This window comes from Pseudomonas sp. R11-23-07, from assembly GCF_003852295.1.
In the GTDB taxonomy this organism is placed as follows: Bacteria; Pseudomonadota; Gammaproteobacteria; order Pseudomonadales; family Pseudomonadaceae; genus Aquipseudomonas.
Window position 1 is genome coordinate 1,433,839 of record NZ_CP027761.1, and the last position, 224,279, is coordinate 1,658,117.

General features: G+C 60.3%; 216 protein-coding genes, 2 tRNA genes and 2 pseudogenes (2 of these 220 only partly in view). 115 read left to right on the plus strand and 105 right to left on the minus strand.

What is annotated here, in order from left to right; genetic code table 11:
- The 8 genes from dnaE to ispD all read left to right on the plus strand — a co-directional run.
- Positions 1 to 3,293, plus strand: partial view of a DNA polymerase III subunit alpha gene (dnaE, locus tag C4J84_RS06385; protein WP_124366120.1) — the 3' portion only. Its footprint begins 229 nt before the window's first position; only the last 3,293 of its 3,522 coding nucleotides appear in the window; its start codon lies off the left edge, out of view; its stop codon occupies positions 3,291 to 3,293.
- A gap of 152 nt (positions 3,294 to 3,445) precedes the next feature.
- Entirely contained in the window at positions 3,446 to 4,393 is a 948-nt protein-coding gene (locus tag C4J84_RS06390) for an acetyl-CoA carboxylase carboxyltransferase subunit alpha (RefSeq protein WP_016976871.1), read from the plus strand.
- A gap of 162 nt (positions 4,394 to 4,555) precedes the next feature.
- Positions 4,556 to 5,866: a tRNA lysidine(34) synthetase TilS gene (tilS, locus tag C4J84_RS06395; protein WP_124369886.1), complete on the plus strand. Its 1,311-nt coding sequence runs from the start codon at positions 4,556 to 4,558 to the stop codon at positions 5,864 to 5,866.
- A 273-nt stretch (positions 5,867 to 6,139) separates the two neighbouring features.
- Entirely contained in the window at positions 6,140 to 7,771 is a 1,632-nt protein-coding gene (locus C4J84_RS06400) for a CTP synthase (protein ID WP_124361620.1), read from the plus strand.
- A 5-nt stretch (positions 7,772 to 7,776) separates the two neighbouring features.
- Positions 7,777 to 8,622: a 3-deoxy-8-phosphooctulonate synthase gene (kdsA, locus tag C4J84_RS06405; RefSeq protein WP_124366122.1), complete on the plus strand. Its 846-nt coding sequence runs from the start codon at positions 7,777 to 7,779 to the stop codon at positions 8,620 to 8,622.
- A gap of 156 nt (positions 8,623 to 8,778) precedes the next feature.
- Positions 8,779 to 10,068, plus strand: a complete 1,290-nt coding sequence (eno, locus tag C4J84_RS06410; RefSeq protein ID WP_017844757.1) for a phosphopyruvate hydratase — start codon at positions 8,779 to 8,781, stop codon at positions 10,066 to 10,068.
- A 171-nt stretch (positions 10,069 to 10,239) separates the two neighbouring features.
- Positions 10,240 to 10,518 (plus strand): cell division protein FtsB, encoded by a 279-nt coding sequence (gene ftsB, locus C4J84_RS06415; RefSeq protein WP_057723188.1) that lies wholly within the window; start codon positions 10,240 to 10,242, stop codon positions 10,516 to 10,518.
- Positions 10,515 to 11,222 (plus strand): 2-C-methyl-D-erythritol 4-phosphate cytidylyltransferase, encoded by a 708-nt coding sequence (gene ispD, locus C4J84_RS06420; protein ID WP_124369887.1) that lies wholly within the window; start codon positions 10,515 to 10,517, stop codon positions 11,220 to 11,222. Before ftsB ends, ispD begins: the two co-directional genes overlap by 4 nt.
- A gap of 117 nt (positions 11,223 to 11,339) precedes the next feature.
- On the opposite strand, the gene C4J84_RS06425 is transcribed toward ispD, so the two are convergent.
- On the minus strand, positions 11,340 to 12,236 hold the full coding sequence (locus tag C4J84_RS06425) for a LysR substrate-binding domain-containing protein (protein ID WP_124369888.1): 897 nt from the start codon (positions 12,234 to 12,236) through the stop codon (positions 11,340 to 11,342).
- Between the two features lie 108 nt (positions 12,237 to 12,344).
- On the opposite strand from C4J84_RS06425, the gene C4J84_RS06430 reads away from it, so the two are divergent.
- The 8 genes from C4J84_RS06430 (at position 12,345) to rpoS (ending at position 19,467) form a co-directional block, all read left to right on the plus strand.
- Positions 12,345 to 13,457 carry an S-(hydroxymethyl)glutathione dehydrogenase/class III alcohol dehydrogenase gene (locus C4J84_RS06430; RefSeq protein ID WP_065880066.1) on the plus strand — a complete coding sequence of 371 codons (1,113 nt, stop codon included), beginning with the start codon at positions 12,345 to 12,347 and terminating at the stop codon, positions 13,455 to 13,457.
- An 8-nt stretch (positions 13,458 to 13,465) separates the two neighbouring features.
- Positions 13,466 to 14,311 carry an S-formylglutathione hydrolase gene (fghA, locus tag C4J84_RS06435; protein WP_124403316.1) on the plus strand — a complete coding sequence of 282 codons (846 nt, stop codon included), beginning with the start codon at positions 13,466 to 13,468 and terminating at the stop codon, positions 14,309 to 14,311.
- A 54-nt stretch (positions 14,312 to 14,365) separates the two neighbouring features.
- The gene (gene ispF, locus C4J84_RS06440) at positions 14,366 to 14,839 is read left to right on the plus strand and encodes a 2-C-methyl-D-erythritol 2,4-cyclodiphosphate synthase (protein ID WP_012722614.1); all 474 of its coding nucleotides are present in this window, start codon (positions 14,366 to 14,368) and stop codon (positions 14,837 to 14,839) included.
- On the plus strand, positions 14,836 to 15,894 hold the full coding sequence (truD, locus tag C4J84_RS06445) for a tRNA pseudouridine(13) synthase TruD (RefSeq protein WP_124414019.1): 1,059 nt from the start codon (positions 14,836 to 14,838) through the stop codon (positions 15,892 to 15,894). The genes ispF and truD overlap by 4 nt, the downstream gene beginning before the upstream one ends.
- Positions 15,882 to 16,631, plus strand: coding sequence for a 5'/3'-nucleotidase SurE (gene surE, locus C4J84_RS06450; RefSeq protein ID WP_124369892.1), 750 nt, complete (start codon positions 15,882 to 15,884; stop codon positions 16,629 to 16,631). The genes truD and surE overlap by 13 nt, the downstream gene beginning before the upstream one ends.
- Positions 16,632 to 16,672: 41 nt before the next feature.
- Complete coding sequence (locus C4J84_RS06455; RefSeq protein ID WP_170827533.1) at positions 16,673 to 17,308, plus strand: protein-L-isoaspartate(D-aspartate) O-methyltransferase; 636 nt, start codon at positions 16,673 to 16,675, stop codon at positions 17,306 to 17,308.
- Positions 17,309 to 17,517: 209 nt separating this feature from the next.
- A complete protein-coding gene (locus C4J84_RS06460) occupies positions 17,518 to 18,354 on the plus strand; it encodes a peptidoglycan DD-metalloendopeptidase family protein (protein ID WP_124435068.1) in 837 nt (278 codons plus the stop codon).
- Between the two features lie 105 nt (positions 18,355 to 18,459).
- A complete protein-coding gene (gene rpoS, locus C4J84_RS06465) occupies positions 18,460 to 19,467 on the plus strand; it encodes an RNA polymerase sigma factor RpoS (RefSeq protein WP_124361628.1) in 1,008 nt (335 codons plus the stop codon).
- Positions 19,468 to 19,705: 238 nt separating this feature from the next.
- On the opposite strand, the gene C4J84_RS06470 is transcribed toward rpoS, so the two are convergent.
- Positions 19,706 to 19,915 (minus strand): cold-shock protein, encoded by a 210-nt coding sequence (locus C4J84_RS06470; RefSeq protein WP_002554837.1) that lies wholly within the window; start codon positions 19,913 to 19,915, stop codon positions 19,706 to 19,708.
- Between the two features lie 387 nt (positions 19,916 to 20,302).
- Here C4J84_RS06470 and dcd point away from each other — a divergent pair, with 387 nt between their 5' ends.
- Positions 20,303 to 20,869, plus strand: coding sequence for a dCTP deaminase (gene dcd, locus C4J84_RS06475; RefSeq protein ID WP_048719838.1), 567 nt, complete (start codon positions 20,303 to 20,305; stop codon positions 20,867 to 20,869).
- A gap of 108 nt (positions 20,870 to 20,977) precedes the next feature.
- Positions 20,978 to 21,175 carry a hypothetical protein gene (locus tag C4J84_RS06480; protein ID WP_065886112.1) on the plus strand — a complete coding sequence of 66 codons (198 nt, stop codon included), beginning with the start codon at positions 20,978 to 20,980 and terminating at the stop codon, positions 21,173 to 21,175.
- Between the two features lie 21 nt (positions 21,176 to 21,196).
- On the opposite strand, the gene pdeM is transcribed toward C4J84_RS06480, so the two are convergent.
- The 14 genes from pdeM to C4J84_RS06550 form a co-directional block, all read right to left on the minus strand.
- Complete coding sequence (pdeM, locus tag C4J84_RS06485) at positions 21,197 to 21,847, minus strand: ligase-associated DNA damage response endonuclease PdeM (RefSeq protein WP_124435069.1); 651 nt, start codon at positions 21,845 to 21,847, stop codon at positions 21,197 to 21,199.
- Positions 21,847 to 24,327, minus strand: a complete 2,481-nt coding sequence (locus tag C4J84_RS06490; protein WP_124435070.1) for a ligase-associated DNA damage response DEXH box helicase — start codon at positions 24,325 to 24,327, stop codon at positions 21,847 to 21,849. Before C4J84_RS06490 ends, pdeM begins: the two co-directional genes overlap by 1 nt.
- A gap of 57 nt (positions 24,328 to 24,384) precedes the next feature.
- On the minus strand, positions 24,385 to 25,149 hold the full coding sequence (locus tag C4J84_RS06495; protein WP_065951958.1) for an ABC transporter ATP-binding protein: 765 nt from the start codon (positions 25,147 to 25,149) through the stop codon (positions 24,385 to 24,387).
- Positions 25,150 to 25,162: 13 nt separating this feature from the next.
- Positions 25,163 to 26,281, minus strand: coding sequence for a succinylglutamate desuccinylase/aspartoacylase family protein (locus C4J84_RS06500; RefSeq protein ID WP_124435071.1), 1,119 nt, complete (start codon positions 26,279 to 26,281; stop codon positions 25,163 to 25,165).
- 9 nt (positions 26,282 to 26,290) lie between these two features.
- Positions 26,291 to 27,001 carry an ABC transporter permease gene (locus C4J84_RS06505; protein WP_124361632.1) on the minus strand — a complete coding sequence of 237 codons (711 nt, stop codon included), beginning with the start codon at positions 26,999 to 27,001 and terminating at the stop codon, positions 26,291 to 26,293.
- Entirely contained in the window at positions 26,998 to 27,726 is a 729-nt protein-coding gene (locus C4J84_RS06510; protein WP_124361633.1) for an ABC transporter permease, read from the minus strand. Before C4J84_RS06510 ends, C4J84_RS06505 begins: the two co-directional genes overlap by 4 nt.
- Before the next feature lie 57 nt (positions 27,727 to 27,783).
- Entirely contained in the window at positions 27,784 to 28,563 is a 780-nt protein-coding gene (locus C4J84_RS06515; protein WP_122683522.1) for a transporter substrate-binding domain-containing protein, read from the minus strand.
- A 310-nt stretch (positions 28,564 to 28,873) separates the two neighbouring features.
- The gene (locus tag C4J84_RS06520) at positions 28,874 to 30,508 is read right to left on the minus strand and encodes an ATP-dependent DNA ligase (RefSeq protein WP_124435072.1); all 1,635 of its coding nucleotides are present in this window, start codon (positions 30,506 to 30,508) and stop codon (positions 28,874 to 28,876) included.
- Positions 30,505 to 31,509 carry a ligase-associated DNA damage response exonuclease gene (locus C4J84_RS06525; protein WP_124435073.1) on the minus strand — a complete coding sequence of 335 codons (1,005 nt, stop codon included), beginning with the start codon at positions 31,507 to 31,509 and terminating at the stop codon, positions 30,505 to 30,507. The genes C4J84_RS06520 and C4J84_RS06525 overlap by 4 nt, the downstream gene beginning before the upstream one ends.
- Before the next feature lie 300 nt (positions 31,510 to 31,809).
- A complete protein-coding gene (locus tag C4J84_RS06530; RefSeq protein ID WP_124435074.1) occupies positions 31,810 to 34,251 on the minus strand; it encodes a penicillin acylase family protein in 2,442 nt (813 codons plus the stop codon).
- 223 nt (positions 34,252 to 34,474) lie between these two features.
- A complete protein-coding gene (locus tag C4J84_RS06535) occupies positions 34,475 to 34,693 on the minus strand; it encodes an SEC-C metal-binding domain-containing protein (RefSeq protein ID WP_124369900.1) in 219 nt (72 codons plus the stop codon).
- Positions 34,690 to 35,172: an LEA type 2 family protein gene (locus tag C4J84_RS06540; protein WP_124361638.1), complete on the minus strand. Its 483-nt coding sequence runs from the start codon at positions 35,170 to 35,172 to the stop codon at positions 34,690 to 34,692. Before C4J84_RS06540 ends, C4J84_RS06535 begins: the two co-directional genes overlap by 4 nt.
- Positions 35,173 to 35,186: 14 nt before the next feature.
- Positions 35,187 to 35,663, minus strand: a complete 477-nt coding sequence (locus tag C4J84_RS06545) for a YchJ family protein (RefSeq protein WP_124435075.1) — start codon at positions 35,661 to 35,663, stop codon at positions 35,187 to 35,189.
- Positions 35,664 to 35,667: 4 nt separating this feature from the next.
- Positions 35,668 to 36,165 carry a DUF6231 family protein gene (locus C4J84_RS06550; protein WP_124435076.1) on the minus strand — a complete coding sequence of 166 codons (498 nt, stop codon included), beginning with the start codon at positions 36,163 to 36,165 and terminating at the stop codon, positions 35,668 to 35,670.
- A gap of 187 nt (positions 36,166 to 36,352) precedes the next feature.
- Here C4J84_RS06550 and C4J84_RS06555 point away from each other — a divergent pair, with 187 nt between their 5' ends.
- Positions 36,353 to 37,111 carry a collagen-like protein gene (locus C4J84_RS06555; protein ID WP_124435077.1) on the plus strand — a complete coding sequence of 253 codons (759 nt, stop codon included), beginning with the start codon at positions 36,353 to 36,355 and terminating at the stop codon, positions 37,109 to 37,111.
- Between the two features lie 116 nt (positions 37,112 to 37,227).
- On the opposite strand, the gene C4J84_RS06560 is transcribed toward C4J84_RS06555, so the two are convergent.
- Complete coding sequence (locus C4J84_RS06560) at positions 37,228 to 37,692, minus strand: CopD family protein (protein ID WP_124369904.1); 465 nt, start codon at positions 37,690 to 37,692, stop codon at positions 37,228 to 37,230.
- A gap of 99 nt (positions 37,693 to 37,791) precedes the next feature.
- Here C4J84_RS06560 and dinG point away from each other — a divergent pair, with 99 nt between their 5' ends.
- From dinG to C4J84_RS06590, 6 genes are all read left to right on the plus strand, one after another.
- Positions 37,792 to 39,936 carry an ATP-dependent DNA helicase DinG gene (gene dinG / locus C4J84_RS06565; protein ID WP_124361643.1) on the plus strand — a complete coding sequence of 715 codons (2,145 nt, stop codon included), beginning with the start codon at positions 37,792 to 37,794 and terminating at the stop codon, positions 39,934 to 39,936.
- A gap of 89 nt (positions 39,937 to 40,025) precedes the next feature.
- The gene (locus C4J84_RS06570) at positions 40,026 to 42,335 is read left to right on the plus strand and encodes a beta-galactosidase (RefSeq protein WP_124369905.1); all 2,310 of its coding nucleotides are present in this window, start codon (positions 40,026 to 40,028) and stop codon (positions 42,333 to 42,335) included.
- 82 nt (positions 42,336 to 42,417) lie between these two features.
- Positions 42,418 to 43,563: a serine hydrolase domain-containing protein gene (locus tag C4J84_RS06575; protein ID WP_124368943.1), complete on the plus strand. Its 1,146-nt coding sequence runs from the start codon at positions 42,418 to 42,420 to the stop codon at positions 43,561 to 43,563.
- Positions 43,564 to 43,707: 144 nt separating this feature from the next.
- The gene (locus tag C4J84_RS06580) at positions 43,708 to 44,862 is read left to right on the plus strand and encodes an OmpA family protein (protein WP_124369906.1); all 1,155 of its coding nucleotides are present in this window, start codon (positions 43,708 to 43,710) and stop codon (positions 44,860 to 44,862) included.
- A 27-nt stretch (positions 44,863 to 44,889) separates the two neighbouring features.
- Positions 44,890 to 45,537, plus strand: a complete 648-nt coding sequence (pdxH, locus tag C4J84_RS06585) for a pyridoxamine 5'-phosphate oxidase (RefSeq protein WP_124361646.1) — start codon at positions 44,890 to 44,892, stop codon at positions 45,535 to 45,537.
- A gap of 256 nt (positions 45,538 to 45,793) precedes the next feature.
- Positions 45,794 to 46,258, plus strand: a complete 465-nt coding sequence (locus C4J84_RS06590) for a glycine zipper 2TM domain-containing protein (protein ID WP_065886131.1) — start codon at positions 45,794 to 45,796, stop codon at positions 46,256 to 46,258.
- Between the two features lie 713 nt (positions 46,259 to 46,971).
- Here the strand turns inward: C4J84_RS06590 and nhaA are convergent.
- A complete protein-coding gene (gene nhaA / locus C4J84_RS06595; RefSeq protein ID WP_124369907.1) occupies positions 46,972 to 48,156 on the minus strand; it encodes a Na+/H+ antiporter NhaA in 1,185 nt (394 codons plus the stop codon).
- Between the two features lie 217 nt (positions 48,157 to 48,373).
- Here nhaA and C4J84_RS06600 point away from each other — a divergent pair, with 217 nt between their 5' ends.
- Positions 48,374 to 49,468 (plus strand): PLP-dependent cysteine synthase family protein, encoded by a 1,095-nt coding sequence (locus C4J84_RS06600; RefSeq protein WP_124366146.1) that lies wholly within the window; start codon positions 48,374 to 48,376, stop codon positions 49,466 to 49,468.
- Positions 49,469 to 49,917: 449 nt separating this feature from the next.
- A complete protein-coding gene (locus tag C4J84_RS06610) occupies positions 49,918 to 51,042 on the plus strand; it encodes an IS481 family transposase (protein ID WP_124369797.1) in 1,125 nt (374 codons plus the stop codon).
- A 366-nt stretch (positions 51,043 to 51,408) separates the two neighbouring features.
- On the opposite strand, the gene C4J84_RS06615 is transcribed toward C4J84_RS06610, so the two are convergent.
- The 3 genes from C4J84_RS06615 to C4J84_RS06625 all read right to left on the minus strand — a co-directional run bounded on the left by C4J84_RS06615 (position 51,409) and on the right by C4J84_RS06625 (position 54,497).
- Positions 51,409 to 53,022 carry an NAD(P)/FAD-dependent oxidoreductase gene (locus C4J84_RS06615; protein WP_124366147.1) on the minus strand — a complete coding sequence of 538 codons (1,614 nt, stop codon included), beginning with the start codon at positions 53,020 to 53,022 and terminating at the stop codon, positions 51,409 to 51,411.
- Positions 53,023 to 53,130: 108 nt separating this feature from the next.
- Complete coding sequence (locus C4J84_RS06620; RefSeq protein ID WP_124361650.1) at positions 53,131 to 53,802, minus strand: COG3650 family protein; 672 nt, start codon at positions 53,800 to 53,802, stop codon at positions 53,131 to 53,133.
- 95 nt (positions 53,803 to 53,897) lie between these two features.
- A complete protein-coding gene (locus tag C4J84_RS06625; protein ID WP_124369909.1) occupies positions 53,898 to 54,497 on the minus strand; it encodes a short chain dehydrogenase in 600 nt (199 codons plus the stop codon).
- Positions 54,498 to 54,601: 104 nt separating this feature from the next.
- Here C4J84_RS06625 and C4J84_RS06630 point away from each other — a divergent pair.
- Positions 54,602 to 55,518, plus strand: a pseudogene (locus C4J84_RS06630) (LysR family transcriptional regulator).
- Here C4J84_RS06630 and C4J84_RS06635 read toward each other — a convergent pair.
- From C4J84_RS06635 to C4J84_RS06675, 9 genes are all read right to left on the minus strand, one after another.
- The gene (locus C4J84_RS06635) at positions 55,506 to 55,991 is read right to left on the minus strand and encodes a DoxX family protein (protein WP_124361653.1); all 486 of its coding nucleotides are present in this window, start codon (positions 55,989 to 55,991) and stop codon (positions 55,506 to 55,508) included. The pseudogene C4J84_RS06630 and the gene C4J84_RS06635 sit on opposite strands and share 13 nt — an antisense overlap.
- Positions 55,988 to 56,764: a DUF2063 domain-containing protein gene (locus C4J84_RS06640; protein WP_124435078.1), complete on the minus strand. Its 777-nt coding sequence runs from the start codon at positions 56,762 to 56,764 to the stop codon at positions 55,988 to 55,990. Before C4J84_RS06640 ends, C4J84_RS06635 begins: the two co-directional genes overlap by 4 nt.
- Complete coding sequence (locus C4J84_RS06645; RefSeq protein ID WP_124369911.1) at positions 56,761 to 57,639, minus strand: DUF692 domain-containing protein; 879 nt, start codon at positions 57,637 to 57,639, stop codon at positions 56,761 to 56,763. The genes C4J84_RS06640 and C4J84_RS06645 overlap by 4 nt, the downstream gene beginning before the upstream one ends.
- Positions 57,640 to 57,662: 23 nt before the next feature.
- Positions 57,663 to 57,959: a DUF2282 domain-containing protein gene (locus tag C4J84_RS06650; RefSeq protein ID WP_124361656.1), complete on the minus strand. Its 297-nt coding sequence runs from the start codon at positions 57,957 to 57,959 to the stop codon at positions 57,663 to 57,665.
- A gap of 174 nt (positions 57,960 to 58,133) precedes the next feature.
- Positions 58,134 to 58,835, minus strand: a complete 702-nt coding sequence (locus tag C4J84_RS06655) for an ABC transporter ATP-binding protein (RefSeq protein WP_065932826.1) — start codon at positions 58,833 to 58,835, stop codon at positions 58,134 to 58,136.
- A gap of 1 nt (position 58,836) precedes the next feature.
- Positions 58,837 to 59,604 carry a high-affinity branched-chain amino acid ABC transporter ATP-binding protein LivG gene (gene livG / locus C4J84_RS06660; protein WP_027604424.1) on the minus strand — a complete coding sequence of 256 codons (768 nt, stop codon included), beginning with the start codon at positions 59,602 to 59,604 and terminating at the stop codon, positions 58,837 to 58,839.
- Positions 59,601 to 60,854 (minus strand): high-affinity branched-chain amino acid ABC transporter permease LivM, encoded by a 1,254-nt coding sequence (locus tag C4J84_RS06665; RefSeq protein ID WP_124361657.1) that lies wholly within the window; start codon positions 60,852 to 60,854, stop codon positions 59,601 to 59,603. Before C4J84_RS06665 ends, livG begins: the two co-directional genes overlap by 4 nt.
- Positions 60,851 to 61,774 carry a high-affinity branched-chain amino acid ABC transporter permease LivH gene (gene livH / locus C4J84_RS06670; RefSeq protein WP_003231100.1) on the minus strand — a complete coding sequence of 308 codons (924 nt, stop codon included), beginning with the start codon at positions 61,772 to 61,774 and terminating at the stop codon, positions 60,851 to 60,853. Before livH ends, C4J84_RS06665 begins: the two co-directional genes overlap by 4 nt.
- Before the next feature lie 229 nt (positions 61,775 to 62,003).
- Positions 62,004 to 63,131, minus strand: a complete 1,128-nt coding sequence (locus C4J84_RS06675; protein ID WP_027604422.1) for a branched-chain amino acid ABC transporter substrate-binding protein — start codon at positions 63,129 to 63,131, stop codon at positions 62,004 to 62,006.
- A gap of 339 nt (positions 63,132 to 63,470) precedes the next feature.
- Between C4J84_RS06675 and C4J84_RS06685 the strand changes: the two genes are divergently transcribed.
- Positions 63,471 to 63,773, plus strand: coding sequence for a DUF2288 domain-containing protein (locus tag C4J84_RS06685; RefSeq protein ID WP_124435079.1), 303 nt, complete (start codon positions 63,471 to 63,473; stop codon positions 63,771 to 63,773).
- A 204-nt stretch (positions 63,774 to 63,977) separates the two neighbouring features.
- Here C4J84_RS06685 and C4J84_RS06690 read toward each other — a convergent pair whose 3' ends face one another.
- Together C4J84_RS06690 and C4J84_RS06695 are read right to left on the minus strand one after the other, a co-directional pair.
- The gene (locus C4J84_RS06690) at positions 63,978 to 66,242 is read right to left on the minus strand and encodes a bifunctional diguanylate cyclase/phosphodiesterase (RefSeq protein WP_124435080.1); all 2,265 of its coding nucleotides are present in this window, start codon (positions 66,240 to 66,242) and stop codon (positions 63,978 to 63,980) included.
- A 137-nt stretch (positions 66,243 to 66,379) separates the two neighbouring features.
- Positions 66,380 to 66,748 (minus strand): YkgJ family cysteine cluster protein, encoded by a 369-nt coding sequence (locus C4J84_RS06695; RefSeq protein WP_124435081.1) that lies wholly within the window; start codon positions 66,746 to 66,748, stop codon positions 66,380 to 66,382.
- Between the two features lie 251 nt (positions 66,749 to 66,999).
- Between C4J84_RS06695 and C4J84_RS06705 the strand changes: the two genes are divergently transcribed.
- A complete protein-coding gene (locus tag C4J84_RS06705; protein WP_124435082.1) occupies positions 67,000 to 68,346 on the plus strand; it encodes an MFS transporter in 1,347 nt (448 codons plus the stop codon).
- A gap of 166 nt (positions 68,347 to 68,512) precedes the next feature.
- Here C4J84_RS06705 and rapA read toward each other — a convergent pair whose 3' ends face one another.
- Positions 68,513 to 71,359 carry an RNA polymerase-associated protein RapA gene (gene rapA / locus C4J84_RS06710; protein ID WP_124435083.1) on the minus strand — a complete coding sequence of 949 codons (2,847 nt, stop codon included), beginning with the start codon at positions 71,357 to 71,359 and terminating at the stop codon, positions 68,513 to 68,515.
- Positions 71,360 to 71,578: 219 nt separating this feature from the next.
- Here rapA and C4J84_RS06715 point away from each other — a divergent pair, with 219 nt between their 5' ends.
- The 3 genes from C4J84_RS06715 to ccoM all read left to right on the plus strand — a co-directional run bounded on the left by C4J84_RS06715 (position 71,579) and on the right by ccoM (position 72,415).
- Entirely contained in the window at positions 71,579 to 71,920 is a 342-nt protein-coding gene (locus C4J84_RS06715) for an aspartate-semialdehyde dehydrogenase (RefSeq protein WP_124435084.1), read from the plus strand.
- Between the two features lie 73 nt (positions 71,921 to 71,993).
- Positions 71,994 to 72,155 carry a hypothetical protein gene (locus tag C4J84_RS26225; protein WP_090408332.1) on the plus strand — a complete coding sequence of 54 codons (162 nt, stop codon included), beginning with the start codon at positions 71,994 to 71,996 and terminating at the stop codon, positions 72,153 to 72,155.
- A 143-nt stretch (positions 72,156 to 72,298) separates the two neighbouring features.
- On the plus strand, positions 72,299 to 72,415 hold the full coding sequence (gene ccoM / locus C4J84_RS26600; protein ID WP_034096309.1) for a cytochrome c oxidase subunit CcoM: 117 nt from the start codon (positions 72,299 to 72,301) through the stop codon (positions 72,413 to 72,415).
- Between the two features lie 157 nt (positions 72,416 to 72,572).
- On the opposite strand, the gene C4J84_RS06720 is transcribed toward ccoM, so the two are convergent.
- Together C4J84_RS06720 and C4J84_RS06725 are read right to left on the minus strand one after the other, a co-directional pair.
- A complete protein-coding gene (locus C4J84_RS06720; protein ID WP_124361665.1) occupies positions 72,573 to 74,048 on the minus strand; it encodes an inorganic phosphate transporter in 1,476 nt (491 codons plus the stop codon).
- Between the two features lie 334 nt (positions 74,049 to 74,382).
- Positions 74,383 to 74,583: a hypothetical protein gene (locus C4J84_RS06725; protein WP_003189295.1), complete on the minus strand. Its 201-nt coding sequence runs from the start codon at positions 74,581 to 74,583 to the stop codon at positions 74,383 to 74,385.
- Positions 74,584 to 75,096: 513 nt separating this feature from the next.
- Here C4J84_RS06725 and pcaR point away from each other — a divergent pair.
- From pcaR to pcaC, 11 genes are all read left to right on the plus strand, one after another.
- Positions 75,097 to 75,939: a pca regulon transcriptional regulator PcaR gene (pcaR, locus tag C4J84_RS06730; protein ID WP_124361666.1), complete on the plus strand. Its 843-nt coding sequence runs from the start codon at positions 75,097 to 75,099 to the stop codon at positions 75,937 to 75,939.
- Between the two features lie 142 nt (positions 75,940 to 76,081).
- Positions 76,082 to 77,422 carry an MFS transporter gene (locus tag C4J84_RS06735; protein ID WP_124366158.1) on the plus strand — a complete coding sequence of 447 codons (1,341 nt, stop codon included), beginning with the start codon at positions 76,082 to 76,084 and terminating at the stop codon, positions 77,420 to 77,422.
- 446 nt (positions 77,423 to 77,868) lie between these two features.
- Complete coding sequence (locus tag C4J84_RS06745) at positions 77,869 to 78,726, plus strand: CoA transferase subunit A (RefSeq protein ID WP_124366160.1); 858 nt, start codon at positions 77,869 to 77,871, stop codon at positions 78,724 to 78,726.
- Positions 78,723 to 79,505 (plus strand): CoA-transferase subunit beta, encoded by a 783-nt coding sequence (locus tag C4J84_RS06750; RefSeq protein WP_177412742.1) that lies wholly within the window; start codon positions 78,723 to 78,725, stop codon positions 79,503 to 79,505. The genes C4J84_RS06745 and C4J84_RS06750 overlap by 4 nt, the downstream gene beginning before the upstream one ends.
- Positions 79,502 to 80,704, plus strand: coding sequence for a 3-oxoadipyl-CoA thiolase (pcaF, locus tag C4J84_RS06755; RefSeq protein WP_177412772.1), 1,203 nt, complete (start codon positions 79,502 to 79,504; stop codon positions 80,702 to 80,704). Before C4J84_RS06750 ends, pcaF begins: the two co-directional genes overlap by 4 nt.
- Before the next feature lie 17 nt (positions 80,705 to 80,721).
- Positions 80,722 to 81,426, plus strand: a complete 705-nt coding sequence (gene pcaH / locus C4J84_RS06760) for a protocatechuate 3,4-dioxygenase subunit beta (protein WP_124369914.1) — start codon at positions 80,722 to 80,724, stop codon at positions 81,424 to 81,426.
- Position 81,427: 1 nt separating this feature from the next.
- Positions 81,428 to 81,994 carry a protocatechuate 3,4-dioxygenase subunit alpha gene (gene pcaG, locus C4J84_RS06765; protein ID WP_124369915.1) on the plus strand — a complete coding sequence of 189 codons (567 nt, stop codon included), beginning with the start codon at positions 81,428 to 81,430 and terminating at the stop codon, positions 81,992 to 81,994.
- 186 nt (positions 81,995 to 82,180) lie between these two features.
- The gene (locus tag C4J84_RS06770; protein WP_065886164.1) at positions 82,181 to 83,476 is read left to right on the plus strand and encodes an MFS family transporter; all 1,296 of its coding nucleotides are present in this window, start codon (positions 82,181 to 82,183) and stop codon (positions 83,474 to 83,476) included.
- A gap of 10 nt (positions 83,477 to 83,486) precedes the next feature.
- Entirely contained in the window at positions 83,487 to 84,851 is a 1,365-nt protein-coding gene (locus C4J84_RS06775; protein WP_124369917.1) for a 3-carboxy-cis,cis-muconate cycloisomerase, read from the plus strand.
- A 10-nt stretch (positions 84,852 to 84,861) separates the two neighbouring features.
- The gene (gene pcaD, locus C4J84_RS06780) at positions 84,862 to 85,653 is read left to right on the plus strand and encodes a 3-oxoadipate enol-lactonase (protein ID WP_124369918.1); all 792 of its coding nucleotides are present in this window, start codon (positions 84,862 to 84,864) and stop codon (positions 85,651 to 85,653) included.
- A gap of 10 nt (positions 85,654 to 85,663) precedes the next feature.
- A complete protein-coding gene (gene pcaC / locus C4J84_RS06785) occupies positions 85,664 to 86,059 on the plus strand; it encodes a 4-carboxymuconolactone decarboxylase (protein WP_124366168.1) in 396 nt (131 codons plus the stop codon).
- Positions 86,060 to 86,198: 139 nt separating this feature from the next.
- On the opposite strand, the gene C4J84_RS06790 is transcribed toward pcaC, so the two are convergent.
- The 5 genes from C4J84_RS06790 to C4J84_RS06810 all read right to left on the minus strand — a co-directional run bounded on the left by C4J84_RS06790 (position 86,199) and on the right by C4J84_RS06810 (position 94,382).
- Positions 86,199 to 87,098 carry a polysaccharide deacetylase family protein gene (locus C4J84_RS06790; protein ID WP_124369919.1) on the minus strand — a complete coding sequence of 300 codons (900 nt, stop codon included), beginning with the start codon at positions 87,096 to 87,098 and terminating at the stop codon, positions 86,199 to 86,201.
- Positions 87,099 to 87,182: 84 nt separating this feature from the next.
- On the minus strand, positions 87,183 to 88,433 hold the full coding sequence (locus tag C4J84_RS06795) for an OprD family porin (RefSeq protein ID WP_124369920.1): 1,251 nt from the start codon (positions 88,431 to 88,433) through the stop codon (positions 87,183 to 87,185).
- 181 nt (positions 88,434 to 88,614) lie between these two features.
- Positions 88,615 to 90,072 (minus strand): AdeC/AdeK/OprM family multidrug efflux complex outer membrane factor, encoded by a 1,458-nt coding sequence (gene adeC / locus C4J84_RS06800; RefSeq protein ID WP_124361680.1) that lies wholly within the window; start codon positions 90,070 to 90,072, stop codon positions 88,615 to 88,617.
- Entirely contained in the window at positions 90,069 to 93,230 is a 3,162-nt protein-coding gene (locus tag C4J84_RS06805; RefSeq protein ID WP_124369921.1) for an efflux RND transporter permease subunit, read from the minus strand. Before C4J84_RS06805 ends, adeC begins: the two co-directional genes overlap by 4 nt.
- A gap of 3 nt (positions 93,231 to 93,233) precedes the next feature.
- The gene (locus tag C4J84_RS06810) at positions 93,234 to 94,382 is read right to left on the minus strand and encodes an efflux RND transporter periplasmic adaptor subunit (protein ID WP_124369922.1); all 1,149 of its coding nucleotides are present in this window, start codon (positions 94,380 to 94,382) and stop codon (positions 93,234 to 93,236) included.
- 286 nt (positions 94,383 to 94,668) lie between these two features.
- Here C4J84_RS06810 and C4J84_RS06815 point away from each other — a divergent pair, with 286 nt between their 5' ends.
- The gene (locus tag C4J84_RS06815; RefSeq protein ID WP_124369923.1) at positions 94,669 to 95,301 is read left to right on the plus strand and encodes a TetR family transcriptional regulator; all 633 of its coding nucleotides are present in this window, start codon (positions 94,669 to 94,671) and stop codon (positions 95,299 to 95,301) included.
- Between the two features lie 303 nt (positions 95,302 to 95,604).
- Here the strand turns inward: C4J84_RS06815 and C4J84_RS06820 are convergent, their stop codons facing one another.
- Positions 95,605 to 96,660: an alkene reductase gene (locus C4J84_RS06820; RefSeq protein ID WP_124369924.1), complete on the minus strand. Its 1,056-nt coding sequence runs from the start codon at positions 96,658 to 96,660 to the stop codon at positions 95,605 to 95,607.
- A 26-nt stretch (positions 96,661 to 96,686) separates the two neighbouring features.
- Positions 96,687 to 97,028 (minus strand): helix-turn-helix transcriptional regulator, encoded by a 342-nt coding sequence (locus tag C4J84_RS06825; RefSeq protein ID WP_124361685.1) that lies wholly within the window; start codon positions 97,026 to 97,028, stop codon positions 96,687 to 96,689.
- A 154-nt stretch (positions 97,029 to 97,182) separates the two neighbouring features.
- Here C4J84_RS06825 and C4J84_RS06830 point away from each other — a divergent pair, with 154 nt between their 5' ends.
- Positions 97,183 to 97,767 carry an ACP phosphodiesterase gene (locus C4J84_RS06830; protein ID WP_124369925.1) on the plus strand — a complete coding sequence of 195 codons (585 nt, stop codon included), beginning with the start codon at positions 97,183 to 97,185 and terminating at the stop codon, positions 97,765 to 97,767.
- A gap of 113 nt (positions 97,768 to 97,880) precedes the next feature.
- Here the strand turns inward: C4J84_RS06830 and C4J84_RS06835 are convergent, their stop codons facing one another.
- A complete protein-coding gene (locus C4J84_RS06835) occupies positions 97,881 to 98,672 on the minus strand; it encodes a 1-acyl-sn-glycerol-3-phosphate acyltransferase (RefSeq protein WP_124369926.1) in 792 nt (263 codons plus the stop codon).
- Positions 98,672 to 99,427 (minus strand): L-ornithine N(alpha)-acyltransferase, encoded by a 756-nt coding sequence (gene olsB, locus C4J84_RS06840; RefSeq protein ID WP_124361688.1) that lies wholly within the window; start codon positions 99,425 to 99,427, stop codon positions 98,672 to 98,674. Before olsB ends, C4J84_RS06835 begins: the two co-directional genes overlap by 1 nt.
- A gap of 185 nt (positions 99,428 to 99,612) precedes the next feature.
- On the opposite strand from olsB, the gene C4J84_RS06845 reads away from it, so the two are divergent.
- From C4J84_RS06845 to C4J84_RS06860, 4 genes are all read left to right on the plus strand, one after another.
- Entirely contained in the window at positions 99,613 to 100,686 is a 1,074-nt protein-coding gene (locus C4J84_RS06845; RefSeq protein ID WP_124369927.1) for a serine hydrolase, read from the plus strand.
- Complete coding sequence (locus tag C4J84_RS06850; RefSeq protein ID WP_124369928.1) at positions 100,683 to 100,997, plus strand: amidase; 315 nt, start codon at positions 100,683 to 100,685, stop codon at positions 100,995 to 100,997. The genes C4J84_RS06845 and C4J84_RS06850 overlap by 4 nt, the downstream gene beginning before the upstream one ends.
- Positions 100,998 to 101,168: 171 nt before the next feature.
- A complete protein-coding gene (locus tag C4J84_RS06855) occupies positions 101,169 to 101,750 on the plus strand; it encodes a YceI family protein (RefSeq protein WP_124369929.1) in 582 nt (193 codons plus the stop codon).
- 1 nt (position 101,751) lies between these two features.
- A complete protein-coding gene (locus C4J84_RS06860) occupies positions 101,752 to 102,909 on the plus strand; it encodes a phosphatidylserine/phosphatidylglycerophosphate/cardiolipin synthase family protein (protein ID WP_124369930.1) in 1,158 nt (385 codons plus the stop codon).
- Positions 102,910 to 102,939: 30 nt separating this feature from the next.
- Here the strand turns inward: C4J84_RS06860 and C4J84_RS06865 are convergent, their stop codons facing one another.
- Both C4J84_RS06865 and bglX read right to left on the minus strand, forming a co-directional pair.
- Positions 102,940 to 105,882, minus strand: coding sequence for an autotransporter domain-containing protein (locus C4J84_RS06865; protein ID WP_164487765.1), 2,943 nt, complete (start codon positions 105,880 to 105,882; stop codon positions 102,940 to 102,942).
- 265 nt (positions 105,883 to 106,147) lie between these two features.
- Positions 106,148 to 108,439 (minus strand): beta-glucosidase BglX, encoded by a 2,292-nt coding sequence (gene bglX, locus C4J84_RS06870; protein WP_124366183.1) that lies wholly within the window; start codon positions 108,437 to 108,439, stop codon positions 106,148 to 106,150.
- 237 nt (positions 108,440 to 108,676) lie between these two features.
- On the opposite strand from bglX, the gene C4J84_RS06875 reads away from it, so the two are divergent.
- The 4 genes from C4J84_RS06875 to C4J84_RS06890 all read left to right on the plus strand — a co-directional run bounded on the left by C4J84_RS06875 (position 108,677) and on the right by C4J84_RS06890 (position 112,155).
- A complete protein-coding gene (locus C4J84_RS06875) occupies positions 108,677 to 109,288 on the plus strand; it encodes a LemA family protein (RefSeq protein ID WP_124361693.1) in 612 nt (203 codons plus the stop codon).
- Positions 109,289 to 109,306: 18 nt separating this feature from the next.
- Positions 109,307 to 110,068 carry a YgcG family protein gene (locus C4J84_RS06880; protein ID WP_124369932.1) on the plus strand — a complete coding sequence of 254 codons (762 nt, stop codon included), beginning with the start codon at positions 109,307 to 109,309 and terminating at the stop codon, positions 110,066 to 110,068.
- 31 nt (positions 110,069 to 110,099) lie between these two features.
- Positions 110,100 to 110,717: a TPM domain-containing protein gene (locus C4J84_RS06885; protein ID WP_124366185.1), complete on the plus strand. Its 618-nt coding sequence runs from the start codon at positions 110,100 to 110,102 to the stop codon at positions 110,715 to 110,717.
- Positions 110,718 to 110,937: 220 nt separating this feature from the next.
- Positions 110,938 to 112,155, plus strand: coding sequence for an SAM-dependent methyltransferase (locus tag C4J84_RS06890; RefSeq protein WP_124369933.1), 1,218 nt, complete (start codon positions 110,938 to 110,940; stop codon positions 112,153 to 112,155).
- A gap of 125 nt (positions 112,156 to 112,280) precedes the next feature.
- Here C4J84_RS06890 and C4J84_RS06900 read toward each other — a convergent pair whose 3' ends face one another.
- Positions 112,281 to 113,297: a DUF4917 family protein gene (locus tag C4J84_RS06900; protein ID WP_124369935.1), complete on the minus strand. Its 1,017-nt coding sequence runs from the start codon at positions 113,295 to 113,297 to the stop codon at positions 112,281 to 112,283.
- 123 nt (positions 113,298 to 113,420) lie between these two features.
- On the opposite strand from C4J84_RS06900, the gene yiaY reads away from it, so the two are divergent.
- From yiaY to C4J84_RS06915, 3 genes are all read left to right on the plus strand, one after another.
- A complete protein-coding gene (gene yiaY / locus C4J84_RS06905) occupies positions 113,421 to 114,569 on the plus strand; it encodes an L-threonine dehydrogenase (RefSeq protein ID WP_124369936.1) in 1,149 nt (382 codons plus the stop codon).
- Between the two features lie 91 nt (positions 114,570 to 114,660).
- A complete protein-coding gene (locus C4J84_RS06910; protein ID WP_124369937.1) occupies positions 114,661 to 115,335 on the plus strand; it encodes an NAD-dependent epimerase/dehydratase family protein in 675 nt (224 codons plus the stop codon).
- Positions 115,336 to 115,427: 92 nt separating this feature from the next.
- Complete coding sequence (locus tag C4J84_RS06915) at positions 115,428 to 116,621, plus strand: CaiB/BaiF CoA-transferase family protein (protein ID WP_124435085.1); 1,194 nt, start codon at positions 115,428 to 115,430, stop codon at positions 116,619 to 116,621.
- A gap of 86 nt (positions 116,622 to 116,707) precedes the next feature.
- Here the strand turns inward: C4J84_RS06915 and C4J84_RS06920 are convergent, their stop codons facing one another.
- A complete protein-coding gene (locus C4J84_RS06920; protein WP_124369938.1) occupies positions 116,708 to 117,196 on the minus strand; it encodes a DMT family transporter in 489 nt (162 codons plus the stop codon).
- Between the two features lie 77 nt (positions 117,197 to 117,273).
- On the opposite strand from C4J84_RS06920, the gene C4J84_RS06925 reads away from it, so the two are divergent.
- Positions 117,274 to 118,182, plus strand: a complete 909-nt coding sequence (locus tag C4J84_RS06925) for a LysR family transcriptional regulator (protein ID WP_256681395.1) — start codon at positions 117,274 to 117,276, stop codon at positions 118,180 to 118,182.
- Between the two features lie 7 nt (positions 118,183 to 118,189).
- Here C4J84_RS06925 and C4J84_RS06930 read toward each other — a convergent pair whose 3' ends face one another.
- Both C4J84_RS06930 and C4J84_RS06935 read right to left on the minus strand, forming a co-directional pair.
- Positions 118,190 to 118,474, minus strand: coding sequence for a type II toxin-antitoxin system RelE/ParE family toxin (locus C4J84_RS06930; protein ID WP_124361707.1), 285 nt, complete (start codon positions 118,472 to 118,474; stop codon positions 118,190 to 118,192).
- Positions 118,464 to 118,703 (minus strand): CopG family ribbon-helix-helix protein, encoded by a 240-nt coding sequence (locus C4J84_RS06935; protein ID WP_124361708.1) that lies wholly within the window; start codon positions 118,701 to 118,703, stop codon positions 118,464 to 118,466. Before C4J84_RS06935 ends, C4J84_RS06930 begins: the two co-directional genes overlap by 11 nt.
- A 100-nt stretch (positions 118,704 to 118,803) precedes the next feature.
- On the opposite strand from C4J84_RS06935, the gene fos reads away from it, so the two are divergent.
- Positions 118,804 to 119,214, plus strand: a complete 411-nt coding sequence (gene fos / locus C4J84_RS06940; RefSeq protein ID WP_124369940.1) for a fosfomycin resistance glutathione transferase — start codon at positions 118,804 to 118,806, stop codon at positions 119,212 to 119,214.
- A gap of 169 nt (positions 119,215 to 119,383) precedes the next feature.
- On the plus strand, positions 119,384 to 119,911 hold the full coding sequence (locus C4J84_RS06945; RefSeq protein WP_057723086.1) for a DUF4142 domain-containing protein: 528 nt from the start codon (positions 119,384 to 119,386) through the stop codon (positions 119,909 to 119,911).
- Between the two features lie 70 nt (positions 119,912 to 119,981).
- On the opposite strand, the gene C4J84_RS06950 is transcribed toward C4J84_RS06945, so the two are convergent.
- Positions 119,982 to 120,407, minus strand: a complete 426-nt coding sequence (locus tag C4J84_RS06950) for a low affinity iron permease family protein (RefSeq protein ID WP_124435087.1) — start codon at positions 120,405 to 120,407, stop codon at positions 119,982 to 119,984.
- A gap of 217 nt (positions 120,408 to 120,624) precedes the next feature.
- Here C4J84_RS06950 and C4J84_RS06955 point away from each other — a divergent pair, with 217 nt between their 5' ends.
- Positions 120,625 to 121,365, plus strand: a complete 741-nt coding sequence (locus C4J84_RS06955) for a GNAT family N-acetyltransferase (protein ID WP_305955461.1) — start codon at positions 120,625 to 120,627, stop codon at positions 121,363 to 121,365.
- Here C4J84_RS06955 and C4J84_RS06960 read toward each other — a convergent pair whose 3' ends face one another.
- The 5 genes from C4J84_RS06960 to C4J84_RS06980 form a co-directional block, all read right to left on the minus strand.
- A complete protein-coding gene (locus C4J84_RS06960; protein ID WP_124435089.1) occupies positions 121,366 to 121,866 on the minus strand; it encodes a methylated-DNA--[protein]-cysteine S-methyltransferase in 501 nt (166 codons plus the stop codon).
- 207 nt (positions 121,867 to 122,073) lie between these two features.
- Positions 122,074 to 122,147, minus strand: a tRNA-Gly gene (locus C4J84_RS06965).
- A gap of 134 nt (positions 122,148 to 122,281) precedes the next feature.
- On the minus strand, positions 122,282 to 123,166 hold the full coding sequence (locus tag C4J84_RS06970) for an alpha/beta fold hydrolase (protein ID WP_124435090.1): 885 nt from the start codon (positions 123,164 to 123,166) through the stop codon (positions 122,282 to 122,284).
- A gap of 304 nt (positions 123,167 to 123,470) precedes the next feature.
- Positions 123,471 to 124,163: a pseudouridine synthase gene (locus tag C4J84_RS06975; protein WP_124369944.1), complete on the minus strand. Its 693-nt coding sequence runs from the start codon at positions 124,161 to 124,163 to the stop codon at positions 123,471 to 123,473.
- Positions 124,153 to 124,365, minus strand: a complete 213-nt coding sequence (locus tag C4J84_RS06980; RefSeq protein ID WP_124369945.1) for a cysteine-rich CWC family protein — start codon at positions 124,363 to 124,365, stop codon at positions 124,153 to 124,155. The genes C4J84_RS06975 and C4J84_RS06980 overlap by 11 nt, the downstream gene beginning before the upstream one ends.
- A 293-nt stretch (positions 124,366 to 124,658) precedes the next feature.
- On the opposite strand from C4J84_RS06980, the gene C4J84_RS26385 reads away from it, so the two are divergent.
- Together C4J84_RS26385 and C4J84_RS06990 are read left to right on the plus strand one after the other, a co-directional pair.
- Positions 124,659 to 125,012: a hypothetical protein gene (locus C4J84_RS26385; protein WP_124361718.1), complete on the plus strand. Its 354-nt coding sequence runs from the start codon at positions 124,659 to 124,661 to the stop codon at positions 125,010 to 125,012.
- 145 nt (positions 125,013 to 125,157) lie between these two features.
- Positions 125,158 to 125,592 carry a DUF3757 domain-containing protein gene (locus C4J84_RS06990; RefSeq protein ID WP_124428993.1) on the plus strand — a complete coding sequence of 145 codons (435 nt, stop codon included), beginning with the start codon at positions 125,158 to 125,160 and terminating at the stop codon, positions 125,590 to 125,592.
- 4 nt (positions 125,593 to 125,596) lie between these two features.
- Here the strand turns inward: C4J84_RS06990 and C4J84_RS06995 are convergent, their stop codons facing one another.
- A complete protein-coding gene (locus tag C4J84_RS06995) occupies positions 125,597 to 126,709 on the minus strand; it encodes an enoyl-CoA hydratase/isomerase family protein (RefSeq protein ID WP_124435091.1) in 1,113 nt (370 codons plus the stop codon).
- Between the two features lie 136 nt (positions 126,710 to 126,845).
- Here C4J84_RS06995 and ung point away from each other — a divergent pair, with 136 nt between their 5' ends.
- Positions 126,846 to 127,538: a uracil-DNA glycosylase gene (gene ung, locus C4J84_RS07000; RefSeq protein WP_124369947.1), complete on the plus strand. Its 693-nt coding sequence runs from the start codon at positions 126,846 to 126,848 to the stop codon at positions 127,536 to 127,538.
- Positions 127,539 to 127,552: 14 nt separating this feature from the next.
- Here the strand turns inward: ung and C4J84_RS07005 are convergent, their stop codons facing one another.
- The 4 genes from C4J84_RS07005 to C4J84_RS07020 are packed head-to-tail and all read right to left on the minus strand — an operon-like array spanning position 127,553 to position 131,607.
- Entirely contained in the window at positions 127,553 to 128,590 is a 1,038-nt protein-coding gene (locus C4J84_RS07005; RefSeq protein WP_124435092.1) for an AbrB family transcriptional regulator, read from the minus strand.
- On the minus strand, positions 128,583 to 130,097 hold the full coding sequence (locus tag C4J84_RS07010) for a tripartite tricarboxylate transporter permease (RefSeq protein WP_124428996.1): 1,515 nt from the start codon (positions 130,095 to 130,097) through the stop codon (positions 128,583 to 128,585). The genes C4J84_RS07005 and C4J84_RS07010 overlap by 8 nt, the downstream gene beginning before the upstream one ends.
- A 1-nt stretch (position 130,098) precedes the next feature.
- Positions 130,099 to 130,557, minus strand: coding sequence for a tripartite tricarboxylate transporter TctB family protein (locus C4J84_RS07015; protein WP_124435093.1), 459 nt, complete (start codon positions 130,555 to 130,557; stop codon positions 130,099 to 130,101).
- Positions 130,558 to 130,617: 60 nt separating this feature from the next.
- The gene (locus tag C4J84_RS07020; RefSeq protein ID WP_164484579.1) at positions 130,618 to 131,607 is read right to left on the minus strand and encodes a tripartite tricarboxylate transporter substrate binding protein; all 990 of its coding nucleotides are present in this window, start codon (positions 131,605 to 131,607) and stop codon (positions 130,618 to 130,620) included.
- 394 nt (positions 131,608 to 132,001) lie between these two features.
- Between C4J84_RS07020 and C4J84_RS07025 the strand changes: the two genes are divergently transcribed.
- Together C4J84_RS07025 and C4J84_RS07030 are read left to right on the plus strand one after the other, a co-directional pair.
- Positions 132,002 to 132,673, plus strand: a complete 672-nt coding sequence (locus C4J84_RS07025; protein WP_124366210.1) for a response regulator — start codon at positions 132,002 to 132,004, stop codon at positions 132,671 to 132,673.
- Positions 132,666 to 134,057: a sensor histidine kinase gene (locus C4J84_RS07030; RefSeq protein ID WP_124369951.1), complete on the plus strand. Its 1,392-nt coding sequence runs from the start codon at positions 132,666 to 132,668 to the stop codon at positions 134,055 to 134,057. The genes C4J84_RS07025 and C4J84_RS07030 overlap by 8 nt, the downstream gene beginning before the upstream one ends.
- Here C4J84_RS07030 and C4J84_RS07035 read toward each other — a convergent pair.
- Entirely contained in the window at positions 134,051 to 134,872 is an 822-nt protein-coding gene (locus C4J84_RS07035; protein ID WP_124369952.1) for an HDOD domain-containing protein, read from the minus strand. The two genes, C4J84_RS07030 and C4J84_RS07035, sit on opposite strands and share 7 nt — an antisense overlap.
- Positions 134,873 to 134,909: 37 nt before the next feature.
- Positions 134,910 to 135,851: a folate-binding protein YgfZ gene (locus tag C4J84_RS07040; protein WP_124435094.1), complete on the minus strand. Its 942-nt coding sequence runs from the start codon at positions 135,849 to 135,851 to the stop codon at positions 134,910 to 134,912.
- A gap of 140 nt (positions 135,852 to 135,991) precedes the next feature.
- On the opposite strand from C4J84_RS07040, the gene C4J84_RS07045 reads away from it, so the two are divergent.
- Positions 135,992 to 136,246 carry a succinate dehydrogenase assembly factor 2 gene (locus tag C4J84_RS07045; protein WP_003189444.1) on the plus strand — a complete coding sequence of 85 codons (255 nt, stop codon included), beginning with the start codon at positions 135,992 to 135,994 and terminating at the stop codon, positions 136,244 to 136,246.
- Positions 136,230 to 136,676 carry a protein YgfX gene (locus C4J84_RS07050; RefSeq protein ID WP_124435095.1) on the plus strand — a complete coding sequence of 149 codons (447 nt, stop codon included), beginning with the start codon at positions 136,230 to 136,232 and terminating at the stop codon, positions 136,674 to 136,676. Before C4J84_RS07045 ends, C4J84_RS07050 begins: the two co-directional genes overlap by 17 nt.
- On the opposite strand, the gene nadB is transcribed toward C4J84_RS07050, so the two are convergent.
- Positions 136,645 to 138,261, minus strand: a complete 1,617-nt coding sequence (gene nadB, locus C4J84_RS07055; protein ID WP_124369955.1) for an L-aspartate oxidase — start codon at positions 138,259 to 138,261, stop codon at positions 136,645 to 136,647. The two genes, C4J84_RS07050 and nadB, sit on opposite strands and share 32 nt — an antisense overlap.
- Before the next feature lie 463 nt (positions 138,262 to 138,724).
- On the opposite strand from nadB, the gene rpoE reads away from it, so the two are divergent.
- The 4 genes from rpoE (at position 138,725) to C4J84_RS07075 (ending at position 142,577) form a co-directional block, all read left to right on the plus strand.
- The gene (gene rpoE / locus C4J84_RS07060; RefSeq protein ID WP_003172477.1) at positions 138,725 to 139,306 is read left to right on the plus strand and encodes an RNA polymerase sigma factor RpoE; all 582 of its coding nucleotides are present in this window, start codon (positions 138,725 to 138,727) and stop codon (positions 139,304 to 139,306) included.
- 32 nt (positions 139,307 to 139,338) lie between these two features.
- Positions 139,339 to 139,926: a sigma-E factor negative regulatory protein gene (locus tag C4J84_RS07065; RefSeq protein ID WP_057723059.1), complete on the plus strand. Its 588-nt coding sequence runs from the start codon at positions 139,339 to 139,341 to the stop codon at positions 139,924 to 139,926.
- Positions 139,927 to 139,942: 16 nt separating this feature from the next.
- Positions 139,943 to 140,902: a MucB/RseB C-terminal domain-containing protein gene (locus C4J84_RS07070; RefSeq protein WP_124435096.1), complete on the plus strand. Its 960-nt coding sequence runs from the start codon at positions 139,943 to 139,945 to the stop codon at positions 140,900 to 140,902.
- Between the two features lie 235 nt (positions 140,903 to 141,137).
- The gene (locus C4J84_RS07075) at positions 141,138 to 142,577 is read left to right on the plus strand and encodes a DegQ family serine endoprotease (RefSeq protein WP_124361734.1); all 1,440 of its coding nucleotides are present in this window, start codon (positions 141,138 to 141,140) and stop codon (positions 142,575 to 142,577) included.
- Between the two features lie 67 nt (positions 142,578 to 142,644).
- On the opposite strand, the gene C4J84_RS07080 is transcribed toward C4J84_RS07075, so the two are convergent.
- Positions 142,645 to 144,078 carry a M48 family metalloprotease gene (locus C4J84_RS07080; RefSeq protein WP_124435097.1) on the minus strand — a complete coding sequence of 478 codons (1,434 nt, stop codon included), beginning with the start codon at positions 144,076 to 144,078 and terminating at the stop codon, positions 142,645 to 142,647.
- A gap of 95 nt (positions 144,079 to 144,173) precedes the next feature.
- On the opposite strand from C4J84_RS07080, the gene C4J84_RS07085 reads away from it, so the two are divergent.
- Positions 144,174 to 144,413, plus strand: a complete 240-nt coding sequence (locus C4J84_RS07085) for a sulfurtransferase TusA family protein (protein ID WP_124361736.1) — start codon at positions 144,174 to 144,176, stop codon at positions 144,411 to 144,413.
- Between the two features lie 19 nt (positions 144,414 to 144,432).
- On the opposite strand, the gene C4J84_RS07090 is transcribed toward C4J84_RS07085, so the two are convergent.
- Entirely contained in the window at positions 144,433 to 144,906 is a 474-nt protein-coding gene (locus C4J84_RS07090) for a peroxiredoxin (RefSeq protein WP_124369959.1), read from the minus strand.
- Between the two features lie 10 nt (positions 144,907 to 144,916).
- The gene (locus C4J84_RS07095; protein WP_003189463.1) at positions 144,917 to 145,477 is read right to left on the minus strand and encodes a glycine cleavage system protein R; all 561 of its coding nucleotides are present in this window, start codon (positions 145,475 to 145,477) and stop codon (positions 144,917 to 144,919) included.
- A gap of 262 nt (positions 145,478 to 145,739) precedes the next feature.
- Between C4J84_RS07095 and dapA the strand changes: the two genes are divergently transcribed.
- From dapA to C4J84_RS07120, 5 genes are all read left to right on the plus strand, one after another.
- The gene (gene dapA, locus C4J84_RS07100; protein WP_124366220.1) at positions 145,740 to 146,618 is read left to right on the plus strand and encodes a 4-hydroxy-tetrahydrodipicolinate synthase; all 879 of its coding nucleotides are present in this window, start codon (positions 145,740 to 145,742) and stop codon (positions 146,616 to 146,618) included.
- 17 nt (positions 146,619 to 146,635) lie between these two features.
- Positions 146,636 to 147,751 (plus strand): outer membrane protein assembly factor BamC, encoded by a 1,116-nt coding sequence (bamC, locus tag C4J84_RS07105; protein WP_124369960.1) that lies wholly within the window; start codon positions 146,636 to 146,638, stop codon positions 147,749 to 147,751.
- Between the two features lie 4 nt (positions 147,752 to 147,755).
- Complete coding sequence (locus C4J84_RS07110) at positions 147,756 to 148,514, plus strand: MBL fold metallo-hydrolase (protein ID WP_124369961.1); 759 nt, start codon at positions 147,756 to 147,758, stop codon at positions 148,512 to 148,514.
- 27 nt (positions 148,515 to 148,541) lie between these two features.
- A complete protein-coding gene (gene purC, locus C4J84_RS07115; RefSeq protein ID WP_048726015.1) occupies positions 148,542 to 149,255 on the plus strand; it encodes a phosphoribosylaminoimidazolesuccinocarboxamide synthase in 714 nt (237 codons plus the stop codon).
- Positions 149,256 to 149,338: 83 nt separating this feature from the next.
- Positions 149,339 to 149,428: transfer RNA gene (locus C4J84_RS07120), tRNA-Ser, on the plus strand.
- Between the two features lie 143 nt (positions 149,429 to 149,571).
- Here the strand turns inward: C4J84_RS07120 and C4J84_RS07125 are convergent.
- Positions 149,572 to 150,282 (minus strand): hypothetical protein, encoded by a 711-nt coding sequence (locus C4J84_RS07125; RefSeq protein ID WP_124435098.1) that lies wholly within the window; start codon positions 150,280 to 150,282, stop codon positions 149,572 to 149,574.
- Positions 150,283 to 150,904: 622 nt separating this feature from the next.
- Here C4J84_RS07125 and C4J84_RS07130 point away from each other — a divergent pair.
- From C4J84_RS07130 to C4J84_RS07140, 3 genes are all read left to right on the plus strand, one after another.
- Positions 150,905 to 151,870 (plus strand): hypothetical protein, encoded by a 966-nt coding sequence (locus tag C4J84_RS07130; protein ID WP_124435099.1) that lies wholly within the window; start codon positions 150,905 to 150,907, stop codon positions 151,868 to 151,870.
- A gap of 1,189 nt (positions 151,871 to 153,059) precedes the next feature.
- Positions 153,060 to 153,323 carry a hypothetical protein gene (locus C4J84_RS07135; RefSeq protein WP_124435100.1) on the plus strand — a complete coding sequence of 88 codons (264 nt, stop codon included), beginning with the start codon at positions 153,060 to 153,062 and terminating at the stop codon, positions 153,321 to 153,323.
- 12 nt (positions 153,324 to 153,335) lie between these two features.
- On the plus strand, positions 153,336 to 154,118 hold the full coding sequence (locus C4J84_RS07140; protein ID WP_124435101.1) for a hypothetical protein: 783 nt from the start codon (positions 153,336 to 153,338) through the stop codon (positions 154,116 to 154,118).
- 314 nt (positions 154,119 to 154,432) lie between these two features.
- Here C4J84_RS07140 and C4J84_RS07145 read toward each other — a convergent pair whose 3' ends face one another.
- The 5 genes from C4J84_RS07145 to C4J84_RS07170 all read right to left on the minus strand — a co-directional run bounded on the left by C4J84_RS07145 (position 154,433) and on the right by C4J84_RS07170 (position 157,362).
- On the minus strand, positions 154,433 to 155,053 hold the full coding sequence (locus tag C4J84_RS07145) for a recombinase family protein (protein ID WP_124435102.1): 621 nt from the start codon (positions 155,051 to 155,053) through the stop codon (positions 154,433 to 154,435).
- Positions 155,054 to 155,099: 46 nt separating this feature from the next.
- Positions 155,100 to 155,312, minus strand: a complete 213-nt coding sequence (locus C4J84_RS07150; protein WP_124435103.1) for a hypothetical protein — start codon at positions 155,310 to 155,312, stop codon at positions 155,100 to 155,102.
- Between the two features lie 490 nt (positions 155,313 to 155,802).
- Positions 155,803 to 156,600, minus strand: coding sequence for a hypothetical protein (locus C4J84_RS07160; RefSeq protein ID WP_124435104.1), 798 nt, complete (start codon positions 156,598 to 156,600; stop codon positions 155,803 to 155,805).
- 90 nt (positions 156,601 to 156,690) lie between these two features.
- On the minus strand, positions 156,691 to 156,987 hold the full coding sequence (locus C4J84_RS07165; protein WP_124435105.1) for a hypothetical protein: 297 nt from the start codon (positions 156,985 to 156,987) through the stop codon (positions 156,691 to 156,693).
- A gap of 117 nt (positions 156,988 to 157,104) precedes the next feature.
- Complete coding sequence (locus C4J84_RS07170; protein ID WP_124435106.1) at positions 157,105 to 157,362, minus strand: helix-turn-helix transcriptional regulator; 258 nt, start codon at positions 157,360 to 157,362, stop codon at positions 157,105 to 157,107.
- A 104-nt stretch (positions 157,363 to 157,466) separates the two neighbouring features.
- On the opposite strand from C4J84_RS07170, the gene C4J84_RS07175 reads away from it, so the two are divergent.
- Together C4J84_RS07175 and C4J84_RS07180 are read left to right on the plus strand one after the other, a co-directional pair.
- Positions 157,467 to 157,787, plus strand: a complete 321-nt coding sequence (locus C4J84_RS07175; protein WP_124435107.1) for a hypothetical protein — start codon at positions 157,467 to 157,469, stop codon at positions 157,785 to 157,787.
- Positions 157,788 to 157,852: 65 nt separating this feature from the next.
- Complete coding sequence (locus C4J84_RS07180) at positions 157,853 to 158,035, plus strand: hypothetical protein (protein WP_124435108.1); 183 nt, start codon at positions 157,853 to 157,855, stop codon at positions 158,033 to 158,035.
- A gap of 78 nt (positions 158,036 to 158,113) precedes the next feature.
- Here the strand turns inward: C4J84_RS07180 and C4J84_RS07185 are convergent, their stop codons facing one another.
- Both C4J84_RS07185 and C4J84_RS07190 read right to left on the minus strand, forming a co-directional pair.
- Positions 158,114 to 158,845, minus strand: a complete 732-nt coding sequence (locus C4J84_RS07185; protein WP_124435109.1) for a hypothetical protein — start codon at positions 158,843 to 158,845, stop codon at positions 158,114 to 158,116.
- Positions 158,846 to 159,009: 164 nt separating this feature from the next.
- Entirely contained in the window at positions 159,010 to 159,636 is a 627-nt protein-coding gene (locus C4J84_RS07190; protein WP_124435110.1) for a hypothetical protein, read from the minus strand.
- A 718-nt stretch (positions 159,637 to 160,354) separates the two neighbouring features.
- Between C4J84_RS07190 and C4J84_RS07195 the strand changes: the two genes are divergently transcribed.
- The gene (locus C4J84_RS07195; protein ID WP_124435111.1) at positions 160,355 to 161,077 is read left to right on the plus strand and encodes a hypothetical protein; all 723 of its coding nucleotides are present in this window, start codon (positions 160,355 to 160,357) and stop codon (positions 161,075 to 161,077) included.
- A 19-nt stretch (positions 161,078 to 161,096) separates the two neighbouring features.
- On the opposite strand, the gene C4J84_RS07200 is transcribed toward C4J84_RS07195, so the two are convergent.
- On the minus strand, positions 161,097 to 162,581 hold the full coding sequence (locus tag C4J84_RS07200) for a site-specific integrase (RefSeq protein WP_124435112.1): 1,485 nt from the start codon (positions 162,579 to 162,581) through the stop codon (positions 161,097 to 161,099).
- Positions 162,582 to 162,821: 240 nt separating this feature from the next.
- On the opposite strand from C4J84_RS07200, the gene C4J84_RS26230 reads away from it, so the two are divergent.
- Together C4J84_RS26230 and C4J84_RS07205 are read left to right on the plus strand one after the other, a co-directional pair.
- On the plus strand, positions 162,822 to 162,998 hold the full coding sequence (locus C4J84_RS26230; RefSeq protein ID WP_164487518.1) for a hypothetical protein: 177 nt from the start codon (positions 162,822 to 162,824) through the stop codon (positions 162,996 to 162,998).
- Between the two features lie 1,359 nt (positions 162,999 to 164,357).
- Positions 164,358 to 164,771, plus strand: coding sequence for a DUF86 domain-containing protein (locus C4J84_RS07205; RefSeq protein ID WP_256681396.1), 414 nt, complete (start codon positions 164,358 to 164,360; stop codon positions 164,769 to 164,771).
- A 423-nt stretch (positions 164,772 to 165,194) separates the two neighbouring features.
- On the opposite strand, the gene C4J84_RS07215 is transcribed toward C4J84_RS07205, so the two are convergent.
- The 3 genes from C4J84_RS07215 to C4J84_RS07225 form a co-directional block, all read right to left on the minus strand.
- Positions 165,195 to 166,421: an MFS transporter gene (locus tag C4J84_RS07215; RefSeq protein ID WP_124366224.1), complete on the minus strand. Its 1,227-nt coding sequence runs from the start codon at positions 166,419 to 166,421 to the stop codon at positions 165,195 to 165,197.
- Positions 166,422 to 166,640: 219 nt separating this feature from the next.
- Entirely contained in the window at positions 166,641 to 166,958 is a 318-nt protein-coding gene (locus tag C4J84_RS07220) for a type II toxin-antitoxin system RelE/ParE family toxin (protein ID WP_124369997.1), read from the minus strand.
- Positions 166,955 to 167,236, minus strand: a complete 282-nt coding sequence (locus C4J84_RS07225; protein WP_177412773.1) for a type II toxin-antitoxin system ParD family antitoxin — start codon at positions 167,234 to 167,236, stop codon at positions 166,955 to 166,957. The genes C4J84_RS07220 and C4J84_RS07225 overlap by 4 nt, the downstream gene beginning before the upstream one ends.
- 333 nt (positions 167,237 to 167,569) lie before the next feature.
- Here C4J84_RS07225 and C4J84_RS07230 point away from each other — a divergent pair, with 333 nt between their 5' ends.
- Entirely contained in the window at positions 167,570 to 168,472 is a 903-nt protein-coding gene (locus C4J84_RS07230) for a LysR family transcriptional regulator (protein ID WP_124369998.1), read from the plus strand.
- Here C4J84_RS07230 and C4J84_RS07235 read toward each other — a convergent pair.
- Entirely contained in the window at positions 168,464 to 169,222 is a 759-nt protein-coding gene (locus C4J84_RS07235) for a substrate-binding domain-containing protein (RefSeq protein WP_124366227.1), read from the minus strand. The two genes, C4J84_RS07230 and C4J84_RS07235, sit on opposite strands and share 9 nt — an antisense overlap.
- Positions 169,219 to 170,526, minus strand: coding sequence for an MFS transporter (locus C4J84_RS07240; protein ID WP_124369999.1), 1,308 nt, complete (start codon positions 170,524 to 170,526; stop codon positions 169,219 to 169,221). Before C4J84_RS07240 ends, C4J84_RS07235 begins: the two co-directional genes overlap by 4 nt.
- Before the next feature lie 197 nt (positions 170,527 to 170,723).
- Between C4J84_RS07240 and C4J84_RS26235 the strand changes: the two genes are divergently transcribed.
- Together C4J84_RS26235 and C4J84_RS07245 are read left to right on the plus strand one after the other, a co-directional pair.
- A complete protein-coding gene (locus tag C4J84_RS26235) occupies positions 170,724 to 170,870 on the plus strand; it encodes a hypothetical protein (protein ID WP_164487766.1) in 147 nt (48 codons plus the stop codon).
- Between the two features lie 110 nt (positions 170,871 to 170,980).
- Complete coding sequence (locus C4J84_RS07245) at positions 170,981 to 171,904, plus strand: LysR substrate-binding domain-containing protein (RefSeq protein ID WP_124435114.1); 924 nt, start codon at positions 170,981 to 170,983, stop codon at positions 171,902 to 171,904.
- 81 nt (positions 171,905 to 171,985) lie between these two features.
- Here C4J84_RS07245 and C4J84_RS07250 read toward each other — a convergent pair whose 3' ends face one another.
- From C4J84_RS07250 to C4J84_RS07270, 5 genes are all read right to left on the minus strand, one after another.
- Positions 171,986 to 172,927 carry a LysR family transcriptional regulator gene (locus C4J84_RS07250; protein WP_124370000.1) on the minus strand — a complete coding sequence of 314 codons (942 nt, stop codon included), beginning with the start codon at positions 172,925 to 172,927 and terminating at the stop codon, positions 171,986 to 171,988.
- Between the two features lie 138 nt (positions 172,928 to 173,065).
- Complete coding sequence (locus C4J84_RS07255) at positions 173,066 to 174,253, minus strand: cyanate transporter (RefSeq protein WP_124435115.1); 1,188 nt, start codon at positions 174,251 to 174,253, stop codon at positions 173,066 to 173,068.
- A 91-nt stretch (positions 174,254 to 174,344) separates the two neighbouring features.
- Complete coding sequence (locus C4J84_RS07260; protein WP_124370002.1) at positions 174,345 to 175,751, minus strand: saccharopine dehydrogenase C-terminal domain-containing protein; 1,407 nt, start codon at positions 175,749 to 175,751, stop codon at positions 174,345 to 174,347.
- 241 nt (positions 175,752 to 175,992) lie between these two features.
- Positions 175,993 to 176,607, minus strand: coding sequence for an NAD(P)-dependent oxidoreductase (locus C4J84_RS07265; RefSeq protein ID WP_124370003.1), 615 nt, complete (start codon positions 176,605 to 176,607; stop codon positions 175,993 to 175,995).
- A gap of 34 nt (positions 176,608 to 176,641) precedes the next feature.
- Entirely contained in the window at positions 176,642 to 177,508 is an 867-nt protein-coding gene (locus C4J84_RS07270; RefSeq protein WP_124370004.1) for an MBL fold metallo-hydrolase, read from the minus strand.
- Positions 177,509 to 177,613: 105 nt separating this feature from the next.
- Between C4J84_RS07270 and C4J84_RS07275 the strand changes: the two genes are divergently transcribed.
- Positions 177,614 to 178,519 (plus strand): LysR family transcriptional regulator, encoded by a 906-nt coding sequence (locus C4J84_RS07275; RefSeq protein WP_124370005.1) that lies wholly within the window; start codon positions 177,614 to 177,616, stop codon positions 178,517 to 178,519.
- 98 nt (positions 178,520 to 178,617) lie between these two features.
- Positions 178,618 to 178,794: a hypothetical protein gene (locus C4J84_RS26240; RefSeq protein ID WP_164484515.1), complete on the plus strand. Its 177-nt coding sequence runs from the start codon at positions 178,618 to 178,620 to the stop codon at positions 178,792 to 178,794.
- Between the two features lie 28 nt (positions 178,795 to 178,822).
- Here C4J84_RS26240 and C4J84_RS07280 read toward each other — a convergent pair whose 3' ends face one another.
- Entirely contained in the window at positions 178,823 to 179,701 is an 879-nt protein-coding gene (locus C4J84_RS07280; protein WP_124361755.1) for a helix-turn-helix domain-containing protein, read from the minus strand.
- Between the two features lie 187 nt (positions 179,702 to 179,888).
- On the opposite strand from C4J84_RS07280, the gene pobA reads away from it, so the two are divergent.
- The 3 genes from pobA to ltrA (C4J84_RS07300) all read left to right on the plus strand — a co-directional run bounded on the left by pobA (position 179,889) and on the right by ltrA (C4J84_RS07300) (position 184,511).
- A complete protein-coding gene (gene pobA / locus C4J84_RS07285; RefSeq protein WP_177412774.1) occupies positions 179,889 to 181,073 on the plus strand; it encodes a 4-hydroxybenzoate 3-monooxygenase in 1,185 nt (394 codons plus the stop codon).
- Positions 181,074 to 181,139: 66 nt separating this feature from the next.
- Positions 181,140 to 182,654, plus strand: coding sequence for an MDR family MFS transporter (locus C4J84_RS07290; RefSeq protein ID WP_124370007.1), 1,515 nt, complete (start codon positions 181,140 to 181,142; stop codon positions 182,652 to 182,654).
- A gap of 489 nt (positions 182,655 to 183,143) precedes the next feature.
- Positions 183,144 to 184,511, plus strand: coding sequence for a group II intron reverse transcriptase/maturase (ltrA, locus tag C4J84_RS07300; RefSeq protein ID WP_124370008.1), 1,368 nt, complete (start codon positions 183,144 to 183,146; stop codon positions 184,509 to 184,511).
- A gap of 738 nt (positions 184,512 to 185,249) precedes the next feature.
- On the opposite strand, the gene ltrA (C4J84_RS07310) is transcribed toward ltrA (C4J84_RS07300), so the two are convergent.
- From ltrA (C4J84_RS07310) to C4J84_RS07325, 3 genes are all read right to left on the minus strand, one after another.
- Complete coding sequence (gene ltrA, locus C4J84_RS07310) at positions 185,250 to 186,617, minus strand: group II intron reverse transcriptase/maturase (protein ID WP_124370008.1); 1,368 nt, start codon at positions 186,615 to 186,617, stop codon at positions 185,250 to 185,252.
- Between the two features lie 459 nt (positions 186,618 to 187,076).
- Positions 187,077 to 187,916: a cache domain-containing protein gene (locus C4J84_RS07320; RefSeq protein ID WP_124370009.1), complete on the minus strand. Its 840-nt coding sequence runs from the start codon at positions 187,914 to 187,916 to the stop codon at positions 187,077 to 187,079.
- A gap of 72 nt (positions 187,917 to 187,988) precedes the next feature.
- Positions 187,989 to 188,762: a transporter substrate-binding domain-containing protein gene (locus C4J84_RS07325; RefSeq protein ID WP_124370010.1), complete on the minus strand. Its 774-nt coding sequence runs from the start codon at positions 188,760 to 188,762 to the stop codon at positions 187,989 to 187,991.
- Positions 188,763 to 188,969: 207 nt separating this feature from the next.
- On the opposite strand from C4J84_RS07325, the gene C4J84_RS07330 reads away from it, so the two are divergent.
- The 4 genes from C4J84_RS07330 to C4J84_RS07345 all read left to right on the plus strand — a co-directional run bounded on the left by C4J84_RS07330 (position 188,970) and on the right by C4J84_RS07345 (position 192,156).
- Complete coding sequence (locus tag C4J84_RS07330) at positions 188,970 to 189,569, plus strand: class I SAM-dependent methyltransferase (protein ID WP_124370011.1); 600 nt, start codon at positions 188,970 to 188,972, stop codon at positions 189,567 to 189,569.
- Positions 189,570 to 189,691: 122 nt separating this feature from the next.
- On the plus strand, positions 189,692 to 190,825 hold the full coding sequence (gene rnd, locus C4J84_RS07335; RefSeq protein WP_124370012.1) for a ribonuclease D: 1,134 nt from the start codon (positions 189,692 to 189,694) through the stop codon (positions 190,823 to 190,825).
- A complete protein-coding gene (locus C4J84_RS07340) occupies positions 190,822 to 191,115 on the plus strand; it encodes a YcgL domain-containing protein (protein WP_124361763.1) in 294 nt (97 codons plus the stop codon). The genes rnd and C4J84_RS07340 overlap by 4 nt, the downstream gene beginning before the upstream one ends.
- A gap of 108 nt (positions 191,116 to 191,223) precedes the next feature.
- Positions 191,224 to 192,156, plus strand: coding sequence for a D-2-hydroxyacid dehydrogenase (locus C4J84_RS07345; protein ID WP_124370013.1), 933 nt, complete (start codon positions 191,224 to 191,226; stop codon positions 192,154 to 192,156).
- A gap of 108 nt (positions 192,157 to 192,264) precedes the next feature.
- On the opposite strand, the gene C4J84_RS07350 is transcribed toward C4J84_RS07345, so the two are convergent.
- The gene (locus C4J84_RS07350) at positions 192,265 to 192,849 is read right to left on the minus strand and encodes a nitroreductase family protein (RefSeq protein ID WP_124370014.1); all 585 of its coding nucleotides are present in this window, start codon (positions 192,847 to 192,849) and stop codon (positions 192,265 to 192,267) included.
- A 153-nt stretch (positions 192,850 to 193,002) separates the two neighbouring features.
- Between C4J84_RS07350 and C4J84_RS07355 the strand changes: the two genes are divergently transcribed.
- Both C4J84_RS07355 and C4J84_RS07360 read left to right on the plus strand, forming a co-directional pair.
- The gene (locus C4J84_RS07355; RefSeq protein ID WP_003172524.1) at positions 193,003 to 193,452 is read left to right on the plus strand and encodes a YcgN family cysteine cluster protein; all 450 of its coding nucleotides are present in this window, start codon (positions 193,003 to 193,005) and stop codon (positions 193,450 to 193,452) included.
- A gap of 13 nt (positions 193,453 to 193,465) precedes the next feature.
- On the plus strand, positions 193,466 to 194,686 hold the full coding sequence (locus tag C4J84_RS07360) for a hypothetical protein (RefSeq protein ID WP_124370015.1): 1,221 nt from the start codon (positions 193,466 to 193,468) through the stop codon (positions 194,684 to 194,686).
- A gap of 144 nt (positions 194,687 to 194,830) precedes the next feature.
- Here the strand turns inward: C4J84_RS07360 and C4J84_RS07365 are convergent, their stop codons facing one another.
- The 4 genes from C4J84_RS07365 to C4J84_RS07380 form a co-directional block, all read right to left on the minus strand.
- A complete protein-coding gene (locus tag C4J84_RS07365; RefSeq protein ID WP_124366245.1) occupies positions 194,831 to 195,181 on the minus strand; it encodes a DUF2892 domain-containing protein in 351 nt (116 codons plus the stop codon).
- 67 nt (positions 195,182 to 195,248) lie between these two features.
- Complete coding sequence (locus C4J84_RS07370) at positions 195,249 to 195,716, minus strand: RNA methyltransferase (protein ID WP_053136646.1); 468 nt, start codon at positions 195,714 to 195,716, stop codon at positions 195,249 to 195,251.
- 167 nt (positions 195,717 to 195,883) lie between these two features.
- The gene (locus tag C4J84_RS07375; protein ID WP_003210675.1) at positions 195,884 to 196,258 is read right to left on the minus strand and encodes a YajD family HNH nuclease; all 375 of its coding nucleotides are present in this window, start codon (positions 196,256 to 196,258) and stop codon (positions 195,884 to 195,886) included.
- A gap of 59 nt (positions 196,259 to 196,317) precedes the next feature.
- Positions 196,318 to 197,004, minus strand: a complete 687-nt coding sequence (locus C4J84_RS07380; protein WP_058419598.1) for a spermidine synthase — start codon at positions 197,002 to 197,004, stop codon at positions 196,318 to 196,320.
- A gap of 78 nt (positions 197,005 to 197,082) precedes the next feature.
- Here C4J84_RS07380 and C4J84_RS07385 point away from each other — a divergent pair, with 78 nt between their 5' ends.
- Positions 197,083 to 197,361, plus strand: a complete 279-nt coding sequence (locus tag C4J84_RS07385; RefSeq protein ID WP_124370017.1) for a hypothetical protein — start codon at positions 197,083 to 197,085, stop codon at positions 197,359 to 197,361.
- On the opposite strand, the gene C4J84_RS07390 is transcribed toward C4J84_RS07385, so the two are convergent.
- Entirely contained in the window at positions 197,358 to 197,831 is a 474-nt protein-coding gene (locus C4J84_RS07390; protein ID WP_124361771.1) for a cyclic nucleotide-binding domain-containing protein, read from the minus strand. The genes C4J84_RS07385 and C4J84_RS07390 overlap by 4 nt on opposite strands.
- Positions 197,832 to 197,899: 68 nt before the next feature.
- Positions 197,900 to 199,942 (minus strand): S9 family peptidase, encoded by a 2,043-nt coding sequence (locus C4J84_RS07395; RefSeq protein WP_124370018.1) that lies wholly within the window; start codon positions 199,940 to 199,942, stop codon positions 197,900 to 197,902.
- A gap of 24 nt (positions 199,943 to 199,966) precedes the next feature.
- On the opposite strand from C4J84_RS07395, the gene C4J84_RS07400 reads away from it, so the two are divergent.
- From C4J84_RS07400 to C4J84_RS07410, 3 genes are read left to right on the plus strand one after another with little or no spacing between them, the layout of a single operon-like run.
- Positions 199,967 to 200,494 carry an MFS transporter gene (locus C4J84_RS07400; RefSeq protein ID WP_124366250.1) on the plus strand — a complete coding sequence of 176 codons (528 nt, stop codon included), beginning with the start codon at positions 199,967 to 199,969 and terminating at the stop codon, positions 200,492 to 200,494.
- 30 nt (positions 200,495 to 200,524) lie between these two features.
- On the plus strand, positions 200,525 to 201,301 hold the full coding sequence (locus tag C4J84_RS07405; protein WP_124361774.1) for a class II glutamine amidotransferase: 777 nt from the start codon (positions 200,525 to 200,527) through the stop codon (positions 201,299 to 201,301).
- A 10-nt stretch (positions 201,302 to 201,311) separates the two neighbouring features.
- Positions 201,312 to 201,854, plus strand: coding sequence for a DUF2937 family protein (locus C4J84_RS07410; protein WP_005786113.1), 543 nt, complete (start codon positions 201,312 to 201,314; stop codon positions 201,852 to 201,854).
- Positions 201,855 to 201,961: 107 nt separating this feature from the next.
- On the opposite strand, the gene C4J84_RS07415 is transcribed toward C4J84_RS07410, so the two are convergent.
- Positions 201,962 to 202,876, minus strand: coding sequence for a LysR family transcriptional regulator (locus C4J84_RS07415; protein WP_124370019.1), 915 nt, complete (start codon positions 202,874 to 202,876; stop codon positions 201,962 to 201,964).
- 177 nt (positions 202,877 to 203,053) lie between these two features.
- Here C4J84_RS07415 and C4J84_RS07420 point away from each other — a divergent pair, with 177 nt between their 5' ends.
- Genes C4J84_RS07420 through C4J84_RS07430 form a run of 3 tightly spaced genes read left to right on the plus strand, consistent with a single transcriptional unit; the run spans position 203,054 to position 205,400 of the window.
- Positions 203,054 to 203,794: a 5-oxoprolinase subunit PxpA gene (locus C4J84_RS07420; RefSeq protein WP_124370020.1), complete on the plus strand. Its 741-nt coding sequence runs from the start codon at positions 203,054 to 203,056 to the stop codon at positions 203,792 to 203,794.
- Positions 203,791 to 204,495 carry a 5-oxoprolinase subunit PxpB gene (pxpB, locus tag C4J84_RS07425; protein WP_124370021.1) on the plus strand — a complete coding sequence of 235 codons (705 nt, stop codon included), beginning with the start codon at positions 203,791 to 203,793 and terminating at the stop codon, positions 204,493 to 204,495. The genes C4J84_RS07420 and pxpB overlap by 4 nt, the downstream gene beginning before the upstream one ends.
- On the plus strand, positions 204,492 to 205,400 hold the full coding sequence (locus C4J84_RS07430) for a biotin-dependent carboxyltransferase family protein (protein ID WP_124370022.1): 909 nt from the start codon (positions 204,492 to 204,494) through the stop codon (positions 205,398 to 205,400). The genes pxpB and C4J84_RS07430 overlap by 4 nt, the downstream gene beginning before the upstream one ends.
- A gap of 126 nt (positions 205,401 to 205,526) precedes the next feature.
- Here the strand turns inward: C4J84_RS07430 and C4J84_RS07435 are convergent, their stop codons facing one another.
- From C4J84_RS07435 to C4J84_RS07445, 3 genes are all read right to left on the minus strand, one after another.
- A complete protein-coding gene (locus tag C4J84_RS07435) occupies positions 205,527 to 206,705 on the minus strand; it encodes a VWA domain-containing protein (protein WP_032892863.1) in 1,179 nt (392 codons plus the stop codon).
- Positions 206,705 to 207,550 carry a MoxR family ATPase gene (locus C4J84_RS07440; RefSeq protein ID WP_003189627.1) on the minus strand — a complete coding sequence of 282 codons (846 nt, stop codon included), beginning with the start codon at positions 207,548 to 207,550 and terminating at the stop codon, positions 206,705 to 206,707. The genes C4J84_RS07435 and C4J84_RS07440 overlap by 1 nt, the downstream gene beginning before the upstream one ends.
- Before the next feature lie 98 nt (positions 207,551 to 207,648).
- The gene (locus C4J84_RS07445; protein WP_124366254.1) at positions 207,649 to 208,725 is read right to left on the minus strand and encodes a DUF748 domain-containing protein; all 1,077 of its coding nucleotides are present in this window, start codon (positions 208,723 to 208,725) and stop codon (positions 207,649 to 207,651) included.
- 126 nt (positions 208,726 to 208,851) lie between these two features.
- On the opposite strand from C4J84_RS07445, the gene cysK reads away from it, so the two are divergent.
- Both cysK and C4J84_RS07455 read left to right on the plus strand, forming a co-directional pair.
- A complete protein-coding gene (gene cysK / locus C4J84_RS07450) occupies positions 208,852 to 209,826 on the plus strand; it encodes a cysteine synthase A (protein ID WP_124361781.1) in 975 nt (324 codons plus the stop codon).
- Positions 209,827 to 210,074: 248 nt separating this feature from the next.
- Positions 210,075 to 211,010 (plus strand): aspartyl/asparaginyl beta-hydroxylase domain-containing protein, encoded by a 936-nt coding sequence (locus tag C4J84_RS07455; RefSeq protein ID WP_124370023.1) that lies wholly within the window; start codon positions 210,075 to 210,077, stop codon positions 211,008 to 211,010.
- 125 nt (positions 211,011 to 211,135) lie between these two features.
- Here C4J84_RS07455 and acnA read toward each other — a convergent pair whose 3' ends face one another.
- Positions 211,136 to 213,877, minus strand: a complete 2,742-nt coding sequence (gene acnA, locus C4J84_RS07460) for an aconitate hydratase AcnA (protein WP_124370024.1) — start codon at positions 213,875 to 213,877, stop codon at positions 211,136 to 211,138.
- A gap of 191 nt (positions 213,878 to 214,068) precedes the next feature.
- On the opposite strand from acnA, the gene rlmM reads away from it, so the two are divergent.
- Positions 214,069 to 215,145, plus strand: coding sequence for a 23S rRNA (cytidine(2498)-2'-O)-methyltransferase RlmM (gene rlmM / locus C4J84_RS07465; protein WP_124366258.1), 1,077 nt, complete (start codon positions 214,069 to 214,071; stop codon positions 215,143 to 215,145).
- A 21-nt stretch (positions 215,146 to 215,166) separates the two neighbouring features.
- Positions 215,167 to 215,412, plus strand: coding sequence for a sulfurtransferase TusA (gene tusA, locus C4J84_RS07470; RefSeq protein ID WP_124370025.1), 246 nt, complete (start codon positions 215,167 to 215,169; stop codon positions 215,410 to 215,412).
- Positions 215,413 to 215,519: 107 nt separating this feature from the next.
- Here the strand turns inward: tusA and C4J84_RS07475 are convergent, their stop codons facing one another.
- A complete protein-coding gene (locus C4J84_RS07475) occupies positions 215,520 to 216,923 on the minus strand; it encodes an MATE family efflux transporter (protein WP_124370026.1) in 1,404 nt (467 codons plus the stop codon).
- 258 nt (positions 216,924 to 217,181) lie between these two features.
- On the opposite strand from C4J84_RS07475, the gene pdxB reads away from it, so the two are divergent.
- Positions 217,182 to 218,324 (plus strand): 4-phosphoerythronate dehydrogenase PdxB, encoded by a 1,143-nt coding sequence (pdxB, locus tag C4J84_RS07480; protein WP_124370027.1) that lies wholly within the window; start codon positions 217,182 to 217,184, stop codon positions 218,322 to 218,324.
- A 54-nt stretch (positions 218,325 to 218,378) separates the two neighbouring features.
- Here pdxB and C4J84_RS26245 read toward each other — a convergent pair whose 3' ends face one another.
- On the minus strand, positions 218,379 to 218,552 hold the full coding sequence (locus C4J84_RS26245; RefSeq protein WP_164485237.1) for a PA1571 family protein: 174 nt from the start codon (positions 218,550 to 218,552) through the stop codon (positions 218,379 to 218,381).
- Positions 218,553 to 218,797: 245 nt separating this feature from the next.
- Between C4J84_RS26245 and C4J84_RS07485 the strand changes: the two genes are divergently transcribed.
- Positions 218,798 to 220,564: an ABC transporter transmembrane domain-containing protein gene (locus tag C4J84_RS07485; protein WP_124435116.1), complete on the plus strand. Its 1,767-nt coding sequence runs from the start codon at positions 218,798 to 218,800 to the stop codon at positions 220,562 to 220,564.
- Between the two features lie 63 nt (positions 220,565 to 220,627).
- A pseudogene (locus tag C4J84_RS07490) lies at positions 220,628 to 221,383 on the plus strand (Fic family protein); the annotation flags it as partial.
- A 78-nt stretch (positions 221,384 to 221,461) separates the two neighbouring features.
- Here C4J84_RS07490 and C4J84_RS07495 read toward each other — a convergent pair.
- On the minus strand, positions 221,462 to 223,390 hold the full coding sequence (locus tag C4J84_RS07495) for a transglycosylase SLT domain-containing protein (RefSeq protein ID WP_124366264.1): 1,929 nt from the start codon (positions 223,388 to 223,390) through the stop codon (positions 221,462 to 221,464).
- Positions 223,391 to 223,603: 213 nt separating this feature from the next.
- Here C4J84_RS07495 and C4J84_RS07500 point away from each other — a divergent pair, with 213 nt between their 5' ends.
- A protein-coding gene (locus C4J84_RS07500) for an ATP-binding cassette domain-containing protein (RefSeq protein WP_124435118.1) crosses the window boundary here: on the plus strand, positions 223,604 to 224,279 show its 5' end (the start). The gene runs 1,244 nt beyond the window's last position; the window shows 676 of its 1,920 coding nt (coding positions 1-676); its start codon is at positions 223,604 to 223,606; its stop codon lies beyond the right edge, outside the window.

Consider the following 224,279-nt stretch of genomic DNA (forward strand, 5'->3'; position numbering starts at 1 on the left):
ATAACCCCCTGAGCCGCATCAGCCTGCTGGCGATGAACGGCGTGGGTTATCGCAACCTGACCGAACTGATTTCCCGTGGCTTCATCGATGGCCAGCGCAACGGCTCGATCATCATCGAGCGCGAGTGGGTCGCACAAGCCAGCGAAGGCTTGATCATGCTCTCGGCCGCCAAAGAGGGCGAGATCGGTATCGCGCTGCTCGGCGGCAACCCGCAGGAAGCCGAAGTGCTCGCCCGCGAGTGGATGCAGGTGTTCCCTGACCGCTTCTACCTGGAAGTGCAGCGCACCAATCGCCCCAACGATGAAGAGCACCTGCACGCCGCCGTGGCCCTGGCCGACAAGCTGGGCGCGCCGCTGGTGGCAACCAACGATGTACGTTTTATCAAGAAGGAAGATTTCGAGGCCCACGAGACCCGCGTATGCATCGGCGAGGGCCGGGCCCTGGATGACCCGCGTCGCTCCAAGAACTACAGCGAAGAGCAGTACCTCAAAAGCGCCGAGGAAATGGCCGAGCTGTTCAGCGACTTGCCCGAGGCTTTGGAAAACTCCGTCGAGATCGCCAAGCGCTGCAATATCGAAGTGAAGCTGGGCAAGCACTTCCTGCCCAACTTCCCGATTCCCGATGGCATGACCATCGACGAATACTTCCGCAAGGTGTCGTTCGACGGCCTGGAAGAGCGGCTCAGCGTGCTGCTGCCCAGGGACACCACCGAAGACTACGAAGCCAAGCGCCAGGTCTACGTCGACCGGCTGAATTTCGAGCTGGATATCATCATCCAGATGGGGTTCCCCGGTTACTTCCTGATCGTGATGGACTTTATCCAGTGGGCCAAGAGCAACGGCGTACCGGTCGGTCCGGGCCGGGGGTCAGGTGCTGGCTCGCTGGTGGCTTACGTGCAGAAGATCACCGACCTCGACCCGTTGGAATATGACCTGCTGTTCGAACGTTTCCTCAACCCGGAACGGGTTTCCATGCCCGACTTCGACGTCGACTTCTGCATGGACGGTCGCGATCGTGTGATCGAATACGTGGCCGAAAAATACGGTCGCAATGCGGTCAGCCAGATCATCACCTTCGGTTCCATGGCGGCCAAGGCGGTTATCCGCGACGTGGCCCGGGTGCAGGGCAAATCCTACGGCCTGGCCGATCGCCTGTCGAAGATGATCCCGTTCGAAGTCGGCATGACCCTGGAAAAAGCCTACGAGCAGGAAGAGATCCTGCGCGACTTTATCAAGGTCGATGAAGAAGCCGCCGAAATCTGGGACATGGCACGCAAGCTCGAAGGCGTGGTGCGTAACGTCGGTAAACACGCCGGTGGCGTGGTGATCGCGCCTACCAAGCTGACCGATTTCTCGCCGATCTACTGCGATGAAGAGGGCGGCGGCCTGGTGACCCAGTTCGACAAGGATGACGTGGAGGCGGCCGGCCTGGTGAAGTTCGACTTCCTCGGCCTGCGCACCTTGACGATCATCGACTGGGCGCTCAAGACCATCAACCGCGACCGCGCCAAGGTCGGCGAGGAACCGCTGGATATTGCCTTTATCCCGCTGGACGACAAGCCGACCTACAGCCTGCTGCAGAAAGCCGAAACCACTGCGGTGTTCCAGCTTGAGTCGCGCGGCATGAAGGAGCTGATCAAAAAGCTCAAGCCCGACTGCCTGGAAGACTTGATCGCACTGGTGGCCTTGTTCCGTCCTGGGCCGCTGCAATCGGGCATGGTGGATGACTTTATCAACCGTAAGCACGGCCGCGCCGAACTGGCGTACCCGCACTCCGACTACCAGTACGAGGGCCTCAAGCCGGTACTGGCGCCCACCTACGGCATCATCCTGTATCAGGAACAGGTGATGCAGATCGCCCAGGTGATGGCGGGTTACACCCTCGGCGGTGCGGACATGCTGCGTCGCGCCATGGGTAAAAAGAAACCCGAAGAAATGGCCAAGCAACGCGGCGGTTTCATCGAGGGCTGCGCCACCAATAATATTGACGCGGACCTGGCCGGTAACATCTTCGACCTGGTAGAGAAATTCGCCGGTTACGGCTTCAACAAATCCCACTCCGCTGCGTACGGCCTGGTGTCGTACCAGACCGCCTGGTTGAAAGCCCACTATCCGGCGCCGTTCATGGCCGCGGTACTCTCGGCGGATATGCACAACACCGACAAGGTCGTGACCTTGATCGAGGAAGTGCGCACCATGAAGCTGCGCCTCGACGCGCCGGACGTGAACGCCTCGGAGTTCAAGTTCACGGTGAACGACGAAGGCCGCATCATTTATGGCCTCGGGGCGATCAAAGGCGTAGGTGAGGGGCCGGTGGAAGCTATCACCGAGGCGCGTCAGGACGGGCCTTTCAAGGATCTGTTCGACTTCTGCGCGCGGGTTGACCTCAAGCGTATCAACAAACGCACCCTCGATGGCCTGATCCGCAGCGGTGCGCTGGACCGTCTCGGCCCGTATTTCCATGATGAGCCGAAGGCTTACCAGGCCAATATCGACCGCAACCGTGCGGTGCTGCTCACCGCCATGGAAGAAGCGATCAAGGCCGCCGAACAGACTGCCCGTACCCATGACAGCGGCCACGCCGACCTGTTTGGCGGACTGTTCGTCGAAGAAGATGCGGATGTGTATGCCAACCACCGCAAGGCCAAGGAGCTGACCCTCAAGGAACGCCTCAAGGGTGAGAAAGACACCTTGGGCCTGTACCTCACGGGTCACCCGATTGACGAGTACGAAGGCGAGATTCGCCGGTTCGCCCGTCAGCGCATCATCGACCTGAAGCCGGCCCGGGATACCCAGACGGTTGCCGGCATGATCATCGCCCTGCGGGTGATGAAAAATAAGAAGGGCGACAAGATGGGTTTCATCACCCTCGACGACCGCTCGGGCCGGATCGAAGCGTCGCTGTTTGCCGACGCGTTCCACTCCGCCCAGTCGCTGCTGCAGACCGACGCCATGGTGGTGGTGGAAGGGGAGGTCAGCAACGACGACTTCTCCGGCGGCCTGCGCCTGCGCATCAAGCGCGTGATGAGCATGGAAGATGCGCGTACCAACCTGGCCGAAAGCCTGCGCCTGAAGGTCAAGACCGAGGCGCTCAAGGGCGATCAGCTACGCTGGTTGGGTGACCTGCTCAAGCGTCACCGTGGTGCGTGCCCGGTGACCATGGAGTACACCGGCAACGACGCCAAGGCCATGTTGCAGTTTGGCGAGACCTGGCGAATCGATCCCGCTGATGGCTTGATTCAAGCATTGCGTGACCAGTTCGGCCGTGACAACGTCTTTCTCCAATACCGCTGATGGCCAGGCGCTTGCTTTTCCCTGAAGAGTATTCGCCTGATCTCGGCCAAACATTTAATCTCGACCTAAACGCGCCTCTCCCTTAAGGTAGGGCGCGAATAGACAACCGGCTGGCCAGGCACCCCTTGGCCGTCGACCCAAGACGGACGCTTATGAACCCGAATTTTCTTGATTTCGAACAGCCGATCGCTGACCTGCAAGCCAAGATCGAAGAGCTGCGCCTGGTCGGCAATGACAATTCGCTGAATATCGGCGATGAGATCGCCCGCCTGCAAGACAAGAGCAGCACGCTCACCGAAGACATTTTCGGCAAGCTGACCAGCTGGCAGATCGCGCGCCTGGCTCGCCACCCGCGCCGTCCGTACACCCTGGACTACATTCAGCACATCTTCACCGAGTTCGACGAGCTGCATGGCGACCGCCATTTCTCCGACGACGCGGCTATCGTGGGCGGCATCGCTCGGCTGGACGACCAGCCAGTGATGGTGATCGGCCATCAGAAAGGCCGTGAAGTGCGCGAAAAAGTGCGTCGCAACTTCGGCATGCCGCGTCCGGAAGGCTACCGCAAGGCTTGCCGCCTGATGGAAATGGCCGAACGCTTCAAGATGCCGATCCTGACCTTCATCGACACCCCGGGTGCCTACCCAGGTATCGATGCCGAAGAGCGCAACCAGAGCGAAGCGATTGCCTGGAACCTGCGCGTCATGGCGCGCCTCAAGACCCCGATTATTGCCACCGTGATCGGTGAAGGCGGTTCCGGCGGTGCACTGGCCATTGGCGTCTGCGACCAACTGAACATGTTGCAGTATTCGACCTACGCGGTGATTTCGCCGGAAGGTTGCGCCTCCATTCTGTGGAAAACCGCCGAAAAGGCGCCGGACGCTGCTGAGGCCATGGGCATCACCGCTGATCGCCTCAAGGGCCTGGGGATCGTTGATAAAGTCATCGCCGAGCCACTGGGCGGCGCGCATCGTGATCCGGCTGCGGCTGCCGCGACTATCCGTGCCGAACTGGGCTCGCAACTGGCGATGCTCAAGAAGCTGGATAACGAAGCGCTGCTGGCCCGTCGTTACGAGCGCCTGATGAGCTACGGTCTCTAAGCCGACGCCGTCACTCAATGTGGGAGGGGGCTTGCCCCCGATAGCGGTGGACCCGTCACTAGATTCGGTGACTGACACTCAGCAATCGGGGGCAAGCCCCCTCCCACATTTGCTTTGTGTATGCTTGGCCAACGTATTCAAGGGTTGCGGCGTTACTATCTGATGAAGCCACTCCTATCCGCCAAGCTCCTGCAAACCCTGGCCCCCTGGCGCAACGCCCCGGCCTGGCATGTCGCATTTTCGGGTGGCCTCGATTCCACCGTCCTGTTGCATCTCTTGGCTTCTCTGACAAACATTCCACCGCTGCGTGCTGTGCATGTTCACCATGGCCTGCAAGCTGCCGCTGACGCCTGGTCAGGTCATTGCCAATCGGTCTGCGACAGCCTGGGCGTGCCCCTGCGGGTCATGCGCGTACAGGTACAGCCCGGCGCCAGCCTTGAACGCGCGGCCCGTGACGCTCGTTATCTGGCCTTTGCCGAGGTGACCGGGGCAGGGGAGGTGCTGTTCACCGGCCAGCATCGCGACGATCAGGCTGAAACCCTGTTGTTCCGCCTGTTGCGCGGCGCCGGGGTGCGTGGGCTTGCGGCAATGCCCGCGCATCGCGCTTTGGCGCAAGGTCATCTGGTGCGCCCGCTGCTGGACGTCACGCGTGTCGAGCTGGAGGCCTACGCCCAGGCACATCATTTACAGTGGATCGAAGACCCTTCGAACGCTGACCCACGTTTCTCCCGTAATTATCTGCGGCACCGCGTCTTCCCGGTGCTGGCGCAGCGCTGGCCTCAAGTGGTGTCAAGCCTGGCCCGCACGGCTGAACATCTGGAACAAGCCCAAGGCTTGCTCGATGAGCTGGCCGCCATGGACCTGCAGCGCGCCGATCATCCCTCGCTGTTTCCCTGGTTGCCTTTGCGCTCCCTGGCCCTTGCGCCCTTGCGCGAGCTTTCCGATGCACGCCAGCGCAATGCACTGCGCCATTGGCTGGCTCCGCTGACCCGCCTACCCGACAGCGACCACTGGGCCGGCTGGCATTCCATGCGCGATGCCAAGAATGATGCGCAGCCCCTATGGCGTCTGGCTGACGGCGAGTTGCACCGCAGCGGCGAGCGCATCTGGTGGCTGCCCTTTACATGGTCGGAATTTTCCGACGCATCGGTGAGCTGGCCCGATCCGCAAAAACCACTGGAGTTACCCGGCAATGGTCAGTTGAAATTCATTGGCGAGGCGCCTCAAGGTCCGCTGGAAATCCGCTACCGCCAGGGTGGCGAAGTCATCGAAGTGCCAGGTCGCGGCCGGCGCGACCTGAAACGCCTGCTCAATGAGTGCGGCATGCCCGGGTTTGTCCGTGGCAGATTGCCGCTGCTGTATCGGGGCGAGCGATTGCTGGCTGTCCCAACCCTCGCGGGGCTATGGGCCAGCACGTCGAACGACTGGCAATTGCATTGGTTGCCACAGACCTGCGATCAAGGTTTGAGCTGATAGAGCCTTTCCGGTAGACTACGCTCCCTTCTTGATACAACTTCTGTGGATTCGCCTGAATCGCAGCAGTTGCCGATTACCAAGCAGTCTTTGCTGGGCGATTCCAAAAAATGTGTAGCGATCAACGTACCGGTGTTCCATTGCTGGTCTGTCACAACGCGGCGGTTTTTTTGAAAGGTGCACTGTGATTAATGCAGGTGATCGGGGGCTTCGGCCTCTCTTCGCTTTCCCCGGCGGCTCGTACCGCTTTAACGCAGACTTCTAGGGTTTTTCATGACGCGCTACATATTCGTCACGGGCGGTGTTGTTTCTTCATTGGGGAAAGGCATTGCCTCCGCTTCATTGGCGGCCATCCTGGAGGCGCGGGGGCTTAAAGTCACCATGCTCAAGCTGGACCCGTACATCAACGTCGATCCGGGCACCATGAGCCCGTTCCAGCACGGTGAAGTGTTCGTCACCCATGACGGCGCCGAGACTGACCTGGACCTGGGCCACTACGAGCGGTTCATCCGCACGACCATGACCCAGAACAACAACTTCACCACCGGCCGTGTCTACGAGCACGTGCTGCGCAAGGAGCGCCGTGGTGATTACCTGGGTGCAACCATCCAGGTGATCCCGCACATCACCGACGAAATCAAGCGCCGCATCATCAAGGGTGCAGGCGATGCCGACGTGGCGATGGTCGAGATCGGTGGCACCGTGGGTGACATTGAATCCCAACCGTTCCTCGAAGCCATTCGCCAGTTGCGTTTCGAAGTCGGCGCCAAGCGCGCGATGCTGATGCACCTCACCCTGGTGCCGTACATCGCCACTGCCGGCGAAACCAAAACCAAGCCAACCCAGCACTCGGTCAAGGAACTGCGTTCCATTGGCCTGCAGCCGGACGTGCTGGTCTGCCGCTCCGATCATCCGATCGATATTTCCTCGCGTCGCAAAATCGCGCAGTTCACCAACGTTGAAGAACGTGCGGTGATCGCCCTGGAAGACGCCGACACCATCTACAAGATCCCGGGCATCCTGCATTCCCAGGGCCTGGATGATTTTGTGGTCGAGCGTTTCGGCCTGCAGTGCAACGGCGCGGACCTGTCCGAGTGGGAAGCCGTGGTCGACGCCAAGCTCAACCCTGAGCATGAAGTCACCATCGCCATGGTCGGCAAGTACATGGAACTGCTCGACGCGTACAAATCCTTGATCGAAGCGATGAGTCACGCCGGCATCAGCAATCGTACCAAGGTCAACCTGCGCTACATCGATTCCGAAGACATCGAGAACCAGGGCACCGCGCTGCTCGAAGGCGTGGACGCGATCCTCGTTCCCGGCGGTTTCGGCCTGCGTGGCGTGGAAGGCAAGATCACCGCCGTGCAATACGCTCGCGAGAACAAGGTGCCCTACCTGGGTATCTGCCTGGGCATGCAAGTGGCCGTCATCGAGTTCGCTCGTAACGTGCTGGGCTGGAAAGACGCCAACTCCACCGAGTTCGATCACACCAGCGGCCACCCGGTCGTTGGCCTGATCACCGAGTGGGAAGACGCCACCGGTGCCGTCGAAACCCGTACCGAAGCCTCCGACCTGGGCGGCACCATGCGCCTGGGCGCACAGGACTGCCTGCTGGAAGCCGGTTCGCTGGTCCACGACTGCTACGGCAAGGACGTGATCGTCGAGCGTCACCGTCACCGCTACGAAGTGAACAACAACCTGCTGCCGCAGATCAAAGAAGCGGGCCTGAAGATTTCCGGCCGCTCCGGCGACGGCAAGCTGGTTGAAGTGGTCGAGGCACCGGATCATCCGTGGTTCGTGGCCTGCCAGTTCCACCCTGAGTTCACCTCGACGCCGCGCGACGGTCACCCGCTGTTCAGCGGTTTCGTCAAAGCGGCACTGACGCAACATCAGAAGAAGGCATAACCCTGATGGCCCAGAAGATCATTCGCGTAGGCGACATCGAGATTGCCAACGACAAGCCCATGGTGCTGTTCGGCGGCATGAACGTACTGGAAAGCCGCGACATGGCGATGCAGGTCTGTGAAGAGTACGTGCGGGTTACCCAGAAGTTGGGGATCCCCTATGTATTCAAGGCCAGCTTCGACAAGGCCAACCGTTCGTCCGTGACCTCCTATCGCGGCCCGGGCCTTGAGGAAGGCATGCGGATCTTCCAGGACATCAAGCAAGCCTTCGGCGTGCCGATCATCACCGACGTCCACGAGCCCGAGCAGGCTGCCGTGGTCGCCGAGGTGTGCGACATCATCCAGCTGCCGGCCTTCCTGTCGCGCCAGACCGACCTCGTGGTCGCCATGGCCAAGACCGGCGCTGTGATCAATATCAAGAAAGCCCAGTTCCTCGCGCCCCAGGAAATGAAACATATCCTGAGCAAATGCGTGGAAGCGGGTAACGACCAGTTGATCCTGTGCGAGCGTGGTTCGAGCTTCGGCTATAACAACCTCGTGGTGGACATGCTCGGTTTCGGCATCATGAAACAGTTCGAATACCCGGTGTTCTTCGACGTGACCCACGCGCTGCAAATGCCCGGTGGTCGCGCCGACTCCGCCGGCGGTCGCCGTGCCCAGGTGCTGGACCTGGCCAAGGCGGGCATCAGCCAGTCCCTGGCCGGCCTGTTCCTGGAAGCCCACCCGGACCCGGACAACGCCAAGTGCGACGGCCCCTGTGCCCTGCGCCTGGACAAGCTGGAGCCGTTCCTGGCCCAGCTCAAACAGTTGGACGAACTGGTCAAGAGTTTTCCGACGGTAGAGACCGCGTAAGCGTCGTTTCTCCGGTAGAATTTCCCACGCTTTATGCTCAGGCCCCAGGCCTGAGCCTTGTCGTCTGCAAGCCTGCCCTGTTGTTCCACCCTTGCGGTCGGTCAAAAGATTTCCTTCAGCTGCGTCGTTTTCGTCAACTTTGGAGTGTTTACAACAATGGCAAAAATCGTCGACATCAAAGGTCGTGAAGTTCTCGACTCCCGTGGCAACCCCACCGTCGAAGCCGACGTGCTTCTCGATAACGGCATCATCGGCAGCGCCTGCGCGCCGTCCGGTGCTTCCACAGGTTCGCGCGAAGCGCTGGAACTGCGTGATGGCGACAAGAGCCGTTATCTGGGCAAGGGTGTGCTCAAGGCGGTAGCCAACATCAACGGCCCGATCCGTGACCTGTTGCTGGGCAAGGACCCGCTGGACCAGAAAGCCCTGGACCACGCGATGATCAAGCTCGACGGCACCGAGAACAAAGGCAGCCTGGGCGCCAACGCCATCCTCGCCGTGTCCCTGGCCGCCGCCAAGGCCGCTGCCCAGGACCAGGACCTGCCGCTGTACGCGCACATCGCCAACTTGAACGGCACGCCGGGCGTGTACTCGATGCCGGTGCCGATGATGAACATCATCAACGGTGGCGAGCACGCCGATAACAACGTCGACATCCAGGAATTCATGGTGCAGCCGGTTGGCGCCAAGACCTTCTCCGAAGGCCTGCGCATGGGCACCGAGATTTTCCATCACCTCAAGGCTGTGCTGAAGGCCCGAGGCCTGAGCACTGCAGTGGGTGACGAAGGTGGTTTCGCGCCGAACCTGGCGTCCAACGAAGATGCACTCAAAGTGATCTCCGAAGCTGTGGCCAACGCCGGCTACACACTGGGCACCGACGTGACCCTGGCCCTGGACTGCGCTGCCAGCGAATTCTATGAAGATGGCAAGTACAACCTGTCCGGCGAAGGCCAGGTGTTCAATTCCGAAGGCTTTGCCGAATACCTGAAGGGCCTGACCCAGCGCTACCCGATCATTTCGATCGAAGACGGCCTGGATGAGTCCGACTGGGACGGCTGGAAGATTCTCACCGACAAGATCGGCGAAAAAATCCAGTTGGTGGGCGACGACCTGTTCGTGACCAACACCAAGATCCTGAAAGAAGGCATCGACAAGAAGATCGCCAACTCGATCCTGATCAAGTTCAACCAGATCGGCACCCTGACCGAAACCTTGGAAGCCATCCAGATGGCCAAGGCTGCGGGCTACACCGCCGTGATCTCGCACCGCTCCGGCGAAACCGAAGATTCGACCATTGCCGACCTGGCCGTGGGCACCTCGGCGGGCCAGATCAAGACCGGTTCCCTGTGCCGTTCCGACCGCGTGTCCAAGTACAACCAATTGCTGCGCATCGAAGAGCAATTGGCGGGTAAAGCCAAGTACAACGGTCGCAGCGAGTTTCGCGGCTGAGCAGTAAATGGTAAAAAGTCGGCCGATTGCGTCGGAAATCTCACGACAGTGGGCATTTCGGCGCTAATCTGCTGACTGACAAGCACAAGCCTGGTTTATCCAGGCTTCGTGCTATCAGTTGCTGCAAAAGGTTTGCATGACTGTCTTTTTTCACTGGATACCCGGATTTCGATGCGCAGTCCCAATTGGTTGTTCCTCGTCTTGCTCTTGTTGCTGGCTGGCCTGCAGTACCGCCTATGGGTCGGTAACGGCAGCTTTGCGCAGGTGGAAGAGCTGACCCAGCAAATTGCCGACCAGCACGCCGAAAACGAACGTCTGCTGGAGCGCAACCGCGTGCTTGATGCCGAAGTGCTTGAGCTGAAAAAAGGCACGGAGACCGTTGAAGAGCGGGCGCGTCATGAATTGGGCATGGTCAAGGAGGGCGAAACCCTCTACCAGTTGGCCCAATGAACACCGAGTTACCGGCCTTCTGGGCCGTGATTCCGGCCGCGGGTGTTGGTGCCCGTATGGCCGCCGACCGTCCCAAGCAGTATCTGCAACTGGGCGGGCGCACTATTCTTGAACACAGCCTTGGCAGTTTCCTTGATCACCCTGCGCTGCAAGGGCTGGTGGTCAGTCTTGCGGTTGATGATCCCTACTGGCCCAGCCTGGCATGTGCCGCCGACCCGCGTATTCATCGTGCGGATGGCGGATCGGAGCGCTCAGGTTCCGTGCTCAATGCGCTGCTTCAGCTCAATGCTCTGGGCGCCAGTGATGAAGATTGGGTGTTGGTGCACGACGCGGCGCGGCCCAATCTGAGCCGTGATGATCTCGACAAGCTATTGAGTGAACTGGCTGACGATCCCGTGGGTGGCCTGCTGGCCGTGCCGGCCCGTGACACCCTCAAGCGCGTCGACAAACACGGGCGTGTTGTCGAGACCGTTGATCGCAGCCTGATCTGGCAAGCCTTCACGCCCCAGATGTTCCGCCTGGGCGCCTTGCACCGCGCGTTGGCGGACAGCCTGGTGGCCGATGCGGTGATCACCGACGAAGCCTCGGCCATGGAATGGTCCGGCCAGGCACCACGCCTGATCGAAGGGCGCTCGGACAACATCAAGGTGACGCGGCCGGAAGACCTGGAGTGGCTGCGGTTGCGCTGGGCTAACCGCAGGTAGTCAGGCGCATCGCGTCGACTTCATCGCAGGAAAGCCAGCTCCCACATTTGATTGGGTTCACAGATCAAATGTGGGAGGGGGCTTGCCCCCGATGCGGCCTGGCCAGGCAACAAATAATCACCCGCTGTACTCGGGCCTTCCAGCCAACCCTTCCTTCAAAAAATCCACCAACTTCCTGACCTTCGGTGATAAATGCCGCTGCTGCGGATACAACGCCCACACCGCCGTATTCGGCGGCTGATGCGCCTCCAGCAGCGACACCAACGCGCCACTGTGCAAGTGCTCCAGCACGTAATAGTCCGGCAACTGGCACAGCCCCATGCCTTGCAGCGCGGCATCCAGCACCGCCTGCCCACTGTTGCAGCGCCAGTTGCCCTGCACCCGCTGGGAAAATTCGCGGCCGTCCTGGGCCAGTTGCCAGATGTCCGAACTGCCGATCAGGCAGTTGTGCCGACTCAATTCCGACAAACTGTGTGGCCGGCCATACCGGGCCAAGTAGGAAGGTGACGCACACAAATACATGCGTCGCGCCGCCAGGCGGCTGGCAACCATGCGTGAGTCTTGCAGGCGCCCGAGGCGAATTGCCAGGTCGAGCCCCTCGTGCACCAGGTCCAGCGGGCGGTTGCTCAGCTCGATATCGACACTCAACTGTGGATAGAGCGCCATGAACCCGGTTACCAGCGGCACGATAAAGCGTTCGCCATAGGCCACGGCGCAGGTCATGCGCAACATGCCCTTGGGTTCGCTGGTCAGATCGCCCACCGCACGTAACGCTTCTTCGCGTCCGTCCTGCAAGCGCTGGCAATGGTGCAGGAAAGTCTGGCCTGCTTCGGTCAGCGTCACCTTGCGTGTACTGCGATACAACAGGCGGGTTTGCAGGCGTTCTTCCAGGCGTGCCACCTGACGGCTGATATGGGACGACGATACCCCCAGGCGCTCGGCCGCTGCCGTGAATTGGCTGCACTCGGCCACGGCGACAAATTCATCAATGCCTTCCCAGCGATTCTCCAGCATGACCATTGTCCCTATACAGCAATAATGTTTTGCTTTTACCTGGATTATTAATCAATGAGCCATGTTTTACACTGATCCAATCAACTTTTACTCCATGGAGAACCCCGGATGATCAAGTCCCGTGCCGCTGTAGCCTTCGAAGCCAAGAAACCCCTTGAGATTGTGGAAGTCGACGTCGCCATGCCCAAGGCGGGCGAAGTGCTGTTGCGCGTGGTCGCGTCCGGCGTGTGCCATACCGACGCCTACACGCTGTCGGGCGCAGACCCGGAAGGGATCTTCCCGTCGATCCTTGGTCATGAAGGCGGTGCCGTGGTCGAGGCCATTGGCGAAGGCGTGACCTCGGTGGCCGTCGGCGACCATGTGATCCCGCTGTACACCCCGGAATGCGGTCAATGCAAATTCTGCCTGTCCGGCAAGACCAACCTGTGCCAGGCCATCCGTTCCACCCAGGGCAAGGGCTTGATGCCTGACGGCACTACGCGTTTCTCCTACAAGGGCCAGCCGATTTTCCACTACATGGGTACCTCGACCTTCTCCGAGTACACCGTGCTGCCGGAAATCTCCGTCGCCAAGATTCCTAAAGAAGCGCCGCTGGAAAAGGTCTGCCTGCTGGGCTGTGGCGTTACCACCGGTATCGGCGCGGTGATCAACACCGCCAAGGTCAAGCCGGGTGACACCGTGGCCATCTTCGGTCTGGGCGGTATCGGTCTGTCAGCGGTGATTGGCGCAGTGAAAGCCAAGGCCGGTCGCATCATCGCCATCGACATCAACCCGGCCAAGTTCGAAATCGCCAAGCAACTGGGCGCTACCGACTGCATCAACCCGAAAGACTATGACCGCCCGATCCAGGACGTGATTGTCGATTTGACCGATGGCGGCGTGGACTTTTCCTTCGAGTGCATCGGCAATGTCCAACTGATGCGCGCGGCCCTTGAGTGCTGCCATAAAGGCTGGGGCGAGTCGGTGATCATTGGCGTGGCCGGTGCCGGCCAGGAAATCGCCACCCGTCCGTTCCAACTGGTGACCGGTCGCGTCTGGCGCGGGTCGGCCTTCGGCGGCGTACGCGGGCGTACCGAATTGCCAAGCTACGTGGAAATGGCTCAGACCGGCGAGATCCCGCTGGATACCTTCATCACCCACACCATGGGCCTGGAAGACATCAACAAAGCGTTTGACCTGATGCATGAAGGCAAAAGCATTCGTACCGTCATCCATTTCTGAGGTCGGCCATGAGTCTGGAAAACCTGTCCTGCCAGAAAAGCTTCGGCGGCTGGCATAAACGCTATAAGCATCATTCCGCTGTGCTTGATTGCGACATGACCTTCGCCGTCTACCTGCCGCCGCAGGCGGAGCAGGGCGGCAAGCTACCGGTGTTGTATTGGCTGTCCGGGCTGACCTGCACCGACGAGAACTTCATGCAAAAGGCCGGTGCCCATCGCATGGCCGCCGAGCTGGGCTTGATCATCGTGGCGCCGGATACCAGCCCGCGCGGCCCCGGTGTGCCGGATGACCCGGATAGCGCCTGGGACTTTGGCCTGGGCGCCGGGTTCTATCTGAACGCCACCCAGGAACCCTGGGCCAGGCATTATCGGATGCATGACTATGTGGTGCAGGAATTGCCGGAGTTGGTGGAGGCGCATTTCCCGGCGTCAGACAAGCGGGGCATCAGCGGCCACTCGATGGGCGGCCACGGTGCGTTGGTCTGCGCGCTGCGCAACCCTGGGCGTTACCAGAGCGTGTCGGCGTTTTCGCCGATCAACAATCCGATGGACTGCCCCTGGGGCCAGAAAGCCTTCTCCCGTTACCTGGGAGAAGAGCGCTCGAAGTGGCGCGAATGGGATGCCTGCGTGCTGATCAGCGAAGCGTCGGAACAGTTGCCGCTGTTGGTGGACCAGGGCGATCGCGACGATTTCCTCGCCGTGCAGCTCAAGCCCGAGGCCTTGCAGCAAGCCGCCAAGGCGGCCGGTCATCCGCTGGAACTGCGGCTGCAACCTGGCTACGACCACAGCTACTTCTTTATCGCCAGCTTCATCGATGACCATTTGCGCCATCATGGTCGTGCTTTGCTCGGTTAATGTGAGGCAAAAGTAGGTAGAATCACGCCCTGAATTAAATCGGGGCGTTTTTTTATGCGTATTGGCCACGGCTACGATGTGCACCGTTTCGCTGAAGGCGATTTCATCACTTTGGGCGGCGTGCGTATCGCGCACCACCATGGGCTGCTGGCTCATTCTGACGGCGACGTTGTCTTGCACGCTTTGAGCGACGCATTGCTCGGCGCAGCGGCGTTAGGTGATATCGGCAAGCACTTTCCGGACACCGATCCAACCTTTAAGGGCGCCGACAGCCGTGTGTTGCTGCGCCATGTCGTCGGCTTGATCCACGCCAAAGGCTGGAAGGTCGGCAACGTCGATAACACCATCGTGGCCCAGGCGCCGAAAATGGCCCCGCATATCGAATCGATGCGCGCCCTGATTGCCGCCGACCTGCAAATAGAATTGGACCAAGTCAACGTGAAAGCCACCACCACCGAAAAGCTCGGGTTTACCGGTCGTGAAGAGGGCATCGCCGTGCACTCTGTCGCCTTGTTGCTGCGCGCATGAACGAACTTGAGTTGCTGGGCCCGCGTGCCTATGGCGAAGCGTTGGGCAGCGCGGTCCTGAAGGCCACTGCCGAAGATTTCCAGGTGGACGAAGTGCTCGACATCCCGCTGACCGGCGAAGGCGAGCACCTGTGGTTGTGGGTGGAGAAGCGCGGCCTGAATACTGAGGAAGCGGCGCGGCGTATCGCCAAGGCGGCTGGCGTGCCTTTGCGCACCGTCAGCTATGCCGGGCTCAAGGATCGCCAGGCATTGACCCGCCAGTGGTTCAGCGTGCAATTGCCCGGCAAGGCCGACCCAAACATGAGTGCCGCCGAGAACGACACCCTCAGGATCCTGAAAACCGCGCGGCACAAGCGCAAGTTGCAGCGCGGCGCCCATGCGGCCAATGGCTTCACCTTGCGCCTGACCCAGTTGAACGGCGATACCGCCGCCATCGACGCGCGTCTGCAACAGATTGCCCAGCACGGTATTCCCAACTATTTCGGTGCCCAGCGCTTTGGCCATAATGGCGGCAATGTCGTCGATGCCCGTGACTGGGCGGCTCGCAAGGCCTTGCCGGAACAGCGCAATGTGCGTTCGCGGTTACTGTCCACCGCTCGTAGCTTGCTGTTCAACAAAGTGTTGGCGGCGCGTGTCGCCGACGGCTCCTGGCAGCGCGCCCAAGTCGGCGACTTACTGGCCTTCACCGACAGCCGCAGCTTTTTCCCGGCCGGGGAGGCTGAATGCAGCGACCCGCGCCTGGCGATCCTCGACCTGCATCCCACCGGCCCGCAGTGGGGGGAGGGCGAGTCTCCGGCGAAAGGTCTTACCTATGAATTGGAACAATCTGTCGCCGCCGCAGAAGCTGACCTGCGTGATTGGCTGGTGAATGCGGGAATGAGCCAAGAACGTCGCATTCTGCGACTGCCCATTGGCGGGTTGACGTGGCATTATCCCGGGCCTGACATTCTGCAATTGGAATTCGTCCTGCCGGCTGGATGCTTCGCCACTGTATTGGTGCGCGAACTCGTTGATCTAGTGCCGGTGGGGCCGACGGACAACCCATGCGTATTCTGATATCAAACGATGACGGTGCCACCGCACCCGGCCTCGCCGCGCTTCATGCTGCGCTGGCGGATTACGCCGAATGCGTGGTGGTGGCCCCCGACCAGGACAAGAGCGGCGCCAGCAGTTCGCTGACGCTCGACCGTCCGTTGCACCCCAAGGTGCTGGCCAATGGCTTTATCAGCGTGAACGGTACCCCCACCGACTGCGTACATCTGGCGATCAACAGCTTGTTGGAGCACGCGCCGGACCTGGTGGTGTCGGGCATCAACCTGGGCGCGAACCTGGGCGATGATGTGCTGTATTCCGGCACCGTGGCGGCCGCCCTTGAAGGGCGCTTTCTCGGCGGTATCGGGTTCGCCTTTTCCTTCGCCTCACGGCAACTGGATAACCTGGCGACGGCGGCGTACTACGCGCGCAAGTTGGTGCAAGCGCACGCGTCCCTGGACCTGCCGCCGCGCACCGTGCTTAACGTCAATATCCCCAACCTGCCGCTTGACCATATTCGCGGTATCCAGCTGACGCGGCTGGGGCACCGTGCCCGTGCGGCGGCGCCTTTGAAGGTGGTCGACCCGCGTGGCAAGGAAGGCTATTGGATCGCCGCGGCCGGCGATGCCGAGGATGGTGGCGAGGGCACGGACTTTCATGCGGTGATGCAAGGCTATGTATCGATTACCCCGTTGCAATTCGATCGCACCTTCAGTGATGCCTTCAGTGGACTTGATGGCTGGCTGGAGGGACTGCGCTGATGGCTCGTGAACAAGACGACTTGCTGCGCCGTGGCATCGGGATGACCTCCCAGCGCACGCGCGAGCGTTTGATCCAGCGTCTGTACGAAGAAGGCTTGTCCAATGCGCAGGTGCTGGAAGTGATCCGGCGCACGCCTCGGCACCTGTTTGTCGACGAAGCCCTGGCGCACCGCGCCTACGAAGACACGGCGTTGCCGATCGGCCACAACCAGACCATCTCCCAGCCCTATATGGTCGCCCGCATGAGCGAGCTGTTGCTGGCCGCCGGGCCGTTGGACAAGGTGCTGGAAATCGGCACCGGCTCCGGCTATCAGACCGCCGTGTTGTCTCAGCTGGTCGAACGGGTGTTCTCGGTCGAGCGCATCAAGGTGCTGCAGGACCGCGCCAAAGAGCGCCTGGTGGAGCTGAACCTGCGTAACGTAGTGTTTCGTTGGGGCGATGGCTGGGAAGGCTGGCCGGCATTGGCGCCCTATAACGGCATCATTGTCACTGCGGTGGCCACCGATGTGCCGCAAGCGCTGCTCGATCAACTGGCGCCTGGCGGCCGGCTGGTCATCCCGGTGGGCTCCGGCGAAGTGCAACAATTGATGCTCATTATTCGCGAGGACGATGGCTTTTCCCGGCATGTGCTCGGGGCTGTGCGCTTCGTGCCGCTGCTGAACGGCCCGCTGGCCTGATCATTTATTTCCAGGCAGTGAATTCCACAGGCGCAGATGTGTCTTACAGCGGGGTCTATAGATTCAACGGGGGAAGGCGCCGGAGTTAAACATGATGAAGTTTTCGTTTCACTCGTGTGCCGGTAAAAAGCCAATGCCCAGTTATACTTGCGTCATCTTTCAAGCCTGATACAGGCGTTAACGTTCAGCCACCACAAAGGGAGCGGCGGGTGAGTCTCACAGGTCCTGCGCAGCGAATGAGTAAAACAAGCTTTCAGCGACTGGTGCTTGGCCTTGTCTTGAGTTCCTTACTGGCAGCCTGCTCGAGCACGCCATCCGGCGGTGCGCGGGTAGTTGACCGCACCAATGCGGCACCGCAGAAGCCGACGGTGACCACCGGCCAATACGTCGTGCGCAAGGGCGATACGCTGTTCTCGATCGCCTTCCGTTATGGTTGGGATTACAAGGCGCTCGCAGCTCGTAACAACATTCCCGTGCCTTATACGATTCATCCGGGGCAGACGATTCGCTTCGATGGCCGCGCCGGTTCGGCGCCCACGGCAGTTGTGACAAAGTCGGGATCTTCGGCTTCTTCTTCGAGCAAAACCACGGTTATCACCAGGCCTGCAGGTACCGTCGCACCTTCGGTGGCGAGCAAGCCGGCACCCGCGCCGTTGCCACCTGCAGGGCCCGCGCCGACCGGTTGGGGATGGCCTTCAAACGGCGTGTTAATTGGAAAATTCTCTTCAAACGGCAGTTTGAATAAAGGCATTGATATCGCCGGGGATTTGGGACAGCCTGTTTTGGCTGCGTCTGATGGGACAGTGGTGTACGCCGGGAGTGGTCTACGGGGCTACGGCGAGCTGGTCATCATCAAACACAGCGATACCTACGTCAGTGCCTACGGTCATAACCGCAGGTTGTTGGTTCGGGAGGGGCAGCAGGTCAAGGTCGGACAGACAATTGCCGAAATGGGTTCAACGGGTACAGACCGGGTGAAACTGCACTTTGAGATTCGCCGCCAAGGGAAACCTGTAGACCCACTGCAATTCCTACCCCGTCGTTGATGTGTTGCCAGCCTGTTCCCTCACGTAGAAGGAACAGGCTCCAGCGTTGCCAAGGATAAAGGCGTCGCTTGAGCTTGAGGTCGAACTCACCAAAGGACTATAACAATGGCTCTCAGTAAAGAAGCGCCGGAGTTTGACATCGACGATGAGGTTCTCCTTATGGAGACCGGTATCGCTACGGAACCGATGTCAGATAATGAGGGGGCATCACCACCCTCAGTTCGCACCAAATCCAAAAACTCCTCCGCGTTAAAGCAACACAAGTACATTGATTACACGCGGGCGCTCGACGCGACCCAGTTGTACCTCAATGAAATCGGCTTTTCCCCTCTGCTCACCCCCGAAGAAGAAGTTCATTTTGCGCGTCTGTCGCAGAAGGGCGATCCGGCTGGGCGCAAACGCATGATTGAAAGCAACCTGCGCCTGGTGGTTAAAATCGCCCGACGCTACGTCAATCGCGGATTGTCGCTGCTGGACTTGATCGAGGAAGGCAACCTGGGCTTGATCCGGGCGGTGGAGAAGTTCGACCCTGAGCGGGGCTTTCGCTTCTCGACTTATGCCACCTGGTGGATTCGCCAGACCATCGAACGGGCGATCATGAATCAGACCCGCACGATCCGGTTGCCGATCCATGTGGTCAAGGAGCTCAACGTGTACCTGCGGGCAGCGCGTGAGCTGACACAAAAACTCGATCATGAACCTTCGCCCGAAGAAATCGCCAACCTGCTGGAAAAACCGGTAGGGGAGGTCAAGCGCATGCTTGGCCTGAACGAGCGCGTATCTTCGGTCGATGTCTCGCTGGGTCCGGATTCGGATAAAACCCTGCTGGACACCCTGACAGATGATCGCCCGACAGATCCGTGCGAGCTGTTGCAGGATGATGATCTGTCCCAAAGCATCGACCAGTGGCTGTCGGAGCTCACCGATAAGCAGCGCGAGGTGGTGATTCGCCGCTTCGGCCTGCGCGGCCATGAGAGCAGCACCCTGGAGGACGTAGGCCTGGAGATCGGCCTGACCCGTGAGCGGGTTCGGCAGATTCAGGTAGAGGGGCTTAAGCGCTTGCGCGAGATCCTCGAGAAGAATGGCCTATCGAGTGAGTCGTTGTTTCAATAAACAACGCTGCTTGAATGCCGAATGTGGGAGGGGGTATAAGCCCCCTCCCACATTTTTTATGCCGATCGTTTGCTGATCATTCCCACGCTCTGCGTGGGAATGCAGCACCAGGACGCTCTGCGTCCCATGGCGTGACGCAGAGCGTCACAAGAGTCATTTCCACGCAGAGCGTGGGAACGATCGGCATAAAAAAACCCCGCTTTTGAGGGCGAGGTCTTTTCGACTAAATCAGTACAAGTTAGATAACTTGAACTTCTTCAGCTTGCATGCCTTTCTGACCGCGGGTAGCGATGAAAGAAACCTGTTGGCCTTCTTTCAGGCTTTTGAAGCCGTCGGATTGGATAGCTTTGAAGTGAACGAACAGGTCGTCACCGGATTGTGGAGTGATGAAGCCGAAGCCTTTTTCATCGTTGAACCACTTAACGGTACCAGTTTGGCGATTAGACATGGTGTAACTCCTTGAACAAAGTTAACTGCGACTCAGGAAAAGCCCTGGCCGAGACTGAGTGCAAAGAGCAGGAAAAATTCTTGGAGATGGTTGGATCGAAATTCAACATATCGTGTAGAGATTCTCAGTGACACAAGCAACACAGTGACGCCACCTTAACCCTTTTTCCGGAACGTGCCAATGGTATTTCCGAAGGTTTCTCTATTTTCGTGACTGGCGGTGGTATTTATTGTCCCCGAAAGTCGCGCCAGGAGCCCCGGCCCCGTTGGCTGCGGGTAATGGAGGCCGTTGCATTCGTCATTAAAAGTCCTGCGCCCTTTGAACCCCACAGCCGGCCCCGGTAAGATGCCCCACAGAATTTTTTCACCTCGCATTCAGGACACCGCCATGAGCATCAAATCGGACAAGTGGATTCGCCGCATGGCGCAGGAACACGGCATGATCGAACCGTTCGTCGAGCGCCAGATCCGTGGTGAAGGCGACGCGCGCGTGATTTCGTACGGAGTCTCCAGCTATGGCTACGATGTGCGTTGCGCCGATGAATTCAAGGTGTTCACCAATATCAACTCGGCGATTGTCGATCCGAAGAACTTCGACGAAAAAAGCTTCGTCGACGTCAAGAGCGATGTTTGCATCATCCCGCCAAACTCCTTCGCCCTGGCGCGCACCGTGGAGTTCTTCCGTATCCCGCGTGACGTATTGACCATCTGCCTGGGCAAAAGCACCTACGCCCGTTGCGGCATCATCGTCAACGTGACCCCGCTGGAACCCGAGTGGGAAGGCCATGTGACCCTGGAGTTCTCCAACACCACCACCTTGCCGGCGAAAATCTACGCCAACGAAGGCGTGGCGCAAATGCTGTTCCTGCAATCCGACGAGGCGTGCGAAGTGTCCTATAAGGACCGTGCCGGCAAGTATCAGGGCCAGCGTGGCGTCACGCTCCCACGCGCTTGATCGAAAGCTCCTACGGGTAAAGGGAATTAGTCTGCGGAAATTGACTCTATCTAGGTGTACTGCTTCGGCGCGTGTAAAACGCGTCGAGCCACGCTTGAGGAGTGCCCTATGAAGATCAACCCGCGAATCAGCGCAGAACTTGCCCGGCTTGAACCCAACCAGATTGGTGTTCTGGCCTGGTCCTTGATGGCCGACCCTGCTTATGCGGGCGGCATTCCCGGCCAACCTGAACCGGACTATCCGCAGCCTACCGAACCGGGCGAGCCCACCCTGCCGGATGAGCCGCCTCCCGCACCTGTTGCCTGACCCAGCACGCACGGCTGTGCGTCACTGAACCGGCCAGACCTCGTGATCGCCGATCACAAAGATTCGGCGCTCATCGTCCAGCTCCACTGCGTAACCGCCGGTAAAGGCGCCAAACGCCGGCAGCAGGCTGACCCGCTTGCCAATCTGGAAGCACGGCAGGCGCAGGCTCTGCCGGCCCTTGCCGCGCAAGCGATACACCGGATGGACATGCCCCGCCAGCACATGATGGCTGGGGTGTGCGTCCGGTTCGTGCTGTAGCGCGAATGGCCCTATCAATAGTGGCTCCGTCACCACCTCAATGTTCAGGTCGGCAGGCGGGTCGCCAGCGCGTTGATCGTGGTTGCCGCGAATCAGCGTAATCGGCAACTCAGCGTGGCGCGCTCGCCAGGCCCGGAGCGCGCCCAGGGTGCCGCTGGCATGGGAGCCTGGGCCGTGGAGGAAATCTCCGAGGAAGATCACCCGAGCGCAGGCATAGGCCGCCAGCAACCGATCCAGGCGCTGCAGGTTTTCGCTCGTAGTGCCCTGGGGCACGGGTTGCCCGAGGCTGCGGTATGCCGAGGCCTTGCCGAAGTGAGCATCGGCGATCAGCAGGTATTGGCGCGCCGGCCAGTACAGCGCCTTGTCCGCCAGCAGCCACAATTGCTCACCCTCAAGCGTTACCGAACACACCATCAAGCGTTCCCTCTGTCCGCGACTTTTTCCAGGTCCTTGACCATCCGCGCAATGCGCTCCGAGAGTTTTTCCGAACTCAGGCTTTCGCGCATCCGCTCCACCAGCAGCGGAAAGGCCAGGGGGGTTGGCCGCTGGATCAGATGCAGGTCCAGTTGCAGCGACGACAGGCGAAGCAATGTCTCTTCCAGGCGCTGAATATCCAGTTCGTTGCGCAGGACTTCTTCCCCTGCCTGGGTCAGCAGCAGGTTGTGCGGATCATATTGTTTGAACACTTCGAAGAACAGGCCACTGGAGGCCTGCACCTGCCGGGTGCTTTTCGGCGCGCCAGGGTAACCGGCGAACACCAGCCCGGCGATGCGTGCGATTTCGCGAAAGCGCCGCAACGCCAGTTCACCGGCGTTGAGGCTGGCTGCCACGTCCGTGAGCAAATCCTGTGGGCTGAGCAGCGTCTCGGTCAACACATCGGGCCAGTGCACCTCGGTGGCGCTCAGCAACTCCAACCCATAATCATTGACTGCAATGGAAAAGGTCACAGGTTGCTGCCGGCTGACTCGCCACGCCAACAGGCTCGCCAGCCCCAGGTGCACCTGACGCCCGGCGAAGGGGTAGAGAAACAGGTGCCAGCCTTCGCGCGACTTGAGAAACTCCGCCAGCAAGTGATCACGGGTCGGCAGGCCGGACCAACGCAGTTGTGTCAGCAGTAATGGCTGCACCGCCTGCATCTCCGGGCCGTCGAAGCGCCCCTGGGCCGCCGCGTCGAAGCGCTCGATCACTGCCTGCGCCAGCTCGTTGGAAAGCGGCATACGCCCGCCATTCCAGCGCGGCACGGCGGCTTTTTTCGCGGTGCTGCGGCGCACGTAGGCGGTCATGTTTTCCACGCGCACCAACTCCAGCAGGCGTCCGGCGAACAGAAAGCCGTCGCCCGGCTTGAGTCGCGCAATAAAACCTTCCTCGACACTGCCGAGGTTTTTGCCGCCACCGCCTTTGCTCCAGTACTTCAGGTGCATACTCGCATCGCTGACAATCGTGCCCACGCTCATGCGATGGCGGCGCGCCAGTCGCGCATCGGGAACGCGCCAGATGCCCTGTTCGTCGGGCTCTACGCGGCGGTAATCCGGATAGGCGGTAAGCGACAGCCCGCCATGGCGCACAAAGGCCAGGGCCCAGGTCCAATCGGCGTCAGTAAGATCGCGGTAGGCCCAGGCCCCGCGTACCTCCGCCAGCAGCGCATCGGGGGTGAACCCGCCGCCCAGGGCCATGCTGACCAGATGTTGCACCAGCACATCCAGGGGTTTATGGGGCGATTCGCGGGCTTCGATGCGTCGCTGGGCAATCGCATCCTTTGCGGCGGCGGCTTCCACCAGCTCCAGGCTGTGGGTCGGCACCAGGGTCACCCGTGATGGCCGCCCCGGTGCGTGCCCCGAGCGGCCGGCGCGTTGCATCAGGCGCGCCACACCTTTGGCCGAGCCTATCTGCAGCACCCGCTCCACCGGCAGGAAATCTACGCCCAGGTCCAGGCTGGAGGTGCACACCACCGCCTTGAGTTGGCCGTCTTTGAGCGCACGTTCCACCCAGTCCCGGGTCTCGCGCGACAGCGAGCCGTGATGCAGCGCAATCAGGCCGGCCCATTCTGGCCTGGCCTCCAGCAGCGCCTGGTACCAGATTTCCGACTGCGCCCGGGTATTGGTGAACACCAGGCAACTGCTACTGGCGTCCACTTCAGCCACTACTTGCGGCAGCATTTTCAAACCGATATGACCGGCCCAGGGAAAGCGTTCGGCGATGGGCGGCAGCAGTGTGTCAACCAGCAGCTGTTTGGGCGATTGCCCCTGCACATTGACGCCGCCACCCTGTGGGACCAATACATCCAGCGCGTGGGCCTGATTACCCAAGGTCGCAGAAATGCCCCAGACCAGCAAGTCGGGGTGCCAGCGTCGCAGCCGTGCCAACGCCAGTTGCAGTTGCACACCGCGCTTATTGCCGATCAGTTCATGCCATTCGTCCACCACCACCATGCGCAGATGCGCCAGGCTGACCTCACTGTCGGCGCGCGCAAGCATCAGCGTCAGGCTTTCCGGGGTGGTGATCAACGCAGTGGGCTGGCGGCGGGTCTGGCGGGCGCGTTCGCCGCTGCTGGTGTCGCCCGTGCGCAGGCCAACGCTCCAGGGGATCTGCAAGGCCCCCAGCGGCGCCTCAAGCGCACGTGCGGTGTCGGCGGCCAGGGCGCGCATCGGTGTGATCCACAATACGGTCAGTGGTTCGGCCGGCGCCTTGCGCTTGCCGGTAGCGGGCGGGCGCGTGATGGCGAAACGATTGAGGGCAGCGAACCACAGCGCGTAGGTTTTACCCGCGCCGGTACTGGCATGCAGCAAGCCGGATTGACCGTCCTTGACGGCCTTCCACACTTCTTTCTGGAATGCGAACGCACGCCAGCCACGGGTGGCAAACCATTGTTTTGCGAAGTCGACGGGTTTTGCCATGCGGCAGCTGACGCTCTGGAGGCTCTATTGCACAGACCATCCAGGCGTCACAAAGGTTTACTTCAAGTTGCCGCTCAAAAACTGCTGCAGGCGCTCGCTCTTCGGATTGCCCAGCACGTCCGCCGGCGCACCTTGCTCTTCCACCCGGCCTTGATGCAGGAACAGTACCTGGCTGGAAACCTTGCGCGCGAAGCTCATTTCGTGGGTCACCATGATCATGGTGCGGCCTTCTTCGGCCAGGCCCTGGATCACCTTCAATACTTCACCGACCAACTCCGGGTCCAGTGCCGAGGTGGGTTCGTCGAACAGCATCACCTCGGGCTCCATCGCCAACGCGCGGGCAATCGCTACCCGTTGCTGCTGGCCGCCGGACAGGAATGCCGGGTATTGATCGGCCACCCGCGCGGGCAGGCCGACTTTGTCCAGGTAGCGCCGGGCGCGGTCTTCGGCGTCTTTCTTGCTGCACCCCAGCACCCGGCGCGGGGCCATGGTGATGTTTTCCAGGACGCTCATGTGGCTCCACAGGTTGAAGTGCTGGAAGACCATCGCCAGTCGCGTGCGCAAGCGCTGCAACTCGGCATCGTCGGCCACACGCATGCCGTGGCGGTCGCTGACCATGCGGATGGTTTGTCCGTCCAGGGTCATGGCGCCGTCGTTGGGCGTTTCCAGGAAGTTGATGCAGCGCAGGAAGGTGCTCTTGCCCGAGCCGCTGGCGCCGATCAGGCTGATCACGTCACCGGTCCTGGCCTTGAGCGAGACACCTTTGAGCACCTCATTGTCGCCATAGCTTTTATGCAGGCCTTCAACGGTCAATTTGTACATGGGGCGTGCATCCTCAAGGCGAAAGTAAGTAGCCGCTACGGTAGGCCTCAGTGCCGGCGACATGGCTGATCACCATCCCGGCAGTGGCCATGCGGCGTAGCGAACGGGCGTAAAGCAGGCCGGCATGCTGGCAGTGCACGGGCGTTACGCGGTCAGTGATGGGGTCGATGATTTCGGCGACCAGTTGCCCCGCTTCCAGGTATTCCCCCGGCAAGGCACCGAACACCAGCAAGCCGCCCACGGGTGTGGTCACCGGCTCCACACCCGCCAATGGCGTGGCCGGGTAGGGCAGCGCGGGCAGTGGTGCCGCGTCGCCTTCAATCGCACCGAAGTGGATCAGGTAATCGATGATCGCCTGGCAGTCCAAGGCCGCGAGGCCGTGGTTGACGTCGCCTTGGCCACGCAATTCGACGGTCACGGAAAAGCTGCCCAGGGGGATCGGGAAGCGCGCGCCGAAGCGTTGCCGCAACTGCCACCACACCAGGGTGAAACATTCATCAAAGGACTGCCCGCCGGAGTCGGTGGCCAGCAGGTTGGCCTCCGAGCCCAGGTAACGCGCCAACGGTTCCACCTGTGGCCAGGCCTCGGGCGTGGTGTAGAGGTGCGCCACGGCTTCGAAATCACAATGCAGGTCCAGCACCATGTCGGCATCGCACGCCAGGCGTTGCAGCACCAGGCGTTGGGATTGCAATTGCGTCGACGCAGTTTGCCTGGCGAGGGCGTCGGATAACGCGGTGCGGATCAATCGGGCGTTGTGCTGGGGGTCATCGCTCAGCAAGTCTTCAACCTGATCACCGACTGCGTCGCTGAGGTCGACGAACAGGCGATTGAAATTCTGCCCGCTTTCCAGCTCGTAGCGGCCCAGGGGGATGTCCATCAGCACCTGTTCCAGCCCCACCGGATTGGCGACCGGCACCAGGACGATTTCGCTGCGCAAGCGCCCGGCGGCGGCCAATTGCGCCAGGCGCGCTTTCAGGTGCCAGGCCACCAGCATGCCCGGCAGTTCATCGGCATGCAGGGACGATTGGATGTAGATCTTGCGGTCGGCCTGTTCCGGGCCGAAGTGGAAACTGTGAATCTGCCGCGCCGTGCCAGGCACCGGCGCAATCAGGTCATGTTGCTGATGACGCATGAAAGCTCCTTAATGGCTCGGCCCGAGGAAGGCCAGCCAGCGGCGTTCAGCCAATCGGAACAGGCCGACCAGAGCGAAGGTCACGGCCAGGTAGATTAAGGCGGCGATGCCGAACGATTGGAAGGTCATGAAGGTGGCCGAGTTGGCGTCCCTGGCGACTTTGAGGATGTCCGGGATGGTGGCGGTGAACGCCACGGTGGTCGAATGCAGCATCAGGATCACCTCGTTGCTGTAGTAAGGCAACGAACGACGCAGCGCCGACGGCATGATCACATAGGCATACAACTTCCAACCGCTCAGCCCGTAGGCCTTGGCCGCTTCGACTTCGCCGTGGGCCATGCTGCGGATCGCCCCGGCGAAAATTTCCGTGGTGTAGGCGCAGGTGTTGAGGGCGAAGGCCAGGATCGTGCAGTTCATGGCATCGCGAAAGAACGCATCGAGCACCGGTTGCGCGCGCACTGCGGCGATGCTGTAGATGCCGGTGTAGCAAATCAGCAACTGGATATACAGCGGCGTGCCGCGAAACAGGTAGGTGTAGAACTGCACCGGCCAGCGCACCAGGCGCCTGCGCGAGACACGGGCGATAGACAGTGGAATCGACACCACAAACCCGATCACCAGCGCCGCGCTGAGCAGCCACATAGTCATGGCCAGGCCGGTGATGTGCTGGCCGTCGCTATAAAGGAAGGGGCGCCAGTATTCCTGCAAAAGCTCGATCATCGCACGGCCTCCCGTGAGCCTGCGGAGTAGCGCCGTTCAAGACGACGCAGGACGAAGTTGGACGCGCTGGTGATCAACAGGTAGATCAGCGCGGCGAGCACCAGGAAGTAGAACAGTTGGTAGGTGCTCTTGCCGGCATCCTGGGCGGCTTTAACCAAGTCGGCCAGGCCGATGATCGACACCAGGGCGGTGGCCTTGAGCATCACCATCCAGTTATTGCCGATGCCCGGCAGGGCAAAGCGCATCATCTGCGGGAAGGTCACGTAGCGAAACCGTTGCCCGCGCTTGAGCCCATAGGCGGTGGCGGCTTCCAGCTGGCCACGGGGCACGGCGAGAATCGCGCCGCGAAAAGTCTCGGTGAAATAGGCACCGTAGATAAAGCCCAGGGTGATGACCCCGGCGCTGAATGGGTCGATCTCGATGTACTCCCATTCCATAACGTCGGTCAGGCCGGTCAGCCAGGTTTGCAGGCTGTAGAAAATCAATAGCATCAACACCAGGTCGGGTACGCCGCGAATCAAGGTGGTGTAGAGCTGGGCGGGGATACGCAGGAAGGGCAGGCTGGAGAGTTTCGCGCTGGCGCCGAGCAGGCCCAGCAACACGCTGACGGCCAGGGACAGCACCGACAATTTAAGGGTCATCCAGGTGCCTTGCAGCAACAGCGGGCCGAAACCCTTCAAGCTGAACGCGCTCAGCCCGAGGGTTTGCAACAGATCTTCGAACATAAATCAGGACCTATGGCGATAAAAAAGCGCCCCTTCAAAAAAGGGGCGCCCCAGGCATTATTTGCCGCTGTACAGGTTCAGATCGCCAAAGTGTTTCTTCTGAATAGTGGCGTAGGTGCCATCATCGTGTAACGCTTTGATACCTTTATCCAAAAGAGCCTTGAGCTCAGTGTTACCTTTTTTGATACCGATCGCGGTTTTCGACGGCAGCAGCGGGTCATCGATTGCTGCGCTGACTTCGTATCCAGCACCGGCTGGGGACTTCAGAAAACCCAGTTCAGCCTGCAACATATCCTGCACGGAGGCATCGAGACGGCCGGACGTCAGGTCTGCATATACCTGGTCCTGGTTGGCGTAGGCCTTGGTGGTCACGCCGGCCTTGTCCAGCACAGCCTTGGCGTAGGCTTCCTGGATGGTGCCTTGCTCGTAGCCAACGGTTTTGCCCTTGAGCGACTCAGGCGTCGAGTACCCGGCGCCTTTCTTGAACACCAGCGAGGTTGGCCCCGAGAACAGCTCGTTGGAGAAGTCGATCGCCTTCTCACGTACCGGGGTCACGGTCATGGACGAAATCACACCGTCGAACTTGTTGGCTTTCAGGCCCGGAATCATGCCGTCGAAATCGCTTTCAACCCATTTGCACTTGACCTTCAGCTCTGCGCAGATGGCATTGCCCAGGTCGATGTCGAAGCCCACCAGGCTGCCGTCGGCGGCTTTGGATTCGAATGGCGCGTAGGAGGGATCGACACCGAAACGCAATTCCTTGTATTCCTTGGCGGTTGCAACACCTGCAGCCATGCACAGAGCCAGTGCAGAAAGGGTCAGCAATGCTTTTTTCATTATGTATTCCCTGGAAACCAAGATAAGCGCTTGTGGCGCATTTAGGACTGTTACTGAACGGTGTCAGACGGATCCCAAGTAGCAATTTCTGCACCATAGTTCCGAATGATCGTTTTAAAAGGTGGGATGAGGGATTTCTAAGCGTAGGAAATGCCCATTAGTGGGCACTGATAGAGTAGTGCACCATTTAGGATCGAACGGAAATCCAAATGTGGGAGGGGGCTTGCCCCCGATGGCAGTGGATCAGACACAAATGCTGTGACTGACATACCGCCATCGGGAGCAAGCCCCCTCCCACATTTGAACTATGTCAGGCCAGTAAGTCCTGCAGCGTGGCGAGATTGTCGGCTTCCTCCACCGGTTTGTCCTGGCGCCAACGCAACATCCGTGGGAACCGCACCGCAATCCCGCTTTTATGCCGCTTGGACAGGGCGATGCCTTCGAAACCCAACTCAAACACCATGCTCGGCGTAACGCTGCTGACCGGGCCGAATTTTTCCACCGTGGTTTTGCGCACGATCGCGTCGACCTTGCGCATTTCTTCGTCAGTCAGGCCGGAATAGGCCTTGGCGAACGGCACCAGGCTCCGCTCGCTGCCCGGCGGGCCGTCCCACACCGCGAAAGTGTAATCGCTGTACAGGCTGGCGCGCCGACCATGGCCGCGCTGAGCGTAGATCAACACCGCGTCGACGCTGAACGGGTCGACCTTCCACTTCCACCACAGGCCCATATCCTTGGTGCGGCCCACGCCGTAGAGACCTTTGCGATCCTTGAGCATCATGCCTTCCACACCCAGGCTGCGGGAGGCTTCGCGCTGCTCGGCCAATGCTTGCCAGGTTGGTCCCTCAAGCAGCGGCGAGGGCAATAACACCGGTTGGTCACACTCTGCGATCACGCTTTCGAGCTGCGCACGCCGTTCAGCCAGGGTGTGGTTGCGCCAGTCGTCGCCCTGGTACTCCAGCAGATCGTAGGCCAGCACCGCCACCGGAGCATCTTCCAGCACTTTTTTACTCAGGGTTTTGCGGCCGATCCGCTGCTGCAGCAGGGCGAAGGGTTGCACCGCGTCCTTCCAGACCACGATCTCACCGTCGATCACCGTGCCATCCGGCAAGCCACTGACCAGGCTGTGCAGCTCGGGGAAACGCTCGGTCACCAGCTCTTCGCCGCGCGACCACACCCACAGGCGCCCCTCACGCTTGACCAGTTGCGCGCGAATGCCATCAAACTTCCATTCCACCTGCCAGTCGGCGGGGGAGCCGAGCAGGGCATCGAACTGCTCCAGCGGTTGCGCCAAGCCGTGGGCGAGAAAAAACGGATAGGGCTGACCGCCACGTTGCGCATGTTCGTCGGACGATTCGGCAGCGATCAGCTTGAGGTAGCCCGCAGCCGTAGGGCGATTGGACAGGTCGGTGTAGCCCACCAGCCGTTGCGCCACGCGCTTGCTGTCGAGCCCGGCCATGGCGGCAAGCGCGCGGGTCACCAGCAGCTTGGACACGCCCACGCGAAAGCTGCCGGTGATCAACTTGATGCACACCATCAGGCTCGGTTGATCCAGCTGCGCCCACAGCGCAGGCAGGCGTTCGGCCAGTTCAGCGGGCGCAAGGCCGCGCAGCGGCAGCAGTTTTTCTTCCAGCCACACCGCCAGGCCGTCTTCGGAGGTGTAGGTCGATTCGGGTAGCAGCAGGGAAATCGTCTCGGCCAGGTCGCCGACGGACTGGTAACTCTCTTCGAACAACCACGGCTCGATGCTCGCCGCTTGCGTCGCCATATCCCTCAGCAGACGGGTCGGTACCAGTTGCCGCGGCCGCCCGCCGGAGAGGAAGTACACCGCCCATGCCGCATCCTGCGGCGGTGCCTGCTGAAAATAGTCTTGCAGCGCCGCGAGCTTGGCGTTGCTGGACGTCGTCGCGTCGAGGTTGGCGTACAGCTCGGCGAAGGCTTTCATGGGCTGGCCTCCTCTTCGTCATCGCCATATTCGGTGCTGAAACCCTGGGCATCCAGGCCTTTTTCGCGCAGATGGCGCACCAGTACGCCGACCGAGCCGTGGGTGACCATCACCCGTTCGGCGCCGGTCTGTTCGATGGCCCACAACAGTCCGGGCCAATCGGCGTGGTCCGACAGTACAAAGCCACGGTCGACCCCGCGCCGCCGCCGAGTCCCGCGCAGGCGCATCCAGCCGCTGGCGAACGCGTCGCTGTAATCGCCAAAGCGGCGTATCCAGGTGCTGCCGCTGGTGGAAGGCGGGGCGATGATCAAGGCCTGGCGCAGCAGCGGATCGTTTTTTTTGAAGTCGCCGGCGTATAGCGTTTCCGGAATGTACACACCGGCCTCGCGGTATACCCGGTTCAGCGGCTCGACGGCGCCATGGCTGAGGATCGGGCCGATGCTGGCATCAATGCCATGCAGAATGCGCTGGGCCTTGCCGAAGGAATAGCAGAACAGCACGCTGGCTTTGCCGGCGGCGATATTGGCCTGCCACCAGTCATTAATGCCGGCAAAAATCTGCGCCTGCGGCTGCCAGCGGTAGATCGGCAGGCCAAAGGTAGATTCGGTAATGAAGGTGTGGCAGCGCACCGGTTCGAACGGCGCGCACGTGCCATCGGGCTCGACCTTGTAGTCGCCGGACGCGACCCAGACTTCGCCCTGGTATTCCAAGCGCACCTGGGCCGAGCCCAACACATGCCCGGCCGGATGAAAACTCAAGGTCACACCGTGGTGCACCAATTGCTCGCCGTAGACCAGGGTTTGCAGGTTGATGTCCTGGCCCAGGCGCGAACGCAGGATGCCTTCGCCGGGGGCGGCGGCCAGGTAATGTTGATTGCCGGTGCGGGCATGGTCGCCGTGGGCATGGGTGATGACGGAGCGTTCCACTGGGCGCCAGGGGTCGATGTAGAAATCCCCGGCGGGACAATAGAGGCCTTCGGGTCGGGCAATGACAAGGTCCATGGGGTGACCGAGGAGGTGGGCTTATCATTTAGGAGGATATGACGGTGAGAGAAGTTCTATCTGAATGCATGGGGTCCAAATGTGGCAGGGGGCTTGCTCCCGATAGCGGTGTGACAGTCAACACATTCATTGACTGAACTACTGCTATCAAGGATCGTTCCCACGCTCCCGCGTGGGAATGCAACCCGTGACGCTCTGCGTCACCTGTGCACGGTAGCTGAAACTCGGCTCGGTTCGCGCGACGCGGAGCGTCGCAAAAGGCATTCCCACGCAGAGCGTGGGAACGATCAGAGCGCCGGGTTACTTGCCGGGTGTCAGGGTCAACCTGGTCTTGCCATACACCTTGTCAAAGTTCTGCGGCTGCATCGGGAAACTCAGGTATTGCGCCTTGAGCGACGGGTCGATGCCGTTGGCATAGTTCGGGCTGGCCGGGTTGCCGGACTGGCCGGTGCCGCCCTGGCCCGTCATCGGTTCCGGCTGGCCGAAGTCGACAATCATGCGCAACGCCGACGTCTGGGCCGCATTGAAGTCCTGCCCCCAGCGGTACGGTGCCGGGTTCAGGGTGTTGTGGTCGCCACCACTGGCCAACGGGCCACGGATCACCTGGCCGCTGGTGTTTTTCCAGGTGGTGGTGTGCAGCTTGCCCCATTGCCAGGCCTTGTGATCAGCGCCCAGCAGGCTGTCGCCGGTGCTGATCGTGGCGGCCAGGGTGCGTGCGAGGATCGCCGGCTTGTCTTCTTTGTGCGGCGTGCGCGTGTCATCCCACAGCGGGCTGTCTTCACGGCCCAGCAAGTGGTCTGCGGTGGCTGAGTAGGACAGGCTGGCATTGCTGACAAAGGCTTTCCAGCTGGCGCTCTGTTCCGGACCGAGTTTGTCGAGGAAGATCTGTCTGGCGCTCTCTTGCAGGAACAGCTCGTAGAGCGCCGCGTCGGCGGACGTTGGCGCAAGGCGACCATCGAAGGCCATCAGGCGGCCCAGTGCTTCGCGCGCCTTGGCCTGTTCGGCCGCAGGCAGCGCATCGATTGCCTGTTTCAGCGGCTGGGCCATGCCCGGCGCCTGGAACATGCCTTTGAGTTTGGCGGCAAAGAGGGTGGTCTGGTCGTATTGCATGGCGATCAGACTGCGGCTGTCATGCTTGCCAGCATTGGCCAGTTGCGCCAGGCGCTCGCTGCGCTCCGGCGCATCCCAGGAATTGGACAGCTGCATGCCATAGCCACGCGGTGCGGTGCGCTGGTTGGCGGTGCCGATCCAGCCTTGCGCCGGGTCCTGGTCATAGGGATGCAGCATGGCGTCGGCGTAACCGTCCCAGTCAAAGCGCGTGTCCCAGCCCGGCGAGGGCAGCAGGCCTTCGCCTTCGCGGCGGTTGGGGAAGCGGCCGGTGACTTGCCAGCCGATGTTGCTGGCGTCGGCGAAGATCATGTTCAACGCAATGGCGCGAATTTCGCGGGTGGCGTCCGAGGCCTTACCGGCGTTTTGCGCGCGGGACAGGTCGAAGAACGCATCCAGGCTCTTGTCGTCCTTCAAATCAGCGGTTTGCAGGGCCAGGCCATATCCGCTGGTGAGGGCCTGGCTGCTGTTGAGCAAGGCGCCATGGCGGGTTTCGTACACCACGTCGCGAATCGAGCGTTGGCCTTTGACGAAGAAGGTTTCGTTACGCACGCCGGCCGGTAGCCATTTTCCGTTGTTCTCGTAGTACAACGCGCTGCCCTGGCGTTTGACCTTCTCCAGGAACAGGTCCTGGGTATCGCCCTTGACCGCGCTCATGCTCCACGCGACCTTGCCGTTGAAGCCCGACAGCAGGGTCGGCAGGCCGGCAATCGACGCGCCGGCCGCCTGATATTTCGGGGCGCGGATCTGCACATAGCTCCAAGGTGACGGCGCTTGCGGCTGGGCGGCGAGGTCGTTGGCCAGCAGGCTTTTGCCGCTGCGGCTGCGTTGCGGCCCGATGGCCCAGTTGCTGGAAGTGGTCACGTCCAGGGCATTGAGGCTGTTGAGTTGCTGGCTGACCGTGTCCAACCCGGCGAGGCCGGTGATCTGGCTCAGGTTCACGCCCTTGAGTTTATCGGCTTCGGCCAGCGGGATGGCCTCGTCCGGCGCGCTTGGGATAAGCCAGGCGAGCTTGTCGACACCGACTTTCTGCGCCAGCACCAGCGACGAAATCTCTTCCTGCAGGTTGCTCGACTCGCTGAAATTCAGCAGGCAGAACAGCAGCGCCGAATCTTCCGGTTTCCAGTACTCAGGCTTGTAGCCGGTCTGGGCCAGGTCTGTCGGCAGCTTGTCGCGGTAGCGGAACAGGTAGGCGTTAACGCCCCGTGCGTAGACTTCAAAGAAACGCTTGAGCCGTGGCGATGAAGCGTTGTACAGCTCGCCTGCGCTCTTTTTAAGGTTGACCGCGCGCATGAAACGGTCGACATCGAGTACCTCCGGGCCGGACATTTCCGCCAGACGGCCCTGGGCCAGCAGCCGCAGGGTGACCATCTGGGTGATCCGGTCGCTGGCGTGCACATAGCCGAGGCTGAACAGCGCGTCGTGGAAGGTGTTGCTTTCAATCAGCGGCATGCCCTGGGCATTACGGCGTATCGACACGTTTTGCGCCAGGCCCTTTATCGGCTGTACGCCGGCCATGGGGGGCAGGCTGTCCTGGGTGCTCTGGAGCTGGCAACCGGCCAGGCTCAACGCACTGGCCACTGCCGCGGCAACGCCGAACCGGGGAAGAAAATGTATAAGGGCTGGCGAGGCCATGGCAAAGCTCCTGCGGGGGGGTAGCGTCATTAAAGGCGCTACGTTAGTGAGCGCGGCGAAACGACGCAAGCGGGAGTTTTGTAATTACGTGAGTACTCAGGCTTATGTGCAAATCAATGTGGGAGGGGGCTTGCTCCCGATTGCGGTCATCCAGTCGAAGCCTATGTCGACTGACACACCGCTATCGGGAGCAAGCCCCCTCCCACATTGGATATTGGGTAGCTTAAGCGCCGTGGCACTTCTTGAATTTTTTCTCGCTGCCGCAGGGGCAAGGGTCGTTGCGACCAACGTCTTTCAAGGCGTTGCGCACCGGCTCCTGGTGAGCGTGGCCGCAGTTCGGGCCGTGGACATGGCCGTGGTCGTGATCATGGTGATCGTGACCATGATCGTGAGCATGATCGTGGTTGCAGTCAGGACCATGGACATGGGGTTGCTGAGTCATCGATGTCGCTCCGGAATAAAATCGCCGGGGATTATCTCGCCATTGTGGGCCACCTGCACGTCATTACCGATGAATAATCCGGTTTTCAGCTCGCCTTCCAGGCGATAGGGCACGGGGCGGTCGGGATTCTTCAGCATCTGCACTACATCGCGTATGCGTGGCCACAGGTTGGTGCGCACCGACACCCGGAAGAATTTATGACTGCGCGGCGGCACGGTCAGCCATTCGTTGGACTCACCTTCGGTCAGCACCAGATCGCCAAGGGTGACCTTGTAGATCAGGCCACGCACGGTCAGGTCAGCGTCGTCGCGGTTGTCCACGCGAAAGTAGAGCTTGAACTTCTGCTCCAGCAGCTTGGCCCGCACCACTTCGACGTTCACCAGGGAGACGTGGGGCGGCGGCGAATCGTCTTCGAACCACGAGGCGCAGCCGGTCAGGCCCAGGGTTAACGCCAGCATCAAGCTGAAGGTGCGGAGCATTGGCGTTATCCCTGTCAGGTCGTTAAGTAGCTGGAACAGCACTTCTTGAATTTCTGTCCGCTGCCACACAAACATACATCATTACGCCCGGCCTTCACCTCCACCGTCGGATCGATGAAGTACCAGTGCCCCTCGTTCTGTACGAAAGAAGAGCGTTCACGGTGGCTGTGTTCACCAGCACTGTCGTGCCAGCGCGCTGTGAAGGTGACGAAGGCGTGCTCCGGCTGGCCACCGAACACCTCTGAGCTTTCCACCTCAAGGCCGAGCCAGGTGCTTTGAGCGCTCCAGGCGGCAATCGCATTGCGATCGAGGCCCGCTTGCTGCGCCGGGAGGGTGGTGCTCACCAGATAGTCCACCAGGCCCAGCACGTAGGCGCTGTAACGCGAACGCATCAGCGCCTCGGCAGAGGGCGCCGGGTGGCCGGCGTGGTAATGGCCGCAGCAGGCGTCCAGCAGATTGCCACTGCCGCAGGGGCAAATGGATGTACTCATCGTGTTACCACCAATACTTTCCAAAATTTTCCGGATTGGCCCAGAAGCGAGCGTTGAGCCAGTCCGGCACTTGTTTATAGTCAAGCAGATCGTAGGTAAACAGCGTCAGCACCTGCTCATCACGCTGGAAACGCTCACCGGCTTGCAACGCCAGGGAAAAAAAGTCGGTGTCCTTCCAGGCGCAGGCATCCATGTCCACCAGCACCGCGATGCGGCTGGCATTGAGGTTACGGATACCACCCAATAACCTCAGACCCTGGGGTTTGGGCAGGTGTTCAAGGCAATCGACCACCAGCGCCAGGTCAAAACGCTGCGCCGCCAGGTCGGCAGGCAGTGGTCCGGGTTGCGCAACACTGACGAGCACATCGGGGTGCGCCGTTTTAAACGCATCCAGTGCCGGGAAGTGGCTGGCGCCCAACAGCAGCAGGCGTTTGGGAGCGTGCAGGTCCAGCAGCGCAGCCAACGCTTGCTGGGGCGTACGGGAAGAAATTCCAGCGATCATCGCAGATCCTCACATCAGGACCGTAGAGACTAGCGCGCCTGGGCGTGCGGGCCTAGAGCATCCGGGTAATACCGCCGGCACTTGAGTCGTTGCGTGCGAAGTTTTTTGATCCTTCACTGGCAAAGCGCCTGCAGAAGTCGTTACTGTGCGTCCAAAGAAAAATTTGAAAACACTCGGGAGCCCCATGATGCGTAAGGTTTTTCTGCTGGCCCTGTTGGTCAGCCCCGTTGCCCTGGCCCAGAGTGTCAGTGTCGAAACCAACTCGTTGATGCGCCTGCCCAGCAGCACCAGCGTGTTGCAACTGGAGCGCCTGGACGTGGCGGACTACGGCACCCTGCTGATTCCAGCCACCATCAGTCAGATCGCGGTGAAAGAACTGCATCTGGGGCGTGACGCGCGCATTGCGATTGTCCCCGGCAATACCGCGCTGCAGTTGCAGGTGCGCCAGGCTCAACTGGAGCACGGCAGCCAGATCACCTCCCGCGGCGCACCCGGCACTCATGAAAAACCGGCCAAAGCCGGGCGTGACCTGACCTTGCGCATTGATTCGCTGACGGCTGAAGAACTGTCGGTGGATGCCCGTGGTGGCGCCGGTGCCCAAGGGTATGCGGGCCTGGATGGCGCCAATGGCGTCGACCCAGGTTGCACCTGGGGTTCAGCCGGGCGCGGGTTCAATGGCGATAATGGCGGCGATGGGTTGCCGGGGGCGTCGGGTGCGGCGGTGCGTATTGAGCTGCCTCAGGATTTCCCTGGCGACAAGATCAAGATCTTGGTGGACGGCGGCGCCGGTGGTTTGGCCGGTGTAGCGGGCAAACCTGGCAAGGGCGGGCAGTCCAAGGGCTGCCTGGTGTACCGCGCCGATGGCGGCGACAAAGGCCGGCCGGGGTTGGAAGGGCAGCCGGGGCCGGCTGGGCCTGCGGGGTCTGTGACTATCCAGCGCCTCTGAGTCGCTTGTTCTGACGCTATCGGGGGCAAGTCGAATCGTCGCACCGCCCCTCCCACAGTTGGAATGCATTCCAATGTGGGAGGGGGCTTGCCCCCGATAGCGGACTATAGGTCTATTCAGAACATCGGCCGAGCCGAAGCAATCGCCACCACCACCAGCCCCACAATCAAGTTAACGCCCACCAGTTTGCGAATCTGCCCCAATGCAGCCGCGCCCGCCGCCCAATCCTCGGCCGCCACCGCCGCCTTCAACGCCGGAAACTTCAACGCCTGGATGCGAATAAACAGCGCCGTCATCACCAGGTACAAGCCCATCATCACCTGTACATAACGCGGTGCGGTTTCAAAGCCGTTGAAGCGCAGGTGTAGCAGGCCGACGCCGCTGATCGGCAAAACCAGCACCGCCACCCACACCCATACAAAAAAACGTTGAAACACATTTGCCCACAGCTTCAGCCGGGCAGGGCCCTCAAGGGCCGCCATGGCGGCGGGGCGCAGGATCATCCAGGCGAAAAACATACCGCCGACCCAGATCAGGGCGGCCAATACATGCAGGGTGTAAGCGAGGCTAAACGCGGTCATTGTGGTACTCCGTTCTGCGCGGGATTAATTAGCGGGGTATGATAGCGGCCGATCCGAACCACTGAAAATTTATCCAGCGTTTTTTGCGCCCGACTATCCATGATCAGCACTGAACTCAAAACTACGATCCAGGGCGCCTATACGCGTTTTCTCGAAGCCAAGAGCTTGAAACCGCGCTACGGCCAACGCCTGATGATCGCCGAAGTGGCGAAAGTCCTCGGGGATATCGACACTGACGACGAGGGCCGCCGTGCGGGCGAACCGGCGGTCGTGGCCGTCGAGGCCGGCACCGGCACCGGCAAGACCGTGGCCTACAGCCTGGCTGCGATCCCCACCGCCAAGGCCGCGGGCAAGCGCCTGGTGATCGCCACGGCGACCGTCGCACTGCAGGAGCAGATTGTCTACAAAGACCTGCCTGACCTGATGCGCAATAGCGGCTTGAGTTTTACCTTTGCCCTCGCCAAGGGGCGTGGCCGCTACATGTGCCTGTCCAAGCTCGATGTGTTGCTGCAGGAAGGCCACGCGCAGACCGCCACCGCCTCGCTGTTCGAAGAAGAAGGCTTCAAGATCGAGGTCGATGAGGCCAGCCAGAAGCTGTTCACCAGCATGATCGAGAAACTCGCCGGCAATAAATGGGACGGTGATCGCGACAGCTGGCCCACCGCCCTGGAGGATTCCGACTGGGCGCGCCTGACCACCGACCACAGCCAGTGCACCAACCGCCATTGCCCCAACTTCGGCCAGTGCGCCTTCTACAAGGCCCGCGAAGGCATGGGCAAGGTTGATGTGATCGTCACCAACCACGACATGGTGCTGGCCGACCTGGCCCTGGGCGGCGGCGCCGTACTGCCGGACCCGCGCGACACCCTGTACGTGTTCGACGAAGGCCATCACCTGCCGGACAAGGCCATCGGCCACTTTGCCCATTACACGCGCCTGCGCTCTACCGCCGACTGGCTGGAAACCACCGCCAAGAACCTCACCAAGCTGCTCGCCCAGCATCCGCTGCCCGGTGACCTGGGCAAGCTGATCGAACAGGTGCCCGAGCTGGCGCGGGAGATCAAGACCCAGCAGCAGTTCATGTTCAGCGCCTGCGAGCAGGTGGCCGACTTCAAGCCCGGCGAAGATGTGGAAGGCCGTGAGCGGCCGCGTCACCGGTTTGTTGGCGGGATGATTCCCGAGCATATGCGCGAAATGGGCATTGAACTGAAGAAAGGCTTTTCACGCCTGACCGACCTGTTCACCCGTCTGACGGACTTGCTCAAGGAAGGCATGGATGGCGAGGTCAATATCGGCATCGCCAGCAACCAGGCCGAAGAATGGTACCCGCTGTTCGGTAGCCTGCTGTCCCGCGCCCAGGGCAACTGGGAGTTGTGGACCGCCTTTACCGTCGAAGACCCGGAAGACAACCCGCCCATGGCGCGTTGGCTGACCTTGTCGGAAAGCGGTGCGCTGTTCGATATCGAGGTCAATGCCAGCCCGATCCTGGCCGCCGAAATGCTGCGCCGCAACCTGTGGAACGTGGCCTACGGCTGCCTGGTGACGTCGGCCACGCTGACCGCCCTTGGCACCTTCGACCGCTTCCGCATGCGCGCCGGCCTGCCGAAAAAGGCTGTCACCGCGGTGGTGCCGAGCCCGTTTCACCACGCCGACGCCGGCGTGCTGCGGGTGCCCGACCTCAAGGCCGACCCAAGGGACGCGCCGGCGCACACGGCGGCGATCATCCGCGACCTGCCCGGATTGGTGGAAGGCTCGCGGGGCACCCTGGTGCTGTTTTCGTCGCGCAAGCAGATGCAGGACGTGTTTGACGGCCTTGATCGCGACTGGCGTAAACAGGTGTTTATCCAGGGCAACCTGTCCAAGCAGGAGACCTTGAACAAGCACAAAGCGCGGGTCGATGGCGGTGATTCCAGCGTGTTGTTCGGCCTGGCGAGCTTTGCCGAAGGCGTGGACTTGCCCGGCGCCTACTGCGAACACGTGGTCATCGCCAAGATTCCATTCTCGGTGCCGGACGATCCGGTTGAAGCCGCGCTGGCCGAATGGATCGAAGCCCGGGGCGGCAACCCGTTCATGGAAATCTCGGTGCCCGATGCTTCCCTGAAACTGGTGCAGGCCTGCGGGCGCTTGCTGCGCACCGAGCAGGACCGGGGCACCATCACCTTGCTCGATCGCCGCCTGGTCACCCAGCGCTATGGCAAGGCCATCTTGAATGCCTTGCCGCCGTTCAGGCGCGAAATTTCTTAAGCCACCGTGGGCGAATTCGCCCACGGCGTGGTCTATCTCACTGTATGTCATCAGGCCAGCCATCGGCCGTTTGGGAGAACCTTGTTCGTATGATTCGCACGCTGCCCGCTATTTTTGCCCTGCTGTTCGCCGCGCCGCTATTGGCCGCGCCGGCCGGGCAACAAACCCTGTTCAATTTCGTCCGGCCCGCTGATGTGGTCAAGGTGGCGACCCAGGACGCCAGCCTGCCGCAATACAACGCCGAACAAACCCCCGAAGGCGAGGTGCTGCGCCGCATCACCTTCAACCCGGCCGCCGAGCCGAGCCTGGTACTCAGCCCGCAAACGGGCGTGTGGGACTGGTCGCAATCGGGCGCCATGAGCCTGCGTATCCAGAGCGCCATGAACTGGGCGTTGACCCTCTACGTAAAGGTACAAAGTGCCGACGGTAAAACCCTGGTCAGCCGCATCGACCTGCCGGCCGGCCCGGCGCAGACCTTGCTGGTGCCGCTGCAAGCCCACTCGCCGCTGAGCCAGGGCATGAAGGCCGGCCCGCCGATGCCGATGACCGTGGACGGCCAGCGTGTGTTGCTGGCTGCCAGCGCCGGGGAAATCGACCGCAGCCAGGTGGTGTCGGTGACGCTGTCAATGATCAAGCCGAATGCCGCCCAAAGCATCCTGCTGGAGCGCTTTGGCGTGCAGGACAGCGAGCCGGTGTTGAAAGCGGCCTACAGCGAACTGGTGGACGCTTACGGCCAGTCCACCCGCGCGCGCTGGCCGGAAAAAGTCAGCAACGACGAGCAGCTCAAGGCTGCGGCGGCCAAGGAGCAACAACAACTGAAGGCGTGGCTTGCCGAGCGTGACAAGTCGTCCCTGGATCAATACGGCGGCTGGAACAAGGGCCCGGCGTTCGACGCCAGCGGTTTCTTCCGCACCGAAAAGCGCGACGGTCGCTGGTATCTGGTCACACCGCAAGGCCATCCGTTCTACTCGCTGGGTGTCAACACCGTGGCCCCGGACAACAGCCAGAGCTACGTCGCCGGGCGTGAGTGGATGTTTGCGGCGCTGCCCAAGGCCGGCGAGCCCTTCGACAAGTATTACGGCAGCGGCGATAACCGCACCGGCAACGGCGCGGGCGAGGGGCGCGGTTTTGGCGCAGGGCGTTGGTATGATTTTTATGGCGCCAACCTGCAGCGCACCTATGGCACTGAAACCGGCACCGACGGTTTCGACCAGCAGCGCTGGGTGAGCCACACCCTCGACCGCCTGCAAGCCTGGGGCTTCAATACCGTGGGCAACTGGAGCGATCCGGACCTGGCCACGGCCGACCGCGTGCCCTACACCTTGCCGCTGTCGATTGTGGGTGACTACGCCAGCATCAGCACCGGCACCGACTGGTGGGGCGGCATGCCCGACCCGTTCGACCCACGCTTTGCCATGGCCACTGAACGCGCCGTGGCCATTGCCGCTCGCGATCATCGCGACGACCCGTGGCTAATCGGCTTCTTTGCCGACAACGAACTGGCCTGGGCCGGCCCTGGCGACGATGCAAAATCCCGTTACGCCCTGGCCTACGGCACCCTGCGCATGACCACCGACGTACCGGCCAAGCGTGCCTTCCTCAAGCAACTGCGCGACAAATACCGCAATGAAGAAGGCCTGTCGAAAGCCTGGGGCATCCACCTGGCCGGCTGGGAACTGATGGAAGACCCTGGCTTCGAGCCGCCGATGCCTGACCCGGAGCATCCCGAAATCGAGGCTGACTTCAAGTATTTCCAGAAGACCTTCGCCGACGCCTACTTCAAGACCATTTCCGATTCGCTGAAATGGCACGCACCCAACCAGTTGCTGCTGGGTGGGCGTTATGCGGTGAGCACCCCCGAAGCCGTGGCAGCCTGTGCCCAGTACTGCGATGTGCTGAGCTTCAACATGTACACCCTCAAGCCCCAGGACGGTTATGACTTCGCCGCCCTGCGTGCACTCGACAAGCCGGTACTGATCACCGAATTCAATTTTGGCTCGACCGACCGTGGCCCGTTCTGGGGCGGCGTCACCCAATTGGCCGCCGAAGAAGAGCGTGGCGCGGCGTACGCGGCCTTCCTCAAGCAAGCCATGGCGGAGCCGTCGATTGTCGGCGTGCACTGGTTCCAGTACCTGGACCAGCCGGTGACCGGGCGCTTGCTGGACGGTGAAAACGGTCACTTCGGCCTCGTTGGCATTACCGACGTGCCCTTTCAGGGCTTTGTCGACAGCGTGCGCAAAAGCAATCTCGCGGCGGTCGACCAGTTGGGTAAGGCGGCCGAAAAGGCCAAGGCGGTCGGCGCGGCACGCGAGAGCGAGGGCGGCCGGGCAGGCCAGGCCGGCAAAGACGCAGGCCAGGGCGCCGGGCACGCCGGCGGGCACTCCGCAAATGGGCATTGATTCGTCGTTGATGGGTTCACAAAACCCCTAATGGCTGGAACAATGTCGGCCACTTTTCATGATGTTTTTCGAGGTCGCTCAGGTGCAGATTCAGGGTCATTACGAGCTCCAGTTCGAAGCGGTACGTGAAGCGTTCGCCGCATTGTTCGATGACCCTCAGGAGCGCGGTGCCGGGCTTTGCATCCAGGTCGGCGGCGAGACGGTCGTCGACCTGTGGGCCGGCACCGCCGACAAGGACGGCGCCGAAGCCTGGCACAGCGACACGATCGTCAACCTGTTCTCTTGCACCAAGACCTTCACTGCGGTCGCTGCGCTGCAACTGGTGGCCGAAGGCAAGCTGAAGCTGGACGCGCCCGTGGCCGAGTACTGGCCGGAATTCGCGGCGGCGGGCAAGGAATCCATCACCCTGCGCCAGTTGCTCTGCCATCAGGCCGGGTTGCCGGCGATCCGCGAGATGCTGCCCGCCGAAGCCCTGTACGACTGGCAACTGATGGTCGATACCCTGGCGGCCGAAGCGCCGTGGTGGACACCCGGCCAGGGCCATGGCTACGAGGCGATCACCTATGGCTGGTTGGTCGGCGAGCTGCTGCGCCGTGCCGACGGGCGCGGGCCTGGGGAGTCCATCGTGGCGCGGGTGGCGCGGCCATTGGGGCTGGATTTTCACGTCGGCCTGGCGGACGAAGAGTTCTATCGTGTCGCCCATATAGCGCGCAGCAAAGGCAATATGGGCGATGCAGCGGCACAACGGTTACTTCAAGTAATGATGCGTGAACCCACGGCCATGACTACCCGTGCATTTGCCAACCCACCGTCTATTCTGACCAGCACTAATAAACCCGAGTGGCGGCGTATGCAGCAACCGGCGGCAAATGGTCACGGGAATGCACGGAGCCTGGCCGGGTTTTATAGCGGTTTATTGGACGGTAGTTTGCTGGAAAGCGACATGCTCGAACAATTGACCCGTGAACACAGTATTGGCCCGGATAAAACCTTATTGACCCAAACCCGTTTCGGCCTGGGTTGCATGTTGGATCAACCGCAGTTGCCCAATGCGACATTCGGCCTTGGCCCGCGCGCCTTTGGGCATCCCGGGGCAGGGGGCTCGGTAGGGTTTGCCGACCCAGAGCACGATGTAGCGTTCGGTTTCGTGACTAATACCCTGGGGCCCTATGTACTTATGGACCCACGTGCGCAGAAGTTGGTCGGAATATTGGCCGGTTGTCTATAAACCCCTTGCTGTTTCACAATTTTTTGTTACAAAGACACGTATAAGAAGACGCTGAACGCAATGATGTAACTTCAATGTTCTTTAAGCGTCGGTTTAACGGGGCACCTGGCCCCCCCTGGTTTTTTCTCATTTTGTGGATATCTCATGTTATCGAACAAGTCCTTGGCACTGGCGCTGTGCCTCACTATTACCGGCTGTGCACAAACACCACAGAATGATGCCGAAGGTGGGCACTGGTGGTCATTTGGGTCCGATAAGGCTGCTACCAAGGACGCAGTGACCCAAACCGACGCCAAGCCGGATGCCAAGCCCGCTGCTGGCGCCAAGGATGCCGCGCCTGTTGCCGCTGCCGCAGCGCCTGCTCCGGCAGCCAAGGCTGACACAGGCTCCAGCTGGTGGCCCTTCTCCACCAAGAGCGCCGACGAAAAGGCCGCCGAGGCCAAGGCCGACCTGAAAGCTGACCTCAAGGCCGCAACCCCGGCTCCGGACGGTGCTCCGGTCGTGGCCAAGACCGATACCGAAGCCCACTGGTGGTGGCCGTTCGATACCAAGCCAAAGCCGCTGGCCAAGGTCGATGTGACCAATGTGCCGATGCCTGATCCGAAAATCACCCAGGCCTGGTTGGACGATTACGAGCCGCGCCTGCGTGCCGCCATCAAGGACAGCAACCTGCAATTGGAACGTCGTGACAACGTGCTGGTAGTGATTGCCCCGGTGGACGGCTCCTACAACCCGAAACGTCCAGCGATGCTGCTGCCGGTGACCCTGGGCCCGTTCACTCGCGTCGCCAAGGCCGTCGAAGCGGATCCAAAGACCGCCGTACTGGTGCTGGGCCACGTTGATGCCACCGGTAGCGCGCCGGCCAGCCAGGCGCTGAGCAAGGAACGTGCGCAGTCGATTGCCTCGATTTTCAGCCTCAGCGGTTTGAAGCAGGATCGCCTGATGCTGCGTGGCATGGGCGACCTGATGCCGCGTGCCGCCAACGACAGTTCCCAGGGCCGTGCGCTGAATCGTCGCATGGAAATCATGTTCACTCAGCGTACAACTATGTTGGCGCTGCTGAACAAGTACAACTCGGGCAAGACCCCGCCTGTGGCGGAAATGGTTGCCGTGCAGGATGTTCCCGCACCGGCCCCGGCAGCAAAAGCTCCTGCGAAGAAAGCGCCAGCCAAGAAAGCCGCCGCCAAGCCGGCTGCTAAAGCCGCTAAAAAAGCCCCGGCCAAACCGGCTGCAAAGAAACCGGCTCCGGCCAAGGCCAAGGCTGCTGCACCGGCGAGTAACGACCAGGCGAAAAACTGATCCGTTGAACCAGAAGGATAACGCCGCATGACCCAGGCACTGGCCGATATGCGCCGTGACTACACACGGGACGGTTTGAGCGAGGCCCAGGCCCCGGACGAGCCGTTTGCCTTGTTCCACCAATGGTTCGCCGATGCGGTGAAAACCGAGCAGGCACCGGTGGAGGCCAATGCCATGACCCTGGCCACGGTCGACCAGGAGGGTCGACCGCACTGTCGTATCTTGTTGCTCAAGGGCCTGGATGCGCAGGGCTTTACCTTCTTTACCAACTATCAGAGCGCCAAGGGTGAACAACTGGCGGCGCGGCCATTCGCGGCAATGACCTTTTTCTGGCCGACCCTCGAGCGCCAGGTGCGCATTGAAGGTCGCGTGGTCAAGGTCACGCCTGAAGAATCGGATGCTTATTATCAGGTACGACCTCTGGGCAGCCGCCTGGGGGCGTGGGCATCGCCGCAGAGCAAGGTCATTGGTGATCGCGAAGAACTGCAGGCGCTGCTCAAGGCGACCGAACAGCGTTTCAGCGACACCCAGCCCGACTGCCCTGAGCATTGGGGGGGTTATCGCTTGTTGCCCGAGCGCATCGAGTTCTGGCAAGGCCGCGCCAGCCGCCTGCATGACCGTCTTAACTATCGGCTGCAAGCGGGCCAATGGACGCGCGAGCGTCTGGCGCCCTGAGCGTCCCCTTTCGTCATCTAATTTGAATCATGCCCTTTGCGCCGAAGTCTTTATGCAGGAGACTTCGGCGTTTTCGGCTGTATGGCTACACTGACTAACCACGCTATGGCATGTTTTGGTTAAGCTACCGTTCGTCGAGCTGTGTGGTGCCGACAGCCTGTACTCAGGCTGAATGAAAGCACTTTTCTGCCTGGCTCGCCGTGACAGGCGCCAGGCTGCAGCGTTTAATGAATACCTGTCCTTTGGAGTTGATGCTATGCGTAAGTCCGTTTTACTAGTTGCCTGCTTTACCACCCTGTCATTGCTGTTGGGTGGCTGCGCCTCGAGTCTGACCGGCGACTCGTACTCCCGTGACGAGGCGCGTCGTGTACAGACCGTCCGCATGGGTACCATCGAATCCCTGCGTCCGGTCAAGATCGAAGGCACCAAGACCCCAATCGGCGGTGCTGCGGGTGCGGTCATCGGCGGCGTTGGCGGCAGCGCCATCGGCGGCGGCCGTGGCAGCATCGTTACCGCTGTGATCGGCGCGGTAGCCGGTGGCCTGCTGGGCTCGGCCACCGAAGAAGGCCTGACTCGTACCCAGGGCGTGGAAATCACCGTTCGTGAAGACGACGGCAGCATGCGTTCCTACGTACAAGCCGTGCAGGAAAATGAAATTTTCCGAATTGGCGACCGTGTGCGCATCATGACGGTCGACGGCACCAGCCGCGTTACTCGCTAAAAGCGTAAGCAACAAGTAAAGAAAAACCCCAACCGGGTGACTGGTTGGGGTTTTTTGCCTGTGGGCCTGATCTTTTTAAAAGCGCATAAGTTGCAGGCAATAAAAAACCGCCTTAGTAGGGCGGTTTTTTATCGCAAGGCCATTATGAAGCTTGGCTTGCATGCTCACAGAACGCAATGACATGTCGGAATACTACTGTCGGTTGATGCTTCACGCAAGATGCAGCTCTAAGAGGAACTATCGCTTCTGATACTTTTTTTGTCAGAAAAAAATGGCAATAAATATTCCGGGCCACCCTGTGCTTAGTCACACCTTCGAAGGGCCGCTCAGCTAGTATCGACGCCGTTCTACGTTCGTCACTCTGTGAGTCGACGGGGTCAGCAAAAACAAGTTTTCTGGACCAGCCGCCACGGGCTAGTAATCCGTGCCGGATTGATGCGGAGGGCCCGTCAACCCTGCCGCCTCATGGAACGCAATGACAGCATTCGAAGGCTCACATGTTCCGGTAAGTGCGCTGGAGGTAGGCCCAACTCTAGGAGGGTCGAGTATGTCTAAGTTTGCACGACGTACGTGGAACCTCGTAGTGAATGCCCTGCGTGTTTATCACGTATGGGTATTCCTGCGGGACAGCTTTGATGACCTGTAAGGTCTGAGAAGTGGAGCCGCCTCGATTCAGGTCGAGGCGGCTTTTTGGTGTTTGGATGTCACCTCAACTATGAAATAACGGCTTTCTTGCGACTCGCCATCGCCGTCACCGCATAACCAATACACGCCGCAATTATCGACCCGGTCAGAATCCCCATGCGATCTTCGCCGGCGAACTCGCTGACCCCCGGTACAAATGCCAGTGAGCCGACAAACAGGCTCATGGTAAAGCCGATGCCGCACAGGATCGCCACGCCCAGCACCTGGCCCCAGTTCGCACCGCTGGGCAGTGAGGCAATGCCGGTCTTGATGGCCAGCCAGGTAAGGCCGAACACACCGACGGTTTTGCCAATCAACAGGCCGGCGGCGATGCCCATGGGCACAGGGTGGGTGAAGCTCTCGAGGCTGACGCCGGTGAGGGACACCCCGGCGTTGGCGAATGCGAACAGCGGCAGGATGGCGTAGGCCACCCACGGGTGCAGCGCATGCTCCAGGGTCAGCAGGGGCGAAGTTTCGGCATTTTTGGTGCGCAGTGGAATGCAGAACGCCAGAGTCACCCCGGCGAGGGTGGCGTGGACGCCGCTCTTGAGCACGCACACCCACAGGATCAGGCCGATGATCAGGTACGGCCCGAGCTTGACCACACCCAGGCGGTTCATCGCGATAAGGGCGACCAGGCAGGCCGCTGCACCCGCCAGGGACGCGCCGGACAGGTCAGCGGAATAGAACAGCGCAATGACGATAATGGCACCCAGGTCGTCAATGATTGCCAGGGTCATCAGGAACAGTTTCAGCGACACCGGCACGCGCTTGCCCAGCAGCGCCAGGACGCCGAGCGCAAAGGCGATATCCGTGGCCATCGGGATCGCCCAGCCGGCGAGTGCTGCAGGGTTGTCCTTGTTCAACGCCCAATAGATGAGCGCGGGGACGACCATGCCGCCGATAGCCGCCGCGCCGGGAAGGACCACCTGCGACGGTTTGGACAGGTGACCATCGAGCAGCTCGCGTTTGACTTCGAGGCCGATCAGCAGGAAGAACAGGGCCATCAGGCCGTCGTTGATCCACAGCAAGGCGGGCTTGGCGATTTGCAGCGCGCCAACCTGTGCCACCACCGGGGTGTCGAGAAAGGCGCCATACAGGTGCGACAAAGGTGAGTTGTTGATAATCAGCGCCAACGCGGCAGCGGCAATCAATAACAGGCCGCTGGCGGCTTCCAGCTGGAAAAAACGGGTGAAAGTGCTTCGCAGAGGCAAGGGATGCTCTCCAATCCAGGTTCAATAGGTGGGTACCCTAACCCGTACCGTTAGTTGTTAAAACAAAAGTTATATTCTTATTTGTTATAAGCGTTGGTCAGAGCGGGCGTTGTTTCAAAGCCTAGCAATTGTGTGTCCAATTGAGTCCTCACTGTATCTGTGTGCAGTGTAGGAAACCCCCTAATATCGGGGCTGAAATTCTTAGAGAAACCTCCTCATGAGCGATCACCGTCCCTGGGCCCGCGAAGCCATTCGTATCATTGAAGCGGATTTCCAGCGCAGCGCAGACACCCATCTGATCCCTTTGCCATTGCCGGGTTTGCCGGGTATCGAGTTGTATTTCAAGGATGAATCCAGCCACCCGACCGGCAGCCTGAAACATCGGCTGGCGCGCTCGCTGTTCCTGTACGCGTTGTGCAATGGCTGGCTGAAGCCGCACGCCCCCGTGATCGAGGCCTCCAGCGGTTCGACGGCGATCTCCGAAGCCTATTTTGCGCGCCTGCTCGGCCTGCCGTTTATCGCCGTGATGCCCGCCACCACTTCCCAGGAGAAGATCGCCCAAATCGCCTTTTATGGTGGCAAGAGCCATCTGGTGCAGGATCCCACGCAGATCTACGCCGAATCCGAACGTTTGGCCCAGGAAAGCGGCGGCCACTTCATGGACCAGTTCACTTACGCCGAACGCGCCACCGACTGGCGCGCAAACAACAACATCGCCGAGTCGATCTTCCAGCAGTTGCGTTTCGAGCAGCACCCGGAGCCGAGCTGGTTGATTTCCAGCCCCGGAACTGGCGGCACTACCGCGACCCTGGGGCGCTATGTGCGTTATCGCCAGCATTGCACGCGAGTGCTATGTGCCGATGCCGAACGTTCGGTGTTTTTCGATTATTACCTGAGCGGCGACGCCAGCCTGCGTCTGGACTGCGGCTCACGGATCGAAGGGATTGGCCGGCCACGGGTCGAAGCCTCGTTTTTGCCCGCTGTGATCGATGCGATGGTCAAGGTGCCGGATGCGCTGTCTCTGGCGGCCATGCATTACCTGGCCGAGCGGTTGGGGCGGCGCGTGGGCGGTTCCAGCGGGACCAACCTGATCGGTGCCCTTGTAGCTGCGCAGCAGATGAAAGCGGCGGGGGAGTCGGGGTCGATCGTGGCGATCTTGTGTGATGGCGGCGAGCGCTATGCCACGACTTACTATGATCAGGCGTGGCTGGCGGCGCAGGGCTATGAGTTGCAAGGGTTGATCGCGGCCGTTGCGGCGAGTGTCGAGCAGGGTGAGCCACTGCCGGCCAGCATCCTGCGTGCCAATATCTGACACGTCGCAAACCAAATGTGGGAGGGGCTTGCCATCGATTGCGGTGTTTCAGTCAAGAAATTCAGACTGAACCACTGCTATCGGGACATAGGTATCTATACAGCTTTGTAGCAGCCTACGGTAACCACGATGCGAAGCGAGCCGCTCTTGATCTTGCTCTTGATCTTAAGCGCCCCGTTAAACCACGCTGGCCGGAATCGATAGTGATTTGGGGGGTAAACCGGCAGGGATGCCGGTTTAGCCGCCCCGCGCCATGGATGGCGCGTGGCGGCGGCCCCCCAAATCACTATCGGATTACGGGCACACCGAGCCTAGGCGAGGTGCCGAGTGGTGGGGCAAGAGCGTTTTGCTTACTTTTGCGCTTTTTGTACGGACCGGACACATGGTTGACGGGTGTGCGGGGACATGGTGGACACTTTGCGGCGAGCCAACTTCGTCGGAAAGCCATCATGCCTTGGACTACGAGAGACGCCATGAGCCTGAAAGAAGAGTTCGTTGCCTTAGCACGGCAACCCGGCAGCAACAAACGTGAGTTGTGTCGACGATTCGGTATCAGCCCACAAACAGCGTACAAGTGGCTCAAACGCTACGAGGCGCTGGGTCAGCCTGGTCTGCAAGAGAAATCCCGCAGGCCAGCGACCAGCCCTAAACTGACTCAGACGGCTTTGGAAGCCCAAATCATCGCACTTAGACAGGCCCATCCAGCATGGGGTGGACGCACCATTAGTAGCCTGTTGGAAAAGCGCATTGCTCCCAGCACCGTCACCAATGTCTTGCACCGCCATGGTCTGATTCAACCGCCTCAGAAGGAACATACGGCGACGTTGCGATTTGAGCACGACGCGCCTAATGATCTGTGGCAGATGGATTTCAAAGGACATTTCGCACTGCAACAAGGTCGATGCCACCCCCTGACTCTGTTGGATGACCACTCCCGGTTCAGCCTAGCCATTGATGCCTGTGATAACGAACGGGGAGCCACGGTGAAGGAGAAGATGATCGAGGTTTTCCAGCGCTATGGCTTGCCAGTTCGGATCAACGTTGATAACGGCGCTCCCTGGGGCTCGCCACGCAATCCGGGTGAAGTTTCAGAACTGAGTATCTGGCTGATTCGCCTGGGAATTCGGATCAGCTTCAGCCGTCCTCGCCATCCTCAAACCAATGGGAAGATCGAACGTTTCCACCGCTCGCTCAAAGCAGAAGTGCTTGATGGACGTTATTTTTCCACACTGATGGAGGCTCAATCGGCTTTTGATCAATGGCGTGAGGTTTATAACCTGCAGCGCCCTCATCAGGCGCTGGGCTACAAGGTGCCTATGGACCGCTATCGGAGCAGTCCCTGGGCGTATCCACAGCAACTGTCGGAATTTGAATATGGCCCAGATGATGTGTTGGCTAAGGTTTATGACAGTCGATTTCGCTTTCAGAAACGCTACTTCAGCATCGCCAAAGGTCTGCGTGGACAACACATCGCAATACGTCCTAACGCTGAGAGAGATGGCTTATTTGACGTCTACTTCTGTCATCAATTTCTACGGACCTTCGACGTGAATAACCCTGACTACGGGGCATAATGTGTCCACTATGTCCCCGCACAGGTGTCAACCATGTGTCCGGTCCGTACACGCTTTTCAAAAGTGAGCCGCCGTAAGGGCGGAACCCTAAGCCGCCGTGACCGCAGCAACGGATATGTACTCGCCTTGATCCAACATCCTGGTCGGCTGTCAGGCCGCCATCGGGGGCAAGCCCTAATGCCAGTCAGTTAAGCGTACACCACCGTCTGTAGGAGCGAGCTTGCTCGCGAAAAACGTCAACGATAACGAGTGCTGCCTGAATAAACGCAGTGCCTGTGAGTTTTTCGCGAGCAAGCTCGCTCCTACAAAAAGCCTTAACTGACTGGCATTAGGGCAAGCCCCCTCCCACATTGTACCGAGGCGTTTTCAGGCCTCAATGCCCAGCATATCCCGCGCCAAAGCCTCGGCAATCCGGATCCCGTCAACGCCCGCCGACAGGATCCCGCCGGCATAGCCCGCGCCTTCACCGGCCGGGAACAGGCCTTTCACGTTGAGGCTCTGCATCGACTCATTGCGGGTAATGCGCAGCGGCGATGAGGTGCGCGTCTCGATACCAGTCAAGACCGCATCGTGCAGCGAGTAGCCTTTGATCTGCTTTTCGAACGCCGGCAAGGCTTCGCGGATGGCTTCGATGGCGAAGTCCGGCAGGGCCAGGGCCAGGTCACCCAGGGCTACCCCAGGCTTGTAGGACGGTTCTACGCTGCCGATGGCAGTGGACGGCCGGCCTGCGATGAAATCGCCGACCAACTGTGCCGGGGCCTCGTAATTACTGCCGCCGAGCACGTAGGCATGGGACTCCAGGCGCTCCTGCAGTTCGATACCGGCGAGCGGGCCGCCTGGGTAGTCCACCTCAGGCGTGATGCCGACCACGATGCCTGAGTTGGCGTTGCGCTCATTGCGCGAATACTGGCTCATGCCGTTGGTCACGACGCGATTGGGCTCCGACGTCGCGGCCACCACGGTGCCGCCAGGGCACATGCAGAAGCTGTAGACCGAGCGACCGTTCTTGGCGTGGTGCACCAACTTGTAATCAGCCGCGCCGAGTTTCGGATGCCCGGCGTATTTGCCCAGGCGCGCGGCGTCGATCAGCGACTGTGGGTGCTCGATCCGAAAGCCCACCGAGAACGGCTTGGCCTCCATGTACACGCCACGGCCGTGAAGCATGCGGAAGGTGTCGCGGGCGCTGTGGCCCAGGGCGAGGATCACGTGCCTGGAGAGGATTTGCTCGCCGCCGTCGATGACCACGCCCTTCAACTGGCCCTCTTCGATCAGCACATCGGTGACCCGTTGTTCGAAGCGCACTTCACCGCCCAGGGCAATGATTTGCTGGCGCATGTTTTCCACCACGCCGGTCAGACGGAACGTGCCGATATGCGGCTTGCTGACGTAGAGAATCTCTTCCGGGGCGCCGGCCTTGACGAACTCATGCAGCACCTTGCGCCCGTGGAATTTGGGGTCCTTGATCTGGCTATACAGCTTGCCGTCGGAGAAGGTCCCGGCGCCGCCTTCGCCGAACTGCACGTTGGACTCGGGGTTGAGTACGCTTTTGCGCCACAGGCCCCAGGTGTCCTTGGTGCGCTGGCGTACTTCCTTGCCACGCTCGAGGATGATCGGCTTGAAGCCCATCTGTGCCAGCAGCAGCCCGGCGAAGATGCCGCATGGGCCGAAACCGACCACCACCGGCCGTTCGACCAAGCCTTCCGGTGCCTGCCCCACTACGTGGTAACTAACATCCGGCGCCGGATTGACGTTGCGATCATCGGCGAACTTGAGCAGCAAGGCGGCTTCGCCCTTTACATTCAAGTCGACGGTGTAGATGAAGCACAGCTCCGAGGACTTCTTGCGGGCATCGTAGCTGCGCTTGAACAGGGTGAAATCGAGCAGGTCATCACTGGCGATGCCCAGGCGCTGCACGATGGCGGGCCGCAGGTCTTCTTCGGGATGGTCGATGGGCAGCTTGAGTTCGGTGATTCGTAACATGACAGGATCCGGTAGGCGGCGGGCAAGAAGGCCGGCTGTTTTGCAAACCGGCGATTATAAGCCCCAATGGCGTCTTTCCGTCAGGTTAAAAAACAGCGCAGGGCGCAATCAGTCGTCCCGCGAGCCACCAAAGGCTGCGCAACCACGCTGGACCTGGCCGTTGACACGCAATTGGGCGGTCATGTGCTGCAGGCTGCCGCTTACGCTGTCGACGCATCGCTGCGGGGCGACCCATAATTCGATGTGCTGGTTATTGGCGTCGGTCATCAGGTTGAAGCGCCCGTCACCCAGTTGCTCTTCGACATAAGGCACTGCCAGGGGCGGTTGGCCTTCGCGCTCCAGCACCATGCCCTTGGCCGTGACGCTCATCGCCCAGGCCGGCTTATGGCCGTTTGCCCGCAGGATCATGCGCTTGAAGTCCGGGTCGCCACAGGCTGAGGTCGAGCGCTCGACGCGATACAGCTGTTGCAGGTCCACCGAACCCTGGGTGCCGCTGGCAACGCCGGAAAACTTGCCACGCAAATCTGCAAACAACGCGCCCTGCTGACCGGCCAGCGAGGCGGCTTCCTGCAGAATGCTGGTGCCACCGGTGTCGTTGACCACGTAGTTGCGCTGGTCGTTGCAGGGCTGGAACAACAGCTTGCCGTCCACCGCCGTCAATTCACCCTGCATGCGGGTCAGCCCCGCGGTAGACAGCTTGGCGGGCTCGCTGTCGAACATCTGGCAAGCGGCGAAGAAGGGGAACAGGGCTAGCAACGTTAGGGTCGAGGCGGCACGCATTTTCGGTCTCCAGACAAGTGCCGCCACGTTACGCAGGCTCGCGCCGCATCACAAGCCCGTGGCCCAGCTTCAGGCGATTCTTACAGACCTGAAACTCAGCCCACGATAAAGGTCTGACCGGTCTGTAAGCCCTCGACACTTTTTGCGTAGGCCAAGGCCACTTCAGCGCCGGCAACCGGTTTGAACCCACGGAAGTACGGCGCATAGCTGCCCATGGCTTCCACCAGCACCGTCGGGCTCACGGCATTAATGCGCAAGCCGCGTGGCAGTTCGATTGCCGCTGCTTTGACGAAGGCATCCAGCGCGCCGTTGACCAGCGCAGCAGAGGCGCCGGTGCGAATCGGATCACGGTTCAAAATGCCGCTGGTAAAGGTAAACGACGCGCCGTCATTGGCGAACTCCCGGCCGATGAGCAGCAGGTTAACCTGGCCCATCAGCTTGTCCCGCAGGCCCAGTTCGAAGTCTGCTTCGCTCATGTCGTCCAGCGCCACGAAGTTCACGCTGCCTGCCGCGCACACCAGCGCGTCGAACTTGCCGGTCTGCTCGAACAGCGTGCGAATCGAGGCGCTGTCGCTGATATCGACGTGGAAGTCGCCGCTGTGGCGGCCGATGGCGATCACCTCGTGACGCTGCGCCAGCTCTGCCTTAACCGCTGAACCGATCGTGCCGTTGGCACCAATTAAAAGAATTTTCATCGTGCTGCTCCTTCAGGGGCTGGGTGAAGGTTGAGTCTAGGGTGGCTTTTTCAGCGGATAAACCTGCTAATAGGCAACCTTTGGTTTTCAGTTGGAAACAATCCATGAGCGAAATGGATGACTTGGCGGCCTTCGCGGTGTTGATCGAAGCCGGGAGTTTCACCGTGGCGTCGGAGCAACTGGGGTGCAGCAAGGGCCAGTTGTCCAAGCGAATCAGCCAGCTCGAAGCGCAGTACGCCGTGGTGCTGTTGCATCGCACCACGCGCAAGCTGAGCCTGACCGCCGCAGGCGCAGCCTTGCTGCCCCAGGCACAGGCGCTGGTGGTACAGGTGGAGCGTGCGCGTCAGGCCTTGGCGCGACTCAAAGATGATTTGGCCGGGCCGGTGCGTATGACGGTTCCGGTGTCATTGGGAGAAACCTTCTTCGATGGCTTGTTGCTGGAATTTTCCAAGCACTACCCGCAAGTGCAGATCGAGCTGGAGCTCAACAATAGCTATCGGGATCTGGCGCGAGACGGCTTCGATCTGGGCGTACGCTCGGGGCCATCGAGAATGAGCGCCTGGTGATCAAGCCGCTGCTGGCCTGGCACGAGATGACCTGCGCCAGTCCGGCCTATCTGGAACAGCACGGTGAACCGCTGCACCCGGCGGAGCTGGCGGGCCATACCTGTTTGCTCAACAGTCACTACAGCGGCCGCGAGGAGTGGCTGTATCACCAGCAGCATGAGCTGTTGCGTGTGCGGGTCAGTGGCACTTTTGCGTCCAACCACTACAACCTCTTGAAGAAAGCCGCACTGGTGGGCGCCGGTATCGCGCGCCTGCCGTCTTACCTGCTACCGACGGAATTGGCGGAGGGTCGATTGCGCTGGCTGCTGCGCGATTATCAAACGCGCAGCCAGCCGATGTACCTGGTGCACCCCTATCAAGGTGGCCTGCCGCGGCGCACCCAGGTACTGGCCGACTATTTGGTGGACTGGTTCAAGCGCAGCGGCGCGGCCCTGGACCGTCTTCAGCGGGAGTGACGGGCGATCCAGTGGTCGATGGACAGCCGGCCCGGGCCCTTGGCCACCAGCAGCAGTAACAGCGCGATCCAGGTGCCATGGGTCGGGTAGGCGTCCGGATAGACAAACAACTGGATAGTCAGGGTCATGCCGATCAAGGCAAGGGCCGAGAATCGCGTGGCGAATCCCAGCAGGATCAGCACCGGGAAAAAGTGCTCGGCAAACGCTGCCAGGTGCGCGGCGACTTCGGGTGACAACAGCGGCACGTGGTATTCGCTGCGAAATAACGGCAAGGTCGAGGCGGCCAGTTTGGGGGCGCCGAGTTGGAAGGTGCCGCTGATCAGATCAATGGCAAACCCTTCGACTTTGGTTTGTCCGGATTTCCAGAACACCGCCGCGATAGAGAAGCGCGCGATAAAGGCGATCAGGCTGTAGGGAATTTTTTCAAAAAGTGCGATGGCCTGTTTCAGCAGGCTGGCGGCGGAATTGTTCATGGCGATACCTTGGGTTCCAGGTGTAAATGAGTAATGGCGTCGTGGCTGATCAACAGCGTCAGGCACCGATGCAGATCGAATTCGGACGAGGCCTGCAAGGCATGCTCCACCGCTATCTCCAGTCCCGCGCCCTGGTTCAGGCAGTTGATAAAGGCCACCGAGCCGCTGTCGATGGCGAAGACCTTGACCGCCAACCCGTGGCGCAACACCAACGCGTTCTGGGCAGGCCATCCGGCCACGCCAGCGAGGTCGCCGTCCGCCTGGTGCGCGGCCCATACCGTCACGACCGCGTAAGGAGAGCTCAAGGTGGCGAGCGATGGATGCAGCGTCAGGCTCAACCGCGCTACGCCTGCTTGACCTTGCAGATGCTGGAGAACAGCGTGCTGGCACAGCGCCGGAATGTCGGGCGCGTGATAAGCACGCACCCGCAGGCGCTCCAGCCGCGCGACATCCGCCAGGTAGGGCACGCTGGCGGCTGGTGCGAATGCCTGGATAAAGTCGGCCAATGTGCTGCCGTACGCGTTGATGAGCGGGCTGGTGGGCGGGTTGGCCTGGACGAAAACGCCAGCCATGGCGCGGAAAAACTCATCGCCCACCAGCTGCAGCGTCACGGGATAACTGGCCGCCAGGGCATTGATCAACGAACTGTGGACGTTATTGCGATACACCGCAAAGCGGCTGGCGGGGTCGGCGCCGTTACTGCTGAACACCCCCTCCGGGCAGGAACCGTGCGCCACGAGCAGGGCGTTGGTGAACGCGTCCTGAAAGCTCATGACATCACCTGCGACAGATACCATTCGGCGTGCCTGGCCTCGGCGTGCAGCGTGCTGAAGCTCGGCACCTGGTTATCCCGTTCGATCAGCGTGGCGACCGGCCCCGTGCGCTTGAGCAGTTGCGCGTATAGCTGCCACACCGCGTCATCGACTGGCGCACCGTGATCATCGATAAGCAGCCTGTCGCCCAGGCTGTCGGTGTCTTCGGCAAACCCGGCCAGATGGATCTCGCCGACTGCATGCAAAGGTAAGGCATCGATGTAGGCCAGCGGATCGCGCTGATGATTGATGCACGACACGTAGACGTTATTCACGTCCAGCAGTAACCCGCAGCCGGTGCGCCGAATGACTTCGCTGATGAACTCCGCTTCGTCCAGGGTGGAGCGTTGCAACTGCACATAAGTGGATGGGTTTTCCAGCAGCATCGGCCGCTTGAGCGTGCTTTGCACCTGATCTACGTGCGCGCAGACACGCGCCAGGGTTTGTGCATCGTAGGCCAGGGGCAGCAGGTCATTGAGAAACACCGGGCCGTGGCTGGACCAGGCCAGGTGTTCGGAAAATGAGTGGGGTTGATAGCGTTCGATCAGCCCGGCCAACCGTGCCAGGTGCTCAGGGGCGAGCGGACCTTCGCCACCGATGGAGAGGCCCACGCCGTGCAACGACAGCGGGTAGCGTTCGCGGATCAACCCCAGGTAATGGTGAAAAGGGCCGCCGGCGACCATGTAGTTTTCGGCATGCACTTCAAAGAAACCAATGTCTGGTGAAGAGCCGAGCACTTCAGTGAAGTGCTCGGTCTTAAGTCCCAATCCGGTCCGACGCGGCAGGCCGGATGCCTGAGCCTGGGAGACGGCTTGCAGGGATGAAAGGGTCATCATCAGTACTCAGGTCGCGCTGGGCTTCAGGACTTTGCGGTGAAAGCAGCTTCCTGGCCGAAACCGGTCGGCGAGGTAGTGCTTGGGGTTTTCAGGCAGGTACCGGCTGGGACCAGTTTCCAGGCGTTGGCCTGGTCCTTGGTTTTGGACGTACCGGCGCACGAGGTGCCAGCGCCGGCGGCGCAGTCGTTCTTGCCGGCCTCGGCGATGCCGAAGCATTTCTGCATGTCGTCGGCAGCATGGGCGGTGGTGGTCAGGGCGGACAGGCTCAGGGTCGAACCGAGGGCCAGGAGGAGGGCGGCAGCGGACAGTTTGGTGGTCATGGAGTATCTCCAGCAGTGGTCGAGTTGGCAGGCTTGATTGCCTGCTTGCACCACTAGAGAGAGGGGGACGAACTTCGTTACAAGCCAGCCGGAAAAAATTTAAATATCACGCAAAGCAAATGTGGGAGGGGTTGCCCCTCCCACATTTTAAAGCCGGTTCATCCAGCAACCGTTTTAACCGCCCAGGTAGGCTTCACGCACCTTAGGATCGGTCAGTAATTGCTCGCCAGTGCCCTGCATCACCACCCGGCCGTTTTCCAGCACGTAGGCCCGGTCGGCGATTTTCAGGGCCTGGTTGGCGTTCTGTTCCACCAAAAACACCGTTACCCCGTCCTTGCGCAGTTGCTCGATGATGTCGAAGATCTGCTGGATGATGATCGGTGCCAGGCCCAGGGACGGCTCGTCCAACAGCAACAGCTTGGGCTTGCTCATCAACGCCCGCCCGATGGCGAGCATTTGCTGCTCGCCGCCGGACATGGTGCCGCCGCGCTGGCTGAAGCGCTCCTTGAGCCGAGGGAACAGGTGCAGCACCTTGTCCATCTGTTCCTGGTAATCGCCCTTGTCGGTAAAGAACCCACCCATGGCCAGGTTCTCTTCCACGGTCAGGCGCGAAAACACGCGACGGCCTTCCGGTACCACCGCAATGCTCTTGCGCATGATTTCGGCGGAGTGCTTGCCCACCAGCTCTTCACCCATGTAGCGGATGCTGCCGCTGTGGGCCTGGGGCGAGCCGCACAGGGTCATCAGCAACGTGGACTTGCCAGCGCCGTTGGCGCCGATCAGGGTCACGATTTCACCCTGGCGCACTTCCACGTTGACGCTGTGCAGGGCCTGGATCTTGCCGTAGAAAGTGGAAACGTTTTCGAATTGCAGCATTTTACGCTTCCCCCAGATAGGCTTTGATCACTTCGGGATTGTCACGGATCTGCTCCGGCGTCCCGTCGGCGAGCGGCGTGCCCTGGTTGATCACCACGATATGGTCGGAAATGCTCATGACCAGTTTCATATCGTGTTCGATCAACAGCACGGTGGCGTTGTTTTCCTCACGCAACACGCCGATCAGCGCCTTGAGGTCTTCGGTTTCCTTGGGGTTCAAGCCCGCCGCCGGTTCGTCGAGCATCAGGATCCGCGGACGGGTCATCATGCAGCGGGCGATTTCCAGGCGGCGTTGCTGACCATAGGCCAGGGTGCCGGCCGGGCGGTTGGCGAACTCGGTGAGATTGACCTTGTCCAGCCAATACGCCGCGTACTCCATGGCCTCACGCTCGCTCTTGCGAAACGCCGGGGTCTTGAACAGGCCTGCGAAGAAGTTGGTGTTCAGGTGACGGTGCTGGGCGATAAGCAGGTTCTCGACCGCTGTCATGTCCTTGAACAAGCGCACGTTCTGGAACGTGCGCACCACGCCCTTGCGGGCGATCTCGTGACCGGCCAGGCCCTGGATCGGCTGGCCGTCCAGCAGGATACTGCCGCCGCTCGGCTTGTAGAAACCGGTGAGGCAGTTGAACACCGTGGTCTTGCCGGCGCCATTGGGGCCGATCAGCGCGACGACCTGCTTCTCTTTGACGGTCAGGGCGACGCCGTTGACCGCGAGCAAGCCGCCGAAGCGCATGCTCAGATTTTCGACTTTCAGGATCTCGCGGCTCATTTGCGCAGCTCCATGTGTGGACGTTGCATGGGCAGCAGGCCTTGAGGGCGCCAGATCATCATCAGCACCATCATGGCGCCGAACATCAACATGCGGTACTCGCTGAACTCTCGCATCATTTCCGGCAGCAGGATCATTACGATCGCGGCCAGAATCACACCCAGTTGCGAGCCCATGCCACCCAGTACCACGATGGCGAGGATGATCGCCGACTCGATGAACGTGAACGACTCCGGGGTCACCAGGCCTTGGCGTGCGGCGAAGAAGCTGCCAGCGAAACCGGCGAAGGTTGCCCCAAGGGTGAAGGCCGAAAGTTTGATGACTGTCGGGTTCATGCCCAGTGCACGGCAGGCGATTTCATCTTCGCGCAGCGCTTCCCACGCGCGGCCAATCGGCATGCGCAGCAGGCGGTTGATCACGAACAGTGCCGCCAGTGCCAGCAACAGCGCCACCAGGTACAGGAACACCACTTTGCTCACCGGGTTGTAGGCAATCCCGAAGTACTCGTGGAAAGTCTGCATGCCCTCTGCGGCGGTGCGGTCGAACGACAGCCCGAAGAACGTCGGCTTGGGGATGCTGCTGATGCCGTTGGGGCCGCCGGTGATATCGGTGAGGTTACGCAGGAACAGACGGATGATTTCACCGAAGCCCAGGGTCACGATCGCCAGGTAGTCACCGCGCAAACGCAACACCGGGAAGCCCAGCAGGAAGCCGAACGTGGCCGCCATCAGACCGGCGAGTGGCAGGCAGACCCAGAAGCTCCAACCCAGGTAGTGCGACAGCAGCGCGTAGGTGTAGGCACCCACCGCATAGAAGCCCACATAACCCAGGTCGAGCAGGCCGGCCAGGCCCACCACGATGTTCAGGCCCAGGCCCAGCAACACGTAGATCAGGATCAGGGTGGCGATGTCGACTGCACCGCGCGAGCCGAAGAACGGCCAGATCAACGCGGCCACGATCAGGCCGATGATGATGTAGCGCTGGGTGCGCGGCAGGGTCAGGAATTGGCTGACCTTGGGCGACACCAACGGCGCACGGTTGCCCTTGAACAGGGCGCCGACCTGCTGGGTGAACAGCACGCGCAGGAACATCAGCACCGAGCACAGGGCGATGATGGTCAGGGTCACGGGCCCTGTGCCATGCACTTCCAGGTTGATGCCGACAATGCTCAGCTTGAGGCCGAGTACCGGGAAGGCCACGGCCCACACCAGCAAGGCGCTGAAAAACGCCGATTTAAGATATCTGCTCATACTTTCTCAACCTCCGGACGGCCCAGGATGCCGGTCGGACGGAACAACAACACCAGGACCAACAAGCCGAACGCCACGACGTCCTTGTATTGGTCACCGAAGATATCGGCGCCAAAGGCTTCGGCCACGCCCAGCACCAGCCCACCGAGCATGGCGCCCGGAATACTGCCGATACCGCCCAGCACCGCTGCGGTGAAGGCCTTGAGGCCCACCAGGAAACCGGCGTTGGGGTTGATCACGCCGTACTGCATGCTCAGCAACACGGCCGCGACCGCCGCCAGCGCGGCACCGATCACGAAGGTCAGGGCGATGATGTTATTGGTGTTGATGCCCAACAGGTTGGCCATCTTGATGTCTTCGGCGCAGGCCCGGCAGGCGCGCCCCAGACGAGAGCGGGAAATGAACAGCGTGAGGCCGAGCATCGCCACCAGGGTGACGACAAAGACCAGGATCTGCATGTAGGAAATCAGTACTTCTTGCGCACCACCGGGGCCGAAGGAGAAGCTTCCCGGGATCAGGTTGGGAATGGACTTGTCCTTGGAATCCTGGGACAGCAATACGGTGTTCTGCAGGAAAATCGACATGCCGATGGCGGAAATCAGCGGGATCAACCGATTGCTGCCGCGCAAGGGGCGGTAGGCAACGCGCTCGATACTGTAGCCATAGGCACTGGTCACGACGATCGATGCCAGGAACGCAGCGGTCATCAACAGCGGCAGGGAGTGGATACCCATCATGGCCAGCCCGGCAAGGGCGATGAAGGCCACGTAGGAACCAATCATGTACACCTCGCCATGGGCGAAGTTGATCATTCCAATGATGCCGTAAACCATTGTGTAGCCAATGGCTATCAAGGCATAGGTGCTGCCAATGGTCAGGCCATTAACCAGCTGTTGGAAAAAATGATAGATCTCAGGCATTACAGCGCTCCTAAAAACCCGATACGCATTTCACTGGTGGAGTCATGTTCCGGCCCTGCGCTGTGTTCTGCGAGCACATTTGCACAAAGCGTTTGCCAGCGAACCGCTGGTGACGGTTTTAAGATTTTCAGGTGAGCCAGCGCCCGGATCGCGGGTGACATGGCCCATAAACCTCGTAAAACAAAACCCACTGCTTTCACAGTGGGCTTGTTGACCAGTAATGCCTGGCTTACTGAGGGGATACTTCGGTTTTTGGTTTGCCGAAGTGCCATTCATAGACCACGAACTTGAAGTCCTTCAGGTCGCCCTTGGCGTCGAAGCTCAGCTCGCCGGTCGGGGTCTTGAAGGTACCCGCGTGGATGGCCTCGGCCACCTTGGCGGTGTCTTCGCTCTTGGCAGCCTTGATGCCGCCGGCGATCACTTCGATGGCCGAGTAGGCCGGGAACACGAACGGACCGGTTGGGTCCTGCTTGTTCTTGGCGAACTCTTCAACGATGGCCTTGTTGGCCGGGTCGGTGTCGAAGGATTTAGGCAGGGTCACCAGCAGGCCTTCGGAAGCGCCCTGGGCGATTTGCGAGATGGAGTCGTTGCCGACGCCCTCTGGGCCCATGAACTTGGCGTTCAGGCCTTTTTCCTTGGCTTGGCGCAGGATCAGGCCCAGCTCAGGGTGGTAGCCGCCGTAGTAGACGAAGTCGACGTTGGCTTGCTTGAGTTTCTGGATGATTGAGGAGAAGTCCTTGTCGCCGGCGTTCAGGCCTTCGAAGACGGCAACCTTGGTGCCTTTCTTCTCGAGGGTCTGCTTGACGGCGGTGGCGATGCCTTCACCGTATTGCTGCTTGTCATGCAGCACGGCAACGATCTTCGGCTTGACGTGGTCGGCGATGTAGTTGCCGGCCGCCGGGCCCTGGGCGCTGTCGAGGCCGATGGTGCGGAAGATCAGCTTGTAGCCACGGGCGGTGATCTCGGGGCTGGTGGCCGCCGGGGTAATCATGATGACGCCTTCGTCTTCATAGATATCGGAGGCTGGTTGAGTGGAGCTGGAGCACAGGTGACCGACCACGAACTTGACGCCGTCGTTGACCACTTTGTTGGCGACGGCAACGGCTTGCTTCGGATCGCACGCGTCGTCGTATTCCTTGGCTTCAAGCATCTTGCCGTCGACGCCGCCCTTGGCGTTGATGTCGGCGATGGCCTGCTTGGCACCCATGAATTGCATGTCGCCGTATTGCGTTACTGGCCCGGTCTTGGGGCCGGCAATGCCGATCTTGATGGTGTCGGCTGCGAACGAATGGCCGGCAACCCCAGCCAGGACCATAGCGGCAAACAGTTTGGAAATCTGCTTAGTAGCCTTATTCATAGTGCTCCACTCTTACTGTTGTATTTTTTATAGTTCTAGCGGCCTTGTGAGCTGCAGAACCGGATCAGATATCTCGGATATCCCCCGGCGATGCCTGGCAACTGTACCGGTACAGTGTAGAGCGCCGGTTGATCGCTTGGAAAGCTGGCTGCTGGGGGCAAAACCGGGTTGTGTCGCTTAAATGAAAGAAAAAGACAGAATTGCGGCGGGGTAATGCCAGCCTTCCGAGCATTCCTTGGCTTTTCCGACACTTTCAATCGCCAGCTTATTTGCTACTGGGTTTTTCCAACTGAGACACGACGTTATGATTGCGCCGATTTTTTACTCAGGTGAACTCCCATGACGCAAGAACCTAGCACCCTCTATGCCAAGCTGCTCGGTGAAACCGCCGAAATTTCCTGGAAGGAGCTTGAACCGTTCTTTGCCAAGGGTGCCCTATTGTGGGTCGACGCCGGCCTGGATTTGATCGAAGCGGCCGAAGCGATGGCCGAAGACAATCGCGACAAAGTCGCTGCCTGGCTGGCTGCGGGGAGTCTTGGCGAAGTGTCTGCGACGCGGGCGGTGGACTTGGTCACGCGTGACCCGGGCCTGTGGGCGGTGGTGGTCTCGCCGTGGATTTTGATCCAGGAGAGGGCAGCGTAAGAAACCAGTGAGCCAAATGGGTGCACGGCTCGCGCCTGCGCAAGTGTGTAGCGGAGTAACCGCTTCCCCCGTGATGGCACGTTGCCGTAGAGAAAGGTCACAGGTGACGGTGACGTTAACGTCACGGGAACAGTTGGAGCGCTGGCGTAAAGGCTGGGAAATTGTTTCAAGGTATTGGCGCCTGACTACTGGCAGCCTGCCACGTCAGCGGATGGGCCTGACGACTGAAGGCGGGCTGATACACGTCGGTGCAGGTTCCTTTGGCGGCGGAGCCTCTTTATTACCGTCTGCGCTGAATGTGTGGAGCGGGTTGCGTATCTGCATGCCTTGCATGACGCCAATGATGTCGCTGAAGGCCACCGCCGGGCTCAGCAAATAACCCTGAATGAAATCGCAGCCATGCTGCTGCAACAGCTCGAATTGCGCCTGGGTCTCCACCCCTTCGGTCACCACCTCCAAGTGCAGCGTATGAGCCATGGCAATGATGGCCTGGACGATTTCGCTGTCGGCGGTGGACCTGGGTATGTCCTGGATAAACGACCGGTCGATCTTCAAGGTGTTGAGCGGCAGGCGCTTGAGGTAGGCCAGGGATGAATAGCCGGTGCCGAAGTCATCGATCGCCAGGGATACGCCCAAGGCGCGGATTTGCCGCAGCAGGGCCAGGGTGCTGCTGATATTGCCCATCAACGCGTTTTCGGTGACTTCCAGCTCCAGGCGATTGGCAGCAATGCCGGCAAAGCGCAGGGCCGCTTCGATTTCATCCGCCAGTTCATCACGGGCCAGGTTCAGGGCCGAGCAATTCACGGCCATGGTCAACTCGCTATAGCCGCGATCAGACAACAGGCTCAAGTCATGACAAGCCTGGCGCAATACCCAGTGGTCCAGTTCGGCAATCAAACCGTTATTCTCGGCAATTCCGATAAACCGGTCCGGCGCCAGCAACCCATGTTGTGGGTGCTGCCAGCGCACCAGGGCCTCCAGGCGCGTGACTTTGCCCAGCTTCATGTCGAAGATCGGCTGATAAAACAGCACCAACTCATTGCGCCCGCGCAGGGCCGCGCGCAGTTGCTCTTCAAGTTGCAGCTCAAGGAAAGCGCGGGTTTTCAGGTTGGAACTGAAGAAGTGCAGGCTATTGCGGCCAGCATCCTTGGACTGGTAAAGCGCCAGGTCGGCGGTTTTCAGCAGTTCTTCACAGGTTTGGCCATCGTCGGGAAACAGGCTGATACCGATGCTGGTAGTCATGACCATGCGCCGGCCTGCCAACTCGATGGGTTCCTTCATTTTTTGCATGATGCGCTGGGCCATGTGCCGCGCTTCGTCGCGATGATGGATATTGATCAGAATGCAGAATTCATCCCCGCCAAAACGCGCGACCACGTCGGCATGGCTGCGTACCGAGCCTTTGATATGGCTGGCCAGCACGGAGAGCAACTGGTCACCGGCATCATGTCCAAGGCTGTCGTTGATGCGCTTGAAATGATCGATGTCGAGGAAGATCACCGCCATCATGCCGCGGGTCGCGGTTTTTTCCGCGACCTTTTCCGCGAAGATCTGATTGAAGCCACGCCGGTTGAGCAAGCTGGTCAGCGCGTCGTAATGGGCTACCTGTTGCAGCGAGGCACGGGCCTGGTCCAGCTCGCTGAGCAGTGCGTTGACCCGGCGCAAATCGCGTTCCTTGTGCTGCAGCTTTTTGTCGGCCAACGCTGCGCTGATGCTGCTGCCGATAACCAGCAAGGTGATCGTCGCCACCGACAGGCTCAGTTGCAGCGGATTGTTATCGACGGGCAACGAAAGATCCGCGCCGTCCGGTATCAGCATTTGCATGGCCGCCATGCCGGTGAAATGCATGCTCAGGATGCCGGCACCCAGCACCAGGCTGGCGGCGTATTTGAGCAATTGATGAAACACGCCGGTACCGTCGCGCAGGTAGCTCGACAACAACAACGCTGCCAGGCTTGCGCCGATGGCAATCGCGACCGAGGCCATGAGCAGCCTGGAGTCGAAGTAGGCCTGGGCCTGGGAACGCATGGCTGACATGCCGACGTAGTGCATCAGCGCAATACCCAGCCCCATCCACACCGACGCCAGCAGGTACTGATGGAACCGCAGGTGCGCATGACTGAGGGTTTGCATGGCGAACAGCGAAGCGATCAACGCAATCACCAACGAGGCGAAGGTCATCAGCAATTCGTAATGAATGGCGACGGGGGCCTGGAAGGCCAGCATGCTGATGAAGTGGGTCGACCAGATACCGCCCGCCAGGCAACCGGCGCCCAACCAACACCAGCGACGGCGGGCGGTGGGGTCTTCGACATGACCGACGCGCTCGGCCATGTCCAGTGTGCCAAAGCCGGCCGCGCAGGCGACCAGGTACGCCAGCAGCACCAGAAAGGGGTTATGACTGCAATTGAGTAATAAGTGCCCGTTGTCTGGAAGGTCGGTGAAAAAGTGCAGTCCCAGCCATTCCATAGCGTGTCCCGTCATAGTGTCGCGTCATTGCCTCAGGCGATGACCTATGAGGTCGAGTATAGAAGCCTCGCGGGATTTGCCAGGAATAATGGCACTTTGATTCAACTCTTTTTGCATGCCAGCCATAGCGTTTGATGCTAAGCGCTGATGGGCAAATCCAGCTCAAAAAGCGGCTCGTCGAGCGGCGCCAGGCCGAAGGCGGCACGGGCAGCATCGCAATCGACGTTCTGCACGCCCTGGCTCCAGGAGGCGTCGAACTCGCGGCAGGGGCTTGAGCGCTGTTCATAAATTGAACAGCGCGTGCCTTTGCCCACTTCACCCTCGAGGCTGCAGCAGCGTGCGGGCTTCTGGTCGGTGCCGATCATCGCCACGCGGGTGGGGTTGATCTGCACCACCAGGTCATCGGGCACGGTGCCGCCCGATGAGGCGCACTCGCCCCAGAAGAAAGACACACGAAAGTATGAACAGCAGGCACCGCAATTCAGACACGGACTGGCTTCGGACATGGGCGTCATCGATTAAGGATAGGTAAGGGGGACTGCGGGAAGGCTCGCCATTCTATCCGGGCGCTGGCCGTTGGGAAGGGGGGCGCACACATATATTTTTGTAGGGAAAGCCCCGTAATGCCGGGTGAAATCACGTCCTATCAGCTTTACGAATCATTACAGACAAGCGCCGCCAGCCTGACTATGTTGCAGATACCTGAGCAGGATGCAGTGGGCATCGCAGCTCTCATAACAATAAAAGAGACGGACCCATGCAGAACTCGACCCAAGCGGCGAATGCCTGGCGCATTCTGTTCCTGCTGTTCCTCGCCAACCTGTTCAACTTCTTCGACCGGACCATTCCCGCGATCATCATCGAGCCGATCCGCATGGAATGGCACCTGAGCGACTTTCAGCTCGGCATCATCGGTACCTCTTTCACCATCGTCTATGCCATCGCCGGGCTGCCGCTGGGGCGCCTGGCCGACACCGGCTCGCGCAGCAAATTGATGGGCTGGGGCTTGTTTGCCTGGAGCGGGCTGACCGCGCTCAATGGCCTGGCCGGCAGTTTCTGGAGTTTCCTGGTGGTGCGCATGGGCATTGGCATCGGGGAAGCCAGCTATGCCCCCGCCGCCAATTCATTGATTGGCGATCTGTTTCCCGCCCACCGCCGCGCGCGCGCCATGGGCATTTTCATGCTGGGCCTGCCGTTGGGCTTGCTGCTGGCGTTCTTCACCACCGGCTGGATGGTCAAGGCGTTCGACAGCTGGCGTGCGCCGTTCTTTATTGCCGCCGTACCGGGGCTGATCCTCGCGGTATTCATGTTCTACATCAAGGAGCCCAAACGCGGCGCGGCGGAAACGGTGCAAGTGCCCCAGGAACGCGTCGACCGCCCGATCCGCCGCGTACTCGCGGTGCCGACCTTCCTGTGGCTGGTGCTGGCCGGGCTGTGCTTCAACTTCGCCACCTATGCGTGCAACTCGTTCCTGGTGCCGATGCTGCAGCGTTACTTCCTGATGCCGTTGCAGGATGCAGCGGTGGCCACCGGTGTCATCGTTGGCGTGACCGGCCTGGTGGGCCTGACCCTGGGCGGCTGGATTGCCGACAAGATCCATCAGCGGGTCGCCAATGGCCGGCTGCTGTTTGCCGCGTGCAGTCTGATCATCTCCACGCTCACCACCGCCTGGGCATTGCACGCCGGACGTATCGAGATCGGCGTGTTCGTCGCGCTGTTCAGTGTGGGCTGGTTATTTGCCTATAACTTCTATACCTGCGTGTACACGGCAATCCAGGACGTGGTTGAACCGCGCCTGCGGGCCACGGCGATGGCGTTGTTCTTTGCCGGCTTGTATCTGCTGGGCGGGGGCATGGGGCCGATTGTGGTGGGCGGGCTGTCTGATCACTTTGCGCATGCGGCGATGTATGCGGCGGGGGCCGAGCAGATGACCGAGGCCTACAAGGCCGTAGGTTTGCACGACGCCATGTACCTGATTCCGGTGGCGTTGTTCCTGACCATGCTGTTTCTGTTCCAGGCATCGCGCAGTTTTGTGCGCGATGCCAAGCGGATGAAAGAGGGGTTGAGTGCGGTGGAGGTGCCGGCTGCGGTGGCGACGGCTTGAGACCGAGGTGACTCTATCGGGGGCAAGCCCCCTCCCACATTTTGATTTATGAATACAGTCAAGTGTGGGAGGGGGCTTGCCCCCGATGAGGCCCTTACAGCCACAGTCATTTTCCAGTGAATAAAAAAGGCCCGCATTGCGCGGGCCTCTCTCATTCAGCGCAGGATCAACCCGCGACCAACACCCGAATCGCTTCCAGTCGCAACGCCGCCTTGTCGAGCATGGCCAGGCCTTGCTCGCGCTGGTTGCGCAGGGCGACCAGCTCGCTGTCGCGCACGGTCGGGTTGACCGCTTGCAGCGCGGTCAAGCGCGCCAGTTCTTCGTCGGTGTCTGCCGCCAGGCGACGCTTGGCCTCGGCCACACGTTCGGCGTGACGCGGGGCGATTTTCTCTTCGCCGGCATTGATGCGCGGCGTCAATTGGTCGCGCTGGGCCTGCACGAATTTGTTCGCGCTGGCCCGGGGCACGCTTTCCAACTGCTCGTTCAAGGTCACGAACGACACGCGGCCGGACAGGTCATTGCCGTTGGCATCCAGCAGGCAGCGCAGCGCCGCCGGTGGCAGGTAGCGACCCAGTTGCAGCGAGCGCGGGGCAACCACTTCGCTGACATACAGCAGTTCGAGCAATACGGTGCCCGGCTTGAGCGCCTTGTTCTTGATCAGCGCCACGGCGGTGTTGCCCATGGAACCGGACAGCACCAGGTCCATGCCGCCTTGCACCATCGGGTGTTCCCAGGTGATGAACTGCATGTCTTCACGGGACAGCGCCTGGTTACGGTCGTAGGTGATGGTCACGCCTTCGTCGTCGCCCAAGGGGAAGCTGGCGTCGAGCATCTTCTCGCTGGGCTTGAGGATCAGTGCGTTTTCCGAATGGTCTTCGCTGTCGATGCCGAAAGCGTCGAACAGGGTTTCCATATAGATCGGCAGGGCGAACTGGTCGTCTTGCTCGAGGATGTCTTCGACCAGCGCATCGCCTTCACCTGCGCCGCCGGAGTTGAGCTCCAGCAAGCGGTCACGACCGGTGTGCAGTTCCTGCTCCAGACGCTCGCGCTCGGCACGGGCTTCGTCGATCAGGGCCTGCCATTCGCCGTCGTCGGCGTTTTCCAGCAGTGGCAGCAGGCGCGGGCCGAACTGATGCTGCAAGGCGTTGCCGGTCGGGCAGGTGTTGAGGAATGCGTTCAGCGCTTCGTGGTACCACTGGAACAGGCGCTCTTGCGGGCTGGTTTCCAGGTACGGCACATGCAATTCGATCACGTGTTTCTGGCCGATCCGGTCCAGGCGGCCGATGCGCTGTTCCAGCAGGTCGGGGTGCGACGGCAGGTCGAACAGCACCAGGTGGTGGGAGAACTGGAAGTTACGGCCTTCACTGCCGATTTCCGAACAGATCAGCACCTGGGCGCCGAACTCTTCATCCGCGAAGTAGGCCGCGGCGCGGTCGCGCTCGAGGATATTCATGCCTTCGTGGAACACCGTGGCCGGAATGCCGGAGCGTACGCGCAGCGCGTCTTCCAGGTCCATGGCGGTTTCGGCGTGGGCGCAGATCACCAGGACCTTGGTGCGCTTGAGCATTTTCAGCTGGTCGATCAGCCACTCGACGCGCGGGTCGAAGCGCCACCAGCGGTTGTCTTCCTCGATGTCCGGCTGCGACTGGAAGCTGACTTCCGGATACAGCTCGGCATGTTCGCCCAGGGGCAACTCCATGTATTCATCTGGGTTAGGCAGCGGGTAGGCGTGCAGTTTCCGCTCGGGGAACCCCTGTACGGCGGCGCGGGTGTTGCGAAACAGCACGCGGCCGGTGCCGTGGCGGTCGAGCAGTTCACGCACCAGGCGCGCGCTGGCCTCGCTGTCGCCATCGTTGACGGCGGTAAGCAAGGCTTCGCCTTCATTGCCGAGGAAACCCTGGATGGTTTTGTGCGCGGCGGGCGACAAGCGGCCCTTGTCCAGCAGCTCCTGCACGGCTTCGGCCACCGGGCGGTAGTTCTCGCTTTCGGCGCGGAAGGCGTGCAGGTCGTGGAAACGGTTCGGGTCCAGCAGGCGCAGGCGCGCGAAATGGCTGTCCTGGCCCAGTTGTTCCGGCGTAGCGGTGAGCAGCAGCACGCCGGGAATCACTTCGGCGAGTTGCTCGACCAGCGAGTACTCGGCGCTGGCTTTTTCTTCGTGCCACACCAGGTGGTGGGCTTCGTCGACCACCAGCAGGTCCCAACCCGCGGCAAACAGCGCGTCCTGGGCCTTCTCGTCGTCCACCAGCCATTCCAGGGCGACCAGCGCCAGCTGAGTGTCTTCGAACGGGTTGGTGGCATCGCTTTCGATAAAGCGCTCTTCGTCGAACAGCGCAACCTGCAGGTTGAAGCGCCGGCGCATTTCCACCAGCCACTGGTGCTGCAGGTTTTCCGGGACCAGGATCAGCACGCGGCTGGCGCGGCCCGACAGCAGTTGGCGATGGATCACCAGGCCGGCTTCGATGGTCTTGCCCAGGCCCACTTCGTCGGCCAGCAATACCCGTGGCGCAATACGGTCAGCGACTTCACGGGCGATGTGCAGTTGGTGCGCGATAGGTTGCGCACGCACGCCGCCCAGGCCCCACAGTGCGGACTGCAATTGGCGGCTGGTGTGTTCCAGGGTGTGGTAACGCAGCGAGAACCAGGCCAGCGGGTCGATCTGCCCGGCGAACAGGCGGTCGCTGGCGAGGCGGAACTGGATGAAGTTGGACAGTTGGGTTTCCGGCAGGGTGACCTGTTCGTTCTGCCCGTTGAGGCCTTGGTAAACCAGCAGGCCGTCGACGTCGTCGACTTCCTGCACGGTCATCTTCCAGCCTTCGAAATGGGTGATGCTGTCGCCCGGCGAAAACCTCACGCGGGTGAGGGGCGCATTCCGTAGCGCATACTGGCGGGTGTCGCCAGTGGCCGGATAGAGCACGGTCAACAAGCGGCCGTCCTGTGCCAGAACGGTGCCTAACCCCAGCTCTGCTTCGCTGTCACTAATCCAGCGTTGCCCCGGTTGATACTGCTGCGCCATGCTGCCTGACTCCCGCCGTGAAAAAGCCGACTATCTTAACGGAACAAGGCTCCACGCCCAAGGACTCTAACAAAAAGTACTGCGTCAGCGCCCAGGCCCGCAGGGCGAATCGACGGGTGGCGGGCACTCATAAGTGTCGACTGGGTCACAGCTTGACCAGCGAATGTTCAAGTCGCCCCGGGGCGCGCCGACAGCCTGTTGATCAGGAGAATCAAGATTATGTTGCCACCCATGCTGCCCGTCAGCGTTGTGCCGGTCACGTCACAACTCGATCCGGTACGCCAGAAGCCGGATATCCCGCCCGTGGTGCCGGTTCAACAAGGCTCCAACGAGAGCACCATCGACCTGAAAAAAGGCGATGCCGAACAGTCGACCTTTTTGCTGCGCGAAGAACAGCGCCGCCAGCAAGAGCAGCAAAAGCGCCAGCGTGAGGCCAGCGAGGACCCCGCGCAGCACCTGCCGATCCCCGGCGATCTGCTCAACGCCGACAATACTGTCCCCGTGGCGCCGCTGATTGAAGACGCGCCGCGCCAGGGCCTGTGGGTGGATATCGAGGTTTGATCGCCAGCTGATTTGCCGTCGAGCGGAGGAGGCCGCATTATTGCGGCATTCCCGCCATAACGTAAGCCAAGCCATGAGTGATGATGACAAGCTGATCGACCTGAATGCCGAACGCGCCAAGCGTGTGCATGATCTCAATGACAAACGCCTGAATGAAGTGCGCCAGGCGTTTGAACAGGCCATGCCCCTGGGTAAAGCCAAGAAGAAATCGAAGAACAAGCCGAAAAAACGCTGAATCAACTGGCCTCCATTGATGCAGGTCAGTTATTGCCTTTCTTTACGCCCCGTCGAGGGCGACATTGATCCCCGTCAATTTTCCATTCCGCCTTCTCGATTAACTTAGCCCTATCGCAACAGGGCAAGTGCAGGAGGCCGGTCATGTTTATCGATAATGTGGTATTTGCCGGAGTGCTGACCGTAAGCCTCATGGTGCTGTTTTTTGTAGGGTTTGGAATTTTTATCTGGAAAGACGCACACAAGCGTAAAAAACCATAAGTCTTTCCGGGTTACAGGGCACGCAAGGCATTTTGGGCGACTTCGGTCGCCTTTTTTTTTGGCCGATCGTTCCCACGCAGAGCGTGGGAACGATCATCAGGGCCATAAAAAAAGGTGCGATTCTCGCGAATCGCACCTTGTTCATTGCCGCCTGCTATCAGCTGCCCAGCGCCTTGGACGCCAGCCAGAACAACCCGGCCGAGAGGCCTACGGTTGCCGGCAGGGTCAGCACCCACGCCATCAGGATGGTCTTGACCGTGCCGCCTTGCAGGCCGCTTTTGTTGGCGACCATGGTACCGGCCACGCCAGAAGACAACACGTGGGTGGTGGACACCGGCAGGGCGAAGATATTGGCAAAGCCGATCATGGTGGCTGTGGTGATCTGCGCCGACATGCCCTGGGCATAGGTCATGCCTTGCTTGCCGATCTTCTCACCGATGGTCAGTACCACGCGTTTCCAGCCCACCATGGTGCCCAGGCCCAGGGCCAGTGCGACCGCGAGGATCACCCAGAACGGCGCGTATTCGGTCGTGGCGGTCAGGTCTTTGCGCAGCTTGTCGAGGTCGGACTTCTCACGCGCATCCAGGCCAGGCAGCTTGCCGACTTTCTTCGCGGTATCGTCCAGGCAGAGCAGGTAGCGACGCACTTCAATGCGCTGGTCGGCATTCAACGAGTGGTAGTCGGACACACCTTTGAGCGTGTCAACGAGCGCGTTGATGGTCGGCTCGGTCTGCTGCGGGTTGCACTGGAACTTGCCCGGCAGGTCGTCCTTCACGCTTTTGCCCAGTGCCAGGAACTCGCCGAGGGTGGCGTTGTTGCGCTGGTAGAACTGGCTCAGATGCACAGTGGCGTCGCGGGTCCGTTCGATCTGGTAGGTGGTGCTGCCCAGGTCGAGCACGAACTGCGCCGGCACGATACCGATCAGCACCAGCATGATCAGGCCGATACCTTTCTGCCCATCGTTGGAGCCGTGCACGAAGCTCACGGCCATGGCGGAAATCACCAGGACCAAGCGGTTCCAGAACGGCGGGTGCTTCTTGTCATCAAGCTTGCGGCGTTGGTCCGGGGTCTTGTGCATCTTCGACAGCGGGCGCCACCACTTCAGGCCGATCAGCACCAGGGCTGCGACCAGGAAACCGGCCATCGGCGAGAACACCAGGGACGCACCGATATCGATCGCTTTCTGCCAGTTCACACCGTCAGCCAGGGGAATATCGTTGATCAGGGCGTTGGCCAGGCCCACGCCGAGGATCGAGCCGATCAACGTGTGGGAGCTGGAGGCCGGGATACCGAAGTACCAGGTGCCCAGGTTCCAGGTGATTGCCGCCGCCAACAACGAGAAGACCATCGCCAGACCATGGCCGGTGTTCACATTGATCAGCAACTCCACCGGCAGCAAATGCACGATGGCGTAGGCGACACCCACACCACCGAGCAGCACGCCGAGGAAATTGAACACCCCGGAGAAGAACACCGCCAGGTGTGGCGGCATCGCTTTGGTATAGATGACTGTGGCCACCGCGTTAGCGGTGTCATGAAAGCCATTGATGAACTCGAAGGCGAGGACAAAGGCCAGGGCGAGCAACAGGCTCACTAGAACCCAAGCATCCAGTCCGCTGAATAAATCGATCATGAAGGTTTTCTGACCCGGTCGTAAGGGGGCGCGATTATGCCAGAAAACCTCAGTAATCGATGCATTAGCTGCTCATTGGTAACAATCTACATTGAAAAAAACTGGTTGAAATGGGCGCATCCCAGGGTTTTCGGGGCTTTGGCAAGTCTTTGATTTTTAACGCAGGGGCGTGGAAAGACGCGGTTTCGTCACGAAAATGTCATGTGTGAAACATTTGTATGAAATTTCGTTGGCGGCAGTGGAGCGCCGACCAGCGGCAGCCAATGCGTGCTGCCCCCGGCCGGTGGTGGGCCGCAAAGGCAGCAAACACCTGAAGACTCAACCCGAGGAGCACTCAGGGCTCTTCGGTCTTGAGTTCCTGCTCGATTTTCTGGATTTCCTGGGCGAATGCCTGGTCCAGCAGGCTGGCGCGCTTGCGCCATGGCTTACGTTCCGGCTCAGGCTGGGCGGCGTAGGTGGTGACTTCCCCGCCGTAAACATCCTTGTAACGTTGCTCCTGGCGCTCAAGTTCCGCGCGCAGTTCATCTTTCGTCACAGTTGTACCTAATTGAGTTGAGTTTAATAAAAGTGCAACGTCATGCCAAAAGGCGGCCTTGGGGTGTACGAACTTGAACAGACTGACCGTGCAAGTTTGAAGTGGGGACCCTAGGTCGCTTTTTCAATCCGATACTTTAATCGACCCTGCGCTCGAGTATGCGGCGCCGGGCGAGCTCTGATCCCAACAGGTAAATTGGGCTGACCTCTGCACAGGCTGCATTATAGCGATGCATGTGAATAACGCTATCGGCATAAAGTTAAAAGTATCAACTTCATATGCGGGTTTTGTTACATCACAACGTAAGTGTTGGCTGAACATATCTATCCATGGTCATCTGGTTTTTCTTCCACAAGGCTTTGAAACAGGCTTGGCCGCTGAAAATTGCGATAATCGAATGATCGTCCGATAATCGCCCAATGTTGCCGGCCCCGTCTTGTACATCTCTGCTGGCGCGGCTAGAAATGACAGCCAGCCCTTCTGTGGTTGAAAACAAGAAAAAGGATCCCTGCAATGAACGATCAATTGCGCAATTCTTTCGCGTCCGTGGCGCCGCCGATCGTGGCCTCACCCGCCAAGCGCATCCAGGCCTTCACGGGTGATCCGGACTTCATGACCTCCCTGGCCCGTGGCCTGGCCGTGGTGCAGGCGTTTCAGGAGCGCAAGCGTCACCTGACCATCGCCCAGATCAGCCACCGCACCGAAATCCCCCGCGCCGCCGTGCGCCGTTGCCTGCACACCTTGATCAAACTCGGTTACGCCACCACCGATGGCCGTACCTACTCGTTGCTGCCCAAAGTGCTGACCCTTGGCCATGCGTATCTGTCATCGACGCCCTTGGCCGTGTCGGCCCAGCCTTATCTGGACCGCATGAGCGAACAGCTTCACGAAGCCTGCAACATGGCGACCCTTGAAGGCGACGACATTCTGTACATCGCCCGTTCCGCCACCACTCAGCGCCTGATTTCCGTGGACCTTTCCGTCGGCGGCCGCTTGCCGGCGTACTGCACCTCCATGGGCCGTATCCTGCTGGCCGCCCTGGACGATGCCTCGCTGCAGGATTATCTCGATCACGCCGACCTGCAAACCAAGACCAGTCGCACCTTGACCACGCCCGAAGCCTTGTTCGAATGCCTGCAACAGGTTCGTCAGCAGGGCTGGTGCATCGTCGATCAGGAACTGGAGCAGGGCCTGCGCTCCATCGCCGTACCGGTGTACGACGCGTCCGGCCAGGTGTTGGCCGCACTCAATGTGAGTACCCATGCCGGGCGGGTCAGCCGCAGCGAGCTGGAGCAGCGCTTCCTGCCGAGCATGCTCAGCGCCAGCCGCGAGCTGAGTACGCAACTGTTTGCCTAAGTGTTCGGTGACCGCACAGATCCCGGCTTGATCGATTGACGCTGTTTCCCCTGGCTCATTAATGTGCGGCAGCGCTCCCAAGCGCTCCAATAATAACTGCGACCCCCGGTCGCTGACCCGCCATCGGTGTGGAATAAAAATAATGAATCAGCCCTCTGTCGGTACCACCTTGGACGTGCAGTCCTTCATCAACGCCCAGCCGTTGTCGCGTTATCAATGGCGTGTGGTGATCCTGTGTTTCCTGATTGTCTTTCTCGACGGCCTCGACACCGCCGCCATGGGTTTTATCGCGCCCGCGCTGTCCCAGGACTGGGGCATCGACCGCGCCAGCCTCGGCCCGGTGATGAGCGCCGCATTGATCGGCATGGTGTTCGGCGCGCTGGGTTCCGGCCCGCTGGCCGACCGCTTCGGGCGTAAAGGCGTGCTGGTGGGCGCGGTGCTGGTGTTTGGCGCCTTCAGCCTGGCATCGGCCTACAGCAGCAATGTCGACCAACTGCTGGTGTTGCGTTTCCTGACGGGCCTGGGCCTGGGCGCCGGCATGCCCAACGCCACTACGCTGCTTTCTGAATACACGCCCGAGCGGCACAAGTCGCTGCTGGTGACCAGCATGTTCTGCGGCTTCAACCTGGGCATGGCCGGTGGCGGGTTTATCTCGGCCAAGTTGATCCCGGCGTTCGGCTGGCACAGCCTGTTGCTGATCGGCGGCATCCTGCCGTTGATCCTGGCCGCCGTGCTGTTGGTGTGGTTGCCGGAATCGGCGCGTTACCTGGTGGTGCGCAACCGTGGCACCGACAAGGTGCGCAAGACCCTGTCTCCCATTGCGCCCGCTATCGTTGCCCAGGCCAGCGCCTTCAGCGTGCCGGAGCAGAAGACCGTCAAGACACGCAACGTGCTCGCGGTGATTTTCTCCGGCACCTACAGCGCCGGCACGTTGTTGCTGTGGCTCACCTACTTCATGGGCCTGGTGATCGTTTATCTGCTCACCAGTTGGCTGCCAACCCTGATGCGCGACAGTGGCGCCAGCATGGAACAGGCCGCGTTCATCGGCGCGTTGTTCCAGTTTGGCGGCGTATTGAGCGCAGTGGGCGTGGGCTGGGCGATGGATCGGTTCAACCCGCACAAGGTGATCGGCACCTTCTATCTGCTGGCCGGGGTGTTTGCCTACGCGGTAGGGCAGAGCCTGGGCAATATCACCTTACTGGCCACCCTGGTGCTGATGGCCGGGATGTGCGTCAACGGTGCGCAATCGGCGATGCCCTCACTGGCGGCGCGTTTCTACCCCACTCAGGGCCGCGCCACCGGCGTGTCGTGGATGCTCGGTATTGGCCGTTTCGGTGCAATTCTGGGAGCGTGGATGGGGGCTACCTTGCTGGGCCTGGGCTGGAATTTCGAGCAGGTGCTGACGGCGCTGGTGATTCCGGCAGCGCTGGCCACCGCTGCCGTGGTGATCAAAGGCATGGTCAGCCATGCCGACGCGACCTGACCTCTGGCACAGCTAAAAATGTGGGAGGGGGCTTGCCCTAATGCCAGTCAGTTAAGAAGTAGCAGGAGCGAGAACTAACTTGTGGCGAGGGAGCTTGCTCCCGCTGGGACGCGAAGCGGCCCCAAACAATGGGACTGCTGCGCAGTCCAGCGGGAGCAAGCTCCCTCGCCACAGGTTCGGTGTCGCCTTAACTGACTGGCATTTAGGGCTTGCTCCCGATAGCGGTGGGTCAGTTGACTAATTCCTGACTGATGCACCGCTATCGGGGGCAAGCCCCCTCCCACATTTGAATTGCGTTGGCTTAGAAGATTAGTACGCAACAATTCGTTCGATAATCGAACACTGAGTCGATTATCGGATTGTTCCACCCATTTCCCCGGCTTAATCTTCAAGCACTTCGGCGCCACCTCAGCGCCTTTTTCGATCAACACCGGGAGCCCAACCCCATGGCTGAAATTCTTACCCTGCGTGATGCGGTCAAGCGCTTCGTGAGCGACGGCGATACCGTCGCGCTCGAAGGCTTTACTCACCTGATCCCTACAGCCGCAGGTCATGAAATCATTCGTCAGGGCAAGAAAGACCTGACGCTGGTGCGTATGACGCCTGATCTGATCTACGACCAGTTGATCGGCGCCGGCTGTGCGCGCAAGTTGATTTTCTCCTGGGGCGGCAACCCTGGCGTGGGTTCCCTGCATCGCCTGCGCGACGCCGTGGAAAAACACTGGCCGCAGCCACTGGAGATCGAAGAACACAGCCATGCCGACCTGGCCAATGCCTACGTTGCCGGCGCCTCCGGTCTGCCGTTTGCGGTGTTGCGTGCCTACGCCGGTTCCGACTTGCCCAAGGTCAACCCGCTGATCAAGACCGTCACCTGCCCATTCACTGGCGAAGTGCTGGCGGCTGTGCCGTCGGTGCGCCCGGATGTCACGGTGATCCACGCGCAGAAGGCCGACCGCAAGGGCAACGTGCTGCTCTGGGGCATTCTCGGCGTGCAGAAGGAGGCGGCCCTGGCGGCCAAGCGCTGCATCGTCACCGTCGAGGAAATCGTCGATGACCTGAACGCGCCGATGAACAGCTGTGTATTGCCGACCTGGGCCCTGACCGCTGTGTGCCACGTGCCCGGTGGCGCGCATCCGTCCTACGCCCACGGCTACAACGAGCGGGACAACCGTTTCTACCAGGCGTGGGACCCTATTGCCCGCGACCGTGGGACCTTTACCGCCTGGATCGACGAATACATTCACGGCACCGCCGACTTCAGTGAATTCCAGGCCAAGCTGGCCACCGCGCAGGAGGCCAAGTGATGGCTTACTCCACCAATGAAATGATGACCGTCGCCGCCGCGCGCCGCCTCAAGAATGGCTCGGTGTGCTTCGTCGGCATCGGCCTGCCGTCCAAGGCGGCCAACTTGGCGCGCCTGACTTCGTCGCCCGACGTGGTGCTGATCTACGAGTCCGGCCCGATTGGCGCCAAGCCATCGGTGCTGCCGTTGTCCATCGGCGACGGTGAGCTGGCGGAAACCGCCGATACGGTGGTGCCTACCGGTGAGATCTTCCGCTACTGGCTGCAAGGCGGGCGCATCGACGTGGGCTTTCTTGGCGCGGCTCAGGTTGACCGTTTCGGCAACATCAACACCACCGTGGTCGGCGATTATCACCAGCCCAAGGTGCGTTTGCCGGGGGCCGGCGGCGCGCCGGAGATCGCCGGTTCTGCCAAGAGCGTGTTGATCATCCTTAAACAGTCGTCCCGCTCGTTTGTCGACAAGCTGGACTTCATCACCTCGGTCGGCCACGGCGAAGGTGGCGATTCGCGTAAACGCCTGGGCCTGCCGGGCGCCGGTCCCGTCGGCATCATTACCGACCTGTGCATCATGGAGCCGGAAGAGGGCACTCATGAGTTCGTGGTCACCGCGTTGCACCCGGGCGTGACCCGTGAGCAGGTGACAGCGGCGACCGGCTGGGCCATTCGGTTTGCCGAGCAGGTCGAGACCACCGCCGAGCCGACGGAGGTCGAACTGAGCGCGTTGCGTGACCTTGAGGCCCGCACCGCGGCCGCCCATGGCCAAGCGCCGGGAGAAGCCTGATGCGTGATGTCTTTATCTGTGATGCTATTCGAACCCCCATCGGTCGTTTCGGCGGTGGCCTGTCCACGGTGCGTGCCGATGACCTGGCGGCCTTGCCGATCAAGGCACTGATGGAGCGCAACCCGACGGTGGACTGGAATGCCGTTGATGAAGTGTTCCTCGGCTGCGCCAACCAGGCCGGCGAAGACAACCGTAACGTGGCACGCATGGCGCTGCTGTTGGCGGGTCTGCCGGAAAGCACCCCAGGCGTGACCCTCAACCGCCTGTGCGCCTCGGGCATGGACGCCATCGGCACGGCCTTTCGCGCGATTGCCAGCGGCGAGATGGAGTTGGCGATTGCCGGTGGCGTCGAGTCGATGTCCCGCGCGCCGTTCGTGATGGGCAAGGCCGATGCGGCGTTTTCGCGCAGCATGAAACTGGAAGACACCACCATTGGCTGGCGCTTTATCAACCCGTTGATGAAGGCCCTGTACGGCGTGGATGCGATGCCGCAGACCGCCGATAACGTCGCCGACGACTACCACATTTCCCGCGCCGACCAGGACGCGTTCGCCCTGCGCAGCCAGCAGCGTACCGCCGCCGCGCAAGCTGCCGGCTTCTTCGCCGAAGAAATCGTACCGGTGCGGGTCGCCCATAAAAAAGGCGAAACCCTGGTGGAGCACGATGAGCATCCGCGGGACACCACCCTGGAAGCGCTGGCCAAACTCAAACCGGTGAATGGTCCCGACAAAACCGTGACCGCCGGCAATGCCTCAGGTGTCAACGATGGCGCTGCCGCGCTGATCCTGGCCTCTGGCGAGGCGGTGAAAAAACACGGCCTCACCGCCCGCGCCCGGGTACTGGGCATGGCCAGTGCCGGCGTCGCCCCGCGTGTGATGGGCATCGGTCCGGTGCCGGCGGTGCGCAAGCTGGTGGAGCGCCTGGGGTTGGCGATCACCGATTTTGACGTGATCGAGCTCAACGAAGCGTTCGCCAGCCAAGGCCTGGCGGTGCTGCGCGAGCTGGGCCTCGCCGATGATGCGCCGCAGGTCAACCCCAACGGCGGCGCCATCGCCCTGGGCCATCCCCTGGGCATGAGCGGTGCGCGGTTGGTACTGACCGCCCTGCATCAGCTGGAAAAAACCGGCGGCCGCAAAGGCCTGGCGACTATGTGTGTGGGCGTCGGCCAAGGCCTGGCCCTGGCGATTGAACGCATCTAACAAGAGAGGATTGCTCCATGAGTGACAAACCCGGTTACCGGCGCCCGCAAGCGGGCACTCAACCTGATTACCTGCACCCGGCCTATCAGTCGACGAACCTGCGTTCGCCGTCCCAGCCGTTGGTGTTCCTGCCCCATTCGTTGTCGGAAATCACCGGCCCGACCATCGGTGCCGAGCGTATCGATGCCCAGGACAACGACCTCACCGCCCAGCATGAAGGCGAGCCCCAGGGCGAGCGCATCATCATTCACGGGCGTGTGCTGGACGAGAACGGCCTGCCGGTGCCGGGCATCCTCGTGGAGATCTGGCAAGCCAACGCCGCCGGTCGCTACAACCACAAGCGCGACCTGCACGATGCGCCGCTGGACCCGAATTTCAGCGGCACCGGGCGCACCGTCACCGACGCCGACGGCTGGTACCAGTTCCAGACCATCAAGCCCGGCGCCTACCCGTGGGGCAACCACCACAACGCCTGGCGTCCGGCGCATATCCACTTTTCGCTGTTCGGCCCGAGTGTGCTGACGCGGTTGGTCACGCAAATGTATTTCCCCGGCGACCCGCTGCTGGAATACGACCCGATCTACAACTGCGTGCCGGACACCCGCGCCAAGCAACGCTTGATCGCCAGTTTCGACCTGGAAAAAACCATTCCTTCCTATGCCCTCGGCTACCGCTGGGACATCGTCCTGCGCGGCCGCGACGCCACGCCGATGGAGAAATGAGATGAGCCTTTACGCAACCACGTCCCACACCGTCGGGCCGTATTACCACATCGGCCTGACCTGGCTCAACCGCGAAGACCTGACCGTCGCCGCCACCCTCGGCGAGCGCGTGGCGATCAGCGGGCAGGTGCTGGACGGCAACGGTGAGGTGGTCAACGACGCCATGCTCGAGGTCTGGCAGGCGAACGCCGCCGGCAAGTACGCCCACCCGGAAGACGAGCAGGACAAAGCGCTGGACCCCCACTTTGAAGGCTTTGGCCGCGTGCCGGTGGATGCCGAAGGGCGCTTTCGCTTTACCACGATCAAGCCGGGCAGCGTGCCGGGGCTCAGGCGCACGACCCAGGCGCCGCATCTGGTCGTGCTGGTGTTTGCCCGAGGGTTGGTGAAGCACCTGCTGACGCGGATTTATTTTGACGGTGAAGCGTTGAATGGCGATGACCCGCTGCTGGCGTGTGTGCCGGCTGAGCGTCGCGGCACCTTGATTGCCAAGCCGGATGCGGCGGGTGTGCATCAGTGGAATGTGATTTTGCAAGGGACAGATAAGGAAACGGTGTTCTTCGATTACTGAGTTGGCTGGAGGGCCTCATCGGGGGCAAGCCCCCTCCCACATTTTGACCGCGCCGCTTATCAAGTGTGGGAGGGGGCTTGCCCCCGATAGGGCCCTCCCAGGCAACACTGTCCGAAAAGTCTGCTTGCGGAACATGGTTGTTGCAAAGTATGTCTAGGCTATAACCGTTCCCATTGAGTAAAAAACATGACAACAAAAACCAGTCACTACACCGGAGAAGAACGCAGCAAACGGATTTTTGCGATTGTCGGTGCTTCCTCCGGCAACCTGGTCGAATGGTTCGACTTCTACGTCTATGCCTTCTGCGCCATCTACTTTGCCCCGGCGTTTTTCCCCTCGGACGACCCCACCGTCCAACTGCTCAACACCGCGGGCGTATTCGCCGCCGGGTTCCTGATGCGCCCCATCGGCGGCTGGCTGTTTGGCCGGGTGGCCGACAAGCATGGCCGCAAGAACTCAATGATGATCTCGGTGCTGATGATGTGCGCCGGCTCCCTGGTCATTGCCTTCCTGCCCACTTACAAGGATATCGGCGCCTGGGCCCCGGCGCTGCTGTTGGTGGCGCGGCTGTTCCAGGGTTTGTCGGTGGGTGGCGAATACGGCACCACGGCCACCTACATGAGCGAAGTGGCGCTCAAGGGCCAGCGCGGTTTCTTCGCTTCGTTCCAGTACGTGACACTGATCGGCGGGCAACTGCTGGCGGTGCTGGTGGTGGTGATCCTGCAACAGATCCTCACCGAAGAAGAATTGCGCGCCTGGGGCTGGCGGATTCCGTTCGTGATCGGCGCCATTGCGGCGGTGATCTCCCTGCTGCTGCGTCGCACCCTCAAGGAAACCACCAGCAAGGAAATGCGCGAAGACAAGGACGCCGGCAGTATCGTCGCGCTGTTCCGTGACCATGGCAAAGCGTTCATCACGGTGCTGGGCTACACCGCCGGCGGCTCGTTGATTTTCTATACCTTCACCACCTACATGCAGAAGTACCTGGTGAACACCGTCGGTATGCACGCCAAGACGTCCAGCTACATCATGACCGGTGCGCTGTTTCTCTACATGTGCATGCAGCCACTGTTCGGCATGCTGGCCGACAAGATCGGCCGGCGCAATTCCATGCTCTGGTTCGCCGGCCTCGGCACGCTGTTCACGGTGCCGATCCTGCTGACCCTGAAAACCGTCACCAGTCCGTTCCTGGCCTTTGTCCTGATTACCCTGGCCCTGGCGATCGTCAGCTTCTACACCTCGATCAGCGGCCTGGTCAAAGCGGAGATGTTCCCGCCCCAGGTACGCGCCTTGGGCGTGGGCCTGGCATACGCCGTGGCCAACGCGGTATTCGGCGGTTCGGCGGAAGTGGTCGCGTTGAGCCTGAAGTCCATCGGTATGGAAAACACCTTCTACTGGTACGTCACCGCGATGATGGCGGTGGCGTTCCTGTTCAGTTTGCGTCTGCCCAAACAGGCCGCTTATTTGCACCATGATTTGTAAGGGATGAGTTATGACACTGCGCACGAGCAACCAACTGTTCGACGCTTACTTCACCGCTGACAGCATGGCCGAGGTGTTCTGCGACCAGGGCCGCCTGCAGGGCATGCTGGATTTCGAGGCCGCGCTGGCCCGGGCCGAGGCCCAGGTCGGGCTGATCCCGCAGGCCGCCGTGGCACCGATTGCCCAGGCCTGCCTGGCCTCGTTGTATGACGTGGACGCGCTAAGCGTGGCGATTGCCACGGCGGGTAACTCGGCGATTCCATTGGTCAAGGCGCTGGGCAAGTTGATTGCCGAGGCAGATGCCGGGGCCGAGCGCTATGTGCACCTGGGCGCCACCAGCCAGGATGTGATGGACACCGGCCTGGTGGTGCAGTTGCGCCGCGCGCTGGGGTTGATCGAAGCGGACCTGGCGCGCCTGGGCGATGTGCTGGCCGCCCAGGCGCAGCGGCATGCGTCGACACCCTTGGCGGGACGCACCTGGCTGCAACACGCCACGCCCGTCACCCTGGGCATGAAAATCGCCGGCTGGCTGGGTGCGGTAACGCGCAGTCGCCAGCGGCTGGTGGAATTGAAACCGCGTTTGCTGGTGCTGCAATTTGGCGGTGCGTCCGGCACCCTGGCGGCGCTCGGCGAGCAGGCCATGCCGGTGGCGCAAGCCTTGGCCGCCGAGCTGCAACTGGCCTTGCCCGAACAGCCCTGGCACACGCAACGTGATCGCCTGGTGGAGTTCGCCAGCGTGCTGGGCCTGATCGCCGGCAGCCTTGGCAAGCTGGGCCGCGATATCAGCCTGTTGATGCAAACCGAAGCGGCGGAAGTGTTCGAGCCCTCGGCGCCGGGCAAGGGCGGTTCGTCAACCATGCCCCACAAGCGCAACCCCGTCGGCGCTGCCGTGCTGATCAGCGCCGCGACCCGCGTGCCCGGTCTGGTTGCGACGATGTTCAGTGCCATGCCCCAGGAGCACGAACGCAGCCTGGGACTGTGGCATGCCGAATGGGAAACCTTGCCCGAGATCTGCCGATTGGTATCGGGTGCGCTGCAACAGGCGCTGCTGCTCAGCGAAGGCCTGGAGGTGGATGCCGCGCGCATGGCCCGCAACCTCGACCTGACCCAGGGCCTGGTGCTGGCCGAAGCCGTCAGCATCGTGCTGGCCAAACGCCTGGGCCGTGAAACCGCGCATCACCTGCTGGAGCAGTGCTGCAAGCGCGCCGTCGCCGAGCAGCGCCATTTACGTGCTGTGCTGGCGGACGAGGCGCAGATCACCGCCGAGTTGTCTTCGGACGAACTGGACCGTTTGCTCGACCCGGCCCACTACTTGGGCCAGGCTCAGACCTGGGTCAGCCGCGCCGTGACCGAACACTTTGGATTGACTGCGTAAGGAGACCGCTGTGGCTTTCGTACAACTCGCCGAGGGCGAACTGCATTACCAACTCGATGGGCCCGTCGATGCGCCGGTATTGGTGCTGTCCAATTCCCTGGGTACCGACCTGCATATGTGGGACATCCAGATTCCGGCGTTCACCGAGCATTTTCGTGTGCTGCGCTTCGACACCCGAGGCCATGGCCAGTCCCTGGTCACCCCAGGGCCCTACAGCATCGAACAACTGGGCCAGGATGTGCTCGCGTTGCTGGATGCGCTGGATATTCAGCGCGCGCATTTTTGCGGGCTGTCCATGGGCGGGCTGATCGGCCAGTGGCTGGGCATCAACGCAGGGAAGCGGCTTAACCGCCTGGTGGTCTGCAATACCGCCGCCAAGATCGGCACGCCAGAGGTGTGGAACCCGCGTATAGAGATGGTCTTGCGCGATGGCGCGGCGGCGATGGTCGCGCTGCGCGATGCCTCGATTGCACGCTGGTTCACCGCCGATTTTGCCGCCGCCCATCCCCACCAGGCCAAGCAGATCACCGACATGCTCGCGGCCACCTCGCCCGAGGGGTATGCCGCCAACTGCGCGGCGGTGCGTGATGCGGATTTGCGTGAGCAGTTGGCGTCGATCAAGGTACCGACCCTGGTGATTGCCGGCACGGAAGACGCGGTAACACCTCCGGCCGGCAGCCACTTTATCCAGAATCATGTGCAGGGCGCCGAATACGCTGAGTTCTATGCGGCGCACCTGTCCAATGTCCAGGCCGGCGCTGCCTTCAGTGACCGTGTCGTTGAATTTCTGCTGGGCCGCTGAGGAGCTTTTCGTGGACGAGAAACAACGTTATGCCGAAGGTCTGCAAGTGCGCCGCGACGTGCTGGGCGACGCCCATGTCGAACGCAGCCTCAACGCGCTGACCGAATTCAACAGCGAGTTCCAGGAAATGATCACCCGCCATGCCTGGGGCGACATCTGGACCCGTCCTGGCTTGCCCCGGCACACCCGCAGCCTGATCACCATTGCCATGCTGATCGGCATGAACCGCACAGAAGAGTTGAAGCTGCATCTACGTGCCGCCGCGAGCAACGGCGTGACCCGCGCCGAAATCAAGGAAGTGCTGATGCAGAGCGCGATCTACTGCGGGATACCGGCGGCGAATGCGACGTTTCATCTGGCCGAGTCGGTGTGGGATGAGTTGGGTGTCGAGTCCCGCGAGACCTGACTCTGGAATACAGGCAAATGTGGGAGGGGGCTTGCTCCCGATGACGGTGTGTCAGTGAGCTGATTGGTGACTGACCCACCGCTATCGGGAGCAAGCCCCCTCCCACATTAGATCTCTGTAGGCCATGAAATTTCAGGCATCAGCGCATATCGGCATCCCACACCCAATTCCACACCCCCGGCAGATGCACCGGCTCGTTCACATCCTTGACCGTGCGTGCCAGCGCCGCGCGTTGCAGCGCAGCGGTGTCGGTGTAAAACGGCTCGGCGGCGGTAGTCATCCCGTTGATGCGGGCACTGTCCATCAGGATCTGCAGGTACTCCTGCATATGCCGCGCGGTGTAGCGGTTGATGTCGTGGAAGGTCACCACCACCGGTATTACGCCGTCCACCGACGGCAACTCGCCCAAGGCTATGCGTTCACGCACCACCGACAGCTGCCGGTACAGGTTGGCGCGGCGGCGCGGGCTGGCGTTGAAGCCCCAGATTTTGCCGTCATTGGCACTCAGGTCGGTCAGTAATACCTGCATGCCGTGGCGCTGGTAGGCGGCGAAGGTGCGGCGGTCGTAGTTCCAGAACGGTGGTCGCACCAGCAGGGGCGGCGTGCCGGTGATGGCGCCAATGTGCGCGGCGCCTTCGGTGAGTGTGCGTTCCAGCTCGGCATCGTTCAGCCAGCGGTGGTTGGTGTGAAACGCCGTGGCCGTATGGAAGGCCAGGACATGGCCGGCAGCGTACTCGCGCTCCATGGTCTTGCGCCCCCGGGCGCTGCCGCCGGAGCGTGCCGCTTCGGTCTGCAGGAAGAACACCGCCTTGATCCCTGGCAGCACCGGGTTGTGCGCCAGGTCGGCCATCACCGAACGGGTCGGGTTGTTGTACCCCGATGCGCTGGGGCCATCATCGAAGGTCAGCAGGAAGCGGATCGGCGCCTGCGCTTGCAGGCGCTGTTCGGTCTGCGGTGTCAGGGCGATGGGCGCACCGATACAGCCCCCCAGGCTCACGGCCAGGGCCAACACTGCGATGGCTGTAGCGAAGGTTTTCATGCTGTGCGCGTGCCCGAATAAAAGGCCGCTGCTGGTTCGATCAGCAGCGGCAGGCGCGCACCATACAGTAACTGCGGCGCCGGTTTACAGCAGACTTATCGGGTAGCTGACGATCAACCGGTTTTCGTCGAACTCATTGTTGCTGTAGTCGCGACGCATGCTGGAGTTGCGCCAGCGCAGGGTGAGGTTTTTCAGGCTGCCGCTTTGCACGGTGTAGCCCAATTCGCTTTCGCGGCCCCATTCCTTGCCGTCGGTCACCGTGCCGGTGTGCACGTTGCTGCCGCTGATATAGCGGTTCATCAAGGTCAGGCCGGGTACGCCAAGGGCGGCGAAGTTATAGTCGTGGCGCACCTGCCAGGATTTTTCCTCGGCGTTGTCGTAGCTCGCGTTATAGCTGTCGTTGGCCAGGGTTCCGCCGCTGGTGCCGTTGACCCGCATCCAGGCGCTGTTGCCGGTGAGCTTTTGCAGGCCGACGTAGAAAGTGTTGCCACCGTGGCGGGCGGATAACAAACCGGACCAGGTCTTGTTGTCCAGGCTGCCGGCGCGGGCGCTGCCGTCGTCCTGGCCGTAGAAGAACCCCAGGTTGGCGCCCAGGGTCCAGTCGCCTACCGGCTGGCTGTGGATCAGATTGACGAATTGCTGGCGGTAAATGTCCTTGAGCTGGGCATTCCATACGCCGACTTGCGTGCGTTTGTCGTTGAAGGCGTATTCGGCGCCCTGGAAATTGAAGCGGTCGGAGGTGAACGCGGTTTTGCCGGTCATCGACATGTCGCCCATGCTGCTGTCGTCGCGCGGGCTGTTGGCACGGAACTGACCGCCATACAGGGTCAGGCCCTCGATTTCCTTGGATGTGATCTGCCCGCCACGCAGGGTTTGCGGCAGTGAGCGGCCATCGTCCGCGCGCAGGATCGGCAGCACCGGCATCCATTCGCCGACTTTCACCTCCGTCTTGGAAAAACGCGCCTTGAACGCCACGCCCAGGCGACCGAACTCATCGGCCGGCCGGCCGTCGTGGTCCAGCGGCAATAACTGAGTGCCGCCGGTGCCGCGCCCGCCATCGAGCTTGAGCGAGTACAGGCCCAGCACGTCCACCCCGAAGCCGACCGTGCCCTGAGTGAACCCGGACTTGGCGTCGAAGATGAAACTTTGCGTCCACTCCTGCGCGCCGCCCTGGGTTTTGGTCGGGTTGGTGTAGTTGCGATTGAAGAATAAATTGCGCAGGTTGAGGTTGGCGCTGGCATCTTCGAGAAAGCCGTGTTCTTCGGCGACCACGGGGAGGGCAAGACTGGCGACCGCAGTTGCCAGCAACAGCCGGCGCGGGTGGAAAGTGCTCATGGTTTCGGACCTGTTGTTATTGGGTTTATGCAGGTGGCGGCCATGGTGCGCGGCGGTGCGGGAGCGATGAAAGTGGGGGAGAGCGGGTTGTGGGCGATGATCGAACGCAAGTTGGTGATAAAAAGCCGGCGTAAAAAAAACCGCTTCCGGTGAGGGAGGCGGTTTGTTTACATCGGCGCTATTAGAACAACTTCAGCGGCGGAGCTTCTTCTTTCACAGGCTCGTTCTTCGCGGTCTGCTCGTTCCAGCCACCGCCGAGGGCCTTGTACAGGTTGACCTCGCTGGTCAGCTGCGCCAGGCGGTCGGTGATCAGCGATTGCTGGGCACTGAACAGTTGGCGCTGGGCATCGAGGAAGGTCAGGTTGCTGTCCACACCGATGCGGTAGCGACGCTCGGCCAGGCGGTAGTAGTCCTGGTTGGCGGCGACGAAGCCACGTTGTGCATCCAGTTGCTGCTTGTAGGTCGCACGCGCGGCGAGGCCGTCGGAGACTTCCTGGAAGCCGGTCTGGATGGCCTTCTCGTAGTTGGCCACGTTGATCTCTTTCTGGATCTTCGAGTAGTCCAGGCTTGCGCGCAGGCTACCGGCGTTGAAGATCGGGATGTTGATCTGCGGCGCGAAGGACCAGGTGCCCGAGCCGCCCTTGAACAGGCCGCCCAGGTTCGGGCTGGCGGTACCGGCGCTGGCGGTCAGGCTGATGCTCGGGAAGAACGCCGCGCGGGCCGCACCGATGTTGGCGTTGGCGGCCTTGAGGTTGTACTCGGCCTGAACGATGTCGGGACGCCGTTGCAGCAGGTCCGACGGCAGGCCAGCGGGTACTTCGCTGAGCAGGTCATCCGACAGTGGCTTGCTGGCGATATTCGCCGGCAGGCCGGTGCCCAACAGCAGGGTCAGGCTGTTTTCGTCCTGAGCCACCTGGCGCGTATAGCGGGCCAGCTGCACGCGGGCGTTTTCCACCGAGGTGCGCGCCTGGCTGAGGTCGAGGGCCGAGGCCACGCCGACTTCGTTGCTGCGCGAGGTGAGCTTGAAGCTCTGCTCGAACGCGCCGAGAGTGTCCTGGGTCAGCTTGAGCAGTTCCTTGTCGGCCTGCCAGGTCAGGTAGGCATTCGCCACACTGGCCACCAGGCTGATCTGGGTGCTGCGCCGCGCTTCTTCGGTGGCGAAGTATCTCTGCAGCGCTTCTTCACTCAGGCTGCGGACGCGACCGAACAGGTCCAGCTCATAAGAGCTGATCCCCAGGCCTGCCGAATACTGGCTGGCGATGGTCGATTCGCCGGTCTGCGACAGGCGCGCCGGAGTACGCGAACGGCTGCCGCTGCCAGTGGCCGAGACGGCCGGGAACAGGTCGGCACGCTGGATCTGGTACTGCGCCGCATACGCGTCGATGTTCAGGGCCGCGACGCGCAGGTCACGGTTGTTCACCAGCGCAGTCTGGATCAACTGTTGCAGGGCAGGGTCATGGAAAAACTGCTTCCAGCCTTGCTCGGCGGCAGCCTGGCCCGGCGCCTGGGCCGACGAATACGCCGGCCCCTGCGGGAACTGCGCCGCTACCGGCGCTTCGGGGCGCTGGTAGTCAGGGATCAGCGAGCAGCCACTGAGCACGAATGCGGTGACGGCTAAGGAAAGTAGCGACTTGCTCATTGGCCAGCCTCTTTAGGAGTTTGCTTGGTTTCTGTCTTTTTACGCTCGCCAGCGGAGGACACGGTTGCGTAGAACAATGGCACCCAGAAGATCGCCAGCACCGTGGCCGTGATCATACCGCCGATAACGCCGGTACCGATCGCGTGTTGGCTGCCCGAGCCGGCGCCGGTGGAAATCGCCAGCGGCAATACGCCGAGCACGAACGCCATGGACGTCATGATGATCGGGCGCAGACGCATGCGGGACGCCTCGATGGCCGCCTCGACGATGCCCTTGCCCTGTTCGTGGAGCTCTTTGGCGAACTCCACGATCAGGATGGCGTTTTTCGCCGCCAGGCCCACTGTCACCAGCAAGCCCACCTGGAAGAACACGTCGTTGGACAAGCCGCGCATGCTGGTGGCGATCAGCGCACCGATCACACCCAGTGGCACTACCAGGATCACCGCGATCGGAATCGACCAGCTTTCGTACAAGGCCGCAAGGCACAGGAACACCACGAGCAGCGACAGGGCGTACAGCGCAGGCGCCTGGGAGCCGGACAGACGTTCTTCGTACGACAGGCCTGTCCACGCATAGCCGATGCCGGCCGGCAGTTCCTTGGCAATGCGCTCGACTTCCGCCATCGCGTCACCGGTACTGTAGCCAGGCGCCGGCGTGCCGAGGATTTCCATCGCCGCTACACCGTTATAACGCGAGAGCTTCGGCGAGCCGTAGATCCACTTGCCCGACGAAATGGCCGACAGTGGCACCATTTTCCCGGAGTCGGCGCGCACGTACCATTTGTCCAGGTCTTCCGGCGACATACGGCTGGCCGCGTCACCCTGCACATACACCTTCTTCACACGACCACGGTCGATGAAGTCGTTGATGTAGCTACCGCCCAAGGCGATGGCCAGGGTCTGCTGGATGTCCGAGAGGCTGATGCCCTGGGCGCTGGCTTTCTCGTCATCGACGGTCAGTTCGTACTGCGGCTCATCGTTCACGCCGTTGGGCCGCACGCCCGCCAGTATCTTGCTTTGGGCTGCCGCACCGAGGAACTGGTTACGGGCTGCCATCAGCTTGTCATGGCCGACACCACCCTGGTCTTGCAGGAACACGTCGAAGCCGGTGGCGTTACCCAATTCCAGAACCGACGGCGGCACGATGGCAAAAACCATGGCGTCCTTGAAGGTCTGCATGAAGTAGCCCTGGGCGCGCTTGGCAATCTCGAATACCGACGTGGACGCATCACGCTCGTCCCACGGCTTGAGCATCACGAAGGCCAGACCCGAGCTTTGACCACGACCGGCAAAGTTGAAGCCGTTCACGGTGAACACCGATTTCACGCCCTTGCCTTCGCCTGGCTCGCCTTCCTTGTCATGCAGCAGGAAGGAACGCATGTCGTCGATGACTTTTTGCGTGCGTTCCGCCGAGGAGCCTACCGGTGTCTGCACCTGGGCAAAGATCACGCCCTGGTCTTCTTCAGGCAGGAACGCGCTCGGAATACGGGTGAACATCCAGATCATGCCGGCCAGGATCAGCACGTACACCAGGAAGGCCGGGATTTTGTGCTTGATCATCGCGCCCACGCCGCGCTCGTACTTGAGTACGCCGCTGTCGAAGGTGCGGTTGAACCAGCCAAAGAAGCCGCGCTTGGGTTGGCCGTGTTTTTCCGGGTCGATCGCCTTGAGCATGGTGGCGCACAGGGCAGGGGTGAAGATCAGGGCAACCAGTACCGACAACGCCATCGCCGACACGATCGTGATGGAGAACTGGCGGTAGATCACACCGGTGGAACCGCCGAAGAAGGCCATCGGCAGCAGTACCGCCGACAGTACCAGGGCAATACCCACCAGGGCGCCCTGGATCTGGCCCATGGACTTGATCGTCGCTTCCTTGGGCGACAGGTGTTCCTCGGCCATCACCCGTTCGACGTTTTCCACCACGACGATGGCATCGTCCACCAGCAAGCCGATGGCCAGGATCATGCCGAACATGGTCAGGGTGTTGATGGTGAAGCCGAACGCCGCCAGGATCCCGAAGGTACCCAGCAATACCACTGGTACGGTCATGGTGGTGATGATGGTGGCGCGGAAGTTCTGCAGGAACAGGAACATCACCAGGAACACCAGCACGATCGCTTCGACCAGGGTGTGCACCACACCGGAGATCGATTCGGTCACCACCGGGGTCGTGTCGTACGGCACCACGGCTTTCATGCCAGGCGGGAAGAACGGTTCCAGGGACGCCACGGTAGCGCGGATCGCTTTACCGGTGTCCAGGGCGTTCGCACCGGCTGCCAGCTTGATCGCCATACCGGAGGCCGGCTTGCCGTTGAACTGTGCACTGATGCTGTAGTTCTGGCCGCCCAGTTCGATACGCGCAACGTCGCCCAGGCGCACTTGGGAACCGTCGGCATTCACCTTCATCAGGATCTTGGCGAACTCTTCAGCGCTTTGCAGACGGGTCTTGCCGATGATGGTGGCGTTCAGCTGGGTGCCGGGCAGGGCAGGCAGGCCGCCCAGTTGGCCGGTGGCCACCTGCACGTTCTGGGCCTTGATGGCGTTGCTGACATCTACCGGGGTCAGCTGGAAGTTGTTCAGCTTGGCCGGGTCGAGCCAGATACGCATGGCGTACTGCGAACCGAACACCTGGAAGTCACCCACACCCGAAGTACGGGAGATCGGGTCCTGGATGTTGGACACGATGTAGTTGGAGAGGTCGTCCTTGGTCATGCTGCCGTCTTCCGACACCAGACCGATCACCATCAGGAAGTTCTTCACCGACTTGGTCACGCGGATACCCTGCTGCTGCACTTCTTGCGGCAGCAGTGGGGTCGCCAGGTTCAGCTTGTTCTGCACCTGCACCTGGGCGATGTCCGGGTTGGTACCCTGGTTGAACGTCGCGGTGATGGTCATGCTGCCGTCGGAGTTACTGTCCGAGGCCACATAGCGCAGGTTGTCGATACCGTTGAGCTGTTGCTCGATGACCTGCACCACGGTGTCCTGCACGGTTTGTGCGGACGCGCCTGGGTAGGTCACCTGGATATCAATAGCGGTTGGCGCAATGGCCGGGTATTGGTTGATGGGCAACTTCAGGATCGACAGTGCCCCGACCAGCATGATCACCAGGGCAATTACCCAGGCAAAAATGGGACGGTCGATAAAAAATTTCGACATGGATTACTCCCCTTGACCAGCAGCGGCAGCAGGCGCTGCAGCAGTACCGGCGGGTTTGGCGTTGTCGGCGTCCTTGACCTTGACTTCAATGCCCGGCTTGATGAATTGCAGGCCTTCGGTGATCACGCGGTCACCGGCGTCCAGGCCTTTTTCCACCAGCCAGTAGGCGCCGGAAGTCCGATTGGCAACCAGTACGCGCTGCTCGACCTTGTTGTCCTTGTTCACGATCAGTGCGGTCGGAATGCCCTTCAGGTCACGGGTCACGCCTTGTTGCGGCGCGAGAATGGCCTTGCTGTTCACACCGGCTTGCAGCTGGGCGTGCACGAACATGCCGGGCAGCAGCACATGGTCAGGGTTAGGGAACACGGCGCGCAGGGTCACGGAACCGGTGGTCTGGTCGACCGACACCTCAGAGAACTCCAGCTTGCCTGGGTGGCCGTAGTCGCTGCCGTCTTCCAGGGTCAGCTTGACCATGGCGGCGTTGTCGCCGGCTTTTTGCAATTGGCCGCTTTCCAGGTCGCGGCGCAGTTTCAGCATTTCTGCCGAAGACTGGGTGACGTCGACGTAGATCGGATCCAGTTGCTGGATCACGGCCATGGCATCGGCCTGGCCATTGCTGACCAGCGCGCCTTCCGTCACTGCAGAACGGCCAATGCGCCCGGAGATCGGCGCGAATACCTTGGTGTAGCGCACGTTGATCTGCGCGCTCTGCAGGTCGGCCTCGGCGGTCATGCGGTCGGCGACGGCAGTGTCGTATTCCTGGCGGCTGACGGCTTGCTCATCGACCAATTGCTTGTAGCGATCGGTGATCGACTTGGTCTGGGTCAGCTTGGCCTGGGCGCTCTTGAGCGTGGCCTCATACACCGACGGATCGATCTGGTAGAGCTGCTGCCCTTCCTTCACATCGGCGCCTTCCTTGAACAGGCGTTTGAGAATGATGCCGTTCACCTGCGGGCGCACTTCGGCAATGCGATAGGCCGTGGTGCGGCCTGGCAGCTCGGTGGTCAGGGTAAAGGCTTGCGGTTGAATAGTGACCACGCCGACCTGAGGGGTTTGAGCGGGCGGAGCCGCTTCTTCCTTTTTACATCCGCTGAGCAGCGATGCCAGGGCGACGGCAGTGACCAGAGCGGTAACAGCTGGCTTAAGTTGCATGAAGATCCTCGGGTCAGGCGCGCAGGGTGCGCACAAGAAGTGTGGAAGGGTGAAAAACAAGCTGTGAGTGGATAAGTAGCTTGCTACGCAATATACTTACGTTCATGGTTGTTTGTAAACTCTTGACAGGCTTGGCGCAATGTTGACAAAGCAACGCCCAAAGCCTCGATTTTAGTACGTTCGGTGCCCATGACGGTGTCGTCCCACAATTATTCAGATGATCGTTCGCGTCTATTAACCTTGCGTTAACGATAGTCCCCAGTGTTCTGATTGAGGTTTTACTGCCATGGTTCGTCGCACCAAAGAGGAAGCTCAGGAAACGCGCAGCCAGATCCTCCAAGCCGCCGAGCAAGCCTTTTATGAACGGGGCGTTGCGCGCACCACGCTGGCGGACATCGCCGCTCTGGCGGGCGTGACGCGCGGTGCCATCTACTGGCATTTCAGCAACAAATCCGACTTGCTGCAGGCGCTGCTCGACACGCTGCACGAACCCTTGGACGAATTGGCCCGGGCGAGTGAAAGCGAGGATGAAGTCGACCCGTTGGGGTGTATGCGCAAGCTGCTGATTCATCTTTATCATCAAGTGGCTCTGGACCCGAAAACCCGGCGCATCAACGAGATCTTGTTCCATAAGTGCGAATTCACCGATGAAATGTGTGACATGCGCCGCCAGCGCCAGGCCCATACCCTGGAGTGCAACCTGCGCATCGGCCTGACGTTGCGTAATGCGGTGCATCGAGGGCAATTACCGGAAAATCTCGATACCGCCCGTGCAGCGGTGTGCATTCATGCCTTCATCCAAGGCCTGATCGGCCAGTGGCTGTTGGTGCCCGACAGCTTTCAACTGCATCAGGACGCCGAACGCTGGGTGGATGCCGGGCTGGACATGCTGCGCCTGAGCCCCAGCCTGCGCAATTGAGACAAAATGCGTAATTACGTCCAGTTGTGTCAACAGTAAAGCCTAAGGATGGTCAATCGTCCTTCTGCCTGATTGAAGGGATGACTTTATATACGCGCTGGCGGGCGGTTGATAGGTAGCGGCCTAAGTATTTTGTAGCGATTTTGTTGCGGTTCTGTGAAGCGATGTTTCCAAGGGACTACACACAGGCAAAATGTGGGAGGGGGCTTGCTCCCGATAGCAGTGGTTCAGTCAACACTTCATTGACTGACAAACCGCCATCGGGGGCAAGCCCCCTCCCACATTGTTCCATGTTTCAATCAGTTAGATCGGCAGCGTTGGGTAGTCGATATAGCCAACTGGCCCTTTACCGTAGAAGGTCTCCGGGTGCGGCTCGTTCAGTGGCGCATTGGCCTTCAAGCGTGCCGGCAGGTCCGGGTTGGCAATGAACGGTATGCCGAAGGCCACCGCATCGGCCTTGCCGGCGGCCAGCCAGGCGTTGGCGCTGTCTTTGGTGAAGCGTTCGTTGGCGATGTAGACGCCGCCGAAGGCTTTTTTCAGTTGGGGGCCGAGGCTGTCCGCGCCTTCTTTTTCACGGGCGCAGATAAAGGCGATGCCACGCTTGCCCAGTTCACTGGCCACGTAGGTGAAGGTTTCCGTCAGGTCGGCGTCACCCATATCGTGAGCGTCAGCACGCGGTGCCAGGTGCACGCCCACGCGGCCGGCACCCCAGACTTCGATGGCGGCATCGGTCACTTCCAGCAGCAGGCGCGCACGGTTTTCCAGGGAACCGCCGTACTGGTCGGTGCGCTGGTTGGTGCTGCTTTGCAGGAACTGGTCGAGCAGGTAGCCGTTGGCACCGTGGATTTCAACGCCGTCGAAACCGGCGGCCTTGGCGTTTTCGGCGCCGGTGCGGTAAGCGTCGACGATGTCGGCGATTTCAGCGGTTTCCAGGGCGCGTGGGGTCGGGTAGTCGGCCAGTGGGCGCACCAGGCTGACGTGGCCTTTGGGTTGGATCGCGCTCGGCGCCACCGGGGTTTCGCCGTTCAGGTACGACTCATGGGAGATACGACCGACGTGCCACAGTTGCAGGAAGATCTTGCCGCCCGCGCCGTGGATCGCCTTGGTCACATTGGACCAGCCGCGAACCTGGTCGTTGGACCAGATGCCCGGCGTGTCCGGGTAGCCCACGCCCATGGGCGTTACGGAGGTGGCTTCGCTGAGGATCAGCCCGGCGGATGCACGCTGCACGTAGTACTCGGCCATTAGCGCATTGGGCACGCGGCCGGCGTCGGCACGGCAGCGAGTCAGCGGCGCCATGATGATGCGGTTTTTCAGTTCCAGGTCGCCCAGTTTGATGGGATCGAAAATAGTCGGCATGTGAAAGCACCTTTGTCTCAAGTTGATCAGTGGGTCGTGGGGGCCAGCTCGGCATCGCCGGGGGCGCTGAGTTCGGTGAAGAGCGCAGTGAGGAAAGCTTGGATCACGTCCTCATTGCGTTTGAAAAAATGCCACTGCCCGGCCTTCTGGCTGGTGATCAAGCCCGCCCGTTGCAACGTCGCCAGGTGGGCCGACACGGTCGACTGGGACAAGCCGCAGCGCTGGTCGATCTGCCCGGCGCAGATGCCGTATTCGTGATTGTGCAGTTGCTCGGGAAATTGCACTTTCGGGTCTTTCAGCCAGGTGAGGATGTCTCGTCGTACTGGGTGCGCCAGGGCTTTTATTATGTCGTCGAGGTCGAAGGGCATGGCAGAGGCTCGGTGTCGTAAAACGTTATATCGCGATGAGGCGAACCTTAAATCGTTATATCCCGATATACCAATATGATTTTGCTCTGAGGTCAGTCGAATTGGATATATCGGGTTATAACGATACGCTGGCGGCAGTGGTAGACTGCGCGCCATGAATTATCTCGCACACTTGCACCTGGGCGGCCAACGGCCTGCGCAACTGCTGGGCAGCCTGTATGGCGACTTCGTCAAAGGCCGCTTGCAGGGCCAGTTCAGTCCCTCGATCGAAGCGGCGATCCAATTGCACCGTTCCATCGACCGCTTTACCGACAGCCACCCGTTAGTAGGGGAGGCGTTGTCGCGCTTCAGTCTGACCCGCAGGCGCTATGCCGGGATCGTGCTCGATGTGTTTTTTGACCATTGCCTGGCGCGGGACTGGGCGCGGTATGCCGACCAACCGCTGGAGCACTTCACCGCGCAGGTGTACCGCGTACTGGCGGCCGAACCGCAGTTGCCGGGACGGTTGGCACAGATTGCGCCGTATATGGCGGCGGATGATTGGTTGGGCTCTTATCGTGAGTTTGCAGTGATGGAGCAGGTGTTGCGCGGGATTTCGCGGCGGTTGACCCAGCCTGAGGAGTTGGGTTATGCGATGCAGGAGTTGCGTGTGTTGTATGAGCCGCTGAGTGAGGATTTTAGTGAGTTCTACCCAGAGCTACAGGCATTCGCAAGCATCCAACTGACCACCCAAAACTGAATGTGGGAGGGGGCTTGCTCCCGATAGCAGTGTGTCAGTCAGCTTATCTATAGCTGACTCCTCGCTATCGGGAGCAAGCCCCCTCCCACATTTGGAACAGTGTATGGCTCATATCAGGCGGCGATGGCTGGTCGCTCCGCTACCTGTTCAGTCTCCGGCAACGGCCCAAACAACGCTCTCTGCACCGCCTGCTGCGCCTGATACGCCAGCGCCGCGCGTTCCTGCCCGGCGCAGGCAATCGGCTTGAGCAGGTGAATCTCCACATCGCCCTGGTCATGGGCAAACAGCCGCATCAGGTGCGACAGCAGATCATCGTCGCCAATGAACGGTGCCAGTGCGTCCACCTCGCCATTGCGCAGATAACGAATCGCCACCGGCTGCAGCGACACGTCCGCATCGATCGCACTGGCCAACAACCGCCCGTGAAACGTGCGCAGGCTGCGACCGTCCGTGGTGGTGCCTTCGGGGAACATCAACAGCGGGTGCTGTTGCTCCAGGTGACGGGTCATCTGTTTGCGAATCAACTGGCTGTCACCCGAGCCACGGCGGATGAACAGGCTGCCGGCCTTCGCCGCCAACCAGCCGGCCACCGGCCAGGTGCGCACTTCGGCTTTGGACAGGAACGACAGCGGCGTCACCATGCCCAGCAGTGGAATATCCGTCCAGGACACATGATTGCTCACCCACAGCATCGGCGTTTGCGGCAACTGGCCGTGCACCGTCACGCGAAAGGGCAGGGCGTGGGTCAACCGCGCCATGAAGAACCGCGACCAACGCTGGCGTCGCACCATCGAATTGGCCACGCCCAAACGCTCGAACAGGCCAAACACACTGGCCATGGTCAAGCCCAGCGCCACCACCAGCAGCACCCGGGCGATGCGCCCGTACACGCGCAGGCGGCCCATCACATGGCTGCCTTGAAGTGGCGCGCATAGCGCGGGCACAGCTCATCGCGCTTGAGCAGGATGAACACGTCGGCCACCTGGAAGTCTTCATCCCAGCACGGCTCGCCGCAAATCTTCGCCCCCAGGCGCATATAAGCCTTGAGCAGCGGTGGCATTTCGGCGATGACGTTGGACGGCAGGTCCATCGCCGGCAGGGGCTTTTTCGGCTCGGCGCGCAGGTGTTCATTGCACAGGTAGCGCTCGCGCAGACGCTGCATGATTGCGTGGGCCTGGATGCCGCCGTCGTGCATCGGGATGCTCGCGCACCCCATCAGGTAGCTGTAGCCGCCCTCGTTGAGCACCTCGGCCAACTCGCCCCAGAGCACCGCGATGGTGCCGCCGTTGCGGTAGGCCGGGTCGACGCAGGTACGGCCGATTTCCAGGATCGGGCCCTGCAAGTGCAGCAGCCCATGCAGGCTGAATTCCTCTTCGCTGTAGAACCGGCCCAAGGTGCTGGCGGCCTGGTGATCGAGCAAACGGGTGGTGGCCACCAGTCGACCGCTGTTTAAGTCACGCACGCCGATGTGGCTGCAGTGAACATCATAGTCATCCATGTCCAGACCCAGTTCCGCGCCTTTCAGCTTGGCGTTGAACTCGCCGCTGAACACGTTGAACCGCAGGGCCTGGGCTTCCTGCAAGGCCGCGGCGCCAATCAGGCGTTCGGCTTGCAGGCGGCGTTCATTGCCGGTGTCGCTGATGCGGGCGAGCTGAGTCATAGCGAGTCTCCGAGTGCCGGCCAGGTTGTGCGGCCAGTCGACTTTGTTGTCCAAACTCAGGCTATGTAGGCTCGGTGTCATCTCCATGAAGTTACGGTGACGGTTGGATGACAGGCCCCTTGTCGTCAATCTGTCATCGGCCTGGATTAGGCTCGCGGGCTTGAATGCCCCTTGAGTTTGCGTCCATGGTCAGAGGCCTGCTGTGCGTTGTCTTGTTATTCATCACCGTGAGTGCACGTGCTGAAACCTGGCCTGGCCATGACTGGGTGACGGGCAGGTTGATCGAAGGTCCTGCTGTCGACGCGCTGAATGCCTACGCATTCCCGCCCCGTGACGACAACACTCGCCAAGGTATTCGTACCGACGCGCTGCTGGTAATCCGCGACGGCCAGATCATCTATGAACGCTACGCAGCACCCACTAGCGCCAGCACGCCGCACCTGACCTGGTCGGTCAGCAAAAGCCTGATGGCGACCGTACTGGGGGTGGCCTACGGCGAAAACCGCTTCAAACTGAACGACCCCGCCGCGCGCTTTTACCCACCGATGAAGCAGCACCCCAAGGTGACGATGGCCGACCTGCTGCACTGGGCCTCGGGCCTGGACTGGCAGGAAGACTATGAATACGCGCCGCTCAAATCCTCGGTAGTGGCGATGCTCTACACCCGTGGCCGCGCCGATATGGCGCAATTCGCGGCCGAGACCGAGGCCGCCGATGCACCCGGCCAGGCTTTTCGTTACTCCAGCGGCGACAGCAATATTCTGTCGGCCGCGCTCAAAGGCATGCTCGGGCACAAGGCTTATATGAGCTACCCGTGGGAGGCGTTGTTCAAGCCATTGGGCATTCGCACTGCAACCTGGGAAACCGATGCCGACGAGACGTTTGTCGCCTCATCCTATGCCTACCTCACTGCCCGCGATCTGGCACGGGTCGGGCTGTTGATGGCGCGGGACGGGCGTTGGGAAGAACGACAATTGCTGCCCAAGGAGTGGGTCGCGTTCAATCGCCAACCCTTCGCCCACTACAAAACGGGCCAGGATGAAGCCGTGCCAGGCGGGCAATGGTGGCTCAACCAGGGCACCCCCGCACCCTGGCCCGACGCACCGGCCGACACCTTCGCCGCATTGGGGCACTGGGGCCAGGCGCTGTTCGTGCTGCCCGACGAACACTTGGTCATCGTGCGCTACGGCGATGACCGCGACGGCAGCTACCGACATAACGAACTGCTCAAACGCGTGCTGGCGGCGGTGCGATCATGATTCGGCGCCATCCGCTTATCAGCGTTTTGCTGCTGTTGTTGCTCGTGTTGTTGGGCTGGGTGTGGCATGAGCGCATCAACCTGCAAGCCTTTCCCGACATCATCGCGGCGTACACGGCCAAGGAGTATTGCTCGTGTCGCTATGTGGAAAACCAACCCGCCGACTACTGCCGTGGCTATGTGAAGCAATACGTGCCGACCAGCGCTTTCAGTGATAATCCCGAGCGCAGTGAAGTGACGGCGAGTGGGCTGGGACGTACGCACACGGCACGGTGGCTGGGCGATCGTCAGGGCTGTCGCCTGTACCCCTGAATATACACATCACCCCTGTGGGAGGGGGCTTGCCCCCTATGGCAGCGTGTCAGTCACAGGATGAGTTGCTGACCCACCGCTATCGGGGGCAAGCCCCCTCCCACATTGGATTTGCGCCGTTCGTGAGATTGCGCTTAAGGTTCATCCAGATTTTTTGCCCCATGAGCCTTTATGTTCAATCTCAAACCTTTGGTCTTTGCACTGCTGACCTGTGCCGCTGTGCCTGCCCATGCCGACTGGTACCTGGATAACGAGTCTTCACGCCTGTCCTTCGTCACCACCAAAAACACCGAAATCGCCGAAGTGCAGCGCTTCCTCGTGCTGCACGGCAAGGTCGACAGCCAGGGCGCGGCCCAGGTCCAGGTGGAGCTGGAGTCGATCAACAGTGGTGTCCCGCTACGTGACGAGCGCATGCGCAAAGAGTTGTTCGAGATCAAGCAGTTTCCCGAAGCGTTGATCAGCACCCAGATCAACCTGCAACCGATCAATGACCTGGCCTCTGGCGCGCAACTGGAGTTGCGCCTGCCGCTGAGCATCACCTTGCATGGCAAGACCCAGACCTACACGGCCGAGCTATTGGCCACGCGCCTGGATGACCGGCGCTTCCAGGTGGTGACCCTGGAGCCGGTGGTGCTGCATGCCGAGGATTTTGACCTCGCGCCAGGCGTGGCCGCGCTGCGCAAGGTCGCAGGTCTTAAATCGATCAGTTTGTCGGTGCCGGTGGGTGCGGTGCTGATCTTTACGGCGCGCTGACGTGGGCGGCGCGGTGTTCCCGTGGCGCAGCGCCAACCGTTTCGAGTTGCTGATCGACGGGCCGAGTTTCTTCCCGCAGATGTTGGCCGGGATTGCGCGGGCTGAGCAGCAGGTCGATCTGGAGTTGTACCTGGTGGAAGCCGGCGCCTGCGCCGAAGCGATGGTGCAGGCGCTGGTGCTCGCGGCTGAACGCGGTGTGCAGGTGCGTTGCCTGTTCGATGATTACGGCAGCCTGGCGTTTACCCTCGGGCTGCGCAAGCGCCTGACCGACGCGGGTGTGGAGCTGCGGTTCTACAACCGCCTGAGCTGGCGGCGCTGGATGCGCAACCTGTACCGTGACCACCGCAAGGTGTTGTTGGTCGACCAGGGTATCGCGGTGGTTGGCGGCACCGGTGTGACGGATGAGTTCTGGACGCCGGGCCAGGACACCGCCGACTGGCATGAAGTGATGGTGCAGATCAGCGGTCCGCTGGTGCTGGATTGGCAGGCGCTGTTCGATCGTCAATGGCACGCCAACGCCGCCCGCCGCGAGTGGAAGCCCGCCACCCACTTTGGTTTGCCGCGTTTGCCCAAGGTGCCCGCGACCGGGCCGGGCCTGGGGCGGGTTGCCTATGCCGACGCCCGTCAGCATCGCGATATCCTGCAGTCGCTGATCCGCGCCTTGAACAGCAGCCAGCAGCGGATCTGGTTGGCCACCCCGTACTTCCTGCCGACCTGGAGCGTGCGTCGCGCGTTACGCCGGGCGGCGGGGCGCGGCGTCGATGTACGCCTGCTGCTCACCGGCCCGCGTACCGACCACCCATCCGTACGTTACGCCGGGCACCGTTATTACCCACGGTTGCTGCGCTCGGGGGTGCAGATCTTTGAATACCAGCCGTGCTTTTTGCACCTGAAGATGGTGCTGGTGGACGATTGGGTGAGCATCGGCTCGTGCAATTTCGACCACTGGAATCTGCGCTTCAACCTGGAGGCCAACCTCGAAGCGTTGGACCCTGAGTTGACGCAGGCTGTGGCTGGCAGTTTCGAGCGCGATTTCGCCCAGAGCCAGGCGATGAGCCTGCAGGCATGGAAGGCGCGGCCGCTGTGGCGGCGGGTGAAGCAGAGGTTGTGGGGGTGGGTCGACAGGTTGGTGGTCAACCTGTTGGATCGGCGAGGGTAGGGTGCCCCCCGCCTTTGGTTACTTACGCGGTTAGAACTGCAACGAATACTGCGCCGTGATGTTCTGGTCCCGTGAACGCTCGCCGCGCTGTTGGCTGAAAGCCAGGTCCAGCGCGCTGTTGCGGCTCAGGCGTGCGGTGGCGCCCAGCTCCAGTCGTGTGCTGAGCCGATCCAGCGGGGCGCCGTTCACCTTAAAGGTGTAGCCGTCTTCCCAGGCCACTTGAGCCGCCGATTGTCGATCGCCGCCAGCATGGGTATAGGCCAGGCCGCCACGCAGTCTCAACCATGACGGGCCAGTCTGTGCCTGGGCCAAGTCGAGGTTCACGCGCACGCCGCCGGTGGTCAGCTTGACACTGTCGTTCGCGCGTTGGCCGCGCAGTGACGCCATGCCGCCGCGTTCGGTGAAGCCGTCGCTGCGCTGCTGCACAGTGGCCAGTTGCAGGTAGGGCTGCCAATCCCAGAAACCGTGATTGAAGCGATAGTTGGCTTCGGCGAACGCCTGCACGGTACGGCTGGTGTAGTCGGCAGACAGCCGATTCTCCACGCCTGGGAAGCTGACTCGGCGCTTGGTTGCGATCTGATGCTGCGCATAGGCGATGCCGCCGTACAGGCCCAGAGCGTCCCAGGTGTGCCCCACGTGCAGGCCCAATTGGTAGCTGTCGACACTCGCCTTACCGCGAGCGCCGGCCTTCACGTCGCCAGTGCTGCTGCCCGCAACCAGCCCCACGCGTGTGCCTTGTTCCAGCCGGTGATCGAACCCGACCAACAGGCCTGTGCTGCTGTGGGACGCGCGGGCGGTGTTGCTATTGCCTTGCAGTTGGCCGGTCTGGCGTGGCAGTTGCACCCAGGCGCCCTCGTTCAGTGCTTCGGCCTCGGTAGCGCTACGACCATGGGCGTTACGCTGCCGGTCGAGTACGGCTTCACGCACTACCCGGCTGTTTTCGATCAGTGCCGCTTGGGTACTGGCATGCAGCTCGCCGCTCAGTTGGTCCAAGGCCGAGGGGGCCTGCTCGGGGAACAGTGCGGTGAGGCGCTGCAGCAGCGGGGTCGGCGCAGCTTGAGCATCGGCAGCCGTGGCGACGGCGCGTTGGTTGGTGGTGTTTGCCGCAGAAGCCAGTGGCCTTCCACGGGCAAACTCGACCAGCAGGTTATTGGCTTGCTTGACTTGGGACACGCTGAGAAAGGGCGAGAACTCTCGATGGTCGATCGCGGCAAACTCGCCGCTCACGGCACCTTTTGCCTGGAGGATGCTGTATTGCTGGCCCAATGGGTAGGTGCCGGGTTGTGCGCTCAGGTACAGCGTGCCGCCGTTGACAGTGGCCTGGTTATCGACCTGCAGTTTTGCCGGCCGGCCCTGGGCGACCAGCTCGGCCATCAGGGTTGCGCCGGGTGCTTGACGGTAGTCACCCTCGACGGCCAAAGAGCCGTTCAGGCGCAGAACGCCGCCTTCGAGGTTCACATCGCCCTTGAGGGTGTTGTTGCCGGCCAGCTCCAGAATACCTGCGTTGAGCGTGGCCCCGGCAAAGCTGTTATTGCCGCTCAAGCGTAACCAGCCGGCGCCGCTTTTTTCCAGGCGCCCGGGGCCGCTGATATCGTTGCGCCAGTCGTCCCATGCGACGCCTTGCCATACCACCGCGCCGCCGGCGGGGCGGTCCATGTTTACCTGTGTGTCCACCCGCAGTAGGCCGGGCCCGTCGATGGCTTTTTTCAGATCTATCAGGCCCCAGCCGTACACATCGTCGACGCCAGGCTCACCCAGGTCGGTGGCGGTGGTCAGCAACACATCGCGGATGTGCGGGTTGTCGAGGTAAGGGAAGCGCTCGATCAGCAATGCCAGTGCACCTGTTACGTGAGGCGCGGCGATGGAGGTTCCGGAAGCGGTGAAGTCTGTAAATTCGAGTTTGTCGCCGGTCACTGTAAAGCCGTCGGCGTCGCCTTCGTTGTCGTAGTGGGTTTCGGTGTGTATGGCCCCTGTTACCCCGGCAGAAGTGATATCCGTTCCCGGCGCCGCCAGGCACCAGTCCTTGCTGAAGCCACAGCGGTACGAACCATCGCTCAAGGTCAGCGCCTGGTTGACGTTGACCACGGTCAACCAATAGCGCTCGAGTTCGGCGACCGCGCGCGGCAGACTCGAATGAACCCCAGCAAAGGGTGCTGCTCGTGGTGTTGCGTTGGGGGTAAGTGTATTGCCCGCCGCCCATACCTGGAGCATGCCGTATTTGACGGAGGCGTCGGCTATGGCTCTGAGCTCTGCATAGCTGCGGGTATGGGTTTGATCCAATTCCTCGTCCAGTGCCGCCTCATCTGCCAAGGGGACTGTAGGCCCCCAGCTATGGTTGACGACTCGCACATTTTGCTCGTGCAGTTGGGCGTAGGCGGCGTTGACTGCCTCCGGTGTTGGATGGGTGACGCTGTACGGCCGCACACCGGGGCCGTCCTGGTAAGTGTTGCTGAATCTGCGCAACGCACTCACATTGGCCCCGAAGGCTACGCCATGGGCCCCGGCGCCATTTCGGTTGGCGAGTATGTTGGCGGCCACGAAGGTGCCGTGCCATTCATAGCGAGCTCCTGTGTTTCTAAGATAGTCATCCACTTGTTCGCGGGTGAAATCACCGTTGACGATTTCCTCCTCTAATGCGACCAAGGCTTCAGGCGGCAGAGCCTCAAGCACATGCGCGGCGGAACGATCACCCTCGCTGAAGAAGCAGCCACCGAACAGCACCGTATCGCTTTTACATCCGGGGTCTGCCAGGCGCACGCCGGAATGCGGTTTGCCGGCAAACTCGTCATGGCGCAAGTCGCTGCCGGAATCATAAACCCCCACTTGCACGCCCGCGCCACTCAACCCCCGGGCATAAGCGTAATCGGCACCGATGGCGCCCAGCCCCCAGCTTTTTTTGAACTCATCGCTGCGCCAGCTGGCGGCGTCGTGCAATCGACCCTGTTCGCTGTAGCTCGCGGCTTCAACGGGCATGCCCGGCAGACTCCCGAGCATGCACAGCGCGAGTGCTTTTCGCTTGAGCGCTGAGTAAAAAAGGATGTTGTAAATGGCCCGTGGGACGTTTTTCGTCGGCGACATAGTCCACCTGCACACTGATTTAGGGCAGACAGAGTGCGCGAGCAGGCAGGGGGTGGGATGTCGGAGGAAGCTGGGACTGTGGAACGAAACTTGACTTTATGTCGACGGCGACAGGTGTGGGTGCAAGCCCCCTCTCGCGCGAAAGAGGGGGCTGCGTGGGTTACAGCAACTCGAAAGTCTGCTGCTGCACAGCCTGGGAGTCCAGCCCGATCTGTACATTGAACTCACCCGGTTCTGCGGCGAATTTGAGCTGGCTGTTGTAAAACTTCAAATCTTCCTCGGTAATGCTGAAGTGCAGCGTGCGCTCCTCTCCCGCCTTGAGCATGACTTTCTGGAAGTTCTTCAGCTCTTTCACCGGGCGGATCATCGAGCCGGCTACGTCCTGGATGTACAGCTGCACCACGGTTTCGCCATCGACCTTGCCGGTGTTTTTCAGCGTGACGCTGGCGTCGAGCTTGCCGGTCTTGTTCAGGGTGGTGGACGACAGCGCCATGTCCGACAGGCTGAACGTGGTGTAGCTCAGGCCATAGCCAAACGGAAACAGCGGGCCGGTGGTGTCATCGAAGTACTGCGAGGTGTAGTTGCCCGGTTTGCCCGGCGTGAACGGCCGGCCGATGCTCAGGTGGTTGTAGTAGGTGGGAATCTGCCCCACCGAACGCGGGAAGGTGATCGGCAGTTTGCCCGACGGGTTGTAGTCGCCGAATAGCACGTCGGCAATGGCGTTGCCGCCTTCGGTGCCGGCGAACCAGGTTTCCAGGATGGCGTCGGCCTGTTGGTTTTCCTCGAGAATCGACAGCGGCCGGCCATTCATCAGCACCAGTACCAGCGGCTTGCCGGTGGCTTTTAGGGCCTTGATCAGGTCCCGTTGGCTTTGTGGAATGTTCAGGTCGGTACGGCTGGAGGACTCGTGGGACATGCCACGGGACTCGCCCACGGCGGCCACGACGACGTCCGCATTCTGGGCCGCCTTGACCGCCTCATCGATCAACACTTGCGGCGCACGCTTGTCATCCACCACTTCCGGGGCGTCGAAGTTGAGGAAGTTGAGGTAGTCGACCACTGCCTTGTCGTTGGTGATGTTGGCGCCGCGGGCGTAGATGATTTTGCCTTTATCGCCGATCACGGCGTTCATGCCATCCAGCAACGTCACCGACTGCTCCGGTTTGCCGGCGGCGGCCCAGCTGCCCATCATGTCGATCGGCGCCTTGGCCAGCGGGCCGACCAGCGCGATGGTCGCGGATTTTTTCAGCGGCAGCGTCTGGTTCTGATTCTTCAGCAACACCAGGCTGCGGCGCGCGATGTCACGCGCGTCGGCACGGTGCAGGCGGCTGTCGGCATAGGTATCGGCCGGGTCATCCTCGGCCTTGCCGATGCGCAGGTACGGGTCCTTGAACAGGCCCATGTCGTACTTGGCGCCGAGCACTTCGCGCACGGCGTTGTCGATGTCGCTCTGTTCGATCTCGCCGGACTTGAGCAGCCCCGGCAGTTCCTTGCCGTACAGCGTGTCGTTCATGCTCATGTCGATGCCGGCCTTGATCGCCAGTTTGGCGGCTTCACGCCCGTCCTTGGCCACGCCGTGCTTGATCAGTTCGAAGATCGCACCGTGGTCGCTCACGGCCAGGCCCTTGAAGCCCCAGTCCCTGCGCAGCAGGTCGTTCATCAGCCAGGTGTTGGCGGTGGCGGGCACGCCGTTGATCGAGTTGAGCGCTACCATCACGCCGCCGGAACCGGCCTTGATCGCCGCGTGGTAGGGCGGCAGGTAGTCCTGGTACATCTTGACCGGGCTCATGTCGACCACGTTGTAATCGCGCCCGCCCTCTACCGCGCCGTACAGGGCGAAGTGCTTGACGCTGGCCATGATGCTGTCGGCGTTCGCGGCGCTGGCGCCCTGGAACGCCTTGACCATGACTTCGGCAATGCGCGACACCAGGTACGTGTCTTCGCCGAAGCCTTCGGAGGTGCGGCCCCAGCGCGGGTCACGGGAGATGTCGACCATCGGCGCGAAGGTGATGTCGAGGCTGTCGGCGGCGGCTTCCTGGGCGGCGATGCGCCCGGAGCGGCCGATGGCGTCCATGTCCCAGCTGGAGGCCAGGGCCAGGCTGATCGGGAAAATCGTGCGGTGGCCGTGGATCACGTCGTAGGCGAAGAACATCGGGATCTTCAACCGGCTGCGCATCGCCGCGTCCTGCATCGGCCGGTTTTCCGGGCGAGTGATGGAGTTGAACGTGCCACCGATGCGGCCGGCGGCGATTTCCTTGCGGATCAGCTCGCGGGGCATTTCCGGGCCGATGCTGATCAGGCGCAATTGGCCGATCTTTTCATCGAGGGTCATCTGCTTGAGCAGGTCGCTGACGAAGGCGTCCTTGTCGTCAAGCGCAGCAGGCTTTGTTTCTGCCCATGCGGGGTGGCTGGCCAGAGTGGCAACAAGGCCGAGCAAACACAGCTTCTTCATGAATATCCTTTTTCGGCTCACTGCACAGCGGTCAGGCTGATCGGCCAAAATGTGGGGAGCGTCTATTGTTGTTCGGGTGTTGTTCAGATAAATGCAGCACACTCTGAACTCTTTTTCGCGCTGGGCATCTTTGTAGCTGATTGGCTCGAAGCATTCCAGTGGTGGCGGATTATGCCCCAAGCGCGTGGTTTATAGGGTTAGTCATCACATTCCATCCAGATTGGCAGGAGATACACCATGCAAGCAGCACAAGGTTACCGCTGGGGCTTGAAAGCCGCGGCGCTGTTATTGATCAGCAGCGTATTGAGCGGTTGCGGCATCAACAACATTCCGACCCTCGACGAACAGGCCAAGGCGGCCTGGGGCCAGGTGCAGAACCAGTACCAACGCCGTGCCGACCTGATCCCCAACCTGGTGGAAACGGTGAAGGCCTATGCCGCCCATGAGCAGGACACCCTGACCGCGGTGATTGAAGCGCGGGCCAAGGCCACCTCGATCCAGGTCGATGCCAGCACCCTCGACAACCCGGAAAAACTCAAGCAGTTCCAGCAAGCCCAGGACGGCCTCAGCGGCGCACTCAGCCGTTTGATGGTGGTGTCCGAACGCTATCCGGACCTGAAAGCCAACCAGAACTTCCTGGCCCTGCAATCGCAGCTCGAAGGGACTGAAAACCGTATCGCCGTGGCCCGTCGCGATTTTATCCAGACCGTGCAGGCCTACAACACCGAAATCCGCACCTTCCCAGGCCGCCTGTGGCACAGCGTGATGTACAGCGACTTGCCGATCCGCGCCACGTTTGAAGCCACCAGTGCCGATGCCGATAAGGCGCCGCAGGTGAAGTTCAAATAACGCTGCCTTGAGGTGTCGATGCGTTTATTACGGATAGGCCTGGCGCTGTGGCTGCTGGCCTGCGTGGGCATGGCCCAGGCGGCCCTGACCTTCCCGGCGTTGACCGGGCGGGTGGTGGACAACGCCCAGCTGATCGACCCGGCGGTGCGCCAGCAACTGACGCAGCAATTGCAGGCGCTGGAACAGACCTCCGGTGACCAGATCGTGGTGGTCACCGTGCCCGACCTGCAGGGCGTGCCGATTGAAGACTACGGTTATCAATTGGGCCGCCAGTGGGGGATCGGCCAGAAGGGCAAGGACAACGGCGCGCTGTTGATCGTCGCCCGTGACGAGCGCAAGTTGCGCATCGAAGTTGGCTACGGCCTGGAAGGCGTGCTGACGGATGCGCAGTCCTGGGTGATCATCAACCAGGTGATCGCGCCCAAGTTCAAGGCCGGCAATTTCAGCCAGGGCATCAGCGACGGTGTCGCGGCGATGATCCAGGTGGTGGGCGGTGAACCGCTGGCCGTGCCGGCCCGTGTGGCGGATCCGTGGTCCGCGCCGAAGGACAATCCCGCGCTTTCCATCGGTTTCTTCATCCTGCTGATCGGCGTGTTGTGGCTGTGTCATCGCATGGGCCTGCCGGTGGGCACTATCCTGCTGGTTATCCTCAGCCTCATCGGGCATGGTGGGGGCGGCGGTGGTGGCGGTGGCGGCGGTGGTAGTGGGGGAGGCGGCGGCGGTGGTTTTCGCGGCGGCGGTGGTGGTTTCGGCGGTGGCGGGGCGTCGGGCGGCTGGTAATGACAATAACGAGAAAAGAGCATCTACAACCATGGCATTACTGACTGAACACGAGCAGCGCCAAGTGGCCGAAGCGATCGCCCGGGTCGAGCAACAGACCGACGCCGAGCTGGTCACGGTGCTGGCTGCACGCGCCGATGACTACGCCTACATTCCGTTGCTGTGGGCCAGCCTGATCGCATTGGTGGTACCCGGGGTGGTGCATTACCTGTCGGGCTACCTGACCATGTACACCTTGTTGTTGGCGCAGTGGGCGACCTTCATTGTGTTGTGCCTGCTGTTTCGTCTGCCCAAGGTCACCACCCGCTTGATCCCTCGCTCGGTCCGCCACTGGCGCGCCTCGAACCTGGCACGCCGCCAGTTCCTCGAGCAGAACCTGCACCACACGCTGGGCAGCACCGGTGTGCTGATTTTTGTCAGCGAGGCCGAGCGTTATGTGGAAATCCTGGTGGATGAAGGCATCTCCAAACAGCTGGATGACAGCAATTGGGATGGCATCGTCAAGGCATTCACCCAGCAGGTGAAGCAGGGGCAGACGTTGGCCGGGTTCATTGCCTGCATCGAGGCGTGTGGGGAATTGCTCAAGGTGCATGTGCCGGTGACGCAGACGCGTAATGAACTGCCGAACCGTCTGGTCGTACTCGAATAGCCCAGCCAACAAAATTCCAAATGTGGGAGGGGGCTTGCTCCCGATGAGGGTGTGTCAGCTATAGATAAGCTGGCTGACACACCGCTATCGGGAGCAAGCCCCCTCCCACATTTGGATCTACTTTGGCTGTTGGAACGTACCATTGGTCAAATAACTCCGTGCCCTGGCCAGTTATCCCCCCTAAAATGCCCCGCATTCTTTGTCCGAGGCGCTTTTGTTCATGTCCGTCACCGCTCAACCTGCCAGCCCTGCGCCGGATCATCACGCCCAGTTCATCGAACTGCTGAGCGCAAGCCTGGCGCAGAACGCCTTCATCAAGCTGGTGCTGGCCAAATACGTGGGCACGGAAGCCGAACTGCAGCGGCTGATCATCAAGCCCGTGACGGTCAAGGAGCAGCCCTGCCTGTCCTTCGTATACCGCTACAAGACCCGCGACATTACCAAGAATTTCCCACTGGCGGACGGCGTGGCGGCGATTGCCGAGCTGCTGCCAGCCTCGTTCAAGAACGCACACTTGTTGTCGCTGACGGACGAAGCCCAGCTGGAATACAGCAAGAAGAACAAAAGCTCGCTGTTCAAAAGCAAGCCGCAACAATTGCGTGAGGCGCCATCTGCCGAGCATAACCGCGAGAAAAATCGCTTCCTCGACCTGAGCCGGCCGTTCCTTGCCGATCTGGGCGTGACCGACGCCAGCCAAGCGCTGATCCCGTCGATGTCGCGCAAGTGGAAGCAGATCAACAAGTTCATCGAAGTGTTCAGCCATGCGCTGACAGCCTCACCGTTGCAGCTGGACCAACCGGTGCGCGTCGCCGATTTCGGCTCGGGCAAGGGCTACCTCACGTTCGCGATCCATGACTACCTGCGCAACACCCTCAAGGCCGAAGGCGAAGTGACCGGTGTCGAGCTGCGTCAAGACCTGGTGACCCTGTGCAACGCCGCCGCCGCACGCCTGGAACACCCAGGGCTGGTATTCAAGTGCGGCGACGTGCGCAGCGTCGCGCCGAGCGAGCTGGACGTAATGATCGCCCTGCATGCGTGCGATATCGCCACCGACTACGCGATTCACACCGGCATCCGTTCCGGCGCGTCGATCATCATGTGCTCACCGTGCTGCCACAAACAGATTCGCCTGCAGATCCAGAGCCCGGTGCTGCTCAAGCCAATGCTGCAATACGGCCTGCACCTGGGCCAACAGGCAGAAATGGTCACCGACAGCTTGCGCGCCTTGTATCTCGAAGCCTGTGGCTATGAAACCAAAGTATTTGAGTTCATCTCGCTGGAGCACACCAACAAGAACAAGATGATCCTGGCGATCAAGCGCACGCAGCCGTTGGATAACGCGCAACTGCTGGGGAAAATTCAGGAGCTGAAGGCGTTCTACCACATCACCGAACATTGCCTGGAAACCCTGCTGCGCGCCGATAGTTTCTTGAACTAAGCGCGGGGCCCATGTGGGAGGGGGCTTGCTCCCGATGGCGGTGTGTCAGCCGACACATTCATTGGCTGATCCACCGTTATCGGGAGCAAGCCCCCTCCCACATTTGGCCTTCTTCGTTCACTGGATCAGTGTTCGACTGGCACCGACAGCGCCGGATTACCCAGTGGATGAGTACGCGCGGCAAAGAATTTCAGTTCCATGCCGGTGCCTTGGAATAACTGCGAATACCGCTGCTTCTGCTGACGAATAAACCCGTCGCTGCGCCCCGATACCGAAATCGCCAGGGTGGTGATGCTGGCCTGGCGGATCGCATCCACCAAGTGTTTATCCTGCGGCCCCAGGCCATGGCCGAAGATGCACAGCGCGCCTTCGTGGGTGAGCAACTGTTCATAACAGAACGACAGATAATCCGAACTGCGGATGGTCTTGAGCTTCTCGTGCACCGGGCCTTCACTGACGAACAGCGGCACGTCGTCCAGGGTCTTGATCGTGTTGTTGATCGCGAAACTGCTGAGCAATGTGCTGTCGGTGGACGGCAGTTTGCGCGCGGTGCCGTCGAGGTTGCGCACCAGGTGCAGGCCGCCGTGCAGGTACAGGATACGCGTGGCGTCGGTGCGAGTATCGCGCAGGTCGAAGCTTGAATCGGCGCTGCGGAACAGGTCGTCGATACCCGGCGTGTGCAGGATCGCCCAGTAGTTGAGCAGGTCGTAGTTGCTGGTGAAGACCGTAGCGTAGCGGGCCATTTCGGTGTTCAGGGCCGTCAGGGTCGAGGGCTGCACCAGGCGCCAGGGGATGTGCACGGCGTGGATCGTATTGATCAGCGCTTCCTTGATCGCATAGTAGCGATTGCGTGGCGCCGCCGAGCTGACCGCCAGGGCCTTGTTGACGCGGCTGGTGGTTTTCAGCGCACCAAGGGCCTGCTCGAAACTGCGGGTTTGCAGCGCGTCGAATACGCTGAGTTCGGATTGACCCAGGGGTTTTTCTTCCACTGTGCGGGCGTTTTCAAACAGTGAGTCGTAGGCAAAGTCTTCCCAAATCGTGCGGCTTGCGCCGTTGCCGATCAGAATCCCGTTGAAGTCGATGGCGCCGCGCAGTGCGCTCCAGTCTTCAAGGTGGGCGTCAATATCCTGGAAATCCTTCATTGCGGCGGGTCTACTCGAAATCGGCTGGACGGTGACTTTATCACGAGCCGGCGTTGATCCTGGTCAAGATGCGGCAAGTGGTACCGGTGGATTCTGTGGCTATAAAGCCCCTGAGGATCGACCATGAGCAGCACGTTCTTTATTCCCGCCGTCAATATCATGGGCATCGGCTGCCTCGACGAAGCCATGATTGCTATACGCAACTACGGCTTTCGCAAGGCGTTGATCGTCACTGACCAGGGCCTGTGCAAAGCCGGCATGGCCAGCATGATCGCCGAAAAGCTGGCGCTGCAGGACATCGATTCGGTGGTCTACGATGGCGCCAGGCCCAACCCCACGGTGGAAAACGTCGAAAAAGGCCTGGCGCTGCTGCAACAGAGCGCCTGCGATTTTGTGGTGTCCCTGGGCGGCGGTTCGCCCCATGACTGCGCCAAGGGGATCGCCCTGTGCGCCACCAACGGCGGGCGTATCGGCGACTATGAGGGTGTCGATCAATCGAGCAAGCCGCAATTGCCGCTGGTGGCGATCAACACCACTGCCGGCACGGCCAGTGAGATGACCCGTTTCTGCATCATCACCGACGAAACCCGCCACGTGAAAATGGCCATCGTCGACCGCAATGTCACGCCGCTGCTGTCGGTCAACGACCCGGCATTGATGGTCGCAATGCCCAAGGGCCTCACCGCTGCCACCGGCATGGATGCCTTGACGCATGCCATCGAAGCCTACGTGTCCACCGCCGCCACACCGATCACCGACGCCTGCGCAATCAAGGCGATCGAACTGATCAGCGCCAACCTGCGCCTGGCCGTGCGCGATGGCAGCGACATAGCCGCGCGGGAAAACATGGCGTATGCGCAGTTCCTCGCGGGCATGGCGTTCAACAACGCGTCGCTGGGATTCGTGCACGCCATGGCGCATCAGCTCGGCGGCCTCTACGACCTGCCCCATGGCGTGTGCAATGCGGTGCTGCTGCCCCACGTGCAGAGTTTCAATGCCAGTGTCAGCGCCAAGCGTTTGAGTGACGTGGCGCGCGCGTTGGGGGCTGATATCAAGGGCGTTACCCCGGAAGAGGGCGCGCAGGCCGCTATCGTCGCGATTCGCGCCCTGTCCCAGGACGTGGAAATCCCCGCCGGCCTGCGCGAACTTGGCGCCAAATTGCAGGATATTCCGCTGCTGGCGAGTAATGCGCTGAAGGATGCATGCGGCCTGACCAACCCACGACGGGCGGATCAGCGTCAGATCGAGGAGATTTTTCGCAGCGCGTTTTGATAGGGGGCAGCTTTGGGCTGCAAGCGTTAAGCTAAAGGTTGAACGCGTTCAACTTGAGCTTGAAGCTTGCGGCTTGCCGCTGAGGTCCCCCATGAGAGTTCTATTATTCGGCGCCACCGGCATGATCGGTCAGGGCGTACTGCGCGAGTGCCTGCTGGCGCCCGACGTGCAGGAAGTCGTTGCCGTCGGCCGCACGTCGTTGACCCAGGAGCACGGCAAACTGCATCAGGTGTTGCACAGCGACATGCTGGATTTCCAACCTCTGGAAAACCTGCTGCAAGGCTTTGATGCGTGTTTCTTTTGCCTGGGTGTTTCCTCGGCGGGCATGAATGAAATCAACTACACCCACCTCACTTATGACCTGACTTTAGTCGCCGCCAGCACCCTGGCGCGGCTCAACCCGCAGATGACGTTTATCTATGTCTCCGGCGCCGGCACTGACAGTTCCGAGACGGGCAAGTCGATGTGGGCGCGGGTCAAGGGCAAGACCGAGAACGCCTTGCTGCGCTTGCCGTTCAAGGCGGTCTATGTGTTCCGGCCGGGGATTGTCCAGCCGTTGCACGGTGTGCGTTCGAAGACGCCGTTGTACCAAGCGTTTTATAGCGTGCTCGGGCCGTTGCTCTCGTTTGTACGTCGGATAAAGCCGAGCTGGGTCGTCAGCACCGAGACCGTCGGCCGTGCGATGTTGCAGGCGGTGAGCCGTGGCGCGCCGCAGCCTGTGGTGGAGCAGGCCGAGATCAATCGCTTGGCCGCCGAGCGTAGCTGATGCTGCACAAAAGTCTGGTGTGCTGCGGTTGGATTTTTCCTGCCCGAGTGCTTTAGCCTCGGTGCACACTCCAAGAATAAGAGGTACATCCCATGACGGCTCCCCTGAACGGTGTCAAGGTTATCGAGATCGGCACCCTGATTGCCGCGCCCTTCGCGGCGCGGATGATGGCCGATTTTGGTGCCGAGGTGATCAAGATCGAAGCCATGGGGCAGGGCGATCCGCTTCGCAAATGGCGAAAGCTGCACGAAGGCACGTCGCTGTGGTGGTACCTGCAATCGCGCAACAAGCAGTCCCTGGCCCTGGACCTCAAGTCGGCAGAGGGCTTGAGCCTGATCAAGCAGCTGCTCGCCGACGCCGACGTGCTGATCGAAAACCTGCGCCCCGGAGGCCTGGAAAAACTCGCCCTGGGTTGGGATGTGTTGCATGCCCTCAACCCCAAGCTGACCCTGGTGCGCATCTCCGGCTATGGCCAGACCGGGCCCTATCGCGACCGCCCGGGTTTCGGTGCGATCGGCGAGGCCATGGGTGGCATTCGCTACACCACCGGCAACCCGGATTCGCCACCGGCGCGGGTCGGCGTGAGCCTGGGGGATTCGCTTGCGTCGTTGCACGGTGTGATCGGCGCGCTGATGTCGCTGCTGCGGGTCAAGACCGGCCAGGGTGACGGCCAGATCGTCGATGTGTCCCTGGCGGAAAGCGTGTTCAACCTGATGGAAAGCCTGGTGCCCGAATACGACATGCTCGGCCATGTGCGTGAGCGCAGCGGCGGTGCCTTGCCCGGTATCGCGCCGTCCAATACCTACCTGACCGCCGACGGCGCCTACGTGGTGATCGCTGGTAACAGCGACCCGATCTACAAGCGCCTGATGACCGCCATCGGCCGCGCCGACCTGGCCGCTGCGCCTGAGTTCGCCCATAACGATGGCCGTGCGGCACAGAGTGGTTTGCTCGACGCGGCAATCACCCACTGGACCAGCAGCCTGCCCATCGAGCAGGTGCTCAGCGCCCTGGAGGCCGCTGAAGTGCCGGCCGGGCGCATCTACTCCGTGGCGGACATTGTCAGCGACCCGCACTACCAGGCACGGGATATGTTGCTCGATGCCGATTTGCCCGGTGGTGTGTCGGTAAAAATGCCCGGCATCGTGCCCAAACTGTCGGAAACGCCCGGCGCGGTGAATTGGCAAGGGCCTGCGCTGGGCCAGCATACCGATGACATCCTCGCAGGCCTGGGCCTGACAGACGCTGACATTCAACGTCTGAAGGCTTCGGGAGTGGTGCAATGATCACCGATTATTCCGACCCGCTGATTGTGTAGGAGGTCTGCCCGCGCCGGGTTTTCGTGTATCAGCATGGCGGTTCGCTGTGGTCGTCAGCCAGCCGTTGCCAATGCACGGGCCGGTGTCGCGCTGAACTGAATCAGTGCGACGCCGCCGATCAACAGCAACGCCCCCACCACGCGGGGCGTTGTGAGTTGGCGCTCCACCAGCCCGAACAGGCCGAAATGGTCGAGCAGCAACGACGCGAGAATCTGCCCGGCCATCGCCAGGGCAACGAAGCCTGATGCGCCCAGCGTGGGCATCAGCACCAATGCCAGCGAGATAAAGCACACCCCGAACGCGCCACCGGCCCACATCCACAGCGGCGCCTGGGTGATAAAGGCCAGGTTCGGCAAGGGCAGCCGTAGGGCGATGATCACCGGCAGCAACACAATGATGCTCACCAACAGCGAAGCCAGCGTCGCCCACAACGGGTGACCGAGCCCGCGACCCAGGTTGGCGTTGATCGCGCTTTGAAACGGCACCACGGCACCAGCGATCACCGCCAGCAGCAACACACCCAGCCAATGCAACGTCGTCATGGCGAATCTCCCAGAGGTTTTGCTGGACTCTAGGTTATTCGTCGCGCAAATTTAAATTCCAAGTTCTTATACCGAGCATGCAGCTGATGAATGATCTAAGGCGCATCGACCTCAACCTGTTGGTGATTCTTGACGTGTTGCTCAGCGAGCAACACGTCACCCGCGCCGCCGAACGTCTGCACCTGAGCCAACCGGCGGTCAGCCACGCGCTGGCGCGCTTGCGTGACCTGCTGGGCGACCCGTTGCTGGTGCGTCAGGGCGGCTCATTGATACCAACGGCGCGTGCGCTGGAGTTGGCTACGCCGTTGGCGGAGGCGCTGGCCCAGGTGCAAGTGCTGCTGGCGCCGAACCGCTTTGACCCGGCGTCGGCCAAACGCCGCTTTCGCGTGGCAATGTCGGACTACAGTGCGGCGATTTTCCTACCGGGATTGGTGCGCTTGTTGCGCCGTGAAGCGCCGGGCATCGACCTGCAAATCATCCAGGCCAGCCGCGAAGGCATGGTCGACGGCGTGCTCAATGGCGATCTCGACCTGGCCGCCGGGGTTTTCCCTGACATGCCTGCCGAACTGCGGACTACGCCTTTATTCGAAGAGCATTACACCTGCCTGGTCGACCGCGACAGCCTGCCGACGACGGGTGTGCTGGACCTGCCTACCTACCTGTCACGCCCCCATGTCTTGCTGGAAATGCGCGGCAGCGGCATGCCGGAAATCGAGCGTGCGCTGACCGCGATTCGTCAGCGCCGGCATGTGGCCGTCAGCCTGCCGCACTGGGGCGTGGCACCGCAGTTGATTCAGGGCACGGACCTGATCCTGACCGTCTCCTCCCGGGGCCTGTTGAATATCGATCATGCCCAACTGATCGCCGTGCCACCGCCGTTTCATATTCCTTCGTTTGCATTTGAGCTGGCATGGCATGCGCGACGGGGTGGGGATGCGGGGTTGCAGTGGTTGAGTGGGCGGGTGCAAGGTGTGCTAAAGGGCTGATCAGCTGCTACCAGGAGGTAGGTGGTTGGCGGCGGGTATGAAAAATTCGCATCACCTGTAGTCGCCCTTCACGAATACGGTAAGGGACAATGTAGGGCCACCGGGGCACCACCCATTCACGCGTCCCTGGGACGCGCCCGGTTTTTCCCAACGCGGGAAATTGCGCAATGTGTTCAAGCCCGGCCAAAATCGCCTGGACGAACTCGTAGGCGGCTTTAGGGTTTTCTTCAGCAATAAAGGCCGCTTCATCATCCAGGTTTCTGAGGGCTGTCCTCAGCCACTCAACCTGCATTGTTGCGCCATTTGTCAGCGACGGCTTTTACCTCGGCAGCCGTCGCGAAATCCCCCGCATCAGCTTCTTTCAGCGCCTTTTGAATCTCTTCGATTTGCCATGCTTCACGCGTCAAGTATTCACGTAGCGCGTCAACAGCGAGGAACGATTTGCTGCGACCGGTCGCTTTGGCCAGACTGGCAAGCGTATCGGCGACATCGTCCGGTATCCGCAGGGACATAACAGACATACGAACCTCAATGTAGTGATAGGTAGTGCAACATATTACAGCGTCATCTCATTGATCGATTGTCCCGTTCGTCAGAGGCATTCCGGACAAGGAAAAACTTATGCTAACCGGGCTGAATCACCTGACCCTGGCCGTCACCGATCTGCAGCGCAGCATCCGTTTCTACCATGAGCTCTTGCAGCTTCGGCTTGACGCCACTTGGGATAACGGCGCCTACCTTTCGTTGCCTGGGCTGTGGTTATGTTTGTCGCTGGACCCGTTGCGTGACCCGATCCCGGCAGCCGATTACACGCATTACGCGTTGACCGTCGAAGCGCACGATTTCATGACCCTGGTCGCACGCTTGCGAGGCGCTGGCGTGGAGGAGTGGCGCGACAATCGCAGTGAAGGCGCCTCGTTCTATTTTCTCGACCCCGATGGTCACAAGCTCGAAGCCCATGTCGGCGATCTCGCCTCGCGGTTGCAAGCCTGTCGCGCCAAGCCTTATGCCGGAATGAAGTTTTACCCCTAGACTGGGAACGTGCAGAAGTCCGGGTCTGTTTGCTGACAAAACCGCCCGACTCAACAACGACCGTTCGTCGCACTGGAAAGTATTTTCTAAACCTTTGCCTCAAGCAAAATTCGAATCCAGGGCGAGGCGCTGTTTCCTCGCACCTATTTTTGCCCTGGAGGAACCCATCATGAGCCGCATGGCTATCCGGTTACGCACCGCCAGTTTCGCGATGCTGCTGGGCCTCGGCGCCAGCAATGCTTTCGCCCAGTCACCTGCCGAATTCATCGAGCAGGCTTCGGCCAAAGGCATGGCCGATATCGAAACCAGTCGCATGGCCCACGCCAGAACTTCGTCCCAGGAGATCAAGGATTACACCATCGAGGTGATCAATGAGCGCACCCTGGCCAACCAGCATCTGGCGGCTATCGCTAAAAAGCTCGACTTGCCGGTAGCCCCGCGCGAGAAGATCGTCGACAAGGCCGAAACCCTGATGCCCGAACTCAAGGACGGCGACTCCTTCGACGCCGCTTACACCGCGCAGCAGGTCAAGGAAAACGAAGACGCCATCGCCCTGTTCAAGCAGGAAGGCGCGGCGTCGCAGGTGCCAGAGATAAAAGCGTTGGTGGATGAGACGCTGCCCAAGCTGCAGGAGCGTCTGGAAAAAGCCCGCGCCCTGGCATCGACCTACGGCAAGGGGCACCAAGGCGACGGTTGAAGCTCCCTTTGAGTTGAAGCTCCCTTTGAAATGAAAACGGCGGTTGGATCATCTCCAACCGCCGTTTTTTTCAGGCCTGGTTCAAATTTGTTTTCGGCGCCGCCGCGTCGTCGGCGGCAGGGCCGCAACTGCTGTTGAGGTTCAAGCTGCCGGCTTTGCCGATATCGCGATATTCCTGGCGTAGCTTTTCAAGCTCCTTGCGGTCCAGGCCGTCCAGGCTCAGCACCGCGTTCTGCGCATCCTTGGACACACGCAACAGCTCGTCGATCTTGATATGCAGGATGTCATTGTCGCGGTTCTGTGTGTTCTGGATCAGGAACACCATCAGGAACGTGATGATGGTGGTCGAGGTGTTGATGATCAATTGCCAGGTGTCGTTGTAATGAAAGTATGGCCCGCTCAGGCTCCATGCCAGGATCAGCGCCACCGCCGTGTAGAACGTCCTGGGGCTGCCGGCCCAGCGCGACAGGGTTTGGGAGACTGCAGAGAATTTCATGACCGTTTTCCTCAAGAAGGGTGATGAACTACTGACAGCAGTCGCTCGCTGAAATTTCTTTTTACAACTTATCGGTCGGACAAAAGTAAAGGTTTTTCTGTAGGGCTTTTAGGAGCGGGCCTACGGCGCTGTGAAACCTTGAGCACAAGACTGGGTTTTTGCCTGGTTATTGCTTATGCACGCTAAAAACGCCCATGCCCTATTCGCACGCTATGACTTGACCGAAGCGCATTTTTTTGCGGCGACCTGCGCGATGTATTGTCGGCATAGCGCCGGTATCAGCACATACTTTGCTGAGGAACATTGCGCGCCGTGGAATATGTTGTTTATTCGTCTGGACAGCGCCCCGCTGCGCGAAGCGACGGAGTTACCCCTGGACCTGATCCGTCGTACCTTGATCCCCATTCGCATCGTGATTCCTCAGGAACAGGTCGAGGGCTTGCGCGACGTGCTCGCGCAGCTCGGCTTTCAGCCGGCTGAAGAGACCACGGCGATGGTCCTGTCACTGGCGCGCCTTGCGCCATTGATAAACGAGGAAGGTGTGCAGATCAGCCTGACTCGGAACCTGAACGAATGGGCGACTCCGCTCGACAGTGCGTTCCTGATAGCGCCTGAGGCGGTCGCGCATTACCAGGCTCGGCATCAGCGATCCCTGGACGCCGGTGAAGCCCTTTATCACTTCACATTGTCTGTGGAGGGGCAGGTGAGCTGTTCGTTGACCTTGTCGTTATGTGAGGGGGAGGCCCGACTGAGTGATGTCGGCACGCGGGTCGGCTTTCGTGGAAGAGGCTACGCCACTCGATTGATTCAAGCGGCCCTGCTTCACGCCTCGGGCCTGGGGGCTCGTCGGTGTTTTCTCGAGGCCTCGACGCTCGCCGTTGCACTGTATGGAAAGCTCGGTTTCCAACGCTTGTTCGATTGCGCGTCCTTTATTCGCGCAGCTGCCCCACAGCCATGATCAGAACGCCAGTTTCGCCTGGCCGCGATTCTCCAGCGTCAACAGATATTGCTTGGCCTCAAGCCCTCCCGCAAACCCGGTCAGCCCGCCCGAAGCACCCACCACTCGGTGACAGGGCGCAATGATCGAAATCGGATTACGCCCATTCGCCGCCCCGACTGCACGCACGGCTTTCGGGTTGCCGATCTGCTGGGCTATCTGGCTGTAGCTGCGCGTTTCGCCAAACGGAATGGTCAGCAGGGCCTGCCAGACTTGTTTCTGAAAGTCGGTGCCGGCGAAGTCCAACTCCAGCTCGAACTGGCTGCGTGTTCCCGCGAAGTATTCGTTTAGCTGGCGCTGGGCTTCCAATAGCACCAGGCTGTCGTTGGTCTCGATCAATTCGCCCAGGCGCACGCGGTTGGCGCGCTCTGTTTGCCACAGGATGGCGCCAAGTTTGCCATGGCGCGCCACCAAGGTGAGTTCGCCGACAGGGGAGGGCATGAGTGTGTATTCACAGGGCATGGGCGGGCTCCTCGAAGGGATGCTGAAGCGTAAGGCGCCAGTGTAGGTCCATCAGGGTATTGGCAAACTACGTTTCTTGCGCTCGAATTCTTCGTAGAAGGCGAGCGTTATAGGCACCTGAACGTCAGCCAAAAAAAACCGGCCCCCAGGAGCCGGTTTTTTATGCGTTCCGTGTCAGCCGTGGCATGACATGAAAGCCAATTTGAGTGGAGCGGGTAGAGGGAATCGAACCCTCAACTAAAGCTTGGGAAGCTTTCGTTTTGCCACTAAACTATACCCGCTCAAAGCGGCTGACTTTGTACCAGATGTTCAGCTGGATTTGAAGTTTTTCTTCGAAAAAATCGCACGTTGCGCGCGCACCGTACGCAGACAAGCGGCGCCACTGCAGGAACCCGCTCCTACAGTGGGCCTCACTTCAGACCGCCCATGCATGTTGCGTCTGACCCTGCTGGTAGCGTAACCGACTCACCGGCCGCTGCCCTTTCAAAAAGCCTACCACCGCCTCCCGGCTGTCCCGGCATGCCGCTTTATGCTCCATATCCAGGAAATGCCCCGTGGCCTGGACAGTGCTGAAGCTGCTGTGGGTTATATGTTGCCCAAACAGCCTGGCATCCTCGGCGCTGGTGTACTCGTCCCATTCGCCGTTCAGGAATAGCACCGGAATGTCGATCTGCCTTGCTGCATTGAGGTAACACAAGCGATCGCTGTGAAGCACCTGGCTGATGTGGAAGTGCATCTGCCCGTATTCATGCTCGGCCAGGCTGCTGACGTGCTTGTAGTTGAAGCGCTTGAACAGCGACGGCAGGTGCTTGCCGATGGTGCTGTTGACCAGATGGCCGACGCGGTCGCGGTCGAGGTTGCCGAGGTAGTCGACGCCGCGCTCAAGGTAGTCGCGCATGGGCGGGTTGATCACCGGGGAGAACGAGCTGATCACCGCCTTTTCAATGCGTCGCGGGCGTTGGGCGAGGGCGAACAGGGCGGCAGTACCGCCCCACGAGAACGAGAGCACGTGTTCGGCGGCAAAGCGCTCGATCAGCTCCAGCAGGATCTGGCCTTCGACTTCCTTCGTCAGCATCTGCTCGTGGCGGTTGTGGATTTTGGAACGGCCGGCGTAGGGCTGGTCGTACAGCACCACATTGAATTGGGGGTAAAGGCTTTTCACGGTTTGGGCGAAAGAGGCCGTGGTGGCCATCGAGCCGTTGACCAGAATGATGGTCTTTTCAGCGGCATCCGCGCGATAGAACTCCGTGTAAACCCGGTACTGACCCTGTATATCCAACACAGCGATTTCTGGCCTCATGTCGTAAGACTCCTGGCAAGCGGGTAGGGCGCGCAAATGACTTTGCACGAGCTTTATGACAGGTAGGCATACGCCTGGAAGATGAGCGCCCCTGTCGGCCCGATTGCGGTTGGCCGACAGCGGTTGTCAGGGCGGGATGTTTGCCGGGACGGCCCGTCAATCCAGCACGGGCGGGGCAAGGTGTTTCTTGGAGGTTATAGGTGACTCGCCAGTCATATTTCAACGGGTGAACTTGATTCAAGCACAGACTCGGCAGGTCGCAAGCCGCCTGGCTGGTTTTTTGCCACCAGCGGCTGAACGGTCGTCAGACTTGTCGGATTTCATCGTCAGTCAGGGCTCGGTATTCCCCCGGCGCAAGGGACGGATCCAACTGCAGCGGGCCCATGCGCTCACGGTGCAGCGCAATCACCTGGTTATTGAAGTGCCCGAACATGCGTTTCACCTGGTGATAACGGCCTTCGATGATGCTCAAGCGCGCCGTGGTCGGTCCCAGTAATTCCAGCTCGGCGGGTTGGGTGGTGAGGTCTTCGAACGCGAAGTACAGGCCCGCCTTGAATGTCACCGCGTATTCGGGGCCGATTTGCTGCGCTGTTTCCACGCGGTACACCTTGGGCAACTTGGTCGTCGGTTGTGTCAGGCGCCGCGACCACTGGCCATCGTTGGTGATCAACATCAGGCCGGTCGTGTTGTAGTCCAGGCGCCCGGCAATATGCAGCGTGCTTTTGTCCGGCTCATTCAGCAGATCGAGCACGGTAGGGTGTTGCGGATCCGCCGTGGCACTCACGCACCCTTGGGGTTTGTGCAGCATGAAATAGCGCGCCGGTTTGCCCGCCTGCAGCACCTCACCATCAACGCACACCTGGCTGAACTCGCGTACCTCATGGTGGGGATCGCTGACCGTTACGCCATCAACGCTGACGTGGCGTTCCACCAACAGCAACCGTACTTGCCTGCGATTGAAGCGCGGCAGGTTGCTGAGGAACCGATCAACGCGCATCAGGGGTGCGCAACTGTTCATCCACTTGGGCGCAACGCGAGCACAGGCAGGCTTTATTGCGCAGTTCGTCAGGCAGCGCGAGGAGTACCGCCGGGTCAATGGTGACATTGAAGCACCAGCACGCCTGGTCAACCGTGCGTGGGTCTGCCAGGGCGCAGTCGTTGACGGCTCCGCAGGCGGGGCAAAGCGTGGGTGTGGTCATGGCAGGGTCAGGCTGTATAGGCAGGTGTGCTGGGCCTTGCACAATACAGCTCGGACCCGCAGCAGGACAACGCCGTCATCGAGAGCGACACGGTATCTGCCTGAATATGACTGAGACGATATAGCTTGGGCTCCCGTCGGGTGCCCCTACAGGAATTGCGTGTTGATGTATCAAGTTGTTACTGAAACGCACCAGATGTTGTTTTTGATGTCAGATATTGTGTCATTCGGCGCAAGCTGGATGCCGCTCTCCAGCGTCGCTGGAGGTGCTCTTCCGCGGTCCAGGAGGCCGCCATGTATCGACGACTGCTGCTCACTGCATTACTCGGCCTGACCTTGTCAGCTTGTGTGCCCTACTACGATGGAGGCGCCACTTACTATCGCTCCGAGGTGTATACCGCACCGGCGCCTGCCTATTACTACGGTGGCCCTCGCTATGACAGGGGCAGCTACTACGCGCCGGCTCCACGTTACTATCCGGCCCCGCGCTATTACTCGGCGCCGCGTTATTACCAACCCGCGCCACGTTATTATCCGAGGTCTGCCTACCGGGCGTATCCGAACCAGGGCTGGGGAGGAAATCGTTGGGGAAACGGCGGTCACGGACGGGGTGGTGAGCATGGCGGTGGGCGCGGTGGTCACCGCTGAAGAAAGGCTTTGAACGAAGCGGCGCATGATGCGCCGCTTTTTTTTGCCTGCCATTCGTCGGCACTGTCAGATTTAACAGCTATCTTTGAGGCTCAAGATCTAATTCACTGCGGGAAACGTTGTGTGCTTGTGAAGGAAAGCCTCTATGTTCAAACAACTGATGTGCGTGCTTTTACTCGTCGGCTGCGTCATGGGCCCGGCGGGGGCAAAGCAGTTTTGTCCGGATAAATCGATGATCCGAAACGTCAAAGGCTACTTTCAATACCAGCAGGATGGCGTGCTCTGGCAAGGTCCCAAGGTTGAGCCTAACGAATATATACATAGCTTTCTTGGCGCTTTATTCACGCCTGAAAAGGGCACTGACCGAAAAAACGGCTACGTGGAAAAGTGCGTTTATGAAAACCAGCGTGAAGAGCTGGTCGTTATGCGTCCTTGCATTTCAGGCGCTGCCGCCACCATGTCGCTGACCGACAGCTTGCATTGGGAGCTCGGCAAGATTCCGTTCGATCAACAGGTTTACGTCTGCCGTGACAATCAACCCGATAATTGCGCATTCACGATAAATGACTCGCAACGATAGGCTGTCAATAATCGGATAAATCTGCCAGAGGATTCCTACCCTCCCAGGCTTTTTCAAAATGCGCCTGCACCACCGCCTCTGGAATTGTGTTGATATCCGGCCAGTGCCAGTGCGGCGCCTGGTCCTTATCGATCAACCGCGCCCGCACTCCTTCGGCGAATTCCGGATGACGGCAGCAGTTGAGGCTCACCGTGTACTCCATCTGGAACACTTGGGCCAACGACAAATGCCGAGCCCGGCGGATTTGCTCCCACACCAGATGGGCGGTCAGCGGGCAGCCTTCGCTCAGAGTTTTGCCGGCGCGAGCCAGCAGCGGATCAGCGTGATCACGCAACTGGCTCAACGCGCGCCAGGCGCAGCGTATGTCACCCACATCCAACCAGTCGTCGATCTGCCCACGGCGCGGTAACCACTGCGCTTCGGGTTGCTGGTCGACGGCTTCCTGGGCGAGGGCCTTGAGCAAGCTGTTGAGCTGCATCGCGCTCTGTTCCTGCCAGTTCAGTTGCAGCAGGCCTTCGAGCAGTTCGTCTTGCTGGTCATCGCGCAGGAAACGGTCGGCCAGGCCCAGGTCCAAGGCATCGCGGCCATTGATATGGGCGCCGGTAAGGCCCAGGAACAACCCGAGTTTGCCGGGCAGGCGCGACAAGAACCTGCTGGCGCCGACATCCGGGTACAGGCCGATACTGATTTCCGGCATAGCCAGACGGCTGGTGGGCGTCACGACACGCACGGACGCGCTTTGCAGCAGCCCCATGCCGCCGCCCAGCACATAGCCGTGGCCCCAACAGATCAGCGGTTTGGGATAGGTGTGCAGGCGATAATCGAGGCGGTACTCCGCAGCAAAAAACTGCGCGGCCAGGGCGGGCACTTCGCCGGGTTGTTCGCGACAGGCCTGCGCCAGGCTGCGCACTTCGCCACCGGCGCAAAAGGCCTTGGGGCCATTGCCGCGCAGCAATACGCAGACGATGTTCGGGTCCTTGGCCCAGGCATCCAGGCGATCACCCAAGGCCAAAATCATCGGCAGGGACAGGGCGTTGAGGGTCTTTTCCGCGTCCAGGCTGGCGATGCCGATGCGGGCGCCGTCGCTGCCGGTCAGTTCTTCGAAGTGCAGGTTCATCGTGACCTCAATCGAGAAGGTGAAGGATGAGTATGATCCCTTCGTGGGAAAGCGCCGGTGGTGTGTCAGATCAATTGACAAGCGGGGTCGGCTTTCCTAGGGTTCGCCTCATTCTTTTTTACAAGACAATTCAACTATGACCGATGGCGACCGTATCAAACTCGAACCCAGCTGGAAACACGCCCTGCGCGATGAGTTCGAGAAGCCCTACATGGCCCAGTTGCGCGAGTTCCTGCGCCAGGAACATGCGGCCGGCAAGGAGATCTACCCGCCTGGCCCGCTGATTTTCAATGCCCTCAACTCGACGCCGCTGGACAAGGTCAAGGTAGTGATCCTCGGCCAGGACCCGTACCACGGCCCCGGCCAGGCCCACGGCCTGTGCTTCTCGGTGCAACCGGGCGTGCCGGCGCCGCCGTCCCTGGTCAATATCTATAAAGAACTCAAGCGTGACCTGAACATCGACATCCCCAACCACGGCTACCTGCAAAGCTGGGCCGACCAGGGCGTGCTGATGCTCAACACCACCATGACCGTGGAACGCGCCAATGCCAATGCCCATGCGGGCAAGGGCTGGCAGTTCTTTACCGACCGGATCATCGAGGTGGTCAGCGAGCATCAGCCGCATCTGGTGTTTTTGTTGTGGGGCGCCCACGCCCAGAGCAAACAGAAGCTGATCGATGCCACCAAGCACCTAGTGCTGACCTCGGTGCATCCATCACCGTTGTCGGCGTATCGCGGGTTCCTGGGCTGCGGGCATTTCAGTCGCGCCAACAAGTTTCTGGAGCAGAATGGCGAGGCGCCGATCGAGTGGCGGTTGCCGCCGCTCTGAACTGCGAAGAGGATTCAGATTGTTTCCGGCCGGCGGTTCCAATGCCTGAACAACGGCTCCGCCAGAAACAGCACGAACAACAGCCGCATCACCTGCATTGCAGTCACCAACGGCACCGACAATTGCAAGGTTTCAGCCGTGAGGCTCATTTCGGCAATGCCGCCGGGCATCATGCCCAGGGTCAAGGAGCGCAGGTCCAACTGGGTCAGGGCGCTAAGGCCCACCGCCGCCAATGTTGCCAGTGCCATGGTCAAGGCGGTGCCGATCAACGTGCGACCCATAAAGGATGGAGCCCTGCGAAAGAACTGGCGGTTGAAGTGACACGCCAAGCCGCTGCCGATCAGCCATTGGCCGATCTGGCTGCCGCCATCGGGCAGGCCGATATGCAGGTCCCAGACCACACTGGCAGTCGCACTCACCAGCAACGGGCCGAACAGCCAAGGGTTCGGCTGGTGCAAACGCTGCCAGCCCCAGGCCACCAGAGCCCCCATCGGAAACAGCAACGCCAGCCACCGCCAATCCACAGGTGCCGGATGAAACTGCGGAGCGCCACCGCCCAGCAAATACTTGAAGATCGCCGGCACACACAGCACCACCACCAGCACACGCAAACTCTGGCCCGCTGCAACCCGGCTGAGCACCGCACCATTGCGCGCGCCGAGGTTGACCATCTCGCCGGAACCGCCCGGCATGCTGGAGAAAAACGCGGTAGCGCGGTCTTCACCGCTGCGGCGCATCAACCACACCCCGACCACGCTCGACAAACTCGTCACCAAGGCGCCGAAGAAGATCAGCCCGAAGTGGCTCATCACCTGTTCGATCACTACCGGCGTGAAGTGCAGGCCGATGCCGATGCCCACCACCCATTGGCCGCATTTGCGCCCGCCGGGAATTTCCGCCAATTGCCAGGGCGTGAGGCAGCGCACCAGGATGATCGCCAGCAACGAGCCGACCATATAGGGCAAGGGCCAGCCGACGAGGCTGGCCAGGTAACCGCCGGCCAGGCCGACCAGCGGTGTTCCCCACCATTGCTTGAAAGTGACCTCAGACATCGGCCACGGCACGACGCTGCAAGGCACGTTTGCGGTAGATGCGCACCAGCGGGAACATCAGCATCAGCGCGGTCAGTACCCAGACGCCGAAGGTGATCGGGCTCGACCACAGGATGTCCAGCGCACCGTTGGAGATCGACAGTGCGCGGCGCAGGTTCTGTTCCATCAGGCCGCCGAGGATAAAGCCCAGCAATACCGGCGACAGCGGAAAGTCGAGCTTGCGCAGGATGTAGCCGAAGATGCCGATACCGACCATCAGGAACAGGTCGAACGTGGTGGCATGCACCGCGTACACGCCAATTGCGGTGATGATGGCGATCACCGGCACCAGCGCCCAGTTCGGCACGGCGAGGATGCGGGTGAAGATGCGGATCATCGGGATGTTGAGGATCACCAGCATGATGTTGGCAATGAACAACGAGGCGATCAGGCCCCAGACAATGTCCGGTTGCTGTTGGAACAGCAGCGGGCCGGGCGTGATGTTGTACAGCGACAGGGCGCCGATCATCACCGCCGTGGTGCCCGAACCGGGCACGCCCAGCGTCAGCATCGGCACCAGCGCACCGCAGGCGGAGGCGCCGATCGCGGTTTCCGGCGCGGCCAGGCCACGCATGTCGCCTTGGCCAAATGTGCCGCTGGCGCCGGCCAGGCGTTTTTCGGTCATGTAGGCAACGGCCGAGGCCAACGTAGCACCCGCGCCCGGCAGCACACCCATGATGAAGCCGAGCAGGCCGCAACGGATGTTGACTACGAAAACCGAAGACGCTTCCTTCAGGTTGAACATCATCCGTCCGGTGGCTTTGACCGCTTCCTGGCCACGGTGGGTTTTCTCCAGCAGCAGCAGGATCTCGCTGATGGAAAACAGGCCCAGCACCAACACCACGAACTGAATGCCATCGGTGAGGTGGATGTTGTCGCCGGTAAAGCGGTACACGCCGCTGTTGGCATCGATGCCTACCGCCGAGAGGAACAGGCCGATCAGCGCCGCCACAAAGGTTTTCAGCGGCTTGTCACCGGCCATGCCGCCCAGGCACACAATCGCGAACACCATCAGTACGAAATATTCCGCCGGGCCGAAGGCAATCGCCCATTTGGCCAGCAGCGGGGCAAACAGCACCATGCCGCAGGTGGCGATAAAGGCACCGATGAACGAACTCCACGCCGACAACGACAGCGCCACACCGGCCAGGCCTTTACGGGCCATCGGGTAGCCGTCGAGGGTGGTCATCACGGTGGAGGCTTCGCCCGGAATATTGAGCAGGATCGAGCTGATACGGCCGCCGTATTCGCAGCCCAGGTACACCGCTGCGAGCAGAATCAACGCCGACTCGGGTGGCAGGCCCAGGGCGAATGCGATGGGAATCAACAGTGCCACGCCATTGATTGGCCCCAGGCCCGGCAGCAGGCCGACCACGGTGCCGATCAGCGTGCCGCACAAGGCGGTCACCAGGTTGTACGGGCTCAGCGCGACGCCGAATCCCTGGCCCAAATAGCCAAAAGTATCCATATCAGTTCTCCAGTACGTCGAGCAGGCCGAGGGGCAGCGGCACATCCATGGCTTTGTCGAACAGCAGGTACAAGCCGATGGCCATCAGGCCGACGATCACTACGCTGGGCATCCAGCGCCCGCCATACAGGCGTGCCATCGGGATGCCGATCAACAGGCTGCTGAGGATGAAACCCAACGATTCGAAGGTGGCGGCGAACACGATCAACAGCGCTACGCAAATGCCGATCTTGACCAGTGTGTCGCGGTCCAGCGCCGGGTCTTCTTCGGTGTGTTGGGTGGGTTGCGGGCGAAACAGCATGTAGATCAGCGCCAGGCTCATCAGCCCGAGCATCAGCAGCGGGAAAGCCCGAGGCCCTACTGGCTCGTAGGAAAAGGCCGCCTGATAGGGCCAAGCCATCAGCGCGAGGCCGATGCAGGCCACTAACATCACAGCAGCGAAAATACGTTGTAAGAGCATGGTGAACTCCTGGGCCACACCGCGTGTTTAAACGGGCGTGGCCGCGCGAAAGCGGGGCGTTTACTGGATCAGGCCGAACTCTTTGGCCAGCACTTTGTAGTCAGCCACCTGTTTTTTCACGTAGGTGTCCAGTTCCGGGCCTGTCATGGCGAACGGGAACAGCTCGCGCTGATCACGCAGCTTGGCGAACTCGTCGGAAGCCAGCAGTTTGTCGAACGCATCCTTCCACCAGGCATAGTCGGCATCGCTGACTTTTGGCCCGAGGTAGAAGCCACGCACCACTGGCCACACGATGTCATAGCCTTGCTCTTTGGCGGTCGGGATGTTCTTCATTTCCGGCTCGTCCAGGCGCTGCTCGGAGAACACCGCCAACAAGCGCATGTCGCCGCTGAGGATGTGCGGCATGGAGTCGGAAATATCGGTGCTGCCCACCTGAATGTGGCCACCGAGCAAAGCGGTAGCGATTTCGCCGCCGCCTTCCAGCGCGACGTAACGCAGCTCGCGCGGGTTGATGCCGGCGGCCTTGGCGATCAGGGCGGTTTGCATCCAGTCCTGGCTGCCAACCGTACCGCCGGAACCTATCACTACGCTGCCTGGATCTTTCTTCAAGGCTTTTACGAGATCGTCGAGGGTCTTGTAGGGTGAATCACTTTTCACTGCGATGGCACCGTAGCTGGTGCCTACCGCTGCGAGCCAGCGCACGGCGCTTTCATCGAAGCGACCGAACTTGCCCTGGGCCAGGTTCAGCAATGAACCGCTGGACCAGGCCACCAGGGTACCTCCATCCGCAGGGCGCTGAGCGACCACCGCGTTGTAGGCCACTGCGCCGACGCCGCCTGGCATGTAGGTCACGCGCATCGGCTTGCTCAGCAGTTTCTGGTTGACCAGCGCGCTTTGTGCCAGCTTGCAGGTCAGGTCAAAACCACCGCCCGGGGAAGCCGGGGCGATGCATTCAGGGCGCTTGGGTTCGTCGGCGGCCAGCAGTTGGCCGGCAAACAGCATGCAGCCGGCGGTAATCGCAACTTTACGCAGTGAAAGGGTCATGGTGATCTCCGTATTTTTGTTATGAGTGGCTTAGCCGCGTGCGCTGCTGTGCCTGGCGTTGCGCGAGCGCACGGCCACCGTCTTCGAAGACGGCAAGGGCAGAGTGGGTGTGAGTAAGGCGGGAATTTCTTGCAGGCGGGCGAGCCTGGGGCTGTGTCGACAGCATCGTGGTGCACTCCGTTATTGTTCTTATTTTGGCGAAAACGCTTCGAGGCGTTTTTCGGGCGCTACGGGTGAGGTAGCTCGGCGGGCGTAACCACCGTAACTGGATGCTAAAGGGCGAAGCTTTCACTAACCTTTCAGTTGCCTTTCAATGTTTTCGGGCTTCACAGGGCAGGTTGCGCCTGTAAACTGCCCGCCAAAGCGTGGCGTCGCCCACGCCTGCACGAGGTAGAAATTCATGCGTGTCCTTCTGGTTGAAGACCATTTGCAACTCGCCGAAAGTGTCGCCCAAGCGCTCAAGAGCATAGGGTTGACCGTCGACGTATTGCACGATGGCGTGGCTGCGGACCTGGCGTTGAGCAGCGAGGAATACGCGGCGGCGATCCTTGATGTGGGGCTGCCGCGCATGGATGGTTTCGAAGTGTTGGCACGCTTGCGCGCCCGTGGAAAAAATTTGCCGGTGTTGATGCTGACGGCACGCAGCGATGTAAAAGACCGCGTGCATGGCTTGAACCTGGGCGCCGACGATTACCTCGCCAAACCGTTTGAGCTGACGGAACTGGAAGCGCGGGTCAAGGCGCTGCTACGGCGCAGCGTATTGGGCGGCGAGCGCCAGCAGGCGTGCGGCGTGCTGGTGTACGACCTCGATACTCGGCGCTTCACGGCCGGTGGCGAACTGCTGACGCTGACCTCGCGCGAGCAAGCGGTGCTCGAGGCGCTCATCGCCCGGCCTGGCCGCGTGATGAGCAAGGAGCAACTGGCCTCCCAGGTGTTCGGTCTCGACGAAGAAGCCAGCCCGGACGCTATCGAAATTTATGTGCACCGCCTGCGCAAGAAACTCGACGGCCAGCCTATCGCCATCGTGACCTTCCGTGGCCTTGGCTACCTGCTGGAAGCCCGCGATGCATAAGCCCAGCAGCCTGCGCTGGCGCCTGCTGTGGAACCTCGCGCTGTTGCTGGTGCTGCTGATGCTCGCCAGTGGCATGAGTGCCTACTGGAACGGGCGCGAAGCGGCCGACACCGCCTATGACCGCACGCTGCTGGCCTCGGCGCGCACCATTGCCGCCGGCTTGACCCAGGTGGACGGCACGCTCAGTGCCAACGTGCCCTACGTGGCCCTGGACACCTTTGCCTACGACAGCGCCGGGCGTATCTATTACCAGGTCAATGACATCAACCAGAAGCTGATATCGGGTTACGAAAACCTTCCCGGCCCGCCGCCCGGCACCCCGCGTACGGATGATTACCCAGCCTTGGCGCGGTTCTACGACGCCGTGTATCAGGGCCAGCCTGTGCGCGTGGTGAGCCTGCTCAAGGCTGTCTCCGAGCCGAACATGAATGGCATGGCGGAGATCCGTGTCGCGGAAACTGACGAAGCCCGGGTCGCCATGGCCCGTAGCCTGATGGCCGACACCTTGTTGCGCCTGGGCATGCTTGCCATTGGCGCGCTGTTGCTGGTGTGGTTTGCCGTCAGCGCGGCGCTGCGCCCGCTGGAGCGCCTGCGCACGGCGGTGGAAGAACGCCAGCCCGACGACCTGCGGCCCTTGCCGCTGGTAGAGGTGCAGGATGAGTTCGGCCCGCTGGTGCGTTCCCTCAACCATTTCACCGAACGCTTGCGCGGCCAGTTCGAACGCCAGGCGCAGTTCATTGCCGACGCCGCCCACGAGTTGCGTACGCCGCTGGCCGCGCTCAAGGCCCGCCTGGAACTGGGCCTGCGCGCCGAAGACCCGGCCACGTGGCGCACCACCCTGGAAACCGCCGCCCAGGGCACCGACCGTCTCACGCACCTGGCTAATCAGTTGCTGTCCCTGGCACGCATCGAAAATGGTGCCAGGGCCATTGCCGAAGGCGGCGCGCAGTTGCTCGACCTCAGCCAATTGGCCCGAGAGCTGGGCATGGCCATGGCGCCATTGGCCCACGCGCGAGGCGTTGCCTTAGCGCTGGAAGCAGACGAGCCGGTGTGGCTGCGCGGCGAACCGACGCTGCTCAATGAGTTGCTGAGCAACCTGGTGGACAATGCGCTGGCGCACACACCACCGGGTGGCAACGTGATTTTGCGGGTTACGGCGCCAGCGGTGCTCGAAGTCGAAGACGATGGACCCGGTATCCCGCTGGATGAGCGGGACCGGGTATTCGAGCGATTTTATCGGCGCAGCCAGCAGGGTATGGGGTCGGGCCTGGGGCTGGCGATTGTCGGGGAGATCTGCCGTGCGCACCTGGCGCAGATCAGCCTGCACGATGGCGAATCGGTGGGGTTGAAAGTGCGCGTGAGTTTTATCGCCGGGGATCAGTAGAACATCGAACGTGCTTCATCCAGTTCGGTGCGCAACGTCTCGCTGTAGGGGTCAATCCGCAGCTTCTTCACCGCCGGTACGTCGGCCATATCGACGTTTGCCAGTGGGTGTCCGGTGTGGCGGTGACAGTAGAGCACGGCGACCTGCACCACATCGATGTAATCGAGCTGGGCGCAGTCGCGTTCCAGGTTCAGATACTGGCCGGGCAGTTTTGCCAGCATTTCGGGGAAGTCCCAGCCGCTGAGCAGCTTGTCGCCCAATACCGGATGGATGCTGTCGATCACGTGGTTGAGGCTGACCGGGTCGGACAGCAGCTCGTAATGGTCTTCGGCGTAGGTGAGGATCGGCAGCACGCCAATCTGGTGCACCAGGCCGCCCAGGGCCGCCTGGTCCGGCTTGAGTTGGCTATGCCGACGACACAAGGCATAGCTGACGCCCGCGACCTCCAGGCTGCGGCGCCACACTTCGCGCATTTTCTGTTCGACCACCTCGGAGCGGGCGTGAAAGATCTGCTCCATGACCAGGCCGATGGCCAGGTTGCTGCTGTAATTGGTGCCGAGCCGGGTGATGGCGGTGTGCAGGTCGGTAACTTCCTGAGTTGCTCTGAGCAACGGGCTATTGACCACTTTGATCAGGCGCGCCGACAGGGCGGTATCGCGACTGATCACTTTACTCAAGTGGCTGATGCTGATCTCCGGGTCTTCGGCGGCCTGACGAATTTTCAGGGCCACCTCCGGTAATGTCGGCAGAACCAGGTCATCGTTGTCGATGGCCTTCATCAAAGCCTGTTGGACTTTTTCCGCCAGCTCGTTCATTCATACTCTCTAGGGTGTTGCAAAAAAAGTACGGCGGTTATCGCTGGATCTCACGATCGCGGTCCAGCGCGTAGGGCAGGTCAAGCAGCCGCAGGCCCGGGCCTTCCAGGCTGCCTAAGCGTACGTCGCCATTATCGGCAGCTTCGGCTTGCAGCACGGCAAGAAGTTCAATGGACTGACCCGCTTTTGCCGCGATGACCACTTCGCCGATCGAACTGTTATGGCTCGGGGAAAACAGTGCGGTGCCTGGCTCGGGTAATTCGGTCGCAGCCAGACTCAGGCGGTACAGGCGGCGTTTGAGTTTGCCCAGGTACTGCATGCGCGCGACGATTTCCTGGCCGGTGTAGCAGCCTTTCTTGAAGCTGACGCCGCCCACCGCCTGCAGGTTGAGCATCTGCGGGATGAACAGTTCGCGGGTCTGCGGCATCACCTGGCCGATGCCGGCGCGGACCTGGCCCAGCAGCCATTCATTCAGCTCGGCTTGCGGCAGGCTTGCCGCCAACTGGCTGCGCAGCCCTTCGGCGTGTTCGGCGGGTGCCCAGAGTTCAGCGCGGTCGGGCGACACGCGGATGGCGATCAACGTCTCGGTGCGCGCCACGCTGTCGGTCTCGACCGGCAACGCCAGGCCCAGCGCGGCCAGCGCCTGGTCGGCATGCGCCAGGCCGAAACGCACCCAGGCGGCGCTTTCATCGGTGAGTTTGGATTTGGAGAACACTGCGTATTTCTTCAGGTCCGCCAATTGCGGCTCGAGCAGTTCGCTGGCCATGGCCAGGAGCACGCCGTCACTTTGTAGCAGGATGCGAAAACTTGACTGCATCCGGCCTTTTTGCGTGCAGCGCGCGCCCAGGCTGGCCTGGGTGTCACTCAGGTAATTGAGGTTGCAGGTCAGTTGGCCCTGCAGGAATTTGGCAGCGTCCGCGCCGCGGACGGCGAGAACGCCTTCGTGGGACAGCGGGCAGAAGAAAGCAGAGTCGGCCATGGGTCATCGCAGGTCAAAAAGTCATGGGTGCATCATAGAGGGGCGCCCGGCAAATGCATAGTTTCCATGGGGCGCGACCAAAGCCGGCTGTCCCGGTGCCGTCGGGCCTGTATACTTGCGCTCTATTTGAGGAGCGTTCCATGGTCGAAGATGTAGAAATCAATCGCCTCTACTGGCACAGCCGTCGCGGCATGCTGGAACTGGACGTGTTGCTGGTGCCTTTCACCAAAGAAGTCTACGCGACGCTCAACCAGGTTGATCGCGACCTTTACGTACGGCTGCTGGAATGCGAAGACCAGGATATGTTCGGCTGGTTCATGGAGCGCGCCGAATCGGAAGATCCGGAGCTGCAACGCATGGTTCGGATGATCCTGGACCGTGTCCAGCCCAAGTAACCGTTTTGAATGCCGCTGGCAGGCCTCACGGCTGTTGCTGGCGGCGTATCTGTTTGCGCAGCTGTTCGCACTGGGTGCCTGCCTGGTAGTCGATCTGCCGCTTGCATCCCTTGGCATGCTGGCGTGCCTGGTCCACGCCGCCTGGGTGTTGCCGCGGCATGTGTTGCTGACCCACCGCTCGTCGATTCGGGGCCTGCGCCGCGATGAGGATGGCTGGCAATTGTTCAGCGCCGAGCGCGGCTGGCACAGCGTGCAACTGCGGCCTGACAGCCTGGCGCTGCCGCTGGTCGTGGTGCTGCGCTATCGTGTGCATGGTGAACGATGGGTGCGCTCGACGTGCGTGCCTCACGACGCGCAGACCGCCGATATGCACCGGCGCCTGCGCGTACGCTTGAAGTTCAGTCGCCGTAGGTGGCTGGCACCAGAATAGTGTCGCGGGCCTCAGGCAGCATCTGCGGGTAGTCGAGGGTGTAATGCAGCCCTCGGCTTTCTTTGCGCGCCATGGCCGAGCGGATCATCAACTCGGCGACTTGGGCCAGGTTGCGTAATTCGATCAGGTCGCGGCTGACTTTATAGTTGCTGTAGAACTCGTCGATCTCATCCAGCAGCAAACGCACCCGGTGCTGTGCCCGTTGCAGGCGCTTGTTGGTGCGCACGATCCCCACGTAGTCCCACATGAAGCGCCGCAGCTCGTCCCAGTTGTGCGCGATGATCACGTCTTCGTCCGAATCCGTCACCTGGCTGGCATCCCAGCGCGGCAGGGCGGCCGGCACCGCGATGCGCGGCAGTTGTTCGAGGATGTCCGCCGCCGCCGAGCGCGCATATACAAAGCATTCGAGCAGCGAGTTGCTGGCCATGCGGTTGGCGCCGTGCAGGCCGGTGAAACTGGTTTCGCCAATGGCGTACAGGCCGGGCACGTCGGTGCGGCCATGCTGGTCGACCATCACGCCGCCGCAGGTGTAATGCGCGGCAGGTACGACCGGGATCGGGCCTTTGGTGATGTCGATGTTGAAGGTCAGGCAGCGTTCATAGACGGTGGGGAAGTGCGTCTTGATGAAGGCTTCGGGTTTGTGGCTGATGTCCAGGTAGACGCAGTCGATGCCCAGGCGCTTCATCTCATGGTCGATGGCGCGGGCGACGATGTCGCGCGGTGCCAGCTCGGCACGTGGGTCGAAGCGTTGCATGAAGCGTTCGCCATTGGGCAGCTTCAAGTGTGCACCTTCCCCGCGCAACGCCTCGGTGATCAGGAAACTCTTGGCCTGGGGGTGGTACAGGCAAGTGGGGTGGAACTGGTTGAATTCCAGGTTCGCCACCCGGCAGCCCGAGCGCCAGGCCATAGCGATGCCGTCGCCGCAGGCCCCGTCGGGGTTGCTGGTATAGAGGTAGACCTTGGCCGCGCCACCTGAGGCAAGGATGGTGAAGCGCGCGCCGTAGGTGTCGACTTCGCCGCTGGTGCGGTTGAGCACATAGGCGCCGAGGCAGCGCTCGCCGGGAAGGCCCAGGCGTTTTTCGGTGATCAGGTCGACGGCGACGCACTGCTCCAGCAATTCGATGTTGGGGCGTTGGCGCGCCTGGTCGAGCAAGGTCCTGAAAATGGCGGCGCCGGTGGCGTCGGCGGCATGGATGATGCGGCGGTGGCTGTGGCCGCCCTCACGGGTCAGATGGAACTCGAAGCCGCCGTCATCGCTGCCCGCGTGTTCATCGCGGGTAAAAGGCACACCCTGGTCGATCAGCCATTGGATCGCCTCGCGACTATGCTCGACGGTGAAGCGCACCGCGTCTTCATTGCACAGGCCGCCGCCGGCATTGAGGGTGTCTTCGACATGAGACTGTACGGTGTCGGTGTCGTCCAGTACGGCAGCGACGCCGCCCTGTGCCCAGAATGTCGAACCGTTGGCCAGGTCGCCTTTGCTCAGTACGGCTATACGCAGATGGCTGGGGAGGGTCAGTGCCAGGCTCAGGCCGGCGGCGCCGCTGCCGATCACAAGGACATCGTGTTGAAACTGTTGGCTCATTGAATGGATTCCGCAAAAAGCGATCCGAAGAGGAGGCGCAAGCAGGACGCCTGGATCGGCGAATCAAAGGGGCACACGGACCACTAGTATATAGAGGGGTGGAGCGGCACAATAGCCAGGCATTCGTGGCATTGTGAGATTACGGTGCACAGCACCCGGTTAAACAGCCAGTCAGCGAGCGGGAACTTTTTGCATAAGCCCCGACTCAATAGCAGGTTGCCCGAAAGCTGGGAAAAACGTTGTGTTTATTGGCCCGTCGGGAGCATTGGACGCGTCAGAAAACCGACGAAAAGATTATTCGCGCAGCCGGCGTTGCCTGAGCTGCGTTTTTCGTGTGTGCCAAATCAGTGCGTGCCGGAAACTTGCTTGAAGGGGGAGAACTTTTGCGAAAAGCCCGAGTCTATGTTTACAAGCCTGATCGTTTAGTTATGCAAGCCTCCTTCGAGTACAACGAGGAGTGTTCATGCTAACCCAGGAAGAGGATCAGCAGCTGGTCGAGCGCGTACAACGCGGCGACAAGCGCGCATTTGATCTGCTAGTGCTGAAATATCAGCACAAAATTCTCGGGTTGATCGTGCGGTTTGTGCACGACACCCATGAAGCGCAGGACGTTGCACAGGAAGCCTTTATCAAGGCGTACCGTGCACTGGGCAATTTCCGCGGTGATAGTGCGTTTTATACGTGGCTATATCGCATCGCCATTAATACGGCGAAGAACTATCTGGTGTCTCGCGGCCGCCGCCCACCAGACAGTGATGTCAGTTCAGAAGATGCTGAATTCTATGATGGTGATCACGGCCTCAAAGATCTCGAGTCGCCGGAGCGTGCGTTGCTGCGCGACGAAATCGAGGGAACCGTTCATCGAACAATTCAGCAACTGCCAGAAGATTTACGTACGGCGTTAACTTTACGTGAATTCGATGGTCTGAGTTACGAAGACATTGCGAGCGTCATGCAATGTCCGGTGGGGACTGTAAGGTCACGGATTTTCCGGGCCCGGGAAGCCATCGACAAAGCCTTGCAACCGTTGTTGCAGGAAAACTAAAGACAGCGGCGACAGCCAAGAGAGGAACCGCCATGAGTCGTGATGCCCTGCAGGAATCGCTGTCCGCAGTGATGGATAACGAAGCGGATGAACTGGAACTTCGTCGAGTGCTCAACGCATTTGATGATGCCCAAACCCGTGACACCTGGTCTCGTTACCAAGTCGCTCGGGCGGTGATGCACAAGGATCTTCTAATCCCTCGTCTGGATATTGCTGCGGCCGTTTCTGCCGCGTTGGCCGATGAAGCCGTTCCGGCTAAAGCTGCTCGTGGTCCATGGCGTAGCCTGGGTCGTCTGGCAGTCGCTGCCTCGGTGACCGTCGCCGTACTGGCCGGTGTTCGTCTGTACAACCAGGACGAAATAGCCGGTGCCGAGCTGGCCCAGCAGACTCAGCAACCGGTCATGGCCGGTCCGCAAGTCAAAGGCCCGGCTGTACTGGCTGGCTACAAGGAAAGCTCTGATACCGCCGGCCCTATGGCTAACGGTGTGCTTCAGGGGCAATCCGGCTGGCAGGACCAGCGTCTCCCAGGCTACCTGCGTCAACATGCACAGGAAGCGGCTGGCAAGAACGCTGAAAGTGCTCTGCCATACGCTCGCGCAGCAAGCCTGGAAAACCGCTGAACCGCTAAGGAGCCCTATGCGCGCCATACCGCTCCTTACGCTTTTGTTCAGTAGTTGGTTTGCACTACCCGCCCATGCCGATGAAGCCCAAGATTGGCTGACTCGACTTGGGCGTGCAGAGCAGCAGCAAAGCTTTCAAGGTACGTTCATCTATGAGCGTAACGGCAGTTTTTCTACCTACGATATCTGGCACCTTGTTCAGAACGGTCAGGTTCGGGAGCGGCTATTGCAGCTCGATGGCTCTGCCCAGGAAATCGTGCGGGTAGAAGGTCACACTCAGTGCGTCAGCGGCACCCTTGTCGTCGGCCTGGGCAATTCCCGTGACAGTGCGTCACGTTCGCTGAACCCGCAAAAACTCAATCAATTCTACGATCTGGCCGTTATCGGCAAATCTCGCGTGGCCGGTCGTAATGCAATTATTGTTTCGATCACCCCGCGCGACCCTTACCGCTATGGTTTCGAGTTGCACCTGGATCGTGAAACCGCGTTACCCCTCAAGTCGTTGCTCCTCAGCGAGCAGGGGCGACTGCTGGAGCGCTTTCAGTTTGTTCGATTGAATACGTCCGCCGCTCCCATTGATCGAGACTTGCAGCCCAGCAGAGACTGCACGCCTGTTGCGATTGGCCGCAGCGAGACATCACAAACGCCCGCCTCCAATGCATGGCACCTGGACTGGTTGCCGCCGGGCTTTGAGCTGAGCAGCACTACATCGCGCAAAGACCCCCAGACAAAAACCACCCTCGACAGCTTGATGTACGACGATGGGCTTGCACGTTTCTCGGTATTTCTTGAACCCGCCGACGGCGCAAGTGTGTCGGAAACCCGCACTCAGCTTGGGCCTACGGTTGCGGTGTCGCGGCATGTGAATACGGTGGACGGGCAGATGATGGTGACGGTTGTCGGGGAAATCCCAATCGGCACCGCCGAGCGCATCGCGTTGTCGGTTCGCGGTGAAAAGGCCGCAGCCAATCCGTGAGTCGTTAATCCAGTGTTCATCCTGATCTTTCACCCTGCTGCCATGCTAGGGTGCCTGTCGAGAGCATGAAATGTCTGGATCAGCATTTTCACTTGCAAAAAATCCTTATGTTTTTTATAGGTCAGGGCTTCTCGGCCCTTGCCTTGTTTTGTTCGCGGAACAAAAAATGCCGGGCGCGGTTTCCGGCTTTTTTTGAACCCTGTCGCTCAACCCTGCTCGTCGTAACGGGAGCTGTATGTCGATACCACGTTTGAAGTCTTACCTATCCATAGTCGCCACGGTGCTGGTGCTGGGTCAGGCCGTGCCCGCGCAAGCGGTCGAGCTGCCTGATTTCACCCAACTGGTGGAGCAGGCCTCGCCTGCGGTGGTGAACATCAGTACCACGCAGAAATTGCCGGATCGCAAAGTTTCGAACCAGCAGATGCCCGACCTGGAAGGCTTGCCGCCGATGCTGCGCGAGTTTTTCGAGCGAGGCATGCCGCAACCACGCACCCCGCGCGGTGGTGGCGGTGGCCAGCGCGAAGCGCAGTCCCTGGGCTCCGGTTTCATCATTTCGCCCGACGGCTATATCCTCACCAACAACCACGTGATTGCCGATGCTGACGAGATCCTCGTGCGCCTGGCCGATCGCAGTGAGTTGAAAGCCAAGCTGGTCGGCACCGACCCGCGTTCCGACGTGGCCTTGCTGAAAATCGAAGGCAAAGACCTGCCGGTGCTCAAACTCGGCAAATCCCAGGACCTGAAAGCGGGCCAGTGGGTGGTGGCGATCGGGTCGCCGTTCGGCTTTGACCACACCGTCACCCAGGGCATTGTCAGCGCCATCGGCCGCAGCCTGCCCAATGAAAACTATGTGCCGTTCATCCAGACCGACGTGCCGATCAACCCAGGCAACTCCGGCGGGCCGCTGTTCAACCTGGCCGGCGAAGTCGTAGGCATCAACTCGCAGATCTACACCCGTTCCGGTGGTTTCATGGGCGTGTCCTTCGCGATTCCAATCGACGTGGCCATGGACGTTTCCAACCAGTTGAAGGCCGGTGGCAAAGTGAGCCGCGGTTGGCTGGGCGTGGTGATCCAGGAAGTGAACAAGGACCTCGCTGAGTCTTTCGGTCTCGATAAGCCGGCGGGTGCACTGGTCGCGCAGATCCAGGACGACGGCCCGGCTGCCAAAGGCGGCCTGCGGGTTGGCGACGTGATCCTGAGCATGAACGGCCAGCCGATCATCATGTCGGCTGACTTGCCGCATCTGGTCGGCGCACTCAAGGCGGGCAGCAAAGCCAAGCTGGAAGTGATTCGTGACGGCAAGCGCCAGAATGTCGAGCTCACCGTGGGGGCAATCCCGGAAGAGGGCGCGACCCTGGATGCCCTGGGTAACGCCAAGCCAGGCGCCGAGCGCAGCAGCAACCGCTTGGGCATTGCCGTGGTTGAGCTGACTGCCGAGCAGAAGAAAACCTTCGATCTCAAGAGCGGTGTCGTGATCAAGGAAGTGCTGGACGGCCCAGCCGCCTTGATCGGCCTGCAACCGGGCGATGTGATCACCCACCTGAACAACCAGGCGATCGATACCACCAAGGAATTCGCCGACATCGCCAAGGCGTTGCCGAAGAATCGTTCGGTGTCGATGCGCGTGCTGCGTCAGGGGCGTGCCAGCTTCATCACCTTCAAGCTGGCCGAGTAACCTTCCAGCCCAATAAAAAGCCCCGCCATCGGTGAATGATGGCGGGGCTTTTTTGTGGGCGATGGGTTTAGCTCATCATCCCTTTCACCAGGCGTTCCTGTTCGATCAACTCGCGCTGGCGTGCATCGATGCGCGAGGACAGTGGAAAATTATTGCCTGCGCGGCGCTTGGCAAAGTCCAGTTGCTGGATGGCTTGCTGGAAGTCGCCCACCAGGGCGAAATATTCGGCGCGTGCCTGGTGCAGGCCGATGATATTGCCCGACAAGCCACGGGTCTCGGCGACCTGATACCACACGTCCGGATCATCCGGGCGGGACTTGAGCAAGCCATCCAGGGCTTTCTCTGCATCAGCGGTGCGATTCTGCTTGAGTAGCAGATCTACGCGTACCTGGTTCAGCGGGTAGTTGCTGGGGTACTGGGCAAGCATGCGGTCAGTGCGTTGTTGTGCGTCTGGCATGCGATTGCTGGTGATGTCCAGCTCGATCTGCGCCAGGTTGTAGGTGATGTCGTTGGGCGCTTTGGTCAGCAGCGGTGCCAGGCTCTCCCGTGCTTCCTTGAGCTGGGTGCCCTTGATCTGGGCGATGGCCAGGCCATAACGCGCCACATCGTTCTTCGGGTTCTCGTCCAACTGGGCCTGGAAGCGCTTGGCGGCGAGGCCTGGCGTGTCTTCGTACTTCAATTGCACCCGAGCGCGGATTAACTGATAGCGCAGGCTGTCTTCCTTTCCGCCGGGTTTGGCCTGCTCGGCGCGGTTGCGGGTGTCGGCGATCCGCGATTCCGTCACCGGGTGCGTCAACAGGAATTCCGGCGGCTTCGCGTCGAAGCGGTACTGGCGCATCAGGCGCTCGAACATGGTAGGCATGGAGCGCGGGTCGTAGCCGGCTTTCTCCAGGTTGAGGATGCCAATACGGTCGGCCTCCTGTTCATTCTGCCGAGAGAATCGACGCTGCTCCTGGATCGCGGCGGCCTGGGAGCCGGCAATCGCGGCGATGCCTGCATCGCCAGCGCCGGCTGCGGCAGCAATGATGCCGCCGAGCAGGGCAGCCATCATCGGGATCTGCATGCGCGACTGCGCTTCCACGCCTCGAGCAAAGTGGCGCTGGGACAAATGCGCCAATTCGTGAGCCAGCACTGATGCGTACTCACCTTCGGTCTGGGCATTGAGGAACAAGCCGCCATTGACCCCGACGATCCCGCCGGGTGCGGCGAAGGCGTTGAGTTGTGGGCTGTTGATCAGGATGAATTCCAGGCGCCGGTCATTGACCTGGCTGGTCTCCACCAGCTTGTACACGCTGGTTTCGACGTAGTCCTTGAGCTGCGGGTCGTTGAGTTGCGAGACCTGGCCGCGCAGGTAGGCCAGCCAGGCGCGGCCCAGTTGATATTCCTGTTGCGGCGAGACAATGGCAGAACTGGCGTCGCCAAGTGAGGGCAGCTCGTCAGCGAAGGCCGGGGAGGCCAGCAGGCAGGCCAGCGTCAGCAGGGTAGGGCGCAGGAAAGTCATGCACAAAGCCTTTCGACAAAGAGCTTACTGTAGCCGGACACTGAGCTTCGGACCAGATATTCTAAGCAGCTCAAATGTTTGCCTGGAGTAACACCATGACCGACGCTGTAGCCTTTGACGCCGAGCTCGACGCCAGCGGCCTCAACTGTCCGCTGCCCTTGCTCAAGGCCAAGCTGGAGCTCAATCGACTGGCCAGCGGGGCTGTACTCAAAGTAACCGCCACGGACGCAGGCTCCCAGCGCGACTTCCGCACCTTTGCCAAGCTGGCAGGCCATACGCTGGTCCAGGAAGAAGAAGCGGCAGGTGTGTACCGTTATTGGTTGCGCAAAGCCTGATGGCTTTATGGGCTGAAGATCAGCCCTTGTTCAGCGCCTGCGCCGCCGCCAAGACCGCGTCCACATGCCCTGGCACTTTCACGCCGCGCCATTCCTGGCGGAGCACACCTTCGCTGTCGATCAGAAAGGTGCTGCGATCCACGCCCAGGTATTCCTTGCCGTAGAGCTTCTTCAGCTTGATCACATCAAACAGCTGGCACACCGCTTCGTCCTTGTCACTGATCAGCTCGAACGGAAACGCCTGCTTACTCTTGAAGTTCTCATGGGACTTCACGCTGTCGCGCGACACGCCAAACACTTCGGTATTGGCGGCCTGGAACGCGGCGTATTGGTCGCGGAAACCCTGGCCCTGGGTGGTGCAGCCCGGGGTGCTGTCTTTCGGGTAGAAATAGAGCACCACTTGCTTGCCCTTGAGGGCCGCAAGGCTGAAGGTCTGGCCGCTGGTGGCCTGGGCTTCGAAATCGGCGACGGGTGTGTCGATGGCTACCGGCATGGGCAAGTCCTTACATGGGGTTCTGTGGGCGCCAAGGCTCGATCAGGGCGTCAAGGTTCAGGGCGTCGGCGAAATCCAGGAACTGGTCGCGTAGCCAACTGATCTGCACGCCGGCCGGCAAGGTCACGGTGAAGGTGGCGTTGAGCATGGTGCCGCCGGTTTGTGGCGCCTGGTAGGTGTCGCAGGTCAGGTTCTCCAACTCGACGTTGTGGTCGATAAAGAACTGGCACAGCTCGTTGACGATGTCCGAGCGGTAGGCCGAGCTGACGTACGCCACGTAAGGCAGGGCCTGCGGGCGATTTTCCAGGGCTGCGCTGCGCACCACGTTAACGGTGAAGTCGTGCTTCTTGGCCAGTCCCGGCAGGCCGGTTTCCAGGCGCGCCAAGGCGTCCCAACTGCCGGAAATCTGCAGCACCAGCGCACTGCACTCGCCATGGCGGGTCAGGCGCGAGGTCACGACGGCGCAGCGGTTTTCATGGCTGGCGCGGCACAGGACGTTGGTCAGCTCCATGGGGTTGGCGCCGAGGGCACTGATAACAAGGAATTGTTCGCGAACTGTGGGGGTGGACATGCAGCCTTCCTAAAGCGATGAGCGGTCGATACCGTTAGAGCTGTATCGATCAAAGGATGAAGGGTAGCGAAAACCATCGCCAAGGGCTAGGAGGTGGCGTTTTCATTACGTGAACGGCGTGCTTCACGCGGTGCTTTGGCCCAATGATGGCATTGCCCGTCGTTTAGTTACGCCAGAACGCATCGTCGCACGGTACTTCGCTTGTACAAGCATCTTGGCGCCAGTACCATTACGGCTCTCTTTTTCCGGCAGGAGCGGTTGCATGATTGCGGGCAGTATGGTGGCACTGGTCACACCCATGGATGCACAAGGTCATCTCGACTGGGACAGCCTGGGCAAACTGGTGGACTTCCACCTGCAAGAAGGCACCAACGCCATCGTAGCGGTCGGCACCACAGGTGAATCGGCCACCCTCGATGTGGAAGAACACATCCAGGTGATCGAGTTCGTGGTCAAGCGCGTTGCGGGCCGCATCGCCGTGATCGCCGGTACCGGCGCCAACTCGACGCGTGAAGCAATCGAGCTGACCAAAAACGCCAAGAAGGCCGGCGCCGATGCGTGCCTGCTGGTGACTCCGTATTACAACAAGCCGACTCAGGAAGGCCTGTACCAGCACTTTCGCACCATTGCCGAAGCTGTCGACATCCCGCAGATCCTCTACAACGTACCCGGCCGCACTGCGTGCGATATGAAAGCCGAGACGGTGATCCGCCTGTCCACCGTGGCGAACATCATCGGAATCAAGGAAGCCACCGGCGACCTGCAGCGCGCCAAAGACATCCTGGCCGGCGTGAGCAGCGATTTCCTGGTGTATTCCGGTGACGACGCCACCGCCGTCGAGCTGATCCTGCTGGGCGGCAAGGGCAACATTTCCGTGACCGCCAACGTCGCCCCGCGCGCCATGAGCGAAATGTGCGCCGCCGCCATTGCCGGTGACGCCACGACCGCACGTGCGATCCACGAGAAGCTGATGCCGCTCAACAAGACACTGTTTATCGAATCCAACCCTATTCCCGTGAAGTGGGCGCTGTTTGAGATGGGCCTGATGCCGGACGGTATCCGTCTGCCGCTCACCCGGCTCAGCGAAGCCTGTCACGAACCGCTGCGACAGGCCCTGCGCCAGTCCGGCGTCCTGGTTTAATTGAGGAAGCACTACGCATGAAGCGATTGGCCGGACTTTCCGCACTTGCCTTGATTATCTCCAGCACCAGTGGCTGCGGTTGGGTATGGGGCCCGGAAGGCTACTTCCGTGACCGTGGCAGCGATTACCTGGAAGCGCAAGCAACCAAACCGATGCAACTGCCGCCTGACGTGAGCGTCGCCAAGCGCCTCGACCCGCTGCTGCCGATTCCGCGCAATGTCGCCGACGACACCGTCAAGGGCGAATACGTGGTGCCACGCCCGCAACCGATCACGGCGGTGGCCGATGCCAGCGACTACAGCCTGCAGAAGAGCGGCGACAACCGCTGGATCGTGGCTCAGCGCCCACCCGCCGAAGTCTGGCCGGTGGCCGTGCAGTTCTTCCAGGACAACGGTTTTCGTCTCGACCAACAGCGTCCGCAGACCGGTGAGTTCACCACCGCCTGGCAGCGCGGCAGCGAGCTCTCCGCCAACATGGCCCAGCGTCTGCAGGCCAGTGGTGTAGCCGCCGATAACGAAGCCCGTGTGCGAGTGCGCATCGAGCCTGGCGTGCAACGCAATACCAGTGAAGTCTATGTGGTCAGCGCCGAGCGTCCTGCCGGCAGCACCGCCAACGTCGATTTCACCAACCGCTCGGTCAATACCGGTGTCGATGCCGCGCTGGTCGACGAAATGCTGGCCAGCATGAGCCGTATCTCCGAGAAGGGCGGCTCGGTTTCCCTACTCGCCGCACGCGATTACGACACCCCGAGCCGCGTCAGCCTTACCGAAGATGGCAGCGGCAACGTGGTGCTGAACCTGGGTGAAGACCTGGATCGTGCCTGGGCCAGCGTCGGTCGCGCGTTGGAGCAGGGTCCTTGGCGCGTTGAAGACATCAACCGCAGCCTGGGCCTGTACTACATCAACGTGGCTGAAAAGGCCGAGAAAAAGGACGACGAGCCAGGTTTCCTCGGCAAGTTGTTTGGCAGCCAGCCGACCAAGGAAGAAGTCGAGACCCGCGCCGAGCGCTACCAGGTTCGTTTGAGCAAGGTTGGCGAGAGCGTGCAAGTCACGGTCGAGAAGAACATCAACACCGTCGCGCCAGCTGAAACAGCGCGCAAAGTGTTGGGCGTGATTCAGGACAACCTGGGCTGATCCGATGCGTTTTGCTGTTCTCGGTAGCGGTAGCCAAGGGAACGGCACGCTGGTCGCCCACGACGACACGTACGTACTGGTGGATTGTGGTTTCTCGTTAAGAGAAACCGAGCGGCGCCTGCTGCGCCTGGGGGTTCACCCCGCGCAGCTGAGCGCGATTCTAGTGACCCACGAACATGCCGATCACGTGCATGGCGTGGGTTTGCTGTCTCGGCGCTACAATCTTCCGGTGTACCTGAGTCGCGGCACGTTGCGCGGGATGCGCAAACCCGTTGAACCCGCAGGTTTCCTGGCGGGAGGCGAGCAACTGCAGATCGGTGCCCTGAGCATCAGTGTTGTCGCGGTCGCTCACGATGCCCAGGAACCCACGCAATATGTATTCAGTGACGGCGAGCGGCGCTTCGGTGTGCTCACCGACCTGGGTTCCTACTGCGCCAAGGTGCTGGACGGTTACCGCGACCTCGATGCCTTGATGATCGAGTCCAATCACTGCCGAGACCTGCTGGCTCGCGGTCATTACCCCTACTTTCTCAAGCAGCGGGTGGGCGGCGAACTGGGACATTTGAACAACCATCAGGCGGCGTACCTGGTGTATGAGTTGGGCTGGCAAGACCTGCAACACCTGGTCCTGGCCCACCTGAGCAGCAAGAACAACCTGCCGACGCTTGCCCGGCAATGTTTTGTCGACACCCTCGGGTGCGACCCGGACTGGCTGCAACTGGCCGATCAAGATTCAGGGCTCGACTGGCGACATATCGCCTAGCCCACCTCACTCAAAGCGGAGCCCATCATGGAAAAACGTGAAGAACTCTACCGCGGCAAAGCCAAGTCGGTATACAAGACCGACGACGCCAACCGCCTGATCCTGCTGTTTCGCAACGACACCTCGGCGTTCGACGGTAAGCGCATCGAGCAGCTTGATCGCAAGGGTATGGTGAACAACAAGTTCAACGCTTTCATCATGCAGAAACTCGAAGAGGCCGGCATTCCGACCCAATTCGACAAACTGCTGGGCGACAACGAGTGCCTGGTCAAGAAGCTCGACATGATTCCGGTCGAATGCGTCGTGCGTAACTACGCTGCCGGCAGCCTGGTCAAACGCCTGGGCGTGGAAGAGGGCCTCAAGCTCAATCCCTACACCTTCGAACTGTTCCTGAAGGACGACGCCAAGGGCGACCCGTTCATCAACGAATCCCACGTCGTGGCCTTCGGCTGGGGCACTGCTGAACAATTGGCGCGCATGAAAGAGTTGTCCCTCAAGGTCAACGACGTGCTGAGCAAACTGTTCGACGACGCCGGCCTCTTGCTGGTGGACTTCAAACTCGAATTCGGTGTGTTCCACGACGGCTCCATCGTCCTCGGTGACGAATTCAGCCCTGACGGCTGCCGCCTGTGGGACAAGGACACCAAGAAGAAGATGGACAAAGACCGCTTCCGCCAGGGCCTCGGTGACGTTATCGAAGCCTACGAAGAAGTCGCCAAGCGTCTCGGCGTACCGCTTTAATCGACGCAAGCGTCTGATAGCACGGAAAAAAATCTCAACAGAGCTTTGCTTCCACGAAACAGGCTGTTATGATGCGCGCCGTTGGAGAGATGCCAGAGTGGCCGAATGGGACGGATTCGAAATCCGTTGTACCTTCACCGGTACCTAGGGTTCGAATCCCTATCTCTCCGCCATACATAGAAAACCCCTGTAATTCAATGAGTTACGGGGGTTTTTACTTTTGGGTTGTACTACTCGGTTGTACTACTCAAATCTCCATAGCTGCACGCAAAATCCTTCCCTGCACCGTCGATCCCAATTGGCTAGCAATGCGGTTTCAAGCCCCTCCGGTTAGCTCGCCTACCAATGCCGCGTGGCAATTGGAAAACAGCTCTGCAACCTGCTTCAACGTACCGATGATTCCTTTGGCCTGTGTGTCGTCGTGTGAGAAGGTTTCGACCACGTTGTCATGCTGATCAAGCATCAGTAGCGTCTTGGTCGGCTTTTGGTGCTGTCCCATTCTTGAAAGCAGGGCATCGTAATCGTCCTCCCGGATGACGGACTTCTGTTTGTCTTTTTCCTTGTCCTTTGTAACTGGGTAGCGGAAGAACGTACTTGATGAGTCCGTTGCCTCGATTTCACTGATCCATTGCCCTAGCTCGGGGGGTAAGCTCCAATCTGTGTTTGTGTGGGTAGCTAGGTACTCGGCGTGGTCTTCAAAAAGCGAGCAGAAGTGTTGATAAAGCGGTTGAAGGCCGTGGACGTTATGCATGGGCTTCCACTTCTCCCCGACAGGGATTTGAGGTTCGCCGCTTGCTGGTATGGCACCGTAGGGGATGTTGAGTTTCCTGTGAAAAATGATGATCGCTGACTTCAGGAAAAGCTCTATAGCGTGCCGGTAGAGAAAGCTCACTGGCAGATGAGCATTCAAGGTTGGGGTGCTCTCTCTGGAGTCTTCAAGAGCCTCAGCAGCGTCCCTGAACGAGTCTGCGACTGCACCAAACCCTGAGTCAAAATGCCTATCTAGCGGTAGCATCATGTAAAGCATTACTGGCCTCCTATGGTGATGGCGTATAAGCGAAAGGTCTATCACCCAGTTCTTTGCTGCCCTGAAGGCTCCACGGCACATGATGAGGCGGTCTTGGGGAGCTATTTGGTAAACAGAGCTGTGTTCCTGAGAGTGTGGCAGGATCGGTGCGAGACGCACGATGTGTATTCGAAGGGGGCGAGCCCTGCCCAGAAGCTGGCGGCAATCTCTGTAAAGGGCGGCTGATCAAGCAAGGTCGCTGTTAGACCTCTGTATAAGGTGGGTCATTCTTTTCAAAGCCTGATCGTTCTGCAAAGATGGCGTTCTGCTTAGCGGTACTTCGCCGAGACATCCGAAAAGCCAAGACGGCCTAACGCCTTTTCATAAATTCAGGAGCTAACCTTGGACGAAGAGCATCAGGAACTACTTCCTAAAGCTCGAAGTGATTCCGCCTAAGTTGCTGGCTAAAATCCTAATTGAAAAGCTTCAGCCAAAAGGCTTTTCGGGCTGGATTCTAAAAAACGAAATCAGACCAATAAGCATCTACTGTTACCTATATGCCAAGTATGGTCCACCTAATGGCTTCATGAATTTTTTGAGGAATGATTCCTCTGACAACTTGGTACATTGGGAATGGACTTTGATGAATGATGATGGCATGGTCATGTTTCAAGGTCATAACTACCGGACCGAGGTTCAGTTTTTAGGAAACTTTAACCGGCCAGAGATTACCAAGGCTAATCTTGTATCGCAAATCAAGGCAGACCTTGGTGCTTATGGCAAACAGATGACGGCCATTCGCACGCAGCTTGAAAAGTGGACTGAGTTTGTTAATCCTTACCACAGCATAGAATCAACGATTGAGACTCAGTTCAACAAGCTGAGAGAGCTTAACTTATCACCAGCAGTAGATAGAGTGCATACCCCAACTTCCACAGATGAGTTGAAAACTTATCAAGAAAGATTCTCAAAGATGGCTGAAAGATACACCTTCGGCACCGGACTTGCGTTCGGCTTGAGATGCATGCTTCCTGTACAGGCAGAAACCTTCATCAATCTCTTAATCTTCGCACTAGCCAAAAGCGAGATAAGGGAAGACGATATCAAGTACAGAGATTTTGTCTCAGACACGATATCAAATAGACTGCAACTTCTGCACGTTAACTGCATGGGATTTGAGCGGCCCGTTGATCATTCGCATGTCTCTTGTAGGAGCTTCTATCAGCTCATGAATGACAGAAACGATTTGCTGCACGGAAACTTTAACGTAAATAAGCTAAAAATCGGTGACGTGTACTTTAATGGCAACGTGCCAGTGAAGTATGAGTATGGCGATCTATGGCAGGACACTCTTGGTGTTAGAATCGAAAGTGTCAAGCTTGACCATATAGAGGCTAACTACTCTATCGTTCGGGAGTTTATCTCCTATTTATTGTCACTGCTCTCGCAGAAGGTTAAAGATCAGATTGAACTCATCATGAGCGTTCGTGATCTTGGGTATAGCGAAAAGATGAGTAGAATGGGGGTGCTTTTCTCTTCAAGAACTATAGAGGGTTTTATGTTCTTTGAAAGTGAATTCATGACCTCAGAGTCTCCATCGGGCGAATGACCTTTTACGGCATAAAACCCCGCCGCCGCCCGGAGAGACTTTGCATTGTTGGAGCTGCTTAAAATTTAGCTGGCAAAAATAATGTGATTGAGCATGGCATCTGGAAACCGGGGTTATCACCTGAGCTACTCAACGCGAACACGGCCACCCTGTTTTAAAAGCTGAGTGATTCTAAAATAAGTGACGGACACCCTACGCACGGCTTAGCTTCTGTGGCCGTCTGTGACGCTGTTGGTGAAGTGTGACCAGTTTGTATTGGGCGAAGTGTGGTGCTGTGGCGGCACATGATCCCAACTGAGCCTGCCATAGCTGCCACAAATCAAGCAGTGACCTTGGGCAATCTCAGTGTGCATGCGTCGCTCAGTCAGCCTCTTAGTAAAATCTCCCATAACCACCTCTTCATGTGCAAATGACAAACCTAGTGGATAGATCAGATTTTACCAAGGCTTTCCAAGTGAAGATAATACGCCCTACCTCTTGGAGTTAGGTTGAAGAAACTCCTGGTGAGACGATCATTATCAACCAATCCACGGTTATATAACTGCTCTAGAGCATGCTCCGTAGCTATTCTAGGCATACCAGATGAAAGGAAAGTCTCCCAAGTCACTGCATGCCCTAAGTTTGCACCTCTCGCCACTACGTTGAAGAGGGTTAGTTCTGCTGATGATAAGCAACTTGAGTCACGATCATCGCTATTAGCATTCTTGAAGTGGTTCCAAAAGGCGAAGCAGAGCACCGAAACCACAAGAAACAAGACGATGCAAAGCAGGATCAGTAGCCACCGGGAGATTCCAACCTCAGTGGTGAGCCATCTGCCGAAGGTAGCTAGAGCCTCCAGTACCTGACCTGTGAGCGTGCCTGCATTTCCCGAGAGCCAGTCAGGCAGCTTGCCGTTCTCGATAAGGTAATTGCCGAGAGTGCCCGCAGCACCGAGAAGACCCAGCCATACCCACGTTCGCACCCGCCCCAAACTCCCTCTCACATCCATCAGCTATCCCCGAACATGGCAAACGGCCATTGTACCATGCGACTGGAGGCGTCAGGCCGCGAGGCTCTTCTTGATGTTTCTAATAACTTCTTATGTGCGAATGGCCTTTCGAGCAGAAAGTGCTCCGAGCAGATGAATATAATTGCAGTAACTAAAGCGCTTAGATAGACTCGATCTAAATCCAACTGCCAGTGGTTATACATGAAAACTTACAGCTACAGACCCTACTACCAAGGTCCAACCCCAACCAATCCAATGCGGGATGAGCTCTCTGTTGATGAACAAGAGCAGAAGTTTGAGGCGTTCTATGCAGACGTTGTAACTCACTTTGAAGATGTAGGCTGCACAGTTAAAAGGAATAGCGTTGGCTTGATTGATATTACAACAGATATGCTCGAGAAGGATTGCCATGAAATTATGAAAGGGCTGCTAATTAGCCTAGACTTGCGTGCTGACAAACTCTAGGGGAATTGATAGATGAGGCGTGTAGCAGTGGAGGCTAGCACCAAAAAGCACAACCCAATCAAGAGCTGGGCACCTATCGCTATCATTGCATTGATCGCCTGTACAACGGCTGTAGCTGCCCCTTGGCTCTGGCAATTCTCTGCATCCGGTTTGAGCACAAGCCCTGGTGATTGGGGCGTGTTTGGTGACTACTTCGGGGGCGTGCTATCAACTTTAATCTCTGCCCTTGGGTTCATCGGCATCATAGCCACCATAAAAACTCAATCAGACACCATTTCTACACAGCTCTCTGGTATCGCCCAGGAAAAAGAAATTCGAGACGATGAGGTGTATAGCAAACAATCTCTCGAATGCTTGAATGAAGCCCTAGAAAAGCTCAAAAGTCCTATCGATGGCAAACTGTATAGAAGTCGCCTTGCGTGGCTGGAGTCTGCACGCCTGATTATCATTGCACAGAATCTGGCTGAGAGAATCAAGAGCGACAGCATGCAGCATACCTATAAGGCAGCTGAGAAGGTGATTCGCTCCAGATTCAGCACACTGCTCAACCCTGACAAAAGCCCAGAGACTATGCAGCCCAGCTACTTCTATCATATGGAATGGGATAGTTGGATTACAGGTCAAAGGCAAGAGCCAATACACGAAACCTCAGCTTATGTAATCTATAAATTTGCCAGCTGGCAGAGTGATAGACTTGATGAGCTAGACGCTGTGGGGAAGATTGATTTCCACCATGTCAGTGAAAGGTACTTTGGTGCCCGTCAGTTCCTTGAACATGGCAAGGTTGAAAAGTAGTCTAAAACCCCTGGCCCGCGCCGTGGGAAACGGCCTCATCTTTATTAAGTTTAATTTTTCAGGCTGGAATATAAGCCGGGGCGTTTCCCCTGAAATTCTGTGTGAAAGCTAGTGCTATCAAGCAACGAACAGCGACCTCAGTAAGATCGGTCCAAGCGGAACCATAAATAACATTCAAGTTGTTAAAGAGCGGTGTCTCAACGTCCCAGGCAATGGGAGGGCTTGCAACGTGGTTGTGGGAGCATCATCTTTCCTCGTGGATTGTCCGCACTGCGTTGATGAAATGTGTTTGTCACTTGCTTACCGCTGACGCTCTAGGTTTTTGCCTGACCAAGAACGTATGTCCCTGTGGGCTTGCTTACCACCATCGCTCTGTTCCAGTGACGCTTCACGGTGGCAATGCCAATACCAAGCTTCTCCGCTACCTCAGACTGGCTGCAACACTGCTCCTTGAGTTCGAGAACATCACGAGTGGTTGATAGAGCTTCCGGCCTACCAAGCTTCTTACCTTCCTTCTTGGCACGCTCCAGACCTGCTTGTGTGCGCTCGATCAAAAGGTCACGTTCGAACTCAGCCACAGCCCCAAGCACCTGCATGGTCATCTTTCCTGCTGCTGATGTCAGGTCTACCCCGCCCAATGCCAGACAGTGAACACGGATGCCACTAGCTGTCAGATGTTCAACCGTTTGACGTACATCCATGGCGTTGCGGCCTAGGCGGTCCAGCTTGGTGACTATCAACACATCTCCGCTCTCCATACGATCCAGCAACTTCTGAAAGCCGGGGCGTTCCGTAGCAGCGATGCTGCCCGAGATGGTTTCCTCAACTACCCTGCCTGCCTGTACGTCGAAGCCTGCGTTCTTCACTTCCTGCACTTGGTTCTCTGTGAACTGGCTGGAGGTGCTGACGCGGCAGTAGAGAAATGTGCGGGACATGGTGGGCGGCTCCTTGCTGGTATCGTTTAAGGTCGTTTGTTGACACCTATGATTGACGCACCTGGTTGATGGCAACCGTGAGGTCCTTGGCGTTCAAGTCCGGCACGTCCAAAGCTGCCAATGCGTTTTCAGCAGCGACGGTGCCTCCTTGACTGGAAATCCAACCGGCGAGTTCTTCGAGCGCGGCGGCTATTCCATGCTGACTCAGGAGCAGAGTTAACGCGTCAGCCATTGCTACGGCCTGATTCTGGGAGGTCATTGGTAGTCATCCTTGGGTGATGTGGGGGAGCCTCGCGACTCCCTCACAGAAACGCTACTTCTTCTTGGGGCCACTAGGTGGCTTCTTCGGCTTGTCTGTTTCCTTTACCGACTCTCGCGGATTTTTCTTGGCTTCTTTCTCAGTGATGTACTCACCAGTCACTGCGTCACGATATCTCGTAGGCATGCTCGCTCCTTAATAGCCTATCGCCACGTCGGCGACACCATCAAAGTAGCCGAAGGAGGTCTTTCCGCAAGGAGCTGGGGGGTAGAAATGCTTTCTGGCTAAAACTGGCGATTCCGGTGCAAAACTGCCGTTTGGTGCAGAAACCTCAAGTTGAAGCGTTCTCACCGAATCGAGCTTGGTCTACTTTCAGCCCAAGGTCCCGAAACACTGGTTTATAGGCCATTCCTATCTAAACTCCAATCCTGATAGGTTAAGTTGGCGGCGGGGTTAGAGTGGAGATTTACTCTAGTTGTTTTGGCGGAGGTTATTTCTTTGGTTTGGTGGGAGCCGTAGCCGTGATGCAATGGCATATTGCCGTGCCAAGCTTCACGCCACCCTGTAGCTGCAATGTGGACAACCCCTTCTGCTTCACCGCCTCGATTAAGCCACCAGCGTTCCTGTCATTCATCTTGATCATTCCATTGATGAAGGTTTCAGCAGCAGCATCGGACGCGTAAACCAATGTCATGTTGTCGGGTAACAGATGATTGCCGTAGTAGGGCTTCGTTCTGGCGTTGATTGCTACATGGTCTCCCAGCTCGCTATCAACGATTACACCTACACGCTGCGTTCGGAGAAACGGAGTATTGATGTGTACTGTTGCCACCAGGTGCCAGCCTAGTAGTTCGGCGTTTCCTTCGTCGCCAGAATCAAGGATCAAGTAGGCGGCAAGGTGTTCGTAGGGTGTGGTTTCTGTGACTGATGCTAGTGGGACATTAATGGAACAGATGCAACATGCACTCAACTTATAGCCATCGACGCGGGTCAACTCAGTGTTTGTATCAACTGCAATAAGGTAATCAAACTGCTTACGCAGACTATCAATAAAGCTTTCACCCAGAGCAGCAAATCCATCAGTGGGCGAAGAGATGAGCACTTTGTCTGTTGTCGTACGGGCGTAGGATATCTGGCTGCGTAACGATGTTGGGTCAAGCTCCAGGACGCTAGGAATACCGGTGGTGGGGTCAATGGCGAATGTCAGCTCTGACACGTTCCCAGCAGTGTGACCAACTATGAAGTGGTCTCGTGGAACTGTAGGGCCATCGCCTTTCTTCTTGGACATCCGTATCACCTCAGCGTGAGAGTGGTGCTGACTTCGCCACTAGGTGGTCGCACCGAAAAGAGAGACACACGATCTGTGGAAACTGGCCCACTAGAACGAAGTGACCCGGCCACCGGTGAGGGCTGCATTTCCGACTTGCAGCACGTAAGCGCAATGCTTCAAATCGTATTTCGAGCTTATGGATTTCAGGATCATTTCGATGGCAGCCTTGATTTCAACCTCCGACAGATTACCTACATGGACGCATTCGTAGGTGGAGGCGATAAAAACAGAACGCTGCCAACCGTGCCGCAAGAGCTCTGCATCTACTTCCTGCACTCGGTCATTGGAGGTCTCGTTGCCAAAGTCTACTGATAAGCTCACGTACTGCTTCTTTTCGTCTGCCATCTAATACCTCCACTTTTCACGGAAAAAGGAACGCTAACCGCATCCCAGAGGAACATCAATCGTGTGGTGGGATGTTAATCCCAAGGTAGAGGCTGTTCTGACGCCGAAACAAACTAGCTACCCACTCCCATCCTCTTGCAGCTCCCCTTCAAATTCCGCAATCAAGCCTGTGAGACCTATCCCCAGGACTTTGCACAAGTCGCGAAGCTGCACAATGTCCAAGCGACGCGTTCCGCTTTCAACGTCACTCATGAATGACTGAGGACGCCCCAGAGCCTTTGAACACTGTACTTGAGTCAGGCCAGCCGCCTTCCTGTGTTTCTTCAGTAAGCTCAGCAGGACTGCGTTTTCGGGTTTGTAGATCGTCTTGGGCATGGCTGGGCAACTGCGAGATGAGCAGTCTCCAACCTATATCTGGTTCTCAGATATCTGAATTTGGGATATTATTCCCTCTACCTGCCGTACCCAAGGAACGCTTGATGAACACCATTAATCGCTTGCTGTGCCTGCTACCCCTATTCGCGTCTGCTGCCGCTATGGCTGACACCTATCCAAAGCGAACGCTCATTGCTGGTTCGATGGTTTGCTTCAAAGCCGGGGACTGGACAAAGCTGGTGGAGGCATCGCTTGATCAGGACGAAGATGAGGCTGAACGCTTGATCGGCTCGGGGAAGTGCCGAACGATATCTACTGCCACCAAGGTGAATTTCATCGAAGGCCCCAAGGACGGCGACAAGTCTGCACTGATTCAGCTTCCTAGCGGGAAAACTGCCATGACAGCGAATGGTTGGTTGCGTTGATTTTTGCTCAAGAAAGAAGCTGAGCCAACAACTTCCTCACACCTCCAATCGAACGAGGACACGACATGAGCGATCAGCTCTACTACCTGACCAGTCAGAAGAAATCTACCAATCACATCCTGCATTTATTGATGTGCATTCCGACCTGCGGACTGTGGGTCTTCGTCTGGGGTATCACAATGCGTAGCAATGACTGGCATAACAGGAAGATCGACAAACAGATCAGGCTGATGATGAACAAGCGGTAAAGCTGGAACTCACTAAATTCAATCTGTTGTCCGAGCGAGTGGGAGCGAAAGCTGTGCACGCTATCGCTCCTTGGCTAGCTAGTGCTGATACTGGAACGTAGGGATCATGGCGTCAGCATTGGACCGCAGTCGATCAGCGTACTTAATCAGTGCTCGTACAACGCGGAGATCAGGCGCAATCTCTCGCAGGTAATCACGAAGATGATCGTCAATCACATCAGCTTTCAGTCTCTGCCAGTCACAGTGGGCTTCCGGTGCACCTGGTCTCCATTCTCCGGTCTGGTTTGAACCCTTGTGCATTATCTCAGCTTGGAATCCGCCACCAAACATAGTTACACCCAGATATCCTGATCGAGGTGTTTTTCTCCGCCATCGCACTGCCATATTAATGTTTGAAGGTACGAAGCAGCAGGTATCAGGGCTGTAGACTCTGTTACCCGGTACAAGAATATCTTTGTCCAACTGGTAGTCGACGATGGAGTTCTGATCAAACCAGACCTTGAAGTCAGAATACCTATGCCAGCACGGTGTTACGGTGCAATCAGTGTAGGTTGCACGAGACCTTGTTGAGTTTTCGTTGTAGCAACGATCAAGCATTCCTTCCCAAACGTTGTACGACCAATCGTTTGCATCGAGATCGCCTGTAAAGTCGTCTATGCCCACACCGAACAACAAATCACTTTTCAATTTGTTGGAGACTGGCTTTGGTATCGTAAATGCTATTGGTGCGTAGTCTGGCGTTCGTGATCTCGAACCCTTGCCGCGAGAAGGAAGGGTTTCTGTTGCTTGTGTTTCGTAGGTCATGAACATATAGGCTCCTTGTTGTGTTGGTTGGTGGTGTTCCTCTTGTGAGTGCGGCCGTTCGGCCATCAGTCGAAAGATCTTTCTATATTAATAGGACTTTCACAAGCCCCTTGTATTACGTGGCTTGCAGGCGACTTCTTGCGTAGTTTTTTCTAAAAAATTACGTGAAGCTAGGCTGCGATCCTGAACGTAGTCTTGGCAGAACTAGACTTGTCGGTTGCAAGAGTCAGATACCAGTGCTTCATGTACCGCTCCTGCGCGTAACCATCGCCCCGGAAGATCAATCTAGGATTGGTCGCTAACTTGATCTCGCCCTTGCGAATATCACCTTTCCTTGATGTGCTGATCCGTACCATGTTGGCATCGACCAAGGTGTTCAGCTTCTTCATCAGATTCGATTCTGTCGTGCTCAGCGCTTTCGCCAAATCTGCTTGAGGCATGATGATGACGTTATGGTACTGAACCAGCCCATGCAGGGTAATGAGGGTGTTCATCATCGGCAGCGTGATACGACAATCCACGCCTGTACGGCGCCAAACGCCGTGGGCAATGTCTTGTGCGTCGATCAGTGGGTGCAGCGTATGTGAAGACAGCTTGCGTCGGTCAACGTGCTTCAAGAACGCATTGAGATCGTCAGCACTCCGACACTTGCTCAGTTCAGGCTGGTGGTCAGGGCGTTCGTAGAGCACCGAAGACTTGTCGTCGTAGCCGATGATTTCGCCGGTTGCTGGACTGATCAACAGTCCATCGACGTGAAGGAAGGGTATTGCGGTAAAAGCTGGGCAATCGAGTGCCATTGTTCATTCTCCTGTTCAAGTTCGTTTCGATAGGCGTTACCTCGGGTATTGCCGGTTAGTTGGTAAATCGCAGACAACACTTTACCGATCATCTAGCACTGTATGGGTGCGGGACGTGTTCGGCATGTTTGGTTGAGTTGCGAATCATATCAGAAATTATCGTTTTGTCAACCCGCTAGTTGATGTAGTGTGAACTTGTTGATCTAGAAAATGGCTTTAAAACCATTGGGCAGAGCCGATCTTTTGCCCCTTGAAGTGCGATCTTTACGAAACAAGTTTCAGCGGAAGAGAAAGCGTCCAGCTTAGTCCAGATCACTCATCTACCCCATAAACACTGGGCGGAACAACAGTTAGTGCTAAGAGCATGACGAATTCAATTCAGGTTATGCTCAGGTTTATCGATGGTTTCTGACGAGTTTCCGGTGTCGTTATTAGCCCCAAAGACACGCTCACTACCTCCGCAAACGAACAATTCCCGAAGCATCTACGCGATGGTATCAACGGGCACACCTGAACCGTAGACGTCAAAAGTGACAGTGCCCGCCGAGTTGTAGCCCTTGCTTAGGTGAGGTTTTTGTCTCCGGGGGGGCACGTGGGATATGGGGCGCTTGTGACGCTCAAATTGTTGTGTTCCCCGGATGCGCTGCTCTGGTTGGCTTTCAGACGAACGACTCAGTTAACATCCGCGACATTGGGCAGGTACAGGTAAAGGTGAGACATGCAGACGGACAACGTAAAGCAGGGCTCTGGATTGAAGAAAATTGCAGGGTGGACGGTCGCAACTATCGCAGCTGTGCCTGTGACAAAGATGGTCGAGAGCTACTTCGACGTTTCGTTTTTTACCTCAATGTTCGCGGCGGTGGGAGCATGGCTAAGCCAGACGATACCGATACATCTGTGGTTGTTTTGGGTTGCGGGGATCGGCTCAACACTGGCGATCGTGTTCGGGGTATGGGCGCTCTCGGAAAAGCGTCTCGCGGTGGGCGTTGCAAAGGCCGAAGAGGAAAAGGCATATGCGAAGGCGAGGGAGGCTATCGGGAAGCTAAACGCCGTAGATGCCACGCTGAACGCGACCATGAAGGAGCTGAAAGTCAAACGTAAGAAACTGGAAGATACTGAATCGGAGCGAGCTGAAGCCATCGCGAAAATTGCTGAGCTACAGACTCCCAAGGAACAAGTTCTAACTGAGCATCAACGTATCGTCCTTGCTGCCGTCGCGTATTACGACAACTCCAACGAGGAGTGCGATGTGATAGGCCTCAGCCAAAGGATCAAATTGACTGTGGTCCAGACTGAAGGTGCCGTTGATGTGCTGGTGAAACGTAAGCTCGTTAATGAGTACTACGCCAGCTACGGCGGTAGGGTCGTTTCCTTGTCTCCAGACGGTCGGGCATATGTACTTCACCCGGATTTCGACATGTCCTTGTTGCCTTTGGAATGAGGTCCGTTGACAGGCGTTCTTAGGCTGTGAAGGACGGGAGCTTGGAGATTGCTGCCAGCTTCTGTGCCGTGCTCGCGCCTTGTGAGTAAACATCGAAGGTCACGGTTCCAGTTTCATGACCTACCAGTTCAGCGATTAACGTGCCTTGCACTTCAGCTCTGACTAGCTGAGTGATGACCGTTTTACGGATCGAATGGAATACGTGTTGGGGACCGTAACCTTGAGCTTCCTTGAGCCTGCCAAACGCCTTAGAGAGTGCGTCAGACCGTATTCCGTACTTGTTCTTGCTGCTGGAAGGTATGAGGTAGCCGTCCTTCGAATCCTCCTTCAAACGCTCGACAATGCTCGACAGGGCAGGGTGTACAGGTACGACACGGATGCCCGCTGCGGTCTTTGAATCAATAATGTCGAAGCTGTCTATTCCATCCGGCTCAATCAGGTGCTCAACTCTCAACTGGCAAAGCTCTTCAATGCGGGCACCTGTATACGCACCCAAGAGGATCAAGTCAGCAAGTGTTGTGTGCTCAGCGGCTAACGCGGCAGCGTGAAGCTCTGAGATTTCTTTCGGCTGAAAGTCTTTTCGCTGACGGTCTGCACGTTCCTTACCACGGGTTTGCGGTAGTTCATGGTTTTCAAACGGGTTAGCCTTGTCCTTGAAGTCGTCTCGCCAACGAATGTCATGCTTCATCGCCCACTTCCAGAAGACGTTACCTGCCAGCAAGTATTGTGTGAGGGTCTTGCTCGCCAGCTTAAGGGAGTCGAGCCACGCTGACACGGTATCGAAGTCGAGCGGCTTACCTTCTTTAGCCAGGTACGCGGATAGCTTTCCCAGCTTCGACTGCTGCTGATCTATCGTCTTGGTGGCGACGTTGCGTGCCTCCCGATACTGGCGGAACGTGGCGATACGCTGCTTGGTGATCGGTGACTTGACCTTGTGGGCGCTCGGGTCAGTCAGGATGACTTGCATCTCTTCTGCTTCTGTCGCCGAGAAGTCGTTAGCGTGAGCAATCAGTCCGCCCCACATTTCGAGAGCCATTTTATGGGCGAGGTCGTGGACAGCGAGTTCACCATCTTTACCCTGCATGGCGTATACGGCTTCTGCTTCTGCTTGGCGACGCTGCCCACTCTTTGTATTGCTGAAAACGGCTTGCCGAAGCTCTTCTAGGTCTGCTGGATCAATGTCGAGCAACGAGGGTTTCGATTCGCCAAGGGCTGTGTCGATCTTGAGCTGGCGGATGATCTGACTGAAGTCGTGAGCATCCCCCGCAATACGTTCCTTCCAGCCATCACCACGCTTGCTCCGATTGTCACGGGCAGCCTCGAACTGAGCTTTCCATCCTGCGAGAACGGAGAGGCGTCGGGTCATTGCCTCTGATCGGAGACCGGTCTTCAGGGACTGGATAAGGACGGTCTTCCCACCCATGGCACTCTGTACGTCAACGGGAACGGCAAGGCGGACGTACCACGTGGATTCGCCCTTCTTCTGGATCAGATTGTCAGCCATGGACACGCCACTGTAGAATGAGAGGTATACAACGAATTGTACTACTCATGTGTACTACTATTGAAGCTGTAAGCCGCGTATTGCCGTGGTTAGAGGGGTTGAGGGTAGTGTATGGTGAGTCCCTATCTCTCCGCCATAAATACCTAAGAAATCCCGCGAGTTAGACGCTCTGCGGGATTTTTTTTGCCCGCTAGATTGTGCATCAACTATCAAACGATGTGCGCCATTCAATGGACGTTCATGCTTGACCGTGGCTACCAGGGGACGGGGCATTTTTTTAGACGAGCGGTGCGCCACGATGCATCGTTGACTCGACAGCAGCCGCATTTCTGGATTGGCGAGCAGCTTGAAGAACGCATGAGCATTGCTGTTTGTGGCGTGCTGATGGATGCGCTGCTGTTGATGCCTGACGATTGACGTCTACGATTCACTCGGGTTGGTCCTTGCTCTATGGGTGTGTGTTCGCAACTATCACCGTAGATCAATACCAGCCTTATTTCCTTTTTTCGTAATCACATCAGCTAGTTAGCAGCTAAGTGAGTGCCATTCAAATAAGTCCCCTTTTTTACAAATACGTGAGCGACACAAAGTAATTGCCGTCGAGAGCGGCACCCTTTCTGTCGGCATGATTGCTTAAGCCCGCGCACTGGGGGACTCGGGATAGATATCAACCCCCCTTTTTCACCGGCATGGACCTGCCCTACTGAGTTTCGAGCGTTAAAAAATCAAAAACAGCATGACACAGGCTATATATAGCCTTGGAATATAAGGTAAAAAAAGCATGCAAAAAAAATATAAAAAACTGTCACTTATAACAGGTTACCTGAATTCTAACTTCTCCCATCATTAAACGCAGCGTCGTTGCGATTCTAACGGCGTTTACAACAATGCTTAATAAAAATTGAGGAGTACATGACATGGCACAAACACCAGTCATCCATGGAAATGGCGGTCTTGGATGTGGCCCAACCCCCCGGCTGTGGGGGACGGCAGAACCAAATCAATCGGTCAGAATTATTCAAGCCAATACTGGCGTGCAGTATGGACAAGGAGTGGCAGGCCCCGACGGGCAATGGGCTATCGACGTAGATCTCTCGAGTACTGACCAATGGGTTACAGTTCAGGCCCAGTCCTATGTAGTTAAATCTGATCTCAATACATACTCACCTTATAGTGCACCTATAACCTTACAGAAGTAACATTCAGCACTGAGTTATAAAAAAACGGCCAAGCAGACTTTGTGAAAACCTAGCAATCTGCGCGGCACTCAAAGAAGATGCTCCGTATCGAAAGATACGGAGCATTTTCGTTATGGCCTACATCCAAGGAGAGCCGCGCAGTCAGACCTGCCTGTTCCCGGTCTCGCTGGAAGAGTTGATCCCCGAGGATCACCTAGTTCGTGTAATCGATCTTTAGTAAGCGCGCCATAAAGCCCACATTCCAACTCGAAATCTAATGACTGATGCTGTGCTCCCGATGTTTTTCAGGAGCAAGCCGTCATGATGTGCCCCGTGTTTAATGGGCTGGTTTTTTCGGCGAACTTGCACTCTTCAGGTGATGCCTTGCGAATGCAGTTGTGAACCTCAACCAAGAGCTGAGATTCGTGGATATCTGCGGGATTCGCCACGAGGCGGACTCCACCCTGATTGAACGCCTACGCAACCAAGCGAGAGCAAAACTGCCGATTCTTGAGGTCTGAGCGAAGCTTTGGTATGAGCGATCCAGCTGCTTCTTTCTTCGAGTACTTCGTTCCTACCATTTGGCGGGCATAGATGATTGCGTTTTCAACGACAGTGTCCTTGTCCAAGTGGTTTAAACGCAGAACCGTTACGCGATCCGGAGAATCAAACAGTAGGTCAGGATGCGGCCATTCTCAATATTCAGCGCGCCTGCGAGGCTGCTCTGGACATGGGGCAGCACCTGATTCGTCGTGAGCGCCTGGGCGTTCCCCAGGGCGCTCGTGATGTGTTCGAATTGCTGGCACAGGGCGGATGGGTGAATCCTTCTTTATTGACCAACCTGAAAAATATGGTCGGTTTCCGCAACATCGCAGTACATGAGTATCAGACGCTTCAGTTGCCGATCACGGTTGCCATCATTACTAAACACCTGGGCGATTTTCTGGCATTCAGTTCACATGTTTTAACCAAGGATTCGGGCCAGCCGCCCGCTTCGAAAGACGCCCCGTAATGCGTTACCGCGTCCGTAGCTGGCAGCTAAACCTCAGTCACCAGATCGGGCGTGTAAGGCAATCGGCTCCGCTCGCCTACAGAGTGCGACGCCTGAAGCTTCGGTTTTTTACCCTTTGATTCTGCTGACGGCTTTTTATCGGTTTCCCGCACCGTTTCCCGTGGCCTCTTCTTCGCCTCGTCCGCAGTTACATATTCCCCTGTGACGGCATCTCGATATTTTGTTGGCATATAAGCTCCCTGAAAGTATGTCGCCACACCAGCGACCTTCTCAGGCTAGTCCAAGGAATTACGCACGCCCGTCTTGCGCTGGGAATTCTCATTACCAGGCTTTTCAATAAGCATGTTCAATAATCATCCACGCTCAAAATGAAAAAGCCTGCTGAACTCACGCTAAGCAGGCTTTTTCGCGGATTCAACCCAATCAGGCAGGCTGCGCCACCAGGCTATTACTCACCTTGCGCCCCAGCACCAATACCGTCGCAAAACCACATCCCACCAACACCGTCGCCAGGCTCAACAACACCGAGCTACCCATCTGATCGACAATCCGCCCACCAAAGAACGAGCCCAGGGCAATGATCACCTGAAACAGCGCGACAAACAGTGGCATGCCGCGCTCCACGTCCTTGGGCGCTACGACGAACATCCAGATGCTGGCGCAGGCAGGGAAAGCACCGAAGGCGAAGCCCCAGAGGGCGATCAGCATCGCGGCGCCGGTCATGCCGGTGGCGAAGTAGGGGAACAGCGCGGTGCTGGTGCCGATCATCAGCGCGACCAGCAGCAGGGTGTTGCGTACGCTGCGGTTGGCGGCGAAGCCAGCGAAGACGTTACCCATCACGCCCGCCACGCCATACAGCAGTAACAGTGAGCCAATTGTCGGGCCGTCAAAGCCTGAACTGTTTTTGAAAAACGGCGCGACATAGGTGTACGCGGCAAAGTGTGCCAAGCCGATCAGCAGTACGGCGATCAACCCGACCCGAGCTTGTGGGTTGATGAACAAGGCCGGCAGGTCGCGGATCTGAATGGCTTTTTCCGGGGTAAGTCGGGGCAGCAGGAAAACCTGCGCCAGCAACACCGGAATGCCCACCAGTGCGGTGACCAGGAAGGTCATGCGCCAGCCCATCAGGCCGCTGAGCCAGGTGCCGACCGGCACGCCCAATACGGTGGCCAGGGTCACGCCCATCATGATGATCGAGGTGGCTTTCGCAACGCCTACGCCCTTGGGCGCCAGCCGCCCGCTGAGCGCAATGGCCGTGGCCCAGAAGCCGCCAATGCTGATGCCGAGCAGTACACGACCGAACAGCAACAGGTTGAAATCACTGGCGAAGGCCACCACCGAGTTGGCGATGATCATCACCAACGTCAGGCCGATCAGCAGATAGCGGCGGTCCATGGTGCCGATGCTGACCGACAGAAACGGCGCGGCAAGCGCGGCCATGATACCGGGCAGGGTCACCATCAGGCCGGCGTGACCGGCGCTGATGCCCAGGTCGCTTGCAACGTCGTTAAGCACGCCCACCGGCAGAAATTCGCTGGTCACCAAGGCGAAAGCGCCCACGGCGACCGAGAGAATCGCCAGCCACTGCTGTTTGACACTTTGTTGGTTATGTTCGGGAAGCCCGCTAGGGGCCTGGCTCGCGCTTGGCATGGGATTGGGTTCCAACAGGAATGTCGCCTGAAGCCAGGCGGGGGAGGGAATTCGGAAGGGATTATAGGAAGCAGTGTGGGCAATCGGGCAGGCGCTCGTTTCGATAGTAATCATCAGTGCCATCGATGTGACGAGGCGTGCACTTATTCAATCAGCGAGAAGAAATACTAAGAGCCTGCTGACCCGTTTTCAGCAGGCTGTTTTATCCAGTGTTGGACGTTAACTCTCATCTCCCTGCAACAACGCCGTGTAGTCTTGCCCGCCGTAAAATATCCCCACTATCGATACCGTTTCGCAGCCAGCCCTCACCCTGAAAGCAATGAGGGTGGTGCGACGATAATGGGTGACGCGCAAGCCTGTCAGCAGGTCGTCACGACGCAAGCCACGCAAGGGGAACAGGGCGAGGCTTTCACAGTAGCTGACGAGATTGTCGATAAAACGCGCAGCCACAGGCGGGGAGCCGACATCGCTGATGTAGTCTTCGAGGGCATCGAGTTGCGCCAGGGCTTCAGGCGAAAAGACTACCGAGTAGCTCACGCTTTCCCTGTGCCTTTGCGCTGACGTTTGACTGCCATGTGTTCGCGGACCTGTTCAGCGGATAGCCCGAGCTCAGGCTCAGCCTCAAGGGCGGTCGCTGCCGGAATGACTTCAACCCTCAGCCAGTCGTCCATGGCGCGGTCACGTGCCAGCAGCACGCGCAGTCCGTCGCGAATCACTTCACTTTCGCTGGCATATTCGCCGGCAGCCACCTTGGCCTTGACCAGGGCAGCCATTTCAAGGGGCAACGTGATGCTCATTTGCTGGGTTGAGCGCATTTGGATGTCCGCCAGAGGTGAGTAGGATTCAATCCTACTCGACCATTGACGCGATGCAAGAAGCAGCTGATCGATGCCGATATCCGGCGTCTCGTCGTCCATCCAGAAGTGATAGGTTTCCATGCGGTGTTGCCTCTCCCGTTGTGTAGGTCAGGCCGCAAGTATTGACCCGTTTTGGCGATTGCGTGGTCTGGGGACGCTGATAAGCTGCTGATATGTATGACTTCATATGTGTAACAGAGCTATCTCGGCCAGCTCCCCCCAGCACGCATGGCATCCCACCGGCTCCCATACGATAATGCCCGCCACCCCGACCACTTTGGCCTGCCTCCCGTGATCATCAACTTCGACCTCAATGACCTCCAAGCCTTCCGCGCCGTGGTAGACAAGGGCAGTTTTCGCGGCGCTGCCGAGGCCATCCGAATCTCCCAGCCGGCCCTCAGCCGGCGTATCGAAAAGCTGGAATCCGCGCTCGACGTCAAACTGTTTGAGCGCACCACGCGGCGGGTCAGCCTGACCATGGTCGGGCGGGCGTTCCTGCCCCAGGTCGAACGCATGCTCGACGATCTCGACATCGCCTTGATGGGCATCAGTAACGTCGCGTCCACGCGCATGGGCAACGTCACCATCGCCTGCGTGCCGTCCACCGCGTATTACTTCATGCCGCACGTCATCTCCGAATTCCACAAGCTGTATCCGAAAATTCGCCTGCGGGTGCTGGATGCCAGTGCCGGTGAAGTGTGCAATGCGGTGGAAAGTGGCGAGGCGGATTTTGGCGTGAGTTTCAGCGGCAGCCTGGCCGATGAAGTGGAGTTCGAGTTGTTGCTGCAGGAGCGCTATGTGCTGGCCTGTCGTCGTGACCATCCGTTGGCCGCGCGTGAGAGCGTGACGTGGATCGAAGCCTATGAGCATGACTACATCACGGTGGACAAAACCTCGGGCAACCGCTTCCTGCTGGACCAGGCCCTGCGCGGCGTGCGTGTGAAAAAGCCGAGTATCTGCGAGACCCACCACGTGACTACCATGATCGGGTTGGTGGAGGCGGGATTGGGCGTGGCGATGGTGCCGTCGATTGCGATGCCGGCGTGCGAACACCCGATCCTGGTGAGTGTGCCGCTGGTGGAACCGCAGGTGATGCGCAATGTGGGCTTGATCAAGCGCCGCGGGCGGACATTGCCGCCGGCGGCGCTGGAGTTGGAGCGGCTGGTGCGGGAGATGCCGTTTCGGTCAGCGTGACACCGAGTCCAGTCCGGTGGACTGCACCACCGGTTGGGCTTCGGGCGACGCCATGAACTGCAGCAGCGCCTTGGCCTCTTGCGGATGTTCGGCGTTTACCGGAATGCCCGCTGCAAAACGCGTAACGGACTGCACGTCTTCCGGGATCTTACCTACAAACGTCACGCCCTTGACCGGCAACAATTCCGCCACCTGCTGCAAGCCTACTTCGTAGTCACCCTTGGCCACCTGTTCGCCCACCGGCACCCGTTCGATCATAGTGCCCTTGGCGGGCATGCCGAGCTTTTTGAACAGCTCTTTCTCGACATACACACCGCTGGCGCTGTCCGAATACGCCACTGACTTGGCCTTGCTCAACACGGCCTTGAGTTCGGCATCGGTGCCGATCGATGGTTTGACCGCGCCTTCCTTGACCACCAAGCCAATCCGCGAATCCGCCAGTTCCACGCGGGAGGCGGGGTCGACCTTGCCTTGTTTGATCAGCTCATCCAGGGCGTAGCCGACCATGATCACCACATCGGCGTGTTCGCCACGGGCCAGGCGGTTGGGAATCGCTTCCGGCGCCTTGCCCATGGACGGGCCGAGGATAGTGTCGAGGGTGTCGCCGCTGTGCTTGGCATATTGCGGGCCGAGCAATTTATACGCGGCAGTGAAGCCACCGGAGGTCATCACCTTGAGTTCCTCAGCCTGGGCTGACAGCGCCAGGGCGCCGAGGACCAAGGCCGTGAGGGTTTTGAACAGCGGCTTCATTGTGCGGCCCCCTGCATGACCTGGCCACGGGCATTGGCGCGGCGATACAGCGCCAGGGTAGAACACAGGGCACACAGCGCAGCGAATATCATCCAGTAAGCCGGCGACGCTTTATCTCCGGTGATGTGAATGAACCAGGTGGAGATCGCGGGCGTGAAGCCACCGAACACCGCAGTTGCCAGGCTGTAGGCCAGGGAGAAGCCTGCGACGCGCACTTCTACCGGCATGATTTCAGTCAGCGCCGGGATCATCGCGCCGTTGTACATGCCGTAGAGGAAGGAGAACCACAACAGGGTCTCCAACATATGCGCAAAGCTTGGCGCGTTGACTACGTAGGACAACGCAGGATAAGCCGTAAGAACGGTCAGCACCGTCATGGCCACCAGCACCGGCTTGCGGCCGAAGCGGTCGCTCAGGGTGCCGCCGATCGGCAGCCAGACAAAGTTCGACACCGCTACCAGCAACGTCACCAGCAGCGCGTCGGAGGTGCTCAGTTGCAGCACGGTCTTGCCGAAGGTCGGTGCGTACACGGTGATCAGGTAGAACGCGGTGGTGGTCATGGCCACCATCAGCATGCCGCCAATCACCACGGTCCAGTTTTTCACCAGGGTGGCCATCACTTCACGCATGGTCGGGCGGTGCTTGCGGTTGGCGAACTCTTCGGTTTCCTGCAGGTTGCGCCGCAGCACGAAGATAAACGGAATGATCACGCAACCGACGGCGAACGGAATGCGCCAGCCCCAGTCGGCGACGACGGCCGGCTCCATCCATACGTTCAAGCCATAGCCCAGTGCGGCCGCAACCACAATCGAGATCTGCTGGCTGCCCGACTGCCAGCTGGTATAGAAGCCCTTGCGGCCCGGGGTGGCCATCTCGGACAGGTACACCGATACACCGCCCAATTCCGCACCGGCCGAGAAGCCCTGCAGCAAACGCCCCAGCAGCACCAGCAACGGTGCCCACAGGCCAATGGTTTGATAACCGGGCACAAGCACGATCAACAGCGTGCCGCTGGCCATGATCGACAGGGTCACGATCAAGCCTTTGCGCCGACCCACGTCATCGATATAGGCACCCAGGATGATCGCGCCCAACGGCCGCATCAGGAAGCCCGCACCGAACACGGCGAAGGTCATCATTAATGATGCAAATTCATTGGCGGCGGGGAAGAAGGCAGCGGCGATGTAGGTGGCGTAGAAGCCGAACAGAAAGAAATCGAACTGTTCGAGAAAGTTGCCCGATGTAACGCGCAGTACGGCGCCTACTTTCGAGGAAGCAGCCGCAGGCCGGGAAGGGCTAGTCATGGTTTGTGTCTCCAGCGTTCTTTTTAAAGTGCTTGTTTCGCTTAAGACTTGGGATAGTGGCTGACACATTTAGAAATGATAAGTGACAAATTTGGATAGATTGATGCGTCTTGGCTATCAATCGAAAGAGCCGTCGGAATTGTCGGTCCTGTTCTACGCTTGAAGCTGGGTTCAATGCTTACGAATGGGAGGTGGCTATGGATGACGAACACAAACAGCACAATGAGCCGGAGCGAGAACAGCCTCGGCAACGACCTGAGGAAGAAAAACCGCAAACCTGGAAGCATCCCGACGATGGGACTGAGCTTTCAGAGCGGGATCAGGAATTCCCTTTGAAACCTTGATGTCAGGGACGACGCGAGCCAACTGTGGAAACCCGATGCGTCGACCGACATAGACGCCGCCCCATTGCCTTTCTAAACTGCGGCTTGTCTTGGGGAAGGGGCAGGCGCCGATGAATCGCAATGAATTACGCAAGGCCGATATCAACCTGATGGTGGTCTTCGAAGCGCTGATGCTCGAGCGCAACGTGACCCGGGTGGCGGAGAAGCTGTTTCTCGGCCAGCCGACCATCAGCTCGGCCCTCAATCGTCTGCGCACTTTGTTCAATGACCCGTTGTTCATTCGCGTCGGCCACCGCATGGAGCCCACCGCACGCGCCGAGGAAATCATCCAGCACTTGTCGCCGGCCTTGGATTCGCTGTCGTCGGCCCTGAGCCTGACCCATGATTTCGACCCGTCCATCAGCACCATGACCTTTCGTATCGGCCTGTCCGATGACGTTGAATTCGGCCTGCTGCCGCCGTTGCTGCGGGCTCTGCGTCAGGAGGCGCCGCAGGTGGTGTTCGTGGTACAGCATGTGGATTACTGGCGCATTCCCGACCTGCTGGCCTCCGGCGATATCACCGTCGGCATCACCCAGACCCGCGGCCTGCCGGCGAATGCCAAGCGTAAACTGTTGCGGCATATCCGGCCTTGCCTGTTGCGCGCCGATGCGTCCGACACACCGCTGACCCTCGACGAATATTGCGCACGGCCCCATGTGCTGGTGTCCCACACCGCCAATGTGGCCGGGTTTGCCGATGAATGGCTGGCGGAGATCGGCCGCAAGCGGCACGTGGTACTGTCGGTGCCGCAATACAGCTCGCTACCGGCGCTGCTCGCTGACACCGATATGATCGCCAGCCTGCCGGACTACACGGCCCAGGCCATGGCCGCCGGCGGGAACCTGTTCTGCGAGGCGTTTCCATTTGAAACGCCGACCCTGGACTTGTCGATGGTCTGGCTCAGCCACGTCGACACCGACCCGGCAGAACGCTGGATGCGCTCGCGGCTGGAGGCGTTCATGAGTGATCGAGGGCTCGGCGTCCAAGTCTGATTCACCGTTTCGCAAAGAAGCCGCAGGGAGTGACAAGCTGCAAGCGCCAAGCTGACAGCCACCCCGGCATCGCTTGCCGCTTTAACTTGCCGCTTGCAGCTGCTCCTCACACACCTTCACCACTTGCTCGCGAAACCAGGTATTGGCGTTGTCCTGTTCGCTGGTTTCATTCCACTGCATATCCAGGGTGAAGCCCGGCAGACCATTCGGCGCTTCGCAAAACCCGTACGCCGCAGTCGACGCCAGCAGCTTTTGCACGCGGCGGGGCAGGGTCACGATGAAGTCGGTGCCGCTGATCATCTTCAACGCCGCGCTGTAGCTGTTGGCCCGCGCGATCACCTGGCGTTTGTGGGCCTGGCGCGCCAGCCAGCCGTCGATCATGTTGGTGTCGGACGTCCAGGGCGTGGGAAACACGTGGCGCCGCTCGACGAAGGCCTGCAGGCCGAATGCCGGTTCCCGGGGCGCCGCGCGTTTATCGAAGACGCATACCAGGTCATCTTCGAGCAGCATTTGGGTCTTGAAGTCTTTATGGGCACGGTGAAAATTCGGGCCGAAGCAGATCACCACGTCGAGGCGGCCTTCGCGCAAGTCGTCGGCGGGAATCTCGGCTTCCAGCTTGCGCACGTTGACGATCACCGGCAGGTCGGCGCGGTCGAAGTTTTTCAGCAGGCGCGGCAGGATCAGCTGTTCGAAGTATTCCGGGGCGCACACATTGAAGGTCACGGCCTCGCGGGTCGGGTCGAAGGCCTGGCCACCGGCGTGACACAGGTTGATGCTTTCGAGGATTTTCTGCACATGGCCGTACATCGTGGTGGCCTTGTACGTCGGACGCATGCCCGCGCGGGTGTTGATAAACAGCTCGTCTTCGAAACTGGTGCGCAGTTTCTTCAGGCTGTAGCTCACGGTGGATTGGCTGACGAACAGCGTTTCGGACACGTCGGTAACGCTGCTCTGGTCGTAGACAGCGATAAACACCATCAAGTCCTGCATATCGAGCTTTCTGAGCAAGTTACTGTTTAGCATCGGTTCCGTCCGTAAAACCCTTTGTACCGAACTCAGTACAAGACTGCTTAAAATGTTAACGGAACGCTCGTGCCAATAGAAAGCTCTGTAGGACTCTTCTATGTTTTGAGTGAGACAAAAAGTGTTTACAACACGACCTCAGCGGATATGCCGCGCGTAATGTGCGGGATTGAAGCGAGTGACCATCAGCAGCATCACCACCACCACGGCCGCCAATGACCACCAGGCCCATTCGAAGCTGCCCAATTGGTCACGGATCATCCCGGCGATCAGCGGCGAGAGGCCGGCGATCAGGTAGCCGATGCCCTGCACGAACGCGGTCAGGCCACCGGCACGGCGCGGGTTGTCGAGGTGGTCGAGGGACAGGATCAGGCTCATCGGAAACAGGCCGCCGATCCCCAGGCCGAGCAGGCACGGCCACACCAGGCTCAGGTGCTGCGGGCTGAGGATCAGGCCGCAGAAGCCGATGATGATCAGCACCAGCAAGACCGCGACCACGCCGCGTTTATCCCGGCGGCGATTGGTGATGGCGGGAGTCGCCAGGCCGGAGACGACCTCCATGGCGGTCAGCAAACCCAGCAGCAAACCGGCCTGCTGTTCGCTCCAGCCTTGCTCGACGTAATACGGCGCCAGCCACGCCAGCACACAGGTGTAGCACGCCGTGCCAAGGCCGAAAAACAGCGCCAGCAGCCAGGCCCGGCGATTGCCGAAAAACCACGCCTGCGGGCCGCTGTCGACCTGCGGCAAGGGCGGCAACGCCGAGCGCTGGGCGTACCAGAACACCAGCCCCAGCAGCGCCAGCCCCGCCCATATCGCCAGGCCCATGCGCCAACTGCCGGTGTGCACTTGCACAAAGGGCGCAAACGAGGCGGCCAGTGCCGCGCCGCCCATGATCGCGGTGACATATAGGCCCATGAACAACGAAACGTCAGCGTTGAAGCGCGACTTGATCAGCGCCGGCATCAATGCCTGGATCAGCGCGATCCCGATGCCTGCGGCAATGGCGCTGACAATCAGCTCCAGCGCTGAATCCAGCCACAGCCGCGACACTGTCGCCACGCCGATCACCAGCAGCGACACCACGATGCTGCGGTGTTCGCCAAAGCGCCTGGCCAGGCCCATGCCAAAGAACATCGCCAGGCCCATGCCCATCACCGGCAACATGGTCAGCAAGGCCGCGCTGCTGAAATTCAGCGGCACCTCAGCGCGAATCGACGACAACAAAGGCCCCACGGCCGCCATCGACGGGCGCAGGTTGAGGGCGACCAGCACCACACTGATCATCAGCCACACGGCGGTGGTGGGTTTTGCCTGAACGTTTTCCATGGGCCTGCCTTGAATGAACCAGGGCGAATCAGGCCACGGGTGGGCGAGGGCAGGCAAATGAGAAAGTCGTTGGGGCTATTGAAAAAATGCTTTATGCCCCAGCGAATTGCGCAAATTGCCACGGGTATTGAATGTCGTCGCGTTTGTCCTGTGCGCTCGTATGGGTCGGCCGCCAGTCGGTTCGCTGCGCAACCACACGCCCGAGGTAGGGGGCGGCCGTGTCGAGGATAGGCGTATGGTCCATATCCTCGGCCTCGACGATACCCCGGTCAGGATTGCGCACCGCCCAGACCATTCCTGCGAACACCCCTGCGGCGACCTGCAGGCTGGTGGCCGTATTGAACGGCACTAGAACCCGCGCCTGGTCAACCGACAGCATCGAGCCAAACCAATAGGCATTCAAGGCATGTCCCATGAGCAATACCCCGAGCGCATCGATCCCGCCGTCGGCAACTTCACTCCCCATCACCCGTTTGCTGCGCGGAGGCGCCCAGTCGTTACCGATCAACTCGTTGATCGACAACAGTGCGTCGTCGCAGCAGCGGTAGGCATAGTGCAGCGTGGGGCGATAAATCACCTCGTCGTGTTCGCGTAGCGTCAGGTAATCGGCCAATGAGCAGGTTTCATGGTGGGTAATCAGCAGGCCCAGGCAGCTGCCCGCCACGGGTGTCCAGGTTCTGACGGGCACGGTGGCGCTGGGGTGATCCAGATAGATCGCGTTTTTCGCCCCGGTACGATGGCGTCGTGCGTCTTTGCGCCAGTGTCGTTCATGGGTGCCCCACGCCAACTCTGCTGGCTGCCCGGCCTCGCTGATAAAACCGTCGACCGACCAGGTATTGATGAACTCTCCGGCTTGTCTGGGCTGGGTGGAGCGTTGCGTATCGTGCTCGGCGATATGCACCACCTTGACCCCCATCTGCATCGCCAGGCGCGCCCATTGCACTTGGCCGTCAGCGAGGGGCGCCGGGTGCTTCAACTCGTCAGCCAACCGCATCAGGCCGGCCTTGAGCAAGTGTGAAATCAAGCCCGGGTTGGCGCCATGGGCGACCACCGCCGTAGGCCCCTTGCCGAGCTTGTTGCGCAGCGTGAGCATTTGCTGGCGCAAGGCGTAGTTGGTGCGTTGGGCGCTGGACAGTGCCGGGTCGATATAACCGCCAGCCCAGGGTTCGATACAGGTGTCGAGGTACAGCGCGCCTGCATGGGCGGCGTAAGTCATCAGGGCGATGGAGCTGACGTCCACGGATAAATTGAGCAGGAAGTCGCCGCGGTCGACATATCGGTCAAGCAGGGCTTCGTAGTTGTCTTCGTCCAGGTGCGCTTGGATAAAGATGATGTTGTTGGCTTCAAACCATGAAGTTTGCTCAAGCACGGGCGCAATCACAGTGATGGTTCGCAGGATCAGCGTTTCTTGTTGTAGCAACAGCGGCAACGTGGCTTTGGCGATCGAGCCAAAGCCAATCACCACGAGATTGCCGGAAAATATCGATAACTTAGCCATGCAGCCTCCTTGTGCATCAACACGGTGCATGGCTTGAATATTACGGCGTTGTACCCAGGCGTCTACTGGCAGAATTAACAGGGTAGTTGAAGTGATCCACAGCTCAAAATAGTCTCCTGCATCCACAGCCGCTGATGGATTGGCTGCACACATGCGGGAGGTGGCTTGCCCTAATGCCATTGTAAGAGCGAGGCGGGCGCCTCGCTCTTACAATGGACTACTTTCGCTTAATTGGCGGGTGTCAGTAGCCAACGGTGAAGCGTTTGCGCGAGTGTTTGGGGGTTTCCACTTCATCGAGCATGGCAATGGCGTAGTCGGCAAAACTGATCGAGCTTGTCCCATCAGTGTTGACCAGCAGATCATCCTGGCCCAGGCGGAATTTACCGGTGCGCTCGGTTCCATCGAACAGGGCCGACGGCGACAGGAAGGTCCAATCCAGCTCCTTTTCCTGGCGCAGCGTTTCCAGGAACTCGGCCCCCGCACTGGCTTCAGTTTTGTATTCAGCCGGGAAGCCCGGGCTGTCGATCACCCGGCTGCCGTCCGGCAGCAGCAGCGAACCGGCGCCACCTACCACCAACAGGCGTTTGACCCCGGCCTTCTTGACCGGGCCGATCACGGCGCTGGCAGGCAAGGTGGCGAAGTGCGCCGCACTGATCACCACATCGCTGCCGCTCACGGCCTGTTGCAGGGCATCGGCGTCCAGGGCATCGACGCGTTTGGCCGTGACGCCTGGGCGTGCGGCCAGTTTGTCGGTATTGCGCGCGATGGCGGTGACGGTATGCCCACGGCGCAGCGCTTCTTCCAGCAGTTGGCTACCGGCACGGCCGGTGGCACCAATGATTGCGATCTTGCTCATGACGTTCTCCAGTCAGGTCAGGGTTTAAAACCATTCACCACTTCATTTCGCCCTTGGCGACTTTGGCGCTCAATTCCAGCGAGCTTTCGTCGGCGAGGGTCGGGTAACGCTTTTTCATCGCCGCGATCAGGGCGGCGGAATCCTTGGCCTTGGCGGTTTCGCTGTCGAAGGCCTTGACGTAGTCGGCGGTGAACGTGACCGAGGCCGGTGATGGCGTGCCCAGGTAATGGCCCGGAATCACGGTGGTCGGCTTCAAGTCTGCAATACGTTGCAAGGTGGCCAGCCAATCCTTGTGGGACTGCGGGGTCTGGGTGTCAGCCATCCACAGGTGAATGTTTTGCGCGACCACCACGCCGCCGACCACGGCCTTGATCGACGGAATCCACACAAAACTGCGATCCGGCTGCGGGCCGTCCAGTCCGATGACTTCCAACTCCTGTCCCTCCAGCGTCAGGCTGTGGCCTTCGAGCACCTGTGGCACGACGGTCTTGGCCGGTTTGTCGGCGCCCATTTTCGGGCCCCAGAACGCCAGCTTGGCGGCGACGGTGGCGTTGATATGGTCGACCACCGGTTGGGGCGCCAGCACTTTCGCCTCAGGGAATGCGGCGGTGAGCGTGTCGAGGCCGAAGTAGTAGTCCGGGTCGCCGTGGCTGATGTAGATGGTGGTCAGGTGTTTGCCGCTGGCGCGGATGTTCTGCACCAGTTGCTCGGCCTGGCCCTTGCCGAATTGTGCGTCCACCAGGATCGCGTCCTTGGCACCGCTGACCAGCACCGAGCTGACCGGGAAAATCGCGGCTTCGCCGGGGTTGTACACCTCGAGTTTCAACTCTGCCGCCAGTGCGTGGGCGCTGAAGGCCAGGGCGGCTGTCGCCAGAGTTAAGCGTTTGAAGGTCGAGAACATCGGGCAGCTCCTGCCATCGGTAAGGGGTGCACAGAGCTTAGTTGCATAAAACATCACAAAAAATGCGATGCTGGGACATAGTTTGTTTCTGAAATCGGGCAAATCATGGATCGTCTTCAAGCAATGCGCGTGTTTGTCAGCGTGGTGGACCTGGGCAGTCAATCTGCCGCCGCCGATCATCTGGACCTGTCGCGCCCAGTTGTCTCGCGCTATCTGGCCGAACTGGAAGATTGGGTCGGCGCGCGCTTGCTGCACCGCACCACGCGCAAGCTCAGCCTCACGGCCGCCGGCAGTGAAACCCTGCCGCGTTGTCGGCAATTGCTGGAACTGTGCGCTGATATGCAGGCCGCCGTCAGCGAGCCCGATGAGACCCCGCGGGGCCTGCTGCGCCTGAGTGTCAGCACCTCGTTCGGCCAGGCGCAGTTGGGCGCGGCCATTGCCGAATACGTCAAACGCTACCCGTTGGTGACGGTCGATCTGCAAATGCTGGATCGCACGGTGAACCTGGTGGATGAGCGCATCGACCTAGCGATTCGCACCAGCAACGACCTGGACCCGAACCTGATCGCCCGGCGCCTGACCGTATGCCGCTCGGTGGTATGCGCCACGCCGGCTTATCTGCAGGTGCATCCGGCGCCGCAGAAAGTCGAAGACCTGGCCCGGCACAACTGCCTGACCCACTCCTACTTCGGCAAGAACCTGTGGCATTTCGAGGAAAACGGCGAGCATGTGTCGGTGCCCGTACACGGCAATATCACCGCCAACGAGGCCAGCACATTATTGCGTGTCACGCTGGCGGGGGCAGGGGTGGCGATGCTTCCCAGCTATCAGGCCGGCGACCTGATCCGCAGCGGTGAACTGGTGCGCTTGCTGCCGGGGGCCGAGCCACGGCAGATGAATATCTATGCGGTGTACGCCTCGCGCAAGCACATGCCCTCGGCGTTGCGCAGCCTGCTGGATTTTCTGGTGCTGCGGTTTCCCGAGGCGCCTGCTTGGGATGTCGGTCTCTGAGGCGACATAAACGGGCTGAATGGCCTGCAATCATGGCAACTTGCCCGGACTGACCTATGCTTTAAACAGCACCGTATAGATCTGTTCAGAGGTGTGTCATGAGTATTAAAACCAGAAAGTACCTGATGATTTTCAGCCTGTGCGCATTGGCTACCGCGCTTTACGGGACGGCCGCGTATCGCGTGGAACAGACGCGCATGCAGCCCACCTTTGCGATCAGTTGCCATCAGGATATGTGTGTGCCCCGCAGCGGCAGTTTCAGTGCCTTGCGTTGATGCCGGACGCGCTGCAAGCCGCCGATGTTTAATGCTGCGGGCTATCGGCCTTCAGCTGCTCGCGAAACGCTTTGGGTGAGAATCCGACCCTGCGCCGGAACAAGCGTGAGAAGTTGGTCGGGTCGGAAAACCCCAGCACTTCCGACATTTCATTGATGGTCATGCTGGTGTACGTCAGCAGGCGCTTGGCCTCCAGCAATTGGCGGTCATGCATGATCTGCAAGGCTGGCTGCCCGCCCAACTCCCGACACGTCCCATTCAAGTGTGAGACCGAGATGCCCAACTTGTGGGCCAGGTCTTCAATCTTGGGGTGTTCGCGGTAATGCTGTTCGACCAACTGGGTGAAGCGCCGGAAATATTCACGGCTGCGTGGCACCCTGGGGTGGCGGCGCTGGATCGCCTGGCGGCTGACCCACACCAGCAGCACGCTGACCAGGGCGTGCATCATCATGTCGCGTGCCGGTTGATCGTCGGCGTACTCGTCCTGCAAACGGGTGAACAGGTTGTTGAGGTAATCACTGTCCTTGCCCGCCGGGTAGTTGCCCAGGGCGTGCAGGCCATCGACCGTGCTGCCCAGTTGCGCCTGCAAGTGGCTGACCAGGGGCGCCGACAGGGTCACCACGTAACCTTCGACATCTTCGGAAAAACGAAAACCGTGCACACACAGCGGCGGCAGTACCTGCAGGCTCGCTTCGTTGAGCGTGGTGCGCTGGCCTTCGATTTCCAGGTGTGCCTGGCCTTTGTGCACGTACAGCAGCTGGCAGAGGTCCGCGTGCCGGTGGGGTTGGATTTCCCACTGGTATTCCCGACTGCGCCGGGAAATGGTTTCGCAGTGCAACAAATCGGGGGTCGGCCACTGTTGGCTTTCCCCGTAAAGCTTGAAGACCGGAATCGCGGTGTTGGTCATGGTTTCAATCCGATACTCAGGAAGTGGTCGGTAATCGCCCCGATTGGCAAAAAGCGCAGGCTTTGAAACAGTTTTCACCTTCTTATGCTGCTCGCTCAAGTGAAAAATGTCAGCCACACGTCCACTGACAACTCTTTCACTCGTTCGGTTCGAGTGAAGCCTGCAGGCCATAAGAATAATGAAAACGCTGAAAACCCAAGTCGCCATTATTGGCGCCGGTCCGTCCGGACTGCTGCTCGGCCAGTTGCTGCACAATGCTGGCATCCAGACCCTGATCCTAGAGCGCCAAACCGCCGATTACGTGCAAGGCCGCATCCGCGCCGGGGTGCTGGAGCAAGGCATGGTCGACCTGCTGCGCGAGGCCGGTGTCAGCCGACGTATGGACGCCGAGGGCCTGGTGCATGACGGTTTCGCCGTGGCGCGCGATGGCCGACTCACCCACATCGACCTCAAGACCCTGACCGGCGGCCAGTCGGTGATGATCTACGGCCAGACCGAAGTCACCCGTGACCTCATGGCCGCCCGTGCAGCAGCCGGCGCCACGACATTGTATGAAGCCTCGAACGTACAACCCCATGACCTGAAAACTGAACGTCCCTGGCTGACCTTCGAGCATCAGGGCCAGGCCTTTCGCCTGGAGTGCGATTACATCGCCGGTTGTGATGGCTTTCACGGCGTGGCCCGTCAGTCGATTCCGCCCGAGGCGCTGCAGGTGTTCGAGCGCGTCTATCCGTTCGGCTGGCTGGGCATGCTTGCCGATACGCCGCCGGTGCACCCGGAGCTGGTGTACGCCAAGCATTCCCGTGGCTTTGCGCTGTGCAGCATGCGTTCGCCGACCCGCAGCCGTTACTACTTGCAAGTGCCCGCGCAGGAGCCCTTGGCCGACTGGTCGGACCAGCGCTTCTGGGATGAGCTGAAAACCCGCCTGCCCGCCGACCTGGCTGAACGGCTGGTCACCGGGCCGTCACTTGAAAAAAGCATCGCGCCGCTGCGCAGCTTCGTGGTGGAGCCGATGCAGTACGGGCGCCTGTTCCTGCTCGGCGACGCCGCGCACATCGTGCCGCCCACCGGCGCCAAGGGCTTGAACCTGGCGGCCAGTGATGTGAACACCTTGTTTCGGATCTTGCTCAAGGTCTATCGCGAAGGGCGCGTGGAGTTGCTCGAGCGGTACTCCGCCATCTGCCTGCGGCGGGTGTGGAAGGCCGAACGGTTTTCCTGGTGGATGACCTCGATGCTGCATCAATTTCCCGAGGCGGACGGCTTCAGCCAGCGCATTGCCGAGAGCGAGCTGGATTACTTCATTAACTCCGAGGCGGGGCGCAAGACCATCGCGGAAAATTACGTCGGGCTTCCTTACGAAGCTATCGAATAGCCTGCTATCGTATTCGGCATTCCCGCTGGCTGCCGTTGCCTGCGGGCCCTGCTCGAAGGTTCTGCCGTGACCCCTCTCAATCAGCCCGCTCCAACCGTTCCCGCCGTGCGTAGCATCCTCGCCGCGCTGATGCTGGCGATCTTTCTCGGTGCGCTGGACCAGACCATCGTCGCCGTGTCGATGCCGGCCATTTCCGCGCAATTTCATGACGTCAACCTGCTGGCCTGGGTGATCTCCGGCTACATGGTGGCGATGACGGTGGCGGTGCCGATCTACGGCAAACTCGGCGACCTGTATGGGCGGCGGCCGATGATGTTGATCGGCATGGGGCTGTTCACCGTCGCCTCGCTGTTCTGTGGCTTGGCGCAAAGCATGGAGCAACTGGTGCTGGCGCGGGTTCTCCAGGGCATCGGTGCCGGCGGGATGGTCTCGGTAAGCCAGGCGATCATCGGCGACATCATCCCACCCCGCGAGCGCGGGCGTTACCAGGGCTACTTCAGCAGCATGTATGCAGTGGCCAGCGTCGCCGGGCCGGTGTTGGGCGGTTATATGACCCAATACCTGTCCTGGCGCTGGGTGTTCCTGATCAACCTGCCGTTGGGCGCAGTCGCCTGGTACGTGGCCCATCGCACCCTCGTGGGGTTGCCGGTGCCACAACGCAAACCGATCATCGATTACCTCGGCACCGTGCTGATGATCATCGGTTTGACCGCTTTGTTGCTTGGTATCACGCAAATCGGCCAGGGCCATGCCTGGCGTGACGATCAAGTGCTCGGGCTGCTGGCCTGTGCGCTGTTGGCGTTGAGCGTGTTCGTATGGCATGAACGCCGCGCGCCGGAGCCGTTGTTGCCCATGCACCTGTTCGTCAACCGCAGCGCGGTGTTGTGCTGGTGCACGATTTTCATCACCAGCTTCCAGGCGATTTCCCTGACGGTGCTGATGCCGCTGCGTTACCAGACCGTGACCGGCGCCGGTGCCGACAGCGCGGCCCTGCACCTGCTGCCCCTGGCGATGGGGTTGCCGATGGGCGCCTATTTCGCCGGGCGCATGACGTCGGTGACGGGCCGCTATAAACCGATGATCCTCAGTGGCGCGGTGTTAAGTCCCCTGGCGATTTTCGGCATGGCCTACAGTGCGCCTGAGGCAGTCGGGCTGACGTCATTGTTCATGCTGTTGTGCGGGATTGCTGCGGGGATGCAGTTTCCGACTTCGTTGGTGGGGACGCAGAATTCGGTGGAGCAGCGTGATATTGGCGTGGCGACCAGTACGACCAACCTGTTCCGCTCCCTGGGTGGGGCGGTGGGGGTGGCGTGTATGTCGGCGTTGCTGCTGGCGTTGTTGCAGGATGGGAGTTTTGTTCATTTGGCCAGTGGTGCGTTGGTGGGCGAGGGGGGCTCTGGGAATGTGCTGCTTGATGGGCTTAACGCTGCGCCTGGGGCGGCGCGGGATGCGTTGCGGGGGGAGTTGGCGGTGACGTTTCGGCGTTTGTTGATGGTGAGTGCGGGGGTGTCGTTGTTGGGGTTGGCGGCGGCGGTGGTGATGCCGGATCGGGTGTTGCGGGGGCTTGGGGATAAGCGCTGAGGGCTTGGGGCGTGGCGGCCTCTGGGCCGACCAGGTCGTTGGGGGTGACTGAGTACATATCCGTTATTTAGGTAACGGCGGCTTATGGTTCCGCTCTTACAGCGGGTCACTTGTGCGCCCGGCATGGGCGCCATCTTGGAGGTGAAAGTCCTCTCGTAAGCTGGCCACAGCGAACGAAGCGAAGCGCAACTGCAGAAGGGTGACCGACTGTGGGGAGGAAGCGTGGAGCATAAACCTCGAGCCGAGGTACACGAATCGCATCTGAGGCGGATTCGGTCAGGGCGAGCAGCCAAGTGCCTGCGAAGCTCTTGTGGCCTAAAGGCCGGATACGTAAATGCGGCGGTTGTGAGGTGAAGGATGGCGTTCTTACCCGGGGAGATCTCGCCTCATGCCTGAAAGGGCGACGGTGTGAGCCGGAGCGAGAAGTCAGCAGAGGTCGTAGTAGCTGCTTGGCAGTGAAGGACCAAACGAGAAGAAAAGCGGTTTGACATGACGATACAGCAGGCCATGCAACAGATGCCCGGGCAACCGGGGCGGGAAGCGACGGCGAAGGGTGAATCTCCAAGCTGCGCGTCCAGCGTTGAAGCTGGCTGTCCGCGACATGATCCAAACCCCACAGGAGAGGGGCTGCTACAAGCAGCCCTTAGCAAAGAAAACTTACTGCTTGCCCTCAAACGGGTGCGTTCTAACAAAGGTGTTGCGGGTGTGGACGGTCTGACGATCGACGAAACCGTGCAACACCTGAAAACGGCATGGCCGGGAATACGCAGCCAGTTACTGGCAGGTGAATACCGGCCTGCTCCCGTGCGCAGGGTCCTGATCCCGAAACCGGATGGTGGCGAGCGCAAGCTTGGCATCCCGACGGTCACGGACAGACTCATTCAGCAGGCACTATTGCAGGTTCTCCAGCCGTTGCTGGATCCTGGTTTCAGTGAACACAGCTACGGCTTTCGTCCGGGGCGCAGCGCTCACCAGGCCGTTCTGGCGGCGCAGCAATATATCCATTCGGGGCGTCAGGTTGTGGTGGATGTCGATATCGAGCAGTTTTTCGATTGCGTCAACCATGACCTGCTGATCGCCCGACTGAGCAGGAGGGTGACTGATCGGGGCGTACTGTGCCTGATCCGGGCCTACCTGAACTGCGGGACGTTGATCGGAAAAGACGTAGTGATCAACAGGCAGGGGACGCCGCAAGGCGGCCCGCTTTCACCGCTGTTGGCGAATGTGGTGCTGGATGAAGTGGACAAGGAACTGGAACGAAGAGGTCATTGCTTCGTCAGGTATGCGGACGATGCCAATGTTTATGTACGCAGCCCCAAAGCCGGCCTGCGGGTGATGGCAGTGCTCCAACGCCTCTACGGTCGCCTTGGGTTGCGCATGAACGAAGGCAAGAGCGCAGTTGCCAGTGTGTTCGGTCGAAAATTCCTTGGGTACGGCTTCTGGCTGACACCCGACGGAAAGATCAGGCGCTGGGCAACAAACAAGGCACTCCAGGCTTTCAAACAACGCATCCGGGAATTGACTTCGCGTAACGGCGGTCGAAGCCTGGAGCAGGTCATTGGAAGATTGAGGCCGTACCTACTGGGCTGGAAGGCGTATTTCTGCCTGTCGCAAACCATAGCGATGTGGAAACGGCTGGATGGATGGATACGTCGAAGACTCAGGGCAATCCAGCTCAAGCAGTGGAAGACCGGCAGGACGACCTATCGTGAGCTGTGCAGGATGGGGGCGACCCCGGATCTAGCTGCGCAAATAGCGGTGGATAGCCACAGGATCTGGCACAACAGCGCCGGGCTGATTCATAGCGTTCTGACGGTCGCGTGGTTTGATCGGCTGGGGCTTCCCCGCCTCAGTTAACCTGAACTTCTCGAACCGCCCGGTGCGGACCCGCATGCCGGGTGGTGTGGCAGGGGAGCGGCCAGATGGCCGCCCCCTATGCCGATTTGAAAAGCGCAAAAGTAAGCAAAACGCTCTTGCCCCACCACTCGGCACCTCGCTTAGGCTCGGTGTGCCCTCACTCCGGCTTGAATCCGTGGGCCGCCGCCATGCGCCATCCATGGCGCAGGGCGGCTAACCCGGCGTCCTGCCGGGTTACCCACGGATTCAAGCCTGCGTTCGGCCAGCGTGGTTTAACGGGGCGACTGAGATCAAGATCCAAAGCAAGAGCAAGAGCAAGAGCAAGAGCAAGATCAAAAGATTGCTGACTTCGTCAGCGTCTGAGGAAGTAGAAGCCACACCGCGCACGCTTCAATGATTAGGTCGGCTCGAAGGCCGCCTCGCTTTGCTTTTGCTTTTGCTTTTGATCTAAGCGCCCCGTTAAACCACGCTGGCCGGAATTCGATAGGGATTTGGGGGGTAAACCGGCAGGGATGCCGGTTTAGCCGCCCCGCGCCATGGATGGCGCGTGGCGGCGGCCCCCCAAATCGCTGTCGGATTACGGGCACACCGAGCCTAAGCGAGGTGCCGAGTGGTGGGGCAAGAGCGTTTTGCTTACTTTTGCGCTTTTCAAATCGGCATAGGGGGCGGCCATCTGGCCGCTCCCCTGCCACACCACCCGGCATGCGGGTCCGCACCGGGCGGTTCGAGAAGTTCAGGTTAACTGAGGCGGGGAAGCCCCAGCCGATCAAACCACGCGACCGTCAGAACGCTATGAATCAGCCCGGCGCTGTTGTGCCAGATCCTGTGGCTATCCACCGCTATTTGCGCAGCTAGATCCGGGGTCGCCCCCATCCTGCACAGCTCACGATAGGTCGTCCTGCCGGTCTTCCACTGCTTGAGCTGGATTGCCCTGAGTCTTCGACGTATCCATCCATCCAGCCGTTTCCACATCGCTATGGTTTGCGACAGGCAGAAATACGCCTTCCAGCCCAGTAGGTACGGCCTCAATCTTCCAATGACCTGCTCCAGGCTTCGACCGCCGTTACGCGAAGTCAATTCCCGGATGCGTTGTTTGAAAGCCTGGAGTGCCTTGTTTGTTGCCCAGCGCCTGATCTTTCCGTCGGGTGTCAGCCAGAAGCCGTACCCAAGGAATTTTCGACCGAACACACTGGCAACTGCGCTCTTGCCTTCGTTCATGCGCAACCCAAGGCGACCGTAGAGGCGTTGGAGCACTGCCATCACCCGCAGGCCGGCTTTGGGGCTGCGTACATAAACATTGGCATCGTCCGCATACCTGACGAAGCAATGACCTCTTCGTTCCAGTTCCTTGTCCACTTCATCCAGCACCACATTCGCCAACAGCGGTGAAAGCGGGCCGCCTTGCGGCGTCCCCTGCCTGTTGATCACTACGTCTTTTCCGATCAACGTCCCGCAGTTCAGGTAGGCCCGGATCAGGCACAGTACGCCCCGATCAGTCACCCTCCTGCTCAGTCGGGCGATCAGCAGGTCATGGTTGACGCAATCGAAAAACTGCTCGATATCGACATCCACCACAACCTGACGCCCCGAATGGATATATTGCTGCGCCGCCAGAACGGCCTGGTGAGCGCTGCGCCCCGGACGAAAGCCGTAGCTGTGTTCACTGAAACCAGGATCCAGCAACGGCTGGAGAACCTGCAATAGTGCCTGCTGAATGAGTCTGTCCGTGACCGTCGGGATGCCAAGCTTGCGCTCGCCACCATCCGGTTTCGGGATCAGGACCCTGCGCACGGGAGCAGGCCGGTATTCACCTGCCAGTAACTGGCTGCGTATTCCCGGCCATGCCGTTTTCAGGTGTTGCACGGTTTCGTCGATCGTCAGACCGTCCACACCCGCAACACCTTTGTTAGAACGCACCCGTTTGAGGGCAAGCAGTAAGTTTTCTTTGCTAAGGGCTGCTTGTAGCAGCCCCTCTCCTGTGGGGTTTGGATCATGTCGCGGACAGCCAGCTTCAACGCTGGACGCGCAGCTTGGAGATTCACCCTTCGCCGTCGCTTCCCGCCCCGGTTGCCCGGGCATCTGTTGCATGGCCTGCTGTATCGTCATGTCAAACCGCTTTTCTTCTCGTTTGGTCCTTCACTGCCAAGCAGCTACTACGACCTCTGCTGACTTCTCGCTCCGGCTCACACCGTCGCCCTTTCAGGCATGAGGCGAGATCTCCCCGGGTAAGAACGCCATCCTTCACCTCACAACCGCCGCATTTACGTATCCGGCCTTTAGGCCACAAGAGCTTCGCAGGCACTTGGCTGCTCGCCCTGACCGAATCCGCCTCAGATGCGATTCGTGTACCTCGGCTCGAGGTTTATGCTCCACGCTTCCTCCCCACAGTCGGTCACCCTTCTGCAGTTGCGCTTCGCTTCGTTCGCTGTGGCCAGCTTACGAGAGGACTTTCACCTCCAAGATGGCGCCCATGCCGGGCGCACAAGTGACCCGCCGTAAGGGCGGAACCCTAAGCCGCCGTTACCTAAATAACGGATATGTACTCAGTCAACCCCACCCTCCCGATCAGGGACTGTAATACCCCACCGCCACCATAAACCGCCCCGCCTTACGCAAATAAGCATGCTTATTCTCAACCTTCCCCGTCACCGGATTCTTCCACCGATATTTGTACTCCCCCTGATCCTGCTCAGTCATAAGTTGAAGAATCGGCTCACCCACAGGCTTCCCATCCGGGTCCTTGACCTTGGCAAAATCCGTATTGATCAAGCGCAGGTTGGTGCCATGCGCCACATAGCGCCGCGTATCCAGGTCCACCACGAACACGTAGAGATCGTCCTGCAGAAAACCACCCTGCAATGAGTTGATCGCCTTGAGCGTCCCCGCTTCATCCTTCACCAGCGCGTTCACCGCCTTGTTGCGCAGCGCCCGTGCCTGTTCCGGCGTAGCCCGTGGCAGGTAATAGCCGACCGCCAGGATGCGCTCGCCCACGCGCTGGTAAAACACATGCTTGTGCTCGACCTTGCCGTCATTCCAGTTCTGCCAGCGGTAATCGGCCTGCTGGATACCCTGGCCTTCGGGTGCGCTGATAGCTTGCTTGAACGAAGCCTGCAGATCAGGCCCAAGTACCTCGGACACGTCTCGACCGATCAAGGCCGAAGAGGGGCCGCCACTGGCCAGCAGCACGCCTTTGGTATCGACCACGAATACGTAGCGGTCCTGGTCGATGAACTCACCTTGGCGGCTGAAAGCGGCCAATGCCTGGTCACCGTTGCTCTGGTAGTACGCCAGGGCTTTTTCCAGCAGCGCCTTGGCCGCCTGGGCCTCCGCATCCTGGGCCGTGGCGGCGTGCACCTGGCTACAGCACAACAGCAACAGCCAGGTGAATCGCAGCAGTGTGTTCATTTATCCATCCCTCGATTTTGTTGGAATGACAAGAGCGTAGACGGTCGGCGAGGGAATCGTGGCGCAAGCTGATCAAGGCGCCGCCAGCCACTGACTGACGATGCCGTCATACACCCCGGTCGCCACGCTCAGGTGCAACCATTGGTCGACGTAGCTTTTCCAGGCCACATCATCGCGCGGCAGCAGGAAGGCTTTCTGGCTGTACTGCATCTGCCGCTCGGGGTTGACCGCGCACAGCCCCGGTTTTTGTTTCTGCTGGTATCGCGCTTCGCTGGCGTCGGTGATCATCACGTCGGCCTTGCCCGCCAGCAGTTCGTCAAAAATCGTCACGTTGTCGTGCAGGCGTATCTGCGCCTGGGCCAGGTGGGTGCGGGCAAACACTTCGTTGGTGCCGCCCGCCGGCTCGATCACCCGCACTTGGGGCTGGTTGATCTGTTCGACGCTTTGGTAACGCTGTACGTCGGCGCAGCGCACCAGCGGGATCTTGCCGTCGACGCCCAGCGGCTGGCTGAAGAAGGCTTTTTTCTGGCGCTCCAACGACACCGAAATACCGCCCACGGCAATGTCGCAGCGTTGCGCCAGAAAATCCGGCATCAGGGTTTTCCAGGTGGTGGGCACCCAGGTGATCGTCGCGTTGAGGCTCTTGGCCAGGGATTCAGCCATGGCGATATCAATGCCTTGGTAGCGGCCATCGGCACGCAGCGAGGTGTAGGGCATGTAGTCGCCGGTGGTGCACACCGTCAGCGTGCCACGCTCGATGACCTCGTCCAGGCGCGACGGGCTGGCATCGGCCAGGGCGGTGGTTGCCATGCTCGCCAGTACACACAGGGCTAGAGGTGCTTTCATGCGGTCGAATCCTTGGGGCAGGTCGGGTGGTCATTATTGACAGCGCGGGGCAGGGGGACAAGGTGTGTCGGCGGTTTAGCCCAATGGCAATGGCGTCCCGAATCATCAACGGAAGACCCGGAGGGCTTTCGACCTTTTTTTCACGTTGCAGTGGTTAAGCTGCGGACCAAGGTCGTTCTACTTCCGTTATAGCCACATGAGCCCGCGATGTCGTCACAGCCTCCATCCTCCATCGAGACCGAATTCACCGAGCGCCATGACCGTGAGCATGCCAGGGTCTGCGGTGATACTCGTCCGCCTGGGCTGTTGCAGCGCCTGGCCGCATGGCGCGATGCGCGGTTGGTGCGCCATGCGTTGAAGGTCGCCGGGGAGCCGGGGTTGATCCTGGACCTGGCCTGCGGCTCCGGGCGGTTCTGGCCGGTGCTGGGCGAGCACGTCAATCGGGTGATCCTGGCGTCGGACAATTCCGAGCAAATGCTCGACCATGCCCGCACCCACCATCCGGCGGCGCTGCTCAAACGCGTCAAGACATTCCCCGGCTCGGCGTTTTCCATCGGCCTCTCAGCGAATGCGGTGGATTGCATCTTCTGCCTGGAGTTGTTTCGCCATGTGCCCAGCACCGAGGTGCGCCTGGTGTTGCTGCGCGAATTTCACCGGGTCAGTCGCGATACCGTGATTGTGTCCGTGGACGCGCGTACGCCGGTTGAGGAGGAGTTCCGCCAGGCGGGCTTCAAGGTTTTGAATCACCGGGAGTTCCTGCCGGGCTCCAAGCTCTGGTGTGTCTACGTCCTGCGTAAGAGGGGATAACTCCCGCCTGTCGGATTATTCGTCATCTCCTGTCTGAGTTTTCATGGTTGCCTGTGCACTGCGGATGCTCGCAAGCCCCTTTCGCGATATATACTGCGCGCCATTCTTCAAGGGAGAGCCGTGTGGCCATCGATATTCACTGGATCTGCGACAACGATAGCCTCGGCCAGCATTGCGCCGAATGGCAGCAGTTGCCATTCGTCGCCCTCGACACCGAATTCATGCGGGTCGACACCTTCTATCCCATTGCCGGGCTGATCCAGATCGGCGATGGCGTGCGCGCTTACCTGATCGATCCGCTGACCATCGACAACTGGCAACCCTTGGCCGCCTTGCTGGAAAACCCAGGCGTGATCAAGGTGGTACACGCCTGCAGCGAAGACCTGGAAGTGCTGTTGCGCCTGACCGGCAGCCTGCCGGCGCCGTTGTTCGACACCCAATTGGCTGCGGCTTACCTGAACCTGGGTTTCTCCATGGGTTACTCGCGCCTGGTGCAAGCGGTGCTCGATATCGACCTGCCCAAGGGCGAGACGCGCTCGGACTGGCTGCAGCGGCCATTGTCCGACACCCAGGTGAGCTACGCCGCCGAAGACGCCGTGCACCTGGCCGAGGTGTATATCCGCCTGCGCCCGCGTCTGTCGGATGACAAGTACGCCTGGGTGCTGGAAGACGGTGCCGAACTGGTGGCCAACCTGCGTCGCGAAGTCGACCCGTACGAGGTGTACCGCGACGCCAAGCTGGCGTGGAAGCTGTCGCGCGCCCAACTCGCCGTACTGCGTGAACTGTGCGCCTGGCGCGAACAGCAGGCCCGTGCCCGTGACCTGCCGCGCAACCGCATCATCCGTGAACACTCGTTATGGCCCCTGGCCAAATCCCAGCCGGATAACCTCGCCGCCCTGGGCAAGATCGAAGACATGCACCCGCGCACCGTGCGTCAGGACGGCCAGTTCCTGCTCGACCTGATCAAGCGTGCGGGCAGCGTGCCCATGGACCAATGGCCGCCTGCCGTGCCTGAACCGCTGCCGGTCGACGCCGCTGCGCTGATCAAGCAACTGCGCGCCCTGGGCCAGGCTGAAGCTGAACGCCTGGACATGGCCCCGGAGCTGATGCTGCGCAAGAAAACCCTCGAAGCCCTGGTTAAAAGTGGCTACCCCGATGGGCCTTACCAATTGCCAGACTCGCTGCGTGGCTGGCGCCGCGAGTTGATGGGCCAGGCGCTGCTCGACAGCCTGGCCACTGCCGGAGAACAGCCTTGAAACGTATCTGCTCCATTTATCGCAGCTTGAAAAAAGACGGCATGTACCTTTACGTCCTCAAAAGTGACGCCCTGGAGCGGGTGCCGGAGCCGTTGATGGTGGCCTTCGGCAAGCCGCATCACGCGTTCGACATGGTGTTGACACCGCAGCGCAAGCTGTCGCGCGAAGACATCGTCGTGGTCCTGGAGAACCTCGACAAGCAGGGCTACCACCTGCAAATGCCGCCGGCCGAGGACGAGTACATCGAACACTTGCCCGAAGAGTTGCTGCGACGCAACGACCCGATGTGATCGGTGGGTGCCCGGTGCCGGGCACATTCTTCAACGCAATCGTATTGAGTTGGCGCTGGCCGTAAGGATGCGGGCGGCCGTCTGTACTGTTTTTGAAAGGTTTGAACAATGCGTGTTCTGATTGCTGAACAGGATCACCCGCTCTACGCCCAATTGCTTCGCGAAGCCGCGCCCGACCTCGAGGTGCTGACCAGCGGCGACTCGGCCGAACTCTCGCGCCTGGCTGCCGATTGCCCGGTGTGGCTGGGCCAGCCGGACCTGCTGGCAACGCTGTTGCGCCAGGGGCATCACCCGCAATGGCTGCAATCGACCTGGGCCGGCATCACGCCGCTGCTGGCTGAAGGCCTGCCGCGTGATTATCGCCTGACCCGTGCGGTCGGTATCTTTGGCCAGGTCATGGCCGAATTCGTCCTGACCTATATGCTCGGTCACGAACGTGAAGTGCTGGCGCGGCTGGTCAGCCAGGTCGAGCGCAAGTGGGACAACCGCTTGGGCCAGAGCCTGGCGGGGCGCAAGGTGCTGGTCGTCGGAACCGGCGATATTGGCCAGAGCGTGGCGCAGTTCCTGCTGCCGTTCGGCGTCAAGCTGTATGGCATCGCCAGCCAGGCCCGCGAGCAGGCGCCATTTATTGAAGTCGCCGGGCTCGAACAATTGGGCCGGCTGGTGGGCGAGGTGGATTATGTGATCAACCTGCTGCCCAACACCCCCGAAACCCATGACCTGTACGACGCGGCCCTGTTCAAGCAATTCAAGCCGACCGGGCTGTTTATCAACGTCGGGCGCGGCGTGGCGGTGGTCGATGCCGATCTGGTCGAAGCCCTGAAAGAAGGGCACCTGGCCGGTGCCGTGATCGACGTGTGCCGCCAGGAACCGCTGCCGCAGCGCCACCCGTTCTGGACGGCGTGGGGCTTATTGTTGACCGGGCACAGCTCGGCGCCGACTTCGCCGTCGATGATGGTGGAGCTGTTCGTGCAGAACGTGCGTGCCTATCAAGCCAAGCAAGAGCTGCGCGGCGAGGTGAGTTTCGAGCGCGGTTACTGAACCACAGCAGTACAAATGTGGGAGGGGGCTTGCCCCCGATAGCGGTGGGCCAGTCAGTACATTAGCCGGCTGACACTCCGCCATCGAGGGCAAGTCCCCTCCCACATTTCAGAGACTGAAGTCGCCTTCCGAGACCAGCTCGCTCAGCGGCTTGCGCGGGCTCGGCGCCTCACGCCCTTGCAGGTACTCCGGCAGGGTCGACTTATCCCCCAGCTTGCCGATGGCCACGGCGGCATGCAGTGCATACCCTTCTGGAATCTTCAGCTCTTTGCGGGTCAGCTCCTGATCGAAGCCCGCCATGCCGTGGGTGTGCCAGCCGCTCAGGCTGGCTTGCAGGGCCAGGTGACCCCAGGCGGCGCCCGTGTCGAAGGTGTGCCACAAGGCCGGGGTTTCTTCCTTGGCACCGGGGGCGATGAAGTCGGTTTTCGAGGCGATGATCACCAGCGCCGACGCATGCTGCGCCCAGCCCTGGTTGAATTCATTCAGCAGGCCCAGGAAACGCGGCCAATCCGGCGTGTCACGACGGGCATAAAGAAAACGCCATGGCTGCGAGTTGTACGCCGAAGGGGCCCAGCGCGCCGCTTCGAAGAAGCTAAGCAGGGTTTCCTGGGGAATGCTTTCGGCGGTAAAGGCGCGCGGCGACCAGCGGTCGATGAATTGGGGATGGATCGGGTAGTCGGCGACACGGGTCATGAGCAGTTCCTGATCGTCAATTCGGCGCTCAAAACTACTGCGCCGCTACTAGACTGACAAGTGTTGTTACACCGCCAGTCGACAGCGCTTGGCCCCAGGGGGCTTGGGCACTAGACTGGCGGCCTTTTCACCTACCGATACTGACGCAGAGCCATGGCCGCCAAAGTCGAACCTTTCTGGATACGCAAAACCCTCGAACACCTCGACCAGGAGGAATGGGAGTCGTTGTGCGACGGCTGTGGCCTGTGCTGCCTGCAAAAGCTTGAGGATGAAGACGACAACAGCGTCTATTACACGCGCATCGCCTGCAAACTGCTCGACCTGAAAACCTGCCAGTGCACCGACTATCCCAACCGTCGCGCGTCGGTGCCCGACTGCATCCAGCTCACACCCGGCCAGGCCGACCAGTTCAAATGGCTGCCGCCCACCTGCGGCTACCGCCTGGTCAGCGAGCGCAAGGATTTGCCACTGTGGCACCACCTGGTCTGTGGCGACCGCGACGCCGTGCACCACGAACGCATTTCCCAGTCCGGGCGCATGCTCAGCGAAGGCAGCGTGCCAGAGGACGACTGGGAGGATTACCTGATCTTCCGCGCAGGTTGAACGAGGAATGTGTATGAGGGTGGGATTCAAGCTGGCGACCTCTGCGCTGTTGCTGGCACTGAGCATGCCGGCGTGGTGCGCGAAGAAAGTCGACCTGGATTACCACGTCAAACTCCTGCCCCAGAGCGATCAGGCCGAGGTGCGCGTGAGCCTGTCCCAGGGTTCCGCCGTGCGCAGCCTGGATTTTGACCTGGGCCAGGACGGTGACTACAGCGACTTCAAGGCCGATGGGCAATGGAAAGTCACTGGTCATCGCGGTCATTGGCAACCCGGCGCCGACAAGGCCAGCCTGACCTACCGCGTACGCCTCACCCACGCGCGCAAGCCGGGCAGCTATGAAACGCGGATGACGCCAGGCTGGGCGCTGTTTCGTGGCGATGACCTGGTGCCCGCCGCACGGCTGGACCAGCAGGACGGGGTGGAGCTGGTCGCGCGGCTGATGTTCGAACTGCCGGCGGGTTGGAAAAGCGTCGAGACCGCCTGGCCGCGTATCGGCAAGAACCGGTTTCGCATCGACAACGTATCCCGCCTGTTCGACCGCCCCACCGGCTGGATGCTCGCCGGTAACCTGGGCAGCCGCCGCATGCGCCTGGGGGAAACCGAGGTCACCGTGACCTCGCCCAAGGGCCAGGGCATGCGGCGTATGGATGTGCTGACGCTGCTGACCTTCGTGTGGCCGCAGGTGGAAGCCGCGTTCCCGCGCCACCCGGCCAAATTGCTGGTGGTGGGCGCCAGCGATCCGATGCGCCGTGGCGCAGTTTCGGCGCGTGACTCGATCTACCTCAACAGCCGCACGCCGCTGGTCAGCGAAGACGGCAGCAGCCCGTTGATCCGCGAAGTGGTGCAGGCCATCGCCCGCTTCAATGACCACGACAGCAGTGACTGGATCAGCGAAGGCCTGGCCGGCTATTACGCCATTGAGCTGGTGCGCCGCGCCGGGGGCATCACCGATGAACGGTATCAGGCGATACAGGTGCGCCTGGCGAACGAGGGCAAGGACGTGGCGCGCCTGCGTGGCGAGCACGTCAGCGGCGCGACGGTGTCACGGGCCGTGGTGGTGTTGCAGGAGCTGGACCGAGAGATCCGCGTGAAAACCCATAACAAACGGTCGCTCGATGACCTGGCGCAGGCGGTAATGCGGGCCGGTAGCGTTACCACAAAAGAGTTTGTGCAACTGGCTGAGCGCATCATCGATGGTTCATCCGCCGTGCTCGACAGCAAGCTGCTGCGCTGATCTTCAAGCCATGCACAAAGCAAAATGTGGGAGGGGGCTTGCTCCCGATTGCTGTGGTTCAGTCACTGTATGCGGTGACTGACACCCTGCTATCGGGAGCAAGCCCCCTCCCACATTTGAATCTCTATAGGCCGAAGACCTGGGTCACCCCACGGTTTTCGTGGCTTTCTCAGCTGCCACTTCAGCCTTGGTCTTCAAGTTCTGCAGCTCCGCGCCAGCGCGCTCGATCTTCGTGCGTACGCTGTTCATTTCCTGGCGGCCTTGCTCCAGCTTGTCCTTGAGCGAACTGTGCCCGGTGAAACCCCGAGCCAGCGCCACGCCACCAATCGCCACCTGGATCAGCCCGAAGAGCCCGCCACGGCGCAGGCCTTTGCCTACCATCATCACGCCACCGGCCACCGAGCCGATGCGCTCCCAGCCGTGCACGTTCTGTGTACGCGGGGCTTCAGGTTGCTGGTGTTCGATGAAAGGTCGCAGGGTTTTGCTGTCGCTCATGGTCTGTCTCCTACAAAGGCAAGTGTAAGTAGCTGACTGTTCTCGAGGGCCGGATGTTCCCGATATTTCAGTACTTGGGGCCCGAGCGGGTGTTGTTGCCCTTGGCCAGGCGGTCGTAGAGCACCACGTTGACGGTGGCGGCAAGGTTCATGCAGCCGGTGGTCGGAATGTAGACGACGTCCTCGCACCAGTCGCGAATGTCTTTATCCAGCGAGCCGTCTTCCGGGCCGAAGATATACAGCGCGCGGTCGGGGTGGGTGTATTCGGGCAGCGGGCGGGCGCCTTCCACCAGTTCCACGGCGACGGGGATGCAGCCCAGGGGCAGGATCTTCTTCAGGTCATCGATGCCGATCAGCGGAATGTCGTGGTGAACCTTCTTGGTGTCGGTGATGAAGTCCCGCGCGCGCTCGTAACGCACGCCGGTATAGAACACCGAAGCCACGCCGTAGCAGCCGGCGGCGCGCATCACCGAACCGACGTTTTCAGGGGATTTGGGGTTGTACAGACCGATGCAGCTGTAGCGTTTATTGCCCACGGGGAAGGGTGCCTTGGAGAAAAACCGCGATTATACGGCTTTGGGGCATCGTGGTGCTGGGGCGATCGCTATCGGGAGCAAGCCCCCTCCCACATTTGACTGTATTCACAAATCATAATGTGGGAGGGGGCTTGCTCCCGATGAGGCCGGAACAACCAACAAAATCCTCAGTCGTCCTTCTTCATCAACCCCGCCAACGCCGCAAACGGGTTGTGCGTGGCCTTGGCAATCGTCGGGCTGCTGGTGGAGCCTTCGCCGAAATACTGCTGGTCGGTATAGCGCGAATGCTCGTTGTCGTGGCAGTACAGGCAGAGCAGTTCCCAGTTGGAGCCGTCCTGGGGGTTGTCGTCATGGTTGTGGTTGCGGTGGTGCACGGTCAGTTCGCTCAGGCGCTTGCCGGCGAACTCACGAGCGCAGCGGCCGCACACGTGGGGGTACATTTTCAGGGCTTTGTCGCGGTAGCCCATTTCCCGGTCGCGCTGGGCGTCGGCGAGGATGCGGTCCAGCTTGGCGGTGTGGGAGGGCGGATTGGTCGAGCTCATCATGGCTCCTGGCTATTGGGTGGTCACGGACAGGTTGATTCTAGCTAATCACAGCGCAATTAGCCCTTGAGCTTTTCCGCAATCCAGATGGTATGCCGCGTGCCCTTGTTGCCGTGGGCAAACACCTGCACTTCCTCGGCCTTGAAACCGGCCTTGCGCAGTTTGTCGCTGAACAGTTTGTCGGCGCTGGCCGACCACACCGCCAGCACGCCCTTGGGGCGCAGCGCTTTGGCGCAGGCGGCCAGGCCGCCGGCGGAATACAGCCAACTGTTGGCCTTCTGCGTGAGGCCTTCAGGGCCATTATCGACGTCGAGCATGATCGCATCAAAGCCCTGGGGCTCGGCCTGCAACACCTTGGCCACGTCTTCCAGGCGGATTACCGTGCGCGGGTCAAGCAAGGGGCGGCCGGACTTTTCGCCCAGCGGCCCACGGTTCCACTCCACCACCCCCGGGACCAATTCCGCCACCACCACTTCGGCGCTCTTGCCCAAGTGCTTGAGCGCCGAGGCGAGGGTGAACCCCATGCCCAGGCCGCCGATCAGCACCCGAGAGCCTGGGCGCCCCGCGACCTTGCGGCAGGGAATTTCCGCCAGGGCGTCTTCGGAACCGTGCATGCGCGTGTTCATCAACTGGCCACCGTCACCGCCCTGAATCTTGATGACAAAATCCTCGCCGTATTCGAACAGGCACAAGGCACCGCCGTTGTCGGGGATCGGAGTGGTGTCCAGCAGAACGAAACGTTTCATGGAAATCTCATTGGGAAGGGCATTCTTGCGCGGTTGGGAGTAGCCTTACGACATTCCGGTCAGGCCATGGAGCCATCGATGAAGTGCAGCATTCTAACGGTCATTGTGCTTGGCGCGCTCACATTGGGTGCGGTGCAGGCGCAGGAGTCGCAAACCGTACCGGTCGCCCCCGCACCCACCCCCGGCGCGCCGGGCACGCCAACGCCCACGTTGTACCCGCAGGTCACGCCGCCCGTCGCGCCCAAGACCAACGGCTCGCCGCCCCTGGCACCCATCGTGCTGCCGGCGCCGCCCAAGGACCAGACCGTGCCGGGCCTGCAGCAGAACGACAGCAAGCCGAAGACGCCTGGCGGTTAAAACTGTTGCGCCAGTAATTGCCCGTCAGCCATGCGCAAACGCTTGGACAGGGCGATGGCAATCGCGCGGATGATCTTGGCCGCCACCCTGGGCGCTTCGTTGAGCATTTTCTCCAGGGCGTCCTTGCCCAGGTTCAGCAGCACACAGTCGGTGGCCGCCATGCAGCTGGCCGAGCGCCGTTCGCCGTCGAGCACCGCCATTTCGCCAAAGGCCCGGCCGCTGCGCAGGGTGGCGATGGTCAGGCGTTGGCCCGCGTGGTTGGTTTTCTGCACCGCCACCTGGCCGCTGTGGAGGATGCACATGAAGGTGCCGGCATCGCCCTCGAGGAAAATCACCTCATCCTGGGCAATGCTGCTGATATTGAAGTAGCCCGCGGCGATATGAAAATCTTCCGGTAGCAGCGGGTCGAACAGGCCGCAGTCCATCAACATGTCGCGGATTTCTTGGTTGAGCAGGGTGGGTTCTGACATAACTGCGATCTTGGTCCATCAATTCGGTAGGCGGTCCTGTGTTCAGACAGGACCGCCTGGCTAAGTTCCTAAATCAGTTCCAGCGCCTTGAAGACAAACGCGTATTCGAGCGCTACGTCACGTAATCCCTGGTAACGGCCGCTCATGCCACCGTGACCGGCACCCAGCTCGGTCTTGAGCAGCAGCAGGTTGTCGTCGGTCTTGGTGTCGCGCAATTTGGCCACCCACTTGGCCGCTTCCCAGTACTGCACGCGGCTGTCGTTGTAACCGGCGATCACCAGCAGGTGCGGGTAGGCCTGGGCCCGCACGTTTTCGTAAGGCGCATACGCCTTGATGCGCGCATACACCTCGGGCTCCTGCGGGTTGCCCCATTCGTCGTATTCGGTGACGGTCAGCGGCAGGTCCGGGTCGAGCATGGTGTTGAGCACATCGACAAACGGCACTTCGGCGATCGCCGCCTGGAACAGTTCCGGGCGCTGGTTGAGCACGGCACCGATCAACAGGCCGCCGGCGCTGCCGCCGCTGATCGCCAGTTGCCTGGCGGTAGTCAGGCCCTGGGCGATGAGGTGTTCGGCGCAGGCGATGAAATCGCTGAACGTGTTCTGCTTGTGTTCCTGCTTGCCGTTGCGATACCAGGCTTCACCCAGTTCGCCGCCGCCGCGCACATGCGCGATGGCAAACGCCACGCCACGGTCGAGCAGGCTCAGGCGTGCATGGGAGAACCACGGGTCGAGGCTTTGGCCGTACGCGCCGTAGCCATACAGGTACAACGGCGTCGGCTTGCCGAGCTGGTCACGCTTGACCACCAGGCTGATCGGCACCTGGGTGCCGTCGGCGGACGTGGCCCACAGGCGCTGGCTGACGTAGTCGTCGGCATTGAATACGCCGAGTACCGGGGTTTGCTTGAGCACCTGTTGAGCGCCGCTGGCCAGTTCCAACTGGCGCACCTGGGCCGGGCGGTTCAGGGCTTCATAGCGCAGGCGGACCTTGTCGCTGATAAATTCCAGGCTGTCCTGTACGTAGAGGCTGTAAGCCGCGTCAGGCAGTTCCACGCGATAGGCCGGCACGCCCTCGGGGTGCACTTCGATCACCGGCAGGCCACCGATGCGCAGGCTCAAGGTCATGGCGCTGGCATTCAGGCTGATGCCGTCCAGCATCACCTCGTCGCTGTGGGGGATCAGGTTCTGCCAGTCGGCTTCGGTGGGCACCGTGCCGGTGTCGGCGGCGACGAACAGCGCGTAATTGATGCCGTCGCGGTTGCTGCGGATAAACCAGGTCCACTGGCCGTTCAGCTGGCCGTGGTCGACATCGTATTCATGGTCTTCCACCCGTGGCGCCAGGCAGGTGAAACCCAGGTGCGGCTGGTCTGCGTCCAGTGCCCAGATTTCGCTGGTGGTCTTGCTGCCCAGGGCCAGCAGCAACTGGCGCTCGGAGCTGGAGCGGTAGCAATGCAGGAAGAAACGTCCGTCGGGTTCGTGGAACACTTCCTGCGCTGCCGTGCCGTCCAGGCGGTAGCGGTAGAGTTTGTGCGGGCGATGGGTGTCGTCCAGTTCGCCAAAGAACAGCGTGAGGCTGTCGTTGGCCCAGGTCATGCTGCCGTCGCAGTTGTCGAACGCCAGTTCGCTGACCTTGTCGGTGGCCAATTCCTTCACGAACAGGGTGTAGATCTCTTCACCGCTGGTGTCGAGGCTGTAGGCCAGGCGCTGATGGTCTGGGCTGATGCTGAACGCGCCGAGGGAGAAAAACCCGCCATTGGCCAGCACGTTCGGGTCCAGCAGCAGCTCTTCGCTGCGCTCATCCACCTGGTTGCTGTCAGCGGCCGGGCGGCGGCAGCGGTAGTGGCGCGCGTATTCGTCACCGGCGGTGGTGCGGGTGTAGTACAGATACGGGCCCCAGGGGGAGGGCAGGGACAAGTCGGTTTCCAGGATGCGGCCCTTGATCTCTTCGAACAGGCTCACGCGCAACGCCTGCTGGTCGGCGAGCTGCGCCTCTTGCCAGGCGTTTTCGGCCTTGAGGTAATCGAGGACGTCGCGGCTGTCACGCTCCTGCAGCCAGGCGTACGGGTCTGGGCCTGGGGCCTTGCGGGCAATCGGTGCGGTCGAAATAGGCATGGATAATTCTCTATCGGGCGGACGGTGGCCGGCATTGCAGCCGCGACACGCAAAAGCCGTTATCATAGCCGCCTCTTTGCCAGCCTTGCCATGGATACCATGACCGAGAACGACTATCTGACCGCTTGGGGCCTTTACGCCTTCGCCGCTTTGGGCTGCCTGTTAGTGTGGTGGCGCATGACCCGCTGGATGTGGCGCTGGCTGCGTGAGCCGTTGCAGTTACTGATGGCGGTGCTGTTGCTCAGCCCCACCATCGTCGACCCGATCAAGACCCAGTTCGCGCCGGCCGTGGCGATCACCGCCCTGGACCTGGTGCTCAAGGTCGGCAATAACGCCTGGCGCGCCATCTCCGACCTGTTCATGTACACCATGATCGTGTTCGGGCTGTACATCGTGTTCGTGCTGATCCGCTGGCCCCTCGAGCGCGCCGCCAACGCCCGCCGCGAGCGCAAGGCCGCCACGGATGCCGCGTTGGCCGCCGAGCCGGAAGAAGACGAACCGTTCCATCGCCCGGCGCCCGTCGGTGGCATGCGGGTCGAACCGCGCCTTTAACGTTGTCCGCCCTGCAGCGAGAGCCCTGGCATGTGTGAATTATTGGGCATGAGTGCCAACGTCCCCACCGATATCGTGTTCAGTTTCACCGGGTTGATGCAGCGGGGCGGGCGTACCGGCCCGCACCGCGACGGTTGGGGCATCGCCTTCTACGAAGGCCGTGGCCTGCGCCTGTTCCAGGACCCGGCCGCGAGCAGCGAGTCGGAAGTCGCGTTGCTGGTGCAGCGTTATCCGATCAAGAGCGAAGTGGTGATCGGCCATATCCGCCAGGCCAATGTGGGCAAGGTGAGCCTGGCCAATACCCACCCGTTCGTGCGCGAACTGTGGGGCCGCAACTGGTGTTTTGCGCACAATGGCCAACTGGCCGACTTCACCCCCCGCGCCACCTTTTACCGACCGGTCGGCGACACCGACAGCGAAGCGGCGTTCTGCGACCTGCTCAACCGCGTGCGCGAAGCCTTCCCGGAGCCGGTGGACATCGAGCACATGCTGCCGGACCTGATCGCCGCCTGTGCCGAATACCGCAGCAAGGGCGTGTTCAACTGCCTGCTCAGCGATGGCGACTGGCTGTTTTGCTACTGTTCGACCAAGCTGGCGCAGATCACCCGGCGCGCCCCGTTTGGCCCGGCCCGCTTGAAAGATGTCGACGTGATTGTCGATTTTCAGGCCGAAACCACCCCCAATGACGTGGTAACGGTGATCGCCACCGAACCTCTGACCGACAACGAAAACTGGACCCGCTACGAACCGGGCCAATGGAGCCTATGGCGACGCGGTGAATGCGTCAGCCAGGGCGTTACCGAATAAGGAATCGACCATGTTGCTCAGTTATCTGCGGTTGGTGCTGTTTGCCATTGGCTTGTTGGTCGGTGTGCAAGTGCCGGGCTTCATCAACGATTACGCCAAGCGCGTCGAAGCCCACCTGATCGAGGCCCAGACAGGCCTGCGCGGGTTCGAGTCCACTGCGCAGCAGTTCTTCAACGGTGACATGCAAGCTTTGGTGGCGCATTACCGTGCCAGTGACGATCCGGTGTTCCAGAGCGACGCGAGCAGCCTGGGCGCGATGCTCGACCGGCAGCTCGAGTTGGACAAGCAATTCCAGGCCATGCAAGGCCCCTGGTACATCCGCGCCCTGCAAGTGGCGGTGGCCGCCGATCCGGATATTCGCCTGGAAACCTGGAATGGCTACAGCTACCAGATATTGCTCACGCCCGAAGCCATGGGCTGGGGCCTGGGCGGGGCGATGCTGTTGTCGTTCGGTATCGAATGCCTGTATCGACTGATCGATTGGGTGGTGCTGGGCGGCCGACGCCTGCGCCAGAGCCGGCCGATTGAAGAGCGGGACCTGAAGGGCCTCTGAAATGTGGGAGGGGGCTTGCTCCCGATAGCGGTGGGTCAGCCAAACATATGCTGACTGACACATCGCTATCGGGAGCAAGCCCCCTCCCACATTTTGATCCGGTTCATTCAGGGGCTAAGCACCATCCGCTCTTCGCCGACTTCCTCGGCATAGCGGGCGACGACCTTCTGGCACAACCCCACAATCTCCTCCACCAATTCCACCCCGACCCGCCACGACACCACCACCTGCAGGTTTGGCAACTTCTGCGCCATCGGCAGCATCACCAATTCCCCCCGTGCCAGCTCTTCGCTGACCAGCACCGGCGGCAGTGCGCCAATGCCAAAGCCATCGCGCAGTAAACGGGTGATGGCCGATACCGAGTTGACGCAATTCATCCGTGGCGCGGCCACGCCGTTGGCCTGCATCAAGCTCAACACATCCTGATGGGGGCAGGAGTTTTTCGAGTAGGTGATGATACGTTCCTGGGCCAATTCGGCGAGGGAAGCGTAGTCGCGGTTATAGATCGACTGGCTGGCGACGATCCACGCCATGGGGTGGCTGCCCAGTTCCAGGCTGCGCACGCTTTCCAGGCGCAGCAGGTCAGTTTGCAGGATCAGGTCCAGGAAGCCTTTTTGCAGCTGATCGCTTAAGTTCAATGCGGTATCGGCGACCAATTCGATTTCTACCCGCGGGAACAGGCTCATCAACTCAGCGACCAACGGGCTGAGCCAGGTGTGGATGACGGTGTCCATCGCGCCGATCCGAATCCGTCCGACCTTGCTGCTGGTGGTTTCCAGGGACTGCTTCAAGCCCTGCATGGTCACCATCATCTGCTCGGCATAATCGAGCACCTTCAAACCTTCCGGGGTCAGGCTCACGCCACGCGAATCGCGCAGGAACAGCTTCACCCCCAACTCGCTTTCGAGCACGGCAATGCGGCTGGAAATCGACGCCTGGGTGGTGAACAGCTTTTCGGCGGTCAGGCGGAAACTCTTGAGCTTGGCCACCCAGACGAAGGTTTCGAGGAACTTCAAATTCATGGGATCAACTTTTTCTTATGCTTGGATCGGTTTTTATTAGTTGGACGCCGCACCGGGCCAGCGCCAAAAATCGAGTCGTTCCACGATAAGCGTCGTTGGGGTTCAGGACAACATCGTTGCGAGATGTTGGTAAAAGATCCCACACTACAAAAAAACAAAGCCTACAGGAGCGACCCCGTGAGCCGCCTGCTATTGAATTGCGACATCGGCGAAAGCTTTGGCAACTGGACGATGGGTCTGGACGCTGAAGTCATGCCGTTCATCGACTGCGCCAACGTGGCCTGCGGCTTCCATGCCGGCGACCCGAGCATCATGCGCAAGACCGTCAGCCTGGCGCTCAAGCACGCCGTGCAAGTGGGCGCACACCCGGCCTATCAGGACCTGCAAGGCTTCGGCCGGCGCTCCATGAACTACACGCCCCAGGAAATCCAGGACCTGCTGCACTACCAGATCGGTGCGCTGGATGGGATCTGCCGGGCGCAAGGGGGGCGCGTCAGTTACGTGAAACCCCATGGCGCGATGTACAACGACATGATGGCCAACCCCGCACAGTTGCGCGCGGTAATCCAGGCCGTGGCCGCTTACGGCGACCTGCCGCTGATGTTGCTGGCCACGCGTGACAACAGCGCCGCCCAGGCCGTGGGCGATGAATACGGCGTGACCCTGTGGTTCGAAGCCTTCGCCGACCGCGCCTATGACAGCAGGGGCCACTTGGTTTCCCGCCAGTTGCCGGGCGCGGTGCACCACGACACCGAGACCATCGTCAATCAGGCGGTGACTATTTCCCGAGGTGAGGCCCTGAGCGCCAGCGATGGCAGCGCCTTGGTCTTGCAGGCCCACACGTTGTGCGTCCACGGTGATAACGCCAGCTCGGTGGCCGCGGTGCAGCGTATCCGCGAGGCGTTGAAACCAGCATGAAGCCACGGATTGAAGTGGTGGCCATTGACTGCCTGATGGTGCGGCTGTTCGATGTGATTGCCGAAGCCAACATGCCGTGGATGCTCGCCGCCACCCAGCGGTTGCGCAGCGGGTTCGGCGGTGCCTTGGTCGACCTGGTGCCGTCCTACACCACCTTGATGGTGCATTACGACCTCGCCACGCTGGCCCCGGCCGAGGCGCGGGCGTTGATCGACCAGGCGCTGACCGACCTGCAGCCTCAAGCCCAGGGCGGCGGCCGCTGCCATGTGCTGCCGGTGTGGTACGACCTGAGCGTCGGCCCGGAACTGACGCTGATAGCCCAGCGCAGCGGGCTTGCGGTGGCTGAAGTGATTCGTCGCCACAGCACTCACCTTTATCAAGTGTTCGCCCTCGGTTTCGCCCCCGGTTTTGCCTTTATGGGGCTGGTGGATGAAGTCCTCGCCACACCGCGCCTCAGCACCCCGCGCAAACGCGTGACGGCCGGCAGCGTGGGTATCGCCGAGCGGCAAACCGCCGCCTATCCGGTGGTGTCCCCCGGTGGCTGGAACCTGATCGGGCGCACCCCGGCCAAGCTGTTTGACCGCGAGCGCGACGGCTACAGCCTGATGCAGCCGGGCGACACGGTGCGCTTCGAGGCGGTCAGCCACGCGGAGTTCGTCAACCTGGGCGGCGATGACACGCCCTTGGAGGCACAGGCATGAGCCGCTTGTTGATCGAAGCCAGCACGCCGCTGTGCCTGTTGCAGGATGCCGGACGTTTCGGCGTGCGCCACCTGGGCGTGACCCAGGGCGGCGCGCTGGATTGGGTGTCGATGTCGTGGGCCAATTGGCTGCTGGGCAACGCGCTGGATGCGCCCGTGGTGGAAATCACCCTGGGCGGCTTTACCGTGCAGGCCGAGGACTACTGCCTGCTGGCCTTGGCCGGTGCAGACCTTGGCGCTTTTATCGACGAGCGCGCCATCAGCCCGGGGCGCAGTTTTATCCTGCAAAAAGGCCAGCGCTTGCGCTTTACCCAGCCGTTCAAGGGCGCGCGGGCTTACCTGGCGGCGCCGTGCGGGTTCGATGCGCCGCAGGTGCTGGGCAGCTGTGCAACGGTGGTGCGTGAGGAACTGGGCGGCGTCGACGGTTTGGGCAAGGCATTGGTCGAAGGCGGGCGCTTGGCTTATTCCGGCACGGGCGGGGCGATGAAGGTGCTGGCCAACCCGGATTTGCAATCCGGTGCTTCACTGGACGTAATCGTCGGCGCCCAAATAGGCCGGTTCAGCGGGCAGAGTTTATTCGACGCGTTCAACACCGAATGGGCGCTGGACAGCCGCGCGGACCGCATGGGCATGCGCTTGCTCGGCACGCCGCTGCACTATCAGGGGCCGTCGTTGATTTCTGAAGGCATTCCCTTGGGCGCGATCCAGGTGCCGCCGGATGGGCAGCCGATTGTGTTGCTCAATGATCGGCAGACCATTGGTGGATACCCAAGATTGGGGGCGCTCACGCCATTGGCGCTGGCAAGGCTGGCGCAGTGCCTGCCGGGGGAGAAGGTGCGCTTGGCACCGGTGGTGCAGGAAGTGGCGCATCGCCAGCACCTCGAATACTTGCGCCGATTTCAGTAACACTGCAGTCCAAAATGTGGGAGGGGGCTTGCTCCCGATAGCGGTGGCTCAGTCACAGATGTATAGACTGACACACTGCAATCGGGGGCAAGCCCCCTCCCACATTGGATGTGTGTTGAATGTGGGTTATTTGGACAAAAAACGCATACCTTCTTCCAACCCGCGCAACGTCAGCGGGTACATCTGGTCCTCCACCAACTCGCGCACGATCCCCGTCGACGCCGTATAGCCCCAGGTATCCTTGGGATACGGGTTTATCCAGATCAGCTTCTTGTACTTGGCCATAAAGCGCTGCATCCATACATACCCAGGCTCCTCGTTCCAGTGTTCGACGCTGCCGCCGGCCTGGGTGATTTCATAGGGCGCCATGGACGCATCGCCGATAAAGATCACTTTGTAGTCCGCGCCGTACTTGTGCAGCAGGTCCTGGGTGGAGGTGCGCTCCGAGGTGCGGCGCTGGTTATTCTTCCAGACCGACTCGTACACGAAGTTATGAAAGTAGAAGTACTCCAGGTGCTTGAACTCGGTCTTGCAGGCAGAGAACAGCTCTTCGCAGATCTTCACATGGGCGTCCATCGAGCCGCCGATATCGAACAGCAGCAACAGCTTGATGGTGTTGCGCCGTTCGGGGCGCATCTGGATATTCAACAGCCCGGCGTCGCGTGCGGTGTGGTCGATGGTGCCGTCGATGTCCAGCTCCTCCGCCGCGCCCTGGCGGGCAAACTTGCGCAGGCGGCGCAGGGCGATCTTGATGTTGCGCGTGCCGAGTTCCACCTGATCGTCGAGGTTTTTGTACTCGCGCTGGTCCCACACCTTCACCGCCTTGCCCTGGCGCTTGCCCGCATCGCCGACGCGAATGCCTTCCGGGTTGTAGCCGCCGGAACCAAAGGGGCTGGTGCCGCCGGTGCCGATCCACTTGTTGCCGCCGGCGTGGCGTTCTTTCTGTTCTTCCAGGCGTTTCTTGAATTCTTCGATCAGCTTGTCCAGGCCGCCGAGGGACTGGATCTGCGCGCGCTCTTCATCGCTCAGCGAGCGCTCGAACTCCTTGCGCAGCCATTCTTCGGGGATCAGCGCCTGCAAGTGATCGTCGAGCTTTTCCAGGCCATTGAAGTAGGCGCCGAAAGCCCGGTCGAACTTGTCGAAATGCCGTTCATCCTTGACCAGGATCGCCCGCGCCAGGTAGTAGAACTCGTCCATGTCGGCGAAGGTCACGCGTTGTTTCAGCGCGTTGATCAGGTCGAGCAGCTCACGCACCGACACCGGCACCTTGGCGGCCCGCATTTCATTGAACAGGTTGAGCAGCATCAGCGATTACCGCGACGGCTCATGAACGCCAGACGCTCCAGCAATTGTACGTCCTGCTCGTTCTTCACCAAGGCGCCTGCCAGCGGCGGGATGGCCTTGGTCGGGTCGCGCTCGCGCAGCACGGCTTCGCCGATATTGTCGGCCATCAGCAGCTTGAGCCAGTCCACCAGCTCGGAGGTGGAAGGTTTTTTCTTCAAACCGGGCACCTTGCGCACGTCGAAGAACACGTCCAGCGCTTCGCTGACCAGGTCTTTCTTGATGTCCGGGTAGTGCACGTCGACGATTTTTTGCAGGGTAGTGCGGTCGGGGAAGGCGATGTAATGGAAGAAGCAGCGGCGCAGGAACGCGTCCGGCAGCTCTTTTTCGTTGTTGGAGGTAATGATGATGATCGGGCGTTTCTTGGCCTTGATGGTCTCGTCGATTTCGTAGACGTAGAACTCCATCTTGTCGAGCTCTTGCAACAGGTCGTTGGGGAACTCGATGTCGGCCTTGTCGATTTCGTCGATCAGCAGGATCACCCGCTCCTCGGATTCGAAGGCTTCCCAGAGCTTGCCCTTTTTCAGGTAGTTGCGCACGTCGTGCACCTTGTCCACACCCAGTTGCGAGTCGCGCAGGCGGCTGACCGCGTCGTACTCGTAGAGGCCCTGGTGGGCCTTGGTGGTGGACTTGATGTGCCAGGTGATCAATCTGGCGCCGAAGGACTCGGCCAGTTGCTCGGCAAGCATGGTCTTGCCGGTGCCCGGTTCGCCCTTGACCAGCAGCGGACGCTCCAGGGTGATGGCGGCGTTGACGGCCAGTTTCAGGTCATCGGTAGCCACATAGGCCTGGGTGCCTTCGAACTTCATCGGTCATTCCTCGAATTCATCAATGCCCGACTATACCGCGCAGCCCCGGCGACTGTGAACGCAGACGGGCTATTCAGTCTCTGAATGGCCGGTCAGGCTCACTCCGCCGTTGGCTTGGGTTGTTCATAGCGCGCGTTGAACGCCTGGATGAAGCCGTTGCGCAGAATCGCGATCACCGCGGAAAACGCACTGACGTTTTGTTGATGCACGCTGCCGCTCAGCTCCACGCGGGTGGCGAACTGGTTTTTGCGCTGGTTCTTCAACACCGTCTCGCTGGCGCCGACCACAGCCTCCCAGATCGAGCGGAAGATGTTCTTGTCTTTGTTTTCCACGTCCTGCTGCCAGTCAAATACCTCGACATCGCGCAGCAGCGGCTTGATATAACCGCTCAGTTGGCCTTTTTCGGCCTGGGCTTCGATCACCACGTCGCCGGTGCCGGCCTTGAAGTCGAACTTGCCATAGGCCGAGGCAAAGTCATTCATGCGCTTGAGCTGCAGGTCGCGGGCGCGCAAGCGAAATTCGAACTCTTCGAAATCGCTCAGCGGGTCAAAGGTGGCGTTGGCCTCCAGGGGCGCCTGGCCTTGCAACAGCGCCTTGCCCTCGAAACGCGCATCGCGCTTGCCTTTGACGTCCACCACGTTGGTCAGGTTGTAGAAACTGGCGTTGACCCCGGTGGCATTGAGGTTGACCTTGGGCGTGGAGCTGAAGTTGTGAAACGAGATCTTGCCGTCTTCGATGCGCACTTCATTGAGGGTGATCGGCAGCAGCTTGCGCAGTTGTTCCTGCCAGTCGGTGCCTTTACCGGTCTGGGAGGCCTGCTTGTTGGCGCCACCGTCGACGAAATTGACCTCCGGCCGTACGAAATGCCCTTCGGCCACCACCGCATGGTCGTACCACAGCGAATGCCAGCTCACTGCGAACTCGATCAGCGGCGCCTTGATGAACGGCACTGGCACCTTGCCGTCGACCTTGACGATCTGCAGACCATTGATCCGGTAGGCGCCGCGCCATAAAGCCAGGTCCACATCGGCAATTTCGCCACGGTAGTCGCCCATATTGGCGAGCCTTTCATTCAAGTAGTTGCGCACCAGATAAGGCAGCGCGATGTGCACGGCAACCAGTACCAGCACCAGCCCGGCGAGGGTCCAGAGCGGCCAGCTGTAACGACGTTTCATGGGGCAGTCCTCCTTGCTCGTAGGTGATGGACTGTTGCAAGGGGCGCAACGTTCCTCCGACTGGACGCCTAGTGGCACGAGGCATACCCTTGGGACCTTTCTGGACATTGCCAAATAGGATCCGTCATGAGCCGCATCTTTGCAGACAACGCGCACTCCATCGGTAATACGCCCCTGGTGCAGATCAACCGCATCGCACCGCGCGGGGTCACCATCCTGGCCAAGATCGAGGGGCGCAACCCAGGCTACTCGGTGAAGTGCCGCATTGGCGCCAACATGATCTGGGACGCGGAAAGCAGCGGCAAACTCAAGCCGGGCATGACCATTGTCGAGCCCACCTCCGGCAATACCGGGATCGGCCTGGCGTTCGTGGCGGCGGCACGCGGCTACAAACTGCTGCTGACCATGCCCGCGTCCATGAGCATCGAGCGCCGTAAAGTGCTCAAGGCCCTCGGCGCCGAGCTGGTGCTGACCGAACCGGCCAAGGGCATGAAAGGCGCGATTGAAAAAGCCGCAGAAATTGTCGCCGCCGACCCAGGCACCTACTTTATGCCCGGCCAGTTTGAAAACCCGGCAAACCCTGCCATCCACGAGAAAACCACCGGCCCGGAAATCTGGAACGACACCGATGGCGCCGTCGATGTGCTGGTGGCGGGCGTGGGCACGGGCGGCACCCTCACCGGTGTGTCGCGCTATATCAAGCACACGGCGGGCAAGCCGATTCTGTCAGTGGCGGTGGAGCCGCTCGTGTCGCCAGTGATCACCCAGGCGTTGGCCGGCGAAGAGATCAAGCCCAGCCCGCATAAGATCCAGGGCATCGGCGCCGGTTTTGTGCCGAAAAACCTCGACCTGTCGATGGTCGACCGCGTGGAGTTGGTCACCGACGAAGAATCCAAGGCCATGGCCCTGCGCTTGATGCAGGAAGAAGGCATTTTGTGCGGCATCTCCTGTGGCGCGGCCATGGCGGCAGCGGTGCGCTTGGCCGAAAAACCGGAAATGCAGGGCAAGACCATCGTGGTGATCCTGCCGGACTCCGGTGAGCGCTACCTGTCGAGCATGTTGTTCAGCGATCTGTTTACCGAGCAGGAAAACCAGGCTTAAGTCTTTGTAGGAGCGAGGGGGACGCCTAGTTCTTGCTCGCGAAATCGCCAACGATAACGCGGGTTTGCTGGTTTAGCGCGGCGCTCTCAGGTTTTTCGCGAGCAAGCTCGCTCCTACACTAGAGGGCGACGTGGTGTTGATTCAGGTCAGCCGATTGGCCAAGGCCTTCTGCATAATGGCCCAAATGTTTATCATGGCCGGCTGTTACGTCTGCTGTTGGCCAGGCGCTTATTTCCAGGAGTTGCTGCATGACCTTTTCTTTGGCCGCCAAACTGTCGGTGTTGCTGCTGTTTATCGGCAGCACGCTGTATGTGCACCTGCGCGGCAAGGCCCGTTTGCCGATGCTGCGCCAGTTCGTCAACCATTCGGCGCTGTTCGCCCCATATAACGCCTTGATGTACCTGTTTTCCGCAGTACCGTCCAAGCCCTACCTGGACCGCAGCAAGTTCCCGGAACTGGACGTGCTCAAGGACAACTGGGAAGTGATCCGCGAAGAGGCCATGCACCTGTTCGACGAGGGCTACATCCGCGCCGCCGAAAAGAACAACGATGCCGGTTTCGGCTCGTTCTTCAAGAAAGGCTGGAAGCGCTTCTACCTCAAGTGGTACGACAAACCCTTGCCATCGGCCGAGGCCCTGTGCCCGAAAACCGTGGCGCTGGTCAGCAGTATCCCCAACGTCAAGGGCGCGATGTTTGCGCTGTTACCGGGCGGCAGCCACCTGAACCCGCACCGCGACCCGTTCGCCGGCTCCCTGCGCTATCACCTGGGGCTGTCCACGCCGAATTCCGACGACTGCCGCATCTTCGTCGACGGCCAGGTCTATGCCTGGCGCGACGGTGAAGACGTGATGTTCGACGAAACCTATGTGCACTGGGTCAAGAACGAAACCGATCAAACCCGTGTGATCCTGTTCTGCGACATCGAACGCCCGCTGAGCAACCGCCTGATGACCCGCGTCAACCGCTGGGTCAGCAAGCAGCTGGGGCGTGCCACCGCGCCGCAGAACCTCGACGACGAGCGCGTGGGTGGGATCAACCAGGCGTATGCCTGGAGCAAGACCTTCAGCGACAAGTTCAGCGGCCAGGTCAAGCAGTGGAAGCGCAAGCATCCCAAGGCCTACCGCATTGCGCGGCCGGTGTTGGCGGTGGTTGTGCTGGTATTGCTGTGGAAGTGGTTGTTCTGATCGGAGCGCGGTCAAAAATGTGGGAGGGGGCTTGCTCCCGATGGCGGTGTATCAGTCAGCTTATCTTTAGCTGACCCACTGCCATCGGGAGCAAGCCCCCTCCCACATTGGTTTTGCAGTGTTGCTCAGGAAGCGATCAACTGGCGCAGCACATAGTGCAAGATCCCACCCGACTTGAAGTATTCCACTTCGTTAAGCGTATCGATCCGGCACAGCACCTCGATCTTCTCGCTGCGGCCATCTTCCCGGGTAATCACCAACGTCAGGTTCATCCGGGGTTCGATCTCGGCATTCGTCAGCCCGAGGATATCGATCTTCTCCTTGCCGGTGAGCTTGAGCGACTTGCGGTTCTGGTCCAGCTTGAACTGCAACGGCAGCACGCCCATGCCCACCAGGTTGGAGCGGTGGATTCGCTCGAAGCTTTCCGCGATCACCGCCTTGACGCCCAGCAGGTTGGTGCCCTTGGCCGCCCAATCGCGGCTCGAGCCGGTGCCGTACTCCTGGCCGGCGATCACCACTAACGGTGTGCCCGATGCCTGGTATTTCATCGCAGCATCGTAGATCGCCATTCTCTCGCCGGTCGGGATATATAGCGTATTGCCACCTTCTTCACCGCCGAGCATTTCATTGCGGATCCGGATATTGGCAAAGGTGCCGCGCATCATCACTTCATGGTTGCCTCGGCGTGAGCCGTAGGAGTTGAAGTCCCGTGGTTCCACGCCTTGCTCACGCAGGTAGTGGCCGGCCGGGCTGTCGGTCTTGATGTTGCCGGCAGGGGAGATGTGGTCGGTGGTCACCGAGTCGCCGAGCAGGGCCAGCACGTTGGCGCCCTTGATGTCTTCGATCACCGGCAGCGGCCCGGCGATATCGTCGAAGAACGGCGGATGCTGGATATAGGTGGAATCCTTCTGCCACACATAAGTCGCCGCCTGCGGCACCTCAATCGCTTGCCATTGTGCGTCGCCGGCAAATACCTCGGCGTATTCCTTGTGGAACATGCCCGTGCTGACCTGAGCCACCGCGTCGGCGATTTCCTGGCTGCTGGGCCAGATGTCCTTGAGGTACACCGGATTGCCCTGCTGGTCGTTACCCAGGGGCTCGCTGCTGATGTCGATACGCACCGTACCCGCCAACGCGTAAGCCACCACCAAGGGCGGCGAGGCCAGCCAGTTGGTTTTCACCAGTGGGTGCACGCGGCCTTCGAAGTTGCGGTTGCCGGACAACACCGAGGCGACGGTGAGGTCGGCTTGCTGGATGGCTTTTTCGATCGGCTCGGGCAGCGGCCCGGAATTGCCGATGCAGGTTGTGCAGCCGTAGCCCACCAGGTCGAAACCGAGCGTGTCCAGGTAGTGGGTGAGGCCGGCCGCCTTGTAATAGTCGGTAACCACTTTCGAACCCGGCGCCAGGGAGGTCTTGACCCATGGCTTGCGCGTCAGGCCTTTTTCCACGGCCTTCTTCGCCACCAGCCCGGCCGCCATCATCACGCTGGGGTTGGAGGTGTTGGTGCAGGAGGTGATGGCCGCGATGACCACGGCACCGTTTTTCAGGCGATAGGTGTTGCCTTCGTATTCGTAATCGGCTTCGCCCACCAGGTCTGCATTGCCCACGGCGACGCCGCCACCGCCTTCGCTTTCCAGACGGCCTTCTTCCTTGCTGGTGGGTTTGAATTGCAGGTCGAGGAAATCACTGAACGCCTGGCCGACATTGGGCAGGGCGACACGGTCCTGCGGGCGTTTCGGCCCGGCGAGGCTGGCTTCGACGCTGCCCATGTCCAGGGCCAGGGTGTCGGTGAAGATCGGCTCCTGGCCGGCGTTGCGCCACAGGCCCTGGGCCTTGGTGTAGGCCTCGACCAGCTTGACCGTTTCCACCGGGCGACCGGACAGGCGCAGGTAGTCCAGCGTCACCTCATCGACCGGGAAAAAGCCGCAGGTAGCGCCGTATTCAGGCGCCATGTTGGCAATGGTGGCGCGGTCGGCCAGGGGCAGATCGGCCAGGCCGTCGCCATAGAATTCGACGAACTTACCGACCACGCCTTTTTTGCGCAGCATCTGGGTCACCGTCAGCACCAGGTCGGTGGCGGTGATGCCTTCTTTCAATTTGCCGGTGAGCTTGAAGCCGATCACTTCCGGGATCAGCATCGACACCGGCTGGCCGAGCATCGCCGCTTCCGCTTCGATCCCGCCCACGCCCCAGCCGAGCACGCCGAGGCCGTTGATCATGGTGGTGTGGGAATCGGTGCCCACCAGGGTATCGGGGAAAGCGTAGGTGCGGCCGTCTTCATCTTTGGTCCACACGGTGCGGCCGAGGTATTCCAGGTTGACCTGGTGGCAGATGCCGGTGCCCGGCGGCACCACGCTGAAGTTGTCAAAGGCGCTCTGGCCCCAGCGCAGGAAGGCGTAACGTTCGCCGTTGCGCTGCATTTCGATGTCGACGTTTTGCTCAAAGGCGTCGGCGTTGCCGAATTTGTCGACCATCACCGAGTGGTCGATCACCAGGTCGACCGGCGACAGCGGGTTGATGCGCTGCGGGTCGCCCCCGGCCTTGGCCACAGCGGCGCGCATGGCGGCCAGGTCGACCACGGCGGGCACGCCGGTGAAGTCCTGCATCAGCACGCGGGCGGGGCGGTACTGGATCTCACGGTCGGACCGGCGTTCCTTGAGCCAGGCGGCGATGGCCTTGAGGTCGGTGCCGGTGACGGTCTTGGCGTCTTCCCAGCGCAGCAGGTTTTCCAGCAGCACTTTGAGCGACATCGGCAGCTTGTCCAGGTCACCCAGGCTCTTGGCGGCTTCGGGCAGGCTGAAGTAGTGGTAGGTCTTGCTGTCTATTTGCAGGGTTTTAAGGGTTCTCAGGCTATCAAGGGATGACATTACATGACTCCTTTTGATCCGCACGGCCACGGACCTGACGGGACGAACAGAGCGTTCAACTTAGCGCGATTTTCATTAGCAGGCTAATAACTGGACTCTATGCTTAAGTCCAAGGTTCCGAACTCGGCTATCATGCGCGCGTTTTCATGACAGGTATTGCGATAGAGCAATCCCGTTGCCAGGAGATTCAATTGAACACCCTTTTTATGCACTGCCGCCCGGGTTTTGAAGGCGAGGTCTGTTCCGAGATCGCGGAACATGCCGCGCGCCTGAACGTTTCCGGCTATGCCAAGGCCAAGACCGGCAGCGCTTGCGCCGAATTTGTCTGCACTGAAGAAGACGGCGCGCAACGCCTGATGCACGGCCAGCGCTTCGCCGAGCTGATCTTCCCCAGGCAATGGGCGCGCGGGGTATTCATCGACCTGCCGGAAACCGATCGCATCAGCGTGATCCTCGCCCACCTGCGTGAATTCCCGGTGTGCGGCAGCCTGTGGCTGGAGATGGTCGATACCAACGACGGTAAGGAACTGTCGAACTTCTGCAAGAAATTCGAGGTTCACCTGCGCAAAGCCTTGCTCAACGCCGGCAGGCTGGTGGACGACCCGAGCAAGCCGCGCCTGCTGCTGACGTTCAAGAGCGGCCGCGAAGTGTTCATGGGCCTGGCCGAATCGAACAATTCAGCGATGTGGCCGATGGGTATCCCGCGTTTGAAGTTCCCGCGTGAAGCCCCAAGCCGCTCGACCTTGAAGCTGGAAGAGGCGTGGCACCACTTTATTCCTCGCGAGCAGTGGGACGAGCGCCTGCATGGCGACATGACCGGTGTCGACCTCGGCGCGGCCCCCGGTGGCTGGACGTGGCAGTTGGTCAACCGGGGCATGCTGGTGACCGCCATCGACAACGGCCCCATGGCTGAAAGCCTGATGGACACCGGCCTGGTGCAGCATTTGATGGCCGATGGCTTTACCTTCGTGCCCAAGCAGCCGGTGGACTGGATGGTCTGCGATATTGTCGAGAAGCCGGCGCGCAACGCGGCATTGCTGGAAACCTGGATCGGCGAGGGGTATTGCCGCGAGGCGGTGGTCAACCTCAAGCTGCCGATGAAGCAGCGGTATGCCGAAGTGAAGCGTTTGCTGGAGCGCATCGAAGACGGCTTCAAGGCACGCGGCATTCGGGTGGAGATCGGCTGCAAGCAGCTGTACCACGACCGCGAAGAAGTCACCTGCCATCTGCGCCGGCTGGTGGACGTCAAGAAATCGAGAAAGCACTGATCTCACTGTCAGGAGTGAACTATGAGCGTTGATTTACCCGTCGATGGCACCCTCGACGCCACCGGCCTCAATTGCCCGGAGCCGGTGATGATGCTGCACCAGCACATCCGCGACCTGCCTGCGGGCGGCCTGCTCAAGGTGATCGCGACCGACCCGTCGACCCGCCGCGATATTCCCAAATTTTGCGTGTTCCTCGACCATGAACTTGTCAGTCAACAGGAAGACGCCGGCACGTACCTTTACTGGATCCGCAAGAAAGCCGATTGACCGCCGAACCCTTGTAGGAGCGAGCTTGCTCGCGAAAAACCTGAGAGCGCCGCGTTAAACCAGAAGCGCTGCGTTATCGTTAGCGTTTTTCGCGAGCAAGCTCGCTCCTACAGGGCGCGCGTGAGCGCCTTGTCGGCGTGGATGCGTCGGCGTGCACTGCGCGCCAGGCGCACCAGCAACATGCCTGCCGCGCAGCTCAGGCCGACGATCAGGCCTTGCCACAAGCCGCTTGGGCCGCTGGGTTCGCCCAACCAGTCGGTCAGCCCCAGGGCGTAACCGACCGGCAAGCCCACGCCCCAGTAGGCGAACAGGGTCAGCAGCATGGTGACCCGGGTGTCCTGATAGCCGCGCAGCGCGCCGGCAGCGGTCACCTGGATCGAGTCGGAGAACTGGAACAACGCCGAGAACACGATCAGCATCGATGCCAGATGGATGACCACCGGGTCGGGGGTGTAGATCGCCGCAATCTGCTCGCGAAATACCAGCATCAGGCTGCAGGACAGGCAGGCATAGGCCAATGCGGTGCCCATGCCAACGCCGGCGGCGAAGCGGGCTTCACGCGGTTCGCCACGGCCCAGGGCCTGGCCGACGCGCACGGTGACGGCCATGCTCAGGGAGTAGGGGATCATGAACACCAGGGAACTGACATTCAGCGCGATCTGATGGCCGGACACCACGGTAGCCCCCAGGCTGCCCAGCAGCAGGGCGATCACCGCGAAGATGCTCGACTCGGCAAAGATCGCCACGCCAATCGGCAGGCCGATCCCTAATACACGCTTGATCACCGCCCATTGTGGCCAGTCGAAGCGCTTGAACAATTCGCTGCTTTGATAGGCCGGGCCCCAGCGGGTCCACCCGGCCAGGCCGAGCATCATCACCCACATCGCAATCGCCGTGGCCCAGCCGCAGCCTACGCCGCCCATGGCCGGCAGGCCGAGATGGCCGTAGATGAAGATGTAGTTCAGCGGAATGTTCAGTGCCAACCCGCACAAGCCCATGACCATGCTCGGCCGCGTACGGCCCATGCCGTCGCTGAAGCAGCGAAACACGTAATACAGCGCAATGGCCGGCATGCCGGCGGCGATGCCATGCAGGTAGCCCATGGACGGCTCGATCAGGGCCGGCTCGACCTTCATCGCATGCAACACCGGCTCGGCGCACAGCAGCAGCAGCGCACCCGCGATGCCGACCACCACGGCCAGCCACAGTGACTGGCGCACCAATGGCCCGATTTCGTTGTACTTGCCTGCGCCGTAGCGCTGCGCGACTTTCGGCGTGGTGGCCAGCAGGGTGCCGGTCATCAACAGGTAGACCGGGATCCAGATCGAGTTACCCAGGCCAACCGCCGCCAGATCCTGGGGGCTGACACGTCCGGCCATCACCGCATCGACAAAGCTCATCGCGGTGGTTGCCAGTTGGCCGATGATGATCGGCAGCGCCAGCGTCAGCAGGTCGCGCACTTCCCGGCTGATACGGGCGGGGCGGGTGAGGGTAGCGGTGGCAGTGTTCACGTACAGGTGTCCAATAAAAAGGCAGTCGCAAGGACGGCGGATTCTACGCTTTGACGCAACGGTCAGGAAAAAACCTGTGTTGCTGATTTGTAATGCGGTCTCGCAGGCACCTTGTAACCCCTGTGGGAGGGGGCTTGCTCCCGATAGCGGTGGTTCATCACAGATGCATCAACTGACCCACCGCCATCGGGAGCAAGCCCCCTCCCACATGGGATCCTCACAAGGCTGTACACTGCTGATCCGCCAAAGGAGCCTGCCATGCTGATTGTTGCCGACGAAAATATTCCGCTGCTCGATGCATTCTTCCAGGGGTTTGGCGAGATTCGCCGCGTGCCCGGCCGTTCCATTGACCGCGCCACGGTCGAGCAGGCCGATGTGCTGCTGGTACGTTCGGTGACCAACGTCAACCGGACCTTGCTCGAGGGCACGAAGGTGGGGTTTGTCGGCACCTGCACCATCGGCACCGATCATCTGGACCTCGATTACTTCAGGCAGGCCGGTATCCAGTGGTCCAGCGCACCCGGCTGTAATGCCCGGGGCGTGGTGGATTATGTGCTGGGCAGCTTGCAGACCCTGGCTGAAATCGAAGGCGCCGACCTCAGCCGGCGCACCTACGGCATCGTTGGCGCCGGCGAGGTCGGCGGGCGGCTGGTCCAGGTGCTCAAGGGCCTGGGCTGGAACGTGCTGGTGTGTGATCCGCCACGGCAGATCGCCGAAGACGGCGATTACGTGAGCCTGCAGCAGATCATCGAGCAGTGCGATGTCATCAGCCTGCACACGCCGCTGACCAAGTCCGGCAATGGTTCCACCTGGCATCTGTTCGATCGCCAGCGCCTTGCGCAGCTCAAGCCCGGCACCTGGCTGATCAACGCCAGCCGGGGCGCGGTGGTGGACAACGCCGCGCTGCGCGATGTGTTGCTGGAGCGCGAAGACCTGCAAGCCGTGCTGGACGTGTGGGAAGGCGAGCCGCAAGTGGATGCCGACCTGGCTGACCTGTGCGTGCTGGCTACGCCGCATATCGCCGGCTACAGCCTCGACGGCAAGCAGCGCGGCACGGCGCAGATCTACCAGGCGTTCTGTGCGCACCTGGGCCAGGAACCGAGCATTCATTTGCGCGACCTGCTGCCGCAACCGTGGCTGGCCGAGGTGCACTTGAACGCGTCGACCGACCCGGCCTGGGCGCTGGCGACCTTGTGCCGCAGTGTGTACGACCCACGCCGGGACGATGCGGATTTGCGTCGCAGCCTGGTAGGAACGGTAGAAGAGCAGCGCAAGGCATTCGACCTGTTGCGCAAGCATTACCCGGAGCGTCGTGAGATTGACGGCTTGAAGGTGCGCATCAACGGTGAGTCGGCCGTGTTGTCGAACATCGTGACCGCACTGGGCGCGGTCTGCGTTTAAACACCCAATAAAAAACCCGGCCACCTGGGCCGGGTTTGCAAGAGCGTCGGCGCTTCAGCCTTGCTGTGCAGGCTTGACCAGGCGCTGTTCCAGTTCGCTGCAGGCTTGCTGGATCATTTCTTCGGTAATCTGCACTTCGCGGCCCTTGGCATCGATGTACGAGCAAGGCAGCTCCTGCGGTTGGCGGATCACTTCGATTTTGGCATCGCTGCTGTTTTGCAAGGTCATGGCCTGTCTCCTCATCAGGTTGTGTACCTACTTTAATTCCCCCGCGTGACCGAGCTATTACAACTCCATACACGACCATCGGTTCGAACACCCAGTCCACCAGAAACCGGCACATATTTCCAGATCAGTCTTAGACCGATAGCCTCTAGCGGCTTCCATCGGCGGGCATAATTAACCTGACTCATTGCTATTTGCCCAAGTTCCCCCAATGTTGATCAATAGTCTCCTCATTGGTGAAGCCCTAAATGTTCTCAGTCCGACAACGCCGCGCGATTCGCCTGGCCAGCCGCTTCATTGCGCCCTACCGCTGGCAGGCGCTGGGTGCCCTGCTGGCGCTGATCGTTACCGCTGGCATCACCTTGTCCATGGGGCAGGGTATCCGCCTGCTGGTCGACCAGGGTTTCATGACCCAGTCACCGCACCTGCTCAACCAGTCCATCGCGCTGTTCATGGTGCTGGTAGTGGGCCTGGCGGTGGGCACGTTCACGCGCTTTTACCTGGTGTCGTGGATCGGCGAGCGGGTGGTGGCGGATATTCGCCGGCAGGTGTTCAACCACCTGATCTATCTGCATCCGGGCTTTTACGAGAACAACCGCAGCTCGGAAATCCAGTCACGCCTGACCACCGACACCACGCTGCTGCAATCGGTGATCGGCTCATCGCTGTCGCTGTTCCTGCGCAATGCCCTGATGGTCATCGGCGGTATCGTGTTGTTGTTCATCACCAACCCCAAGCTCACCAGCATTGTCGTGGTGGCGTTGCCACTGGTGCTGGCGCCGATCCTGATCTTTGGCCGGCGCGTGCGCAGCCTGTCGCGCCAGAGCCAGGACCGCATCGCCGATGTCGGCAGCTATGTGTCCGAGACCCTGGGCCAGATCAAGACCGTGCAGGCCTATAACCATCAGGTGCAGGACGAGCAGCGTTTCGCCCTGACCGTGGAAGAGGCGTTCACCACCGCCCGCAAACGCATCCTGCAACGTTCCTGGCTGATTACCCTGGTGATCATGCTGGTGCTCGGTGCCGTGGGCGTGATGTTGTGGGTCGGCGGGATGGACGTGATCAGCGGGCGCATTTCCGGTGGTGAGCTGGCGGCGTTCGTGTTTTACAGCCTGATCGTCGGCGGCGCTGTGGGCACCTTGAGTGAAGTGCTTGGCGAGCTGCAGCGGGCCGCCGGTGCGGCGGAGCGGATTGGCGAACTGTTGCAGTCGAGCAACGACATCCAGGCGCCGGCCAGCGGCAGCGTACCGTTGCCGGAACGGGTCAGCGGGCGCATGGAGCTGCAGGACCTGCGCTTTTCCTACCCGTCACGGCCAGAAAGCTACGCCATCGACGGCCTGAGCCTGCGCGTCAACCCTGGCGAAACCCTCGCCTTGGTGGGGCCTTCCGGCGCAGGCAAATCGACGCTCTTCGACTTGCTGCTGCGCTTCTACGACCCCCAGCACGGCCGCATCCTGCTCGAAGGGCAGCCGCTGACCGCACTCGACCCGCTGGACCTGCGCCGCCACTTCGCGCTGGTATCCCAAAGCCCGGCGCTGTTTTTTGGCAGCATCGAAGACAACATCCGCTACGGTAACCCGACGGCGACCCGCGAGCAGGTCGAAGCCGCAGCCCGCATCGCCCATGCCCATGACTTTATCCTGCAAATGCCCGATGGCTACCAGACCCACCTCGGCGACGGTGGCCTGGGCCTCTCCGGGGGGCAGCGTCAACGCCTGGCCATCGCCCGCGCGTTGCTGGTAGACGCACCCATCCTGCTGCTGGACGAAGCCACCAGCGCCCTCGATGCCCAGAGCGAACACCTGATCCAGCAAGCCCTGCCGCAATTGATGCAGGGCCGCACCACCCTGGTGATTGCGCACCGCCTGGCCACGGTGAAGAACGCCGACCGGATCGCGGTGATGGACCAGGGCAAGCTGGTAGCCGTGGGCACACATCAGCAGTTGATTGCGAGCAATCCGCTGTATGCGCGGTTGGCGGCGTTGCAGTTCAGTGAGGGTGTGCAAGTGCAATGATGCTGCGGTATGGCTACGCCTTAGGGCATCATGTGGTTTTTCGCTAATGATCTGGATGAGGATATGAGCCGTTATCAACCTCCGTTGACGCTGACGACAAAGATGCTGGCTCTGGTGGCCAATATCAGTGAGCAAATCGGCCAGCTCTCAGTCGGTGACGATAGCCGCCAGACGCCTCAGTTGAGGCGCGGTAACAGGATTCGTACTATTCAGGCTTCGCTCGCCATCGAGAACAATACGCTCAGCATCGAGCAGGTCACTGCTGTCCTGGAGGGAAAGCGGGTATTGGGGCTGCCACGGGAAATCCAGGAAGTGCGCAACGCGTTTGCAGCCTATGAAGCGATGCCGCAATGGACGCCGAGCGATCGTGCCGACCTGCTGAAAGCCCACGAACTGCTGATGTTTGGACTGATAGACGATGCCGGACGGCTTCGCCAGTCAGGCGTCGGCATTTATCGTGGCGAACAACTGGTGCATATGGCGCCGCCTGCGAGCCGCGTGGCGCACCTCATCGATGACTTGCTGCAGTGGCAGTCAGTTTCAGATTGGCACCCTTTGATCGCCAGTTGCGTATTCCATTATGAATTCGAGTTCATCCACCCATTTGCAGACGGTAATGGCCGCATGGGGCGGCTCTGGCAAACGTTGATACTCAGCCAGTGGCGCCCGGTGCTGGCTTACCTGCCAGTGGAAGCAGTCATCCGGGATCAGCAGGATGCCTACTATGCGGCGCTTTCGGCGGCGGATCAGCAGGCAGAAGCGACACCTTTTGTAGAGTTCATGTTGCAAGCCCTGAATCTGGCGTTGGCCGAGGCGGTGTAACAACTTCATAAAAAATGCCCGCATAACGCGGGCATTTTCTTGTCGCTTCAAACTTAGCGCTTGAAGCTCCCTCCGTTACTGATCATCAAAGTACCGCTCATGCCAATCCACCAACGGCTGCGGTGAATTGAGCTTCTGCCCGTAGATCACCGAATAAGACAGCACGTTCTGCACATACTGACGGGTCTCGTCGAACGGGATGCTTTCCACCCACACGTCGAAACTCAGGTGGTCCGCACCGCGTAGCCATTGCCGTACGCGGCCGGGGCCGGCGTTGTAGGCGGCGGAGGCGAGCACGCGATTGCCGTTGAATTGGCTGTGCACCTGGCTCAGGTAGGCGGCGCCGAGCTGGATGTTTTTGTCCGGGTCCAGTACCTGGGCCGGGGAGGCCAGGGGAATGCTGAACTTGCGCGCGGTTTCCTTGGCCGTCCCGGGCATCAGCTGCATCAGGCCGCTGGCACCGACGCCGGAGCGGGCGTCGTCCATGAAGGCGCTTTCCTGGCGGGTAATCGCGAACACCCAGCTTGAATGCAGGCCGCGCACCTTGGCTTCGCGCACCAGGGTGTCGCGGTGGGCCATCGGGAAGCGGATGTCCAGGTCGTCCCAGTATTGTGCCTGGCTGATCGTGCGGATCGCCGGGAAGTACCACTTCATGTCGTAGGCCAGCTTCGCCTGCGCGACCATTTCGTCACGGTTGAAGTGACGGCTGACGTGGTACCACTCGCGGCGGCCATCGACGATCTGGCCACGAGCGTAGAACTCCAGGGCCCGGCGCACGCCTGGGGTATTGCGTACTTTATTGACCAGCGCCTGGCTCATCACCAGCGGCTTGTTGTTCAACTGGTAAGGGGTCTTGGAACGGTCCGCGGCGAGGAAACCGTAGAAGTCGCGTTCCTTTGCCACGTTTTTATACAGCACCAACGCCTGCGGGTTTTTCGGTTCGGCCAGCTCCAGGCTGCGTGCCTGCCAGTAGCGCCAGCGGTTGGTGGTGGCCAGATCCTGCGGCAGCTTGCGGGTCAACTGGTACGCATCTTCCCAGCGCGCCAGGCGCAACAGCAGGCGCAGGCGCCATTCGGAGACGGTGTTGTCGCGCAGCTCCGGGTCGTACTTGGTCATCACGTCCAAGGCGCGAGGATCGTACCGGCGTGCCAGGGTCAGGCCGATTTCTCGGGCGATCGAGACTTTTTCGTCACGGGAGAAGTGCATGCTGCTGGCGTAGCCGTCCAGCAGGGCCATGGCCTTGTCCGGGTCCTGGCGTGCGAGGCGACGCAGGCCCAGGCCTACGGCGTCAGACATGGCCTCGGTGGCCGGCAGGAAGCGCGACGGGTCGCTGAGCATATCGGGCTTTTGCGCCACGTCGATCATCAGGCGGCCTTGTGCGCCGAGCGTTGGCAGGGTTTTCACCAGGCTGTTGGCCAGCGCGTAGTTGCGCGCTTCGGCGGCGAGCTTGGCGCGGTCCCAGATTTTTTGTTCGGTCAGCTGACCATCAGACGCCCACTGGCCAAAGGTCGCATCACAGGCCGCCGGTTGGGTTTTGCCGGTCATCCACAGCTTTTCGGCGGTCTTGTAGCCTTCGGCCTTGAGGTTGTGGGTCAGTTGGAACTGGCCGTGCAGGCAGTCCAGCTCGACGAAATTGAGCTTGGCATCGTAGTACTTTTCAAAGGTCTGCCAGTCACCGCGTTCGGCCAGCCAGCGTAACCAGCGCAGCTTCATCCAGTTGGCCTGGGGCAGGTCGCCGTTTTTGGCGAGGAACTGTTCGATTTCCTGGTTGCTCGCGGTTTTAAGACGCGCGGTCAGTTCGTCATAGGCCAGGTACGGCGTCAGCGGGTAGTCGGCCAGGGCCTGGCTGTATTGCATGTACGGGCCGCTGTCACCCTTGGCCAGGGCGCGTTTGGCTTCATCGTAATATTGACGTTGGGTGGTGAGGTCCACGGCCTGGGCAGATTGAACGGCGGTGGCGGAGAGAAGCAGGCAGGATAAAAAGTTGAAAAGGCGACTGCGCATGAGACGTCCGTGCAGAGAAATCACGACTAGCACCGGCACCGCCGACACTGATTGCCCCTAGCTTAGCCTTTTGCCAGCGGCCGGCGAAAGCTTTGCCGGCCGGTTGGTTCAAGTTCGCGGCAAATGTCCTGCAGAACGTGTCGGCAGCGAAAATGCTGGCCGCATCCCACCCTCAACTCAGGTAGAATGCGCGCCCAGTTTTTGGAGAAGTGTATGACCCTGCTCAAATTCAGCGATGTGTCCCTTGCTTTCGGCGCTATGCCGTTGTTGGACAAGGTGTCCTGGCAGATCGCCCGTGGTGAGCGGGTGTGCATCATCGGCCGCAACGGCACCGGCAAGTCCAGCATGATGAAGCTGGTAAAAGGCGACCAGAAGCCCGATGAAGGCTCTGTCTGGCGTGCCCCAGGCCTCAAGATCGGCGAATTGCCGCAGGAATTGCCGGTAGCCGACGAGCGGACAGTGTTCGACGTGGTTGCCGAAGGCCTGGACGGCGTTGGCGAATTGCTTGCGCAATACCATCACCTGGCGCAGAACTGCGTCACCGAAGCCGACCTGGACAAGCTGATGCACGTCCAGCAAGACCTCGAAGCCCGTGACGGCTGGCGCCTGCAGCAACTGGTGGACAGCACCCTGAGCCGCCTGCAATTGCCCGCCGACAAGACCCTCGCCCAATTGTCCGGTGGCTGGCGTCGGCGCGTGCTGCTGGCCCAGGCGTTGGTGTCCGAGCCGGATCTGCTGCTGCTCGACGAACCGACCAACCACCTGGACATCGGCGCTATCGCCTGGCTCGAAGAAGCCCTCAAGGATTTCCAGGGCGCCGTGCTGTTCATCACGCACGACCGGTCCTTCCTGCAGAACCTGGCCACGCGCATCCTGGAGCTGGACCGCG

Bases quoted from the DNA above. Each gene is read 5' to 3' on its own strand.
- C4J84_RS06390 (WP_016976871.1), top strand. From the start codon at position 3,446: ATGAACCCGAATTTTCTTGATTTCGAACAGCCGATCGCTGACCTGCAA.
- tilS (WP_124369886.1), top strand. From the start codon at position 4,556: ATGAAGCCACTCCTATCCGCCAAGCTCCTGCAAACCCTGGCCCCCTGG.
- C4J84_RS06400 (WP_124361620.1), top strand. From the start codon at position 6,140: ATGACGCGCTACATATTCGTCACGGGCGGTGTTGTTTCTTCATTGGGG.
- kdsA (WP_124366122.1), top strand. From the start codon at position 7,777: ATGGCCCAGAAGATCATTCGCGTAGGCGACATCGAGATTGCCAACGAC.
- eno (WP_017844757.1), top strand. From the start codon at position 8,779: ATGGCAAAAATCGTCGACATCAAAGGTCGTGAAGTTCTCGACTCCCGT.
- ftsB (WP_057723188.1), top strand. From the start codon at position 10,240: ATGCGCAGTCCCAATTGGTTGTTCCTCGTCTTGCTCTTGTTGCTGGCT.
- ispD (WP_124369887.1), top strand. From the start codon at position 10,515: ATGAACACCGAGTTACCGGCCTTCTGGGCCGTGATTCCGGCCGCGGGT.
- C4J84_RS06425 (WP_124369888.1), bottom strand. From the start codon at position 12,236: ATGCTGGAGAATCGCTGGGAAGGCATTGATGAATTTGTCGCCGTGGCC.
- C4J84_RS06430 (WP_065880066.1), top strand. From the start codon at position 12,345: ATGATCAAGTCCCGTGCCGCTGTAGCCTTCGAAGCCAAGAAACCCCTT.
- fghA (WP_124403316.1), top strand. From the start codon at position 13,466: ATGAGTCTGGAAAACCTGTCCTGCCAGAAAAGCTTCGGCGGCTGGCAT.
- ispF (WP_012722614.1), top strand. From the start codon at position 14,366: ATGCGTATTGGCCACGGCTACGATGTGCACCGTTTCGCTGAAGGCGAT.
- truD (WP_124414019.1), top strand. From the start codon at position 14,836: ATGAACGAACTTGAGTTGCTGGGCCCGCGTGCCTATGGCGAAGCGTTG.
- surE (WP_124369892.1), top strand. From the start codon at position 15,882: ATGCGTATTCTGATATCAAACGATGACGGTGCCACCGCACCCGGCCTC.
- C4J84_RS06455 (WP_170827533.1), top strand. From the start codon at position 16,673: ATGACCTCCCAGCGCACGCGCGAGCGTTTGATCCAGCGTCTGTACGAA.
- rpoS (WP_124361628.1), top strand. From the start codon at position 18,460: ATGGCTCTCAGTAAAGAAGCGCCGGAGTTTGACATCGACGATGAGGTT.
- C4J84_RS06470 (WP_002554837.1), bottom strand. From the start codon at position 19,915: ATGTCTAATCGCCAAACTGGTACCGTTAAGTGGTTCAACGATGAAAAA.
- dcd (WP_048719838.1), top strand. From the start codon at position 20,303: ATGAGCATCAAATCGGACAAGTGGATTCGCCGCATGGCGCAGGAACAC.
- C4J84_RS06480 (WP_065886112.1), top strand. From the start codon at position 20,978: ATGAAGATCAACCCGCGAATCAGCGCAGAACTTGCCCGGCTTGAACCC.
- pdeM (WP_124435069.1), bottom strand. From the start codon at position 21,847: ATGGTGTGTTCGGTAACGCTTGAGGGTGAGCAATTGTGGCTGCTGGCG.
- C4J84_RS06490 (WP_124435070.1), bottom strand. From the start codon at position 24,327: ATGGCAAAACCCGTCGACTTCGCAAAACAATGGTTTGCCACCCGTGGC.
- C4J84_RS06495 (WP_065951958.1), bottom strand. From the start codon at position 25,149: ATGTACAAATTGACCGTTGAAGGCCTGCATAAAAGCTATGGCGACAAT.
- C4J84_RS06500 (WP_124435071.1), bottom strand. From the start codon at position 26,281: ATGCGTCATCAGCAACATGACCTGATTGCGCCGGTGCCTGGCACGGCG.
- C4J84_RS06505 (WP_124361632.1), bottom strand. From the start codon at position 27,001: ATGATCGAGCTTTTGCAGGAATACTGGCGCCCCTTCCTTTATAGCGAC.
- C4J84_RS06510 (WP_124361633.1), bottom strand. From the start codon at position 27,726: ATGTTCGAAGATCTGTTGCAAACCCTCGGGCTGAGCGCGTTCAGCTTG.
- C4J84_RS06515 (WP_122683522.1), bottom strand. From the start codon at position 28,563: ATGAAAAAAGCATTGCTGACCCTTTCTGCACTGGCTCTGTGCATGGCT.
- C4J84_RS06520 (WP_124435072.1), bottom strand. From the start codon at position 30,508: ATGAAAGCCTTCGCCGAGCTGTACGCCAACCTCGACGCGACGACGTCC.
- C4J84_RS06525 (WP_124435073.1), bottom strand. From the start codon at position 31,509: ATGGACCTTGTCATTGCCCGACCCGAAGGCCTCTATTGTCCCGCCGGG.
- C4J84_RS06530 (WP_124435074.1), bottom strand. From the start codon at position 34,251: ATGGCCTCGCCAGCCCTTATACATTTTCTTCCCCGGTTCGGCGTTGCC.
- C4J84_RS06535 (WP_124369900.1), bottom strand. From the start codon at position 34,693: ATGACTCAGCAACCCCATGTCCATGGTCCTGACTGCAACCACGATCAT.
- C4J84_RS06540 (WP_124361638.1), bottom strand. From the start codon at position 35,172: ATGCTCCGCACCTTCAGCTTGATGCTGGCGTTAACCCTGGGCCTGACC.
- C4J84_RS06545 (WP_124435075.1), bottom strand. From the start codon at position 35,663: ATGAGTACATCCATTTGCCCCTGCGGCAGTGGCAATCTGCTGGACGCC.
- C4J84_RS06550 (WP_124435076.1), bottom strand. From the start codon at position 36,165: ATGATCGCTGGAATTTCTTCCCGTACGCCCCAGCAAGCGTTGGCTGCG.
- C4J84_RS06555 (WP_124435077.1), top strand. From the start codon at position 36,353: ATGCGTAAGGTTTTTCTGCTGGCCCTGTTGGTCAGCCCCGTTGCCCTG.
- C4J84_RS06560 (WP_124369904.1), bottom strand. From the start codon at position 37,692: ATGACCGCGTTTAGCCTCGCTTACACCCTGCATGTATTGGCCGCCCTG.
- dinG (WP_124361643.1), top strand. From the start codon at position 37,792: ATGATCAGCACTGAACTCAAAACTACGATCCAGGGCGCCTATACGCGT.
- C4J84_RS06570 (WP_124369905.1), top strand. From the start codon at position 40,026: ATGATTCGCACGCTGCCCGCTATTTTTGCCCTGCTGTTCGCCGCGCCG.
- C4J84_RS06580 (WP_124369906.1), top strand. From the start codon at position 43,708: ATGTTATCGAACAAGTCCTTGGCACTGGCGCTGTGCCTCACTATTACC.
- pdxH (WP_124361646.1), top strand. From the start codon at position 44,890: ATGACCCAGGCACTGGCCGATATGCGCCGTGACTACACACGGGACGGT.
- C4J84_RS06590 (WP_065886131.1), top strand. From the start codon at position 45,794: ATGCGTAAGTCCGTTTTACTAGTTGCCTGCTTTACCACCCTGTCATTG.
- C4J84_RS06600 (WP_124366146.1), top strand. From the start codon at position 48,374: ATGAGCGATCACCGTCCCTGGGCCCGCGAAGCCATTCGTATCATTGAA.
- C4J84_RS06610 (WP_124369797.1), top strand. From the start codon at position 49,918: ATGCCTTGGACTACGAGAGACGCCATGAGCCTGAAAGAAGAGTTCGTT.
- C4J84_RS06615 (WP_124366147.1), bottom strand. From the start codon at position 53,022: ATGTTACGAATCACCGAACTCAAGCTGCCCATCGACCATCCCGAAGAA.
- C4J84_RS06620 (WP_124361650.1), bottom strand. From the start codon at position 53,802: ATGCGTGCCGCCTCGACCCTAACGTTGCTAGCCCTGTTCCCCTTCTTC.
- C4J84_RS06625 (WP_124369909.1), bottom strand. From the start codon at position 54,497: ATGAAAATTCTTTTAATTGGTGCCAACGGCACGATCGGTTCAGCGGTT.
- C4J84_RS06635 (WP_124361653.1), bottom strand. From the start codon at position 55,991: ATGAACAATTCCGCCGCCAGCCTGCTGAAACAGGCCATCGCACTTTTT.
- C4J84_RS06640 (WP_124435078.1), bottom strand. From the start codon at position 56,764: ATGAGCTTTCAGGACGCGTTCACCAACGCCCTGCTCGTGGCGCACGGT.
- C4J84_RS06645 (WP_124369911.1), bottom strand. From the start codon at position 57,639: ATGATGACCCTTTCATCCCTGCAAGCCGTCTCCCAGGCTCAGGCATCC.
- C4J84_RS06650 (WP_124361656.1), bottom strand. From the start codon at position 57,959: ATGACCACCAAACTGTCCGCTGCCGCCCTCCTCCTGGCCCTCGGTTCG.
- C4J84_RS06655 (WP_065932826.1), bottom strand. From the start codon at position 58,835: ATGCTGCAATTCGAAAACGTTTCCACTTTCTACGGCAAGATCCAGGCC.
- livG (WP_027604424.1), bottom strand. From the start codon at position 59,604: ATGAGCCGCGAGATCCTGAAAGTCGAAAATCTGAGCATGCGCTTCGGC.
- C4J84_RS06665 (WP_124361657.1), bottom strand. From the start codon at position 60,854: ATGAGCAGATATCTTAAATCGGCGTTTTTCAGCGCCTTGCTGGTGTGG.
- livH (WP_003231100.1), bottom strand. From the start codon at position 61,774: ATGCCTGAGATCTATCATTTTTTCCAACAGCTGGTTAATGGCCTGACC.
- C4J84_RS06675 (WP_027604422.1), bottom strand. From the start codon at position 63,131: ATGAATAAGGCTACTAAGCAGATTTCCAAACTGTTTGCCGCTATGGTC.
- C4J84_RS06685 (WP_124435079.1), top strand. From the start codon at position 63,471: ATGACGCAAGAACCTAGCACCCTCTATGCCAAGCTGCTCGGTGAAACC.
- C4J84_RS06690 (WP_124435080.1), bottom strand. From the start codon at position 66,242: ATGGAATGGCTGGGACTGCACTTTTTCACCGACCTTCCAGACAACGGG.
- C4J84_RS06695 (WP_124435081.1), bottom strand. From the start codon at position 66,748: ATGTCCGAAGCCAGTCCGTGTCTGAATTGCGGTGCCTGCTGTTCATAC.
- C4J84_RS06705 (WP_124435082.1), top strand. From the start codon at position 67,000: ATGCAGAACTCGACCCAAGCGGCGAATGCCTGGCGCATTCTGTTCCTG.
- rapA (WP_124435083.1), bottom strand. From the start codon at position 71,359: ATGGCGCAGCAGTATCAACCGGGGCAACGCTGGATTAGTGACAGCGAA.
- C4J84_RS06715 (WP_124435084.1), top strand. From the start codon at position 71,579: ATGTTGCCACCCATGCTGCCCGTCAGCGTTGTGCCGGTCACGTCACAA.
- C4J84_RS26225 (WP_090408332.1), top strand. From the start codon at position 71,994: ATGAGTGATGATGACAAGCTGATCGACCTGAATGCCGAACGCGCCAAG.
- ccoM (WP_034096309.1), top strand. From the start codon at position 72,299: ATGTTTATCGATAATGTGGTATTTGCCGGAGTGCTGACCGTAAGCCTC.
- C4J84_RS06720 (WP_124361665.1), bottom strand. From the start codon at position 74,048: ATGATCGATTTATTCAGCGGACTGGATGCTTGGGTTCTAGTGAGCCTG.
- pcaR (WP_124361666.1), top strand. From the start codon at position 75,097: ATGAACGATCAATTGCGCAATTCTTTCGCGTCCGTGGCGCCGCCGATC.
- C4J84_RS06735 (WP_124366158.1), top strand. From the start codon at position 76,082: ATGAATCAGCCCTCTGTCGGTACCACCTTGGACGTGCAGTCCTTCATC.
- C4J84_RS06745 (WP_124366160.1), top strand. From the start codon at position 77,869: ATGGCTGAAATTCTTACCCTGCGTGATGCGGTCAAGCGCTTCGTGAGC.
- pcaH (WP_124369914.1), top strand. From the start codon at position 80,722: ATGAGTGACAAACCCGGTTACCGGCGCCCGCAAGCGGGCACTCAACCT.
- pcaG (WP_124369915.1), top strand. From the start codon at position 81,428: ATGAGCCTTTACGCAACCACGTCCCACACCGTCGGGCCGTATTACCAC.
- C4J84_RS06770 (WP_065886164.1), top strand. From the start codon at position 82,181: ATGACAACAAAAACCAGTCACTACACCGGAGAAGAACGCAGCAAACGG.
- C4J84_RS06775 (WP_124369917.1), top strand. From the start codon at position 83,487: ATGACACTGCGCACGAGCAACCAACTGTTCGACGCTTACTTCACCGCT.
- C4J84_RS06790 (WP_124369919.1), bottom strand. From the start codon at position 87,098: ATGAAAACCTTCGCTACAGCCATCGCAGTGTTGGCCCTGGCCGTGAGC.
- C4J84_RS06795 (WP_124369920.1), bottom strand. From the start codon at position 88,433: ATGAGCACTTTCCACCCGCGCCGGCTGTTGCTGGCAACTGCGGTCGCC.
- adeC (WP_124361680.1), bottom strand. From the start codon at position 90,072: ATGAGCAAGTCGCTACTTTCCTTAGCCGTCACCGCATTCGTGCTCAGT.
- C4J84_RS06805 (WP_124369921.1), bottom strand. From the start codon at position 93,230: ATGTCGAAATTTTTTATCGACCGTCCCATTTTTGCCTGGGTAATTGCC.
- C4J84_RS06810 (WP_124369922.1), bottom strand. From the start codon at position 94,382: ATGCAACTTAAGCCAGCTGTTACCGCTCTGGTCACTGCCGTCGCCCTG.
- C4J84_RS06815 (WP_124369923.1), top strand. From the start codon at position 94,669: ATGGTTCGTCGCACCAAAGAGGAAGCTCAGGAAACGCGCAGCCAGATC.
- C4J84_RS06820 (WP_124369924.1), bottom strand. From the start codon at position 96,660: ATGCCGACTATTTTCGATCCCATCAAACTGGGCGACCTGGAACTGAAA.
- C4J84_RS06825 (WP_124361685.1), bottom strand. From the start codon at position 97,028: ATGCCCTTCGACCTCGACGACATAATAAAAGCCCTGGCGCACCCAGTA.
- C4J84_RS06830 (WP_124369925.1), top strand. From the start codon at position 97,183: ATGAATTATCTCGCACACTTGCACCTGGGCGGCCAACGGCCTGCGCAA.
- C4J84_RS06835 (WP_124369926.1), bottom strand. From the start codon at position 98,672: ATGGGCCGCCTGCGCGTGTACGGGCGCATCGCCCGGGTGCTGCTGGTG.
- olsB (WP_124361688.1), bottom strand. From the start codon at position 99,427: ATGACTCAGCTCGCCCGCATCAGCGACACCGGCAATGAACGCCGCCTG.
- C4J84_RS06845 (WP_124369927.1), top strand. From the start codon at position 99,613: ATGGTCAGAGGCCTGCTGTGCGTTGTCTTGTTATTCATCACCGTGAGT.
- C4J84_RS06850 (WP_124369928.1), top strand. From the start codon at position 100,683: ATGATTCGGCGCCATCCGCTTATCAGCGTTTTGCTGCTGTTGTTGCTC.
- C4J84_RS06855 (WP_124369929.1), top strand. From the start codon at position 101,169: ATGTTCAATCTCAAACCTTTGGTCTTTGCACTGCTGACCTGTGCCGCT.
- C4J84_RS06865 (WP_164487765.1), bottom strand. From the start codon at position 105,882: ATGCCCGTTGAAGCCGCGAGCTACAGCGAACAGGGTCGATTGCACGAC.
- bglX (WP_124366183.1), bottom strand. From the start codon at position 108,439: ATGAAGAAGCTGTGTTTGCTCGGCCTTGTTGCCACTCTGGCCAGCCAC.
- C4J84_RS06875 (WP_124361693.1), top strand. From the start codon at position 108,677: ATGCAAGCAGCACAAGGTTACCGCTGGGGCTTGAAAGCCGCGGCGCTG.
- C4J84_RS06880 (WP_124369932.1), top strand. From the start codon at position 109,307: ATGCGTTTATTACGGATAGGCCTGGCGCTGTGGCTGCTGGCCTGCGTG.
- C4J84_RS06885 (WP_124366185.1), top strand. From the start codon at position 110,100: ATGGCATTACTGACTGAACACGAGCAGCGCCAAGTGGCCGAAGCGATC.
- C4J84_RS06890 (WP_124369933.1), top strand. From the start codon at position 110,938: ATGTCCGTCACCGCTCAACCTGCCAGCCCTGCGCCGGATCATCACGCC.
- C4J84_RS06900 (WP_124369935.1), bottom strand. From the start codon at position 113,297: ATGAAGGATTTCCAGGATATTGACGCCCACCTTGAAGACTGGAGCGCA.
- yiaY (WP_124369936.1), top strand. From the start codon at position 113,421: ATGAGCAGCACGTTCTTTATTCCCGCCGTCAATATCATGGGCATCGGC.
- C4J84_RS06910 (WP_124369937.1), top strand. From the start codon at position 114,661: ATGAGAGTTCTATTATTCGGCGCCACCGGCATGATCGGTCAGGGCGTA.
- C4J84_RS06915 (WP_124435085.1), top strand. From the start codon at position 115,428: ATGACGGCTCCCCTGAACGGTGTCAAGGTTATCGAGATCGGCACCCTG.
- C4J84_RS06920 (WP_124369938.1), bottom strand. From the start codon at position 117,196: ATGACGACGTTGCATTGGCTGGGTGTGTTGCTGCTGGCGGTGATCGCT.
- C4J84_RS06925 (WP_256681395.1), top strand. From the start codon at position 117,274: ATGCAGCTGATGAATGATCTAAGGCGCATCGACCTCAACCTGTTGGTG.
- C4J84_RS06930 (WP_124361707.1), bottom strand. From the start codon at position 118,474: ATGCAGGTTGAGTGGCTGAGGACAGCCCTCAGAAACCTGGATGATGAA.
- C4J84_RS06935 (WP_124361708.1), bottom strand. From the start codon at position 118,703: ATGTCTGTTATGTCCCTGCGGATACCGGACGATGTCGCCGATACGCTT.
- fos (WP_124369940.1), top strand. From the start codon at position 118,804: ATGCTAACCGGGCTGAATCACCTGACCCTGGCCGTCACCGATCTGCAG.
- C4J84_RS06945 (WP_057723086.1), top strand. From the start codon at position 119,384: ATGAGCCGCATGGCTATCCGGTTACGCACCGCCAGTTTCGCGATGCTG.
- C4J84_RS06950 (WP_124435087.1), bottom strand. From the start codon at position 120,407: ATGAAATTCTCTGCAGTCTCCCAAACCCTGTCGCGCTGGGCCGGCAGC.
- C4J84_RS06960 (WP_124435089.1), bottom strand. From the start codon at position 121,866: ATGCCCTGTGAATACACACTCATGCCCTCCCCTGTCGGCGAACTCACC.
- C4J84_RS06970 (WP_124435090.1), bottom strand. From the start codon at position 123,166: ATGAGGCCAGAAATCGCTGTGTTGGATATACAGGGTCAGTACCGGGTT.
- C4J84_RS06975 (WP_124369944.1), bottom strand. From the start codon at position 124,163: ATGCGCGTTGATCGGTTCCTCAGCAACCTGCCGCGCTTCAATCGCAGG.
- C4J84_RS06980 (WP_124369945.1), bottom strand. From the start codon at position 124,365: ATGACCACACCCACGCTTTGCCCCGCCTGCGGAGCCGTCAACGACTGC.
- C4J84_RS26385 (WP_124361718.1), top strand. From the start codon at position 124,659: ATGTATCGACGACTGCTGCTCACTGCATTACTCGGCCTGACCTTGTCA.
- C4J84_RS06990 (WP_124428993.1), top strand. From the start codon at position 125,158: ATGTTCAAACAACTGATGTGCGTGCTTTTACTCGTCGGCTGCGTCATG.
- C4J84_RS06995 (WP_124435091.1), bottom strand. From the start codon at position 126,709: ATGAACCTGCACTTCGAAGAACTGACCGGCAGCGACGGCGCCCGCATC.
- ung (WP_124369947.1), top strand. From the start codon at position 126,846: ATGACCGATGGCGACCGTATCAAACTCGAACCCAGCTGGAAACACGCC.
- C4J84_RS07005 (WP_124435092.1), bottom strand. From the start codon at position 128,590: ATGTCTGAGGTCACTTTCAAGCAATGGTGGGGAACACCGCTGGTCGGC.
- C4J84_RS07010 (WP_124428996.1), bottom strand. From the start codon at position 130,097: ATGGATACTTTTGGCTATTTGGGCCAGGGATTCGGCGTCGCGCTGAGC.
- C4J84_RS07015 (WP_124435093.1), bottom strand. From the start codon at position 130,557: ATGCTCTTACAACGTATTTTCGCTGCTGTGATGTTAGTGGCCTGCATC.
- C4J84_RS07025 (WP_124366210.1), top strand. From the start codon at position 132,002: ATGCGTGTCCTTCTGGTTGAAGACCATTTGCAACTCGCCGAAAGTGTC.
- C4J84_RS07030 (WP_124369951.1), top strand. From the start codon at position 132,666: ATGCATAAGCCCAGCAGCCTGCGCTGGCGCCTGCTGTGGAACCTCGCG.
- C4J84_RS07035 (WP_124369952.1), bottom strand. From the start codon at position 134,872: ATGAACGAGCTGGCGGAAAAAGTCCAACAGGCTTTGATGAAGGCCATC.
- C4J84_RS07040 (WP_124435094.1), bottom strand. From the start codon at position 135,851: ATGGCCGACTCTGCTTTCTTCTGCCCGCTGTCCCACGAAGGCGTTCTC.
- C4J84_RS07045 (WP_003189444.1), top strand. From the start codon at position 135,992: ATGGTCGAAGATGTAGAAATCAATCGCCTCTACTGGCACAGCCGTCGC.
- nadB (WP_124369955.1), bottom strand. From the start codon at position 138,261: ATGAGCCAACAGTTTCAACACGATGTCCTTGTGATCGGCAGCGGCGCC.
- rpoE (WP_003172477.1), top strand. From the start codon at position 138,725: ATGCTAACCCAGGAAGAGGATCAGCAGCTGGTCGAGCGCGTACAACGC.
- C4J84_RS07065 (WP_057723059.1), top strand. From the start codon at position 139,339: ATGAGTCGTGATGCCCTGCAGGAATCGCTGTCCGCAGTGATGGATAAC.
- C4J84_RS07070 (WP_124435096.1), top strand. From the start codon at position 139,943: ATGCGCGCCATACCGCTCCTTACGCTTTTGTTCAGTAGTTGGTTTGCA.
- C4J84_RS07075 (WP_124361734.1), top strand. From the start codon at position 141,138: ATGTCGATACCACGTTTGAAGTCTTACCTATCCATAGTCGCCACGGTG.
- C4J84_RS07080 (WP_124435097.1), bottom strand. From the start codon at position 144,078: ATGACTTTCCTGCGCCCTACCCTGCTGACGCTGGCCTGCCTGCTGGCC.
- C4J84_RS07085 (WP_124361736.1), top strand. From the start codon at position 144,174: ATGACCGACGCTGTAGCCTTTGACGCCGAGCTCGACGCCAGCGGCCTC.
- C4J84_RS07090 (WP_124369959.1), bottom strand. From the start codon at position 144,906: ATGCCGGTAGCCATCGACACACCCGTCGCCGATTTCGAAGCCCAGGCC.
- C4J84_RS07095 (WP_003189463.1), bottom strand. From the start codon at position 145,477: ATGTCCACCCCCACAGTTCGCGAACAATTCCTTGTTATCAGTGCCCTC.
- dapA (WP_124366220.1), top strand. From the start codon at position 145,740: ATGATTGCGGGCAGTATGGTGGCACTGGTCACACCCATGGATGCACAA.
- bamC (WP_124369960.1), top strand. From the start codon at position 146,636: ATGAAGCGATTGGCCGGACTTTCCGCACTTGCCTTGATTATCTCCAGC.
- C4J84_RS07110 (WP_124369961.1), top strand. From the start codon at position 147,756: ATGCGTTTTGCTGTTCTCGGTAGCGGTAGCCAAGGGAACGGCACGCTG.
- purC (WP_048726015.1), top strand. From the start codon at position 148,542: ATGGAAAAACGTGAAGAACTCTACCGCGGCAAAGCCAAGTCGGTATAC.
- C4J84_RS07125 (WP_124435098.1), bottom strand. From the start codon at position 150,282: ATGCTTTACATGATGCTACCGCTAGATAGGCATTTTGACTCAGGGTTT.
- C4J84_RS07130 (WP_124435099.1), top strand. From the start codon at position 150,905: ATGAATGATGATGGCATGGTCATGTTTCAAGGTCATAACTACCGGACC.
- C4J84_RS07135 (WP_124435100.1), top strand. From the start codon at position 153,060: ATGAAAACTTACAGCTACAGACCCTACTACCAAGGTCCAACCCCAACC.
- C4J84_RS07140 (WP_124435101.1), top strand. From the start codon at position 153,336: ATGAGGCGTGTAGCAGTGGAGGCTAGCACCAAAAAGCACAACCCAATC.
- C4J84_RS07145 (WP_124435102.1), bottom strand. From the start codon at position 155,053: ATGTCCCGCACATTTCTCTACTGCCGCGTCAGCACCTCCAGCCAGTTC.
- C4J84_RS07150 (WP_124435103.1), bottom strand. From the start codon at position 155,312: ATGACCTCCCAGAATCAGGCCGTAGCAATGGCTGACGCGTTAACTCTG.
- C4J84_RS07160 (WP_124435104.1), bottom strand. From the start codon at position 156,600: ATGTCCAAGAAGAAAGGCGATGGCCCTACAGTTCCACGAGACCACTTC.
- C4J84_RS07165 (WP_124435105.1), bottom strand. From the start codon at position 156,987: ATGGCAGACGAAAAGAAGCAGTACGTGAGCTTATCAGTAGACTTTGGC.
- C4J84_RS07170 (WP_124435106.1), bottom strand. From the start codon at position 157,362: ATGCCCAAGACGATCTACAAACCCGAAAACGCAGTCCTGCTGAGCTTA.
- C4J84_RS07175 (WP_124435107.1), top strand. From the start codon at position 157,467: ATGAACACCATTAATCGCTTGCTGTGCCTGCTACCCCTATTCGCGTCT.
- C4J84_RS07180 (WP_124435108.1), top strand. From the start codon at position 157,853: ATGAGCGATCAGCTCTACTACCTGACCAGTCAGAAGAAATCTACCAAT.
- C4J84_RS07185 (WP_124435109.1), bottom strand. From the start codon at position 158,845: ATGTTCATGACCTACGAAACACAAGCAACAGAAACCCTTCCTTCTCGC.
- C4J84_RS07190 (WP_124435110.1), bottom strand. From the start codon at position 159,636: ATGGCACTCGATTGCCCAGCTTTTACCGCAATACCCTTCCTTCACGTC.
- C4J84_RS07195 (WP_124435111.1), top strand. From the start codon at position 160,355: ATGCAGACGGACAACGTAAAGCAGGGCTCTGGATTGAAGAAAATTGCA.
- C4J84_RS07200 (WP_124435112.1), bottom strand. From the start codon at position 162,581: ATGGCTGACAATCTGATCCAGAAGAAGGGCGAATCCACGTGGTACGTC.
- C4J84_RS26230 (WP_164487518.1), top strand. From the start codon at position 162,822: ATGCTTGACCGTGGCTACCAGGGGACGGGGCATTTTTTTAGACGAGCG.
- C4J84_RS07215 (WP_124366224.1), bottom strand. From the start codon at position 166,421: ATGCCAAGCGCGAGCCAGGCCCCTAGCGGGCTTCCCGAACATAACCAA.
- C4J84_RS07225 (WP_177412773.1), bottom strand. From the start codon at position 167,236: ATGCGCTCAACCCAGCAAATGAGCATCACGTTGCCCCTTGAAATGGCT.
- C4J84_RS07235 (WP_124366227.1), bottom strand. From the start codon at position 169,222: ATGAAGCCGCTGTTCAAAACCCTCACGGCCTTGGTCCTCGGCGCCCTG.
- C4J84_RS07240 (WP_124369999.1), bottom strand. From the start codon at position 170,526: ATGACTAGCCCTTCCCGGCCTGCGGCTGCTTCCTCGAAAGTAGGCGCC.
- C4J84_RS26235 (WP_164487766.1), top strand. From the start codon at position 170,724: ATGGATGACGAACACAAACAGCACAATGAGCCGGAGCGAGAACAGCCT.
- C4J84_RS07245 (WP_124435114.1), top strand. From the start codon at position 170,981: ATGAATCGCAATGAATTACGCAAGGCCGATATCAACCTGATGGTGGTC.
- C4J84_RS07250 (WP_124370000.1), bottom strand. From the start codon at position 172,927: ATGCTAAACAGTAACTTGCTCAGAAAGCTCGATATGCAGGACTTGATG.
- C4J84_RS07255 (WP_124435115.1), bottom strand. From the start codon at position 174,253: ATGGAAAACGTTCAGGCAAAACCCACCACCGCCGTGTGGCTGATGATC.
- C4J84_RS07260 (WP_124370002.1), bottom strand. From the start codon at position 175,751: ATGGCTAAGTTATCGATATTTTCCGGCAATCTCGTGGTGATTGGCTTT.
- C4J84_RS07265 (WP_124370003.1), bottom strand. From the start codon at position 176,607: ATGAGCAAGATCGCAATCATTGGTGCCACCGGCCGTGCCGGTAGCCAA.
- C4J84_RS07270 (WP_124370004.1), bottom strand. From the start codon at position 177,508: ATGTTCTCGACCTTCAAACGCTTAACTCTGGCGACAGCCGCCCTGGCC.
- C4J84_RS07275 (WP_124370005.1), top strand. From the start codon at position 177,614: ATGGATCGTCTTCAAGCAATGCGCGTGTTTGTCAGCGTGGTGGACCTG.
- C4J84_RS26240 (WP_164484515.1), top strand. From the start codon at position 178,618: ATGAGTATTAAAACCAGAAAGTACCTGATGATTTTCAGCCTGTGCGCA.
- C4J84_RS07280 (WP_124361755.1), bottom strand. From the start codon at position 179,701: ATGACCAACACCGCGATTCCGGTCTTCAAGCTTTACGGGGAAAGCCAA.
- ltrA (WP_124370008.1), top strand. From the start codon at position 183,144: ATGACGATACAGCAGGCCATGCAACAGATGCCCGGGCAACCGGGGCGG.
- ltrA (WP_124370008.1), bottom strand. From the start codon at position 186,617: ATGACGATACAGCAGGCCATGCAACAGATGCCCGGGCAACCGGGGCGG.
- C4J84_RS07320 (WP_124370009.1), bottom strand. From the start codon at position 187,916: ATGAACACACTGCTGCGATTCACCTGGCTGTTGCTGTTGTGCTGTAGC.
- C4J84_RS07325 (WP_124370010.1), bottom strand. From the start codon at position 188,762: ATGAAAGCACCTCTAGCCCTGTGTGTACTGGCGAGCATGGCAACCACC.
- C4J84_RS07330 (WP_124370011.1), top strand. From the start codon at position 188,970: ATGTCGTCACAGCCTCCATCCTCCATCGAGACCGAATTCACCGAGCGC.
- C4J84_RS07345 (WP_124370013.1), top strand. From the start codon at position 191,224: ATGCGTGTTCTGATTGCTGAACAGGATCACCCGCTCTACGCCCAATTG.
- C4J84_RS07350 (WP_124370014.1), bottom strand. From the start codon at position 192,849: ATGACCCGTGTCGCCGACTACCCGATCCATCCCCAATTCATCGACCGC.
- C4J84_RS07355 (WP_003172524.1), top strand. From the start codon at position 193,003: ATGGCCGCCAAAGTCGAACCTTTCTGGATACGCAAAACCCTCGAACAC.
- C4J84_RS07360 (WP_124370015.1), top strand. From the start codon at position 193,466: ATGAGGGTGGGATTCAAGCTGGCGACCTCTGCGCTGTTGCTGGCACTG.
- C4J84_RS07365 (WP_124366245.1), bottom strand. From the start codon at position 195,181: ATGAGCGACAGCAAAACCCTGCGACCTTTCATCGAACACCAGCAACCT.
- C4J84_RS07375 (WP_003210675.1), bottom strand. From the start codon at position 196,258: ATGAGCTCGACCAATCCGCCCTCCCACACCGCCAAGCTGGACCGCATC.
- C4J84_RS07380 (WP_058419598.1), bottom strand. From the start codon at position 197,004: ATGAAACGTTTCGTTCTGCTGGACACCACTCCGATCCCCGACAACGGC.
- C4J84_RS07385 (WP_124370017.1), top strand. From the start codon at position 197,083: ATGAAGTGCAGCATTCTAACGGTCATTGTGCTTGGCGCGCTCACATTG.
- C4J84_RS07390 (WP_124361771.1), bottom strand. From the start codon at position 197,831: ATGTCAGAACCCACCCTGCTCAACCAAGAAATCCGCGACATGTTGATG.
- C4J84_RS07395 (WP_124370018.1), bottom strand. From the start codon at position 199,942: ATGCCTATTTCGACCGCACCGATTGCCCGCAAGGCCCCAGGCCCAGAC.
- C4J84_RS07405 (WP_124361774.1), top strand. From the start codon at position 200,525: ATGTGTGAATTATTGGGCATGAGTGCCAACGTCCCCACCGATATCGTG.
- C4J84_RS07410 (WP_005786113.1), top strand. From the start codon at position 201,312: ATGTTGCTCAGTTATCTGCGGTTGGTGCTGTTTGCCATTGGCTTGTTG.
- C4J84_RS07415 (WP_124370019.1), bottom strand. From the start codon at position 202,876: ATGAATTTGAAGTTCCTCGAAACCTTCGTCTGGGTGGCCAAGCTCAAG.
- pxpB (WP_124370021.1), top strand. From the start codon at position 203,791: ATGAAGCCACGGATTGAAGTGGTGGCCATTGACTGCCTGATGGTGCGG.
- C4J84_RS07430 (WP_124370022.1), top strand. From the start codon at position 204,492: ATGAGCCGCTTGTTGATCGAAGCCAGCACGCCGCTGTGCCTGTTGCAG.
- C4J84_RS07435 (WP_032892863.1), bottom strand. From the start codon at position 206,705: ATGCTGCTCAACCTGTTCAATGAAATGCGGGCCGCCAAGGTGCCGGTG.
- C4J84_RS07440 (WP_003189627.1), bottom strand. From the start codon at position 207,550: ATGAAGTTCGAAGGCACCCAGGCCTATGTGGCTACCGATGACCTGAAA.
- C4J84_RS07445 (WP_124366254.1), bottom strand. From the start codon at position 208,725: ATGAAACGTCGTTACAGCTGGCCGCTCTGGACCCTCGCCGGGCTGGTG.
- cysK (WP_124361781.1), top strand. From the start codon at position 208,852: ATGAGCCGCATCTTTGCAGACAACGCGCACTCCATCGGTAATACGCCC.
- C4J84_RS07455 (WP_124370023.1), top strand. From the start codon at position 210,075: ATGACCTTTTCTTTGGCCGCCAAACTGTCGGTGTTGCTGCTGTTTATC.
- acnA (WP_124370024.1), bottom strand. From the start codon at position 213,877: ATGTCATCCCTTGATAGCCTGAGAACCCTTAAAACCCTGCAAATAGAC.
- tusA (WP_124370025.1), top strand. From the start codon at position 215,167: ATGAGCGTTGATTTACCCGTCGATGGCACCCTCGACGCCACCGGCCTC.
- pdxB (WP_124370027.1), top strand. From the start codon at position 217,182: ATGCTGATTGTTGCCGACGAAAATATTCCGCTGCTCGATGCATTCTTC.
- C4J84_RS26245 (WP_164485237.1), bottom strand. From the start codon at position 218,552: ATGACCTTGCAAAACAGCAGCGATGCCAAAATCGAAGTGATCCGCCAA.
- C4J84_RS07485 (WP_124435116.1), top strand. From the start codon at position 218,798: ATGTTCTCAGTCCGACAACGCCGCGCGATTCGCCTGGCCAGCCGCTTC.
- C4J84_RS07495 (WP_124366264.1), bottom strand. From the start codon at position 223,390: ATGCGCAGTCGCCTTTTCAACTTTTTATCCTGCCTGCTTCTCTCCGCC.